Genomic DNA, 230,686 nt, shown 5'->3' on the forward strand with positions numbered 1-230,686 from the left:
GGCCCAAAGACATGGAGTGGAGACACCCTATATCGATGCCATGCTGGATCTGTACCGACTGGTACTGGGAGAAGAATTCAGCAGGGGAGAACCGGATCTTACTGAGGTTGATTTGAAAAAATATATGGGATAGGAAAAAGGACCGTGGAAATGTTATCCATGGTCCTTTTTCAATGATGAGATAAAAATCAGAAAATTCCTATATTTCTGCAGAAACGTAGTAAAATGGAATTGTATAAAATAAATACAGGGAAGGAGTTGGGTACAAAAAATACCATAATGAAAAACGGTAAGCATCGTCTAAAAATTGCTGAACAAAGGGGGGAATTATCAATGAAACGATTTTGGCATCTGTTGGCTATGGGGATTTGTCTTTTCTTGTTTTCTTCAACTTGTCAAGCGGCTGTGCAGGATAAATATCCGCTCCCTGCTCCTTATGCGCAATTGGAAAAACAGTATCTGGAAGAATATCCTGATTTACAGAAGACCATGGATGATATGATCCTGACTACAGAGAAACAAATGGCAAAACCTCAGAATGATATCCTTCACAATCGGATATGTACGGCCCTGGTGTACCAGATGGCAAAACATGATAAGCTTTCTAAAAAGGAAACTCGTCTTGCCATTGCTGGGGACTTACTGCATAATATCGCCAAACAGGATAAGGATTATGTACTGAGCAATCCTAAACTGCTGGAAAATACTATCGAAATGACAGCGGAACTTCGAAAAAGAGGATATCTGAAAAAATCCCATGAATTCATGGAGAAAGCGGAAATGTTCCGAAATCACAAATTGGGAAATAACCGGGGCTTGATCCATCATTTGACGGGAGCAGTCTTGGCCGGGGAACTTTTGCAGAAAGAAGGCTTCAAACCAAAAGACATTGCTCTGCTCCAGGCCTGCATTGTAGAACATTCGACCGGATACTGGTATTTCAGAGATCAAGTAGATAAAATGTTCCCCGAAGTACCGGAAGCCTGGAAATATGTCTATCCGGAACCTGAAAACCGTTTGGCCGACTATATCCATGATGCAGATTTGGTATCTCAGTTTGTCCCTGCATCTGTAGTTCCGGAAGGCAGCAAGTGGCGGAATCTGGCAACCAATCGCTGGGGAGCTGATCAATCTGCCAAATCCCAGGCCCACGTGGTCTATTATGTATTTGACCGGCTGTATGGAGAAGCGCGTACTCCCATCGGAAAAGCCATGGCTAAAGAAAAATGGGACGGCATTTCTTCTCAATTGAAGCAGTTGATGGGAATCAAACAGGAGGAAGATCCTATTCAGCTATTTGGGATTCCGGCGTTTTGGAAGAAATAGATTAAAAGGGGACTTGTGAATTTGGGTGAATTCACAAGTCCCTTTATAAATTTGAAAACAAAGAAAAATGGAAACACTGTCAGTGCAAATCATCTTCTTTTAATGATTGATTACTGTACTCATATAAAAAAGCTACAATAAATTTCATGGAGCGGATATAGTCATCCACTTTGAGATTTTCATTGGGAGAATGATGATTGCTGTTTGTATTGCCTGGGCCGATTCCAATAATCTTTAAATCAGGAATCACTCTGCGTAAAGCTATAGCTGGACCTGCTCCCAGTTGGGTTATTTCTTTAACCAAGGGTTTATTGTAAGCAAGAAGAGCCGCTTTTTCCAGACAGGCAGTTTCTGGAATTTCCATGGATGTTTTTACCGGGAAAGTACCATCCAGATAATCAACTTTTATATCCGAAAGACCTAATTTTTTAAAGTGCTCCTGTAGTAATGTTGCAATCCGATTGGGATCCTGATTGGCAACTAAATAACAGGATAGTCTTGCATGAGCGTCATGCGGTACGATGCCCCGGGGTTTAATATACATTTGCCCTGATTCCAGTCCGCAAATTGACATGGTTGGAGTAAAATACATTTGCTTTTTTAATTCCAATCCAGATACATGATTGACAAAATGGGCTAATCCTAATTTCTCTTTCTCAAATTCTTCATCATAAGGAAAGTCGCGTAATATCTTTAATTCGTATTCAGTTGGGGTTTCGATATTATCATAAAAACCTTTAATTTTAATTTTTCCATCGGGTGATTGAAGAGATGCTAAAGCCCAAATTAAACGCCAAGATGCGCTGGGCACAATGGAACCCATACGGCCATGTACATCATTTGTTGCTGTTTTGACGCTTATATCAAAAGAACAATTACCACGTACACCATAACGGGCCCACGGGCCACCATTTCCCTGGCGGCGCCCATTTTCCCAGAAGCAAATATCAGCTTTGCAAGCTTCTCGAAAGAGTGCAGGATGATTCTCAACATAATCCATCATGGAGGGGCTTCCACTTTCTTCATCACCTTCAAATAGATATTTGATAGTGACGGGAAGCGTACCTGTAACGCTGAGGATGGCTCTTATAGCCTGGATACGAGAGAGCAAAGGACCTTTGTTATCTGAAATACCCCGTCCGTATAGGAAATCCCCTTTTTCTGTTAAGGCAAAAGGCTTGCCTGAATCCCATTTCGACGGATCGCCTGCTTCGACTACATCATAATGGTTGTAAAAAAGAACTGTTTTTTGCTTGAGACCCTGTTTTTCAGAAGTCAGGAGATCGTTTCCCTTATTTACTTTTAATCGATGTGATGGTAGATCTGTTTTCTGCAGCTGCTTTTCTATGAAGACACGAGCTTTTTCTCTTTCATTTTTTTGAGAAGCCGTACTTTCTATCGAAATGAAGTCTATTAATTCTTTGATATATTCCTCTCTATGAGCATCAATAAAAGTAAAGATGTCGTTTATCTGGGAATTGACCGATTGGTTTCCTTCTTTCATCTACAATCACCTCATTCTAAGAAGTTACAGTTTAATAAAAAAAGTCACTGATATTAGAAAAATTAACATATTGCAATCAGAATGTATAGTATATATAATTTAAGATAAAGCTAATTTATTGTTATTTTTTCAAAAAATGTTTACTTCGTTACTATTTTAGCAGGTATAAATCATGGATTTAAAAGAAGAAAAATATATTACGATATTAGCAAAATATGGAAATATTTCAATCGCAGCTGATAAATTATTTATCTCTCAACCAGCACTTAGTATGTATGTGAGAAAGATAGAAAAGATCCTTGGAGTAAAGCTTTTCGATAGGAGTGGCAAAAAGTTTGTATTGACTCCTGCAGGTGAATTATATGTACAAAAAGCAAAAGAAATGCTTCGCTTAGATGAAGAATTCCATGCGGGACTGAATGATTTCAATAACAATATGAGTGGAAAACTTTCCATTGGAATCGAATCTTCACTCAGTCCTCAAGTCTTATCTCAGCTTCTTCCGGCATTTCACAAAAAATATGCCAACGTTAAAATCGACATCCATGAGATGCTGAACAGTTCTTTGGAAGAAATGCAGAAGAAACACAGTTGTACCTTTTATATTATGCACTTGAATAATCTATCTTCTGAATTTCATTGTGATTGTTATTTTCAAGATCAGTTGCTACTTCTTATGTCGAAAGAAAGTAGACTGACAAGATATCTTCAGTCTAACAATAAAGAAGATTTATATCCATATATTGATTTAAAAGTCTGTAGGAACGAACTCTTCATTCTCCCTAAGACCATACAAAATATTCGACGACAGTTGGATATTATTTTTGAAGAAGAAAATATTTATCCTTCTGAAACTGTTGAAATTCGTATGTTTGATTGTGCTGCTGCACTGGTTTCTGAAAATATGGGAATCTGCTTTGTGAGGGAGTCTTATCTAAAGCAGCTTCACCTGAAAAAGCCCATTATCAGCTGTATTTTTTCAACGCCCCAATTACGACAGAATAATATCTATATTTGTTATTTAAAAGACCATATTCTTACGGACTATGAAAAATATGCGTTAACGATACTGAAATCATGTTATCCATTTCAATAAATGATTCAGCAAAAGAGCCATTGGTTGCAAAACCAGTGGCTCTTTTATGTTAAAAATTTATTTAAGCCAATACACTTGAATGAAATAGTGAAATAAAGTAACAAAGTTAACAAAAAAGACACGAATAAGAAAATATTAATTCTATTCTAAGATATATATAATATACATCTTAAGGTAGATATGCTATTTTAATAATAAATCATGAAACATTTAATAGTGATTTAATATAAATGTTAGGGAAAAATGATAATTTAGCAAAGAAATCCAATTAACTTATTAATTTTACTATGCATAAGTATAAAGTAATATAAATGCATAATTATTAGGAGGGCTTATTTATGTGGAAATATATCCTGAAACGCTTTGCTATGCTGATTCCTGTTATGATGGGAACAATCCTTGTTGTATTTTTTATCATGGATCAGTCGAATGTAGATCCTGCAAAAATCATGCTTGGCGATGCTGCAACTGCAGAAAATATTGCTCATCTCCATAAACAATTGGGATTGGATGATCCTTTCTTTGTTCGTTATTTTCGATATTTGGGGAATTTACTCCATGGTGATTTGGGGATTTCCTATACTTACAAAACTTCTGTAGCAGGGCAAATCGCTTCCCGGTTGCCAAATACAGCAATTCTGGCTGGATCCGGTGTGTTTCTGACTGTGATCATTGGCATTCCCTTGGGAGTTATTTCTGCAAAACACCAATTCAGTATATTTGATAATGTTTCAACGGTCTTCACCTTATTTGGAGCAGCGGCTCCTGCTTTTTGGGTCGGACTTGTGCTGGTTATGGTATTTAGCCAGCATCTTCACTTATTCCCTGCATCTGGAATGGGGAGAGGGACTGTCGGTCTTTTAAAATCCCTTATTTTGCCGGCTATCACTCTGAGCTTGAGCGGTACTGCCAATGTTGCACGGACAACACGTTCTTCTATGTTGGAGGTCATCCGAGCTGATTATATCGATACGGCACGAGCAAAAGGAACAGATGAAAGGACAATCACTCTCCGTCATATGTTGAGAAATGCTTTGATTCCGGTAACTACTGTAGTTGGCTTGAATTTTGGTGTATTGCTTGGTGGATCGGTCCTTACTGAAACCGTATTTGCTTGGCCAGGGATTGGGCGATATGTAATCGAATCCATTAAATCACAGGACATACCTAGTGTTTTAGGATGTGTCGTTGTCCTTTCCATTTTATTTACTGTGGTCAATCTTTTTGTAGATATCTTATATGCTTATATTGATCCTAGGATTAAAGCACAATATAAAAGTGCAGGAGGTTCAAAATGACTCAGCAGGGAATGAAGAAGGCTACAGGAATGAATGAATATCAGGGAAGAAGCTTATGGGGAGAAGCATGGCATCGGTATAAAAAAAATAAAGTCGCTGTTGCCGGATTGGTTGTAGTCATCGCACTCCTGATTATCGCACTGGGGACGATTGTAATCGATCTTGTAACTCATGAAAGCGTCTATAATGAATTGGTTTTGAAGCAGGATATTTATCGAAAACTTGCAAAGCCAAGTATGCAGCATATCTTTGGCTGTGATGAATATGGACGAGATATTTTTTTCCGGATGGTCTGGGGAACTAGATATTCTTTGTTTATTGGGGTGTCTTCTATATTATTTGCTTTAGCAATTGGATTGGTACTAGGTTCTATTGCAGGTTATTATGGCGGTAAAATTGATAATTTCATTATGCGAATCATGGATGTTTTTCTTTCTATTCCCTCAATGGTCATGGCAATTGCCGTCGTCACTGCTTTAGGTACAGGAACTTTTAATTTAGTCCTTTCGATTGCTATCCCTCAGATTCCACGATTGGCACGAATAGTCCGAGCTTCTGTCATGACTGTTCGTGATAGAGAATTTATAGAATCAGCTAGGGCGGTTGGAGCCAACGATAGGCTGATTATTACTCAATATGTTTTGCCGAATGCAATGGCTCCTATTATCGTGCAAACTTCACTTTATATTGGACAGGCTATTTTGGCTATAGCCGGGTTGAGTTTCCTTGGTATCGGAATTCAGCCCCCAACGCCAGAATGGGGTTCGATATTAAATGCGGCCAGAACATATATGAGACAGGCTTGGCACATTTCCCTGATTCCAGGATTGGTAATTATGTTTACGGTGCTTTCCCTTAATGCAGCCGGTGATGGCTTGCGAGATGCGCTGGATCCAAAGTTAAAGAATTGAGGGATTTGAATATGGCATTCTTGGAAATTAATAAAATCAATATCGACTATGTTACTGAAGATGGGGTTGTGGAAGCTGTCAATGATATAGATCTTTCTTTAAAAGAAGGAGAATCATTAGGACTCGTTGGTGAGACCGGCGCAGGGAAAACTACCTTAGCAAAATGTATCATGAGAATTCTGCCAGAAAGAACAGCTAGGATTAATTCTGGAGAAATATTTTATAAAGGTACTGATTTGTTAAAGCTAGAACCTGAAAAAATGAGGGAAATCCGTGGATCAGAAATCGCTATGATTTTCCAGGACCCTATGACAGCGCTGAATCCAGTGTTAACAGTAGGCGAACAAATTGCAGAAGCGGTACAGAATCATCAGAAAGTCGATGATGCGGAGGCTATGAAAAAAGCAGAAGAAATGCTTGAACTGGTGGGCATACCTGCTGCACGGAGTTCTGAATATCCTCATCAGTTCTCCGGAGGAATGCGTCAGCGTGTGGTGATTGCTATTGCTCTTGCTTGTAACCCTAAGCTGCTTATTGCGGATGAGCCAACAACAGCTCTGGATGTGACGATTCAGGCCCAAGTGTTGGAAATGATCCAGAAACTCCGTACTCAAATGAAAAGTTCCCTGATTCTCATCACTCATGATTTGGGGTTGGTAGCACAAAATTGTGAGAGTGTTGCCGTGATCTATGCAGGGGAAATCGTAGAATATGGAACAGTCCATGATATCTTTAAGGATATGAAGCACCCTTATACGGTAGGTCTTTTCACTTCTATTCCCAAAATCAATGAAGATGTGAAACGTTTGACACCGATTCCAGGAAATACGCCCGATCCTGTGCATCTTCCCAAAGGGTGTAAGTTTTGTACAAGATGTGCGTATGCGACAGAAAAATGCCAAAATGAACATCCAGAACTGTATCAATCCAGTGAGGGCCATTTTGTTCGCTGCTTTTTGAAAGGTCAGGGGGGAGAGAAATATGGAAAACAGTAGGGAGAAAATACTTAAGGTCAAACACCTAAAAAAATATTTCAATACTCCTGCCGGGATCCTTTCCGCAGTAGATGATATCAATTTTTCTATAAAAAAAGGGGAAACATTAGGTGTCGTAGGTGAATCAGGGTGTGGAAAATCCACATTAGGGAAATCCATCTTGCGATTGGAGGAGCCTACAAGTGGTGATGTCTATTTCAATGGGAAAAATGTAACCAAGATGGATAAAAGGGAATTAAAACAGATACGGAAAGATATGCAGATTATTTTTCAGGATCCGTATGAGTCTTTGAATCCACGGATGACAGTGAGTCAATTGATCCAAGCCCCTATGATCATCCAGGGAATCTATAAAAAATCCCAGCGGGAAGAAATGAATAAGAAAACCCTGGAAATCATGGAACAGGTAGGACTTGCCAGAAGATTGGTGAATACCTATCCTCATGAATTGGATGGAGGGAGAAGGCAGCGGATTGGCATAGCCAGAGCCCTGGCGCTGCAGCCAAAATTCATTGTTTGTGATGAGCCTGTCTCAGCCCTGGATGTTTCCATCCAGGCCCAGATCCTGAATTTGATGCAGGATTTACAGGAAAGCATGGAACTGACTTATCTTTTTATTACCCATGATCTTTCTGTTGTCAAACATCTTTCGACGCGGATCATGGTTATGTATTTGGGACAGATGGTGGAAATGGGTACACCTCAGCAATTGTTTACAAATCCACTGCACCCATATACAAAAGCGCTGCTTTCGGCAATCCCTGTACCTGATCCAGATATCAAGATGCAGCGGATTCAACTGAAAGGCGAAGTGACGTCACCAATCAACATGAAGGCAGGTTGCCGTTTCGCCAAACGCTGCCTTTTTGCCAAAGAAGTTTGCAAAAAGGAAAACTGTCCCTTGGTTGATGTGGGACAGGAACATTACGTAGCCTGTCATTTAGTCCAACAGAAATAATTTGGGAGGGAGACAAATGAGAAAAATAGTAAAAAGGACATTGAGCTTATTTACAGCAGCTATGATCTGTTTATCTTTGGCAGGCTGCGGAGGTGGATCCGGTAAGGAAGGGGCTGCAAAGGATACATTGACAGTTCTGAAAAATGAAGATGTGACCTCCCTTGATCCTGGCAAAGCCATGAACCAGCGTTCGTTTTCCATTTACAGCCAGATGTTCGAGGGTCTGGTGAAATACAATCCAGATACGAAGAAAATAGATCCTTGCCTGGCTACGGATTGGAAACAAATCGATGATACCACTTGGCATTTCAACTTGAGAAAGGGAGTAAAATTCCATGATGGGACTACGATGACTTCGAAAGATGTTGTTTATTCTCTTATGCGGTATGCCAAAAGCCCGGTTGTTTCAACTTATATGGACTGGGTGGCTGATATCCAGCCAGATGGGGATTATGCAGTTACGATTAAAACAAAAAAGCCTTATGCGACACTGATCAGTTGTTTGACCTATCCTGTTGCAGTGATTTTCCCTCAAGGTTATTTTGAAAAAGTAGGGGAAAGCGGATTTGGACAAAAACCAGTAGGTACGGGTCCGTATAAGTTCGTGAAACGGGCAGAATCTGATTCTATTGCTATGGAGCGTTTTGATGACTATTGGGGTGATAAAGCCAAGACAAAGAATCTTGTATTTAAGATTATCCCTGAAGGATCTCAGAGAACGGTTATGTTGCAGAATGGAGAAGCAGATATCGTAACCGATGTAATTACTTCTGATGCAGCTTCTATTGAACAAAATGATAAATTGAGCTTAGTGAAAGCCAATAGTAATAAATATTATTCTTTGATGTTTAAATGCAATTCGAAGACTCCCATTAAGAATCCAAAAGTCCGTCAGGCAATTGCTTATGCAATCGATAAAAAGCCTTTGGTTGATGTCGTAATGAATGGGTATGGTCAGGTTGGTTCCTTGTTGGTGACTCCCACTGTAAAAGGGTACGATAAAGCGAAAGATCAGGGGAATCTGTACAATGAGACAAAAGCCAAAGAACTTTTAAAAGAAGCAGGATATCCCAATGGATTTGAAATTGAAATGTATGTTCGTTCCGGACAGCCTTATGAAGAACTGACTACAGTAGTACAGGATCAATTGAAAAAAGTTGGAATCAATGTAAAGCAAATTGTAATGGACAGCAACAAAATCCAGGAAAAACTTTTTGCTGGGGACGAAGTTCCTATCGAAATCGGCTTCTTTAATAATATTACTGGAGATACTGATTTTATCATGCAGAAACTCCTGCCCACGACCTATGGACAAACATATTTCAATGATGAAATGACTGTACTGATTAATAAAGCTCGGAATGAGAAAACAGAAGAAGGCAGAAAAAAAGTTTATGATGAGTATTTTGATTTAATGGCTAAAGATAATCCACAGATTAGCCTATTCTATGAACAGATGCTGATTGGAATGGGAAAACATGTAAAGGGCTTTAAACCCAATCCCTTAGGTGCTCACCAATTCTCTACTGTTTCTGTAAGTCAATAACGGAATATAATATGGCTTGTATGGCGTCTGATCTGGAGTGGAGAGGACGCCATTTTTCAAAGGAGATTATTATGGATATTTATCGTTCTATTGCTGATGAAGTCAGTGTTGAAAATATGTTGGAAACGAACAAAGAAATTGTGAAGTACGAAAGATTGTCTGGCTCATCGGATGAAAGGCAAGCAGTTGAATATTTGAAAAAAAGGCTGGACGAATATGGGTTTGACACTCATATCTATGATTGCCAGGCGTATATCAGTCTTCCCCAAAAATGCCAATTGGAAATCCAAGGGGAAAAAATATATGCGCAAACCCATTCCATGGTTCCCAGCGGCCATGTTGCCAGTAAAATTGTGTATTGTAGCAATCAGGATGAATTGAAAAGCAAAAATTACAGGGGAAAAATCGTTATGATACCAGGGTGGGCCACGTTCCCGGTTGTACAGATTGCTCAGGATCATGGGGCTGCCGGAATGATTTTCATCCAAAAGGCTGTTATCCGTGAATGTATTCCTTCTGACTGCTGGGGAAGTCCAACCCGGAATGACTATCATCTGTTTCCACGGATTCCTATCGTGACCGTTATTGATACAGATATCCAACCATATGTTGATCGTTTGCAGCAAGGCGGATCTTTGGGAGCTGAATTGAGCACGGAAACGGATACAGGATGGAGAACGATACCCCTTTTGATTGGAGAATTAAAAGCACCAGTCGATACGCACTATTTTGTGCAATTTACAGGGCATCAAGATTCCTGGTATTATGGAGCAATTGATAATGGGACAGCCAATGCACTTCAAATCGAGATAGCAAGACTGGCAAAAAAACATCAGGATGAATTAAAACGAAATTTCAGGATAGTCTTTTTTTCGGGACATTCCCATGGCAGATATGCAGGATCAGCGTGGTATGCTGATCATTTTTGGGAAGATTTGTATGAGAACTGCATGCTGAATATCAATAATGACAGTCCCGGAGCAAAAGGGGCTGAAGATATGGCCCACTCCATTGTTATGCCGGATGCTAAGAGCTTGGGAGTCCAGATCGTGAAGGAATTGACAGGTCAGGATTTTATAGGAATGAGACCTGGAAGACTGGGAGATCAAAGCTTTTGGAATGTTGGGTTGGCCAATGCTTTTGCTTCATTTTCCAGACAGAAAAAGACCCTTCAGCCAGATGGTACAATAGGACTAGCTCGAGGGAATGCAGCATTAGGACCAGGATGGCATACACCCGACGACCTTCCCAAATGGATAGATAAAGAGAATTATTTACGGGATGGGAAAGTGTATGCGGAATATATCATGACCTGCCTTACGGAAGATATCATTCCGTTGGAAGTTGAAAAAGATGCAGCTGATATCATGAATATCTTGGAACAATGGAATCAGGAAGCTAAGGGAAAATTTGATTTAAGTGGATCGATCCGACTGGCTGAAAAAGTAACGGATCTATGCAGTCGTTTTTCCCAAGCTCCTTTATCCAAGGACACTAAAAATGATGGGATTGTCAAGCTCTGCCGCATTTTGATTCCCTTAGATTTTACTAGGGGAAATATCTATGGAACGGAACCGGCTATGCCCATTGATCCAATGCCCTGCTTATCGCCAATCCATGATCTTGTTAAAGCGGATACATCGGACATGGACAAAAATGCTATTCTTGTTGAACTGACTCGTTCAGTGAACTTCATTGATCACAGATTGCATTGTGCTATCAAGGTATTGAATGAAATCCTGGATGGCAGGGAAAACTGAAAGGATAAAAAATGAGTATGGATGACTTGAAAGAAAAGCTTCTTGCAGGAATAAATAAAAAAATCTGCTGGAGACAATCGACGAATTCAACCATCTTTATCGCTATAGTGGTAAAGAAGAAGGGGAACAGGCTGAAAAATATATTGAATCTAAATTACAAGAGTATGGTGTAGATTATGAAACGGTTACCTATGATGGATTCTTTAGTATCCCTGTTTTTGCAGAATTAAAAGTCAAGAACCGGTTTTATGAATTGGTCGGTGATGTGTACAGTAAGGAAGCTTGTCATTTAACCGGGGAACTGGTTTATGATCAATGGAGTGAAGCCTCTTCTCCGCTGACAGAATTGGAAGAAGAACAGAGGATGGCTCGTTTTAAAGATAAAATCGTACTTACTTGGGGTGCGGGGAATCGCAGTTCGCTGGCAACTTTTGCCAGACAGGCCCGTGAGGCAGGAGCACTTGCAGTACTTCATATCTGCAAGACAAAGGGTCATTATTGCCATCACACAAATATAGGGATCATCTGGGGGACACCCGGATTTGATGAAGTCCCCTATATGCAATTCCTTCCGGCTGCCGGACTATATAGAGAAGATGGGGAAGAGTTAATTCAAATTATCTCGAATAATGATTCTGTCCTTGGTGATTTAACCATCCGGATGGATACAAAAATACGAAAAAGTTCCATGGTCGTGGCAAACATCCCTGGAAAATCCCCCAATTATGTATTGGTTTCTAATCACTATGATTCATGGTATGAAGGAATTACGGATAATGCAGTAGCTGATGCTATTTCTCTGGAATATGCAAGGATTTTTCAAGAGAAGCAGGATCAATTAACCAGAGGAATCCGGATTGCCTGGTGGTCTGGCCATTCTGATGCGCGTTTTTCAGGGTTCACTTATTATTGCGACAGCCATTGGAGTGACTTAAGACAGCACTGCGTTGCCCATGTGAATTTAGATTTGGCCGGATGCAAAAATTCTGATCAAATCCGCTGCCGTACGACTTGCACGGAAGGGATGGCCTTTACTGCTAAAAAAATCTTAAAATATACAGGAACAGAACCTCATGAGTATATACCGATGATACGGGGTGCTGATCAATCTTTTTGGGGGGTCAATGTTCCAATAACGATTATGCTTAAATATGAACCGAAGCCAGAAAATCGTTTGTCAGATTGTCCAAGTGGTGGACCGTGGTGGCATACACCTGAGGACCGCATTGATAAACTGGACGAAAAAATAATGATGAGAGATGCTGCTATCAATTTAGAAGTAATTGAGGAATTGGAAGCTGCAGATCCGTTGCCTATAAAAATTCCTGAATTTATGGAAGAATATACAAATCACTTACAAAAAATCCTTAGTCAATTGGGTTCTTCGTTTAATGCAGAACCAATCAAGGAAAGCTGGAATGAGTTAAGAAAAGCAATGGATGTCGTGGCAGAAAAACAATCTGCAGGGAAATTGCAGGATATAGACATTAAAGAAACTGTTGGACGACTTCTGCATGTAATCTATTGCCACGATTCAGAGACAACTCATGATTATGGAGATTCCTTTGGCATCTTCAAAGCATTGGACAAATTTAATGGCTTAGAAGAAAAAAATTGTTCAAGGGCTTACTTTACAATCGCTAAGACTGATTTTCTAAGGACTCGTAATCGGTTGATTCATGGCTTTAGTGAAGTGATTGATTATATTTCTCATTTATAAATGGGATTTGTATGAATGGGTGTTAAATCGATCATCCAGAGCTTTATGATCAGCTGGCTGTTGTAAAGGACAAGATACAAGAAAACCAGGGCTGTGGAACAAAGCCGACAAGGGATATCGGCCGTTTTACAGCCCTGGTTCGTATGTTGTGCTATTTTTTCATCTCTTCAGCCAGCTTCTGCACATATTCCACGGGTACTTTGGCTCCCGCAGCACCTGTTCTACAGACATACCACTGGAAAGAAAATTCAGTAGCAGCTGGCGCTGGCGCTCTTCCATACCTTCTTCTTTGGCTTCATTTTGGCGTCTCCTGATTTCATCACTTAAAATCATATACTCTCGCCTCACTTTATCCATGCTTTTGACCAAATGGACTTCTTAGTCCTGACTTTCTACGAAATTTCCTTGCGGAGGTCGATGGTCTTTTTGAAATCCTGCAAAAATCATGAATTATATCGAAAAAATTATAACAGTGGTATAATAAGAAATATCTTATTCTATCTGGGAGGTTGTTGTTATGGGGAAAAAGAAAGATGGGGTGAATTTCAATCCCTACTTGGTCTTACTGGTGATTGTCCTTTTGTGTACTATCGTTTCTTATTTTGTGGCGCCAGGAGCTTATGAACGTGAGAAAATCAATGGACTGAACGTGGTCATCGCAGACAGCTATCATCCGGTACCGAGGACACCTGTTTCCTTCCTGGAAATGTATCGTTCCATTCCCAAAGGACTGGAAGGTGCGGCCACCATGATGTTTGTGGTCATGATCATTGGGGGCGTCGTCGAGGTTTACAACCGTACGGGAGCCATCGGGGCGGGTATCAAATCGCTGCTGCAGCTGTCCCGTAAGATTTCCAGCCAATGGATCCTGGCTGTGGTCATGGGCGTATTCTGTGTCATCGGCGGTATTTTGGGATGGTCGGAACAGATCATACCTTTTGTGCCGATCATCATCTCTTTGGCGCTGGCATTGGGGTATGATTCTCTAGTGGGAATGGCTATTTCCGGTTTTGCCTGTTTGATTTCCTTTGCGGTGGGACCTTTTAATGTCTATACTGTGGGTACGGCCGATGTGATTGCCAAGCTTCCTATGTTCTCTGGATGGGAACTGCGGCTGGCAGTCCTGGTGATCGTTACGGGTCTCAGTATGTTCTGGGTCCTTCGCTATGCCGCCAAAATTAAGAAAGATCCGTCAAAATCACTGATGAAGGACATTGACCAAACGGAATTGAAAATTTCCATTCCAGAAGATGTCCATATGGATGGAATCAAAACCGCCTCTTTATTGATTATGGCTGCCTGCTTTGCGTTTACGATTTTTGGCCTCTTGACCTACAAGTGGTCGTTCAATGAAATGGGAGCAATCTTCCTGATCGGTGCCACTGCCGTCGGTATCATCAACCGCATGAGCCCGACGGATATGACCAATGCCATGGTCAAGGGGGCCCAGGATGCTTTCCCTGGTGCACTGATCATCGGGCTGGCCCGTTCCATCCAGGTGGTCATGGCTGATGGGGGGCTGGTGGATCCTCTTGTCCATGGTTTGTCCAGTTTGATGGGAACCGCTTCCACTTACAGTTCAGCGGTAGGAATGTTCATCGTCAATCTGTTCATCAATGCACTGATCCCTTCTGGGAGCGGGCAGGCAATGGCTGTCATGCCCATCATGATACCTCTTGCCGATATGCTCCATATCACCCGGCAGACCGCCGTGCTGGCGTTCCAGTTCGGTGATGGGATTTCCAATACTTTTTGGTTTACCAACGGTACCCTTCTGATTTATTGCGGTTTGGCCAAAGTGCCTTTGAAAATCTGGTATAAGTTCATCATTCCTCTGCAAATTGTGTTTTTCCTGATGCAATTGGTTTTCCTCTATATTGCAGTTACCATGAATTATGGTCCGTTTTAAGAAAGGTGGCTGGATCAAATGATGCATGAATTGCTTTCTTGTGATACCTTGGCTGTGGCTGCAGATAGGAGTGCTTGCCACAGCCATATGATGGCAAAGAACAGTGACCGGCCCATAGGAGAGGCCCAGCCTCTGCAATGGTTCCCTCCTTCTAATCATGAAGCAGGCGAAAAGCTGGAAATTACAGGGATGGAGATTCCTCAAGTGAGCCACACCTATGGGGTCCTGGGATCCAAACCGTATTGGATGTATGGATTCGAAATGGGCGTCAATGATCAGGGCGTGGTGGTTGGCAATGAAGCAGAAAATTCTCGGGATAAAGACTGCGAAAAGACGGAAGGAATCTTGGGGATGGACCTGCTCCGGCTGGGACTGGAGAGAGGGGCGACGGCACGGGAAGCCTTGGATGTGATCGTAGCCCTGCTGGAAGAATACGGCCAGCTGAGAAATGCCAGTGCGCTGTATCAATCCCATTATGAAAATTCTTTTATCATCATGGATCCCAGGGAAATCTGGATCCTTGAAACAGCTGGCAGACGCTATGCTGCCAGCAGGGTGAAATCTGGGGTATGCAATATCGGGAATTGCTATACTCTGGAAAAGGATATCGAGTTGGCATCACCTGATCTGGAAGCCCATGCAAGGGAAGAAGAGTGGCTGCTTCCGGATGAAGAATTCAATTTCTCCAAAGCCTATATGAAAGACTTTGCTGCACAGACTCTTGCAATCCCTCGATGGCGGCGGGTCAGACAACTGTCCCAGGAGAAAAAAATCCATGATCTGGACAGCCTGAAAAGGATCTTCCGCGACCATTACGAGGATGATCCTGTCCTGCAGCCCCGTTACGGTGCCTCCATCGGTTATCTGCCCACCGTCTGCCGTCATGCACTCCAATGGGATATGAGCCAGACCGCTTCTTCCATGATTGCCTGGTACCAGGAAGGTCTTGGCGTTGTGGTGCGGGAAGCCTATTCCCAGCCCTGCTGTTCCCTCTATCTCCCGGCTTATCCGGGGGTTCCGATGCCGGCGAAGATGTCTTTTGCGGAAGAGACTTTTTCAGAAGATTCCCTGTGGTGGCAGATGGACCGGCTGGCCAAAATTATCGGGATCGATTATGACCGTTTTGCGCCCGATGTCCAGGAGAAGGCAAAGAAAATCGAAGCGGAAATCGAAGCGATGGCTTCTGCTGCTGAAAAACAGGCGGTTGAGGCAGAGAACGCTGAGAAAAAGCAGATCCTATCCAAGGTGATGGAAGACAGCTCCGCAATAGCAGAACGCTTTGCCTGTGAGGAATATGGACGGATCAAAGAAGAGCTGTATGCCATCGGCGTCAGAGAATTGTGCGGTCCACGGGCTGAGTTCCTGAAGAAGTATGCAGAAGTGACAAAGATGGATATCCTGTAAAGCGGGCAGCAGTGCCCTTATAAAGATATTGCATAACTTGGACTTAACCTATCCATTGATGCTGGGAAATGACTTCGGCCGGGGAGAACCGGATTTAGCCGAAGCAGATTTGAAAAAATATATGGAATAGGAAAAGGGCTGTGGAACAATGCCGACAAGGGATATCGGCCGTTCCCACAGCCCTGATTTTCTGCTATATGGACAAATCAGTCATTTTTCAACAGTCACGTCTTTTCCATAGTATTTCATGGAAATCTTTGTCAGGGTACCATCTTTTCGCAGTTCATCCAAAGCCTGATCAATGGCCTGCATCAGGTCTTCATTTCCTTTTTTGACAGGAATCCCGCAGGTAATGGTATTTTCTGCAGTATCCACAATTTTAAGGGGTGTCTCTGGCTTCTGTTTCAGATAATCAGCCAGGACAATATCCATCGTAACGGTACCTGCTGTACGGCCGGCCAGGACCAGATCAATGGACTGGACGAAATCATCCACGCCGACGAGGACACCTCCGTACTTTTCTGCTGTCCTGCCAAGATTGCTGCCCAAGACCTGGGATACTTTCTGTCCTTTCAGGTTTTTGAAGGAAGTGAGGGTATGATTGTCTTTCCGGGTTACCAATACTTCATGGATATAGATATATGGTTTACTGAAGTCGAATTTCTTTTTTCGTTCTTCTGTGATGGCCATTTGGTTTGTAACGGTATCGAACCGGCCGGCATCAAGTCCTGCAACGATGGAATCCCATTTGGTTTCTATAAATACAGGTTTTACGCCCAGTTTTTTCGCAACTGCTTTTCCAATCTCTATATCAAATCCAGTCAGATTCCCGTCTTTATCATGATAGGAAAAAGGAGTGGAGGTACCTTCTGTGGCAATCTTGATTTGCCCAGCGGCCTTGATGCGTTCCAGGGCACTCTGTTTGGAAGCATTTTTTGTTGTGCTGCCACATCCGCTGAGCAGTCCGGCAGTCAGAATGATAGAAAAAGCGGTTAAAACAGTTTTCCTGAAACTCATAGATGATTCCCCCTTGATTATAAACATACTAAAATAGTATGAATTAAATTTAAGATTATTATACAAGGAATCACTGATATGTCAATAAAGTATGGACAAAATTTTAATAAATAATTACATAACTGTAAAACTGTAATAAAACGTACACTGTGAAAGGAACGCGTCCTACACGTATACGCCTATTTCTTGGAAATTGGGAAGAGGCAAGCCCAGGTTTGGTCATAAAAAGAAGTCAGAAACGGCCCTGACGGGCCTTGAGACGTCAGACGTCAGCTCTGTTCGGCTTAGCAGTAGGTCCGATTTGCTTATGACGGGTCAATCTGACGTCTGACATCTGAAAGGCCCAAAGGGCCGGGTCTGACTTCTTTTCCTTACAGCACCCCACTGCTGTCCGTGGTCGTGATGTATTTGGCCGGGATGGGATGATCCAGATGATAGATGATGGTGATGGGCTGGCTGCCGTTCCAGCTGGAGAGTTGGGCGGTGCCCAGAAAGGTATAATTCTGGGAATTCCCTTGGGCATCTTTTTTCTGTTCTCGGACAAAGAGCAGGACGATATTCCCCTTTTCTTGCTGCTTGATGTACCGCTGTCCGGTGGGGGATTCTGGAGTGGTGGCATTTTGGCTCTGCCAGTGGAACAGCCGGTCATTGATAGAATAATCTTCATACCGGGTGGTTTCGGAAAATTCCTTTTCCGACTTGTTCAAAGTCACCAGGAATACATCTGTGTCTCGGTTCACCAAACTGCTGTTTCCAGGATGGAGGTATTTCACACCTTCCCGTACGCTGTTGGGTTTGTTCAGTCCCAGGGCTGCAAAAATCTGATCCCGGGAATAGTTGCAATAGACTTCCAGGGCACAGGGGTAGGGGAGGCTGGCCTTATGAGGCAGGACGTTGAACCGTTCGAATTGGAGGGTCAGGATAGATTGGATTTCCTGGCAGAGTTCTGGAGTTCGCTGCCAAAGGCGAATGGCCTCCCAGGGATCTTTTTAATCCGGCATCCTGCCAGTCCTTCCCCCAAAGGGTGAACTGCCACATCCGCAGGTACTGCTGTTGGAGGCTGGGCAAGTCAGAAGGTTCCGCCGGATTTTGAAAGGCCCTCTGCAGGAAGGTAAGCCAATGGGGAGAATCCATTCCTAGGAGACGGGGCATGGCCCGTTCCAGGATTTTTTCTTCCGCGGTTTCAGGGAAATCGGGAATGACCTGGGCCTGGGTACACATCCGAGCATATGTCCGCTTACCATTGTAAAAGACTTCCGGCTTCACATTGGCCGCTTTCAGGAATTGAGCCAGGGTAGGAACGGACCTTCCGGCCGCTTCGTACAAGTCACGGATACATTCCTGGTAAAAGGCATCGCCCCGGAGCCTAGAACGGATATTGTCCAACACCCGTTTTTGGGCGATTTCTTCCAATTGGATGGAACAGCCTTTGGGCACATGGGGGAATCCCTCTTTTACTTCTCTGTGGATGGACACATTATCCCGTCCCACCAGAGCTTGGAAGCGACTGGCGAAATCATATTTTCGGTTTGCCTGGGCTACAAAGTCCAGCACTGTCAGACAGTCCTTCCCTTCATCCAGGCGCAGCCCCCGGCCCAGCTGTTGAAGAAATACGGTCATGCTATTGGTGGGACGCAGGAACAGAATGGTATTGATGCAGGGGATATCCACCCCCTCATTGAACAGGTCCACCACGAAAATGAAAGTCAAGTCCCCACTGGCCAATTTCTGGCTGGCACTCCGCCGTTCCTCTTCGGAAGAATGGGCATCCAGTGCCAGAGAACAAATGCCCTTCTGGTTGAAATAATCTGCCATAAAATGGGCATGGTCTTGAGAGACACAGAAGCCCACCCCGTGGATTTCACGCCAGTCCGCCGTATAGCGTTCCACTGCATCTAAAATGGCCTGGGCCCGCTGGTTGGCCGTATGAGCTTCCATTACGTAGAGATTGGTCAGGGCCTCCACATCGTAATGGCCATTGGTCCATTTTACGTGGCTTAAGTCCACTGTGTCCGACACTCCAAAATAATGGAAAGGACACAGCAGCCGCCGTTCAATGGCTGCTGGGAGACGGATTTCCGCAGCAATATGGTCACCGAACCAGTGGAGGATATCTTTTCCATCCATTCGTTCCGGAGTGGCAGTGAGACCAAGAAGAATCTTGGGTTGGAAATGGTTCAGCAGTTTTTGGTAGGAGGGAGCTGCTGAATGGTGGAATTCGTCCACGATGATCATGTCGTAGAAATTCGGTTCCATATGATCCCAGAGGGCCAAACTGTTGCAGGTTTGGATGGACATGAATACATGGTCCATTTGGGCGGGATGGCTGCCAGATACTGCCAGTTCTCCAAAATTGGGGTCTTTCAATACCTGACGGAAACAAGAACGGCTCTGCTCTAGGATTTCCTTCCGATGAGCGATAAAGAGAAGGCGGGCTCCTTCTGGACGGCTTTCTTTGAAACGGCGGTAATCAAAGGCCGAAATGGCAGTTTTTCCTGTCCCCGTGGCCGCAACGATCAGATTGTGCCACCGGTTCCTTTCCTTCCGTTCCACTTCCAAGGCATCCAGGATGACCTGCTGGTAGGGATAGGGACGGATGGTGAAAGAATAGGATAGTTCCTCCATCTTATCGGTGCCGTGATATCGCTGCTGTGCAATAGCCTGCTTCAGCTGAGGCTGGTCCTTTGCTGTATAGGGCTGGAAATCTGCTGAATGCCAGTAGGTTTCAAAGGTGGCGTCCATTTTGGCCATGATTTCCGGCATATCTTGCTGGGTCACCTTCATGTTCCATTCCAGTCCATCGGCAATGGCTGCATGGGATAGGTTGGAAGAACCGACATAAGCTGTGGAATACCCGCTGTTGCGTTGGAACAGATAGGCCTTGGCATGGAGCCGGGTTTCCTTTACGTTGTAGGAAATCCGGACTTCTGTATTGGGAAGCTGGGAGAGGATTTCAATGGCTTTTGGATCCGTGGCTCCCATATAGGTAGTGGTCAGGATCCGCAAATGGCCTCCTGCTGCTGTAAAGGTCCGTAAGTAAGGGAGAATCAGGGTAAGACCGGAAAATTTGATGAAAGAAACCAAAAAATCGATTCGGTCACTGGAAGCAATTTCTCGGCGGAGTTCCGATACCATGGAAATATCCTTTTGACTGTTGGTAAAGAGAAATGAGCGGGAAAGAGATGTTGCTGGCCGAGGGCGGTGGACTTCCTGGATCTGGTTGATCCGGTGTTGGAGTTCCAAGAGCAGGAAATCTTCCCGATTCACCTGATTGTCCGTTCCTAGAGCAGGCAATTTTTCTGATAGACAGCGGATCAACCCATTGGTTAGAGCCAATTCCTGCTGGAGCAGACTTTCCCCGTTCTGATCCGCCAAGTCTTTCAGGCAAAGATGGACCAGCTTCCTGATGTAATCTGAAAGATATCCCACGGCCTCTTGGGGATCTACTTTGTCAGAAATCGTAGCCCAAATCTTTTTCTGGTCCAAAGCTTCCTGCAGCCGCTGTCCCAGTCTCTGGGAAATTACTTTTTCATAAAGTCCATCTTTGAATCCGTCCATTGCCCAGCCTCCTTTGGTGATAGGGATATTATAGCATGGATAGAAGAAAGGCGGGGGAGGGGCTTTGAAAAGAAGTCAGACACGGCCCAGAGGGCCTATAGACGTCAGCTCTGTTCGGCTTAGATGCAGGTCCGTCCTGCTCATCGCCAACAAGCTTATGTCTGACTTCTGAAAGGCCCACAAGGGGCTGGTCTGACTTCTTAAATCTGACTTCTGGAAGGCCCGGAAGGGCCGGTCTGACGTCTCTCTTTCCAACCCGATCTATGCTATAATATTTTCCAAACAGAATTGATCATTTCGTAAGGAGGATTTGCCATGCTGGAAATTGGAACGGCTGCGCCGGATTTTACGCTTCCGGATCAAAATGGGGTCATGCATTCTTTGGCCGACTATCGGGGTCAGAAAGTAGTCCTGTATTTTTATCCCCGGGACAATACGGCCGGCTGCACCAAACAGGCCTGTGCCTTTGGGGAGCTGTATCCCCAGTTCCAGGAGAAAGGGGCTGTAGTGCTGGGAGTCAGCAAGGATTCTGTGGCTTCTCATAAAAAGTTCGAAGAAAAATACGGCCTGCCTTTTACCTTGCTTTCTGATACGGAAAAAACCGTGCTCCAGGCCTATGATGTGTGGAAAGAAAAGAAACTGTACGGCAAGGTATCCATGGGTGTGGTGCGCAGCACGTATCTGATCGATGAACAGGGAATCATCGTCAAGGCCATGGGGAAAGTGAAACCAGCAGAGAATCCTGCCCAGATGCTGGAGGCGCTGGGATGAGGGTGATCATTTCCCCAGCCAAGAAAATGCAGGTGGATCTGGAATCGGGGTGCAGCTGCACCCCGCCTTCTTTCCTTCCGGAAACACGGAAACTGCTGACCTGGCTCAGGGGGCTTTCCTTTGAGCAGCTCCAGGCATTGTGGGCCTGCAGTCCGGCTCTGGCAGAGGAAAATTATGCACGGCTTCAGCAGATGGATCTGGACCAGGGTGTTACGCCGGCTTTGCTGGCCTATGAGGGGATCCAGTACCAGTACATGGCTCCTGCCGTGTTCGAAGATGGACAGATGGACTGGGTGGGAGAACGGGTCCGGATCCTTTCGGGATTTTATGGAGTCCTGCGGCCTTTTGATGGCGTGGTGCCCTACCGGTTGGAAATGCAGGCCAAGGGAGCCCCGGAAGGGTTCCGGGACCTTTATGGATTCTGGGGGACTCGGCTGTACCGGGCCTGCCGGGATGAGGACGGGGTGATCATCGATCTGGCGTCCAAAGAATACAGCCGGGCGGTAGAACCTTATCTGCAGCTGGGGGAACGGATGATCCAGGTGGTTTTTGGAGAACGGGCCGGAGACCGGGTGGTCCAGAAAGGGGTCTATGTGAAAATGGCCCGGGGAGAAATGGTCCGGTATCTGGCTGGCAAAGGAGCCACAAAACCGGAGGACATGAAAGGGTTCTGCTGGAGTGGCTATGCCTGGAGCCCGGAATTTTCCCGGGAAGACCGGTATGTCTTTATCCGGCAGCAAGAAGAGAATTGAAAAGAAGTCAGACCCGGCCCTGATGGGCCTTGAGACGTCAGACGTCAGCTTTTGTTCGGCTTAGATGCAGGTCCGTTCTGCTTATCGCCAACAAGCTTATGTCTGACTTCTGAAAGGCCCGGAAGGGCCGGTCTGACTTCTTCTTATTAAGGGCCGGTCTGACGTCTTATATCGTGAGGCATTTTCTTAATTTGAAAAAGACTGTCATGATATGAAAAAGAATGTTATGAATTGAAAGGATTGGAGATTGGTCTTGTTCGATTTTTCTTTAAAGGTATATTCTTTTTAGAGGAATTAGATAAACCCAGTCTTGAAATGAGGTGTTTCCATGAAAGAACTTTTGGAACGGGTCCGGCCCTGGCAGGAGAAGGTGGATCCGGAGCATATCATCGACTTTTTGAATGCCTGTGAAAAAACGGGATTGGAGATCCATGGCATCATGATTGCCGTCCATGACCGGGTGATCTTTGAAGCGTACAGTGCACCGTACAATGGCCAAACGCCCCACATCATGCATTCTTTTACCAAGACATTGACCAATACGGCGGTAGGACTGGCTTTTGCAGATGGGCTGCTGCAGCTGGATGATCCGCTGCTGAAATACTTCCCGGAACAGGCCCAAGGTGCCAACGGGTACCTTCAAAAATGCACCCTCCGGGACCTTCTGACCATGCGGAACGGCCAGGAACGGTCCATCGGGGGCAATGAATGGCGGCCCCTGAAGACAAGCTGGAAAGAGGCATATTTCCAGGTGCCTTTCGACAAGGAGCCGGGGAAGACCTTCATGTATTCCAGTGGGAATTCCTATATCCTTTCTTATATCGTCCAGCAGGTGGAGGGCAAGACGGCCCAGGAACTGTTCCAGGAACGGGTAGGAAGGAAGATCGGCGTCGGGGACTTCCCCTGGATGAAGAGCCCGGAAGGAGTCTGCTCCGGAGGGAACGGAGCGGAACTGACAGTGGAAGATATGCTGCGGATCGGGCTGCTGTACCTCCACAAGGGTAATTGGCGGGGAGAGCAGCTGCTGCCTGCTGAATGGGTGGACTATGCCTTCGGGTTCCGGGATTCCCTGCCTTCTTTCGAGGGCAAACAGTACAATTTCCATTGGGAACGGAAGGATGGGCTGGATATCTGGGCGGCCAAAGGGATGTTCGACCAGATCTGCGGTGTCATCCCCAAGTATGATATGGTCTTTGCCATGACGGCAGCCGATGAATCCTACCAGGCGGAAGAACTGTTCCAGCGGGAAATCCTAGACCGGATGGGATCCCCTCGGAAAGAACCGGTTTCCCAGGGAGAAACGGCCATGGAAACGATCCTGCGGGAAAAGGGACTGCGGCTTTCCCTGCTGGACCAGGACCATTCAGTGAGGGATCATGTGGAACTGCCGGATACCTTGGTCTTCGAGCCGGAAGAGAACCCGGACGGGATATGGCGCATCCGGCTGGAGTTTGGGGAAAAGACCTTCCGTTTCGGCATGGAGGACGGCCGGGGAACCCATGAGATCCTCCATGGGATGGATCATTGGATCCAGGGGACCACGTCCATGACCGGTGCCTATCTCCATCATCAATATGAAAAAAAGGACCTCCAGGTCTGGGCAGAGGCCCATTGGCAAGATGCCAGGACCCTGCTGCTGAAATGGCGGTATCCGGGGATGCCCTTCTTCGACCAAGTGAAGATCTCCTTCCAAGAAAGACAAGTGCTCATCGACCGCTGGGTGAATATGAACTCCCAGGATACCTGCCGGCCTACGTTGGTGTTGAAGAAGTGGCGGTAAAACTCTGGATTTCAGGAATCTGTGCCAGAAAAGGGATTTTGTCCATGATGGGTATTTTATTGAGTATTCTTTTTGATATAATAGAGTATAGTAAAAGGTGCTTGTGACTGATCATGTTTTTCAAGAAGGCCAATCGATTTCCTTTTGCTTTTTTGGTCAATCCATCCAAGCAATTGCTGTATGATTGCATTTAAATTACGGCTTATCTTTTGACTTTGAGGAGTGATGGGATGAAGCCTCCATATAATAAAAATACATATTATATTAATGTACCATATAATCAGGAGGCTGAAAAGCTGATCCTTACCTATGGGCAGAAGAAAAAAGTCAAGGCTGGAGAGTTTTTGATCCAGGCGGGGCAGGAAGTAACTGTTATTTACTACTTGATTTCGGGTTTATTGGTCCATTTTGCTGTCAATGACCAGGGAACAGAAAAAGTTGGATACATCAACCAGCCCGGCAGCTTTACGAATGAACTGCTGTTTTTGGTCCATAATGGACATTTGCTTCCCAAACGTTTTGTCATGGCTAAAGTACCTTGTGAGATTTGTATCATCGATAAGCTGTGTTTTGAAAAACTGCGTGGATTCCCAGAATTTGAAACTGTTCTTATGCAGAGCCTGAATCAAAAATATAGGATTCTGCGGGAAGAAGTGGACAGTTTTGCTTTCAATTCAGCGCAGCAGCGGTTATTCAAACTGTTTACGGCCAGTATGGATCATCACTGCTTTGATACAAAGACGGAATGGATCCCGTTAAAGATGAGTTACACCCAGCAGGAAATGGCAGCAATCATTGGGGTACATCGGGTCAGCATAGCAAGGATTATCAATAATCTTTGTCATGGGGGTTTTATCCGCGTGATAAATCATAGAATAGAAGTGAATCGAAGCCGTTTTGAAGCAGATGAGGAATAAATCAAGACAATAGAATACGCAACGATTCAAAAAGGGAGGGGCCGCTGCAGATGCAGCATCCCCTTCCTTTTCAATATGGATATATAGCTGACTTGTAGCAAAAGCTACAAACCAACAAATGATGTTGTTGTCCAAAAATGAAAAGACTAGAATAAAACTAACATTTCAGAATCGTACGAATCAAGGAAAATGTTGGAGGTTCATGTTTTTTTGAAAAAATCATTCGGCTGTAATTTGGGAAGATGTGATTTCATGGGAGGGAGTCTAAATGATTGGGAAAAAGAAGGGCTTTCAGATTCCACATGTATTTGTGATTTTGTTTAGCATGATTTTGATTGCAACGGCTATGACTTATTTTGTTCCAGCGGGGACCTTTGTTCGGCTTAAAAATGCAGCCGGCAATACTATGGTAGATCCCAAGAGCTTTGCTTATGTAGCACAGCATCCTATCAGTTTCTTGGAAATTCCCATGTACATTGCCAAATCATTGGTTTCCAGTTCAACGATTATTTGGATGCTAGTAACGGGTACTGGAGCTGCTGAAGTTGCTTTGGCAACAGGGGCCTTCGACGTAGGCATCAAGATCATGATCAACAAATTTAAAAATCAACAGATGCTGCTGCTGATTGGGACCATTATTCTGTTTGGTATTTATGGCATGCGGCAAAATCCGGTAGGGATGGTCGGGTTTGTACCCATCTTGATTCTTTTCTGCCGATTGTGCGGTTTTGATGCCATGGTTGCAGTGTCCATCATTGTGGCGGCGGCTGGCTGTTGTCAAAGCATTGGACCAGTGGCTCCCGCGACCACGATGGTAGCCCAAAGTATTGCAGAACTGCCCATCTTTTCCGGCATTGGATACCGTCTTCTTGTTTGTGCGGCTTTTTTGTTCGTTACCGGTGTCTATATCGTTCGATATGCGAAAAAAGTACAGGCCCATCCGGAATTGAGCTTAGTACGGGATATGGAGGATGACTGGAAGAAAAATCATAAGGAAGAAGCTGATATCGCCGAAGTGCCTCGGATGACGGGTTACCAAAAAATGGTTGTCGTCGCATTCATTTCATTAACGGCATTGCAGGTTTATGGCGGGATATTCTGGCAATGGAAAAATGTGGAAACGTCTGCCCAATTCATCCTGATGGCTGTCATTTGCGGTCTTGTCGGTCATTTATCACCCAGTCAGATTGCCAGATCTTTCAGTAAAGGTGCTGAAAAAATGATGGTTGCAGGCCTGATGATCGGGATTGCTACTTCTATTGCCAAAATCCTTGCCGATGGGAAGATTATAGATACTATTGTCCTTTCCATTGCAAGTGTCCTTTCTTATGCACCCAATTTTTTACAAGGACCCATCATGTTTGTTGCTAATGTACTGATCAATATTTTCATCCCGTCAGGATCAGGGCAGGCAGCTACCGTCATGCCTTTATTTATTCCGGTGGCAGATATTATCGGGATGACTCGTCAGACATGTGTGTTGGCTTTTAATTGCGGAGATGGTCTCGGTAATTATTTCCTTCCCCAGTCCTCTGCATTGATGGCCAATTTGATGGTTGCCGGCATCAGCTACAGTACATGGATGAAATTCTTTGGCAAATTGTTTGGCCTTTGGTTCCTTCTGGCCTGTATTGCATGCTCTCTGGCACAGGTCTTTCATTATGGACCGTTTTAATGATTTTTTCTAAATATACATTCTTTTAAGGGATGAAGGAGATCGATTGCATGAAAACTGCGATAAGGATGGAAGCCGATAAAATTGTTGGCGAACTAAAAGAAAAGAATATGCTGGAAACCATTGAAAAATTCAATCAGCTGTATCGATATACTGGTTCTTCAGCAGGGGAAGAAGCCGCCGCTTATTTGAAAGAAAAGCTGGATGCATATGGTATTGAAAATAAGATGTATGAATATGAGGCATTCCTCGGTATTCCTGTTGAAACAGAAGTAGCCGTCGTTTCACCAGAGCCTATGGAAATCAGGGCGATTGGGGATGTGTTTTCAGGATCCTGCAATCATTTGGAAGGTCCGTTGTATTACGATTATTTTTGTGAATATAAAGAGCTCACTGATTTGGAACAGCAAGAGCGATTGAAAGCCTGTAAGGGTAAAATCGTCCTGACCAGAGATAAGGCGGATTTTATCAATAAGGCTTATCAGGCAGGAGCCCTGGCCATACTGCATATCAGTATGACCAAAGGTGGATATATCCATCACTCGGGAATCGGCACTGTCTGGGGAAATCCGTCGACAGCGGATTTAAATCGGCACACCTTTGCACTCGCTGCGGGGATCAGCTATGAAGATGGCGAAAAACTGATTGAAATGGTCCAAAAGGGACCAGTCATTGTCCAATTAAGCATCCATACAGATAATACCATCCGTACAAGCCACATGCCCATGGCTGTGATACGAGGCCAGTCTGAGAAATACATCTTGATTTCCTGCCATTATGATTCATGGTATGAAGGAATCACAGATAATGCGGTCAGTGATGCGATTGCTTTGGAACTGGCCAGGGTACTGCATAGCCATAGAAATGAACTGAAACGTACTATCCGTATCTGCTGGTGGTCCGGCCATTCTGATGGCCGGTATGCCGGATCAGCCTGGTTCTGCGACAGAGAATGGGCTGATTTGCAGAAAAACTGTATGGGTCATGTGAATCTTGATTTGACAGGATGCAAACTGGCAAAGCAGATCCGTGCTCGTACCACCTGTATGGAGGGAAAAGAATTTACAGGGACGCTGATCGAAGAGTTTACCGGTGTTCAGCCGGAGCAGTATATCCCGATGGTACGGGGTGCCGATCAGAGTTTTTTAGGGGTGGATGTCCCGATTTCCATTATGCTGAAGTATGAACCCAAAGACAATGAACGGGTATCGAATTGCCCCAGCGGAGGACCTTGGTGGCATACAGACCAGGATACCATTGATAAACTGGATCCGAAAATCATGATGCGGGATGCCAAACTCAATGGAATCATAGCAGTCTTATTGGCAAACAGCGCCATTTATCCAGTGAAATTGCTGCCTTTTGTAAGTGAAATGCAAAGGTTCCTAATGGAAATTCAGGAGAAAATCTCGGAAGAATTTGATTTGGACCAGGTCATGGACGAATTGGAAATCACAAAGAGACAGCTGGCTATTTTTGAAAAAGAGCTTCAAGGGAGAAGTACGGAAACAGATGGAATCATCAAGCTGGTTGCAGGTGAACTGGTACGATTAACCTATACTCGGGTGGACCGTTTCAGTCAGGATCCGGCTGTGGCTGAAAAGCCTTTTCCCGGATTGCGCGAGGCTGTAGGATTGACACGGGAGAACTGCCGTGCAGAACTTTACTTGGCTGTCGGCACTACTTTTGTACGGCAGTGCAACCGTATTGTTTATGGTCTGCAGCAAATCCAGCGAATGATTGAGCTGCAGCTGTGTGAATGGAAAAAAGGGAATGAAAAAAATCCTTCTCAGGCTGGATAGCGTAATCAGTAAGAAAAATGTGCAGCTGACGGCATAAGCAATCCGTTCTGCTGCATCGTATGAAAGACATTGCTATAGGGACGAAGATTTTACATTTGTGGGAAGGGGTGTATGGTTATTGTGAAGTATGAAGGACTTTATGAGAATTGCCAAAAGTCCCTGCAGGATTTCATAGATTTCTGGGGGAAAATGGTAAATATAGACTGCGGGTCCCGTTATGGCAGTGGGATCAACCAAGTGGTATATTTGTTGGCGGAAAAATTTCAAAAGCTGGATCCTCAGGAAATGCAGATCATACCAATGGAAAATCCGGCTGAAGGGTCTCACCTATTGGTCACTTTCAAGGGGAAAGGCAAAGGCAGGATTTTGGCAGGTGCACATTTAGATACAGTTTTTCCCAAAGGGACTGCCGCTCAACGGCCATTTCGGATTGAGGGAGATTGGGTGAAAGGGCCTGGCTGTGCCGATTGCAAAAGCGGTGTGACCATGCTGCTGTTCGCCATGAAACAGCTGCGGAAAATAAATTTCACTGATTTTGATACCATTACCTTCTTATTTAACGGGGACGAAGAAATCGGTTCTTATGACAGTCGTAAAATCTTGCAAAAGCTGGCGCCCGGATATGACTGCTTTTTATGCTGTGAATCCGGACAGGAGGGGGATGGAATCGTCCAGGCAAGGAAAGGTTCCAATCGTTTAAAACTGGAAGTACATGGGATGGCTTCTCACGCTGGCAGTGCACCTGATAAGGGGCACAGTGCCCTGATGGAAATCCTTTGCCAGATTCCTCGGATCAAAGAATTGGAAAGACCGGAAATCGGGACTACGATTAATTTCACACTGATCAATGGTGGTACAGCTGATAATATTATTCCTGATTATGTTTGTGCTGTAGCCGATGTACGTATTGCCCGTCTTGAAGAAGTTAACCGGATTAGAAATGGATTGGAAAAAATCTCTGCACAGCCCCAAACTCCAGGTACGGCGGTAAAAGCAAAGCTGCTGGACGGCACTCCGCCATTTTTCCTCAATGAGGGAACGGATAGATTGGTCTTCCTTGCCCAAAATATTTATGCTGAATTGGGAAAAAAATTAAAAGTAGTCCGTGCTGGGGGAGCTTCAGATGCAAATTGGGCAGCTTTTTCAGGGCTGATTGCTATAGATGGATTTGGTGCAGTCAAAGGCGGAAAAAACCATACCCCCCAAGAATGTGTTTCTCTGAGCAGTGTCGTTCCCCGCATGTATTTGTTGAGCAGAATGTTCATGGAGTTGGGATCGGGGATTCCTGAGAAGGGATGATAAAGATATTTAGCACAACCGAAATCGCTCCTTCCGAAGTAGATGGGCTCAGAGGAATCCCAATGAGATGGAAATAAAAAAGAAGCGCTGCCAGTAATTTTTTACGGGGCAGCGCTTCTTTTTTCACGGATTACATACTTTGCAGGGGACATACCCCTCATTGACCGCTTCTTCTTGGGAGTCAATCTCTACGAAATTGCCGATGCTTGATGGTCTGGCAGTCATCCTGGTGGAATTTCATGGTGCGGGGATTGCCCAGATAGGCAAAGACCGGCAGAGCCAGCAGCAGAGTGAAAAGCAGGGTCAGGAATAGGATGGAAAACCTTTTCATAGACCAACTATATAAAGTCAAGCCAATTTTAAAATAAATTTCAGTTGCTATGGATCTTGGCAAAAGGGCGCACCTACCCAAGCCCCCTCTTGTGGGCTTAAAAAATCAAGCTAAATAAGGGCAGCCACTAATACCAAGCCGGTAAATCAATCGGATCAGTTTCTTGGCTACATGGGACAAAGCGACTTTGTAAGGTTTGTGTTCTGACAGTTTCTTTTCAAGGTATTCTTTGAATTTCGGTACGTTCTGTGCAACCAGGCGGGCGGCAAGGTACAGTGTCTTTCGCAGATAGGGGGATCCTCTTTTTTCCATCTTGTTATGCTTCGAATGGTAGTTTCCAGAGTCATGTTTGGAAGGTGACATCCCTGCGTAAGCCAGGAGCTTGTCGACATCCGGAAAACGCTTGAAATCACCAACTTCGCCCAGAATGCTGGCACAAAGGGTATAACCGATCCCTGGTATGTCAATAATCGAAGATTCTTCCTGGTCCACCATTTCCTTAAGCTTCTCATCGATTTCAGCGATATGCTGCTTCAACACTTCAATATCCGTAATGGTATGGACGAGTTCCATAGAAGCCGAAAGTGAGACTTTACCGATAGAACGGCATGCTGCCTGGTGGATTTCCAAAGCCTTGCTTTTGTCAAATCTCCCCTGGGAGGCATCACTTAACAGGTGCGTCAGCCGCTTCATGCTGCAATGAGCAATCTGTTCATGGCCAGGATAGGCTTTTAGAAGCGCATAGATTGAAGCAAGATGGATGGAAGATGTCAGCCCTTCCAGCTCTGGGAATAAAATCGTAACCAGACGGGAAACTGATATCTTTAGCTTGGAACACTTCTGCATGGTTTGAGATCTGTAACGAGAGAGTGATTTCATTTCCTCGTTATGGTACAATGAAGAAGAGTAGGTTTGGGATCCTTTCCCTGACACAATCATCTGTGCAATAGCGCAGGCATCGACTTTATCAGTCTTGGTTTTACGCAGGCTGAATCCTTGCTTGTATCTATTCGTGAGAAGCGGATTGAAAGTGAGCAGTGGAAGGTCATGTTCTGAGATGAAATGGGCGAGATTCGAGGAATAGTGACCGGTTGCTTCCAATCCTACTCTTATTTTATCTTTTGGAATGCCCAGTTCAGAAATCTTGGAAAGGAGCATGTCAAAGCCTTCCCGTGAATTGGGAAATGTAAAAGATTCAACTGTTTTCAATGCATCCGAGTCAATGATACAGCAGTCATGTTTCCGCTTTGCAACGTCAATTCCGATACAAAGCATAAAAATCAACCTCCTTTTTTTGAATTGGCAGCTGTGCATCAAAGCCACAGAGACTTCATCATAATGTATCCTCGCTAGATATGAACCGTCGAGCGGTATCCAACTCATTAACAAATTGAATGAAGTCTGTGGTCGGACTCTACGAAAACCGTCAAGCGGTAGGGGTTCGCAACCGATCCACAGCTCCATTCTAATCGTACCGTAATTCACTATAAAAGAGAATATCTGGTACAACTCTATTATACGAGGAGGTCAGCCTCATTCTCCCACATTGGGCAGCGGTCCGCCGCTGTTCCGTCTCTGCCACTGGTAGCCCAGGAACAGGATGACGATGCCGATCAGGTCGGTCATGCTGCCGGGGATGATCAGGCAGAGCCCGCCGATGAAGAAGGCTATCCGCTGGAGGACGTTCAGGGGATGCTGGCAGAAGCCGATCATGGCCAGGGACAGGCCCCACATGCCGATGATGGCGGTCACCATGGCCATCAGGATGGTGGGGGCGGTGGCGTTGATCATCAGCAGCTGGGGTGCCAATACGAAGATATAGGGCACCACGAAGGCGGCAATGGCCAATTTTGCTGCGGTGACCCCGGTCTTCATGGGGTTGGCGCCGGCAATCCCGGCCCCTGCGTAGGCTGCCAGGGCCACAGGAGGCGTCACGTCAGCCACGATCCCGAAGTAGAAGGCAAACATATGGGCGGCCAGCACGGGTACATGCATCTGGACCAGGGCCGGAGCGGCAATGGTGGAAGTGATGACATAGTTGGCGGTGGTGGGTACGCCCATGCCCAGGATCAGGGAGGTGATCATGGTGAAGAACATGGCCGGGAGCATCTTCCCGCCTGCCAGATCCAGCAGGGCGGTGGCCAGTTTCAGGCCCACGCCGGTCTTGGTCACCACACCGATGATGATGCCGGCAGAGGCGCAGGCAATCAATACGCCTAGGACGGACTGGGCACCCACGATCAGGCCTTCTACAAACTGTTTGAAGGTAATGCGGGTGTTCTTCCGCAGGCAGGCGCAAACGATGGTCAGGCCGATGGCGTACAGGGCGGCCCGCATGGGGGTGTACCCGGTGACCAGCAGATAGACGATGACGATCAGGGGAAGGGCCAGGTGCCCTTTTTCTCTCAGCAGAGGGCCGAACTTGGGCAGTTCTTCCCGGGGAGTCCCTTTTAGACCGTATTTCTTGGCTTCATAATGGACGCTGAGCCAGATGCCGGTATAGTACAGCAGGGCCGGGATCACCGCAGCCTTGACCACTTCGATGTAGGGGACGCCTACGAATTCCGCCATCAGGAAGGCGGCGGCGCCCATGACCGGCGGCATCAGCTGGCCTCCCGTGGAGGCGGCGGCTTCTACGGCACCGGCAAAGGAAGGACGGTAGCCCAGTTTCTTCATCATGGGGATGGTGAAGGAACCGGTGCCGGCCACGTTGGCCACAGAGGAGCCGGATACGGTGCCCATGAGGCCGGAGGAGAGCACGGCCACTTTGGCGGGACCGCCCACGGCCCAACCGGCCAATGCGTTGGCAAAGTCGATGAAGAACTTGCCCAGGCCGGTGGCATCCAGATAAGCTCCGAACAGGATGAACAGGAAGATGAAGGTGGAGGAGACCCCCATGGGGACCCCGAAGATCCCTTCGGTGGTGAAATACAGATGGCTCACCAGTTCGTCAAAGGAGACCCCTCTGTGGGCCAGGATCCCAGGCATATAGGGACCTAGGAAGGCATAGGCCAGGAAGACCAGGGCCACGGTGAGCATGGGCCAGCCCACGGTGCGCCGGGTGGCTTCAAAGACCAAAAGGACCCCGATGACGCCGATGGCGATATCCGTAGGGGTGTTCATCCCGGCCCGGGTGACCAGTTCTTTGTAGTTGACCACCAGATACATGGTGGCTACGACGGAAAGGACGGCCAGGATTGCATCCAGGGGATTCATCTTTTCCCGGGACCAGGATTTCCGAGCCGGATAGAGCAGGAAAATCAGCACCAGGCCGAAGCACAGGTGGATGGTCCGCTGGAGATGGGCGTCCAATACGCCGAAGATGGCGGTGTACAGCTGGAAGCCGGAAAAAAGGATACAGACGGTGCAGATGATGTAATGCCAGATTCCCACAGGATCCCGTTTGTCCGATTCTTTGTCGAATTTCTGCATGACTTCTTCCGCAGACATGCCGGCATCCGGGGCTTTTTTCTTTTCTTCAGTCATACAATCACATCCTTCCATGGGTAGAAATCTGTGACAGCCAGAACTCATAGCGTTTCATGGCTGTTACGCTGACTTTGGTTCCTTGTCCGTAGAGGGTACAGAGATCATAGGTCCTGCCTTTGCAGTACAGGACGGGCATGGCCTGGATGGCGGTCCGGAAAGTGACCGAAGGATAGGGGCGGTCGAGGATCATCTCGAACTTGCCCTTTTCCTTCAAGGGAAGGAACTGGCCTTCGGAAGCATCGTAGGGGAGGCCCACACCGAAGGATTCGTAGATGGTGTGGGTCATGGTCATGGCGTGGGGTCCCTCCACCCGGAAATATTCGTCGCAGGGTGTCTGCTGGACGGAATGTTTATAATGATAACGCCACACGTCTCCGGGGCGTACAGGGACCGCCAGGGCCTGACCTGTTTCCGGCAGGATGGCCAGCACCAGCTGGCTGGCATACCCATAGGATCCGGCCAAGAGCAGGAACAGCAGCAGGAACAGGAGTTTCAGCCGATTTTTAAAAAAAGACCGAACCCCACGGGAGGGTGGCGTTCGGTCTATCCGATTGTTCATGGCAATCACGCAGGCTTTTTATTTTTCATTGAAGAACTTTTCAGCCCCGCCATTGAGAGGGATGGACATCCCGTCTTTCCCGGATTCCTTGGTGATGGCCTTGGCCACGTTGTGGGCTGCTTTCATCCGGTCCAGGTTGCCGTACAGGGCTTTCACTACATCGTAGCCCAGGTCGTTGCTGAATTTGTCGGTGACTACCAGCATGCACTTCACGGCGACAGCTTCCACATCGGAATCGACCTTATTATAGGTCTTTGCGGGGATCTTGATCTTGGTGTAGTACGGATACTTCTTGATCAGTTGATCCGCCATGGCGGCATCCACAGGGAGCAGCACCACATCATGCTGGGTAGCCAGGTCCTGGATGGCAGCGGTGGGGAACCCGGCGGTTACGAACGCCACGTCCACGTTGCCGTCTTTCAAAGCGGAAGCCGCTTCCCCGAAGGACAGGTACTGGACCTTGATGTCATCGTAGGTGATCCCGGCAGCTTCCAGGATCTGGCGGGCGTTAGCTTCGGTACCGGAACCGGCGGCCCCTACGGCCACCCGTTTGCCTTTCACATCGGCCAGGGTCTTGACGCCGGTCTTGGCGGTGGTTACGATCTGGATGGTTTCAGGATACAGGGTTGCCAGGGCTTTCAGGTTCTTGACTTCTTTGCCCTTGAACATTTCCAGGCCCTTGACGGCATAATAGGAAATGTCGTTCTGGACGAAGGCGATATCCACTTTGCCTTCCTTCAGCAGGTTGACGTTGGCCACGGAGGCACCGGTGGACTGGGCAGAGGCGTTGGCCCCTTTCACGTTCTTGTTCAGGATGTCAGCCAGGGCACCGCCCAAGGGATAGTAGGTACCGGAGGTACCGCCGGTGGCGATATTGATGAATTTCTTCTCACCGCCGCCGCTCTTCTTGTCTCCGCCACCGCCGCCGCAGCCGGCGAACAGGGAGACTGCTGTGGCCATTGCCAACACCGCAAGTACGAGTCTTTTTGCTTTCATAGCTCTCTCCTCCATTTTGAACAGATTTTGAACAGGACTACAAAAGGAAATTAGGCCAGATGATCGACAACCCCTGCCTATTTCATTGTACAATTAAAGTATATCCTCAGTGTAACATTTTGTCAAGGCGAGAACGTGAAGGTATAACGTTACAAAGTTTACAATTTACAAAAGTAAATACTGTATACAATATTCAAAACAAACTATCTTTTTACGGATGGCCTCTATCATCGGAATTGCGCCTGGAAAAGCCAGGGGCAAAGTGCCTTTTTTGCATATCGAATCCTGTTCCCATCAACCGTAACCTATGGTACAATAAACTATACGACAACAACCGGGAGGACGGATAAGCGCATGCGTGGATATACAAAAGTGACCATCACCCGCAAAGGGGAGAAAATGGCCCGGGGCGGGCATCCCTGGGTGTTCGGGGACGAAGTGCTGGACATTGCAGGCCCTGTGGAAAACGGGGACCTGGTGGATGTGGTCAGCGAGAAAAAGGGCAAGTACATCGGCACCGGCTTCTACAATGACCATTCCAAGATCCGGGTGCGGCTCCTATCCCGGAACGCCAATGACAAGTTCGACGAAGCCTTCTTCGAACGGCGGCTCCAGTATGCCCTGGACTACCGGAAGACCGTGATGCCGGGAGAAGATTTCAAGGCCTGCCGGCTGATCTTCGGGGAAGCAGATGGGTTCCCGGGGCTCACCGTGGACCGGTTCAATGATGTACTGGTGGCCCAGGTCCTTTCTCTGGGCATGGAACAGCGGAAAGAGCTGCTCTTCACCCTGCTCCTGAAGCTGCTCCGGGATATGGGGGAAGAGGTGAAGGGCATCTACGAACGGAACGATGTGAAGATCCGGGAGCTGGAGGGCCTGACGGAAGGCCAGGGCATCGCGGATATCTCCGGCAGCACCCTGACGGAAGGGGATTTGATGCCCATCATCACGGAAAACGGGCTCAAGTACCGGGTGGACGTGGTGGATGGCCAGAAGACCGGGTTCTTCCTGGACCAGAAATACAACCGGCTGGCGGTGTCCCGGATCTGTGCCGGGAAACACGTGCTGGACTGCTTCACCCACACCGGCCCCTTTGCCCTCAATGCGGCCAAGGGAGGTGCTGCCAGCGTGACGGCGGTGGATATTTCCGGAGAAGCCCTGAAACGGGCCCGGGAGAATTTTGCCCTCAATGGATTTGGAGAGAAGATCCAGACCGTAGAGGCCAATGTGTTCGAATATCTCACGGAGCTGGAGGAAAAGAAGCAGCATCCCTTCGATTTCATCATCCTGGATCCCCCGGCCTTCACCAAGAGCAGCCATACGGTGAAAAGCGCTTTCCGGGGTTATAAGGAGATCAACTTGAAGGCCATGAAGCTGCTGCCCCGGGGAGGCTACCTGGCCACCTGCAGCTGCAGCCATTTCATGAAAAGCGAGCTGTTTGTGGAGATGCTCCACGAGGCGGCCCGGGATGCAGCGGTATCCCTGCGCCAGGTAGAAGCCCGGCAGCAGGCCCCGGATCATCCGATCCTGTATAATGTGCCGGAAACCGATTATCTGAAATTCTATATCTTCCAGGTGGTGTAAGTCCCCCGGCGGCTTCCCCTGAGAAACGAGGTGTCCCATGTTCAAAAAAATCAGCCTGATGCTGGCGTTCTGCTCCTTGGTGGGCGTGGGTGCCCTGCCGGTCTTTTCCGGTACGGCCCATGCTGCCTCTACGGAAGAACGGTTCCAGCAGTCCAAGATCATCATGATGACCACCCGCAACGGTGTGCCTTTTTATGCGGAACCGGGGAAGGACAGCCTGACCCTGGGCTTCTATCCCAAAGGGACGATCTTCGTGCCCATCAACCAGACACGGAATGCAGTGGAAAACAAGGTCTACAATCTATGCATCCGCTTTGACGGCGCCGTGGGATGGCTTTCGTCGGACGACGTGGCTTTGACGCGGAAGTAGGAAGCGGGGGAACGCTGACCGGAAGGGACAGCCTTTCCCACCATAAAGGCCCCGGGGAGGACGGGGACCGATGAGGGGAGCGTTCAGCATGGATGAAGAGAAAGAGAACCATTCTGTAGAAGAAAAACAGGAAGAACTGGAAGAACGGGTGGAGAATGAGCTGATTTCCGCCCTGAACCGGAAGGATAAAGAGGCCGTCCTGAAGCTGGTGGAAGATTCCCACCCCATCGACTTGGCCTATGCCCTGGAAGAAGCCAGCGACAGCGACATCGTGTTCCTGGCTGCCATCCTGCCGGACCAGCAGATGGCCGAAATCATCGAACAGGCCGATGATGAGCTCCAGGTCCGGATCATGAAGCTGTTCGATCTGAACAAGATCATCCGGATCTTCCAGCACATGTCCAAAGACGATATCGTAGATATCCTGGGGGATATGCCTGCCAACCGGCGGAAGGAACTGGTCCGGCTGATGAAGACCAGCGACCAGGAAGTGATCCGGAACCTGTTGGGCTATGGGGAAAGCACGGCCGGCGGGATCATGACCACCGAATACATTTCCATGCGCAGTACGCTCACCGTGAGCCAGGCCCTGGAAAAGGTGAAGGAAATCGCGCCCAAGACAGAAGAGATCAATATCCTTTATGTGCTCAATGAAAAGAAGCAGCTAGTGGGGACCGTGTCCCTCCGAGAACTGCTGGTGGCCAAGAATTATGACACCCTGGACGATATCATGGAAGACAACGTGATCTCCGTGGAACCGGAAGCGGACCAGGAAGACGTTGCCCGTCTGGTATCCAAATACGACCTCCATGCCATCCCTGTGGTGAACAAGCGGAAGGGCATGCTGGGAATCATCACCGTAGACGATATCATCGATGTCATCGAAGAAGAGAACACCGAAGATATGCTGAAAATGGGCGGTGTCAGCAAGGAAGAGGACGTGGACAGCACGGTGCTGGAAAGCGTGAAGCTCCGGCTTCCCTGGCTCTTGATCAACTTGGTGACGGCGTTCCTGGCTTCCTCAGTGGTCTCTATGTTCGAAGATACCATCAGCCAGGTCGTGGCCTTGGCTGCTGCCATGCCCATCGTGGCCGGCATGGGGGGCAATGCGGGGACCCAGACCCTGGCCGTGGTGGTCCGGGGCATCGCTTTGGGAGATATCAAGCTCCACGGCAACGGGATCCGGATCCTCCGAGGCATCGCCGTGGGCTTCATCGACGGCCTGGTGAATGGGGTGATCGCTGGGGCCGTGATCGCGTGGATGAACCACAACTTGGCCCTGGGTCTCATCATCTTGGTGGCCATGATCTGCAACCTGATGATCGCGGCCCTGGTGGGCTTCCTGGTGCCGGTAATCCTGAAAGCCCTGAACTACGACCCAGCTGTGGCCTCCAGCATCTTCATCACCACCTTTACCGATGTGTGCGGGTTCTTCATCTTCCTGGGGCTGGCTAAGGTATTTCTGCCATATTTGTTACAATAATGGACCTATAAAAAAGTTTTTCTTAAAAAAAGAAAATTTCCTTGACAAGATGCCCTTATCCTCGTAAGATAAGGGCATGCTTTTCAAGGAAAGGCAAATGAACTCCATAAACAAATCTGATGATGGGAAAGAGTACTTTCTGGATGCGTGCCTCCAGAGAGCCGGTGGATGGTGTGAACCGGCGGCCTGGCCGAAAGGAAAATCCTCCCGGAAGAGACGGGCTGAAGCAAAATTAAGTCCGGACGGCTGTTCCCCGTTAGTGGAAACGCGTATGTTGGTACGTTGCAGAGTGCTCTCAGGCTGCAAGGCTTGGGGGAAAATGGGTGGTATCGCGGAGCTGGCTCCGTCCCTTTTGGGGACGGGGCTTTTTTGTTTCCGGAAAAAGAAAGGATGAGGAAAATGGATTTGAAGAAAGTATGCGGATTGATCGGCAAGTATTTCGGCGTCATCGCTGTGGTGTTCCTGGGTATCGGGCTCTTCGCGCCCCACGCCTTTGCCTGGGTGCTGGGGAAGGCCTACGGGGTCTCCATCCTCAGCGTGATGCTGGGGATCATCATGTTCGGCATGGGGATGACCACCAGCCTCCACGATTTTGCCCTGGTGCTGAAGCAGCCGAAGAACATCTTCTTTGGGGTCTGTGCCCAGTATTTCGTCATGCCAGGCCTGGCCTTCCTGCTGTCCAAGGCCTTCCATCTGGATCCTGCCCTGACGGTGGGAGTGGTGCTGGTGGGCACCTGCCCGGGAGGAACTTCCTCCAACGTGATCACCTTCATGAGCCATGGGGATGTGCCCTTCTCCGTGACCATGACCAGCTGCTCCACAGTGCTGAGCCCCATCATGACCCCTCTCTTGACTTACCTGCTGGTGGGCAAGCAGATCTCTTTTGATCCGGTGGGGATGTTCGTCTCCATCCTCCAGATCGTGTTCGTGCCCATCGGGGTGGGCCTGGCAGTGAAGAACTTCTTCCCCAAGTTCGCGAAAGAAGCTGTGGATTACCTGCCCGCCGTTTCCAGCCTGGTGATCAGCTTCCTGATCGCCGGGATCATCGGGGCCAGCCGGAACGCCATCTTGAACAGTGCCGGTCTGATCCTCCTGGTGGTGATGCTCCACAATGTGCTTGGCTACCTGCTGGGCTTTGCCATCGGGAAACTCACCGGCATGAGCTGGAAACAGATGGTGGCCCTGTCCATCGAAGTGGGGATGCAGAATTCCGGTCTGGCCACCGGCCTGGCCAAGGCCCATTTCGCCTCCATGCCTATGGCCGGTGTCCCGGGAGCCATCTTCAGCGCCTGGCACAACATCTCCGGCGCCGTCCTGGCCTATCTGTACACCAATTACCTGAATGAACGGTTCGATTCCCAGTACGAAGAAGAAGGGGAACTGAAGCCGGTGCCGGTGAGGGTGAAATAAAGGGGGTGAAAAAATTTCACCCCCGCGGCCAAAGGGGCTGGGAAGAAATGGCTTTTCCATTTCTTTCCAGCCCCTTCTTTTATTCTTCCTCTTCAATCTCCTTCGGTACCATATCTTCTGTCTTCAGGGTCCCCAGCTTGGCCCGTTTGGCATATTCGGCGGTGGCGGTGAAGAGGACGTCGCTGCTGCTGTTGAGAGCCGTTTCACAGGCGTCTTCGATGATGCTGATGATGAACCCCACGCCCACCACCTGCATGGCGATGTCATTGCTGATCCCGAAGGAAGCACAGGCTACGGGGATCAGCAGCAGGGAACCGCCGGCCACTCCGGAAGCCCCGCAGGCCCCCACGGTGGAAACGATGCACAGGAGCAGGGCCGTAGGCAGGTCCACCGATACCCCCAGGGTATGGGCGGCGGCCAGGCTCAGCACAGAAATGGTGATGGAAGCCCCGGCCATGTTGATGGTGGCCCCCAGAGGAATGGAGATGGTGTAGGTATCCGGGTTCAACCCCAGCCGTTTGCACAGATCCAGGTTCACCGGGATGTTGGCGGCGGAACTGCGGGTGAAGAAAGCATAGATGCCGCTTTCTTTCAAGGTGGCCCAGACCAGGGGATAGGGGTTCTTATGGACATTCAGGTACACGATGGCCGGATTCATCACCAAAGCCACCAGGAAGTAGGAACCCAGCAGCACTCCCAGCAGGCTGAAATAGGAAATCAGGGCGGAAAGGCCGCTGGCGCTGATGGACTGGGTCACCAGGCCCATGATCCCCAAGGGAGCGAAGTGGATCACCCAGGTGACCACTTTGGTGATGCCGGCGGACAGGTCTTCCAGTACATGCTTGGTCTCCGGGCTGGCGGCTTTGTGGAGGGCCAGGCCGATGATCACTGCCCAGGCCAGGATGCCGATGTAGTTGGCGGTGAGGATGGCGTTCAGAGGATTGTCCACGATGTTCAGCACCAGGTTGTGGACCACTTCCGCAATGCCACTGGGAGGATTCACCTTGGCGTTGCCCAGTTGGAGCATCAGGGTCTGGGGGAAGAGGAAGGACAGGGTCACTCCCACGATGGACGCGGCGAAAGTGCCGATCACATAGAGGGTGATGATGGGTTTCATCTGGGTATCGCCCCCTTCTTTCCGCTGGACCATGGCATTCATCACCAGGATGAACACCAGGAGCGGGGCCACTCCCTTCAGGGCTTTGACGAACAGATCCCCGAAGATGCTCACTACCGGCACGGCACCGGGCAGGAATACGGCAAGCAGGATGCCGATCACCAGGCCTACGGCAATCTGGTTGATCAAAGGGATTTTACGGATGGTACGGATCAGAGAGTTCATAAAAGACTTCCTTTCTAAAGCAGAAAATAGCAGGAACCAAGATCAAATCAACGGCTTTAAGTATATAGAATTCACGGAAAAAACACAAGTGTTTTTTCGGGATGCACTTTTCCCGGAAGGCTTGAAGAAAAACACCATTCATAGTATATTTATAAGAAGTGCACCAGATTTTTCCAATCTGTAACAATCGTAGAAGGCGAGGTATCACTATGTCAAAAATCATTCTGACCGGGGACCGCCCCACGGGACATCTCCATGTAGGCCATTTTGTGGGTTCTCTCCAGGAACGGGTCCTGCTCCAGGACAGCGGGAAGTTCGATGAACTGTATTTCATGATCGCCGATGCCCAGGCGCTGACGGACAATGCGGAAAATCCGGAAAAAGTCCGGCAGAACGTGCTCCAGGTGGCCCTGGATTATCTGGGAGTGGGCATCGATCCCCAGAAATCCATCATCTTCATCCAGAGCCTGATCCCGGAACTGTTTGAATTGACTACCTATTATATGGACCTGGTCACCGTGGCCCGGGTACAGCGGAATCCCACCGTCAAGGCGGAAATCCAGCAGAAGAACTTTGAAGCCAGCGTGCCTCTGGGCTTTTTCTGCTATCCAGTGAGCCAGGCTGCAGATATCACCGCCTTCCATGCCACCCATGTGCCGGTGGGGGAAGACCAGAAACCCATGCTGGAACAGTGCCGGGAAATCGTCCATAAGTTCAACAGCGTCTATGGGGAAACCCTGACGGAACCGGATATCGTGCTGCCTTCCAACAAAGCTTGCCTGCGTCTGCCCGGGCTGGACGGGAAAGCCAAGATGTCCAAATCCCTGGGCAACTGCATCTACCTGTCCGACGATGCGGATACCATCAAGAAGAAAGTCATGAGCATGTACACCGACCCCACCCACATCCAGGTCAGCGACCCGGGCCATGTGGAAGGGAACCCGGTATTCACCTATCTGGATGCTTTCAGCCGGCCAGAACATTTCGCCGCCTTCCTGCCGGAATATGCCAATCTGGATGAACTGAAGGCCCACTACCAGCGGGGCGGCCTGGGCGATATGAAGATCAAACGCTTCCTGAACGAAGTGCTCCAGTCCGTATTGAAGCCCATCCGGGAACGCCGGGAATATTGGGAAGCCCGGAAGCCGGAAGTGGTGGAGATCTTGAAGGCAGGCACCGCTCGGGCCGAAGCCAAAGCGGCCCAGACCCTTGCAGAAGTCCGCGCCGCCATGAAGATCAACTACTTTGAAAACGACAACCTGCTGAAATAAAGGGAGTGATTCCTTGGGCAAGACTTCCACGAAGGATATGACCCAGGGCGGCATCTTCGGCCATCTGTTCTGGTTTGCCCTGCCCCTCCTTTTCGGGAATCTGTTCCAGCAGCTGTACAATGCAGTGGATTCGGTGGTGGTGGGGAATTTCGTAGGGTCCGCGGCCCTGGGCGGGGTGACTTCCGTCATGCCCTGCATCAATACCCTGGTGGGCTTCTTCATGGGGCTGAGCACCGGGGCCAGCGTGGTGATCGCCCAGTATTTCGGGGCGAAATTGGGACCGGAACTGCGCCGGGCGGTCCACACCTCTCTGGTGGGGACCTTCCTCCTTTCCCTGGTATTCATGGCCTTGGGCTGGGCCATCACCCCTTTCCTGGTGAAGAGCATGCAGACGGCGCCTACGGTGGCACCTCATTCCATCACCTACTTGCGGATCTACTTCGCCGGCATCACCGGCCTGATGATCTACAACATGGGGTCCGCCATCCTGCGGGCGGTGGGGGATTCCAAACGGCCACTGTATTTCTTGGCCCTGACCTCCTGCCTGAACGTGGCCCTGGACCTGTATTTCGTCATCGGGCTCCGCTGGGGAGTGGCGGGAGTGGCCTATGCCACCATCCTGAGCCAGTTCGTTTCGGCAGTGCTGGTGCTGGTGGTCCTTTTCCGCAGCCGGGAAATCTATTCCCTCACCTGGCGGGAAATGCGCCTGGACCGGACCATGCTGAAACGGATCGTAAATGTGGGGCTGCCGGCGGGGATCCAGATGGCCCTGACGGCCTTTTCCAATATTTTCGTCCAGTCCTATGTGAATGCCTTCGGGGCGGATTATACTGCCGGGTGGGGCATTTACATCCGGATGGATATGTTCGTGATCATGCCCATGCAGAGCATCGCCCTGGCCATCACCACCTTCACCGGCCAGAATGTCGGGGCTGGGAAGGCAGAACGGATCCACAAAGGCATCCGGGTGGCCATGACCATGGCATTTGCGGCTACCACCTGCCTGGTGATCCCAGAATTCTTCCTGGCCCCCCATATCGTGCGGCTGTTCAACCAGGAACCGGGGGTGGTGGAAAAAGGCGTGCTCTTCATCCGCTGCGTGTGCCTGTTCGATATCTTTGCCTGCATGAACCAGATCCTGGCCGGGATGCTCCGGGGTATCGGGGATGCCCGGGCCCCCATGGTGATCATGCTCTTTTCCTTTGTGCTGTTCCGGCAGCTGTATCTGTTGGTGGTGAGCCATCTGACCCCCAGCATCATCCCCATCGCCCTGGGCTATCCCATGGGCTGGATGATGTGCAACCTGCTCCAGTGGATCTATTACCACAAGAGCGGATGGGAGAAACGGATCGTGAAGCTGGAAAGCGCCTGAGAGAAAAACAGAGCGCTGGATGGATTTATTCCTGAAGGAGGAATGTTCGATGAACCGCAGATGGACCGGACTGCTGCTGGCTGGGGTGACGGCTTTGGGCCTCTTCACCGGCTGCGGCAGCGAAAAGAAAGGGGCGCCGGCAGCCCAAGAGAAGGCACTGGCTGCGGCCCAAGCCAAAGGGCCCCTGACCCTGGAATATACCTATAATAAAAAAGAAGGCATGGCCTCCAACCAGATGGCCGCTTGGATCGATGATAAGGATGGGAAACTGGTCCGGACCCTGTTCGCCACCCGGTTTACTGCCCAGGGAGGGTACAAGACCCGGGAACAGTCCCTGCCCCAGTGGGTGAAAAAATCCGGCCTGGCCCAACTGGACAAAGCCAAAGTGGATGCCCTGACGAAAGCCACCCCCCAATCTGGCAAAGTGACCGCAGCTTGGGACGGCAAAGATGACAGCGCCAAGACAGCACCCGACGGCACCTACAGACTGGTGGTGGAAGACACCCTGTACTGGGACAGCGATGCCCTGTGGACCGGCACTTTCCAGAAAGGCGGCAAAGAACAGACCCTGGACATGAAAGAAAGCCTCACCAAAGAACCAGAAAAGAAAGAGAACAAAGACCTGATCACCGGGGTAAAGGCGGTGTATCGGCCGGAAAACAAGTGAAGAGTGAAGAGTGAAGAGCGGGGTCGCCCGGCCCCCTTATGAAAAGACGTCAGACACGGCCCTGGGAGGCCTTGAGATGTCAGACGTCAGCTTTGTTTGGCATAGCACAGCAAGTCCAATCTGCTTATCGCAAACAACCCTGATGTCTGATTTCCGAAGGGCCCATCAAGGGTCGTCTGACGTCTTTTTTTTGTCCATAAATTCACCCACCTTTTCTGTTATACTGGGGACAGGAGAAATGAGGTGGAAAAGATGCTGATTTACAGTGACAGGCAAAGGGAATCCCGTAAAATATACCATCGCCAGCAATGTTCCTTTGGCAGACGCATCCAGAAAGATCATGCAGAGTATCTTTACACAGAAGAGGAAGCTTTGGCACAGGGATACCGACCCTGCAAACGGTGTCACCCGTACCAAAGTGTGAACGCTCTTTATGAAAAAGACAAAAATCATGTGGATGGACTGTGTCATTCTTTTGGGTTCCAATGTCACATACAGGGCGATGATCTGCTGATTTCCAATCCTCTGGAAGTATGGCTGATTACCTTTTCATCTCGTTTGCGAAAAATTTTGATTTATCATGAAAGCTGTAAACGCTTCTGTACTGTTGTGCAGGGGGAGGAACTGATCCGTGGGTTCCATCTCCAGCCCTGGGAATTCCATTCCATTGCGGATACCCTGTTTCGCATCCATCGCCATTTGCAGAATTATACAACTGGTTCTGGAGTTCCTGTATACAAAAAGAACGCTGCCCAGCGTCTGCTGAAGGAAGGCCCGCAGAAAAATGACAGGTATCGGAAAAAGAACCGCAAAAATCATCAGAAAAAACTGGCAAAACAGGCTGGTCTGCATCAGGAAACAAAACATGTATTGTATTTGCTCCAGCAATTGAAACGGGGAGAGGAACGCTCTCCACAGGAGTAGATGTCGATCCAAAAGCGAAATGTGTGTCCTCAAGTTAGGTTGAGTGATGTTGGAAGGATAAGTATCTCTTAAAAGGAAATCCATATTCTTTTTGATTGGATACCTGCCCAAAAGATAGAATCATGGAGAAAAAATAGACGTTTCCGTGTATAATGAATTTATATAGTACGAATAAACAAAAAATGAAGGTGAGGAAGAGTTAATGGGGACGGTTTCAAGCGCTTTTTTAACAACCTTGTTATATGCAGATTATGTGGGATTGGTATTGGGACTTCTTTTTTGCTTAAAATGGTTTATTAAGATTAGAAAAGATGGCATTTCTATAGAACAAGTTGAGGCCATACTTCAAAAGTATTCTAAAGATACCATGAAAGAAAATTATGGAAATCTCATGGAAGATATGGAAAAAGCTCCGTACGGTCATATTTGGCAAAAATTCAAGAGGTCTTTATTTGCAAGCCGTTCCGAAGGAGTGTTGATGACGCAAGATCCAGAGATGTTTTATAACAATCAAACAGTTCTTACAGAAATTCCTCTGCAGACTTTTAAAGCCATGCCTGGCATTTTTACAGGTCTAGGATTATTAGGAACTTTTGTGGGAATTACACAGGGTATTAGTGGAATTGAATTTGGAAATATTGACGCCATGAAAAATGGGATTGAAGTTCTGTTAAGTGGAACTAAAAATGCTTTTATGACTTCTGTCTTTGGATTGCTTTTTGCTCTTGTCTATAATATTGCAGATAATCGTATTTACCGTCCTTACACCAAAAAGTTGGATGCCCTGATCGATCAGCTCAATACCCTTTTCCCTTCCAAGAGTCTGGAAGAATTCCTGTCCAATCAGGCGGAAGAACAGACGGATGCCATGCGGGAACTGAATGGGGAACTGGTGGGCCGTCTGGAAGACATGTTTGTAAAGCTCAGCCAGAGTATCGATGTGGCGCTGAAAAATAATCTGACGGAATCCTTTACCAACAGTCTGGAACCGGTATTCCAGGATTTGAACCAATCCATTGACAAACTGGGTTCCAGCGCCGGGGATACCCTGTCCAAATCCATTGAACAGGGGGCCGGGGACCAGATCCAGGGCCTGGCCGTGACCCTTCAGGATTTCCAGGGGAAAATGGGTAATATGATGGAAGTCTCTGAACGGCTGAATGCGGAAAATACCGCCCGGCTCCAGGGGTCTGTAGAGATGATGGTGACCAAGCTGAACGAAGCCATGGACGCCAATATCCAGAAACAGGCCACTACCAGCGATGCCAGCCAGGCGGCTATGAAGCAGTTGGTGGAAGAGATGAACACCAACCTGAAAGCAGCTCTGGATCAGATGGTGGAAGCTGGCCGGACAGCCAACCAGGCCTTGCTCCAGACTACGGAAGCCACCAAGGGAACCATCCAGGAGATTACTGACACCATGAGCCAGAGCACCCGGACCCAGAAAGAAGAAATGATCCAGGTGACGGCCAATATGAAAGATTCTGTATTGGAAGTGCTGAAACAGCTCCAGACCGATATGCAGGAACGGAACCGGACCATGGATGCCTATATGGCCGGACTGAAAGAAATGCTGGGCCACAACCGGGAAATCATGGCGTCGGCTGGAAAAACGGCAGACAAATTTGCCCAGGCCAGTACGCCCATGCAGAAAGTGGCGGATACGCTGGGCAGCCAGTTGAATCTGGTGGTCAGTGCCAGCAACCACTTCAACAGCCATGTGGACCAGAATGTCCAGAAACTGGTCCAGGCCAGCCAGAGCAGTCAGAAAGATCTGGAACTGATCCGGGATTCCATGAGCACCATGCGCAGCGCCTGGGAAAATTATCAGCAAACCTTCCAGGGAGTCAGTCGGGAAATGCGGGAAGCTACGGATATTTTGGCTCGTACTCTGGAACAGTACAATACTTCCACCAGCAAATGGCTGTCTGAAACCCTCAGCTAATATGACAAGAGCCTTAGAGATGCCATGAATTCCGTGTCCACCATCAATCAGAATCTGAGTGTGTCCATTGATGAATTGACGGACGCCATGGATAAAAACAGACGGCACTAAGGAGAAACCTGAATGTGGAAGAAAAAGAAAGAAGAAAAAGCCCAACAGAGCGGTGATGCTTTTACCACTTCGGTCAGTGACCTGATGGCCGGGCTCCTGAGCATTTTTATCCTGGCCCTGTGCTATTTCATGCTGAATTTCCAGACGGTGACCAACAAATATACCGGAAATACGGAACTGCGGAATCAGTTGCTGAAGGATGTGGGAAAGGACCTCCAGGCCCAAGGCCTCCAGGTGCGGATCGATACCAAGCAGGGGGTGCTGCGGATCCCGGAAAGTGTGCTGTTCGAATCCGGGGAAGCCAATATCAAAGACCAGGGGCAGGCAGCGGTCAGCAAGCTGAGCCAGTCCCTGCTGAAAACCATGACCCGGCCGGAATACCGGGAGGCCCTGGAAACCGTCTTTATTGAAGGTCATACGGACAATGTGCCCATCCACAACGAATTTTTCCAATCCAACTGGGAACTTTCCACCCAGCGGGCCATCAATACCTGGAATTTGATGCGGAACGATGTACCGGAATTCAACTGGCTGGTGAATCCTCGGGGAGAACCTATCTTCTCCTGTTCTGGCTATGCGGAAACCCGGCCTGTACGGGAAAATGGTCTGGATCCCAATTCAGAGGCGGGACGGGCCGCTAATCGGCGGATCGATATCCGGTTTGTTATGATGCCACCTCAGGATCCGGGGGAAAAGCCTTCCGGAGGCAGCCATGGATAAGTCGCTGCTGCACAGTCTGGAACGGCTGAAATCTTTTAAAATCCGCCTGCCTGAAGTCTGTTTGCGCCCTGGAAAACCAGTGGAACTGGAAAAATGGCTGAAAAAGATCGTGTCAGATTCTGGAAGACGGCCGGCTTTGGACCCAGTGACTATGGAAGAGCTGTATGCCAAGATAAAAGGACAGGAAAAGAACCAGAAAGTAACGCTTGATATGAGACGGGAAGTCCCATTCCTGCCGATTCTTTTGACTTGGGACAGGAAGGAAAAGGCCCGCTTTTATGAAGTGTTGCTCCAGGATATCCTGAAGGTCATTCAAGAGGGGACGCCCCGTTCTGCCCGGCGGAACACTTTCCGGAATCTGGTGTTTGCTTACTTTACTGTATATGGACAACCGTATAAAGGAGAACGGCTGCAGAAATGCATTTCCCTGTTCCTCCAAAAAGATCCGGAACTACTGAAATCGGTACTGTATCTCCAGAACCGGAAGCAGCTGCTGAAACCCAATGGGCATAAGCTGCTGAACCGGGAAATCCAGAACCAGCGGAGTTTCCATAAAGCGTTGGAAGAATTCTGCTGGCCGGTGAACCTGTGGTATGGGGCATTTGCCCAGTGGGCTGTCAAGGATTTTTTTCAGCTGGAGGAAGAGGACGACTGGGATGACCTGTTCGGCGTATTGAAAGAAATTTGTGAGGACAAGGCCTGTGAGAATATGGTCCCTTTTGCTGCCGAAAAGATGATTTACCTGACGGACCGGTCCGGTGACGGAAATCGGGAAAAAGAAGTACGGATCCTGCTGTTACAGGCGCTGGGAGATCCCCGGGACCCGGGGTCCAGTCTGAATTGGGTGGATGTGGATGAAAAGGCTCAGGAGATTTTCCTGGCCTGGCTGAAAAAGAACGACCTGAACCTGTTCTTTACCATTATTTCCAAGACAGTACGGCAGGTTGCCACATCGGAAAACATGTGGAAATACCGTAAAAGTTTTTGGGAAAAATATCTGGATGCCATGTACTATACCAGGGTATTTCTGGGGCCCGAAGCAGAACAGATTGCCAGGCAGATGGATCTGGCCAAACAGGGTATGGGATTTGGACGGTTGAACGGTTCCGGAGATTCCCTGAGGAGTCTGCTGATGTTCAGTATAGGGGATTACGTTTTTATTGAGGCCAGCCACAATGGTAAACTGAGAGTTTGGAAAAGAGGAAAAGAGCCTCTGCCTTTTTATCAGGCAAAATATACTTATAAAGGATTTTCTTATACGGACGTTACACAGGCTTCCAATATTGAGGAAGAATTCGTCCATTCCAGCTCGGAAACCGGCTCCTGGCAGCGGAAGGTAACCGACTGGGTTCGGAGACACTGCGGGGTACGGCCCAAAGAAAATCGATGGAGGTAGAATATGACCAATCACCGCTTTTGGACAGCACAAGAGAATGGATATTTTTACCCTTGTGTTCAAACAGAATCTACGGGAGACTGGCCGCTGATCCAGGGACAATTGGAAATCCTGGCTTCTGAAGGAAAAGTGGAGGAGAAAACAGATGGATTCCTGCTGCCCCATGGACAGGCCGTGGAACTGGATACGGAAATTTTGGAAATCCTGGAACTCCCTGATTGTTTTCCTTATACCATCACCCTCCGCAGCCATGGCAGTCTGGGCTCTCCATCCTTTCATTATGAACTGGAGTACCTGCGTCTGGATGGGACTCCTTTTTATGGAATCAGGGTGCTGGGCTCTTATGTGGAGCTGAGCCGGGAAACCTGTTACCGGTTCACCAAGGACCAGTATGAGCTGGTGAATCTGGTGGAAAAAAGCAATCGGGAAAGCCAGCAGATTAAAAACAAAGGGGAACTGAGCCAGTACAATACCCTGCAGCTGGCCCGGATCAAGGAAAGGGCGGAAAAAATCCATGCTACCCTGGACCGGTTCATGGAACGGCAGAAAATCGTTACAGCGGATAAACTTTCCGTGCGATTGGAAAAGAATCCGGACGGATCCTTTTCCGTACTGCCGGTGCTGCTTCGGAAGGATGGGGATTCCTATACCCGGATGGAAGCCGATTCTCTAGAGCAGGGATTCCGGAGTAATCCGTACAATACCGGAAAAATCTATGGACCGGACAAGACACAGTATGTCTTTACTCCGGAACAGGAAGAAGGCATTCGGCAGATACGCCGGTGTCAGCGGCTGTCCCTGGAGGCGGCCCGGCAGGTGGCGGAGCATCCCCGGGAAATCTTCGGGTCTGATGCTTTCGATTTTGACCTTGGGGTGTATGGAGATCGGGTAGTCTCTATTGGAGAATTCCTGGCTCCTGATCTGCCATTTTCCCTAAGTTCCGGACGGAACTGGCTGCCACCGGAAGGAGCCGGAATGGAAACGGCTGTTGGCCAGGACAAGGCCGAGGACGATTATGCCAGTCTTGCACCAGATGAAAAAGATTATCCGGAACTGTTCGTGAAAATCAGCGATGCTCTGGATCGGGGAGAAAAGCGGATTGTTGTTAGAGACCAGGAAATTGAACTGACACCGGGTTTTCTGGCCTATGTAGACCAGCTGAAAGCAAAGGTTGGGAAGAAACAAAGTGAACAGGTACAGGAGCCAGAGGAATCCGGAGAAAAGAAAAAAGAAGCATCCCTGCAGATCCAGGAGAATTTTCTTTCTCAGGAATACCATTCCAGAAAGGCAGCACGGGAGAAACAGCTGGGCACCGACCACCGGTTGGAAGACTTCCTGGGACAGGGGCTGCGAGAAGGTATCCGGCCCATGCCTCATCAGCAGGTGGGAATGGAGCAGTTGGCGGCCTGTTGGGAATATGGCTGTCATGGAGTGCTGCTGGCGGATGATATGGGTCTGGGGAAAACGCTCCAGGCTTTTGGATTCCTGGCAGCCCTGAAAAAAGCCTATGGAAACAGGGATATGGCATCGGTACTGATTGTGGCTCCGGTTTCTCTGCTTCAGAATTGGATGGAAGAGTACAGGAAATTTGTGGAAGAAGGGCTGTTTGATGGAATTGTGCCCATGTACGGGAGCGAACTGAAGAAACACTGGGCCAGGAGTCCGGACGGGAGCCGCTGTTATTTTCGGCCCCCGGACCCCAATCTGAAAGAAGTTTCCATGCTGGATTTTCAGGACCGGGAACATCAGATCGATTACAGTCGGAACCATCTGATCCTGACCACCTATGAAACCCTTCGGGAACTGCAGCTTTCTTTTGGACGGGTGGCCTGGAGTGCCATGATCCTGGATGAAGCCCAGAAAATCAAGAACCCGGCCACCCGGACTTCTGTTGCGGCACGGGCCATGAACTGCGATTTTGGGATGGCACTGACAGGGACTCCTGTGGAAAATTCCTGGACGGATCTGTGGACTATCATGGACTTTGTGGAACCAGGCAAATTGGAATCTCTGAAGGATTTCAACAGTCATTATCAGCATCAGCTGCAGAATGTGGAAAACAAGGGGGAACTGTTGAAAGAATTGGGAGACCAGCTGCGGAAGAATCTGGATCCCTGTTTTATCCGGCGGCTGAAAGAAGATGTAAATCTGGGGCTGCCTGCCAAAGAAATCCTCCGGTTCAAGGATCCCATGCCGGAAGAACAGCGGAAACTGTATGGGGAAGTAGTCCGGGAAGCACGGAAAGGGCAGGGAGAAAAATCCATCACCATGCTCCAGGCCATTGCCCGGCTCCGGGATATTTCTCTCTGTCCCAGTCTTGGAGCCGGCGGGAATGTAAAGAAATATACTTTGGGTGATCTGGAGCATTTCTTTGGCTCCTCTGCCAGACTGATGCGGACAAGGAAAATCCTGGATGAAGTGAGAGAGAAAGGGGAAAAAGCCCTGATCTTTGTGGAAAGCCGGAAAATTCAGCTGCTGCTCCGGATTTTTCTGGAACAAATCTACAAAATCCAGGTGCAGCCTCCCATTAACGGGACCACACAGGCTGTGGCCCGGCAGAAAATGGTGGATCAGTTCAATCAGGCACCAGGGTTCCAGGTGCTGCTGCTGTCTCCGGAGGCTGCCGGTGTGGGGCTGAACATCACCGGGGCCAATCATGTGATCCATCTCAGCCGCTGCTGGAACCCGGCCAAAGAAGACCAGGCCACGGACCGGGCTTACCGGATCGGCCAGAAAAAAGCGGTGACCGTCTATCTTCCCATGGCTGTGGATACGGACTTTCCGGAAGACGCATCCTTTGATCTTAACCTGGATGCTCTGCTCCAGTACAAGCGGGATTTGAGCCGAAGCGCACTGTATCCTACAGAGGCCAGTGAAGAAAACGCTGTGACTATGCTGAAACGGATCGAAGAAGCAGCAGGATAAAAAATCAAGCCACTTTTCAGTCTTACGCTCAGCGTCTCACGTCTCACGCCAATGGAAAGCATCTGCCGCAGACAGATGCTTTTGAGGGGAAACGCAGCCCGGAGCTGCTAACCCACCACCAGCCTTGCTGCTGGTCCCCCGCCCTTGAAAAGGGCGGATATAACGGAGTTGAGGTCGGAGGTTGGATTGTGCAGCGGTCCGAAAACGGAATCTTCGACAATTTCGTTTCTGTGATTCCCTCATTGCATCTCTGACTCCAACGTGGTGGGGGCTGCCCGCAGGGGAGCCCATCCCGGTCCATTCTGCTCATCGCCAACAAGCTTTCATCTGATTTCTGAAAGGCCCGCCAGGGTCGTTCTGTCAGCTTCTCTTTCTGTCCCCAATTTTCCCCACCTCTTTTGGTATACTGGAACCAGGAAAACAAAAGGAGGTATGGATTATGAGCTTTGTGCTTGCAGAAGATATGGATTTTGGTACGGTGGAGACGGCGGTCTATGGGTATGTGAATTTCTGTCAGGGGCCGGATTTCTATGAATTCCGGATGAGTCCGGAGGCGGCGCGGCCTTTTATGGACAAAATCGATGGGGCCATTGCCGGGCTCAACAAGGTCTTGAAAAAACTGGATCCCCAGGCGGAGCCTTTGGACCAGGTCATTTACCAGGAAGGGGACGAGGACAACAAGGGGACCATTGTGTTCACGGCCTGTCTCCTGGGGCCGGTGGCCATCGATGGGGAATGGATGAGCGAAGGGGATGCCCTGAAGTTCATCGATGAGATGGATCCGGAAGGGAAGCAGAACGTGACCTGCGACCTGGTAGCCGACCAATGCGATTTCGGCAATATCGTCACCCTGCAGCTGAAGCGGATCGATGGGAGGGAGTAGCCCCTGCGGGGCAGGCACTGGTCTCTAGCCGACGGAGGGAACCCGTCAGGCGGGTTCCTTAATGATGAACGACCAACGATGAACGATGAACCACATTCCAGGAAGTGTTTGATCATGGTGCTGAAAAACCGGCGGCTCAGCCGGGGACTGCTGGCCGGCTGTCTGCTGCTTTCTCTGGCGGCTGGGGGGAAGGCCCTGGCCCGGGAACCGGAGATCATGTCCAATCTGGGGGCCGTCACCATCAGCTGCTCCATTTATAAAAACCAGGCCGGGGTGGCGGGGGTGACTGCCGGGATCTCCCAGAGCCAGGTGGAGGAAGCATTGGGGGCGCCCCGATCGGTGAAATACGGACGGGGGACCATGGAATATTCCTATCCCTCTCGGACCCTGCTGCTGGTCCATTTCAGTCCAGAAATGCCCTATGTGCTCATGGACATCAAGACCACCAACAGGGAGGATGCCACTCCGGACGGGGTCCAGGTGGGTATGGCTGAAACAGTGCTGAACGATGTGTACGGTGAGGCGGATGCGGTCTGGACCAAAAGGTATGAATCCCCCAAGATCCCCGAAGAAGACAACGCAAAGAACCACGCCAAACTGGACGAAACCATCTATGAATACCACGCCAATAAAACCACCACCCTGGCTTTTACCGTGAGGCAGGGCGTGATCCGGGAGATCCACGTGCATCAGGCGGAGTGAGGAAGAGAAGAAGTCAGACATGGCCCTGACGGGCCTTGGGATGTCAGACGTCAGATTTGTTCGGCTTAGCAGCAGGTCCGGACTATTTATCGCAGACAAGCTGACACCTGACGTCTGAAAGGCCTGTAAAGGCCGGTCTGACTTCTTTCGTATCCCATTGACTCCCTCCTCTTCCGGGAGTATACTGTTAATTACTATTTTACAAGTAGGAATTAACACCAGGAAGGGACGAGATACATGGCTGATTTATCTTCGCGAACGGCGTCTTTTACGGATTCGGTGATCCGGCGGATGACCCGGATTTCTTTACAGTATGATGCGGTGAACCTGAGCCAGGGGTTCCCGGATTGGGATCCTCCCAAAGAGATGGAGGAACGGCTGAGCCAGGTGGCCTTTACCGGGCCTCACCAGTACGCCGTCACCTGGGGCGCTCCCAATTTCCGTCAGGCCCTGGCGGCCAAGCAGAAGCATTTCACTGGGCTGGACATCGATCCGGAAACGGAAATCGTCACCACCTGTGGCAGCACGGAAGCCATGATGGTGGCGGTGATGACGGTGACGGACCCAGGGGATAAGGTCATCGTGTTTTCTCCCTTCTATGAAAATTACGGAGCCGATGCCATCCTCTGCGGGGCAGAGCCCATCTACGTACCTCTGGTGCCCCCAGATTACCGGTTCGACCCGGAAGTGCTGGAAGCTGCCTTCCGGCAGCATCCCAAGGCCCTGATCCTGTGCAATCCTTCCAACCCCTGCGGCAAGGTATTCACCCGGCAGGAACTCCAGATCATTGCAGATCTGGCGGAGAAATACGATGTGTGGGTGATCACCGATGAGGTGTACGAGCACATTGTGTACAAGCCCTACCAGCACATCTACTTTGCCACTCTGCCTCGGATGCGGGAGCGGACCCTTTCCTGCAGTTCCCTGTCCAAGACCTATTCCATCACCGGCTGGCGGCTGGGATACATCATCGCCCCGCCGAAGGTGATCGATGAAGCCCGGAAAGTCCATGATTACTTGACCGTGGGGGCGGCGTCCCCTCTCCAGGAAGCAGCGGTCACCGGGCTCCGGTTCGGGGATGAGTATTATACCTGGCTCCGGGACCTGTACACCGACCGGCGGAATCTGATGCTGAAGGGGCTCCGGGATATTGGCCTGAAGCACACGGAACCCCAGGGAGCCTATTACATCATGGTGGATATCTCCGATTTCGGCTATGCCAGCGATACGGAATTCTGTGAGGATCTGGCCAAGTACGTTGGCGTGGGGGCCGTCCCTGGGTCGGCCTTCTTCCACGAAAACATCACCAGCTACATGCGGCTCCATTTCGCCAAGAACCGGGAAACCCTGGAAGAAGCCCTGGAACGGCTCAGGGGGATCTACAAGAAGATGCCGGTGAGGAAATAAGAAGTCAGATCGGCCCTTCGGGCCTTTCAGGACTTCAGACGTCAGCTTGTTTGTGATAAGCAGTCCGGACCTGCTGCGCAGCCGGACAAACCTGACGTCTGACGTCTCAAGGCCCGTCAGGGCCGTGTCTGACTTCTTTCTTTTTCAAAAAGTTTAACTTTCCCCGCCTTCCCTTGCTGTATACTATAGAAGCACTATTACAGCACTGGGGGGCGGTTTTATGTTTGAAGGCAGCATCCGGGAGGTGGTCCGGCCGGACCGGATCCTTTCCTATTTTGAGCAGGAGAAGGCTGTCCTTTTGGTGGTGACGGCAACCGGCATCCTGTACAACCTGGGTATGGGAGCGGGGCCTTATTTCGAAGGCCAGCTGGCTCAGTGCCTGTATGACATTTTCCAGGGGAAGGCTGCGGCCGGGGACATGGTCCGTCTGGCGGCCCTCTATGTGGGGGTGATCTTCTTAGTCCAGCTGTCCCGGGCCGGGAAACGCTACAGCGTCCGGCTGTTCTCCAACCGGGTGAGCCGGACCATGCGCCATACCCTGTACCACAGCCTGGTGCGGCTGGATGTCCGGGAACTCCAGCAGGAGAACCTGGGGAATTTGATGACCAAGGCCATGGGGGACGTGGACGCCTGTGCAGAAGGGATGCGGAAATTCACTACGGAAGTCTTCGACACCGGGGTGGTGATGGTGGTGTATCTGGGGCTGCTGCTGGCTTATGACTGGCGGCTGACCCTTTTGGCCTGCAGCTTCACCCCTCTGGCCTATTGGATCGCCAACCGGCTGAAAAAACAGGTGGCCCAGGCCAACGGGGTCTACAAGGCCACGGAAGCCCGGCTGAACACCCTGACCCTGGACCGGGTGAGCCATGCTTTGACGTACCGGATCTACGGCCAGGAAAGCTGCCGGGATGCCGCCTATGAAACCCAGCTCACTGCTTACGAAAAGGCCAGTGCCCGGGCCAATATCTTCGAAGGGGCCCTGGGGCCTTTATACGATGCCATCGCCATGGCTGGGACCGTGGTGATTTTCTATTTCGGGGCCCGGAATGTCCAGGGCATCGGCTGGGAAGCCTGGAACATCGCCAGTTTCACCACTTTCCTGGCCTGCTTCACCAAACTTGCGGTGAAGACCAGCCATGCAGCCAAACTGTTCAATGCAGTCCAGAAAGCCCAGGTTTCCTGGCAGCGGATCAAGCCGCTCCTCCAGGCAGCCGCTCCGGAAGGAAAAAACCGTCTCCTGGGGCCGGTGGTACCGGTGACCTTGGAAGTCCGGGACCTGGCCTGCCATTATCCGGGCCAGCAGGAAGGCCTTGCCGGGATCTCCTTTACCGCCCGTCCCGGAGACATCATCGGCATCACAGGGCCGGTGGCCTGCGGCAAAAGCCTGTTGGGAAAGGTTTTCCTGGAGGAAGTCCCCTGGACTGGATCGATCCTCTGCAATGGAACGGATTTCCGTACCCTGGACCGGGAACAGCGCCGGAGCCTGGTTTCCTACCTGGGCCATGATCCGGAGCTGCTCAGCACTTCCATTGGGGAAAACATCGCCTTGGGGGACCCGGTGGACGTGGAAAAATTCCTCACGATGACCAACCTGAAGGAGGAAGTGGCAGCCATGCCCCAGGGAGCGGATACTCCGGTGGGCAGTGAAGGCACCCGGCTTTCCGGAGGACAGCAGGCTCGGATCGCCCTGGCCCGGACCCTGGCCCATGCCCGGTCGGTGCTGGTGCTGGATGATCCTTTTGCGGCTGTGGACCGGAAAGGGGAGACGAAGATCCTGGAACAGATGCGGCAGGCCTTTCCGGACCGGGTGATCCTGCTGATCTCCCACCGGCTCACCCATTTCCCGGAATTCACCGGAGTGCTGTTCTTGGATCAGGGATGGGGAAGCTTCGGGACCCATGAGGAACTGATGCAGCAGGAGCCCGGCTATGCCCGGCTGGTGAAGCTCCAGCAGGAAGGGGTGGATCTGGATGAATAGGAAGAATCCTGTGTGGGAAAGCGTCAAAGGGACTCTCCGGACACATCCTCGTTCTGGGGCCCTGGTGGCAGTGCTGGTGGTCCTTTCCGTGGCCACCTCTCTTTTGCCACCGCTGGTCCTGGAACGGGCGGTGGACAGCCTGACGGAAGGCCGGGGGATTCCTTGGCAGCTGGCGGTGCTGTACCTCGGCCTTACGGTGCTGTCGGACTGTTTCGAAACGGCCCAGAACGGGGCCATCACCGTATTTGGACAAAAGGTGACCCACGGACTCCGGTCCACCCTTTGTGCCAAGCTGGACCGGCTGCCGGCCGGATATTTTACCGGTCATCCCAGCGGCCAGACCACCTCTGTGTTCGTCAATGACGGGGATACCATCGATACCCTGTATTCTGACGGCATCGTAGGGATGCTGGCCGATGCCTGCAAGCTGCTGGGGATCTTGGGGATCCTGTGGAGCCGGAGCCGGGGTCTGTTCCTGATCCTCTGCTTCCTGCTGCCCCTGCTTTTTGTGCTTACCCGGCATTTCCAGAAGGGGACCCTGGCCGCCCAGCGGGAAAATCGCCGGGCCATCGGCCGGGTGAACAGCCACGTGCCGGAAACCATCCATAATATCCGGACCATCCATTCCCTGGGGAAGGAACAGTATATGGAAGAACGGTACGATACCCTGATCACTGACAGCTTCCGGGCCATCAACCGGGCCAATGTGTTCGACGGGGTCTATTCTCCCATCATCCTGGTGACCCAGGCGGCGGTGGTGGCAGTGATCATGGTGGGAGCAGCCTTGGGTCCTGCCTGGGCGGATCTGTTCGGCCTTTCTGTAGGGTCCGCTGTGGCAGTCATCGCCTACGTGGGAAAGATCTTCGGGCCCCTGGAAAGCATCGGCATGGAGATCCAGAGCATCCAGAGCGCCATGGCGGGGATCCAGCACATCGGAGAGTTCTTGGGGGAAGAGGAACGGGAACCGGCCTCTGCGGAACCTTTGCCGGAAGACTTAGAAGACAAAGCCGTGGCCTTTTCCCATGTGACCTTTGGATACGACCCGGCCCAGCCCATCCTAAAGGATTTTTCCTGCAGCCTGGAGCCTGGGGAACAGGCCATCCTCATGGGGCCCAGCGGCTGCGGCAAAAGCACCCTGTTCAAGCTGCTCCTGGGGCTTTATGCCCCTCAGCAGGGGACGGCGGCCCTCATGGGGAAACGGGCTGGGAGCCTTCCGGAAGAAGAAAAACGCAGCCTCTACGGCTGTGTGGAGCAGGAATTTTCCCCGGTACCCGGAACGGTGGCAGACCAGGTGACTCTCTTCGATGCTTCTGTTGCCTCAGACCAGGTGGACCGGGCCCTGGAACTGGTGGGCCTGAAGGAAGCTGTGGATCGGCTGCCCCAGGGGAAGGATACCCTCATGGCCGACGGACTGTTCTCCCAGGGGGAACTCCAGCTGCTAAACATCGCCCGGGCCGTGGCCAAAGAGCCTCGGCTGCTGCTCTTGGACGAAATCACCGCCAATTTGGACAGCCAGACGGAAGAAAGGGTGCTGAAGGCCCTGGAACGGGCCGCCCAGGGCCGGACCGTCCTGAGCATCTCCCACCGCTTCTCCCGGATGATGGAGGGGCAGAGGATCATCAGGATGGGGTGAATTTGCCCCCTCTTCATTTCTTTTTCACCTTCCATGGTGTACAATGATCACTTGTTAAATGAATTGTAAAGGAGCGGATGGTTTTGCCCAGATATCTTACTTGGAAAATGCTGATGGAGGAATTCAAGAACGGGGGGCCCCATGTGCATATGATGGCCTTCATCCTGTTCAACATCGTGGGGATCGTCCTCCTCCATTATGTGTTCAAGGGCCTCATCGCCTTTCTCTCCAAACATACCCGGGGCAGCAAAGAAGCATGGGAGAGCACCTTCCGGTTCCTGCCGGTGCTTTTGGGGATGATGCTGGGGAGCAGCCTCACCAAGAACATCCTGGATCTGCCTACCTTTGTCCGCCACGGACTGAATATGCACTTCCACAGCCTGGTGATCTTCACCATCACCTTGTTTACGGCCCATCTCATTGCGGCCTATCTGAAATCCCGGCTGTCCAAAAGCGAGGAACGGTCTTCCTCCATGTCCATCCTGGCCACGGTGGTGGATATCGGGGTATACATGGTGGGGTTCCTGTTCATCCTGAATTCCTACGGTATTTCCATTTCGCCCCTTTTGACCGCTCTGGGCGCTGGCGGGTTGGCTTCCGCCCTGGCCCTCCAGGATACCCTGGCCAACCTGTTTTCCGGCATCACCACCATCTTTTCCAAACAGGTGCGGATGGGGGACTACATCAAACTGTCCAGCGGGGAATCCGGCCGAGTGGTGGACATGAACTGGCGGAACACCACCATCCGGACCGCCACCGGGAACATGATCATCGTCCCCAACAAGAACATCGCTGCCAGCAACCTGACCAACTACGAGCAGCCTCTGGCGGAATGCACCATCACCATCCCCATTACGGTGACCTATGGCAATGACCTCCAGAAGGTGGAAGATGTGACCTTGGGCGTGGCCCAGTACGTGTTGGAAAAGAGCGAATACGGGGTCACCGGCTTCCAGCCCCTGGTCCGGTATGACCAGCTGGGAGACTACGGCATCCGGTTCCAGGTGGTGCTGCGGATCAAGAACATCCTGGATGAAGCCGCCCTGCGCCACCAGTTCATCAAAGTGGTGTACCGGAAATACCAGGAAGAAGGGATCACTCTGCTGGTGAGACATGATTGATCATTGACACAAAAAAGGTGCCCGCAGGCACCTTTTTTTAGTATCCCAGCTTCTTCTTCAACCCTTCCATATCTTTCTCCGATAAGAAAGGCCGGATCACATCCAGGTAATATTCCGCTTCTTTTTCCCGTCCGGCCTGGTGGCAGGTCTGGGCTCCGCCGGCAGCCAGCCGGAGGATTTCCACATTGGGGCCCAGGGGGATCCCCTGTTTTTCTGCGAACGCCGTCAGTTCTTCCTGGGAAGCGGGGGCCAGGTCTTTTCCCAGCTTCTGGACCGCCGTTTCCAGCTGGGCTTTCACAGTCTCTGTTTCTCCGTAGTTCAGGCTCAGGAGGAACGCGTACCGGGCTCCCTGCCAGTCTTCCCGGCGGAGCAGCAGGATTCCTTCATTTTGGTAGCAACGGGCCAGGTCTTTGGGACGGAAGGCCTGCCGGAAGGCTTCCCGGTTCACCCGTCCGAAGCTTTCCCAATCTTCTTCCTCTTTCAGTACGGCCAGATAGCAGGCCCGTACCGGGGCACTGGCCGGGTCCCATTTCAATCCTTTTTCCAAGGCTTTCCGGGCTGCCTTCGTCCGGCCTTGGGCCAGTTCCAGTTCTCCCAGGGTGAGGTACAGGAGATGGAAGGGGAAGGGAGCCTGCTGGATTTTCTTCTTCGGATGGAAGAACTGCCGGTACACCACCATTTCCATCGGCTCTGCAAAGGAGCGGAATTCCACTTCTGAATCAGGCTGGAACAGGGCCGAATGTTCCGCTTCCTGAAGGTGAGGCTCCAGGACTTTCCGGGCGCCGTCGAAATCCTGGACAGCGGCGCGCTTCCGGGCTTCTTCCAGATCTTTCCGGAATTTCTCGAAGGCCTTGCTGAACAGATCCGCAAAATGCTGCCGGCTTTCTTCCGGCATCAGTTTGTACAGCAGCTGGCTGCAGGCCCGGCTGATCTCCCGGTGCAGGGGATGGTCCCGGTACAGTTCGATGCAGCCTTGGAGATATTTGATGTCCTTCTGGGATTCTCCCGTCAGGTTGTCCGTGATCGATTTGATGATGGTATCCAATTCTTCCATGATGCAAAGCCTCCGATTTCTCCATGCAATATCTTCTTTATTATACAGGATAGCGGGGAAAAAGGCGAGGGCAGTCCTCCGTTGTGTTATAATGGTCCTATCTGAGATAGATGGGAGGCAGCGGTATGGTACAGCATGGGAAAGTACCCTTTTTGTTGGGAGGCCCCTGTCTCCTGCTCCTGGCCCGGTGCTTTTTGGCGGGGATCTTCGGAGTTTACGGCAGCCTGGCCATGGGGATCGCCCTGTGGATGATCTTCTGGTGGATCACCCGGCCGGTAGCCCTGACGGTCACCGCTCTCCTGCCGGTGGTGGCCAACGCTTTCTTTGCCTTGGCTCCCATGGACCAGATGCTGGCCCAGTATGCCTCCAGCAGCATCGTGCTGCTGTTTGCTGCCACCCTGTTGACTCTTCCCTGGGAAAGGATCGGGCTGGATCACCGGATCGCCCTGCGCTGCCTGGCTTTCATCGGGCCCACCATGAAGAGCCAGATCACAGTATGGTTCTTGGCGGCGGTCCTGTTTTCGGTGGTGCTGCCCAATGCCGTGGTAGTGGCTGTTTTCACTCCCACCGCCCTGGCCATGCTGAAGGCCGCCGGCTGTGAAGGGAAGGATCCAGCAGCGGGGCCCATCCTCTGCGCCATCGTGTTCGGGGCCGCGGTGGGAGGCGTGGGGACTCCTGTGGGAGGAGCCATGGATGTGATCGCGGCCAACCTGTACCAGCAGGCCACCGGTCAAGAATTCCTCTTTACCCAATGGTTCCTGGATTTCCTGCCCTATCTGCTCCTGTCCGCTGGCTGTACCCTGGGCGTCCAGCTGCTGCTGCCGGAACCGGTCCATCAGCTCCAGGGAACACGGGAATACTTCCTCCAGGAATGCAGGCGGATGGGTCCCTTGAAGCGGGATGAAAAGATTTGCTTGGGACTTTTTGCCCTGGCCCTGGCCGGATCTTTCCTGCGGCCTCTCTATGCGGTGGCTCTGCCCGGCCTGCTGCCGGCCTACCTGTACGGAAGCCTGGGCTTTTTGCTGTTCTTTTTGGAGGGAGAAGACGGAAGGCCCCTTCTTTCCTGGGAGTATGCCCAGCAGCATATGATCTGGGGTGTCCTGATCCTTTTTGCCGGAGGGCTGGCCATGGGGAACCTGCTGGAAGCTTCCGGAGCCAACCGGAGCTTGGCCCAATGGACCGCGTCCCAGGCTCCTTCTCCTGGGCTGCCCCTGATTGCCGGGATCGTATGCTTGGCGGCTTTCCTCTCTGAAGTTTCCAGCATCACCATTTCTGCAGCCCTGACGGTCCCTTTGGTGATTTCTTATACCCAGAATGCAGGGCTGCCCCTGCTGCCCTACTGGATGGCTGCGGTCATGGGCTTCAACGGGGCGTTCCTGCTGCCCACCGGGATCCGGGCCATCCCCTGCGGCGCCGGCCTCTCTTCCCGGGACCTGTTCCGCCGGGGACTGCCGGTATTTGCGGTGCGGCTTTTGTGTGCAGTGGGGATGGGCTGGCTTGCTGGACTAGGTTGACTCCCGATGCAGAGGGCCCTGTTGCCCCTGCCGCAGGCCCATGGTATACTGAATGGAATGAAGCAAAGGAGGCTGGCTGTTTTGCCCATGACGGAGAAGAAAAAGAAAAGATCCTGGCTCCGGTCCAAGATCACGTTCCTGGTACTGACCCTGGTGGTGATCTTGGGGGTGGTGGGGTACAATTACCGGACGGATATCGAGATGCGCATCATCCACCTGAAGCCCCAGCCGGTGCAGAAAGTGGAACTGGGGAAACTGGGGCTCCAGCTCCAGCGGTTCAACACGCCGGAAATCACCAGCTACGATGTGGACAAGATCCTGAGCTTCGTGATCCGGGACGATAAATTCTATCTGGCCCTCCGGAGCCAGGATGGAGACAGCACAGCCGTCCAGGCTTATGAGCGGCAGGAAGGGAGCCTGTTCCCCTTCCGGAATTTCGGGAAAAAAGGCACCTACACCATCTCGGAAAAGATGGTCCTCAGCGTGAACATCGCCGGCAATGGGGATGTGGTCTATGTGAAAAAAGGGCTCCACACCCTCCGGGACGGGAATGACATCATCAGCCTGAAGGGGAACACCACCGCCACCCGAGTGGCTTTCCTTCCAGGCTATGAGCAGGCCTATCTCTACGGCAACGATAATTTCACCCTGGCGGATTATCGGGATGGGGCCTTTGAAAAGAATCATCCTTCCTTTCTCCACAACCGGGCCAAACCTTTTGCCGGAGGCCTGACCCAGGTACGGATCACCGGGAAGGGTGTCATCTTTGGAGGAGGCCGGATCAAACCCAACGGGCTCAATATGGTGGAAGCCTTCACTCCCCAGGGCAAAGCCCTCCAAAGCTATGGCAGCCCCATCCAAACAGACAAGGATTCCATCTACAATCTGATCGATATGGCGGTACTGGACCATTATCTGGTGGTCATCGATGGGTTCACCTTGAAATTCTGGACCCGGGAAGGGCAGTATCTGGGGAACCTGAACAGTTCCAAGATGTTGGGGGACAACCTGAACTGTGCCAAACTGGCCCCCATCGACGGGAATACCCTGGGGATCCTGGCTTTTGTCCGGAATGCCCAGACCCGGCTGGTGGAAATCAAGATCTTCGCACTGACGTTTCCGAGGTAAGCCGGGGGCTGCTGCTCATGCAGCAGCCCCCCTTTTCACACGAAAGGAGCAACCATGTCCAACATCCTTCACTGCCTCCAGCTGGGGGAATCTATGAGGGACCGGTTCCTGGAAGAGGCCCGGTCCTTTCCCTACGGTTCCGCCTTGTTCCTGGTGCCCAACCGGTATTTTCAGCAGAAGATCCGGGAAAAGGGCGTGATCCGGGCTGCCACCATCGATTTCCTGCCCCAGGAGATCCTCCGCTGGAACGGGGGGACTCCCGGGTTCCGGCCGGTGAATCGGCCTGCTCAGAAAAAGATCCTCCAAGAAGCCCTGGACTATCTGGAACCCCATTTGGACTATTTTTCCAGTTTGGTTGGGAAAACCGGCTTCCGGGACAATCTCCTAGCCCTGTTCGACGAATTTTCCAGGGACGGCCTGGAACCGGAGACCTTCAAAGAGGTGCTGCTTTCCTGGAATCGTGAGGAGCCCCTGAAAAACAAGGATATGGACCTGGTCCGGCTCTACACGGCCTACTGCTTTAAACTCCAGGAACTGGGGCTGGAAGACCTGCCCCGGATCTATACCCGGGCGGCAGAAACCTTGGAAGAAGGAGGGACCATCCCCTGGAAAAAATGCTATTTCAGCGAATTTTACCAATTCGATCCGGTCCAGCTCCGTCTGCTCCGGGCCCTGGGACGCTGCTGCGAAGTGGAAGTAGGTCTGTTTTATGACCCTGGCCGGCCGGCACTGAGCCAAGTGACGGAAAAAATCTACGGAGACTTGGTGGGGGCTGGATTCGCTCCCGTCCAGGAAGAACCGGTGAGGTCGAAACCGGAAGACCTGACGGCACTTACCCTGGCTTGGAAGCCAGGAGCCCGGACGGAAACGGGAGCTCCCCATATCCACTTGGGAGAAGGGGTGAGCCAGGAACAGGAAATCCGCCTGGCCCTCACCTCCATCAAGGGACGGCTCCAGCAGGGCGTGAAACCGGAAGAAATCCTGGTCCTGGTCCGGAAACTGGCAGATTATCAGGGTCTGGTCCGGTCTTTTGCCGAATACGGCATTCCCTGCCGGCTGCCCCAGGTGGTGGATCTGCGGAGCCAGCCCCTGCCGGATTTTCTCACCAAGCTCATGGCAGCAGCCGGGGAAAAAGGGAACCTTTCCCTGTGGCAGGCCCTATTCCGGTGTCCCCTTATGGAAGTACTCTATCAGGTAGACCGGGAAAAGCTGGATCTCTCCTATACCCAGCTGTATTTTTCCACAGCAGAAGCCTTCCGGCTTTTCCTCCAGCGGAAGGAACTGGTAAGCACCGGGTTCTGGGACCTGGTGGATTTCCTCCAAGACGGCCATACTCCGGCCGAGTGGCAGGAAGGATTCCTGGACTGTCTGGCCCAGTGGCAGCTTCCCCAGGCCTGGGGAAGGCTCCATCAGGAAGGGAAGGTGGATCTGGATCAGGTGAAACTGCTGACCCAGACCGAACAGTTTGTCCGGGAAACCTTGGAGGACCTGGTCCGCACCTGGGAACTGTGTGGAAAAAAAGAGGCTGTCCTGTCCCTGAAAGAGGTCAGGACATTCTGGAAGGATTCTTTGGACAGGGGCCCTTTGACCCTGACGACCGGCGATTCCCAGGGCATCCCTGTGCGGGAGGCGGGAGAAATCCAGGGGGTCTCTTTTCCCTATGTGTACCTGCTGGGTGTCCGGGAAGGGATGTTCCCTGCGGTGAAACGGGAAAGCTGGCTCTACAACGATCAGGAACGGGCAGGACTGAACAGCCTGGGGCTGGAGCTGAATCTGACGGCCCGGGCCCTGGATACGGACCGGTACTTTTTCGGTTCTGCAGCAGCCCTGGCCTCCAAGGAGCTGTATCTCAGCTGGTACAGCGATGAGGAAGGGGGAGCCAGCCCCTATATCACAGAACTCCAGAATTTTTTCGGAGCAGACAGCCTGCCGGTGACCGTGTACCAGAATGATCCGGACCATTGTGCCAGCCGGGCCCAGCTGGTGGATTTCCTGGCCGAACAGCCCCGGTTGGCTCCCCGGGAACAGGCCTTCCTGGCGGAACAGACAGGCAGTGATTTCCCGGAACGGTCCCGCTCGGAATACCGGCGGTGGGAAGAAACGGATAGCCCTTGGAATGGAACGGTGCCGGGCCTGGTGAAAAAGCCTCTCCATCTGTCCGCCTCCGCCCTGGATGACTGGCTCCAGTGTCCTTTTGCTTATCTGGCTTCCCGACTGTGGAAAATGGCTCCCTGGCAGGAACGGACGGCTTTTCCCACCCCGGATAGCGTGGGGGATCTGATCCATCGGACCCTGGCAGCTTTTCTGGGGAAGCACCGCCAAGAAGGGCTGACGGGCCTTCCCCCAGAGGAGTTGGAAAAGGAACTGGAAAGGACCTATGGAACCATCTTTGCCCAGATGCACCAGGAAGGAAAAATCGTCACCAGCCCCCTTTTGGACCATCTCCGGGAACGGTATGGCAAATGGCTGCAGAACTGGCTCCGCAAGGAAATCGCCTATGAAGAGAGAGACCAGTTGGGGCTGAAACCGGACCAGGTGGAATGGAGCTTCGGACGGGAGCACAGCCCCTGGCCGGAGCTGGCGAAAACCATAGATGGGGAAAAAGTGTACTTTTCCGGTCAGATCGACCGGATCGACACCAACGGACAGAAATGGGCCCTCCTGGATTATAAAACAGGACAGCCCCCTTCCGGCAAGAAAATCCTCCAGGGCAAAGCGGTGCAGCTGCCCCTTTACTTGGAGGCCCTGGAAACCTTGGGGACGATTTCCCAGGAGCAGATCCTGGGGGCCGGCTATGTACAGATGCGCAGCGGGGAACGGATGGGGGGAACCTGGAACGAGGACGTGAAGAAGGCCTTCCCTTGGATGCAGAGAGCAAAGCCTCCGGAAAAGGAAAAGGCACTCCAGGCAGCCGCCCAGGCGGTGGAAGAGGCGGTCCGGGAAATCCGGGCAGGTCATTTCCCCGCCCGACCGGAAGGGAATTGTCCCGACTGGTGTCCGGCCCGGGATCTGTGCCGGATCCGGGAAAATCCCTACGGGACCGCTGACAAAGAGAAAGAAGAGGAGTGAAGCCATGGCCAGTTTTACCAATCAGCAGCAGGAAGCCATCTCGACCCTGGACCGGAATGTATCGGTATCCGCCGGTGCCGGTTCCGGCAAGACCCGGGTCCTGGTGGAACGGTTCCTGAAGATCTTGGGGGACCGGCAGGCCACCGCCCAGGAGATCCTGGCCATTACCTTTACCCGGAAAGCTGCCCGGGAAATGCGGGAACGGGTCCAACAAGGAATCTTGGACCGGCTGGGGGCTGCAGAAGCTACGGATGACAAAACCTACTGGCAGGAACAGCTCCGGCTGGCAGACCAGGCACCCATCACCACCATCGACAGCTTCTGCTCCCAGGTGCTTCGGGAAAATCCGGTGGAGGCAGGACTGGATCCCAATTTCACCGTACAGGAAGAATACCAGATCCGGGCATTCCGGGAAGAAACGGCCAGTGCCTTCCTCCAGCAGGGGATCCAGCAGCAGAATCCGGATCTTACAGCACTTTTGGAGCAGTATCCAGCAGACCAGCTGGCTAGGATCCTGACGGCCCTCATCGACCGGCTGCCGGAAATCCTGGCCCTGCCTGGGGGACTGGCGGCTGCTTATGAAACCAGCCTGGGCCGGGAAGAAGAATACAAAATCGCCGCAGAGGCCGCCCTGGATGCCCTGCTGGCCGCCCGGGACCAGGCATCCCCCAAAAACCGGGAAAAACTGGAAGACCTGTTTGGCCAGCGGGCCGCCTTCCACCAGTGGATCGCTGGGGGAGACGGGGACGCTGCCCTGGCAGCCCTGAAACCGGTTACGGCAGCGGGAAAGGTGAAAGACCAGGTGAAGGAAGTCCGGGCCGCCTTGGAACAGCTGGCTGCCCTTTCTTTGGATGCCCAGGGGGCGGACCAGGCACGGCACTGGGAAAAGGTCCTCACCTGTTTCCGCAAGGCCCTGCTGGATGCGGCGGAAACCCGGGAAATCTACAGTTTCGGCTATCTTTCCGCCAAGGCGGTGGACTTGCTGGAGCAGCGGCCCAATGTGCTCAACCGGTATAAGAAACGGTTCAAGTTCCTCATGGTGGACGAATTCCAGGATACCAATGAAGAACAGAAAAAAATGGTGTATCTCCTCAGCGGAGGCAGCAGCCGGAGTCTCCAGGGCCGGAACCTGTTCGTGGTGGGGGATGCCAAGCAGTCCATCTACCGGTTCCGGGGGGCGGATGTGAGCGTGTTCAAGCAGGTCCGGGACGCCATCGAGGCCACCGGAGGACGGAACATCGTCATGGATGACAACTTCCGTTCCGCTCCGGAAATCATCCGCGCCTGCAATACCCTATTCGACGATCTTTTGGGTACGGACTCCAATGCCGATGTGACGGCCCAGCCCCTCCACGCCCATCAGCCTCCTTCCCGGAAGCCGGTGTTCGCCGTCCTGAAAAAAGGAGAGTGCAGCCCCAAAGAATGTCAGCAGGCAGAAGGCCGGTACGTGGCCCAGGCTATCCGGCAGCTGGGGGAAGAGGAACATCTGCCTTACGGCCAGATGGCCATCCTGCTGCCGGCCATCCATCTTTCCCGGCAGTATGAAGAAGCTCTGACGGCACTGGGCATCAAGAGCCAGGTCAGCGACGGCAAAGGCTTCTATGACCGGCAGGAAATCGTGGACTGGATCAACTTGCTGACTTTCCTCCTGAATCCTCGGAAGGACTGGGCCCTGGCCGGTTTCCTCCGGTCTCCTTTTGCTGGGCTCAGCGACCGGCAGCTGACGGATCTCCTGAAGCCTTGGCCGGAACTGAGCCTGTGGGAAAGCCTCCAACAGAGTTTGGAGGAGCCCTATAGCACCTTGGCCCAGAAATTGGAAAAACTGCGGCAGATTGCCCAGTTCCAGTCCCTGCCGGAACTTTTGGACCGCTTCCAGGAAAGCTTCGCTGTGGAACCCACCCTGCTGGTCCAGCGGGGTGGACGGGAAAAACTGGCCAATTTCCGGAAACTCCGGGCCCTGGGCGTCCAGGCAGCCATGGAGGAGGGCAGCACCGCCCGGGATTTCCTGGACCGGCTGAACCTGATGCGCCAGCTTTCGGCCCGGGAAAGTGCAGCCAATCAGGAAGCAGATCCCGATGCGGTGAAGATCATGACCATCCATAAGTCCAAAGGATTGGAATTCCCGGCGGTGTTCCTGCCGGATCTGTCCAAAAAAGATCCTCCTGACAGATTGGGGATCCAGTTCCTGCCGGAAGAAGGCTTTGGGGTAAAAGTGCTGGATCGGGAAGGGAACGACCGGGAAACATCGGTCTATGCCCGGCTGAAGGAAGAAGGGAGCCGTCTGGAAAAGGCGGAAAAGCACAGACAGCTGTATGTGGCCATGACCCGGGCGGAAAGATTCCTGTATCTGGTGAACGTGGACGAAAGCAAAGAAGGGAAGCAAAAGGACAGCGACCCGGAAAAGGAAAAATGGGGCCAGGCCCTCCAGCGGGTATTCGCTCCGGAAGGGCCCAACGGAGACCAGATGGACTGGGAAGAACTGTCTGTGGCGGAAATTTTGGCAGACACAGAGGAAAGACAGGAAGGGGAGGCGGATACCTTTGCCCTGGATCCGGCAGTCTATGATCGGATCCAGCCGGTGACCGTGCCTCGGAACTTGGAACTGTCCGCCAGTGCCCTTTTGGAATACGATACCTGTCCCCGGAGTTTTTACTACCATTATTTCCGGCATATGCCCGGCCTCGATCCGGAAACGTTCGGTACGGGGAACCATCGGATCTCGGCCATCGAACTGGGGACCTACGTGCACAAAGTGCTGGAACGGCTCCAGGAAGTGCCGGAGGAAACGGCTTTAGAGGAAGCCCTGGAGGTGCTGGACCATCCGGATGCTGAAAAACAGGTGTTCCGCCGGGAAGGAAAGAAACTGGTGGAACGGTATTGTGCCAGCCCCTTGTACCAGGAACTGAAAGACCTGCCTGCCCAGGCAGAGCGGGATTTCGAACTGCCCCTTTTTGTCTTTGGGGACAGTCAGGTGGTGTTCCAGGGGAGCATGGACAAATTGGTGACTTTGGAAGACGGGAGGCTGGGGATCGTGGATTACAAGACCGGCCACCCCCCGGCGGACGGAGAAGAGAAGCAGGGCTATACCCGGCAGCTGGCCATCTATGCCCTGGCAGCGGAAAAACTGTATCCCGGGAAGGAAGTGGCTTGGGCCAGGCTCCATTTTCTCCAGGACTGCAGCAGCTGGGAGCTGAAGGACCGGAAGGCGGAAGAAAAGAAGCTGGGAACACTCCTGGAAAACCTCCTTGCCTGGGACCGGGAAGACCAGTTCCCAGTACGGAAAGAGGGCTGCCAGTGGTGTCCCTACCGGTATTTCTGTACCTTTTAAAATCCTTTAATTTTCTGTCCATTCATGGTAAAATGACCGATGTAGTATGTGCGAAGGAGGCCTTTTGTGGCAATACGCGGTATCTTATTCGACTTTGACGGGACGCTGGCCAACACCACGCCCCTGATCTTGGCCACCTTCCACCAGACCCTGGATCATTTCGTCCCGGGGAATCAGGTGGATGACCAGACCATCATCAACACCTTTGGCCTGCCCCTCCGGGACGGCCTGGCTGGGATTACCGGCTGCACGGATCCGGAAGAGATGGACCGGATGGTGGCCTATTACCGCCAGTACAATACAGCCTGGCATGATTCCTTGATCCGTCCTTTTCCCGGTGTGAAGGAAGGCTTGGAGCAGCTCCGTGCTGCCGGGGTGCCCATGGCCATTGTCACCAGCAAGTTCAAAGCCAGCTGCCAGCGGGGGCTCCGTTGCCTGGGACTGGAGCAGTATCTGGACGGCATCATCGGCTGCCAGGAATGTACCGCCCACAAACCGGATCCGGAACCCATGGAAAAGGGCTTGGAACTTTTGGGCCTCCGGGGAGAAGAATGCCTATGCGTGGGGGACAGTCCCTATGACCTGGTCAGCGGAAGGGATGCCGGATGCAGGACCGTAAAGGTGGGTTGGACGTCCTTCCGGCAGGAATTCTTCGACCGGTTCATCCAGCCGGATCATACCATCCAGGACCTGGGAGACTTGCTTTCGCTGCTTGATGAAACAAATCCAAAGAGGTGATAGCTTTGCGCAAAATCGGGATCATCGGCGGCACCGGTGTAGAGGATGCGTCCTGTTTCGGACAGCTCACTCCCCTTACCGTCGCCACGCCTTTTGGCAGTGCCCACTGCTTGAAAGGGACGGCCGCCGGCCATGAAATCTACTTCCTGGCCCGGCACGGACTGGACCACAGTGTCCCGCCCCATAAGATCAACTATCGGGCCAATATCTTTGCCCTGAAGAAGCTGGGGGTCACAGAGATCCTTTCCTTTACGGCGGTAGGGTCCCTGAACCGGGGACTGCCTCCTGGGACTTTCGTGGTCACCAGCCAGCTGCTGGATTTCACCAAGAGCCGGGTGAACACCTTCTTTAACGGGGAGAACGGCCAGGTGGCCCATGTGGATTTTGCCCAGCCCTATTGTCCGGCTCTCCGGGAACGGCTGATCCGCTGCCTCCTGAAACTGAGGCTCCGGCACAGCAAGCAGGGGACCTATGTGGTGACGGAGGGACCTCGGTACGAAACGGCGGCGGAAGTGAAGATGTACGCCTGTCTGGGCGGGGATGTGGCCGGCATGACCAATATGCCGGAAGCGGTCCTGGCCCGGGAAGCGGAAATCTGCTATGCCAACTGTTCGGTGGTGACCAATATGGGGTCAGGGCTGTCGGTCCGGGCCCTGTCCCACGAAGAAGTGACGGAAGCCATGGAACGGCTGGAAAAACAGATCCTGTCCATCATCGAAGCTTATGTGCAGGAGGATGGTCCTCTGACCCAGACCTGCCATTGCCACGAAGCCCTGAAGGAATACGGGGGCTTCCGGCTGGAGGCTTTCGGCAGGGACGAAAAGGAGGAATGACAGGGCACTATGAGCTATGACATTGTACTGAAAGATGTGGAACTGACGGAGCCCGGGGAGGGGAAGCGGTTCTCCATTGGGATCAGCGGCAGCACCATCGCCTACATAGGCACCGATCCCATTACCGGCCGGGAAGTGTTGGACGGCCGGGATCATCTGGCTGTCCCTGGATGGGTCAATGCCCATACCCATGTGGCCATGACCCTGTTCCGCAGCTATGCCGATGACATGGTGCTGATGGATTGGCTCCAGAACCGGATCTGGCCCCTGGAAGCCAAACTGGACGGCCGGGCGGTGTACTGGGGCAGTCTCTTGGGCATCGCAGAGATGATCCGGACCGGCACCACCTGTTTTGCGGATATGTATTTCTTTATGGAAGAAACTGCCAAGGCTGCAGCGGACAGCGGCATCCGGGCGGTGCTTTCCCGAGGGCTCACCGGCAGCAGCGCAGCGGACGGGGCGGCCCGTCTGGAGGAGAACACAGAACTGTACAAGACCTGGAACGGGGCCCAGAACGGCCGGATCTCGGTGATGTTCGGTCCCCATGCTCCCTACACCTGCAGCCCGGATTATCTGGAATCCGTCATCGCCCGGGCCCGGGAACTGGGGGCAGAGATCCACATGCATCTTTCGGAAACGGCCGGGGAAGTGGCAGACTGCCGGAAAAAGTACGGCAAAAGCCCCATCGCCTTGATGGAAAGCCTGGGAATGTTCGAAGGGGGGACCCTGGCGGCCCACTGCGTCCATGTGGATGAAGAAGATATGGACATCATGGCCCGGCATGGAGTCCGGGTGGCCCACAACCCCCAGAGCAATCTGAAACTGGCCAGCGGCATCGCTCCTGTGGCCCGGATGCTGGAAAAAGGCATCACCGTAGGCCTGGGCACCGATGGGGCCAGCAGCAACAACAACCTGGACATGCTGGAAGAAGTGCGGCTGGCGGCCATGCTGGCCAAGACCCAGTCCGGGGATCCCAAGGCGGTGCCGGCTTCCCAGGCCCTTGCCATGGGCACCTGGATGGGGGCTGAAGCCGTGGGGCTGAAGAATGTCGGAAAGCTGGAAGTGGGCCAGAAGGCGGATATCGTGTTATACAATATGGCCTCCCCGGCCTGGTACCCCCGGCACGATCGGACTTCTCTGTTGGTGTACGCTGGGTCTTCCGCGGATGTGGATACGGTGCTGGTGGACGGAAATCTCCTGCTGCGCAAAGGGGAACTGACCACCATCGACCTGGAAAAAGTCACCGCGGAAGTGGGACAGTGTCTGAAGGAAATGATAGGGAAATAGAACGGGCAGCCGCATAGCGGCTTAAGTCCGGAGTCTGAAGTCTGGAGCCTGATGATAAATTTGCAGGCAAATTTTTGAATATGTAAAACCTCTGGACGAAATGGATTCTACGATAAGATCATTTCAATACTGGTCTTGTATAATCAAAAGAATCCGACTGACCAGGCGGATTCTATCCTGGGGCTTCCGACTACAGACTTCCGACTCCCGACTGGGGGCTGGTGCTCCTGCAGCAGCCCCCAGCAACAATCGACAATAAAGGAGTGTTTGGTGTGGCAAAGATCTTGAAGAAACTGCAGCTGGCTCCTGCAGTCTGGGAATTTGAAGTGGATGCGCCTCTCATTGCGCACAAATGCAAACCGGGACAGTTCGTCATGGTGCTGGTGGATGAGACCAGCGAACGGATCCCTCTGACCATCGGTGATTTCGACCGGGAAAAAGGCTCTATCACCCTGATGGTCCAGGCCGTGGGGAACACCACCCGCCATCTCTGTGAAGATTTTGCTCAGGGAGACGAAATCCAGCACATCCTGGGGCCTCTGGGCCAGCCCTCTGAAATGGGCAGATTCGGCACCGTGGTCATGGTCTGCGGGGGCATCGGTGTGGCGCCGGTCCATCCCATCGCCCGGGCCTACCATGAACTGGGCAACAAGGTGATCACCATCATCGGGGGCCGCCATAAGGATTTGATCCTGTGGCGGGACCGGATGGAAAAGATCAGCGATGAAGTGATCATCACCACCGATGACGGGTCCGAAGGCATCAAGGGCTTTGTCACCGATCCTCTCCGGAAGATGCTGGAAGAGGGGAACCATCCGGATCTTGTGGTCGCCATCGGCCCCATCATCATGATGATGAACGTGGCCAAGGTCACCCAGCCCTTCAACGTGAAGACCACCGCCAGCCTCAGCTGCCTCATGGTGGACGGCACGGGCATGTGCGGCGGCTGCCGGGTACAGGTGGGCGGAGAAAGCAAGTTCACCTGCTGTGACGGGCCGGAATTCGACGCCCACCAGGTGGATTTCAAGAACCTGATGCAGCGGTCCAAGATGTATAAAGACCAGGAAGCAGTAGAATACAGTTGCGGGGGGCATTGCAGATGCGTGGAGGAATGAGAAATCCCATGCCGGAACAGCCGGCAGATGTACGGAACCATAATTTCGAGGAAGTGGCCCTGGGCTATCCGGAAGACACAGCGGTGGATGAAGCCCAGCGCTGCCTGAACTGCAAGAATCCCCAGTGCGTCAAAGGGTGCCCGGTGAACGTGGACATCCCTCAGTTCATCCATGCCCTGACGGAACGGGATTTTGACGGCGCCATCCACATCCTGAAGAACAAGAATTCCCTGCCTGCCGTGTGCGGCCGAGTATGCCCCCAGGAAAACCAGTGTGAAAAACACTGCATCCTGGGCATCAAGGGAGAACCGGTGGCCATCGGCCGTCTGGAACGGTTCGTGGCGGACCGGGCCCGGGAAAACGGGACGGATATGGTGAAAGAAGGCCTGGCACCCAAGAACGGCATCAAAGTTGCCGTGGTGGGGGGCGGCCCTTCCTGCCTCACCGCTGCCGGCGACCTGGCCAAGATGGGCTATGATGTGACCTTGTTCGAAGCCCTCCACAAGGTGGGCGGGGTGCTCATGTACGGGATCCCTGAATTCCGTCTGCCCAAATCCATCGTCCAGCACGAAATCGAACAGCTGAAGGTATTGGGCGTGAAGATCATGACCGACGTGGTGATCGGACGCACCTTCACCCTCCACGAGCTCCTGGGCGAAGAGGGCTTCCAGGCGGTGTACGTAGGTACCGGTGCCGGGCTGCCCCACTTCATGCGGATCCCTGGGGAAGCCCTCAACGGGGTCTATGCCGCCAACGAATTCCTCACCCGGGTGAACCTGATGGGGGCTTGGAAGTTCCCGAAGATGGCCACCCCCGTGTATGTGGGGAAGAACGTGGCCGTAGTGGGGGCCGGCAACGTGGCCATGGATGCTGCCCGGACCGCCAAACGACTGGGGGCGGAAAACGTCTATGTGGTGTACCGCCGCAGTGAAGCAGAAATGCCCGCCCGGAAAGAAGAAATCGAACATGCCAAGGCAGAAGGCATCGAACTCCATATGCTGAACAACCCGGTACAGATCCTGGGGAATGAAGAGGGCTGGGTGACGGGTATCGAATGTGTCCGCACGGAACTGGGCGAACCGGATGCTTCCGGACGCCGGAGCCCGGTGGAGATCCCTGGCTCCAACCATGTGTTCGACGTGGATATGGTGGTGATGGCCATCGGCCAGGGCCCCAACCCGCTGCTGAAACACACCACTCCGGATCTGGTGACCAACCGGAAGGGCCTCATCACCGTGGATGAAAAGGAAGAAACCTCCATTCCCGGAGTCTTTGCCGGCGGGGATATCGTCACCGGGGCGGCTACGGTGATTTCCGCCATGGGGGCCGGCAAGAAGGCGGCTCTGGAAATCGACGCCTACCTGAAAGAAAAACTAGGGAAGTAACACAGGAATGAAGAAACTGAAACGCTGGGGGCTGGCAGCGGCGCTCCTGTGCCTGGGGATATTCCAGGCCCGGGGGACAGCGGCTGCAGCACCCAAAAACACCTATAAACCTGCCAGCGGAGGCTATACCCTGACGGTGCCTCCCGGCAGCAAAGAGATTTACCATACCTCTACCGGAATCCGTTTCACGGTGGGAAAGGACTTCCTGGTCAGTGCGGATCTGTACACCCTGCCCAGCTTCGTTTCCGTCCCCATGAAGCAGTATTCCGCTGAACAGCAGAAGGAATTCAAGAAGTTCCTGGGTAAGATCCAGGATCAGGAAAACGATACCATCCAGGAAGAAGGCGGTTCCCAGGCTCTGGGCAGCCAATCCTCTCTGAATGGGATCCTGGGGGAAAAGCTCCGGAAGTACCGGGCCACGGCAGGAAGGACCGAAACCGTCAAGCCGGAGAAAAGGGAAGCTTCCGACACCTATACCTATGTAGCGGTGCCGGAAGACAAGCTGCGGACCCACCGGCCCTTTTTGATCGGCCGGGCGTACCAGCCGGAACGGAATGTACTCCTGGTGGTGAACGTAAGCGCTCCGGAAAACTTGGAAGCCGCGGCTCGTTCTGCCCTCCAGTCCTTGTGTTCCGATCTGGCCCTTTCCCGGGTGAAGTATACGGACGTGAACCTTTTGACGGTGCCTGGCATGGGTTATGAGATGGAGATCCCCAGCGGCTGGCGGATGTACACTCTCCGGGCAGACAATGTACTGTTCGGCCGGTCTCTCAGCAGCGTCCATACCGATGGGCTCATGATTCGGGAATTTTCCGACGACACCTTTGCGGAACTGGGGAATTCCACTCCGGAAGGACTGAAGGAAGCGGAAAATGCCTTTATCCAGAAGGTGACCCGCTACACCCCCAACATCACCGTGCTGCACCATGAACCCATCTCCGTAGGTACTCTCAACGGGAGCATGGCAGAATGCACCGATACCGGGGATCTGAAGAAGGTGTTCGTAGTAAATACCTATTTGATGAATCCCCAGGGGAACGGCTATCAGATCCGGTACCAGACCGACGATACCATCAACTACGATCTGAAACTGAAAGCCTTCAAACAGTCCGTAGAAAGCTTTAGCCTGCTCCAGGACAACGACGGAAGCGGCCTGAAGCCGGGGAAGGATATATAAAGAGGGCGGCGACCCGCGACCGGGGGTGTGAATTCTTCCACACCCCCATTTTTTCACACTTATATCACAAATCATTCATAATCTATTCATCCAGAAAGGTATACAATAAAAGACATAAAGTGACTGGTCAGTCCAGTGCTTTTTTGTATGTATAAAAATGAACGGGAAGAAGGAATCTGCAATGAAAAAGAAAGTATTTGCAGTCACGCTGGCAGTTTTGGCCACGGCTGCCTCCATCGGGTGCGCTGCACCGCAAACCAGCTGGGATCAAGGTGAATGGCAGCTGGATCTGGGTGCCTGGGATCCCAAAGCCAAATTCGATGGCAATGAATCCGACACCAAATGGAACTTCGACGGCGGCCTGGGCTATGGGCTTTCCGACAAATGGGCACTGGAATACAAATACCGGGGCCTGAAGACCAAAGCCGGGGATTTCAAGACCGACGGAGACCAGAATGAAGTGAACTTGGTGTACAGCCTGGGCAAGAACTGGGCTTTGTTTGGCGGCTGGAACCGGATCAACAATGATTTTGATGGCAGCTACCATGGGATCCATACCGGTTCTGCAGACAGCGTGATCAACAACGTAGCCCAATTCGGGGTACGGGCAAAATACGATCTGGCCAAGAACCTGGCTTTCTATGCAGAAGGCGCTCTGGGCACCAAGAAGACCAGCCAGTGGGATGCAGGCCTGGCTTACACCTTCGCCGACAACTGGGATCTGAACGCCGGCTACCGGTATGTGGATACCAAGCTGGATGACGACAACAACATCAAATACCGTGGCTTCCTGGTAGGCCTGTCCTATCGGTTCGGCGGCCACAAGAAGGCTGCTCCGGCCCCTGTAGTGGAAGAACCCGTGGCTCCGACGGTGGCTGAACCTGTAGCTCCGGCTCATGTGTACAACGACTACTATCTGGACAGCATCCACTTCGATTCCGACGTGGATACCCCGAAAGCTTCCGAAGCCGGCAAACTGGCCAACTTCGTAGCCGTAGCTAAGGCTCATCCGGATTCTACCTTCAAACTGGTAGGGAACACCGACTCCGATGCTTCCAACGCCTACAACGAAGACCTGTCCAAACGCCGGGTACTGAACGTGGCCAAATATGCCAACGACAACGGTGTGGACGCTTCCCGTATGAAACTGAACTACAAGGGTGAAACCAATCCTGCTTCCTCCAACGCCACCGAAGCCGGCAAAGCCGACAACCGCCGTGTGGATATCTGGGAACATAAATAATTGAAAAAGCAAAAGGGCTGTTGCACGGGCTGATGTGACTCCAAAAAGTTAGACCTTAGTAACGAGATGGTTTTTACTGTCTCGTTACTTTTTTATGCTGCCAGCAAAGAAAGCCTGTATTGAACAGGACTTTTCCAGCCCAGTTTTTCCTTGATCCTTTGTTCGTTATAGTATTTGATGTATCGTTCGATAGCGGCTTTTAGTTCTTCGTAGCTGTAGTAGATCACTCCATAATACATTTCCTGTTTCATTAAGCCGAAAAAGTTTTCCATTACAGCGTTATCATGACAGTTACCCTTTCGAGACATGCTCTGAAAAATTCGTTCTTTTTTTAGTTTCCTGGTATAGGCCTTCATTTGGTATGCCCAGCCCTGATCGGAGTGAAACGTTCTTCGATATGGACAATCAGCAGTAATTTCGATTGCTTCAGCTTGAGCTTCCAGTATGCTTTCAGCCGAAGGACGTTTGGCTATTCCATAGCTGATGATTTCATCATCGAACATGTCCAGGAAAGGATCCAGATAAAGCTTGTGCAGGGTCAGATGTCCCTGTGTATCTACTTCATAATATTTGAATTCTGAAGTATCGGTCGTAATCTTCTGATGTGGGATATTCGTCTCAAAACGACGATGTATTCTATTCGGAGCAATGGTCCCTACCTTACCCTTATAGGAACTGTATTTACGGCTTTTCCGGGTAAAGGATGTTACCTGAAGGCTCAGTTTCTGCATGATACGTTGAACTTTCTTCTTGTTCACGCAAATCCCTTGATTCTTCAGCTCACCGGTCATGCGCCGATATCCATAATCTTTATGCTGGCTGCGGATTTCCTGTATTTTGTCCTCTACTTCCTGGTCTGGATTCACGCGGTCAAACCGTTTCTGCCAGTACATATAGGTCGCTTTGGGCATTTGAGTATAGGAGAGAAGGTCTTTCAATTTGAATGATCTTCGGAGACTGGAGATGATTTTCGCAACTCTCTCATTTTTGCTTCGTCCTCTAAACGCAGTCTCCTCAGTTCTTTTAAAAAAGCATTCTCTATACGGAGTTTAAGATTTTCATCCTCTAACTCCTTGACATGTTCCACACTGATGTCGACCATCGGCTGCTGAACCTGGGTATCTGTTTTTTTTGTTTGAGATTTGTTCAAAGTTCTCTTCCTGCCTTTTTTATGTGACCGTAAAGCATCTGGTCCCGCAATTCTAAATTCATTGACCCATCTGGCAATCATTGATGGGTTGTTGATCCCTACTTGAATTGCTAGTTCCTGATATGAGATTTCATTTGTTAAGTAAGACTCTACCACAGAAAGTTTTTCTTTGAAAGAGTATATTTTTTGAGAGCGGGATCTTTTCAGTCCATCATCACCAAATGCCTTGTAAGCAGCAACCCACTTTAGCAGCTGGCTGCTACTTGCCATCCCATATTTACGTGAAATAGAAATACACCCTTCGTCACTGTTCAAATATTCCAGTACTATTTTTTTCTTAAATTCATAGCTGTGTTTTGCCATAAAAAACTGACCCCCAATTGTTAGATTTTTGGTCTAACAATTGGGGGTCAGCTCAGGCAACAGCCCTTTCTTTTTTCCCTTTCTTCCCCTATAATATCCCTATCAGAAAGGTCGTGATTCTACCATGGAAACTTTGGAAAAATTGCCCAGGCAGCCATTGCCTATGATAAGGGAGATCCGAAACGGATCCACCATTTGCTGAAAGTCCATGCTTTTGCCCGGCTCATCGGGCTGGGGGAGGGACTGGATCCCCGGACCTTGTTCCGGCTGGAAGCCGCCGCCTATCTCCATGATATCGGCATCCACGAAGGAGAACGCCGGTTTGGCCGGAATGACGGGAAAATCCAGGAAGAACTGGGGCCGGATGTGGCCCGTCCCATGCTGGAAGAAGCCGGCATCACCGGGGAGGAGGCAGAACGGATCCTCTGGCTCATCGGCCATCACCACACCTACACCAGCATCGACGGTCCCGACGCCCAGATCCTGGCGGAAGCGGATATGCTGGTGAATCCTTACGAAGACGGTACCAGCCGGCAGCAGAATGAAGCCCTGTATCAGCGGCTGTACAAGACGGAGACCGGGAAGCAGCTGTTTGAGGAACTGTATTTGAAGGAATGGAGTCCGGTCAGACAAGGATGCTGAAAGATTCTCTAAGGAGCAGAAAAACATGACAGAACAGCAGACAGACGAGAATCCTTCCTCAGATTTCCAGCAAACAGAACAGTCGCAGGCACAGGCCAGGCACCGGAAGAAGAAACGGATCGCCTTGGGGGCAGTCCTGGCAGTCCTCATCGGGGCCGTTTCCGGCTGGTATTTCCTGTATTATACCCGGACACCCCAATATGCGGTGAAACAGATCCGGGAAGCGGTGAATAAGCACGACATCGTCACTTTCCAGGACCATACGGACCTGACGAAGGTGGTGGAGAAAGGGTATGATTCCCTCCTGGCTGCCCAGGGAGAAAACGATGTGGAAGGCGGCTATACGGAAGGGGAGAAGGACGAGATCACCCGTCACCTGGAGGAAGTGATCCACAATGGGGTGCTTACTGGGGACTGGTCCGATCCCTACCGGAAGACCCACCCGGACAAGGTGCTGCCGGTGGACTGGACAGCCCTGAAGGTGAAGGACATCCAGCCCGGGGCCAGCTATCCCCAGGACGCCCTGGTGAATGTCCAGCTGGAAAACCCCAGCGTGGGGACCGATACTTTGGTGCTCCACATGCAGAAAAACGCAAAAGGGAACTGGCAGCTGGTGGAGATCACCAACTTAAAGGGATATTACGGGAAGATCCTCCAGAAAGGCGCCCAGACCAAACAGAAGAAACAGGCGGCGGGGGTGGCCAATGCCGTGCTCCAGGCGGCCCAGGGACTGGAAGAGACACCTCTGGCTCCGGTGTATGAGGTAATCCGGGATAAGGTCCAGGAAGCTGCCGGCAGCGGGGATGGAGAGGAAAACGGTGGGAACTCGACTGGCACCCGGCAAAAGAAAAAAAGCAGCCCTGGAACGGTGCTGCCTCCCGCCGTCCAGGGGCCCGGTGCTGCCAGTCCGGAAACCCTGGAACAGCAGCGCCAGGCCCTCCAAAAAGTGCTGAACAGCCCCGTTGTGGGCAAATTGGTGGAAAAGCTGGTGGACCACCAAGACGAGATCCTATCCAAACTGGACCAATTGGCCCAGGCTGCACAGAACGGCCAAGGAGATGCCGCCCTCCAGCAGGAAATCAGCAAATACCAGGGCCAGCTGGAGACCATCGGGAAACTGCTGAACCTGGCGGCGAGATATCTGCAATAAAAAGGGGTTGTTGCACAGAACGTGCAACAACCTCTTTCTCACCCTTTCACCTTTTTCAGCAGCTCTGGGAACGGGGCCAGGACACGGGGCAGGATCCCGTTCATGCAGGCGATGGCGATGCCATAGTTGGTCATGGGCACCTGCTGGTTTTCCGCGGCGCTCTGGCGGTACGCCACTTCCTGGGCGTTGAGCATGCAGGCCCCGCAGTGGACGACCAGCTTAAAGGGAGACAGATCATCGGGGAAACCTTTGCCGCTGCTGTAATGGAATTCCGGTTCCGCTCCCGAGTAGTTCCGGATCCAGTTGGGCAGCTTTACGGTACCGATGTCGTTGCACTGCCGGTGGTGGGTACATCCTTCGGAAATCAGCACAGGATCTCCATCCTTCAGTTTTTTCAGCTGGAGGGCTCCATCGATGAAGGAAGAAAGCTGGCCTTTGTACCGGGCGAAGAGGATGGAGAAACTGGTGAGCCGGATCTCTGGAGGGACCATTTGGTCCACAATATGGAAGGCCTGGCTGTCGGTGACCACCAGGCTGATCTTTTTGCCCAAGAGATCGATCACTCCAGGCAGTTCCTGTGGCTGGACCACCACCGCACTGCAGTGGCCGTCCAAAAGTTCCCGGATGGCCTGCTGCTGGGGCAGGATCAGCCGGCCCTTAGGGGCGGATTCATCGCAGGGGACCACCAGTACCACCAGGGCATGGGGTTCCAACAGATCCAAGAGCAGGGGCTTCTTCTTTTCTTCCTTGCCCAAAGCTTGGGAAATCCGTTCCTTCAGTTCCCAGATCCGTGTACCGGCACTGGCACTGACCAGCATGCTGTGGTCCTTCAGCTCTTCCGGAAGGGTAAAGGCAGGGACCAGGTCGCATTTGTTGAACACCACCAGATAGGGGATCTTCCGGGCCTGGATCTCCTGGAGCAGTTTCCTGTCAAAAGCATTCAGTCCGCTGGCGGCATCCACCACCAGGAGAGCGATATCCGTGCTGCGGAGTACCAGGCGGGCTTTTTCGATCCGGGACTGGCCCAGATCGCTGTCGTCATCCATCCCTGGGGTATCTGTCAGCAGGACGGGGCCCAGGGGCAGGATCTCCATGGCTTTGGAGACCGGATCGGTGGTGGTCCCTTTGAAATCTGAGACGATGGCCAGGTCCTGGCCGGTGATGGCGTTGATCAGGGATGATTTCCCTGCGTTCCGGCAGCCGAACAGACCGATGTGGATCCGTTCGCTGGAAGGGGTGGCATTGAGAGAAGCAGGCATGGAAAGTTCCTCCTTTGGAAAGCAAAAAATAAATACCGAACAATCGGCAGAATGTATTTGGAAATTGTTTCAATTTATCATACAATAATCTTTCGTCCGGTGCAAGTCTTTGCCCCCTTGATTTTTCAGACAGTTTCCATGTATACTTATTAGCGTTTGTAGGCGGACTTTTTTCTTCATTAATTTCTTTCCGGTCCGTCTGGAAATCTTTGTCTTTCATGGCATCTTCTTTTTTATCAAATATAATTTTCATCAGCATGGACTGCAGCAAGGGATGTGAAAGAGACATGGAACAGATCTATTGTGCCGCATTGACATCGCTCCTCAATTATGACGCCCCTCTCTGGGTGCCCCGGTTCCGGGAGACTTTCGGTTCCTGCCGGGCTGCTTGGGAAGCCAGGCGGAAGGATCTGGCCGGCGCCGGCCTCCTTTCCCGGGAACTTTCCCAAGTTTGGGATTCCGCCCGGAAGGAAGCCCTGCCGGAGCGAATCTATGACTACTGCCAAAAGCATCAGGTACGCCTCTTGGGCCGCTGGAGCCCGGGCTATCCTCCTCTTCTGGCACAGCTTTCCGCGCCTCCTCCGGTGCTCTACTGCAAAGGGGAGCTGCCGGAAGAGAAAAGTGCCCTGGCCATCGTAGGGTCCCGGAAAGCCACAGACTACGGACTGGGAGCGGCCGGGAAGTTTGCCCGGGCGGCAGCGGCAGAAGGGGTGCCTGTAATCAGCGGCGGCGCCTACGGCATCGATGCGGCGGCCCATCGGGCGGCCCTGGATGCAGGGGGCAAGACGGTGGCCGTCCTGGGAGGCGGCCTGGAAGAACTGTATCCCCGCCGGCACCTGCGGCTTTTCGACCGGATCTGCCAAGAGGGGGCCCTGGTGACGGAATATGATCCCTGGACACCGCCCCTGCCCCAGAATTTCCCTCTGCGGAACCGGATCATCGTGGGCCTTTCCAAGGCCGTCCTGGTGGTGGAGGCCGCCATCCGCAGCGGAGCCATGAGTACGGCCCATGCGGCCGTCGATGAGAACCGGGAGCTCTTTGCCGTCCCCGGTCCCATTTCTTCCGAGACCAGCCAGGGGACCCACCGACTGTTGAAGCAGGGCGCCAGGCTGGCCGATGACCCGGAAGAGATCCTGGAGTTCCTGCTGGGCCCCCGGGCAGAGCGGATCCCTCCCCAGGCGGCAGAGACCGATCTGTTCCGGGACCTGTCCCCGTCCGAACAGAAAAAAGCCAGGGCCCTCTGCACCTGGCTCCAGAAACACCAGGGCGCATCCCTGGAAGAAATTGCCGACCATTTCCCCTGGCCGCTGCCCGTCCTCAGTACCCTCCTCCTGGAGCTGGAACTGATGGGCCGGGTCCAGCGGAACAGCCGGAATCGCTATAATGCAGTATAGGAGGAGAAAATCGTGACAAACAAACTGGTCATTGTGGAATCCCCTACGAAAGCCAAAACCATTGAAAAGTTCCTGGGTAAAACCTTTACAGTCCGCGCCTCCATGGGGCATCTGCGGGACCTGCCCAAGAGCCAGTTCGGTGTCGACGTAGAGCATGATTTCACTCCCAAATACATCAACATCCGGGGCAAGGGCCCTTTGATCAAGGAACTGAAGACCCTGGCCAAGAAAGCCGACAAAATCTATCTGGCAACGGACCCGGACCGGGAAGGGGAGGCCATCGCCTGGCACCTGAGCTATATCCTGGGAGTGGACCCGGCGGCACCTTGCCGGATTTCTTTCCACGAAATCACCCAGACGGCCATCAAGGGGGCTCTGAAAGATCCTCATTCCATCGATATGGATAAAGTGGATGCCCAGCAGGCCCGCCGGATCTTGGACCGGATCGTAGGGTACCAGCTGAGCCCCCTGCTCTGGCGGAAGGTCCGGAAAGGCCTCAGCGCCGGCCGTGTCCAGAGTGTGGCGGTGAAGATCATCTGTGACCGGCAGAAAGCCATCGATGATTTCGAACCGGAGGAATACTGGACGGTTTCCGTAGTCCTGGCTCCTGGGAAGACCCCCAAGATCACGGCGGATGTGACCAAGAAAGACGGGAAGAAACTGGAGATCCATAACCAGGCAGAAGCCCAACAGGTCACAGAAGATCTGAAAAAGGCCCATTACCAGGTCACGGACTGCTCCGTACGGGACCGGCTGCGGAAGCCGGCGCCCCCCTTCACCACCAGCAGCCTCCAGCAGGAAGCCAACAAGCGGCTGAATTTTTCCACCAAGAAAGTCATGATGCTGGCCCAGCAGCTGTATGAAGGGGTCACCCTGGGCCGGAAGGGCTCCATCGGCCTCATCACCTACATGCGTACGGACTCGGTCCATCTGGCCGAGGCTGCCGTGGCAGAGATCCGGGGCTATGTCGGAGAAAATTATGGGGATGCCTACCTGCCCAAGAAGCCCAATGTATACAGCAGCCGGAAAAATGCCCAGGAAGCCCATGAAGCCATCCGTCCCACCAGTGTGGAACGGACCCCGGAAGAGATGAGCAAATATCTGGACCGGGATCAGCTGCGGCTCTATACCTTGATCTGGAAGCGGACCGTGGCCAGCCAGATGGCCAGCAGCGTCAGCACCCTGACCACCCTCACCATCAGCGGGGACAAGTACGAACTGAAAGCCACCGGTTCGGTGGTGAAGTTCGATGGATTCTTGAAACTGGCGGACCGGAAAGATGAAGAAAAGGACAAGAAAGTCCCGGCCCTGGAGAAGGGGACGGCCCTGGATCTGATCCGGCTCAACGAAGCGGTACAGCATTTCACAGAACCCCCAGCCAACTTCACAGAAGCCACTTTGGTCAAAGAACTGGAAGAAAAAGGCATCGGCCGGCCCAGCACCTATTCTCCCATCATCCAGACCATCCTGGCCAGAGGGTATGTGGCCAAGGAAGGGAAGAAACTCCTGCCCACGGAGCTGGGGAAACTGACCATCGACATGCTGACCCAGTATTTCTCTCCCTTCATCGATGTGCCCTTCAGTGCCCATATGGAAAACGAACTGGATGCCATCAGTGAACACAAGACCGATAAAGAGACGGTGCTCCGGGAATTCTACGGGCCTTTCGAGAAAGCCCTGAAAGTGGCGGACGAAAACATCCCCGTGGTGGAACAGCCGGTAATCGTCAGCGATGTGAAATGCGAGAAATGCGGCCGTTTCATGGTGGTGAAGGAAGGGCGCCACGGCAAATTCCTGGCCTGCCCTGGGTTCCCGGAATGCCGGAATACCAAACCCATCTTGGTAAAGGTGGGGGTGAAGTGCCCCCAGTGCGGCGGAGACCTGATTGAACGGCACAGCAAGACGGGACGCCTGTTCTACGGCTGTTCCAATTACCCCACCTGCCGGTTCACGTCCTGGGACAAGCCTACTACAGAAACCTGCCCCCAGTGCGGCAGCATGATGGTGGAACACCGGGAGCGGAACGGGAAGACCGTGCTCCACTGCAGCAACGAGAAATGTCCCAATGCTTCTTTGAAGAAAAAATAGAAAGGAAATTTCCATGGCTATCCATATCATCGGGGCGGGGCTGGCCGGCTGCGAGGCAGCCTGGCAGCTGACCCGGCGGGGGATCCCGGTGATCCTCCACGAGATGCGTCCGGGGAAAAGCGACCCGGCCCATCACACCCCCTATTACAGCGAACTGGTCTGCAGCAACTCTCTGCGGGCCAACAATATCGAAAATGCCGTCGGTCTCCTGAAAGAAGAGATGCGTCGGCTGGATTCCCTCATCATCGCAGCTGCCGATGCCCATCAGGTGCCGGCGGGAGGCGCCCTGGCCGTGGACCGGGAAGGGTTCGCCCAGGCAGTGACCCGGGCCATCCGGGAAAATCCCCTGATCACCGTGGTGGAAGAGGAAGTCACCGACTACAGCCGGTTCACGCCGGAAGACTATGTGATCACCGCCTCCGGTCCCCTGACCAGCGGTGCCTTGGCAGAAGCCATCCAGCAGCTGGTCCAGAAGGATTACTTCCATTTCTTCGATGCGGCCGCTCCCATCGTCACCCTGGAATCCCTGGACCAGGAGAAGGTGTATAAGGCATCCCGGTATGACAAAGGGGAAGCAGCCTATTACAACTGCCCCTTTACCCGGGAGGAATACCTCCGGTTCTGGAACGAGCTCTGCCAGGCGGAAACTGCACCGGTGAAAGATTTCGAACATAATGTGTTTGAAGCTTGCATGCCCATCGAGGAAATGGCCCTGCGGGGAGAGGATACCATGCGGTTCGGTCCTCTGAAACCGGTGGGGCTGCCCGATCCCCGGACCGGGGAGGATCCCTATGCGGTGGTCCAGCTGCGCCAGGACAACGGCGCCGGGACCTTATACAACATTGTGGGGTTCCAGACCCATCTGAAGTGGCCGGAACAGAAGCGGGTGTTCCGTCTGATCCCTGGTTTGGAAAATGCGGAGTTCGTCCGCTATGGGGTGATGCATAAAAATTCCTACCTGAACAGCCCCCTGCTGCTGGCCCCGGACTATTCCCTCCGGGAGCGTCCCCATTTTTATTTCGCCGGCCAGATGACTGGGGTGGAAGGGTATGTGGAAAGTGCCGCCTCTGGGCTGGCCGCAGGCATCTATGCGGCCCGGGCCATGGCAGGGAACCCGCGGGTGCTCTTCCCCCGGGAAACGGCCATAGGGGCTTTGAGCTGCTATATCAGCAATCCGGAGGTGAAGCATTTCCAGCCCATGAACATCAATTTCGGGTTGATCGCACCTTGGGACGGTCCCAGGATTCGGGGCAAAAAAGAAAAAAATGCGGCCATTGCAGCCCGAAGTCTAAACTTTCTTGAAAGTGTAAAAAATGACTTGCATGATTAGTCTGAATATGGTAGTATGAATTGTCGGGAATTCAATACAATTCGTACAATTTGAGGTGTGCCATGGAACGGAAGAGAAACATGGAACCGAAATTGAACAATGGACAGCTGGTGGAGGCTTTTGCTTCTTATCTGGAAGTGGAAAAAGATGATTCACCCTTGACCATTGCCAATTATGAGGCGGATATCCGGCATTTCACGGACTTTATGGCAACCCGGTCCGAAGATGCCAGCTGGCCTGCCATCACGGTCCTGGATATCCGTTCCTACCTGGCACTGATGCATGATGCGAAACTTGCGCGGCGGACCATCGCCCGGCGGATTTCTTCGCTCCGTTCCTTCTACCGATATCTGCGCCGGGAGGGGATCGTCCGGACCAATCCGTTTGCCAAGGTACGGACCCCGAAACTGGAAAAGAAGCTGCCTGTATTTTTGGAAGAGTTCGAAATCAATCTGCTGCTGCGGATGCCGGATGTGCAAACCATCCTGGGCCGCCGGGACAGGGCGATCCTGGAATTCCTCTATTCCACAGGCTGCCGGGTTTCAGAACTGGTGGGACTTACTATGACCCGCGTGGATCTGGGCAATCGGTATGCGGTACTCATGGGGAAAGGCCATAAGGAACGGCTGGTGCCTTTGGGCCATCCCTGCGTCCGGGCCCTGGAAGCCTATCTCACCGGGAGCCGGGGCGTAGTGATGCGGAAGTACCATGTGCCGCCTCATGCCTTTGTGTTCGTGAACAGCCGGGGGACTCCCCTGAGTGCACGGAGTGTACGGAGAATCCTGGATAAATATGTGGAAATGACGGCCATGCAGAAGCATGTGAGCCCCCATACCATCCGGCATACCTTTGCCACCCATCTGCTGGATCATGGGGCGGATCTGCGGGCTGTACAAGAACTATTGGGACATGTGAGTTTATCCACGACACAGATTTACACTCATGTGACGGCGGAACGTCTCACTGCCGTCTATGAGAAACATCATCCAAGGGCCTAGGGAGGGACTTTTATGTTAGCTTTATTGGAAAAAACGCGTATGATCAACAAACTGCTGCAGAACACGGAAACGGTCAGCTACAAAAAAATGGCTGAAGTACTGAAAGACGTGATCAAGGCGAACATCTACATCGTATCCTGCGATGGGGAACTGCTGGGGTATTCCATCCTGGACGGTTTCGAATGTGAGCTGATGATCAAAAAAGTGCTGGATGTGGGCCGTTTCCCTGCTGAATATGTGAAATGGCTGGAAGGGATCCGGGAGACTTCTTCCAACTACCGCCTGGTGAAGAACATGTGCGCTTTCAGCGAAGGCACCAAATGTCTCTTTGAAAGCAAATATACTACGGTTGTGCCCATTTTCGGGAATGGCGTCCGTCTGGGGACCCTGATCCTGGGTAAATTCAAGAAGGAATTCGTGGATTCCGACCTGCTGCTGTCCGAATATGCTGCAACGGTCATCGGGATGCAGCTGCTCCATGACAAAGCCATGCACATCGAGGAAGCCAGCCGGAAGAAAGCCATGGTCCAGATTGCTTTCTCCAATTTGAGCTACAGCGAACTGGAAGCCATTTCTGAGATCCTCAAGGCACTGCCTGGGGATGAAGGACTGCTGGTGGCCAGCAAGATTGCCGACCAGGCTGGGATCACCCGCAGCGTGATCGTCAACGCCCTGCGGAAATTCGAAAGTGCCGGGGTGCTGGAAACCGAATCCCTGGGGATGAAGGGGACCTATGTGCGGATCCTCAACGAATACCTGCGGGATGGGCTGAAGGAACACAAGAAATAAACAAGGATTTTCCTGGAAAGGGCCGAACTGCCAGATGCAGTTTGACCCTTTTTCTGCTTTATGGTAGTATGATAGGAATATGGGGCTGTTGTCTGTGCAACAGCCCCGTCAGCGGTCAGCTGTCAACGGTCAGCAGCCGAATGCGGCCAGCTGCGCTGGCTTTGACTTTAAGGAATCTACACTGAAGGAAAGGATTTTTTCCATGCTCAATCTGGATGCGTCTCTGATCTACCGGATCCCGGCTCTCCTTTTTACCATCACGGTCCATGAATATGCCCATGGGGCCATGTCCTCCAGCCTGGGGGACCCTACCCCGGAAGCGGACGGCCGGCTGACTATGAACCCTCTGGCCCATCTGGATCTGATCGGGTCCCTGATGCTGCTTTTGGTGGGCTTCGGCTGGGCCAAACCGGTCCGGGTGGATCCTCGGTATTATCCCGATATGCGGAAAGGGATGCTGCAGGTGGCCTTTGCCGGACCGGGCAGCAACCTGTTCGTGACTTTTCTGGCCATGCTGCTCCAATTGGTCTTTGCCCGGTATTTCAATGCAGGGCGCGGGGTCCTGCTGTTTTTGAACTGGCTGATGCTCTACAATGTGTGGTTCGCCTTTTTCAATTTGCTCCCCATCCCGCCTATGGACGGCTACAATGTGCTCCGGACCCTGCTTCCCTATGATAAGGCAGCTGCCTACGAACGGCTGGTGGGGCCTTATGTCAACCTGATCCTCATCGTCCTGTGCTTCACCGGCGTCGTGAGCGTGGTGATCACGCCTCTTTCCACCCTGTATCTCCGGCTGTGCCGGGCAATCCTGTCCCTGGTGCTGTTCTAACGAAAGAGGGAAGAAGGCGGCAGCGTGTACCAAGTGAAACTGGCGGATTTCGAAGGGCCCCTGGACCTTCTGATCCATCTCATCGAAAAAGACAAAATCGATATCTATGATATCCCCATCGTATCTGTGACGGAGCAGTACATTGCCTACATCAATGCCATGCAGGAATACAGCCTGGAAGTGGCCAGCGAATTCCTGCTGATGGCAGCCATGCTGCTCCAGATCAAATCCCGGATGCTCCTGCCCAAAGATCCGGAAGAAGAGGGTGAGGAGGAAGCGGATCCCCGGCAGATGCTGGTTTCCATGCTGGTGGAATACCGGAAGACAAAAAAGCAGGCCCAGGCCCTGCGGGAATGCCTCCAGCGGGCCAGCCTCCAGGCGGCCCGGCCGCCCCTTCCCTTGGGGAAGGCTCTCCAGAAGGTGAAACGGTACGGACTGGCGGATCTGCTCCGGGCCTTGGCGGGGCTGCTGCCCCGGCACGAAGAGGAAGATGCGGTGATCCCCCGGCAGGAATTCCCGGTCCAGGAACGGATGGAGGCCATCCGCATGGCTTTGGAGAAAACCGGGAAAGGACTGGATTTCCGGCAGCTGCTGGGGGACCGGAAAAACCATAGTGAAATCATTTCTACTTTCCTGGCGGTGCTGGAACTGCTGCGCCTGAAGGAAATCGATTTGATCCAGGAGGAACCTTTTGGACCCATGGTCCTGGAGCCCCGGAAGGAGGGAACCTATGAAACTGAAGAAAACCGCTGAATTGGAAGCCCTGCTCTTTGCCAGCGGCGACCCTCTGACCCTGGAACGAGCGGCCGGCGCCCTGCTTTGCACCACAGGGGAAGCGGCGGACCTCCTGGAACAGCTCCAGCAGGAGTACCGGAAGGAAAACCGGGGCATCGAACTGCGGAAAGCAGCAGGCGGCTGGCAGCTAGTGACCAAAAAAGAAACAGCTGGACTGATCCGCCGTCTCCAGGAAAAACAAGAGGTCAAGCTCTCCAACGCGGCTATGGAAACCCTGGCCATCGTGGCTTTCCGGCAGCCGGTGACCAAAAGCGAAATGGAAGCCATCCGGGGCGTGAAAGTGGACGGAGTCCTGGGGAATCTGGTAGAACTGGGACTGATCGCTGAAGTAGGACGGAAGGAAGCCCTGGGGCGCCCGATCCTCTACGGGACCACGGAAATCTTCCTCCGGACTTTCGGCCTGGATTCCCTGGAGGATCTGCCCCAGCTTCCGGAAGAAGTCCTGGACGGCAGGGGAGAAGACCCAGAACCCTTATTCGACTGACAGAAAGGAATCATAAAAAACAGTATGGAACAAGTGAAAGAACGGCTGCAGAAAGTCATGGCAGCGGCCGGTGTGGCATCACGCCGGGAATGTGAAAAGATCATCCTGGCCGGAAGGGTCCAGGTGAACGGCGCAGCGGTGACGGAACTGGGGACCCGGGTGGGCCCAAGAGACCGGGTGATGGTGGATGGGAAACCTCTCCATCGGAAAACCCTCCGGAAAACTTATCTATTGTACAAGCCCCGGGGTGTGGTGACCACTATGAAGGATCCCCAGGGACGGAGGACGGTGGCGGATCTCATGGCGGGTCTCCGCCAGCGGCTGTATCCTGTGGGACGGCTGGATTACCAGACAGAAGGGCTGCTGCTCATGACCAACGACGGGGAACTGGCTCAGCACTTGACCCATCCCAGCCACCATGTGGACAAAACCTATGAGGTGGAAGTCAAGGGCCGGGTCCCGGAGGAAAAACTGGATGTGCTGCGGCTGGGGGTGCCCCTGGAAGACGGACTCACCTCTCCGGCGGTGGTCTATGTGAAGAAATGGGATCCGGAACGGAACCTGACCCGGTTTACGGTGACCATCCATGAGGGGCGGAACCGGCAGGTCCGCCGGATGTGCGATTTCATCGGCTTCCCGGTGAAATCCCTGAAGCGGATCCAGGTGGGGTCCCTGACCCTGGAGGGGATGAAAAAAGGAGAATTCCGGGAACTGACCCCGGAAGAGATCGCTTCTCTGGAAGCGCAGGTGGAATGAAATGAAGCGTGTAGTGATTGTGGGAGCCGGAGCCGCCGGCTTCCTGGCGGCCATCGGAGCAGCCGGGAACGGGGCTCAGGTGACCCTCCTGGAAAAAATGGCCATGCCTGGACGAAAACTGATGATCACCGGCAAAGGCCGCTGCAACATCACCAATGCCTGTGCCATGGAAGACATGATCCCCATGCTGCCGGGCAACGGAAAATTTTTATTTGGGGCTTTCCATTCTTTCACCAATCGGGATATAATGGAATTGTTGGAACGGCACGGACTCTCGGTGAAAGTGGAACGGGGCGGCCGTGTGTTCCCCCAGAGCGACCGGGCCTTGGACGTAGTGGAGACTTTGGAAAAGATCCTCCGGGAGCTGGGGGTCCGGCTCCTTCTGGAAAAACGGGTCCGGCGGCTGGAAATGGCCCAGGGCAGGATCACGGCAGTGATCACTGGGGACGGGGGACGCTATCCGGCAGATGCGGTGATCCTCACCACCGGGGGCGCTTCCTATCCCCGCACCGGTTCCACTGGGGACGGCTATGCCCTGGCCCAGGAAGCTGGCCACACCATCATTCCCCCCAAACCAGCCTTGGTGCCCCTGGAAAGCGATGATGAGGAGATCCGCTCCCTCCAGGGCCTGAGCCTCCGGAACGTGCGAGGGACCCTGCTCCAAGGAGAACGGGTCCTGGGACAGGAATTCGGAGAAATGCTCTTTACCCATTTCGGTGTCAGCGGTCCCATTATCCTGACCCTTTCCCGGGCGGCTTCGGCAGCCTGGCAGAAAGATCCCCAGGCGGTGCTGGATCTTTTCATCGACTTGAAGCCGGCCCTGACGCCGGAACAGCTGGATGCCCGGGTGCAGCGGGATTTTGCCAAATACAGCCGGAAGCAGCTGAAAAGCGGCCTCCACGACCTGCTGCCCCAGAGCCTGATCCCGGTGATCATCGACGCTGCCTGCCTGAAGCCGGAGCAGGAAGTGAACCAGATTACCCGGAAGGAACGCCAGCGCCTGGTCCGGACCCTGAAAGCTTTTACGGTCCCTCTCACTGGGACCCGCCCCCTGGCAGAAGCCATTGTGACGGCCGGGGGCGTCAGCACCAAAGAAATCAACCCTTCTACCTTTGCTTCCAAAATAGTGCCCAACCTGTACTTTGCGGGAGAAATCATGGATGTGGATGGATATACCGGCGGCTACAACCTCCAGGCAGCCTTTTCATCGGGCTTCGTGGCAGGGACCCATGCCGCCTTGGACGGAAAAGAGGAATCTGTGTGAAAAAGATCATCATTGCCATCGATGGCCCTGCCGGTGCCGGGAAAAGCACCATTGCCAAGAAAGTGGCCGCCCTCTTGGGCTATGCCTATATCGATACGGGAGCCATGTACCGGGCGGTGACCCTGCGCTTTTTGGAAAGCGGAGCACCCTTCAGTGAAAAAACGGTGACGGATATCGCCAACCAGATCCAGATCACCTTCCAGTACCGGGAGGGGATCAACCGTGTGTTTGCAGATGGGGAAGAAGTCACAGAAGCCATCCGCAGCCTGGAAGTCTCCCAGAATGTGTCCCGGGTATCGGCCGTGGGCGGCGTGCGGACGGCCATGGTGGCGGCCCAGCGGAAGATCGGCGCCCAGGGCGGTGTGGTCATGGACGGCCGGGACATCGGTACAGTGGTGTTCCCCCAGGCGGAACTGAAGGTATTCCTGACGGCTTCCGTGGAAGAACGGGCCCGGCGGCGGTATCTGGAGCTGAAGGAAAAAGGCACGGAAGTATCCCTGGAGGAATTGGAGAAACGGATCGCCCAGCGGGATGCCCTGGACGAGAACCGGGAAATCTCTCCCCTCCGGTGTGCAGAAGACGCCCGGTATCTGGATTCCACGGCCCTTTCCATCGATCAGGTGACGGAACGGATCGCGGCCATGGCCAAAGAGGTGCTGTAAGATGTGGTACCGTTTTGTCCAGCTGCTGTTTTCTATCCTTTTCCGGATCATCTACCGGCTCCGGGTCATCGGGCAGGAGAATATCCCGAAACAGGGACCCGTGGTGATCGCCTGCAACCATGTGAGCCTGTTGGACCCGCCCATGGTGGGGACGGCTTCTTCCCGGCCCGTCCATTTCATGGCCAAAAGCGAACTGTTCGTTCCCATCCTGGGGACGCTGTATAAAAGCCTGGGGGCTTTTCCCGTCCATCGAGGAGCCGCCGATGCCCATGCCATCCGGACAGCCCTCACCATCCTGAAGCAGCAGGAAGTGCTGGGGATCTTCCCGGAAGGCCACCGGAGCCGGGACGGGAAACTGGGGAAAGCCCAGCCCGGCGCCCTGGCCATTGCCCTCAAAGGCAAAGCGGAAGTGGTGCCTGCCTGCATCCTGGGCAGCGATCTGAAGCACCGGAAAAGCTTCTGGCCCCAGATCACTGTAGTGTTCGGAAAGCCCATGAAGCTAGAGAACGAACAGGGAAATAAATTGAAAGTGGAGGAGCTGAGCGAAGAGCTGATGAAGGAAATCCAGTCTCTCATGGACGCTCACAGGGAAAAATAGCAGATGAAAATCTATGTTGCAGACCCTTGCGGCTTTTGTTATGGAGTAAAAAGAGCGATACACGTTGCAGAACTGCAAGCAAAAGGGTATAATGATAGTATTGCCACTCTGGGTGAATTGGTTCATAATCCCCGTGTTGTAGAAAAACTGAAACAGCAAGGTGTAGAATGTAAGGAGAAGCTGGCGCAATTCGCGGCTGGCGATACAGTCATATTCCGATCCCATGGGGTGGGCCCTGCTCTTTATGAGGAGGCTGCCCAGCGGGAACTGAAAGTCATCGATGCCACTTGTCCTCATGTGCGGAAAGCACAGAAAACGGCTGCTGAACTGGCAGAAGAAGGCCGTTTCGTCATCATTATTGGGGAAAAGCGTCATCCTGAGGTGCAAAGTATCAAGGCTTGGGCAGGCAGCGATTCTGTGGTCATCGAAACACCCGATGATCTTGGATCTCTTCCTGAAAAAGATAAGTTTGGGGTAGTCAGTCAGACGACTTTTGAAGCTGAGAAGTTTAACCTTCTGCTTCGAATGGCTCAGGAGAAACGTCCGGGCGACTATAAAGTCGTGCGAACCATTTGCACTGCCACCGCAGAACGACAGGCTGCCGCACGGCAGCTGGCAGGGAAAACAGATGCTTTCTTCGTGTTTGGCGGCAAGAACAGCGCGAACACGAGACACCTGTGGGAACTGGCCAGGGAAATCAACCCCCGTTCCTATCTTTTGCAGGACGCCAGCGAGATCACTGGACCGATGCTGGCCGGAGCACACAAAATTGGCATCACTGCTGGCGCATCGACGCCGCAGGAAATTATTGAGGAGGCTATTGGAACTATGGAAACGATGGAAAGTTTGTTGGGCGAACAGGAATGCATGAAATTGCACATTGGCATGATTGTGGAGGCTACTGTAGTAGAAGTGACCGATGATGAGGTCGTAGTAGACTTCGGGTATCAGAGTGAAGGTTCTGTGGCCTTCGACCAATGGACTTTGGGTGGGACCAAGGACACCGTAGCCCCCACTGTAAACCCTGGAGACAAGGTAACCCTGAAAGTCATCGCCAGCGAAAACCAGGATGGCCTGGTGGTCCTGAGCAAGATCAAAGCGGAAGCAGACCAGGCTTGGCTGAAGCTGCCGGAAGAACTGGCTGATAAGAAAACTGTCCAGGTCAAAGGCCTGCGGGCTGTCAAAGGCGGCCTGACGGTTTCCTATGATGGACTGACTGGCTTCATCCCTGCTTCTCATCTGGACCTGAAGCATGTGGATGATGTGAAGGAATATGAAGGCAAGGAACTGGAAGTTTCTCTCCTGGAAATCAATCCGGAAAAGAAACGCCTGGTATTCTCCCGGAGAAATGTCCTGCGGGAAGAACGGGCTGCCAAGAATGCCGCTTATAAAGAAGAAAGAGCCAAACGGGAAGAAGAACGGAAAGAAGCCCTGGAAAATGCGTTCCATACTTTCCATGAAGGAGAAACTGTGGAAGGGACCATCAAGAGCATCGTGGACTTCGGGATGTTCGTGGAAATTGCTCCTCTGGTCCAAGGCCTGGTGCATATTTCTGAAGTATCCTGGGACCGCAGCGTAAAACCGGCTGACCTGTACAAAGTGGGCGAAAAGATCAACGTCTACATCAAAGGCCTGGATGAAGAAAAGGGCCGCATCAGCCTGTCCGTCAAGGCTCTCCAGGAAGATCCCTGGGTCACTGCTGCCAAGGAATTCCGGGTGGGTGACATTGTGACCGGTACCGTTGTCCGGTTCCTGCCTTTCGGTGCCATTGTGAAACTGAACGACAAGAACGAAGGCATGATCCACATTTCTGAAATCGCTGAACAGCGGATCGAAAAACCGGAAGATGTCCTGGAAATCGGCCAGGAGGTGAAAGTCAAAGTCCTGCGTGTGGATACCGAACACAAGAAGATCGCCCTGAGCATCACCAAAGCCAAGGAAGATGCTGAAAAAGCAGAAATGCGTCAGTACCTGGGCAAAAAAGGTGCTCTGTCCCAGGATCTGGGCGAAAAACTGGCCGAAGCTGAAGCAGAAGCCCATAAATAAGTAAGAGAGGTTTGTCATAGATGAAAAGCCGGGAGAGCCGTAAAATCGATCATATCAAGTATGCCCTGCACCTTGAGGATGGTCCTTGCGCCACCGGCTTTTCTGATATACAGGTGTTCCACCGCGCTTTGCCCCAGGCAGACCGGCGGGACATCGACCTTTCCACCGCTCTGCCTGGAATCGGGACCCTTGCCCAGCCGCTGGTGATCAATGCCATCACCGGAGGGGCGGAAGCGGTGAAAGCCATCAACGGGGAACTGGCCGCAGTGGCCCGGGAGACCGGCTGCGCCATGGCGGTAGGTTCCCAGTACGGGGCTGTCCGGAAGGGCATGTATGAAGATACCTTTGCCATTGCCCGGCAGGTGAACCCCAGGGGGATGCTCTTCGCCAATGTCAGCGCTCTGGCATCCTCCGATGAGGCACGGCGGGCAGTGGACATGATCCAGGCCCAGGCCCTCCAGATCCATCTGAACAGTGCCCAGGAACTGGCCATGGAAGAAGGGGACCGGGATTTTTCCCACTGGCTGGAACAGATCGAAGCCGTCTGTGCCCGCTCAGAAGTCCCTGTGATCGTGAAAGAAACAGGCTGCGGAATGGCCCGGGAAGATGCCAGACGCCTCCTGGACTGCGGGGTATCCATCTTGGATACCGGCGGTGCTGGAGGGACCAATTTCCCGGCCATCGAAGGCTGCCGCTATCCGGAAGGGAACCGGGAGCTCTCCCAATGGGGGATCCCTTCGGCCCTTTCTCTTCTGGAAGTGGTGGAAGCCAGAGGCTGGCAAAAAGGAATCATCGCTTCCGGCGGGATCCGGACGGCCTTGGATGTGTTCAAGGCCCGGATGCTGGGAGCCAATGCAGTGGGGATGGCAGGCAATATCCTGCGGCTGGTCCAGGCCGGCGGGACCCAAGAAGCCATCGACTGGATCCGGAAACTGCTGGAGGCAGTAAAAGATTTCTACACCCTGACGGGGTGTACCCGAGAGGATGAGCTGCGCCAGGTCCGGTATTATTTCACCGGGGACCTGGCGGCAGCGGTCCGCTCCTTTCCCTACGGGGAAAATGAATTTAACTGAAAGAGGTTCATTTCCATGAGCAAACCCATAGTTGCAATTGTCGGCAGACCCAACGTCGGCAAATCAACACTATTTAACATATTTGCCGACAGCCGGATCTCCATTGTGGAAGATACCCCCGGTGTCACCCGGGACCGTCTGTACGCAGATGCGGAATGGCTGGACCGGAAGTTCACCATGGTGGATACCGGCGGGATCGAGATGCAGAACACTGATTCCATCGCCGTTTCCATCCGGCAGCAGGCGGAAGTGGCCATCCGGGAAGCTGATGTGATCCTGTTTGTGTGCGATGCCCGGACCGGGATCACCAACGATGACCTGGAAGTGGCCAAGATGCTCCGCCAGTCCCGGAAACCCGTGGTACTGGCCGTGAACAAGGCAGACACCCCCAAGCAGGAAGCAGAAGCCTATGAGTTCTATAACCTGGGGATCGGGGAGCCCTACCTGATTTCCGCTTCCAACCGGCTGAACCTGGGAGATTTGCTGGATGCGGTGGTGGAAAAATTCCCTCCTGAAGGGGAAGACGAAGATGACAGCGAAGATGTGATCAAGGTGGCCATCATCGGCCGGCCCAATGTGGGCAAATCCTCCATCTTCAATGACATCATCGGCCAGACCCGTTCCATCGTCAGCGATGTGGCTGGCACCACCCGTGACGCCATCGACGTGCCGGTGGAAAAGGACGGCCAGACCTTCCTTTTCATCGATACGGCAGGGATGCGCCGGAAAGGAAGAATCGACGAACCTATCGAAAAATACAGCATCATCCGGACGCTTCGGGCAGTGGACCGGAGTGACGTAGTGCTCCTGGTGCTCAACGCCGTGGAAGGGATCACGGATCAGGATAAGAAAATCGCCGGCTACGCCCATGAAGCGGGCAAAGGGATCGTGATCGTGGTGAACAAGTGGGACCTGTATCCTGACAAGACGGTGATGTCCACGGAAGAATTCACCAAGAATATCCGCCACGAACTGATCTTCATGCCCTATGCCAATGTGGTGTACGTGTCGGCTCTGACCCAGCAGCGGATCAGCCGGCTGCCGGAAATGATCAAAGATGCGGCAGAAGCCAATGCCATGCGGATCGCTACCAGTGTGCTGAACCAGGTGGTGACCGACGCAGTGGCCATGAACCAGCCTCCTATGGAAAAGGGTAAGCGGCTGAAGATCCTCTACACCACCCAAGTAAAGGTGAAGCCTCCGACTTTCGTGATTTTCTGCAACGAACCGGAAATCATGCATTTCTCCTATCAGAGGTATCTGGAAAACCAGCTCCGGGAAGCTTTTGGCTTCAAGGGGACCCCCATCAACATCATCGTCCGGGGCAAGAATGAGGACGAGGCATAAGGACGGTCAAAGATTATGGACTATGTATTGAGTGCAGTGATCGGATATCTCCTGGGCTCCATCTCCTGCGGGCTCCTTTTGGTGAAGCTGGTCTGCGGGATCGATATCCGGGATTATGGCAGTCACAATATCGGAGCCACCAATGTGTTCCGGACCGTGGGAGCACGGATGGCCTCTTTCGTCCTCTTGGGGGATCTGCTGAAGGGGGTACTGGCACTCTACTTGGTCAATCATTTTGTTTCCTCTGATCTGGGCGTGCTGTTGGCCTGTGCCGCCTGCGCCATCCTGGGACACAGTTTTTCCTGGATGTGCGGATTCCGGGGCGGCAAGGGAGTGGCTACGGGGCTGGGGATCCTGCTGTACTTCATGCCGGAAGTGGCGGTGTTTGCCCTGACCATTTGGCTGGCCACGGTGTTCGTCACCCGTTATGTCTCCCTGGGGTCCATCCTGGCAGCTCTGGCAGCACCTTTTTCCGCCTGGTATCTGGGCTATGACTGGCGGCTGGTGGCTTTTGTAGGGCTCTGCGCCGCCGTAGTGGTGGCCCGGCATTACCAGAACATGATCCGCCTGAAGAACGGCACGGAAAGCAAGATCCGGGAAGGACATTGGAAGAAATGATAGGGGTGTGAAGGGATTCACACCCCGGTCGCGGGTCACGGGCCATGGGTCGCCAGCCTGGACGCTGAAGCCGGTTGTCCTTTTTCTATAGTATGATAAGGTAACATCGGTTGGAATCAAAAAACGGGTCTTCGGTTTGAACCAACAAGCCCGCGACTCGCGACCAAAGGGCTGTTGCACCTGCAGCAGCCCTTCTATTTTTCAAAGGAGTTGAAATCATGAAAGCAGCAGTCATAGGGGCCGGCAGCTGGGGGACAGTCCTGGCTCAGATCCTGGCGGAAAACGGCCATGCCACCGTACTCTGGGCCCGGAATCCGGGGAAGGCGGAAAAAATCCGGGAGACCCGGTGCAATGCTGATTATCTGCCCGATTTCCAGCTGTCTCCCGCCCTTACGATCACTTCCAGCCTCCAGGAAGCGGTGGAAGGGGCGGAAGTCCTGGTCTTTGTGGTCCCTTCCAAAGGAATGGGCGCTATCGCCCAGCAGGCTGCCGCATTTACGGACTGCCATGACCAGCTAATCCTTACCTGTACCAAAGGATTCGACCTGGCCAGCCATAAGCTGATGACGGAGATCCTGGAGGAGACCTTCCCCCGGGCCCGGGCCATCGCTGCCCTCAGCGGCCCCAACCTGGCTCGGGAAATCGCCCAGCAGCAGCCGGCAGCTACGGTGATTGCCTGCCGGGAGATGAAAGAGGCCCGGTTCCTCCAGAAATGCTTCCTGAATGGGTATTTCCGTCCCTACACTTCCACCGATGTGATCGGGGTGGAGCTGTGCGGCTGCGTCAAGAACTGCATCGCCTTGGTGGGCGGGATGCTTTCCGGACTGGGCTACGGGGAAAATGCCCAGGCGGGGCTGATCACCCGGGGACTGGCGGAAATCACCCGGCTGGGGGTGAAGATGGGAGCTCGGCGGGCCACCTTTTTCGGCCTGGCCGGGGTGGGGGACCTGATCGCCACCTGCACCAGCCCCTTGAGCCGGAACCGTTCTGCCGGCTATGCCCTGGCCCAAGGGAAATCTCTGGAGGAGATCACCAGCGGGACCCGGATGGTCATCGAAGGGATCAATGCCACGCCGGTGGTCCGGGAACTAGCGGCCCGCCATCAGGTGGAAATGCCCATCATCGAACAGCTGTACCAAGTCCTGTTCCAGGAAAAACAGGTCCAGCAGGCCATTGCAGATTTGATGAAAAGAACTGCAAAGAAAGAGTAGAATTCTAGGGAGCGGTATGATATAATGTCTTTCTAGGAAGGATTAAGATTCTCATGGAAAGGATAGATGACACATGGCCAATGAGAAAAAATCCGAATTTTATTTAGTCAGAGAAGAAATTCTCCCCGAAGCAATCAAAAAGACAATCCTGGTCAAAGAAATCCTGAAACGAGGGAAGATGAAGACGGTCAATGAAGCGGTGAGCAAGGTGGGTCTGAGCCGCAGCGCCTATTACAAATACAAGGATTATGTATTCCCGTTTTATGATGCCAGCAAGGAAAAGGTCATTACCATTTCCCTTTTACTGGAACACAAACCCGGCGTCCTTTCCAGCGTGCTCAATACCATTGCAGGAGATGGAGGCAGCGTGATCACCATCAACCAGGGGGTTCCCCTCCAGGGTGTGGCCAATACCACCATCTCGGTGGAGACCAAATATCTGAACATCGATATGGAAGCCCTGCTGGACAAGCTCCGGCTGATCGACGGGGTGAAGCGCCTGGACGTTTTGGGACAGGTGGATTGATCTTTCCGGCACCGGTAGGGAGGGACCTTCTCCAGGGTTCCTGGACAATTGAAATGGGCAATACTTTGTGGGCTGTCGGATCTCGGCAGCCCCTTTACAACTAGGAGGATGAGGGGAATGGCTAAGGCAAAACAGAAACAGATCAAAATCGGGCTGCTGGGAGCCGGCACGGTAGGGGGCGGCGTGATCTTGGTACTGAACCAGAATCGGCAGCTGATCACGGAACGGGTGGGCGCAGAGATCTGCATCCAGAAAGTGCTGGCCCGCCATCCGGAAAAGGTCCGGGCCCTGGATGCCAGCCTGGCCACCACGGACAAAATCGAAGACATCGTGAATGATCCGGAGATCGACATCGTGGTGGAACTGATGGGACGGGAACATCCGGCCCTGGAATACATGGAGGCGGCCCTCCGGGCTGGGAAGAACGTGGTCACGGCCAACAAGGATGTAGTGGCCACCCATGGGAAGGAACTCTTTGAACTGGCGGCGGCCAACCATGTGGACTTCCTCTTTGAGGCGGCAGTTGCTGGGGGCATCCCCATCATCCGCCCTCTGAAAGAGAGCCTGGCAGCCAATAAAATCAATAAGATCATGGGGATCATCAACGGAACCACCAACTATATGCTCACCAAGATGACCCAGGACCATATGGATTTTGCCGAAGTACTGAAAGAGGCCCAGGAAAAGGGCTATGCGGAAAGCGACCCCACTGCCGACGTAGGGGGCTTCGATGCAGCCCGGAAGATTGCCATCCTGGCCTCCATCGCCTTCAATAGCCGGGTCAGCCTGGAGGATGTGTACGTGGAGGGCATCGATAAGATTTCCTCCCGGGATATCGAATATGCCGATGAACTGGGGTATGTGATCAAACTGCTGGGCATCGCCAAGCAGAAGGACGGCAAAGGCGTCAGTGCCCGGGTCCATCCCACCATGCTCCGGAAAGACCATCCCCTGGCCACCGTCAACGATGTGTTCAACGCAGTGTATGTGGAAGGCCAGCCGGTGGGCGAAGCCATGTTCTTCGGCCGGGGAGCCGGACGGATGCCCACGGCCAGTGCTGTTTGCGGGGATATCATCGAAAGCACCCGGAACATCTTGGCCGGCTGTACCGGCCGGGTGGGCTGCACTTGCTATGAGACGAAACCCATGCTGCCTCCGGAAGAGATCATCTCTCCCTGCTATATCCGGATGCTGGTGGAAGACCGGCCTGGGGTGTGGGCCACTATTGCCTCTGCCTTCGGGGAAAACAAGGTCAGCCTGAAGACCGTCGTCCAGAAACGTTCCCTGGGCAATCTGGCTGAAATCGTGGTCATTACCTATGGAGTCTCTGAATTTGCCCTGCGGAAAGCAGCTGATTCCCTGTCCAAACTGGCTGTGGTGGCACGGATCTGCAATATCATCCGTGTGGAAGACAGCAGCCTGGACTGAGAAAAGAGGCACGGAATATGGCTGAACTACGGAAAAAAGTAACGGTGCAGGTGCCGGCCACTTCTGCCAACTGCGGCCCCGGCTTCGACTGCCTGGGGCTGGCCTGTACCCTGTACAACACTTTTACCTATGAACTGGTCCCTGAAGCAGAAGGGGTCCAGGTCCGGACCGAAGGACAGGGAAATGCGTCCCTGCCCCAGGGCCGGAACAACCTGGCGGCTCAATCTTTTTACACCTTATGGGAGAAACTCCAGCAGCCGGCCACTGGCCTGAAGATCGCCTGCCGGATCCAAGTCCCTGTATCCCGGGGTCTGGGCAGCAGTTCCACCGCCATTGTGGCCGGTTTGACAGCTGCCAATGCCCTGGCTGGGGATCCCCTTTCCAAAGAAGAGCTGGTGACGGAAGCAGCTCGGATCGAAGGCCATCCGGACAATGTGGCTCCGGCCATCTTGGGGGGGCTGACAGTGAACGTGATGGAGAAGGGAAAAGTGGAGAGCCTGAAACTGGCCCTGGCCAAGCCCCTGAAACTGGTGGTTCTGGTACCGGCCCTGCCGCTGCCCACCTCCAAAGCCCGGGCGGCTCTGCCGGAAATGGTCCCTCACAAAGATGCCGTGTACAATGTGAGCCGGGCAGCTCTTTTGGTAGGGTCCCTGATGAGCGGAGATTATCATTTCCTCACAACGGCTCTGGAAGACCGGCTCCACCAGCCCTACCGGCTGCCCTTGATCCCCGGGGCGGAAGAGGCCCTGGCAGCGGCCCGGCAGGCTGGTGCCTACAACGGGATCATTTCCGGCGCCGGTTCCACCCTGCTGGCTTATGTGCCGGCGGACGGGGATGCGGTAAAAATCGGGGAAGCCATGCGGAAACCTTTTGCAAAACGGCATATGGACACGGCCCTGCACTTCCTGGAAATCGATCCGGAAGGCGCCAAGGTGATTGGCTGAAGAAAAGGAGGAAAATCCATGCTGCAGTTCCATTACATCCATCATTCCTGTTTTACTTTGAACGACGGGAAGACCACATTGCTGTTCGACCCTTATCTGGATGGGAACCCGGAAGGACTGGGACCGGAAGATATCAAGGCCGATGTGATTTTCGTCTCTCATTATCACGGGGACCATCTGGGGTCCGCCTACGCCATTGCCAAAGCCAATGATGCTCTGCTCGTTTCCACGGCGGAAATCGCTAACGACGCAGCCTCCCACAGCCTTCGGTCCTATGCCATGCACCTGGGAGGGACCCACCGGTTCCCCTTCGGCCGGGTGCGGATCACCCCGGCTTTCCACGGCAGCGGCATTGCCGGCGGCCATGCCTGCGGATTCATCGTGGAATTTGGCGGGAAGACCGTGTATTTCGCCGGGGATACCAGCGTGTTCGGGGATATGGCCCTCCTGTCCCGGCTGGAAAAGATCGATGTGGCCCTGCTGCCCATCGGGGACAACTTCACCATGGGACCCAAGGATGCCCGGCTGGCAGCGGAACTTTTGGCCGCACCCCTGGTGATCCCCATCCACTACAACACTTGGCCTGTGATCGCCCAGGATCCGGCAGCTTTCAAACGGGATGTGGAAGCCACCACCCACAGCAAAGTGGAAGTTGTGGAGGCGGGGAGCACCCTTGACCTGTGAGGGTAGACGGAGGCCGCTTACAGGTGGGCTTCCACGCGGCTCTGCAGCGCTTCTCTTTAACCCTTTCCCTCTTTTCATGAATTTATGCTATAATGGATAGAACGGAACGCTGGATCTATGCGCTCTGGTACCTGGAATCTTTTTCCGGAGAAAAGATTCCCCAAGCCGGCAGATTTCCTGCCAGAAGAGTGAGGGCTGTCTATGAACAAACAACAGACTGTATTGATCGCGGATGATGAACCGCAAATCCGTGAAATCTTAAGCATTTACTTCAAAAAAGAGGGCTTCAAGGTCATCGAAGCAGCAGACGGGGCGGAAGCCCTGGTCCAGGTCCAGGCCGGGAAACCGGATATCATCCTGCTGGACATCATGATGTCGGTGCTGGATGGACTGGAAGTCTGCAAGCAGGTCCGGAAGATTTCTGACATTCCCATCATCATGCTGACGGCCAAAGATTCTGACGATGACCGGATCCTGGGCCTGGAAATCGGAGCCGATGACTATATTTCCAAACCGTTCAATACCCGGGAAGTGGTGGCAAGGGTCAAAGCGGTGCTCCGCCGGACCAATGCGTCCATGAGCGGGCAGAACAAGCAAGTGCTGGAATATCCCAACCTGATGATCAACTTGAGCGAATACCGGGTGGTGGCCTTTGGACGGGAAATCACCTTTACCGCCAAGGAAATGGAACTGCTCTGGGGCCTGGCTTCCAATCCAGGGATCGTGTTCAGCCGGAACCAGCTCTTGGAAAAGATCTGGGGCTATACCTATTACGGAGATACCCGGACAGTGGATACCCATATCAAGCGGGTCCGGCACAAATTGGACATTCCGCCGGATTCCACCTGGGACATCATGACCGTATGGGGTGTCGGGTATAAATTCGAGGTCAAAAAGTGAAAAAGTCTTTAAGCACCAGGCTCATGTACAGTTACATGGGCCTGATTCTGGCTATTATCGTCGGGATCTCCATGGGGCTCAGCTATTTGATCACCGATTACTTTTTCCGGACCAAGGAACTGGAACTCAATGATAAGGGCGGCCAGGTGGCCATGATGATCCGGTATTTCGACGCCATGAACATGGATAAGACCATCCTCCGGGAATATCTCACCTCCATGGATCAGCTGGTGGGCGCCAGGATCTGGGTGTTCAATGACCAGTTCGACCTGATCGGAGCCTCGGAGACTGGGACCGAATATGAGCAGGCCCACGAAGGGAACACCTCCAAACAGGAACGGGAAGCCCGGCGGCGGGAAAAATGGATGAAGAGCGTGGCCGCCATCGACCAGCAGATCCGGGAAGGGGGCCCCAATAGCGAACGGTTCCAGAAGATCCTTACCAAGGTGTACGCAGGGGAACGGGTCAACGAACGGATCTACCATCCCTATTACAAGGAGCAGGTCCTGATGGTGGGGATCCCATTGAAAGACAACCATGGTTCTGTATCCGGCGCCATGCTCCTGGCTTCACCTCTGGGAGGCCTGAACAAGGTCCTGAAGGATATTTATATCTATACCATCATCGTGGGGATCATCGCCCTGTGCATCAGCGTGATCATCGTCAGCGGGCTCACCCGCCGGATGGTCAAGCCCCTGATCTCCATGAAGAATTCTGCCAAGGCCATCGCCCTGGGAGATTATTCCCTGAAAGTGGCTGTGGACGGGGACGATGAAGTAGCTGACCTGGGCCGGAGCTTGAATTCCCTGGGCCGGGATCTGGAACAGTTTGTCCGGAAGACCCGGAAAATGGAAAAGATGCGCCGGGATTTTGTGGCCAATGTGTCCCATGAACTCCGGACCCCCATCACCATCATCCAGGGCTATAACGAGGCGCTGTCTGACGGGACCATCACGGACCCGGAAGATGTGAAAAAATACCGGAAGCTGATCAACGATGAGACCCAGCGCCTGGAACGGCTGATCAACGAACTGCTGGACATCAGCCGCCTCCAGCGGGGAGAAGGGGAGGAAATGGAACCGGTCCCCCTGGGCAAAGTGGTGGAAAGCGTGGTGAACATGCTGGAAGGCCGGGCCGGGAAACGGGATATCCGGCTGGAGCAGTATGTGGATGACAGCCTCCTGGTCTGCGGCAATGGGGACCGGCTGTATCAGTTGGTGATGATCCTGGGGGACAATGCCATCAAATATTCTCCGGACAGTTCTGTGATCCGCTTCCAGGTCATGAAGAACCGGCAGGGTGGGGCTGTCCTCACCGTGGTGGACCAGGGATACGGGATCCCGGAAGAGGACATCCCCTATATCTGGGAACGGTTCTACAAGGCGGACAAATCCCATTCCCGCCACATCCCCGGTACGGGCCTGGGCCTGGCCATCGGGAAGGAAATCATCCGGATGCACAAGGCTAAGGTCCAGGTGAAGAGCAAGGTGGGCAAAGGGACGGCCTTTGTCATCACATTCCCTCCCTGCTCAGAAAAATCCAATGTGACCCGGGATGGAGCCCATGAGGCGGAAGTGGTGGAAAATATCCAGCCCCTGGGGGAAGATGACACCATCCAGCAGGAAGGAGACGACAGCGATGTATAAGAAAACAGGAATCCTGGCCCTCTGCCTGGCCTGGGGGCTTTCCCTGACGCTGACGGCCTGGGCCGGTGCCTGGGAGCCGGAAGAGCTCAACCGGGAGGAAGCGGCCCTGGTGGGATTTTATCAGGGCAATGGAGAACAGGTGGCGGTCCGGGAAAACAAGGGAAAGCTCCAGCTGCTGTACCGTTTCCTGCCCAATGACAGGGATTATACTGGCAGCAATGTGTATACTCTGGTGAAGAACCATTACGACAATTATGATCTGCGGGAAGTGGGTCCCAATACAGATGCAGGCAGCACCATCCGCTTCGACCGGGACAAGGACGGCCTGGGGATCAGCCTGAATCTGGGGCAGAAAAGCTATACCCGGAAATTCACTGGCGGAGAGAACGGGAAACCCATCCGGGTGACTCCGGCCCAGCCTCTGGAAGAGCTGCGGAAAGAAGCGGCCGCGGCTGCGCCTCCCAGCCTCCCCTATGACAGGACAGCGGACTTGGTGGATCTTTCCCAGACCGTGCCGGGACTCCAGCTGGATCTCCGGTATACCACGGAGAATAACTTGTTCGGCGTGCCTTTGGTGCTGAGCCGGAAAGCCCTTTTGGACAGGAATGCGGCCCAGGCCCTGGCCCGGGTCCAAGCGGGACTGAAGCCCTATGGATACGGCCTGGTGGTGTGGGAGGCTTACCGCTCCTGGCAGGATTTCAAATTGGCCACCCTGGCTTTGGGCAAGGACCATGCTGCTATGCTGCCCAAAGCGGAAGAAGGGTATTCCCACAATTCCGGACGGAGCATCGATGTGAGCCTGTATGATCTGGAAACCGGGGAACCGGCGGCTATGATCTCTGACTTCGACGAGCCTTCTCCGGCCCAGTACGCCCAGTTTGCCGGGGGCACCCAGAAACAGCGGTACCTGCGGGACCTGCTGCGCCAGCAGATGACACTCCAGGGCTTTACAGCCAGCGATATGGAATGGTGGCATTTTGATTATGATGCAGGAAACCGGTACCAGGTGTTGAACCAGTGAAAAGGAAGCCAGCTGATTGATGCTGGCCTTGAAGCAGAGCCGCAGCTGCGTTTCCTTTGGAAAATTTTATCTGCAAATTTTATCCTTTTATGGTAAAATTATGAAGATATGAATCTATTTTTAGGAGGTTCAGACCATGAACGTTTATGATGAAATGAACAATCTTTGCAAAGCCATCAAAGAATCCCATGAATATAAAATGCTGGCAGAAGCCAAAGGCAAACTGTCTGGAGATGCTTCGGCAGAATCCATGGTAAAGGATTTCCTGAAACAAAAACAGGAAATCGAACTCCAGCAGTACCAGGGTCAGAAACCCGATGATGCCAAGGTGAAAAAGATGCAGGACCTGTACAATGTGCTGCAGCTGAACCCGGTGGCCGCAGACTACATCCAGGCCTACATCCGGTTCCAGATGATGATCGGCGACCTGTCCAAGACACTGGGAGATACTCTGAAGGAAGCAATGGAATAATGGGTATATCCGCACTGCTTTCTTTCCTGGAAGAAGAGCTTCCGGGAAAATACCAGATCAATGCTCCCATGGATCGGTACACCACCTTCCGGGTGGGAGGGCCCGCCGATCTTCTGGCGGTCCCCGAGACCCAGGAAGAGGTATGCTGCCTGCTCCGGGAAGTCCACCGGCAGAGTGTCCCTCTTACAGTCATCGGCAACGGTTCCAATCTGCTGGTGCTGGATAAGGGGGTCCGGGGAATTGTCCTGAAACTGGGCAATGCCCTGAAGGGCCTTACTGTGGACGGCTGCACCATCAAGGTGGAAGCCGGGGTCCTGCTTTCTCGCCTGGCTTCGGCTGCCGCAGAAGGAGGACTGGCCGGACTGGAATTTGCTTCCGGCATCCCCGGCAGCCTGGGTGGGGCTGTACTCATGAATGCGGGAGCCTATGGGGGAGAAATCGGCAATCTGGTCCGTCAGGTCAAAGTGGTCAGCCGAGAAGGCAATGTCCGGCTGCTGGACCGGGAAGCTATGGATTTCCGGTACCGCCACTCGGCCGTGATGGACAGCGGCGACATCATCCTTGCGGCGGACCTGGAACTGACCCGGGATGACCCGGATGCCATCCGAGAACGCATCACTGAACTGACCCGGAAACGGGTAGAGAAACAACCGTTGAATTTCCCCAGCGCGGGAAGCACTTTCAAGAGACCTCCAGGATATTTTGCAGCGGCGCTCATCGACCAGGCTGGCCTTCGGGGCTATCGGGTCGGGGATGCTCAGGTATCGGAAAAACACACGGGTTTCGTGGTGAACCGGGGCCATGCCACAGCTGCAGAAATCTTACAGCTGATGGAAGATGTGAAGGAACGGGTCCATGTGGCCAGCGGGGTCTGGCTGGAACCGGAAGTCCGGATCATCGGAGAAGAATAAGAGGATCTTATCCTGGAAGGAGTCTGTTGGATCATATGAATAAGGGATATATATTCGTCCTTGTGACGGCTTTTCTGTTTGGGACTATGGAAACGGCCCTGAAGTTTTTCGGGAATATGTTCCATCCCATCCAGATCACGTTCCTTCGGTTTTTGATCGGGGGTTTGGTGCTGATGCCCATGGCCTTCAGTGCCCTGAAGAAGAAAAATGTGAAGCTGAATGGCCAGGACCTGAAGTTCTTCCTGTTCTCTGGGTTCCTGGGGGTGGTGGTCAGCATGATCCTCTACCAGATGGCCATTGTCTACGGGAAAGCTTCCGTGAACGGGGTCATCTTCAGCTGCAACCCGGTCTTTGTGGTCCTGTTTGCCTATTTCCTCTTGGGTGAACCCATTGACAAACTGACCATCTTTTCCCTGATGGCCAGTTTCGCCGGGATCATCTGCATCGTGGATCCGGCCAATATGACCGGCAGCCAGCTCAGCGTGATCCTGATCCTGCTCTCTGCCATGACTTTTGCCCTCTATGGGATCGCCGGACGGAAACATGCCCAGCGGTACGGGGGGATTGCCATGACCAGCCTGAGTTTTGTGTGCGGGTCCCTGGAAATGCTGGTGCTCATCGGCCTTTCCACCCTGGCCCCTGTGCGCAGCTTGATGCTGGACACCGGCCTCAAGGTGTTCACGGATATCCCCATCCTTGGCGGACTGACAGTGGCTCATATCCCGCCCCTGGCTTACATTGCAGTGGGCGTTACGGGACTGGGCTATGCCAGTTATTTCCTGGCCATGGAATATACGGATCCAGCTACGGCCTCTCTGGCCTTTTATATCAAACCGATCCTGACGGCCTTCATGGCCTGGCTGGTCATCGATGAACCCATTACGGTCAACATGGTGGTGGGGATTGCCCTGATCCTTTTTGGATCCTGCCTTTCCATTATTTCCAAACGGAAGAAGGCATCTTGACAGAGAAAGGAAACCTGTAATGCAATTCAAATTCGTCCACAACAATTTCAATGTGCTGGACCTCCAGAGATCCCTGGCTTTCTATAAAGAAGCCCTGGGCCTGGAAGAAACCCGGCGGATCGAAAACCCGGATTTCACCATCGTGTATCTGGGAGACCATCAGACCAGCCATCTGCTGGAGCTGACCTGGCTGAAAGATCGGAAGGAGCCCTACAATCTGGGAGACAACGAATTCCATCTGGCTTTTGAGACCGATGATTTTGCTGCAGCCCATGAGAAACACCAGAAGATGGGCTGCATCTGCTTCGAAAATCCGGCAATGGGGATTTATTTCATTACGGATCCTGACAACTACTGGCTGGAAATCCTGCCATCGAAAAAGAGATAAGGAGAGACAACATGGGAAGCTTTTTCAAGGAATTCAAGGACTTTGCTCTCCGGGGCAACGTGGTGGATATGGCCGTCGGTGTCATCATCGGGGGTGCTTTTGGAAAGATTGTATCTTCGGCTGTCAATGACCTGATCATGCCGCCTTTGGGGATCCTCATCGGCGGGGTAGATTTCACCGACCTGTTCATCAACCTGTCCAGCAAGAAAGTCAGCAGCCTGGCAGAAGCCAAGGCAGCCAATCTGCCGGTAATCGCTTATGGCAGTTTCATCACCAATGTCATCGATTTCATCATCATGGCTTTTGTGATTTTCTGCCTGATTTCTCTCCTGAACCGTTTCAAGAAAGAAGAACCCAAAGCAGAACCCACTCTGTGCCCGTTCTGCAAAATGCCAGTGGATCCGGCAGCCACCCGATGCCCCCACTGTACTTCGGAAATTCCGAAGAAATGACTTGCGTGGAAAAGACAACTGAATGAAGTCAGGACAGTGGGGCTGTCGTTTTTGCGGCAGCCCCCTGTCCATGGCAGAAATCCAATGAAGTAGGAGGAAGTTCATGAACGTATTGGATGTACTGGAAGAGCGGGGCTACCTGAAACAGATGTCCCACCCAGATGAAATCAGAGAACTGCTGGGAAAGGAAAAGATCACTTTCTATATCGGCTTCGATCCCACCGCAGACAGCCTCCATGTAGGCCACTTCATCGCCCTCATGGTCATGGCTCATATGCAGCGGGCCGGCCACCGTCCCATCATCCTCTTGGGCGGCGGCACCGGCATGGTGGGAGATCCCAGCGGCAAGAACGAAATGCGGAAGATGCTCACCCCGGAATTCATCAGCCATAATATCGAATGTTTCAAGAAACAGATCGGCCGGTTCATCGACCTGTCTGAAGGAAAGGCCATTGTGGCCAACAACGCCGACTGGCTGCTGAAGCTGAACTATGTGGACATGCTCCGGAGCGTAGGGGTCCATTTCTCCGTGAACCGGATGCTGGCTGCGGACTGCTACAAGAGCCGTCTGGCCAGCGACAATGGGCTCACTTTCTTCGAAATGAACTATATGATCATGCAGGCCTATGACTTCTACACCCTCCATAAGAAATACAACTGTGTCATGGAACTGGGTGGAGACGACCAGTGGTCCAACATGATTGCCGGTGTGGAACTGATCCGCCGGAAGGATCGGCAGCCGGCTTACTGCATGACCAATACCCTTTTGACCAACAGCCAGGGCCAGAAAATGGGCAAGACCGTAGGCGGGGCCGTATGGCTGGATCCGGAGAAATTCTCTCCCTACGATTTCTACCAGTACTGGCGGAACATCGATGACGCGGACGTGGAAAAATGCTTGGCCCTCCTGACTTTCCTGCCCATGGAAGAAGTACGGCGTCTGGGAGCCCTCCAGGGTGCGGAAATCAACGAAGCCAAGAAAGTGCTGGCTTACGAAGTGACCAAGATCGTCCACGGAGAAGCAGAAGCGGAAAAGGCCAAGAACGCCACGGAAGCTCTGTTCGGTTCCGGCAGCGATATGGACAATGTGCCCACCATCACCGTCCGGAAGGAGGAATGGGGCTGCCGTCTCCTGGATCTCTTGGCAGAAAACAAGGTCATCGCCACCAAGAGCGAAGGCCGCCGGCTGATGCAGCAGAACGGCCTGACCCTCGAAGATGCCAAAATCACCGACGTGGATACTCTGGTGGACGACACCCTCTTCGACGGCAAAGAAAGTCTGCTGCTCCGGAAAGGGAAGAAAAAGTACTATCGGTTGGTAAGGGAATAATCAAAAGGGGCTGTTGCAGCGCAACAGCCCCTTTTTCATCTCAGTTCCTTTTTTGCGATTTTCCCGGTGGCCAGGTGGGGCATGGTTTCCAGCTGGCGGAACACCCGGGGTACTTTGTAGATGGCCAGGTTCTGCTAGAGGTATTTCTTCAGGGCTTTGGGGTCTACCGTTTCTCCTTCCCGGACTGTGTAGCAGCAGCATCCGGTCTGACCCCGGAGCTTGTCCGGGATGCCGATCACTGCGGCTTCCTCGATGCCCGGATAGGCATAGACCAGTTCTTCGATTTCACGGGGATAGATGTTTTCCCCCATGCTGATGATCATTTCCTTCAGCCGGTCCACGATCTGCAGGTATCCGTCTCGATCTTCCCTGGCTATATCTCCGGTATGGAGCCAGCCGTCCACGATGGTGGCCGCAGTGGCCTCCGGCCGGTGCCAATAGCCCAGCATCACATTGTCCCCCTTCACCAGCAGCTCTCCTTGGCCTCCTTGGGGGACGGCCCGGCCATCCGGATTTGCGATTTTCACTTGGATTCCCGGCAGGGGCAGGCCGATGGAACCTTTTTTCACCCGTTCAGGAGGATTGACCGAAACCACCGGAGAGGCCTCGGAAAGGCCGTATCCTTCGATGATGGGCTGGTGGTACTTGGCTTCAAAAGCTTCCAGGACGGAAAGGGGCATGGCCGTGCCGCCCAGGATGGTATATCGGACGGCAGCCAGGTCTTCCGGGCTTCCCCGGCGGATCAGCAGGGAACAGAGGGAAGGGACCAGATACAGGACCGTAAGCCGCTGCTGCCGGATAAAGTGGACGATGTCTTTCAAATTCACACTGTCGTAGAGAAAAATGGAAGCTCCAGCCAGCAGAGGATTCATCAGGGCGGTGATCAGGCAGAAGCAGTGGTACAGGGGCAGGACTCCCAGGACCCGGTCTTCTGCCGTGATGTGGAGCACATCCTGGACCTGACGGGCATTGCAGGTCACATTGCCATGGGAAAGCAGGGCTCCTTTGGGAGCACCGGTGGTGCCGGAAGTATAGATGATCACAAAGGGTTCCCGGTCTGTAAAGGAGGGGGGCAGGGCCGGAGCCTCGGGCACCTCTTCCTGCAGATATCCATCCATCGGCAGCTGCAGGATTTTTCCGTCCAGGTCCGCTGTGGCCGGCTGGGCCTTCCAGTCAAAAGACCTTCCAGTCAGCAGGACAGGAGACGGGTGCCGGAATCCCGGAGGATGTATCCCACCTCCCGCTGGCTCAGCTGGCTGTTCACCGGCACGGCAATGGCCCCCAGGGAAGCAATGGCCAGATAAGCCACAATGTAATGGACGGTTTTCCGGGAAAACAGGGCCACCGGGGTCTGCTGTCGGACTCCTTGGACATAGAGAGCATTCCGGCAGCGCCGGACCAGGTCCCGGAGTTCCCGGTAGGTATAAGAACGGCCCTGGTCGCAGACGGCCAGGCGGTCTGGATTTCCAAAAGACAAAAGTTCGTGGACAAGCATGGAAAAAGCTCCTTTGTTAGATTTCACCTTCTATTGTACCGTGAAATGGGGGAATAGGGAAGAGTGGAGAGCGAAGAGCAGCCTGTCCATCTCGGCATTCCATTTTGATTTTTTACCAAGGAAGCCTGGTTCGGGGACAACGGCAGCTACACCGATGTAGTGGCCCGGTACAACCGGGACGACGCCCATGTAAGCACCTACGGAGGCTATCCGGACCGGCTGGGCTGGCATCCATCATCTCACGCCGCAGGACGTGGAGCCTTTATTGTAAGAAAACGGAACAATATAAACAAAAGTGATGCATCATTCTTTTTCTTTTTTACATCTCGATCCTTTTCCAACGGTAAACTGTCTTTTCAACATCTGTTTTATATAATGAAAACACAATACAAATAGAATAATAATCATTATATTTCGTTGCAATATAAATAAAATTGCTTTATAATATTTTGTGCAGTAGGACGATATTCTTCCAATGCATCAATCTGTACAAGTAGACTCCCATACTATTTCTTATAGAATCTGCAAAAAGAAGCCGCTTTAGGCTTCTTTTTTGTGCTTGGAGGTTTTGCCGGTAGTGGAGAAAGGAAGTTTTTGCATGAAAAAGAATCTTATGAACCATCATCTGGTGCTGGGGGTGCTTGGGACCCTGCTGGCCGGAGGAACCCTGTGCCCGTCTGTGTATGGGGCGGAACGGACACTGCCTTTGACGGTCACCGGGAAAAATCAGGCCGTAACGGATGATTTCAATGTGACGGTAACCGATGGCCTCCATGATGCAGCTCTGGATATCCCGGCATCTGCCAGTGGCACCGGTGGGGTCATCCAGGTGGGATCGGGCCGGATCGTGGGGGATTTTACCCAACCGGCTGACGAAGAAATCATGGAAGCCAATGGGGTGTACATCCATGGGGATTATACGGGAACGGTGCAGTTTGCCGACGGCCTCCAGGTATCCACTACGGCAGCTGGCAGGAATTTCAACGCAGATGGCATTTATCTTACCGGGGTGGAGGACTCCTATGACAGCCAGGGAAACATTACCCTGGAAAAGACTGCGAAAGTCAATGCCGCCTATGAGAAAAACGGCCGGATAGCAGATGCCTACGGAATCGTGGGAAAGGATACCACCCTGACCCTGGTGAGCAATCCCGTACAGGGAAAATTCCTCGATTTGGCCGGGTTGGAATCCCATTTTGCCCATATGGAAGCAGGCGACGGCCTGAACATTTCCGTAACCTCCGGACCGGCTGCCCAAATGTACGCTATGGCTGTGGATGCCATGTTTTATGGAAAAATAAAGCTGGGGAACCAGAATACCTTTACCGTTTCTGCTGTGGCTGACGATTCTACGACAGATGCCCAGATCGATGCCATTTACAGCAGCCATGACCATCCCTATGATGAACCGGAACAGGGGATCGCCCGGCAGCGGGTGGAAGCAGGGGACGACACCACCCTGAATGCGACCCTGACCAGCAGCCGCAGCAATCAGTCCACCATCCAGGTCCATGGAGCTTTTCTGGATCAGACGGATTTTTCCTTTGGAGACCGGCTGACGATCAACACCCAAATGACCGGAAGCGGGAAAATGGGAGATGGAACGGACAGTGTGGCTTCTGGTATGGTGGTATGGACTTCCCAGGGAACCATCGGCGATGATTTCAGGGATACGGTGACCTTTTCTGATGGGGCTGTGAACCGGGTCCAGGGGGTAAAGGTCAATGGCTTGGACAGCGAATCGGACCTGTCCCAGGGAACCTCCCTGGCTATCGGAAAGAACAGCCGGGTGCAGCTGGATCTGTCCCGGGGCACCCTGGAAAAAGGGATAATGGGCTATCAGGTGGTGGATGGAGCCGCACTTCGGCTGGATAACCAGGCTGAGGTAGACCAACTATATAAAGTCAAGCCAATTTTAAAATAAATTTCAGTTGCTATGGATCTTGGCAAAAGGGCGCACTTACCCAAGCCCCCTCTTGTGGGCTTAAAAAAATCAGGCTAAATAAGGGCAGCCACTAATACCCAGCCGGTAAATCAATCGGATCAGTTTCTTGGCTACATGGGACAAAGCGATTTTGTAAGGCTTGTGTTCTGACAGTTTCTTTTCAAGGTATTCTTTGAATCTCGGTACGTTCTGTGCAACCAGGCGGGCGGCAAGGTACAGTGTCTTTCGCAGATAGGGGGATCCTCTTTTTTCCATCTTGTTATGCTTCGAATGGTAGTCTCCAGAGTCATGTTTGGAAGGTGACATCCCTGCGTAAGCCAGGAGCTTGTCGACATCCGGAAAACGCTTGAAATCACCAACTTCGCCCAGAATGCTGGCACAAAGGGTATAACCGATCCCTGGTATGTCAATAATCGAAGATTCTTCCTGGTCCACCATTTCCTTAAGCTTCTCATCGATTTCAACGATATGCTGCTTCAACACTTCAATATCCGTAATGGTATGGACGAGTTCCATAGAAGCCGAAAGCGAGACTTTACCGATAGAACGGCATGCTGCCTGGTGGATTTCCAAAGCCTTGCTTTTGTCAAATCTCCCCTGTGAGGCATCACTTAACAGGCGCGTCAGCCGCTTCATGCTGCAATGAGCAATCTGTTCATGGCCAGGATAGGCTTTTAGAAGCGCATAGATTGAAGCAAGATGGATGGAAGATGTCAGCCCTTCCAGCTCTGGGAATAAAATCGTAACCAGACGGGAAACTGATATCTTTAGCTTGGAACACTTCTGCATGGTTTGAGATCTGTAACGAGAGAGTGATTTCATTTCCTCGTTATGGTACAATGAAGAAGAGTAGGTTTGGGAACCTTTCCCTGACACAATCATCTGTGCAATAGCGCAGGCATCGACTTTATCAGTCTTGGTCTTACGCAGGCTGAATCCTTGCTTGTATCTATTCGTGAGAAGCGGATTGAAAGTGAGCAGTGGAAGGTCATGTTCTGAGATGAAATGGGCGAGATTCGAGGAATAGTGACCGGTTGCTTCCAATCCTACTCTTATTTTATCTTTTGGAATGCCCAGTTCAGAAATCTTGGAAAGGAGCATGTCAAAGCCTTCCCGTGAATTGGGAAATGTAAAAGATTCAACTGTTTTCAATGCATCCGAGTCAATGATACAGCAGTCATGTTTCCGCTTTGCAACGTCAATTCCGACACAAAGCATAAAAATCAACCTCCTTTTTTTGAATTGGCAGCTGTGCATCAAAGCCACAGAGACTTCATCATAATGTATCCTCGCTAGATATGAACCGTCGAGCGGTATCCAACTCATTAACAAATTGAATGAATTCTGTGGTCGGACTCTACAAAAACCGTCAAGCGGTAGGGGCGCGCAACCGATCCACAGCTCCATTCTAATCGTACCGTAATTCACTATAAAAGGGAATATCTGGTACAACTCTATTATACGAGGGGTGTCCCTGAAGGATTCTCAAATTGCCGGGGAAGCAGAAGGAATGAATGTGTTCGATTCTGCCAGCCTGGAAGCGGGAGACAATGCTGCCATCAGCCTGCAGATGGAAAATTCCCAGGTAAAGGAAGCGGATGGACTCCGGGTCTCCAGTCTCGGAACCCTTGGGTTGGGGAAGTATGCATCTGTTGCTCTCCAGATGGAAAATTCACCGGTGGATACGGTGATGGGAATCAATGTTGACCGTGCCAAAGCCACCCTGGGGGATCATGCTTCCCTCAGCATTGCAGCCGATGAAAACTCTGCTGCAGCTGAGGGGCAGGGAATCTGGGGAATCAATGCCTCCGATGCCGGGACCCTTGAAGTGGGAAATGGATACCGGGGTGATATAAAGATTGCCAAAAATCCTGTGGGCGTGGAACTGGTCAATGCCAGTGAAGGGAGCCGGATCACCATGGGCAGCGATGCCAGGGAAACCCTCCAGGTGGCGGATTCCCAAGGCGGGGTCCTGGGACGGGATGTGATCGGACAGAGCACTCTCACGGTGGGAGACCGGAGCCATTTGACCCTGCAAGTTTATGGGGAAGGAAATATGAGCCGGAGAGCTGTGACCGGGACCGCAATCAATGGTCAAAGTACGGTGGTCCTGGGGAACCAGGGAAGCCAGGACCTGGTGCTGGAAGGTGTTGCTGCACGGGTATTCGCCAACCAGGTAAGGGGGCAGTCCACCCTGACCGTGGGCAATGGACACCGGAACACCATCCGGATCCATGGGACGGCCGGCGGAGCCTATGCCAATTACTTGTATGCCCAGGATGGCACTTCCCAAATGACCCTGGGGGATGGAGGAGTGGAATCCCTTTCTCTGGAGGGGACTGCCGGTTCTCTGGTGGGGAATTCTGCAGTGAATTCCAGCCTGACCGTGGGCAATGGACATACGGCCATCCTTACTGTAACCGGAAAAGATTCTGCTGCTTCCACCATTGCAGGAGATGAACTAGCGGTTGCCCCTGCTGCCGGAATCAACCTGAAAACGGGCAGCGGGTATGCCACCATCATCCGGGCAGAAGGAAACAATGGCAATGTGAACGGGATGTTCGCCGTCAGCGGAGCTAGGGCCCAGGTGGGGGACGGTGCTGTCATCGATATCCAAGACCGGTATACGGGGAAACAACAGAATGCTGTCCTGTTCGGCATCCGGAATCAGAATGCAGAGGTCAGTTATGGAAGCCATTTGAGAGAGACCCTGGCCGGGGAGAATGTTGGAGGTGCCTATGGCATCGTCAGTACCGGAGCCCAGGGAAGGACCCAGGTGGGAAACGATGCCCTGCTGCAGGTGGATGCTTCTGCCAAGAACACCTTTGGTGTCTATGCGCAGGCCGGCGGTCAAGTGGATTTTGCCGGCAGTGCCGCCATCCAGATGGGACAGGATCAGGATGCCATCTACAGCACCGGTGAAGGCAGCTCCGTCAGCGCCCTGGGAGCTGGCCGGAAGGTGATCCTGGGAGATTTGGAAGCGGCGGACAAAGGGTCCATCCGGCTGAACCTGAACACAGGGGATTCCCTGTTCCGGGGAAAATCCACGGTAAAGGGATTTGAGGCCAACAAAGAGAATGTCCATGGCCCTGTGGCTGCAGCCGCTGATGCTTCGGCTCCTGGTGTGACGGAGCTGACCCTGGCCAACGGCGCCCGGTGGGACATGACGGACAGCAGCCAGGTGACGGGGCTGGATCATGCCAACGGCGGCCTGGTGAACATGCAGTACAATCCGGAATACCAGCGGCTGGATGTGGGCACGTACAGCGGCCAGGACGGGATCTTCCGGATGAAGACCGACCTGGATAGTGAAACCAGCGGGGACAAAGTATATATGACCGGTGCGGCGGCCGGTTCCCATGGATTGGTCCAGGTCCACGACGAAAGTTTCCTTTTGGGGAAGGAAGTCACCGGGACCAAGCATCTGCTGCTGATCACCGATGACAGCAAAAAGGCTTCCTTCAGCGGCCTTTCCCTGGACGAAGGGGGCCTGTGGGATGTGACTCCCACCATCCAAAACGGCCAGGTTGTCCATGATGTGATGGGGGTGGCGGACGCCAATGACCAGCAATGGTATCTGACCAAACTGACCAAAACCATCAACCGGGACACCCGGCCCCTCATTGCCGCAGCGGACAGCCAGTACGGCCTGTACCGGGAAAGCCTGGATACCCTCCGGCAGCGGATGGGGGACCTGCGGTTCTTAAAGAAAAAGGACCGGGCCGCCGGCCTGTGGGCCCGGATGCGGGACGGGGAATTCAGCGGGGCGGACAGCCTGGATACCCGGTACCACAGCTTCCAATTGGGCTATGACCAGGCGGCCAACCCCAAGACCGTGTACGGGGTGCTGGCGGAACGGGGCATCGCCTCCCCCAGCTATGCCTACGGGTCCGGGAAGGACCACAGCCTGGCCGGGGCCCTGTACGGCACCTGGTTCGGGGACAACGGCAGCTACACCGATGTGGTGGCCCGGTACAACCGGGACGACGCCCATGTAAGCACTTACGGGGGCTATCCGGACCGGGCGGACTGGCGGAGCCATGACATCAGCGCCAGTGTGGAATACGGCCGGACCATCCCTGTTTCGGACAACGGGTATTTTGTGGAACCCCAGGCCCAGTTCCAGATGGGGCAACTGGGCAGCTATCATGCGGTCACCCTTCGGGGAAAGACCGTCCAGGCAGATGGGTACGACAGCGCCATCGGACGGATCGGATTCGTGGCCGGCCGCCGGGGAAAGGATGCCCGCCATCCTTTTGACTGGTACATCAAAGGGAGCCTGCTCCACGAATTCGGAGGCAGCCGGGCCCTCCGGTTCACGGCTCCTGACGGAGAGAGCCTGGATACCCATCTGGACAGCCAGGGCACCTGGTGCACCCTGGGCCTGGGAGGCACTTACCGGACCAGCCACCGGACTTATCTCTACGGAGACGTGGAACGGAGCTTCGGCGGAGATCTGCAGAAAAAGTGGCAGGTGAATGTGGGGGTACAGTATCAGTTCTGAGTGAAGAGTGCAGAGTGAAGAGTCTAGTGACCAAAGGGGCTGTTGCGCTTGCAGCAGCCCCTTTGGTATAATGAAAAAAAAGTCACAGTTTTCACATATCTTGACAGAGGAGGTGGGGACCATGGAAGGACTGGTGCAGGGATTGACAGGTGTCTTTCAAGCCTTGGAACAGCTCTGGTCCATCGTCCCTCTGCCAACTTTGTATCTGGCCGCCATGGCCGGGGTGATCCTGTGGGGCGGCTCCCTCCGGGGGCGGATCTTCCAGCTGGGGGCCCGGGAAGCTATGGGATGGGGCATCTGGGTATGGCTGGCCTGGCTGGCCATCCGGCTCCTGCGCCTGACCCTGGTCACGGGCTGGGATACCCTCCATCGTCTGCTGTGGTACGGCTTTTATCCCTGTATGGGACTGCTGATCTTCTTGGTGGTCTGGATCAGCTATGCCAGCAACCGGAGACCGGAAGACGGGATGCTTCCCCGTTGGCTCCAAGGTCTTTTGATCCTGGACCTTCTGCTGGCTGGGCTGGTTCTCACCAACGACTGGCACCAGCAGGTTTTCCGGATCTTCCCCAGTCCGGGCCATCACCGGGATGTATATACCTACGGTTCCGGGTATTTCCTGATCCTGGGCAGTTACCTGGTCCAGCTGCTGCTGGCCAACGGATGGCTGGCATGGAGAGCCTGGAAGGAAAAATTCAGCTTGCTGAACCTGTGGGCTCCTTTGACCATCCTCCTGCTTTACGGGGGATATATTGCCGGGTACATCCTGCGGGTTCCCTGCTGTTTTCGAACTGAATTCGTCTTGCGGACAGCGGTTTTCGGGTTCCTTTGGATGGAATCCCTGCTCCGGTGCCGTCTGCTGCCGGGGAACAGCCAGTATCGGGACTGCTTCCTCCATTCCCGGTTGGGACTCCATATCCTGGACCGTCAAGGGCGGACGGTGTACCAGTGCCGGCAGCTGGCTGTCCCTCCGGAAGGGGATTGGCAGCGGCGGACCATGCCCATTTCCGGAGGTCAGGTGGTGTGGTACCAGGATATGGGGGAACTGCGCAGGCAGAAGGAAAAACTGGAACTGACGGTCCAGACCCTACGGCGGGCCTATGCGCTGAGAAAGAATTGGGAAAAGATCCGCCGGGAACGGATCAACCAGCAGACCCGGCAGCGAATCTATGCAGAGGTGGAAGGCATCCTCCAGAGCAAGGGGCCTCTTTTCATCCGGTATGCCCGGACCCTGGAACTGGCAAAGCCGGGGGGAGGAAGGCCGGCAGGTAGTGGCCCGGCTGAACGTGCTGGCCTGCTATCTGAAGAAACAGTGCGTCCTCTTGCTCCGGGGCCGGGAGGACAATTCCCTACCTTCCCGGGAACTGGTGCTGGCCGTGAGGGAACTGTGCCGGTATCTGGAACGGACCGGGCTGAAGACCCTGGTTGATGTCCGTCTGGAAGGGCAGCTGCCGGTGGAAACAGCCCTGGGGTTCTTCCAGTTGCTGGAAGAGGCTTCGGAAGAGGCGGTGCGCCAGAAAGAACAGTCCCAGATCTGCTGTATCAAAGAAAAACAGGGTGGCTGGGAACTGTCCCTGCTCTGGGATCCGCATCCCTGGGTCCGGGAGTTTGCCGTCCGGAATCAGGCAAAATATGGTCTGGGACTTTCCTGGCTGGAACTGGAGTATGGGAACAGTCTGGTGCTCCGGAGCCAAAGGAGGGACGGACCATGACGGACCTGCTGAAACTGACACCCCTGGTCCGGACAATTGCGATACTGCTGGGCCTTGTGGGACTGCTGAGCCAGAGTCTGCTGATGTATTTCCTCCAGCCTTTGCCCCGGTTCCAGAACCCGCACCGGAAACTCCTGGAAGGGATGATTTTGGTCCTTCTGGTGCTGCTGGAAGGTGTCCTGATCGAAAAAATCAGGCTGGATCCGCCGTCAGGGCCAAATCCAGAGAGAAATCTTTTTTTCTTGGTCTTTGGAGGCCTTTTTCTCGTTCTGGCCCTGAGACGGGCTTTGGATCTCCTACCGGAAACCATACGGGAAAAACGGGAGCAGATTACCGAGTATTCCATCCAGGAAGCTCTCGACAGCCTGGAGGAAGGTGTCCTGATCACCCTGCAAAATGGGGAACCGGTGCTGATGAACCGGGCCCTGTTCCGGTATACAGAAAGCATCCTGGGGACGGGGATTCGGAACGGCAATGTGTTGTGGCATTTGCTCCAGGAAGTCCGGCGGCCCGGGCTGTTCCGGGAAAACCAGGGACGGGGGCTGCTGTTCCATCTGCCAGACGGACGTTGGCTCCTGTGTCAGCGGGACACGGTCTTGTTTGCGCAGCAGACCCATTGGCAGCTGACCATCAGCGATGTAACGGAACTCCAGCAGTTGAACCAGTCCCTGGATGCCCAGAACCGACAGCTCCAGCAGAAGAATACGGAACTGAAAAAAATGCTCCAGCATGTCCAGGAGATCCAAAGCCGGGAGACCCTCCGGGAAATCCGAACTCGGATCCATGATTTGATGGGGATGCGGATCAGCCTACTCCAGCAGGTGCTGAACAACCGGGAGTTTGCCGATTACCAGCGGATCATGCCTCTCTTAGCCACGATGCTCAGCGATGTGCGGCAGGAAATCCGGGTGGATCCCCAGGTGCGGCTGGGAGAGCTGGTATCCCTGTACCGGAAGCTGGGAGTGCTGGTCACCGTGAGGGGAACTCTTCCAAAGGCTGACTGGAAAGAGGAACTGTATGTGCAGATCATCCGGGAAGCCTTGACCAACGCCATCTGCCACGGCCGGGCCAGCCAGGTGACCCTGGTACTGGGGGAAAACAGCCTGCTGATCCAGGACAATGGCCTGGGGTGCACTGGACCCGTCCTGGAAGGAGGCGGGCTTGGGGGAATCCGGGAAAAAGTGGAGAGCCGGGGCGGGACACTGGTCATTTCCGGGACCCCTCATTTTATGCTGAAAATCCGCCTGTTGGCGGAAAAGGAGGAAGGGAAGGACCATGATCCGAATTCTGCTGGTGGATGACCAGAAAATCCTGTTGAATGGGCTGGCCAGGCTGCTGGAACCTTATGAAGACCTGGAAGTGGTAGGGGAAGTGCCGTTTTCAGAAATGGTGGAGACGGCCTGTGCCCGACTGGACCCCCAGGTGGTACTCATGGATATCTGCATGGAAGGGAAAACCAGCGGGATCGAGAACACCCGGAAGATCCGGAAGCATTTTCCCCAGATCAAAGTCATTATCATGACCGGGTTCCAGGATGTGCATTTTGTGGAACTGGCCCGGGAGGCCGGAGCGGACAGCTTCATTTACAAAGAAAGCGCCGCGGACCAGTTCGTGGACTGCATCCTCCGGACCATGGCAGGGGAGCATCTGTTCCCGGATGTCCAGGAACGGACCACCTTCGGATTCTACAACGCCACCCTGACCCAGCGGGAAATCCAGATCCTGCACCTGGTCTGTCAGAATTTGAGCTACCAGGAAATCGCCGAACGGCTGCATCTGACCCGCCGGACCGTCAGTTTCCATATCAGCAACATGCTCAGCAAAACCGGCCACAAAAGCATCGTGGGACTGGCCGTGGAAGCGGCGGAAAAGGGATATGCGGGAAGAGAGTAAAACCTGTACTAAAGTACAGTGCAGAAATCTTCTGCTCTGGGTATACTAAAGGCAGGAGGTGAGGAAAATCATGAGAAACGGAAAGAAAATCCTGCAAATGGCGGCTTCTGCGTCCCTGCTTGCCTTTTTGCTGCCGCTCCAGGCCTGGGCCCGTGTGGTGCTGCTCCATACCAACGACATCCACTGCGGGGTGGACAGGAACCTGACCCTGGCCCGGGTGGCGGCTTTCAAGAAGCACCAGAAGGCTCAGGAACCCCAGACCCTGCTCCTGGACGCCGGGGACGCCATCCAAGGGGAACCAGTGGGGAAGCTCACTGACGGCCGGGCCATGGTCCGGATCCTGAATGCTGCCGGGTATGATTTCGCCATCCCTGGCAACCACGAATTCGACTATGGCATGGACAATTTCCTGTCCTTGGCCAAAAAAATGAAATGCGGGTACACCAGCTGTAACTTCGTCCGGCGAGATACGGGGAAAAATGTCCTGGAGCCCTACCGGATCTTCCCATTCAAAGAGCGGAAGGTGGCTCTCATCGGGGTCACCACTCCTGGCACCCTGGTGTCCTCCACGCCCCGGTTCTTCCAGGACGGCAAAGGCCATTTCCTCTATGGGTTCTGTGAGGACAAAGAGGGGACGAAACTCTATGAAAAAGTCCAGGAAACCGTGGATGCAGTTCGGAAGCAGGGGGCGGACACGGTGATTTTGGTGGCCCACCTGGGCAGCGACGGATCCATCCCCGTGTGGAGCAGCAGTGCTCTCTTGGCCCATCTCACTGGGGTGGACGGGATCATCGACGGCCATTCCCACGAACAGTATGAACGGCAGCTGCCGGACCGGAACGGGAAACTGGTACCGGTGGCCCAGACCGGCACCAAGCTCCAGACCCTGGGGAAAATGGTCATCGAGGACGATGGGACCATCCGGGGCGAACTGCTCCAGGATCTGCCGGAACCGGATCCCAAAGTGGAGAAACTGGTCCGGAAAGAACTGGCCAAAGTGGACCAGGCCCTGGCCCAAAAGGTGGGCGAATCTCCCGTGGTCTTGGTGGATTCCCTGGAGGGTCAGCGGGCGGTGCGTCAGAAGGAAACCAATCTGGGGGATTTTGCGGCCGATGCCTTCCGGGCGTATTTCAAGGCGGATGCGGCCCTGATCAACGGGGGATCCTTCCGGTCCGGCCTGCCCCAGGGGGTCTGGACCCGGAAGACCCTGCTGACCCTGTTCCCCTTCGGGAACCAGGCCGTGCTCCGGAGCGTTTCCGGCCAGCAGCTGCTGGATGCTTTGGAACTGAGCGTATCCCATGCGCCGGAAGAAAACGGCGGGTTCCTCCAGGTATCCGGGCTCACCTTTGTGTATGACCCCACCCTCCCGTCTCCCGTGAGGCTGGATGACCAGGGGAATTTCGCCGGGATCCAGGGAAAACGCCGGGTGAGCCAGGTGATGCTGGGGGGCAGACCCCTTGACCCGGCGGAAGACTACCTGGTGGCCGGGACCACCTACATCCTCAGCGACGGCGGCAACGGCTACACCATGTTCCGTGATGCTACCCTGGTGGCCGAACCGGGCCTCTCCGACGTGGATATCCTGGCAGATTACGTCCAGAAACAGGGCGTCAGCGAGGCATACCGGAAGCCGGAAGGGCAGGGGAGGATCCAGGTGAATAGGAAATAAGGGGGCTGTTGCACGTGCAACAGCCTCCTCTTCAGGTCTCGGGTCTCAAGTCATGAGTCTCGGGCCACTGGATAGAACCTGTCCTTCGGCCAGGTTCTTCTTATTGTGTATAACCGTAGGGGGCGCAGGCCCGGCGCCCCGCAAAATGCGCAGATCATCGATGATTTGGCGGGCTGCCCGGCGTGCAGCCCCTACGGTACCGATTTATACGTTCAAAAATTTGCCTGCAAATTTTTCATTCGGCTCGAGACTAGAGACTCGAGACTGAGCCCCTATGCGGTTCATGAGACCTGGGGTGTTGCACATAATCGTGCAACACCCTTTTTTTTTCCCAAAACCTGTACTTTAGTACAGCGTATTTGTTCCGAAAATTCTGTACAATAGAGCTAGAAGAAAGGTATTGGAACTGGAGAAAAGGAGGTACACTATGGGACTGATCAAAGCGGGGATGGGCGCTGCAGGCGGCGTGCTGGCCGATCAATGGAAAGAGTTCTTTTACTGCCAGATGGCACCGGACATCCTGATGATGAAGGGACAGAAACGGACCGGAAGCCGGAGCTCCAACGAAGGAGACGACAACATCATCAGCAACGGATCCCGGATCGCCGTGAACAACGGCCAATGCATGATGATCGTGGAAAGCGGCAAAGTGGTGGATCTGTGTGCGGAACCGGGGGAATACACCTACGATAAAAGCACGGAACCTTCCGTCTTTACCGGAGACCTGAAAGACAATGTGAAGAACATCTTCAAACAGATGGGGAAACGCTTCACATTCGGTGGGGATTCCGGGAAGGACCAGCGGGTGTACTATTTCAATACCAAGGAACTGATTGGGAACAAGTACGGGACCCCCAGCGAAATCCCTTTCAAGGTGAAGGATGACACCACCGGCCAGGTGCTCACCATCCGGCTCCGGTGCTTCGGAGAATACAGCTACCGGATCACCGACCCTATTTTGTTCTACACCCATGTGGCCGGGAACGATTTCGATGAGTACCGTCGGGAAACCCTGGACGGCCAGATGAAAAGCGAACTGCTCATGGCCCTGGCACCGGCTTTTGCCCAGCTCAGCGCCCAGCGGATCGATTATACGGAAATCATGGCCCACACCTTTGAACTGGCGGAAGCCCTCAATGAAGTGCTGAGCAAAAAATGGCGGGATCTCCGGGGCATCGAGATCGTTTCCTTCGGGATCAGCAACATCAAAGCCAACGAAGAGGACGAAGCAAAGATCCAGAAGGCCCAGATGGGCATGACCTTTGGCAGAGATCCCCGGATGGCCCTGGGGGCCATGGTGGATTCCACTACCGATTCCATGAGGATGGCGGCAGGAAACCAGAACGCCGGAGCCGCTTTCGGGTTCATGGGCATGAACATGGCAGGGAACGCCGGGGCGGGCATGTTCCAGACCCTGGCAGGACAGGCGGCTCAGCAGCCCAGCCAGCAGCCGGTACAACCGGAACGTCCCCCCATTGGTTTTGCCCAAAAGGCGGCGGCTCCCAACAGCTGGGACTGCAGCTGCGGACAGCAGGGCAACACTGGGAAGTTCTGTATGGCCTGTGGAGCCAAAAAGCCAGACCTGGCAGGAACCTGGGACTGCGCCTGCGGCCATAAAGGGAACACCGGAAAGTTCTGCGGGGAATGCGGCGCTCCCAAACCGGAAGCCCAGCTTCAGGGATGGACCTGCCCTGGCTGCGGCACGGTGAACCAGGGGAAATTCTGCATGAACTGCGGAGCCCAAAAACCGGAGGATGCTCCTTTGTACCGCTGTGATAAATGCGGCTGGCAGCCCCCGGATCCCCATCATCCTCCCAAATTCTGCCCCCAGTGCGGAGACCCCTTTGATGACAGCGACAAGACCTGAAACAGGAGGTGAACCATCATGACCGATACCTCTGTTGCCTATAAGTGTCCCAACTGCGGCGGGCCACTGGAATTCAAGCCAGGGGCAAGCCAGGTGGTCTGCCCCTACTGCGATACCCAGCTGGACGTGGCACAGGTGGAAGCCCTCTTTGCCCGGCAGCAGGAACGGGCGGCAGCTGCCCAGGAAGCCAAAGAAGAACGCTGGAATACGGAAATGGCCGGCAAGGAATGGAGCACGGAAGAAGCCGCCATCCTGAAAGCCTTCACCTGTTCCGCCTGCGGGGCGGAAATCGTCTGTGACGAAAACACCCTGGCCACGGAATGCTGCTACTGCGGGAATCCCACCATGATGCCCAACCGGTTCGGCGGGATGCTTAAGCCGGATTATGTGATCCCCTTCCAAAAGACCAAAGAAGATGCGGTGGCGGCCCTGAAGGAGTTCTACAAGGGCAAACGGCTCCTGCCTGGGGCCTTTACGGCCAACAACCGGGTGGAGGATATCCAGCCCATGTACGTGCCCTTCTGGCTCTTCGATTCCACAGTCCATGCCAGTGCCGACTTCAAGGGAGAAGACGACAATGTGATGGAAACTAGCGATGAGATCATCACGGAAACCCGGGTGTTCCAGTGCATCCGCAGCGGCCGGATGAGCTTCCACAAGATCCCGGTGGACGGATCCAGCAAAATGGATGATACCTACATGGAAAGCATCGAGCCCTTCGATTACTCTCAGATGGTGCCCTTCAGTCCGGCTTATCTCACCGGCTTCCTGGCGGACAAATATGATGTGGACGCGGAAGCTTCCGTACCCCGGGCGGATGAACGGGTGGAACGGTCCGCCGTGGGGGTGCTGGAAGAAACCGTCAGGGGCTATGACCGGAAGACCCTCCAGGACAGCGTGGTCCGCAAGGACGAGGACCAGGTGGCCTACGCCCTGGCCCCGGTGTGGATCCTGACTACCCGGTATCAGGACAAGCCCTATACCTTTATGATGAACGGGCAGACTGGGAAGATGGTGGGCACCCTGCCCTATGACAACCAGAAATCCCTGATGTACATGGGGGCCCTAGCGGCCATCCTTACACCGGTGCTGTATTTTGTGGCAAAGATGTTCTTGACGTAAGGAGGTCATCATGAAGAAATACCTGCGCATCCTGGCCCTCCTGGTGTTCCTGGTGGGTATGGCGGTTCCCGGGTCGGCAGCCCCGGCGCTGGTTTCGGACCAGGCAGGGCTCCTGCAGCCCCAGGAAGTCAAGGCTCTCCAGCAGTCTCTGGACCAGGTAAGCCAAAAATACCAGGTCCGGCTGGCGGTGGTCACCGTGCAAAGCACCGGCGGCGCAAAAGCCGGACAATTCGCCAATGTGATCCTGGACAAGATCAAAGACAAAAGCAACAAGGGGAATATGGTGCTGCTTCTTTCCATGAAGGAACGGGATTGGTACCTTTCCACCGACAACAATATGCGTAAAATGATTACGGATAAAGCCGGCATCAAGGCCCTCAGCGGAAAATTCCTGCCGGCCCTGAAAAAGAACAACTATCCGGAAGCCTTCGGCCAGTTTGCCAAAGGGACGGATGGACTGCTGGCTTATTATCAGAAGGAAGGGAAGCCCTACGACCCGGCCGATGCCTTCAACCCTCTGGCCTTGGCCATTGCTGCGGCGGTATCCCTGGGCATCGGGTTCCTGGTGCGCCGGATCCTCATCGGCCAGATGAACAATGTGCTGCCGGCTCTGGAAGCCGGGGTCTATCTGGACCGGGACAGCTTCCAGCTGGAAGAAGACACGGACAACTACTTGTATATGACAATACACCGCCAGCCAAAATCCAAAGAGTCCGACCATTCGGCAGACAGTACCGATGAGGATCACGGAGGAGGCGGCGGAAAGTTCTGAAGACAGAGGCTCAGCTGAAGCAGGGCCGGAAAGGAGTCCATCATGAAAAAGAACTGGAAAGCAGCACTTCTGGCAGGGCTGTCCCTGTGCTTGTTCCTGGCCGGCTGCGGAGGCGGTAGGACACCGGCAAAACCCAAATCCGACCTGCCGGAACGGAAAAAAATCAGTACCCCGGTGGCATCCAGCTTCAAAGTGGACGGCCGTACGGTGAACATCTATGAATTTACTGGGCTCACCTTCAAGGACCAGACCCTGTGGACAGAAAAACTGGCGGTGGATGGGGATCGGATCTACTTCTTCGGCTTCGACAACAAGGACAAAACATACCGAACCAAACTCCGGTCCGTCAGTTACAAAGACGAGAAACTCAGTGATCTGAAGGTGTTGGATGGACGGGCCAACTGGCGGTACCGGCTGGTGGTATCCAACGGGACTGTCTATGACTGGCACAAAAAAGGAGATTATAACAGCATAAAGGCAAATTCCCCCGACTACTGGCATTATTACGATGGAAAGGCCATGGTGCCCACGGATCTGAGAGGGATGACCCTGGTTCCCATCGATCAGGGGAAGGATGTGGTCTATACCGAAGGGTCGGATTACTGGATCGGGACCCTGGAGAAAGGGAAGCTCACCAAAGGAAAGAAACTGCTTTCCGGAACGGAGGCGAAGAAGGACGGCCTGAGCCTCAAAGGCCAATGGGCAGATAAAGATGGATTCTACCTGATGGGGTACCTGAAGAATGACAAGGGTGGATATTACAATGTGGTCCGGCAGTTCAGCCTGAAAGACGGGAAGCTGCTCCAGACCTTTGAAGGACCGCCCACCGAAGAAAGCCGCGGGTTTGCCATCACCGAGCACCGGGTGGTGCTGGGACAGAAAGGCGGCATCTACTGGATCTACAGCAAGAAGGACGGCAAGCTGCTGGGGAAAGCCCAGACAGAACCCAAACTGACCATGGAAATCCTGACCCCTATGAAAAACGACTCCATTTTGATCTACCGCCGGATCAACCGGTCCGAAACCAAACTGTACCGGATGGATCTGTAGGGGGTGTGGCAGGGAAACGGGGACACGGCTGCGCCGCCCGGATCCATCCCTATGGGAGAGAAAGGAACTGAATATGAAAAACCTATGGAAACAACCCCTGGTGCGGTCTCTGCTGCTGCATCTGGTCCTTGTTTTAGGGCTGACGGCCGGGGCCTTTGCTGCCCCCCGGAAAACGGTGATGGTCCGCAATGTACAGGAAATGATGGAGGCCCTAGGGGACCATCGGGAGATCATCCTGGCACCGGGCCGCTACAACCTGTCCGCATGGCTGTCCGGTCCCTTTGGGGACCAGGTGATCCACAGATTTCCCTGGAATCCCGTAAGTCCGTCGGGCCTGTACCTGACCTATGACGAACTGGCACTGGCCGGGTTCCAGGATCTGACCATCCGGGGACAGGATACCGGGGAGATCACCGCGGAAATCGTCACCGAAGACCCTTATACCCCGGTGCTGCATTTCCGGAACTGTGAAAATCTGCGGTTGGCCCATCTCCGGATCGGCCATTTCCTGAAAAAAGGCTACTGCAGCGGGGCCGTACTGAACCTGGATAGTGTGAAAAACGTCAGCCTGGAACATCTGGACCTGTACGGTTGCGGGACCTACGGGTACGAAGCCCGGAATAGCGAGAACATCACCCTCAGTGACAGTGTGATCCGGAACTGTACTTACGGCCTGGTGGACGCTGTGGGCTGCCGGGACCTGGAGATTGTGCGGACCGTTTTCAAAGATACCAGCACCAACCTGCCTCTCTTCGCCCTGGCCCATTCCCGGCTGGAACTGAGGGACTGCACCTTCCACAATGTTTACGGGAAGATGGAGGATCTGTCCGTGACAGGGGGCAGTGCAGAATAGGGAAAGGAAGCATAACCATGGATGGACCGGCTAAAAAAACCACTGCTTTCGTCTTGGCACTTCTCCTGTTGGGGACTGCCATTCCCGGCCAGGCCTGCAGGGAACCCTATATGCTGGACGGACCCGGAAGCGTCTATGAACCCCCGGTCCTTTCCAACCACGAAGTCAGGAGCCAGCTCCGGATCGCTCTGGCCTGCCGGTCCCAGTGGGATCTGGTCCAAAACCGGAAGGGACCGGTACAGTTTGCCGTGACGGAGATGGATGGGGACGGACAGGTGGAAATCCTGGCTGTGGCTCTGGAGGAGGGAATCCTCCAGGGTCATGAGGTCCAGGGTGGAAAGGGAAAAATGGAGAAAATCCCTCAGGACTGGCTGGAAGGGCTGCTGATGAGCTGTCCGAAATCTCCGGTCTGGTTCACCATTTCCCCGGAACATCGGGAAAGCTGGCTGGAGGGCCCTCCCTCCCACAATATCCATATGCTCCTGGACAGCTACGAAATCCATGTGGGCAGAAAAGAGGGGTTTGGGTAAAGACTGCCGAAAGGAGACGCTATGGAAGGAAAGCATATCTGGAGACAAATGGCCTGTCTGTGTCTCATGGCCTTTCTCGCGGGAAATCCCGGGATGGTTGGGGCTTCCGGCAGGGTAGGAGATGGCTCCGTACAGGGACGGGACACCCTCCAGTCCCCGGCCCAGTGGGGCAAAGGGAGCGTGGAATTTTTCCTGACCCAGCCCGGCGAATTCGGAGAAACCATGCTGGCAGTGGTTCCCAGAGAGCCCTTGGAGGATGTGCACCTGCTCACCCTCCAGGTATCGGAGGTCAGCGACAGCGGCCAGGTGACCTGGCAGGTGGAAACCGACGAACCCCTGGGAAATCTGGAACCGGGCACCCGGTACAATTACCCCATGGCCCTGGAAGGGACGGCCCGGGCTACTGCCCTGTCCTATTGGGACCGGAAAGGGTATCACCGGAAAATCTTCCAGATCAGCGGAAAAGACGGGAGCCTGGTGGTGCGGGAAGAGTGAAGCGTACAAAGGGAAGAACAAAGATTTCCCCCGCCGACTGGACAAATTTGAAGAGGAACGGGGCCTGCCCCATGAAAAAATGGCCCTGGTCAGCCCTTTAAAAATACGCTGTCACACTGGTCCCCAGGACCCACTCCCGGAAATCCCGAGTGAAGGGTCCTGCTTTTCTGTTCTGGAGCCGGAACCCTTCTATGGCCCAGACCAGGCCGGGGAACACCACATAGTCCATCCGGACGCCCCAGCCTTGGAATCCCTGGCGCTGGAAGAACCCTGTATCCCCGTCCATGGTGTGGTACAGGATGCTGGACTGGGGCTGGTGGTAGTACCGGAGCCAGGTTTCCCAGGTGCCGCCCTTCCGTTCATCCAGTTCTCCATAGGTCACTGCAGCCACAAAGCCGGCTTTCCGTTCCCGGTATCCGTCCTGGCCGTGGGTCCCTCTGGAGCCAAGCAGTTCCAGGTCGAAGAGCCATCGGTCCCGGGGCTGGTATTCCAAACGAGTGGTCCAAATCTGCTGCCGGTCGAAGCCTTTGCCGCTGGATCCCGGTTCCAGACCAAAAGCCTGGAGGGCGGGCAGGCTGGCAGGCTGATCTTGGCGGGTGCGGAAATCCAGGAAGGCGGACCGGAGGTTCAGTTTCCCCAGCTGTTTTTCGGTCTGGACGAACCAGCCGGTTTTCCGATGGAGGTTGTCGTCTCCGGTGGTCTGGCCCGCAAACAAAGTGGTCCGTCCGGCGGGGTCCGTCTTTTTCCCAAAGCTGGTGCGGATCCCGTCCACCCGTTTGTCGATCACGTTCCCATCCATGAGATACAGGTTGAACCGGCCCAGCTCCCATTTGGTGTGGTCATTTTCGTGCTGGAGATAAGCACGAGAGAGGGAGGGATGGTGGTCCTGGGTGTGGTCCTTGTCGTTCCGTTTGTCTTCGATCATGAATTTCAGCTGGGTCTCCTGGCTGGTGTGGACCACCGGGAACAGCCGCAGCCGCCGCTGGAGCAGGAATACATCCTGGTCCGTCCGGGGCCAGCGGCTTTTTTTCAGGTTGGCGGGGATCCGGGCGGCAAACCGGCCTTTGCCGTAGAGATACCGGTAGTCCCCGTGGAGCTCCAGCCAGGGGGCTTTCCGTTTTTCTTCCTGTTCGGGAGGGTCAGCCTGGGAAGGGTCTACGGGGGCACCTTCTCCCAAGGCCCCGGGCAGGGCCAGGCAGAACAGCAAAAAGAACCAGAAGGGGAAAGGCATGGCCATCACCTGCTTTCTGTCGTTTCTTATATCATACTATATATAAAGTGAAGAGTGAAGAGCGCAGAGTGCAGAGCCCTGCCCTACCCACTTTTTCCTGTATATGGTATAATATACTGATTAAATTGTATAAAGTTGCGTTTGAGGAGACAGCCTATGAACGACGAACAAGAAAAACAGCAGGCGCAGTTGGAAAACAGTCCCGATGCGGACGATATGGGTGCCATCAAGGTGGCTGACGAGGTCCTGAGCATTGTGGCCGGGCTGGCAGCTTCCGAGGTGAACGGAGTCTATGGCATGAGCGGGGGGATCCGGGAAGGTCTTACGGACATGCTGGGGAAACAGAACTTCTCTAAGGGCATCAAGGTCTATACGGAAGGCCATACGGTGCGGGTGGAAGTCCATGTGATCATCACCTATGGCTTCAATATCCCCGATGTGGCCATCAAACTCCAGGAAAAAGTCAAGGAAGCCGTGGAGAACATGACCGGCTACGAAGTCACCGGGGTGGATGTCCATGTGGAAGGGGTCAAGAAGAAAAAAGAAAAAGCGTTCAGCGAGAAGGACGATACAGAAGAATTGGTGAAAAAATGGGAAGAAGGAGCAGCCGGAGAACCTGGAGAAACGGCCAGCCCGGCAGCACCGCCTGAGGAACCCTCAGGATCGCCGGAAGATGCCTCGACTGGAGCTCCTCTGGAAAGCAGGGAAGCAGAAGGACCCGCCGGAACCGGAGATGCACCTGGGGAAGGATCGGAGGAACCAGTGCCTGGAGCAGCCCTCCAGGAAGCAGCAGGGGGAGAAAAATGAGCATATTCGATCGGATCATCTTGACCATGTACACCTGCATCATGGCAGCCGTGGCCGTGCTGATCGTCATTGTCAGCGTCAACGGCATCCCTGTCCATGATCTGACGGAATTCGCCGCCCGGGTCCCCGGCCGTTGGGAATACACCATCGGCGGGGTGATCATCTTCCTGGTGAGCCTGCGACTGCTGTTTGCCAGCTGGAGCCGGGGCGGCAGCAACGACCTGACCTTCGAGAACGAACGGGAAGGGAAGATCCATGTGAGCCAGCGGGCCATGGAAGATTATATTTCCGGATTCACCAATGATGTGTATGGGGTCTTCGGTTCCAAGTGCCGGGTGAAGCTGCTGAAAGACAATCAGCTCAGTGTCCGGATCAATGCTTCCATCGAACCGGGGATCAACATTCCGGATACCACCGATGAGGTGAAACGGACGGTGAAGAAAAACATCATGAACGTCATCGGCGTGGATGTGGCCGATGTGGCAGTCTATTTTAAGCATATCAAGGCGAAGGAATAGATGGAGGATGGACCATGTGGCAGGAAATTTTGCGTAAATTGTTTGAAACCAGCCGTTGGCGGATCATCGGCGCTTCGGTGGGCCTGGTGGTGGGCATCCTGTTCCTCCTCCTGGGCTTTTTCCAGGCGGTGTTCCTGCTGTTCTGCATCGGTCTGGGATTCTATATCGGCTATAAAATGGATGCAGGGGAAGATCTGGTGGATCTGCTGGACAACCTGCTGCCTCCGTACCATAAATAAAGGAGTTTAACAACCATATGAGCAGAAGAGAAGCACGTACCATTGCATTGAGAAGCCTGTTTGCCCTGGAATTCTCTCCGGAACAGTCTCCGGAAGAAACAGTCCGGACCATGGCGGAAGAAGAGGATATCCAGGATACCCGGAAAAAAGATCTGGCCTATGCCCTGGCATTGGTGAACGGAGTCCGGGAGCATCAGGAAGCCCTGGATGGGGAACTGGACGGTCTGGACGCTAAATGGACCCTGAAGCGGATGAACGGCATCGACCGGAACCTGCTGCGGATCGCCGCCTGGGAAATGTTCTACAGCCCGGAACCGGTGCCTCCGGCGGTGGCCATCAATGAAGGGGTGGAACTGGCCAAGATCTATGGGGGAGATGAATCCCCTGCTTTCATCAACGGCCTGCTGGGGAGCCTGGTGAAGCAGCATGACCGCTGAGGAAGCGGTGCTGGGGCTGGATACCAGCTGCTATACCACTTCCGCAGCCCTGCTGGACCGGGAAGGGAACCTGCTGGCCGATCAGCGGCGGCTCTTGAAAGTGAAACCAGGGCACCGGGGTCTGGCCCAGTCGGAAATGGTCTACCAGCATACCCGGAACCTGCCGGATCTCTTGGAAGCCCTGGATCTTTCCGGACGGAAGGTGGCGGCCATCGGCGTCAGCGCCCAGCCCCGTCCCCGGGAGGATTCCTATATGCCCGCCTTTCTGGTGGGGCTGGGTATGGCCCGGAGCCTGGGAAAGTTGCTGGGGGTTCCCGTGCACCGGCTCACCCATCAGCACAACCATATGTATGCCGGTCTCTGGTCCGTGGGGAAAACGGCCCCGGACCGGTTCCTTTTGACCCATATTTCCGGGGGGACCACGGACCTGCTCCTGTGTGAACGGCAGGCAGACGGAGAATTTTCCCTGGAACCCCGGGGCAGCAGCATCGATCTCCATGCAGGACAGTTCATCGACCGGGTGGGGGTGGCCCTGGGGCTGCCCTTCCCGGCGGGGCCTCATCTGGAAAGATTGGCTGGAGAAGCGGAAACTCCCTATCCATTGAAAGTCTGGACCGAAGGCGGGAACCTCTCTCTTTCCGGCCCTTGTACCAAAGCCCTGCGGGCCGCGGAAGCCGGAGCAGATCCGGCCAGCCTGGCTCTGGGAGTGGAACAGGCCATCGGCCAGGGATTGGGGCGGGTGCTCCAGGCCATCTGCCGGGAGGAAGGTCTCCAGCAGGTCCTTCTGGTGGGCGGCGTCAGTGCCAATCAGGAAATCCGCCGGTGTGTGGAAACGGCCCTGGCCCGAGAGGGAATCTCCTTGTGGGTCCCGGATCCCCGGTACAGTGTGGATGGAGCCGTGGGCAATGCCTGGGCGGCGGTGCTCCGGGAAAAGCAGGAGGGACGATGATCACAGGAAAAATCTATACGGTTTCGGAAGTGACAAAGATCGTGAAGGGGCTGTTCCGGCAGGAACCGGAATTTGCCAATCTCCAGATCCAGGGGGAAGTCTCCAATTTCCGCCAGTATCCTTCCGGCCATTGTTATTTCAATTTAAAAGACGGCAAGACCCTGCTGAAGGCGGTGATGTTCGCCGGGGCGGCCCGCCGCCTGAAGCAGCTTCCCAAAAATGGGGACCAGGTGCTGGGAGTGGGCCGGATCGACCTATATGAACGGGACGGGGTCTACCAGTTCTATGTGGATATGATGATGCCCCTGGGCGCTGGAAACCTGATGATCGCCTATGAGCAACTGAAGGAAAAACTGGCGGCGGAGGGCCTGTTCGACGAAAACCGGAAGAAACCCCTGCCCGCCTATCCTCGGACGGTGGGCATCGTCACTTCTTCAGCGGGGGCGGCAGTCCGGGATATCATCAATGTAGCCGGACGCCGGGACCCAGGGGTGAAGCTCCTGCTGTTCCCGGTGAAAGTACAGGGGACCGAGGCCCCGCCGGAAATCGTCCATGGCATCCAGTTCTTCAACCGGCACAAATTGGCGGATGTACTGATCGTAGGCCGGGGCGGGGGCTCTATGGAAGACCTGTGGGCCTTCAATGATGAACGGGTGGTTCGGGCCGTTGCAGCTTCAGAGATCCCGGTGATCTCCGCCGTGGGCCATGAAATCGATTTCACCCTCAGTGATTTTGCTGCGGACCTCCGGGCCCCGACCCCTTCTGCAGCGGCGGAACTGGCCGTGCCGGAACGGAGCGGGGACCGGGAACTGTTGGGAAAACTGGTGCGGCGGCTGGAACGGGCTGCCGACGGCCGGATCCAGGAACGGGTCCAGACCTTGCAGCAGCTCCAGGCAGAATGGGTGTTCACCCATCCGGAGCGGCTGTGGGAAAACGCCGGCCAGACCCTGGACAGCCTGAGCCAGAAACTGGAACAGGCAGGCACCCGGGCCCTGGAAGGGCGGCAGCAGAAGGTGGACCTATTGACGGCCAAACTGCAGGCCCTGGACCCTTACGCGGTACTCCGGCGGGGATATACCATAACGGAAAACAGCCAGGGAAAGGCGGTCCGGCAAGTGTCGGAGCTGGCTCCTGGTGATGCCCTGGTGACCCGTTTTGCCCAGGGGGCAGTGGCTTCCCGGGTGGAAACAGTCAAGGAAGGAATAGAATGATGCCTAGGAAAAAAGCAGAAACGGTTTCTTTTGAAGAGGGCCTGAAAAGGCTGGAAACCATTGTAGAGCAGCTGGAAGGCGGGGAACTGTCCCTGGACGAGACGGTGGCTCTGTATAAAGAAGGCATGGAGCTGAGCAAGAACTGTGCAGCCCAGCTGAAGAAAGTCCAGCAGGACGTGAAAAAAATCGTGGAAACCAGCCAGGATACATTCAGTCTGGCTCTGTTTCCGGAGGAGAAGGAATAATGGAGCTTAGAAGTTATTTGCGGAGCCGGGGGGCTCTGGTCAATGGATATCTGCAGGTCCGTCTGGGAGTGGGGAGCATCTCCACCGTGGACCAGGCGATGATGTATTCTGTGGCAGCCGGTGGCAAGCGTCTCCGGCCCATCCTGCTCATGGCAGCAGCCGATGCAGTGGGAGCCAACGGGACGGATTTCGTGGCAGTGGCAGCGGGTCTGGAGATGATCCACACCTATTCCCTGATCCATGATGATCTGCCTTCCATGGACAACGATGATTACCGCAGGGGACGGCTGACCAACCATAAAGTATTCGGGGACGCCATGGCTCTCTTGGCGGGAGACGGCCTCCTGACCCAGGCTTTTGAAGTGATGCTGGAACAGCGGGGGGTGGATCCCCAGGTCCTTCTGGATGTGGTCCGGCTGGTGGCCAAATGTGCCGGCCCCACTGGAATGGTAGGCGGCCAGGCCCTGGATATCACTTCAGAAAACCAGCAGCTGACCCTGGAACAGATGAAGAAGCTCCATGAAGCCAAGACGGGAGCCATGTTCGTGGCTGCCGTCCGGGGCGGGGCTATGCTGGGCGGAGCTGATCCGGATACCCTCCGGACCATGACCCATTTCGCCTCCCTGTTCGGGCTGGCCTTCCAGATTACCGATGACATCCTGGACGTGGAAGGGGATGCCAAAGTCATGGGCAAACCGGCCCACAGTGATGAAAAACTCCATAAATCCACCTATGTGTCTCTCTTTGGCCTGGAAAAAGCCAAGGAAATGGCGGCCCAGACCCTGAAAGAGGCGGAAGAGACCTTGGCCCCTCTGGGAGAAAAGGCAGAACCGCTGGTGGAAATCACCCGCTATCTCTATAATCGGAAAAAATAACGCAGCCAGGGAGGACGGACCTTTATGAAAATCTTACCAACCATACATGCCCCGTCAGACCTGAAAAAAATACCCAATGAACAGCTGCCGGAACTCTGCCGGGAAATCCGAGAGGAGATCCTGGCAGTGACCAGCAAAAACGGCGGCCATCTGGCTCCCAATCTGGGGGTGGTGGAACTGACCGTGGCCCTGCACAAGGTATTTTCCATGCCCAGGGACAAAATCGTCTGGGATGTAGGACACCAGTCCTATGTCCACAAGCTCCTCACCGGACGGCAGGCAGAGTTCCCAACCCTGCGGCAGTACGGAGGCCTGTGCGGGTTTCCCAAACGGTCGGAAAGCGAGTATGACTGTTTCGGCACCGGCCATTCCAGCACTTCCATCTCGGCGGCCCTGGGTATCGCCTGTGCCCGGGATCTGGCCGGGGATGACTACAATGTGATCGCCGTCATCGGAGACGGAGCCCTTACGGGCGGGGAAGCCATGGAAGGGCTGAACAACGCAGGGGATCTCCACAAGAAGCTGATCGTGGTCCTTAACGATAATGAAATGTCCATTTCCAAGAATGTGGGGGCCCTTTCTTCCTATCTGACGGAACTCCGGACGGATCCCACTTATTCCCGGGTGAAGACGGAGGTGGAAGGCTTCCTGAAAAGCCTGCCTTCCATCGGCAGCAGCGTGGCCCGGGCGGTGGGACGGTTGAAGGACAGCTTCAAGTATTTCTTTGTGCCCGGGATGCTCTTCGAGGATTTCGGCTTCAAGTATCTGGGCCCGGTGGACGGCCACGACTTGGATGCCCTGATGGAGACCTTTGAAAAAGCCAAACAGCTCAATGAACCGGTCTTCATCCATGTGCTCACCACCAAGGGGAAGGGATACAAACCGGCGGAGGAACGGCCCAATGCTTTCCACGGGACGGGTCCTTTCGACATTCCCACAGGGAAAAAGTTCAGCAACCCCAAAGCTCCGGCCACTTATACCAAGGTGTTCAGCGATGCCCTGGTGGAACTGGGAGAGAAGAACCGAAAAGTGGTGGCCATCACCGCCGCCATGCCGGAAGGGACCGGGTTGGATGTGTTCGGCAAATATTATCCGGACCGGTTCTTTGATGTAGGGATCGCGGAACAGCATGCGGTGACCATGGGGGCCGGATTGGCGGCCAACGGCTACCATCCCCTGGTGGCACTCTATTCTACTTTCGCCCAGCGGGCCTTCGACCAGCTGCTCCATGACGTGGCCATGCAGAACCTGCCCTTTACCCTCTGCCTGGACCGGGCTGGCCTGGTGGGGGACGACGGCAGCACCCATCACGGGGCCTACGACCTTTCTTTCCTGCGGCTGATGCCCAATATGGTGGTCATGGCACCGGGAGACGAGAACGAACTGCGGCATATGCTGAAGACCTCCCTGGAATATGAGGGGCCTTCCATGCTCCGCTATCCCCGGGGTTCCGGCCTGGGTGTCCCGCTGGATCCGATGCTCCATACCCTGCCCTTGGGGAAGAGCCGGCGCCTCCGGGAAGGGAACCAGATCGATCTGTGGGCGGTAGGGACCATGGTGGATACGGCCTGTAAAGTGGCGGACCTGCTGGCCAAAGAGGGGATTTCCGCAGGAGTGGTCAATGCCCGGTTCATCAAGCCTTTGGATCAAGAAGCCTTGGAAGCAGCCAGCCATCAGGTGAAACTGCTGGTGACCCTGGAGGAAAATTCTTTGGCCGGAGGATTCGGGGAAGGGGTGCTGGATCTCCTGAACCGGCTCCATCGGCTCCGGGAATGCCGGGTGCTGAACCTGGGCATCCCGGATCTGTACGTGCCCCATGGGAAACGGGAACGGCTGCTCCAGGATCTGAAACTGGATCCGGAAGGGGCGGCAGGGACCATCCTGGCAGCTTGGAAAGAGGAACTATGAAAAAAGAACGTTTGGATGTGTTTTTGACAGAACAGGGATTTTTTGAATCCCGGAGCAAGGCCCAGGCGGTGATCATGGCCGGGGAGGTGCTGGTGAACGACCAAAAGATCGACAAGCCCGGCACCATGGTGAAGCCCGATGCTAAGATTACCCTCTTGGGGAAAAAGATGCCCTTTGTGAGCCGGGGAGGCTATAAACTGGACAAATCCCTGAAAGTGTTCCCCATTTCTCTGGAAGGGAAGGTGGTGGCAGACCTAGGGGCTTCTACCGGCGGTTTTACGGACTGTGCCCTCCAGCACGGGGCCAGCAAGGTCTATGCCATCGATGTGGGCTACGGGCAGCTGGCCTGGAAACTCCGGCAGGATCCCCGGGTGGTGAACCTGGAACGGACCAATGTCCGTTTCCTGGAAGCCGATTCCCTGGGGGAATTGGTGGATTGCTTCACCATCGATGTGGCTTTCATTTTCCTGGACAAAGTGCTGCCCAGTGCCTACAAGATCTTGAAGCCCGACGGCTTCGGCATCGCTCTGATCAAGCCCCAATTCGAGGCGGGGCGGGAAAAAGTGGGGAAAAAAGGCGTGGTCCGGGATCCGGCGGTCCATCTGGAAGTGATAGAGAAAGTCATCGGTCAGGCCCGGGAATTGGGGTTCGTCCCCCTGGGGCTTGATTTTTCACCCATCCGGGGTCCGGAAGGGAATATCGAATATCTCTTTTATATGGGAAAACAGGGAGAGGATGCAGTGAGCCCGGAACGGATCCGGGAAGTGGTCGCCGCATCCCATGAAACCCTGGAAAAATAAGGGCATGGGGGGAATCAGCATGGAAAAGGAACTGCAGATCGGGGTGTTTCCCAATCTGCCCAAGGAAAAGGTACGGGCCTGGCTGCCCAGACTGGTGGAATTTTGCCGGGAAGAAGAAATCCCTTTGGTTTTTCCCCAGGAGATCGCCGGCTCTTTCGGTGTCCCTGGATACGACCAGGAAGACCCTGCCAGCCTCAGCCAGTTGTCCCTGGCCCTGACTTTAGGCGGGGACGGGACCATCCTGCGGGCGGCCCGGTACGTGACGCCTCTCAATATCCCTCTCCTGGGGGTCAACATGGGGAAACTGGGCTTTTTGACGGAAGTGGAAGCCAAGGATCTGTTTCCTACTTTGCTGAAAGTGAAAAAGGGAGCCTATACCCTGGAAAAACGGAATATGCTCCAGCTGACGGTCTGGCAGGGGGAAAAAATGACCTGCAAGGCCCATGCCCTGAATGATATGGTGCTGGAGAGCAGCGACCGGTCCCGGCTCACCCGGCTGAGCCTAAAAGTGGCGGGAGAACCGACGGCCAACGCACCTTCCGATGGGCTGATCATTGCCACGGCCACTGGTTCCACCGCCTATTCCCTTTCTGCAGGAGGGCCGGTGGTGCACCCCAGCCTGCAGGTGAGCATCATCACCCCCATCTGTCCCCATGCCCTCCATGCCAGACCCCTGGTGATCCCCATGGAACATCCCATTGAGATCACCCCCCGTCCTCCTTATGAAACGATCTTGATTTCAGCAGATGGGATGACGGTGAGCAATCTGGCCTGGAACCAGCGGGCGCTGATTGAAAAATCTCCCAATGATGCCCGGTTCGTGCGCATCAATCCTTTGTCCTACTATACGACCTGGCAGGACAGGATGCTGAAGAACGAAGGTCAGACCATTCTATAGGAGGCTGAGAAAAGCATGAAACTATCCAGGCAGGAAGCCATCAAGAATATCATCAAAGAACAGCAGATCGAGACCCAGAGCGACCTGGCCGAGGCCCTGAAGAAAGCCGGCTTCAATGTGACCCAGGCTACGGTTTCCCGGGACATCAAGGAAATGATGCTGATCAAGATCCCCGATGAGGACGGCCGGTACAAGTATTCCTTCCCTTCGGAGAACAGCAAGATCCTCACGGTGGAACGGCTGGAAGACACCCTCCGGGGCTATACCCTGACCATCAGTTCCGCCGAGAACCTGATCGTCCTCCATACCTTGCCCGGGACGGCCCAGGCGGTGGCCTATGCCCTGGACCACCTGAACTGGAAGGAGCTGCTGGGGACCGTAGGAGGGGATGATACGGTGCTGCTGATCGTAGACAGCAAGGAACATGTGGAAACCGTGAAAGGCCGCTTGATGGCCAAGAAAGGACGCTGACATGCTGAATTCCTTGGAAGTGGACAATTTTGCCCTGATCGATCACCTGCGGGTAGATTTTGCACCGGGCTTCAATGTGTTCACCGGGGAGACCGGCGCCGGCAAATCCATCCTCATCGATGCCTTCAGCATTGTGCTGGGGAGCCGGGCCAGCGTGGATTACCTGCGGAAAGGAGCGGACGCCTACTGGATCCAGGCGGTGTTCGACATCGAAGGCATGGAGAATGTCCATGACATCCTCCGGGAACTGGACCTGGATCTGGGGGAAGATACCCTGTTCCTCCGGCGCAAGGTAACTGCGGCCGGAAAGAGCCAGGCTTTCGTGAACGAACGGCAGGTGCCGGTGTACGTGCTCAGCCGTCTGGCCAGCCATCTGGTGGATATCCACGGCCAGCATGAGAACCAGACCCTGCTGGCTCCTGGAGCGGCTCTGACCATCCTGGACCATATGGATCCGGGGCTGCCGCCTCTGTTGGAAAAGTACCAGGAAAAATTCGTGGCTTACGACAAAGCCCGAGAGACCGTGAAGAAGTGGCTGCTGAAGGATGCTCACCAGACAGAAGACCTGGAACGGCTGGAGGGAGAAATCCAAGAAATCGATGAAGCTCGGATCCAGCCGGGAGAAGATGAAAAGCTCCGGGAGACGGTCCGGAAGCTGAGCAACCAGGAGAAGATCCTCCAAGCGGTGGGAGAAGCCCACCATTATCTGGAAGGCGGCGAAGACAGCCTGCCCAGTGCCCTGGATGCCATCAATACGGCCCGGTCCGCTTTGGAAGGGGTGCTGGACTACGCTCCTGAGTTAAAAACCTATGCAGATAGTATGGATTCGGCCTGGGAGACTCTGGAAGATGTGCGCCAGTCCCTGGGGGATATCCTGGCGGTGGACCACGAAGACCGGGAGACCCTGGAAGCGGCCCAGGAACGGCTGGATCAGCTGTACCGGCTGAAACAGAAATATGGGGGCAGCCTGGAAGAAGTGCTGGCCTATCGGGACCGGGCCCAGACGGAATACGAAGGGCTCCTTTCCTTGGAATCCACCCTCAGCCGGCTGCGGAAACAGGAAGCCATCCTGAAAGCGGAGATGCAGACGGAAGCGGATAAACTGACGGCCGCCCGGAAAAAGGCGGCTGCCCGCCTGGTGGAAGCCCTGCTGCCCCATATCCGGGATCTGGCCATGCCTGAGGGACGGGTGGATCTTCAGTTCACCCGTCTGCCGGAGTGCCACGGCCGGGGCCAGGACAATGTCCAGTTCCTGTTTTCTGCCAATGCTGGGATGGACCTGAAACCCTTGGGGCGGATCGCTTCCGGCGGGGAACTGTCCCGGTTCGCCCTGGCCCTGAAGACCGTCATGATGAAGAAGTTCGGGGTGCCCACCATGATCTTCGATGAGATCGATACAGGGGTGGGCGGCGTCACCGCTGAAAAAATGGCCGAGAAGATGGCCCTGATCGCCCGGGAACGGCAGGTACTCTGCATCACCCATCTGGCCCAGATCGCCTGTTTCGCGGATCAGCATCTGTATATCCGGAAAAAGACGGTAGGGGGCAGCACTCTCAGCCAGGTGGCGGCCCTGGATGAGGAAGGAAGGATCCAGGAAATCATGCGTATGACCGGCGGCACCAATACCTCCCGTTCCGCCCGGGAAAACGCCAGGGAACTCCTGGCCATGGCCGCCAAATTCAAGAAAACGAAGGAGTCTTGTGTCCATGAAAACCCTGCATGACAAACAGCTGGATGAACAGCAGCTTTCCAGCAGGACGGCTTTTGAAGGCCGTCTGCTCCACTTGTTTGTAGACAAAGTCGCACTGCCCAACGGGAATGAATCCACCCGGGAGTACATCCTCCACCAGGGAGCGGTGGGGATCCTGCCGGTGAAAGAGGACGGCAGCATGGTCTTTGTGAAACAGTACCGGTATCCGGTCCATTCCGTGATCTATGAGATCCCAGCGGGAAAACTGGAAAAAGGAGAAGAGATCCTGCCCAGTGCCAAACGGGAACTTTCCGAGGAAACCGGCCTGACCGCAGAACGCTGGACCAAACTGACTTCCACGGTGACTACCCCTGGTTTCACCAACGAAACCATCCATCTGTTCCTGGCGGAAGGACTCAGCCAGGGGAAGATGCATCCGGATCCCGATGAATTCCTGGAAGTGGTGTCCATTCCGGAGGACAAAGTGAAACAAATGGTCTTGTCAGAAGATATCTTTGATGCAAAAACCCTTGCAGCACTTCTCCTATACTTCCTCAAAAAGGAAGCCTGTTAAAGAACTCTGTAAAAACTTTGTAAAAATAAAAAAATATGTAACAAAACTTTAAAAGTATGTTATAATATCCATAAATTGATTTTTGGGAAACGTTCTACTGTTAACAGATGTAATCGAAAGACAACGGAATGAACATTTTCCAAATTTCATAAAATAAGATGAGGGGGAACGAACATGGATGTACTAAAGGTTTCGACAAAATCCAATCCGAATTCTGTAGCAGGTGCGTTAGCAGGGGTATTGAGAGAAAATGGCAAAGCAGAGATCCAGGCCATCGGCGCCGGTGCGCTGAACCAAGCTGTAAAGGCAATCGCCATTGCACGCGGCTTTGTGGCACCTCATGGGATGGATCTGGTTTGTGTCCCCGCATTCATTGACATTAACATTGATGGCGAAGAACGGATTGCCATCAAGTTGCTGGTAGAACCTCGCTGAGGAAAAGCAAAGAGAAGGGCTGCTGCACGTGTGGAATCACATACGTGCAGCAGCCTTTTTTTAGTCCTCTTCTTTTTCCTTTGCTGCTTTGATCTTCTCCATGATTCCCGCCCATTGGTCCGTGATGGCCCGGGCCATCAGCCGTTTTCCCCGGAAATTCAGGTGGAGTCCATCAAGGGCGTACTGAGTGGGGAGATCTTGGGTCTCATCGAATTGGGTCCCTAGATCGATGTACCAGGGCAGGCTGCGGATCCAGCTGTTGACCTTGTCCATTTCTTCCCGCCAGCCTTCTGCGGTGGGCTCATCGAAAGCCCGCTTGATGTTGGCTGGGTTCACCGGAGGCAGGGTCATGAAAATGGGAGTGATCTCATTTTCTTCACACTTTTCTTTGATCCCCTTCAGATCTTGGATGACGCTTTCTCCGCTGATCCAGCCCCGGAGGCTGTTGCTGCCTGTCATGATGATCAGATACCGGGGATGGAAAGGGAGCACATCCCGGTCGAACCGTTCCAGGGTGGCCTCGCTGGTATCCCCGCTTTGGGAAAGGTTGATGCTGTCAAAGGGCAGGTAATACTGGTAGCTGTAGGCAAAATCGCTGGGTGAATAGGAAAGGTCCCCGCCTCCGTGGGAGATGCTGTCTCCCAGGGTCCCCACTTCATAGTCTGCATCCGGATCGACGGTCATGGGCTGGGGCGGACAGAACTGGCTGAGCGGAGTGCCCTTTTCATCCACGGCCCGGACCCGCCAGTACATGGTATAGGGGGCGTAGTGGGCTTCGTCATCATACCAGTCAAAGCCAGTGGAACGGCCCCGTTCCAGCAGCTGTCCGTCGGAGGCTTCTTGGGCAGGGGAAACGGCATTGGTGTTCAGGACTTCCACTTCATAATTCCGGATCCCCTGGAGAGGGATCCAGTTGTAGACTGGATACAGGAGGGTGGTGCCGTTGCCGCTGTTGAACCGGCTGAGGGGCATCGGGAACAGAGCTTCTTTCTTCTGGGGGTCCACATAGACGTTTTCCAGGGCGGAGGGTTCCGAAAGGGGTGTATCGTCCAGGTCGAAAGACTGGATCCGGACCTTCACATTGCCCCGTGTCTCTTGGGGGAAGGACAGGCTGCAGCCGGCTACATAACTCCGCTCTTCCGGCAGGGGAGATCCATTGGGCAGCCATACCTGCACCCGGTAATAGACGGTACCCAAGATGGGCTTCCAGCGCAGGGTGGGGTGGAGAGAAGCCGGATGGGCTTGGGTGAAATGGGTGGTGAATTGGGGAATGGGTCTCCGGCGCTGTACCGAGGCCGCTTGGACGGCCTGGACTGCTGTCTTTGGTGCCGGGCTGTGGGCGGGGGGCAGGACGGATGCCGCGCTGGCGGTGCCGGTAAACAACCCGGAAGCCAGCAGCAGGACAGCCAAAATACGATGGATGGGATGGATCATAGGATACATGGAGAGTTACCTTCTCTTTCACATTGTAGGGATTCTTACCGTATTGTACCATAAATCCCTTTGCTTTTCCGGGAAAACCTGTTATGCTGATGGCGGGGAGGTGTGTACATGTATATAACCAGTATGCGTATCCAGAACTATCGGAACTTCAAGGACATCACCATGGCCTTCCATCCCCTGGCCAATTACCTGGTGGGGGAAAATGACATCGGCAAAAGCGGCTTCCTGCGGCTCCTTTCTTTTATGGCCAGTGCCTGGACCCTGCCGGAGATCGATTACTATGATCCCAAGCAGCCCATCCGGATCACCCTGGCTCTCCACTTGCTGGAAGGGGAAGAAGAGTATTTCGCCGATGCGCCGGACGACCATCTCCAGGAAATCCGGGTGCGTCTGGAAATGAAAGTGACGGATATCTGTCCCCGTCTCTACAATGCAGATACCAATGAGGAACTTCCTCTGGAATACATCCGGCGGCTGCGGTATGTCAGCTATTCCGCCATCAGCCGGGATGACCAGGCTGTGCGTCCCCAGGTATACCGGGCCCTGGAAAAATCCCTGTCCCAATGGGAGGCCAGCCACTGCACCGCAGTGCCCCCGGAGGAACAGCGGTACATCCAGCATGAAGTCAATGTGGGTTATTACGATTCTTCCTATTATGAGTGCATCTTCTACCTGTCCCGGATCCTGTGCCGGAGCAACCGGCATCGGGCAGACAATCTGAAATTCGTTTCCCTGGCGGCGCTGCGGGTGATCACCCAGGTGTACCTAATGGCCAACAGCCTGGTGGTGCCCCTGGAGCACAACATCATCGTGGACGGCCAGGGCCGGCGCTTCCTGCCTTTGATCATCTCCATCGACGAACCGGAGATCCATCTCCATCCGTACATGCAGCGGTCCATCCTTCAGTATTACCAGCAGCTGCTGCACAATGAAGATCCCCAGTTCTGCGCCCTGCTGAAAGATCTGTTCGGACTGGACGGCCTCCGGGGCCAGCTGTTCGTGGTCACTCATTCCACCGATTCCCTGATCGATGATTACCGGAACATCCTGCGGCTGTACCGGGACTCCAAAGGACTGGTCAAAGCGGCCTGCGGCTCCAGTTTCCATGTAGGCCGGGAAATCGAGAAGCACCTGATCATGCATTTCCCAGAAGTGAAGGAAGCTCTCTATGCCCGGAGCGTGATCCTGGTGGAGGGGGAGACGGAGTACGGCTGTTTCCAGCTCTTTGGGAAAACCGTGGGCGTTCCTTTTGATTATTATGGCATCTGCCTCATCAATGCCCGGGGAGAGAGTTCCATTGCCAAAATCAAGAAACTGCTGGAATATTTCAAGATCCCGGTGGTGGCTCTGTATGATGCAGATGTGAAAGAGGCCCATAAGAAAGAGCATGGAGTCTATTTCACCGATGGGATCTGTTTTGAAATGGACCTTTCCAAGACCATGCTCCAGCAGGGAAAGCGGGCGGCTCTGGACCGGATCATCCATGTGGCCTGCGGGGCTGCCGGGAGGACCAGCTATGAGATGCTGAAAAAAGCCTGCCACAAGCTCCAGCTGGATCCTCAGGATTTCCCGCCGGGACCTCTTTATAAAGCAAAGCCCCACAAGGGGCCGGTATGGGTCTATTATTTTGCTTGGCTCTACAGCAACAAGGGTGTGATCCTGGGCCGGCTGATTGGGCAGTCCCTCCGCCAGGGAGAAGTGCCCCCGGCCTTTGTTCGGGTCATCCAAGCAGCCGGGAAGCTGGCGACCATCAGGAAGGAATGAAAAAAAGGGGTTGTTGCACGCTCTGTGCAACAGCCCCTGTCTTTTATTCCCTCTCCTTCTTGGCCAGTTCCGGCAGGATGAGACCGATGCCGATCAGGACCAGGGGGGTCAGGATATTCATGGCGAACTGGAAGTACCAGGTGTCGGTGCCGCTCTGTACCCCACGGGGGAACATCCCCATGATACAGGCGAAAGCAGTGAAGGCAAAGCACCAGAACCCAGCCAACATGCCCAGGCCCCTGCTTTTCACGAAATGATATTCAGAAACGTATCTGTCCGCATGTTTCTTCAGCATCATGTAGGCGAAGAATACCCACAGATAGCGGAGCGGCATGCATACAGCGTTCAGGCGGATCAGCCAGTTGTACAGGCTGGTCATGTCGCCGATCCCCAGGGCCGGGACGATCAGCAGGATGGAAACCAGGACGGCCGTCAGTTTGTAGCCAGTGACAGGTACCCCTTTGGCGTTCATCTTGGTGAAGACCTTGGGGACGAACTGGGGATCCACGTCGGACAGCAGGATCTTGATGGGGGCATCGATGGAAATGGCCAAGGTGGCTGCCTGTCCCAGGGTATTGCAGATGGCATAGATGATTACGAAGGTCTGGCCGATGCCGTAATATTCACCCAGCTTGGAGAAGCTGTAATAGGCCCCGTTCATCATCAGGTCTTTGGGGATATTGGTGGGGTCGAACATCAGCCCCATGGCAAAGGTCCCCAGGAGTGCTGTCACAGCTACCATGGTGGCCATGAAAATCATGGATCTGGGATATTCGGAAGAAGGTTTCTTCAAGTTGTTGACGTAGGGGCTCAGCCGTTCGCAGCCGCCTACGGCGAAGACCAGGATGCCCAGGGTGGTCATGTAGTCGAAATCGAAGGTGGGCATCAGGGTATCCCAGTTCAGGCTGTAGGTGAAGGTCTTGGCGGTGGTCAGGTGAGGAGCCGCCAGGGCCAGCAGGATGTACAGGATGGACATGACGAACATGAAGCTCCCAGCCAGGGCGCCGATCCGCTTCAGGGCGTTGACCCCTTTGGAGGCGTACCACAGGAAGAAAAAGAAAATCACAAGAGCAATAGACTGGAGGACCAGGGGCGAAATCATTTTCGTCAAAGATCCGTTCTGGAACACGGCCCAGCCGAAAGCGATGAGCATGTTCTGGGGCTTTTGGGCCAGGTAGGGCATGTGGACGATCCAGTAGGTCCACCCGGCGAAGTAGGCCAGCTTGGCACCGGAAGTGGAGCGGATCCAGGAGGAGACCCCGCCTTTGCTGTCTTTGAAGGTGGAGCCCATTTCACCGACCATGAGTACATAGGGGATGAAATAGAGTGCGAACATCAGGATCCAGGAAACCACGGCCTTGAGACCCTGATTGGCGTAGCCGTTGACGATGTTCCCGAAACCCCAGACGGAGGTGAAGGTCATCAGCCCCAACGCTTGCCAGGATAGAACTTTGTTGCTTCCATTGAGTGTTTTTTCTTTGTTGTCCATTGGAAAGCCTCCTTTTGTAATGATAGTGACATTATATCATGTATATGTGTTAGTTGGCTAGTTAAATAAAAAGTTTTTGAACAATTTTGTACCTTATGATACAATGTCAAAAGGAGGTGTAGACATGAATCAAACCACGAAAGAATTACTGAACCTGATCCGAAAAAGCACGTCCCCGTACCATACGGTGGCGGCCAGCAAAGAGCTGCTGCTGGCAAATGGCTTTACCCAATTGTCCCTGGGCGAGGACTGGACCTTGGCCCCGGAAAGCAAGTACTTTGTCACTGTATTCGATTCCTCTCTGTTCGCCTTCCGTACTGGCACTGCAGGCTCCCGGGGGCTGAAGATCGCGGCGGCCCACACCGATTTCCCCTGTTTCCGGCTGAAACCGGCGGCGGAAGTCAGCACCCAGGGATACGGCACCCTGAACGTAGAAGGGTACGGCGGCATGATTGTCTCCACCTGGATGGACAGGCCTCTTTCCCTGGCAGGGAAGATCGTGACACGGACGTCCGATCCCTTCAAACCCCAGACCCACCTGGTGGATTTCAAACGGCCGCTTTTGAGCATGTCCAGCCTGGCCATCCATATGAACCGGGAAGTGAACGACGGATATAAATGGAACAAGCAGAAAGATGTGCTGCCCCTGGCCACCATGCTGGGAGAAGACCCGGAAGACAAGCATTTCTTCCAGAATTTCCTGGCCAAAGAGCTCCAGGCAGCACCGGAAGACATCCTTTCTTTTGAACTGTCCACCTATCCGGTGGAAGAAGGCTGCACTTTCGGTCTGAAGGAAGAGTTCATCTCCTCCGGACGGCTGGACAACCTGACTTCCTGCATGGGCTGTCTCAAGGGCATCATCAACGGCAAAGGCACCGAAGGCCTGAAAGTGGCCTGCCTGTTCGACAATGAAGAAGTGGGGAGCAACACCAAACAAGGGGCGGATTCCCTGGTGCTGAATAACCTGCTCCGCCGGATCTATAGCAAACTGGGGCTGACGGAAGAAGCCCTGTACGAAGACATGGCGGGCGGCTTCATGCTCAGCGTGGACGTGGCCCATGCCCTCCATCCCAACTATACGGATAAATGCGACATCACCAACAAGCCCCTCCTGGGCAAAGGGGTGGTGCTGAAACAGGCCTGCAGCCAGGCCTATGCCGGAGATGCAGAAGCAGTGGCCATCGTCAAAGGCCTGTGTGCCGCCCACGGGATCCCCTGCCAGCTGTTCGTGAACCGCAGCGACATCAAGGGCGGATCTACCTTGGGGTCCATGGCATCGGCCCTGACTCCCATCCGGACCATGGATATCGGGGTGGCCCTCCTGGCCATGCACAGCGCCCGGGAAACCATGGGTGCCGCCGACCAGAAGGCATTGGAAGATCTGATCACCGTGTTCTTTGGATAAAAAAAGAGAAGGGGGGCTGTTGCGCATGCAACAGCCCCTTCATTTATTGCTCTTTTTCTTTCAAAATCACATCATATGCCTTGGCCACGTTTTCTCGGATGGCTTTGGCACATTTCTCGAATTCTTCTTTTTCTTGCTCCGTCAGGGGGAAGTCCAGCACCCGTTCCACGCCGCTGCGTCCGATGATGGCCGGGACTCCGATGAACAGGTCCTGCTGTCCGTATTCCCCATCCAGTTCCACGGAACAGGGGAGGATCCGCTTTTCATCCCGGAGGATGGTCCGTACCAGGGTGGCCGCTGCAGCTGCGATCCCGTATTCCGTGCACCATTTGCCGGAAACGGTGACCCAGCCGCCTTTGATGGCCTGTTCCTGGAGCTTGGGACGGTCGAAATGGAGCCCGGTGGCTTTTTCATACTGTTCCACGGTCATCCCGGAAAAATGGAGCAGGGACCAGGGAATGAACTGGGCATTGCCGTGCTGGCCGATCATATAGGCGTTGAAACTGCGGCTGTCCAGGCCGGTGAAATCAGAAAGAGCGTGGCGTAGTCGGGCGGAATCCAGAAGGGTCCCGGTGCCCATGACTTGGGAACGGGGGAGCCCGGACAGGTTGGCAATCTCACAGGTGATCAGGTCGCAGGGATTGGTGATGTTGACAAAGATCCCGTTGAAGCCGGCATCCATGATCTTGGGGATGAAACGGGCCACTTGGAGCACACTGTTCTTCAGTTCGTCATCCCGATTGAAATTCCGGCAGAGAGAAATGTCTCCCACCGCGTTGACAATGATATCGCAGTCTTTCAGACCGGCGTAATCCGTGGTGCGGTAGACCACCCGGTTGGGCATAAAAGGGACGGCATCATTCAAATCGTTGCATTCACTAGTCAGTTTCTTTTCATCGATATCGCAGAGCAGGATTTCGTCTGTGACGCCCATCATGCCCAAGGAATACGCCACATGGGCCCCTACATGGCCGACACCGACGATGCCTACGGTCCGTCTTTCAATCATTCCAGAACCTCCTTAGTCAAGCTGAAACAAGATTTCCCTTTTTCTTCCTATTGTAACATGCTTTTGTTTACCCTGGTAGTTCAATTGAAAATGTATACTGGATACAGAAAATCCTGTATAACCTCTATTTCCTCAAGATTTCTTCCAGCGCCAGGCTGGCTTTTTTGTAGATCAGATAGGTGAGGAAGGAAACCACGGCGTATTTCAGCAGGTTGAAGGGGAGGACGGTGAGCAGCAGGAAATCTGTCAGGGAATGGACCAGGGGATTGGCGGCGCTGGCCATTTTTAGGATCACCTCCAACGGAATGTGATACAGCTTCACGTACAGGGGAATCGCCAGATACCGGTTGGCTGCGGTGGCGAAGGAACTGGCGATCAGGCTGCCTAGCACCAGTGAAGTAAGAGCGCCTTTCCGGGTCCGGTGGAGATGGTAGAACACTGTGCAGGGGAGCACGTAAGAAAGGGCACACAGGAGATTCATCCCTTCTCCTACGAAGGCAGAAGAACTGCCCGCCAGGACCAGTTTGATCAAGATCTTCAGCAGTTCCGTCAGGGCTCCGGCCAAAGGTCCGATGAAGAATCCGCCGAACAGAGCCGGCAGGTCGGAAATCTCGAATTTCATATAAGCCGGAGCGAAAGGCAGGGGGAATTCAAAGGCCATGAGCAGAGAAGAAAGGGCTCCCAGGACGGCGACGAACACCATCGTCCGGGGCGATAGAGCACGGTTCATTGGAAAAACTCCTTTCCTAATAAAACACTGTCAGTGTAGCAAAAGCAGAAAGGGATGTCAATTGGAAGGAAAAGGGAGAAAATGTTAAATTTACTACAACTGAGGCCGGTTATCTGATATAATAAATGTTCATCTAAGACATTTGTCTCCAGCATCCTGCTGGAGCCCAGGATAGAAAGGATGGCTGCTATGTCCAAACAGCTGATTGTCAATGCCGATGATTTCGGACGGCATCCTTTGATCGACCGGGCAGTGGCCCAGGGAGTGGAACGTGGCCTGATCCGGTCTGCCACCGTCATGGTCACCGGTGCCGCTTTTGCTGACGCCGTTGCTTTGGCACGCCGGACTCCGGAACTGGGGATGGGGATCCACTTCACCCTGGTCAACGCCAAACCGGTACTGCCTCCGGCCCAGATCCCCTCCCTGGTTGATCCCCGGACCGGGGAACTGTATCCGGATCACGGGGTCTTCGTCAAACGTTTCCTCCAGGGGAAGATCCGGCTCCAGGATGTCCAGCGGGAATGTACCGCCCAGCTGGACCGGTTCTTGGATACGGGACTGGTCCCTACCCACGGAGACAGCCATCAGCATATGCACGTGCTGCCGGGGATCATCGATGTGATCATCGGTCTGTGCCTGGACCATGGCATCCCGGCTCTGCGGATCCCCGCCATCCCGGTGAGCCTGGCAGCCACCCGGCCTTCCAATCTGGGAGAACAGGTGGGACGGCTGGGGCTCCACGTACTGGCGGAACGGGCCCGGAAGAAAGCCCGGAGGGCAGGACTCCTGGTTCCGGACCATTTTGGCGGGATTGTGGCCGGGGAAGCCGTGGACAAACGGGCCCTGCGGACCATCCTGCTCCAATTGGGCGAAGGCACCACGGAAATCATGATCCATCCAGGGACCGACAACAAGATCCTGATCCCGGCCACCCAGTGGGACCATGATTTCGAAGGGGAACTGGCGGCAGCCACCGACCCGGAGATCCTGGATCTTGTCCGGGGACAGGGCATCCAGGTGGGCAATTTCAGGGATCTGTGATCCCCTGCAAAAGAGAAAGGAACCTTCTATGATCTATACCATAACCTTCAATCCATCTTTGGATTATGTGGTGACTCTGCCCCATCTGCAGGTGGGGGCTATCAATCGGAACCAGGCGGAAGAGATCTTCCCGGGGGGCAAGGGGATCAATGTCTCCTGGGTGCTCCAGAACCTGGGGGTCCCGACCCGGATCCTTGGGTTCAAAGCCGGTTTCACCGGGGACGAGATCCAGCGCCTGGTGGAAGAACGGGGGATTCCCTGCAGCCTCTTGGCGGTGGAAAAAGGCTTTTCCCGGATCAATGTGAAGATCCGGGCTGGGGAAGAAACAGCCCTCAACGGCAAAGGGCCGGAAGTGACCGCGGCCGACCTGGACCGGCTGAGGGATCAGCTCCGGAACCTGACGGCTGACGATATCCTGGTCCTTTCCGGCAGCGGTCCCAGCGGCTGCGATCCTTCTCTCTATGGAGATATTGCTGGAGAAATGGCCCGGCGGAAGATCCCCTGTGTGGTGGATGCCACCGGGAAACTGCTGGCAGGTGCCCTGGGGGCCCGGCCTTTCCTGGTGAAGCCCAATGGGGAAGAACTGGAAGAGCTGCTGGGACGGAGCCTCCCAACGGAAGAAGCGCTGACTGAGGGAGCCCGGGAACTCCAGCGGCGGGGAGCCCGGAATGTGCTGATCAGCCTGGGGGCCCAGGGGGCCCTGCTGGTGGCGGAAACCGGGAAAGTATACCGGTATGGGGCTCCCCAAGGCACCATGGTGAACACCGTGGGCGCCGGGGACAGCATGGTAGCCGGCTTCCTGGCCGGTTACCTCCGGAACGGAGACTGTGCGGAAGCCCTCCATTGGGGAATCTGTGCGGGCAGTGCCACCGCCTTCTCCATGCATCTGGCGGACAGGGCGTCCATAGAAGAATTGATAAAGGGGAAATGAAATGCAGATTACGGATCTTTTGAAACGGGAAAGCGTGGAACTTTTCGGCTCTGCGGCCAGCAAACAGGAAGCACTGGACAAACTGATCCAGCTGATGGTGAAACAGGGGAACATCGCGGATCCGGAGGAATACCGGAAAAAGGTCTTTGCCCGGGAAACAGAGGGGAGTACCGGTGTGGGAGAAGGGGTTGCCATCCCCCATGCCAAGACTTCTGCCGTGACCCGGCCGGGACTGGCATTTATGCGGTGTGCTGACGGAGTGGAATTCGATTCCCTAGACGGCCAGCCGGCCAAACTGTTTTTCATGATTGCCGCTCCGGATACCAAGGACAATGTGCATCTGGACGTGCTCAGTCGGCTGTCCACCCTGCTCATGGATCCGGACTTCATCGACGGGATCATGGCCGTGGACAGTGTGGACGGCCTGTATGACCTGATCGGGAAAGCGGAAAAGGAGAAATTCCCGGAAGAAGCGGGGGCAGGACAGCCTGCAGAAGAGACGGCTGGGGACTCGGAAGAAGCTCCCAAAGGGTACCAAGTGCTGGCCGTCACCGCCTGCCCCACCGGGATCGCCCATACCTACATGGCCGCTGAGAGCCTGGAACAGCATGCGGCCAAGAGGGGGATTTCCATTAAAGTAGAGACCAACGGCCAGAGCGGGGTCAAGAATGCCCTGACTGCTGAAGACATCGCCGGGGCCGCGGGCATCATCGTGGCAGCGGACAAATACGTGCCCATGGACCGGTTCAAGGGCAAACCGGTGGTGATCGTGAAAGTGGCGGACGGCATCAACAAGGCAGATGCCCTGCTGGACGAAGCCTTGAGCGGCAAGGCTCCCCTCTATCCGGGAGAAGCGGATGCCGCACCGGCAGGAGGCGAAGTGGCGGAAGAGAGCCAGGCCCGGAAAGCCTACAAGCACTTGATGAACGGGGTTTCCCATATGCTGCCTTTCGTCATCGGCGGGGGACTCCTGATCGCCCTGGCCTTCCTGTTCGATATGGGGGCTGCGGGCACATCCCAGTTCGGTTCCAGTACGCCCTTGGCCGCTTTCTTCAAGAATGTGGGCGGGCTGGCCTTCAGCTTCATGATGCCCATGCTGGCCGGCTTCATCGCTGCCAGCATCGCGGACCGGCCGGGCCTTTTGGTGGGCTTTGTGGCCGGAGCCATGGCCGCCAACGGAGGCAGCGGATTCTTTGGAGCCTTGGCAGGGGGTTTTGTGGGAGGCTATCTGATCCTGGCCCTGAAACGGTGTCTGTCCTTCCTGCCGGATTCCCTGGAAAACCTGAAGCCCATCCTCCTCTACCCGGTCCTGGGCCTGATGGCCATGGGGGCTTTGATGGTCCTCCTCATCAACCCGGTGATGGGGGCCGTGAACCACTGGGTCAACGGCAGCCTGACCGCCATGAGCGGCGGGAGCAAGGTCCTGCTGGGCCTGGTGCTGGGGGGCATGATGAGCATCGATTTCGGCGGACCGCTGAACAAGGCGGCTTATGTGTTCGGGACGGCTTCTTTGGCCGGTGCTGACGGCCAGGCTGTTTCTTCCCCCTTCATGGCTTCCGTGATGATTGGAGGCATGGTGCCGCCCCTGGCCATTGCTGTGGCCTGCCGGCTGTTCCCCAAAAAGTTCACGGCCCAGGAACGGAGCTCTTCCCTGACCAACTTCGTCATGGGGCTCAGCTTCATTACGGAAGGGGCCATTCCCTTTGCCGCGGAAGATCCCTCCCGGGTGATCCCTGCCTGTGCCATTGGAGCCGCTGTGGCCGGCGCTCTTTCCATGGTGTTCGGCTGCACCATCCCTGCACCCCATGGGGGCATCTTCGTCCTGGGTGTGGTGCACAACTGGCCCATGTACCTCCTTTCCCTGGCTGCAGGGACGGCTGTGGGAGCCGTGCTGCTGGGCTTCTTGAAGAAAGACCGGTAGGGATTGGCGTTTTCCGGCCCTGTCTTTTTATGATATAATGAAAACTGAGTTACAAATATAAGGAGGAATTTCCATGATTCAATTTACGTATACCATCCAGGATCCCCAGGGGATCCATGCCCGTCCCGCCGGCATGCTGGTGAAGGAAGCGGCCAAATTCCAGTCCAAATGCAGTGTGGCAGGCAACGGCAAGACCGGTGACCTGAAACGGATCTTCTCCCTCATGGGCATGGGCATCAAAGCCGGTATGGAACTGACGGTCTCTGTAGAAGGACCGGATGAAAAAGAAGCGGCTGCGGCCCTGGAAGCGTTCCTGAAAGCCAATCTGTAAAAGGGGGATGCCCATGAAGTTCGTGCAAGGAAAAGGGGCGTCCGCCGGTGTGGCAGCAGGCCCCATCCTGGTGAAACCGGCAGGACGGAAACCGGAACTCCGGCTGGACACCTGTCTGGATCCCCAGCAGGAACTAAAACGGTTCCAGGCTGCCCAGCAGCAGGTCCTACAGACCTTGGAAACCCTGAAGGAAAAAGCCAGGGAACAGGTGGGGGAAGAAGAAGCCGGGATCTTTGAGGTCCATCAGCTGATGGTCCAGGATTCGGATCTGTGCGAAGCCATCGAAGGCCTGATCCAGGGCGAGCATTTCACTGCGGAAACCGCTGTCCGGGAAGCCGGGAAGCAGTTCGCTGCTATGCTGGAAGCCATGGATGATGAATATATGCAGGCCCGGGGGGCTGATGTACGGGCCGTCTGCGGCCAGCTGGAAGAAGCTCTGACCGCCGGAGAACGGAACTGGACGGAACTGCTCACCCGCCCTTCCATCATCTGTGCCGATGACCTGACTCCCAGCGAGACCCTACAGCTGGATAAATCCCTGATCCTGGGCTTTGTGACCAGCGGGGGCAGCGCCAATTCCCATACGGCCATCCTGGCCCGGACCATGAAAATCCCGGCGGTGGTCCATACGGAAATCGACCTGGCAGAGGATTGGAATGGCATTTTGGGCGCCCTGGACGGGAGCACCGGTGCTTTTTATCTGGATCCGGAACCCCAGGTGTTGGAAGCCCTGAAAGAAAAACAGGTACAGCACCGGGCTGCAGAAGACGCCCTGGAACAGTACCGGGGGAAACCCACCTGCACCGCCGACGGCCGGACCATTGCCCTTTACGGGAATATCGGCCAGCCGGAAGACGTGGATCTGGTCCTGGAGAATGATGGAGAAGGGATCGGTCTTTTCCGGAGTGAATTCTTGTATCTGGGCCGGGAAGACTATCCCACGGAAGAAGAACTGTTCGCAGCCTACTGCACCGCAGCCCAGGAACTGGAAGGCCGGAAACTGATCATCCGGACCCTGGATATCGGGGCAGATAAAAAGGTGGAGTATTTCCATCTGCCGGAAGAAGAGAATCCGGCGCTGGGCTTCCGGGCCATCCGGATCTGCCTGAAGCGGCCGGAAATCTTCTACACCCAGCTGCGGGCCATCCTCCGGGCCTCTGCCTACGGAGACGTGGCAGTGATGTTCCCCATGATCATCTCGGTGGAAGAAGTCCGGGCGGCCAAAAAGCTCCTGGAGGCAGCCAAGGCCAAACTCCGGGAAGAAGGGATCCCCTTCGATGAAGATCTGGAAGTGGGGATCATGGTGGAAACGCCGGCGGCGGCCCTGATCAGTGATGCATTGGCCCGGGAAGTGGATTTCTTCAGCATCGGGACCAATGATCTGGTCCAGTATACCCTGGCGGTGGACCGGCAGAATGCCAGCCTGGAAGAATTGGGGAAGGCCAGCCATGAAGCGGTGCTGCGCCTGATCCAGATGACCATCGCCAACGGCCATGCGGCCGGATGCTGGGTGGGAATCTGCGGGGAAGCGGCAGCAGATCCGGATTTGATCCCCAGCTTCATTGCCATGGGTGTGGATGAACTGAGCATGGCGCCGGGAAAGATCCTGGCTGCCCGGAAGCTGATCAGCACCCTGAGGGCCCGTTGAGAGAGGAGGTGCGGGGCATTTGATCGATCTGGATTTGCAGCAGGCGGTGGATAAGGCCATTGCCCTCCAGCCGGAGAAACGGGTCCTGCCCTTCCTGTATAGGGATCAGGCCCTGTTCATCAAACGGAAAATGTCCAACCACCGGAATGCTTTTGCCAAACAGAGCGTGGAAGCGGCCTTCTGGTGTGAAGTCTATAAAATCATGACGGTGAACCAGTATTTCCCCCTGGCACCGGAAATCGTCCTGCTCCAGGACAGCTATTTTGTCATGAAAGCCGTGGGTAAGACCCTCCAAGGGGTGGCCAAGGAAGCTCCTTGGGCGGACTGCCGGATCCGGGCTTTCCAAAAAGCCGGGGAAGGATTGGCCCGGCTCCATCAGGCAGGGCTCCATCACGGCCGTCCGGCCCTCCGGGATATTGCCTATGATAAAGAGTCGGACCGGATCACCTTCCTGGACTGGGAAAACGAGAAGCGGTTCATTGCCGCCGATCCCCGGGTCCTGGATCTCTTCCTGTTCATCCACAGCTGTTTCCGGGAAAAGAACTGGAAGGACCGTTCCCTCCTGGAGGCAGCCATGAAAAGCTACTGCAACAGCCCGGTGGGCCGGGAAATCTTCCGGCAGGCCCGGGCCCTGATCCAGAAATACCGGACGGCGTTCAGCCTCTGTGCCAAACTCCGCTGTTTTGGCTGGCGGGATGTGACCAGTCTGGACGATGCCCGGAAGTTCATCCTGGAGCGGGAAGGGGAAGGAGCGGCAGGATGAATTTCGGAGCGCGTCTGGAAGCAGTGGCAGCCCTGGTCCCGCCCTGCCATACCTTGGTGGATGTGGGGACGGACCATGCCTATCTGCCGGTGCTGCTGCTCCAGCAGGGAAAGATTGAACAGGCCATTGCCGGCGATGTGGTCCCGGGACCCTGTGAAGCGGCCCGGCATACGGTCCGGACTTTCCATCTGGAAGACCGGATCACGGTCCGCCAAGGCAGCGGCCTGACGGTAGCGGCACCGGGAGAAGCTGAAGCCGCGGTGATAGCCGGCATGGGAGCGGAAACCATGCTCCAGATTTTGGGGGAATCCCCGGAAGTATGGCAGCATCCCCGTTTCCGGCATCTGATCCTGCAGCCCATGAGCGATGCCGCACGGCTGCGCCATTGGGCGGAAAAAAACGGCTGGGCCGTCGTCCGGGAAGAACTGGCCCGGGAGGGAAAACGGCTGTACGAACTGCTGCACCTGGAGCCATCTCCCGGCTGGCGCTATCCCAGTGCCTGCTATGAAATCGGTTTTGATTTGGTGGAGCGGCACCATCCTCTTTTGCAGGAGTTCCTTGCCGAACGGAAAAAGAAAGTCCAACTGCTGCTGGAACAGATGGGCCGCAGCGAACGGGCCCGAGCCAGTCGGCAGTATGGGGAATACCAAACCCTTTGGAAACAACTGGAGGCGATTGAACGTGGAAACGGAAGCAATGGAAACCAAAGAAACGACGGTAACGGATATCTGTCTGTTCATGAATGAACTGGCTCCGGTGGCCTATGCGGAGAGCTGGGACAACCCCGGCCTGCTGTTGGGCCACCTGGCCCAGCATGTCCATAAGATCCTGGTGGCCCTGGATCTGAGCCCGGAAGTAGCGGAACAGGCCATCGAACAGGAATGCGACATCATCATCACCCATCATCCCTATTATTTCAGCCTGCCCAAGACCCTGGCGGTGACGGATACCAAGATGGAAGTGCTGTATGAATTGATCAAACATGACATCGCCCTTTACGCAGCCCATACCAATCTGGACGCGGCCAAAGGCGGGGTCAATGATGTACTGGCTGCCCGGTTGGGTTTGGAAGACGTGACGGAGATCCCTCGGAAGGACTGTCCGGAACAGGGCCTGGCCCGGATCGGGGTGCTGGAAGAACCCATGGCCCTGAAGGATTTTGCCGCCAAGGTGCGGGATGACCTGGGAGCGGAGCATCTGACCTATGCGGGGGGAGAAGAACCTGTATACAAAGTGGCCGTAGTAGGCGGCAGCGGTGCGGACTTCATGGAAGACGCCCTGGCAGCCGGAGCCGATACCCTGGTGACCGGCGACCTGAAATACCATGTAGCCCAGAAGGCTCTGAACCTAGGGCTCAATGTGGTGGACGGGACCCATCAGCTGACGGAATCTCCGGTCATCGACAAACTGGAACAGGTCCTCAAGGCCTGGTGTGAAGAATCCGGCCGTCATTTCGAAGTGATCCGGGCTGAGGAAGAACGGATCCTCCAGACGGTGTAAGGGAGCGATACAAGATGATCAAGGATTTGCAGTTGGGGAATGCCATGGAACAGCCCTGTCTGGTCCGACTCCAAAAAGTGGGCACTTCTTCCAATGGCAAGGCCTATGCCAAGGGGCTGCTGGAAGACAACAGCGGCTGTATCCCCTTCATTTGTTTTGAAGCAGGTCCCATCGGGCGGCTCCGTTCCATGGAGGCCCCGGCTCCCTATATCATCGGGGGAAAGGTGGACCTGAACAAATATTCCACCACGATGGCCTATCAGGTCATCGTCCAGAAGGTCCAGTCCGTGACAGAGGCGGATGATCTGTCCTGCCTTCTGCCCAGCGGCCACATCGACCTGAAAAAATACGAAGAAGAATTCCATACCTTCATCGGCCGGATCGGGGATGAAGGGCTGCGGAATCTGGTGGAGACGGTGTTTTCCGGGGAAACCTACCGACAGTTCCTGAAGAATCCCGCTGGGATGCGGCTCCACCATGCCTATGCAGGGGGACTACTGCACCATACGGTTTGTGTCACCCGTCTGGCAGTGGCCATGAGCGGCGCCATCGGACAGGTGGACCAGGACCTGGTGATCGCCGGGGCTCTGCTCCACGATTTGGGAAAGATCCGGGAAATCTCTTCAGATCTGGGCTTCCCTTATACCACAGAAGGCCGGCTCATGGGGCACATTTCCATCGGAGCCATGGCCGTGGACCGGGCCGGGAGGAAGATCCCGGAACTGACGGCAGCCAAACGGGAACAGCTGCTCCACATCATCCTGTCCCATCACGGGGACCAGGACAAGGGATCCCCGGTGGTCTGCGTCACCAAAGAGGCTTTCATCGTCCATTATGCCGATGAAGTGGATTCCATCATGAATCAGTTCCACCAGAAAGAGCGCAGCGGCAGCTGGGAATTTGATAAGATGCTGCAGCGTTATCTGTGGAAAGTTTGACGGATTGACGTTCCTGTGATATTATTGCAGAGCGTGAGTGCGAAAGATAATCGCGGCAGCCAATGGCTGATGAGGAAAGTCCGAGCTCCGCAGGGCAGGATGCTGGATAACGTCCAGTGGGGGCGACCCTAAGGAAAGTGCCACAGAAAACAAACCGCCGGCTTGCCGGTAAGGATGAAACGGTGCGGTAAGAGCGCACCAGCGGTCAAGTGATTGGCCGGCTTGGTAAACCCCATCCGGAGCAAGACCAAATAGGGAAGGGATGAAGCGGCCCGCTGATCCTTCCGGGTAGTGTCGCTTGAACCTGCAGGCAACTGCAGGGCTAGATAAATGATTATCCTTGACAGAACTCGGCTTATTGAGCACTCACAACCTGAAAAAGTACCTTGTGCCCAAGGCACAGAGGAGGAGATACCATGGAAATGATGCACATTGGCAGTGCAGCGGCTTTTGACAAACTGGTGCAGAGCAGCGAGAAACCGGTGCTGGTGGACTTCTGGGCCACTTGGTGCGGTCCCTGCCGGATGCTGGCCCCGGTGATCGAAGACCTGGCGGCGGAACATCCGGAAATCCAGTTCGCCAAACTGGACGTGGACCAAGTGCCGGATGTGGCTATGCGCTTTGGCGTTTCGGCCATCCCTACGGTGGTCCTGTTCAAGGCTGGCAAAGAAGTCCAGCGCTTTGTAGGCGTGGAACCCAAGAGTGCCTACGAAGAGGCCATTGCTGTTTTATAATCGAAAGGAAGACGCTGCATGAAAAAGATTTCTTTTGTCGTGCCCGTCTTCAATGAAGAGGAAAATATCCACGAATTCCACAGGCGCCTTACGCAAGTAATGGCGCCTTTGCCATACGATTACGAAATCCTGTTCATTGACGATGGTTCCAAAGACCGGACGTCCCAATTGATCCGGGAATTGGCGGAAAAGGATCCCCATGTCCAGGGGTATGTGTTTGCCCGGAATTTCGGCCATCAGCTGGCCCTGACCTGCGGTTTGGATCAGTCCACGGGGGATGCAGTGATTTCCATGGATGGGGATCTCCAGCATCCGCCGGAAATGGTCCCAGAGCTGCTGAAGAAATGGGAAGAAGGCTATGAGATCGTCCAGACGGTGCGGAAAGCCACAGAAGATGCCACCTGGTTCAAAAACATAACTTCCCGCTTATATTACAAACTGATCAATTCCATGAGCGAAGTTCGGGTGACCCCCGGCGGCAGCGATTTCCGGCTCATGGACCGGAAGGCAGTGGATGCCCTGAATCGGTTCCGGGAACGGGCTCGGTTCATCCGAGGCATGGTGAACAACCTGGGGTTCCGGTACACCACCCTGGAATTCGTGGCGCCGCCCCGGTTCGCCGGCCATTCCAAGTTCAGCCTCCGGAAAATGCTCCGGTTCGCCCTGGACGGGATCACCGCCTTTTCCCGGGTGCCTCTGCGGCTGGCCCTCTATGGGGGTTGCATCGCCGGGCTGGGGAGCATCCTCCTGATCGGTCATGTCATTTATGTGAAATATATCATCCAGGATGCGGTGCCTGGCTGGACCACCCTGGCCGCGGCAGAATTCTTCCTGGGAGGCGTAGAGCTGATCGGCATAGGCATCGTGGGGGAATATGTGGGCCGGATCTTCGATGAAGTGAAGCAAAGACCATTGTATATCATTCGTGAACATATCGTGAAAAGTGGTAACAGGGAATAGACAGAGAATAAGAGAATTGTTATAATAAAAAACGGCAAAACTAAATAAAAAAAGCCGAATCACAGCAATGTGAACGGGGGAACCAAAGTGGGGTTAATTTCTTCGGAATAGGGCATCTCGACCCGCACCCGGCAGCTAACTTCGTAGGCGTAATCGAGAGGATGTGTTTATTATATTTAGGAGGATGATGCTTGGCGTAGTGCTGGCAGCGGCTACCACCGCAGCAGTGGCATTACCTGCGCAGAACGTATTTGCCAGTTTCAAACAAGGTCAGTCGGGACCGGAAGTAGCGGCCATCCAGGAGCAGCTCCTGATGGAAGGCTACGATATCGGGATCCCTGACGGGGTGTATGGCGCCCGGACCGTGGCTGCTGTGAAAAAGTATCAGGCCAGCATGGGCCTGGCAGCGGACGGCGTAATCGGGAACTTCACCTACAAAAAGCTCATGGGCAAGGAAATGCCCACCCACCGCACCCTGCATTCCAATCGGAATTACGGCAGCAGCTATGGGTATGGCAGCAGCACCGCCAGAGCATTGATCAGCACCGCATATGACTATGTGGGGGTGCCTTATGTATTCGGGGGGACCACTCCCTGGGGCTTTGACTGTTCCGGATATACCCAGTATGTATTCCGGCAGATGGGGATCGAAATCCCCCGGACGGCAGATGCCCAGTACTATGCGTACCCGAAAGTATCTTCCAGTGAACTGGAACCAGGTGATCTGGTCTTTTTTGAAACCTATGAACCGGGACCTTCCCACTGCGGCATCTACATCGGCAACGGCCAGATGCTCCAGGCAGGAAGCAGCACCGGTGTCACCGTATCCAATGTGTTCAGCGGGTACTGGGGCGCAAGATATATCGGAGCGGCAAGAGTCCTCTAATGCCGTCGACCCACCAGGGCAGGAAGCCTGGTGGGTATTTTTTTATATTCATGGTATAATGGGGTCATAAGGACAGAAAATTCACGCAGCAGAGGAGGAATCGGGATGAAAAAGACAACAGGGAAGATGGCGGTGCTCCTTGCCTGTATCTGCAGCCTGCTGTGGGCTACGGCGGCCCTGGCTTCCTCGGCGGTAGGGGAAGACGGCACCTTCAACGGGATCCGGCTGGCGGGCAAAGTGCGGGTGGTGGAATACAACCCAGATATCAAGGTGCAGGTGGTGACCAGTTTCCCGGATCTGAAAGTGAAAGTGGTGGACCATTTCCCGTCGGAAATCGGGGAATGGCAGTTCGTGGAGTATGGCGAAGATTTCACCATCCAGTTCGTGACCAGCTTCCCGGATATCCGGATCAAGTATGTCACCAGTTTCCCGGGGCTGCCGTAAAAAGCGGGAAGCGTGCAGAGTAAAGTGTAAAGAAGGAAGAGAGAAATGCCATTCCATCTGATCCATGCAGATATCACGAAATTGGATACGGACGCCATTGTCAATGCGGCCAACTCCCAGCTCCTGGCGGGAAGCGGGGTGTGCGGGGCCATCTTCCGGGCAGCGGGTACCCGGGCAGAGGAGCTCCAGAGAGAATGCCTGGCAAAGGCTCCCTGTCCCACAGGACATTCAGTTCTGACCGGCAGTTACGGGCTCCCAGCCCGGTACATCATCCATACGGTGGGCCCCATCTGGCAGGGCGGGAACCAGGGAGAAGAAGCCCTCCTGGCCAGCTGCTACCGTTCTGCTTTGACCCTGGCCTGGGAAGCCCACTGCCGTTCCATTGCTTTTCCCTTGATTTCTTCCGGCATCTTCGGCTATCCCAAAAGGGCAGCCCTCCTGACCGCCCGGGAAGCCATCACCCAGTTCCTGGAGGACCATGAAGAAATGGAGGTCTATCTGGCTCTCCTGGACCGGAGTGCCGTGGAGCTGGGGGAGAAGCTGGAAAAGGGACTGGAGCATTTTGTCGACACCTACTGCCGGCCGGATAGCAGGAAGAGAGGGCAGACGGAAATCGTTGTCGAGGCCTTCCAGGTGCTGTCTCTGGAGCATGCCCTGCCATCCGCGCCTTCCCGTTCTCTGGAAGACGATGTGAAGCATCTGACGGAAAGTTTCAGCCGGCAGCTTTTACGGCTCATCGATCAAAAGCATTATGATGATGTGGAAGTGTACAAACGGGCCAATATGGACCGGAAATTGTTCTCCAAGATCCGCAGCAACCCAGGGTATCAGCCCAAGAAGAAAACGGTCCTGGCACTGGCTGTAGCCCTTCGTCTGACGGTGGAAGAGACCCAGGAATTCCTGGAAAGTGCCGGTTATGCCCTTTCTTCCAGCCGGGAAATGGATGTGATCGTCCGGTATTTCCTGGAGAAGGGCCAATATGATATCTATACCATCAATGCAGCCTTGTTCCGGTACGGCCAGCCCGAGCTGTAAATGTCGCCTGCCAGGCGACCCAAAGGCCTCCTGTTCCTGCTACACTGGAACCAGCAGAAAACAAGGAGGTCTTCGTCATGAAAGATTTTGCAGAATTGGTTTGTATCTTGGATAAGAGCGGCTCCATGAGCGGGTTGGAAAAGGAGACACTGGGCGGCTTCAATGGGTTCCTGGAAAAGCAGCAGGCCATGGAAGGGGAAGCCGTCCTGACCACGGTGCTGTTTTCCGATGACATCCAGGTGCTCCATGACCGCTGTCCTGTCAAAGGAGTACGTCCCCTGACAGGCCGGGATTATGAGCCGGAAGGATGCACGGCACTTTTGGATGCCCTGGGCAAAACGCTGACCCAGGTGCGGGAGAATCAGCGGTCGGCTGGTCCCAGCCTTCCGGCCGGAGCGGACCATCGTGGTGGTGATCACCGATGGGATGGAAAATGCCAGCAGGGAGTATACCCTGGACCGGGTACGGAAACTGATCGCCCAGCGCAAAGAAGCCGGGTGGGAATTCCTGTTCCTGGGGGCCAATATGGATGCGGTGGCAGAAGCTGCCAAAGTGGGCCTGGATGCCAATGATGCTGCCAACTATGTGAGTGACGCCAAGGGCAGCGGGCTGGCTTACAACACGGTGGGAGAAACGGTCCAGTTCCTGCGCCAGGGAGGCCGGCGGACCGATGCTTCCTGGAAAAGAGATCTGGAAAGCTATCACGGGAAAGGACACTGAAAGAGGCAGTCTTGGATCTTTGCCATCTGACGGTTTTTGGAGAAAATTTCCTTGACAAAGTTTTTGCCGGTGGTATAATGTAAACAATTTCAAAAACCCATGGTGATGATAAGGACAACCTGTCAGGGTCACAGTACAGAGAAGCCCGGTAGCTGAGAAGGGCCTGGAAACAAATGACAGTCAACCACCTTTGAGCCATCTGCTGAACCAAGTAGGCAAGATCGTATGTCCTGCGTTAAAGGATGCCGAGAGGATCCGGTCTTCCGGATCAATGAGGGTGGAACCGCGAGCTTATGGCCCGTCCCTTTGTGGGGCGGGTCTTTTTCTATGTCCGTCCTGATCTTGCTGGGAATACAAGGAGGAAATCAGATATGTCTAGCATCAAAGTCAGCCTGCCCGACGGCAGCGTGAAAGAATTCGAATCCGGCAGCTCCTTGCTGTCCATTGCCAAGAGCCTGAACCAGAAACTGGGGAAGACCGCACTCCTGGCCAAAGTAGATGGGGAAAACAAAGACCTGAGCGATACCCTGGATCATGATGCCAAAGTGGAATTCATTACCCCGGACAGCGAAGAAGGGCTCCATGCCATCCGCCATACGGCCTCCCATGTGATGGCCCAGGCCATCCAGCATCTGTTCCCGGGCACCAAGTTCGCCATCGGGCCGGCCATTGAAAAGGGCTTCTACTACGACCTGGACAGCGACCATGTGTTCACGCCGGAAGATCTGCGGGCCATTGAAAAAGAAATGAGCAAGATCATCAAGGCCAACTATCCCCTGGTCCGGAAAGAACTGCCCAGAGCGGAAGCCCTGGCCAAATTCAAGGCTGAAGATGAACCTTACAAAGTGGAACTGATCGAAGACCTGCCGGAAGATGCCGTAATCAGCACCTACACCCAGGGAGACTTCACGGACCTGTGCGCCGGCCCTCACTGCCCGTCTACCGGCCGGGTGAAAGCCTTCAAGCTCATGAGCATCGCCGGTGCCTACTGGCGGGGAGATGAGCACAACAAGATGCTCCAGCGGATCTACGGTACGGCCTTTGCCAGCAAGGAAGACCTGGAAGCTTACCTGCACATGCTGGAAGAAGCGGAAAAACGCGACCACCGGAAATTGGGCAAACAACTGGGCCTGTTCATGCTCAGCGATTACGGTCCTGGGTTCCCCTTCTTCCTGCCCAACGGCATGATCATCCGGAACACCCTGATCGACTACTGGAGAGAAGTGCATCGCAAATACGGCTACCAGGAAGTCATGACCCCCATGATCATGAACCGGCAGCTGTGGGAAACGTCCGGCCACTGGGATCATTACAAAGAAAACATGTACTTCACCAAAATCGATGGGGAAGATTACGCCATCAAACCCATGAACTGCCCCGGCGGCATGCTGGTCTATGCCAACGAACCCCATTCCTATAAGGAACTGCCTCTGCGGGTAGGTGAACTGGGCCTGGTGCACCGGCATGAACTGTCCGGCGCCCTCCACGGGCTGTTCCGGGTCCGCTGCTTTACCCAGGACGATGCCCACATCTTCATGATGCCCAACCAGATCGAAGACGTGATCCAAGAAACCATCCGTCTGTTCGACGAAGTATACGCCACCTTCGGCCTGACCTACCATGCAGAACTGTCCACCCGTCCGGACAACTCCATGGGAGACGATGCTACTTGGGAAATGACCACCAGCGCCCTGCGGAAAGCCATGGATGATTTCGGCCTGAAGTATTCCATCAACGAAGGGGACGGCGCCTTCTACGGCCCGAAGATCGATTTCCATCTGAAGGATTCCATCGGCCGGACCTGGCAGTGCGGCACCATCCAGCTGGATATGCTGCTGCCGGAAAAATTCAACCTGACTTATACCGGGGAAGACGGCCAGAAACACCGTCCTGTGATGATCCACCGGGTGGTATACGGATCCATCGAACGGTTCATCGGCATCCTGATCGAGAACTACGCCGGCGCATTCCCGGCCTGGCTGGCTCCGGAACAGGTCCGGGTGATGCCCATTACGGACAAATACAACGAATACGCCAAACAGATCGTGGATAAACTGGAAAGCCAGAAGATCCGCGCCCATCTGGACGACCGGAACGAAAAGATCGGCTACAAGATCCGGGAAGCCCAGGTGAAGAAAGTTCCCTACATGCTGATCGTAGGCGAAAAAGAAGTGGAAAGCGGAACAGTTTCCGTCCGCAGCCGGGACAACGGCGAACAGGGAGCCATGGCGGTGGACGAATTCATCGCTAAACTCCAAGACGAAATCAAGAATCGGAAGTAAGGAAATGGGGTGCTGTACGTTTTGTGCAGCACCCTCTTTTTGTCGGCAGCTAACGGACGGAGGGAAAAATCTGCCTTTTGATAAAAATATGATTGACTTACTAGGAATTTAATGGTAAAGTAAGAGCCATACAAGAAAACATATTAATTCACTATGAAAAGAGAGAGTAATCCTGTGAAGCCGTTACAGAGAGCCCTGTTGCTGAAAGAGGGTACGGTGGATGGGATGAAAGTGCCTCTTGGAGTGCGCAATCCGAACAGGTCCGCTTCAGTAGGAAAGCCGGGGGATGCCCGTTACAGTGTCTACGGTATCCGGCTTCGGCCGCGTACCTGATGAGGTCCGGCTGGCGACAGCCGGATGAATATGGGTGGTATCACGGAACTTCCGTCCCAAACGGGGATGGAAGTTCCTTTTTTTATCCAAGGAGGCGAGTCATATGTTGGGAAATTGTGCAAACTGCAGCTGCTGCCATATCTGTGCTGCCAAGGGAATCAGTTGTACTCCGGTGGACAAGGAGAAAGTCCTGGCCCAGTATACGGAAGAAGAACGGAAAATCATGGAAGCGGCCGCTTATGTAGAAGCCACTTTCTATATGCAGTATACCCGTATTCAGGAAACGGCAGAGTTCGCCCGCCAGATGGGGTACACCAAGATCGGCCTGGCTTTCTGTATCGGGATCAGTGACGAGGCGAAACTGCTGGAAGCCTATTTCACCCAAGAAGGCTTCCAAGTCACCTCCGTCTGCTGCAAGAATTGTGGGATTTCCAAAGACATCCTTGGACTGAAAAAAGTCCATCCGGAACGCAGGGTGGAAAGCATGTGCAATCCCAAGAACCAAGCGGCCTTGATGAATGAAGCCGGCTGCCAATTGTTTGTTTCCGCCGGGCTCTGTGTAGGTCACGATGCCATATTCGCCCGAAACTGCCAAGGACCGGTCACCACACTGGTGGTCAAGGATCGGGTCCTGAACCACAGCCCGTTGGGAGCCATTTATTCCAAATATTGGAGGAACAAACTGGGAATCAACGGAGACAATACAAAAAGCGGAATCTAAGGAAGCCTTTCCTGAAAGGAGGAAGAAACCATGAGTCAAGAAATTTCTGCGGCGGCACCCTATACCCTGGAAGAAGATAGGAACCAGCTCCATCGTTTTTTCCGCTGGCTGCTGCCGGCAGTGAGCGCCGGGGCTGCTGCGGCGGCAGATTTGGCACTGCCCCGGGACCTGGAGCAGGCGCCGGTGGAGCATCCCTATTTTGCCTGGCTCCTGCTGCTGAGCCTGGCCCTCTATTTGGCCGCGTCCGCCCTGGGGCAGAAAGTTCCCCGCGTGAAAGCCAGGGTGGACCATCTGGCCCCTTTGTATGCAGGCATTACCCTGCTGTTGAACTTGCTGAATCTTTTGACTGCCAAGCTGGGTCTGCTGCCAGTATTGTATTTCCCAGCCATGGACCGGGTCCTAGCTGTGTTGGCAGGAGATCCTGTCTATCTGCTGAAATGCATGGCCTATTCTTACCGGCTGCTGTTTTTGGGCTGGTTCTTCGGGGCACTGGTGGGGATTTCCACTGGGATCCTGCTGGGGTTCTCTAAAGCCGCCAATTATTGGATCTGGCCTTTTATCCGCAGCATCGGTCCCATCCCTTCAACCGCCTGGATTCCCCTGGTACTGGTAGCATTCCCTTCTGTGGTATCAGGAAGCGCTTTCCTGATTGCCCTGTCCGTGTGGTTTCCCACTACCGTCCTGACCGCCAGCGGCATCGCCAATACCAGGAATTCTTATTTTGAAGTGGCAGTCACCTTGGGGGCTGGCCGCTGGTACCAGATCCGGAAAGTGGGGATTCCAGCTGCTATGCCCAGTGTTTTTCTTGGTTTGTTCAACGGGACCACCGCTTCTTTCATTACCCTGGTCACGGCGGAGATGCTGGGGGCCAAATACGGTCTTGGCTGGTATGTGAACTGGCAGAAGGAAATGATGGCCTATGCAAATGTGTATGCGGGACTGATCCTTATCGCCGTCAGTTTCTTCCTGATCATCACTGGTTTATTCAAGATCCGTGATCGGATCCTTGTGTGGCAGAAAGGAGTGATCAAATGGTAGGCAGTCTGCAGATCCAGGCCCTCAGCCGTTACTTTCCCCAGGAAGGGAAGGAGGGGGTCCAAGCATTGGCAAAGGTATCCCTGGATATCCAGCCTGGGTCCTTCGTATCCCTTATCGGCCCCTCTGGATGCGGAAAATCTACTTTGCTGCGGATGATTTCCGGATTGGATCACCCGGATGAAGGCCAGGTCTTTCTGGACGGAAAGAAAGTGACCGGGCCGGGCGCTGACAGGGGATTCATGTTCCAGGAGCATAATCTGTTCCCCTGGATGGATATCTACGACAATGTGGCTTTCGGGCTTCGAGCCCGGAACCTGTACAAAGGCCATGAACAGGAAGTGGACCGGATCCTGGAGCTGGTGGGGTTGGCCGATTTCCGCCATTCCTACCCGCATCAGCTTTCCGGGGGCATGTGCCAGCGGGCTTCTCTGGCAAGAGCTCTGGTGGGCAGGCCCAAGGTCCTGCTGCTGGATGAACCGCTGGGGGCCCTGGATGCCTTCACCCGGATGAACATCCAGGACGAGATCCAGCGAATCTGGAAACAGGAACATATGACCATGATCATGGTGACACACGATGTGGAAGAAGCCGTGTATCTGTCGGATGTGATTGTGGTCATGTCCCCCCGGCCGGGAAGGATCCTGAAAACCCTCCAAGTGGATCTGGGACGGCCCCGAGACCGGAGTTCCCAGGATTTTTTCCAATACAGTTCGGAAGTCCTCCGGATCCTCCATTACGGAGGCAACCGGCCAGAACCGGAGTTCATCATCTGATCGACCGCAAAAAATCAGCAGTATGAAAGGAAGTGTTCCCCCATGCAGTTCAACAAAAAAATCACGGCGGCTCTTTTGGCTGCCCTTACCGCCGTCGGTATTCTCGCAGGCTGCGGCAAAGCTCCTGCCTCTGGAAAAGAGGATGGAAAGCCCATTTCCCTGAAAGTGGGTTACAGCAACGGCGTCTGCCAGGCAGCTCTCTTTGCCGCCAAGGAACAGGGCTTTTTCAAGGAAGAAGGGCTGGATGTGGAAATGATCCAGATCGACGCGGCCCATGCCGGTGATGCCATTGCTGCCGGACAAGTGGATGTGCTCCAGGGCCTTGCTTCCAAAATGATCCAGCCCATCAGCAATGGGCTGCCGGTGAAAGTGGTGGCCGGTCTCCATACCGGCTGCACCTATCTGTTGGTCAAAAAGGACGCACCTTACCAGACTGTGGCAGACTTGAAAGGCAGGAAAATCGGGGTAGCGGGGCTGGCAGATTCCGGCACCATCATCGCCAAACGGGCCTTGGCCAAGGCCGGGGTCCAAGTCAGTGACAAAAATCTGGAAGTCCAGTTCACCGTCTTTGGCCGGAACGACCTGCCTCTGGTCCTGGATCAGGGACAGGTGGATGCCATTGCAGTAGGGGACCCGGTGGCATCCATCGCCATGGAGAAATACGGATATCGGGCGTTGATCGATACAGCTAAAACGGCTCCATTTGACCAAGAATACTGCTGCGTAGCCATGGTCACATCCAAATTGGCCAAGACCAATCCCCAGGCTGCTGAAAAAGCAGTCCGGGCCATCCTGAAAGGGGCCTCCTGGGTACAGGCCCATCCGGAAGAGACTGCCAAGCTGGAGCTAGACAAGAAATATGTAGCCGGCAATCTGGCACTGAATACTTCACTGCTGAAAAAATACCGCTTCCTGCCTTCTGTGAAAGGCGGATATGAAGCCGTGAAGGCCAATGCAGAGGAACTGGCGGCCATCGGACTGTTAAAAGAAGGGACGGAAGGCAAAAAATTCGCTGATGATGCGTTCCTGTTCTTTAAAGACATGCCGGACAGTCTGTGAGGAAAGGCTGAAAAGAGGCCGTTGTCCGCTGATCTATGACAAAGGGGCTGCTGCACGTGTGGAATTTTCACACGTGCAGCAGCCCCTTCCTTTTATCCTTTCATCACTTCTTATTCTTCACCACCCACTCCAGATGGTCCAGGCTGGTGTTGGCAATCAGTTTTTCAGGGAACTGGGCCGTTTCCAGGAAGTTCCGGGCTAGGGACAGGTTCCCTACATCGTACCAGATATGGGCGTCGCTGCCGGCAATGACCCGGACTTGATACTGCCGGCACAGCTCCAGGAGCCGGGGAATGTTCCGTTCCGCATGGAGCCGTCCGGTCTTTCCGGAAGCAGAGGCACTGTTCACCTCCAGTACCACATCTTTTTCTTTGGCAGCCCGGACCAGCCGGGGCAGATCCAGGGGATACCGGTCGTCGTCGGGGTGTCCGATGATCTTGACCCAGGGATTGTCCATGGCGCCGATCAAGGCATCGGTATTTTCTTCCCGGGTGCCGGGACGGATGCAGGCAGAATGGAGGCTGGCGATGACGTAATCCATCTGCTGCAGGAGTTTTTCCTCCATGTCCAGCCTGCCGGTGAAATCCATCACATTGGCTTCCACCCCTCGGAAGATCCGGATCCCTAGGATCTCCCGGCCGATGGCTCGGTAGTTGCTGAAGAACTTGGGGGTGGGGGCTCCTTCCATGGCACTGGCATGGTCCGATGTCCCTAGGGCCAGCAGGCCCTTTTTCCGGGCTTCTTCGATATTTTCCTTCAGAGTGCTGAAGGCGTGGCCGCTGCTTACCGTATGGGTATGCAGGTCGAACAAAAGTTCCATCTTGCTTTTTCCTCCCTCTTTCTGCCTGGGTCAGGCTGTGTAGATCAGCTGGACCTTTTCCCCAGGCTCGTAGATCTCTCCCGGATCCGCCACCACCTGGACCTGCTTCTGGCCCTGGAGAAGGCTGTAGCTGATCCAGCGGCCGTTGTACTGGCGGTTGGTGACCACCGCAGGGATCCCTTTTTCCCGTCGGGAGATCCTAAACTGTTCCGGCCGGACAGGATAGAATCCTTTGGAGCGGAATACCCCAGGGATGTCTCCCGCCGGATAGGTGATATCCGTATTGGCCACCTGGAACCCGTCGGGCAGCCATACCCCCGGGATCAGGTTGCATTTGCTCACAAAGGTGGCCACGAATTCCGTCTTGGGGTGGAGATAGATGTCTCGGGGCGTGCCCACCTGTTCGATCTGGCCTTTCTGCATGACGATGATCCGGTCCGCCATGGCCAGGGCCTCACTTTGGTCATGGGTCACATAGAGGACCGTAGAACCGGTGGAACGGTGGACGTCCTGGATCACCCGGCGCATGCTGAGTTTCAGTTCCGCATCCAAGGCACTGAGAGGTTCATCCATGAGCATCAGGGAGGGGAGGCCTACCATCATCCGGGCCAGGGAGACCCGCTGCCGCTGGCCACCGGACAGCTCCCCAGGGTAACGGTCGGCCAGTTCCGTCAGGCCCATGCTTTCCAGGGCCTGTTCCACGGCTTTTTCCTTCTCCTCTTCGCTGAGTCCTTTCTGCCGACGGCTCTTCATGGGGAATTCCACATGCTGCCGGACCGTCATATGGGGCCACAGGGCAAAAGACTGGAAAACCATGCCCAGATCCCGTTTCTCCACGGGCACCATGGTCCCCTCTCCGGAATAGACCTGCTGATCCAGGCGGACAACGCCGCTGGTGGGCTCCAGGAAGCCGCCGATGATCCGCAGCAGGGTGGATTTTCCGCAGCCGGAAGGCCCCAGGATGGCGATGAATTCTCCTGTCTTGATTTCCAGGCTGATGTCTTTAAGCGCCTGTGTCTTCCCGAACCGCTGATTGATGTGTTCCAGATACAAACTCATATTTTCGGTTTCCTTTCTTATGCAGATTCTCCAGCCAGGTGAGCCCATAGCCGCCCAGGATCAGTGCCGTGATCAGGGTGGAAAGGGCGGCGGCCAGGTTGTAGTCCCCGGCCTGCTGGAAATTGAAGATGGCAAGGCCGATGGTCCGGGTCCCGGCACTGGCCAGCATGGAGGAGAGGGTCAGTTCCGTAAGGGCGGAAATGAAGATCAGGGCAGTGCTGGCCACACAAGGCCGCAGCAGAAGGGGCAGCAGCACCTGGCGCCAAAGGGTCCGCCAGTCTCTCCCAGAGGCCAACACCGCGTCTTCCAGTTCCGGATTGATGGCCAGGAGGGCGTTGGTGCTCCCTTTGATCTGGAGGATCATGTACCGGGTCACGTAGGCGATGAGAAGGAGCCCCATGGTGCCGTAGATCCCCGGTTTGATGCCGGGCAGGGGTTCCGTCCAGTGGAAGATTTCCGCCAGGGCCAGGACGATGCCGGGCAGGGCATAGGCCAGGGCTGCCCCCCGTTCTGCCAGCAGGGCGGCCAGGCTGTGCCGGCGCAGTTTCCAATAGGCAATCAGCGTCCCTGCCACTAGGCAAATGGCCCCTGCCGCCGAAGCCAGCAGCAGGCTGGTTTCCAGGGCATCCATCACCCCGGTGCTGGAAAAGACGAACTGGAAATTCTCCCAGGAGAAATTGTCAGCCGTGGCTGGGAGTCCATAATTCTTCAGGAAGGCATTGATCATCATGTCCAATAGCGGGACCAGGTCCAGGAGGCCTAGCACCAGGAAAAGACCTCCTTCCACACCGGTCCGTACTGCCGGACGGAAATAAATCCGAGGTTCCCGGCTTTCTTGGATGCTTTCCAAGGCGCTCTGGCTGGAGACCAGCCCGCTTTCCAGCAGGGTCCCGCCCAGAGCCAGACAGGAAAGGACCACGGAAAGACCGGCGGCTGCCGGGAACGCTCCAGGGCCCATGCCGATGGCTTTTTCATAGATCATGGTACTGAGTACGGTGATGTTGGAAGAAATCCCCAAAAAGGCGGGGACTGCAAAATTGTCCATGGCCGCCAGGAACGCCAGGAGCCCCCCAGCGGCAATGGCTGGGAGGGCTTCCTTCAGGTCGATGCGGCACCAGGTCTCCCAGCTGGAAAAGCCGCAGGAACGGGCGGCCAGGTCCAGATCCACCGGGATCTTCCGCAGGAAATGGATGACGCTCAGGTAGACCACGGGCATATTCACAATCCCCAGGACAAACAGGATCCCGCCCCGGGTGTACAGGTTGACCCCTGCAAAGCCCAATCCCCGCAGGAAAAGATTGATCCTGCCGTCCTGAAGGAACAGGCCGCTCCAGCTTAGGGTGATGATGTAGGAGGGGATGATGAAGGGCAGGAGGATCAGGAGTTCCAAGAGCTTCTTATGCCGGAGATCCGTATAGGCCATCAAAAAGCCCAGGGCCGTGCCCAAAAGAGTGGAAAGCCCAGCGGAACAAAGAGCGATGAACAGGGTGTTGCGGACCGCTTCCAGGGTCCGGGGGTCTTGGAAAAGGACTTGGAAATTGGCCAATCCCCAGCCTCCAGGGATCCGGAGGCTCATGGAGATCAGCCGCAGCACAGGCGCTGCGAAAAAAAGGAACAGCAGCAGATAGAACAGAAGAGCGCCGCCCCTTTTCAGGAACGATGGTCGTTGCATGGATCCCACGCCTCCTTATTTCTGGAACAGCGTGGTGAAACGTTCTTTGTCAGCGGCCCGATTCTGGAACAGGTCGGCGACACTGACGGTCAGGGCCTTGAAATCGGTGATGGCTTTCAGCCCTTCCGGCGGCTGGACCCCTTCTTTCACCGGGGTATAGCCCATCTTGGCAGCGGTTTCCTGGCCTTTCTTGGACAGGACGAAATCGATGAAGGCTTTGGCGGCCTCTTTATTCTTAGAAGTCTTCAGGAGACCGATGGGTTCGGTCACGGCAGGAGACCCTTCTGCCGGGTAGATGAACTTCACCGGAGCGCCTTTTTTCCGGGAGTTGTTGGCCATGTAATCAGCAATCAGCCCATAGGCTTTTTCACCGGCCACCACTGCCTTCTGGACGGCCCCGTTGCCTTTGGTGACGGTCATGCCGTTCTTCTTCAGGGCTTCGTAATAGGGCCAGCCCATGCCCTGGGTGCGGGTGATGACGCCCAAGTTGTAGGCGGCGGCCCCGGAATACAGGGGAGAAGGCATGATGGCACTGGCGGCAAATTCAGGTTTGGCCAGGTCGGCAAAGGTTTTGGGATCTCCTTTGGCTTTGGAAGTATTCACGATGATCCCAGTGGTGATGACTTTCGTCCCAGTATAGGTGTGGTCCTTGTCGATGTATGCTTCTGGGATCCCTTTCAGTTCTGGAGAAGCATATTTTTCCAGCATGTCCTTCTGTTTCAGCTGTTCGAAGGTGACGTTGTCCGCCACCAGCAGCACATCTGCCTGGACGGTGCCGGCGGTCTGTTCTGCCAGGACTTTGCTGACCACTTCTTCCGTACCGGAACGGAAGACTTTCACCTTGATATCCGGGTGATCCTGGTTGAAGGCTGCAATGAGCTTCTGGGCATCCGCTTCCGGCTGGGAGGTATAAAGGACGATCTCTCCGCCTTTCCCGGCTCCTTTTTTGTCCGCAGAACCGCCGCAGCCTGCTGCAGAGAACAGGGCCAAACCAGCCAGAGCCAAAACCAGCGCTTTCTTTTTCCAATTACACATGTTCAATGATGCCTCCTTGTTCTTGTAAAAAATGGATATTTTTGGTAAAGACTTCATGGGCTGTCGTACTGTCGTAGCCTTCCACCACCATGGGAAGATCCCAGGCTTTCAGCAGGGGCAGCAGGGCCCGGAAGTCGTAATCCCCGTCCGGGAGAGGGGTATGGTATTGCGGGCCCACCCGGTTGCTGATGTGGAGCTTGGAAATCCGGGGAAGGGCGCGGTGGAATGTTTCCATTTCTTCCGTGCTGTCACAGTGGGCTAGATCCAGGGTATAGAAGAAGAATGAGAAAAGGGGACCGGTGACTTCCTCCATGGAAGCCGGATCCGTCACGAATTCTTTTTTGATCTTCTCCATGATTTCCAGGGAAACCGGCATCTGGAGGGAACGGGCAGTAGCGGCGATCCGGCGGAGGGAGTGCTGCAGGAGCTGGACGCTTTCTTCCCGCCAGCAGACCATGGTCATATGCCCTGGGTGGACCGTGACCTCCCGGGCCCCGATGCGGGAAGCCAGTTCCAGGGAACGGATCACCTGCTGGACGGAAGCTTCCCGGATGCCCGCATTGGCGGAAGCCAGGTTCAGATCCCAGCTGCAGGCGTGGACGGTGCTTTCCAAACCATATTTCTCCACATAACGGAGATATTCAGCTTCCTGGAAGTTTTCCAGGAAGAACTGCTGGGCCCAGAGTTCCAGTCCGGCCAATCCGTTCTGGCGGACCAGCCGGAGAGTTTCCGGAAGGGGCGTCCCCCAGAAAAGCGTCGATGATACAAAAACTTTACTCATGAAAAGCCTCCTTGCTGATGGAACTTCTGTCCTCCATTGTAAAAGAGAAATGTAAAAGGTTTGACAGAACAAAGTAAAGAATGGGAAAAAGCAGGCAAACCGCTTGTCTTAGGAACAGCAGCTATTGAACAGCTGTGCAGATAACAATAGCGGCATATTCTGCAATGTCTTGTCACAAACAATCAATTGTGCTATGATATTCAATATCATCAAAAGTTATATATATACTGTGAAATACAACAAACAGAGAGGAGTTCCGGGGGCTTCTTCTGGTTGCGGTAGGCGGCTCCGGCTGCTTTTGAAAAAAACACTGACTATACAGTCAGTTACAGTCATTTGATCCGGATACTTATGAAAAGCCTCCTTCTGGTCCCCTAGGACCGGAAAGGGGCTTTTCTGCATTTTACACGGGGAAGGGGATTTCCAAGCATGAACAAAATCTACAAAGTCATTTGGAGCAAGGTCCGGTGCGCCTGGGTGGTGGTCTCGGAAATTGCCAGGAACCATGGGGCCAAAGGCAGATCCGTCCATGAGGGAAGAAAAGGAGCCTCGCTGTTGGCCGGGGCCCTGTTGTTGGGGATGCTGACGGGGAACACAGGCATAATACCTGCCTATGCTGCTACGTCAAGTAAAAATCTGGGTTATGGCAATAATTATTTCTGGCTGTCTTGGGATAACGAGGGCCATTCTTTTAATTTTGGTTCGACTTCCGGATTGAATAATCTTCCGCAATATTCGATTACCCTTGGAAATATTGATACAGGACATATAGGCGATTACAGTATCATTGCTGGTGACAGGGCTCAGGGCAGTGCCAATAGCATTGTCTTTGGGTATAACGCCCAGGCCGTCAACGGGAACAGCATCGTATTCGGGAATAATACTTCAGCAGCGGCCAATGGCATCATTATCGGTTCAGGAGCGAAGACATGGAATGCGAATGGCATTGCCATCGGTGCCGCTTCAGCCGATACAGCAGCCGCCTTGGCCGGGGATACGTACAGCATAGCCATTGGGACGGGCAGTGAAACCAATCAAGGGGGTTCCGGCAATATTGCCATCGGGTACAGAGCCCATAGTTCAGGGGGCGGAGATGGGGTTGCGTTAGGGGCTTTTTCAGCTGAAGATTGGCACTTAAATTCTGGGAAAATCGGTTATGTTCCATTTTTAACCGATCAATATGGTAATACGGATAAAACCCAAGCCGGGAACAGCAATCTCCAAAGCGCCCTGGATACGCCGATCTGGAATTCCACTTATGGGGGAGTTTCCATCGGCGATGTAACAAGTCAAGATAAATCTCAATGGGTGACCCGCCGTCTGGGAGGCCTTGCTGCAGGTACTGATGACACGGATGCCGTGAACCTGGCCCAGCTGAAGGCTTCCATGACCAAAATTGAAGCCGGGGACAATATCAGTGTGAACACCACCGTGAACGACGACGGTTCCCGGACCTATAAGCTCAGCTCCACCGGAGACTCTTCCGGCGGGGGAGTCCATTATGTGGGGTTCAAAAAGAATTCTCAGTGGGATGATGATTCCACCCAGTATGGAAACTATAATGGAGAAGGGGCTTCTGCTTATAAGTCTTCTGCCATGGGCATCAATGCGACCGCCACGCAGGAAGGTGCCACAGCGGTGGGCAACAACGCCACGGCCAATGGGGTCAGCAGTGTGGCCCTGGGGCAAGGTGCCAACACCCAGCAGGATGGGACGGTGGCTGTGGGCCACGGGGCACAAGCAACGGCTGCCAAGGCCATTTCCATCGGCTCTTATGCCAAAGCAGATGGAGAAAATTCTGTCCATATTGGAGCTTTTACGGATCCGTATGGACAATATTATCTACCTTCACAAGTCACTGGTAAAAATGCCGTGAGCATCGGGAATAATTCTACCGCCACCGGCGAAGGCGCCGCGGCATATGGAGCTGGGACTACCGCTTCCGGCAAGGACGCCATAGCCTTGGGCCAGGAAAGCCAGAGCACCAGCGACGGGACGGTGGCCATCGGCTACCAGGCCAAAGCTGGGGCCAACAATGCCCTCCACAGCACCGCCATCGGTACGTCTGCCGAAACCAATGCCCTGGAAGGGACGGCCTTGGGGTATCTGTCAAAAGTCACGGCCAACAAAGGGCTGGCCCTGGGCAGCGGGGCTTCTGCTGGTGCCGAAAACAGCGTGGCCCTGGGGGCAGGTTCTCAGGTGGAAAGCGGAGATACGGTAGGTACGGCATCCATGTCTATCAAGGATACCTATGGGGAAACATCCGATTCCACTACCTATCAGTTTGCCGGGTCCAACCCGGAGGGGACCGTCAGCGTAGGCCATACCCAGGATGGGGTGGATCATACCCGGACCATCACCCATGTGGCAGCCGGCCGGGTGAGCAGCACTTCCACTGATGCAATCAACGGCAGCCAACTCTATGGGGTGACCCAATCCATCGAAAAAGTGGAACAGAACGTAGCCAAGACGGCCACCCGCTATTACAGCGTCAATGCAACGGATACGGGCACTGGCAGCAATTATCTGAACGACGGGGCCCACGGGCTCAATTCTCTGGCAGCCGGGAATAAGGCCCAGGCTTATGGAGTGGGCTCCCTGGCTATCGGCTATTCTTCTTTGGCAGGAAGTGCAGCGAATGATGATACGCTCTTTAGTTCAATGGCCATAGGTCCCTATGCCAAAGCGCAAGGGACGGGAGCCATTGCCTTTGGCAACAGTTCCAGTTCCACTGGTTTCGGCGGTGTGGCTTTGGGCGGCGGTGCCAATGTCTCCAGCTATGGCGGCGTGGCGTTGGGCGGTACTTCCAGTGTTACGGTTACCGGCGGCGTGGCCTTGGGAACTGGCTCCCAGGCCAGTACAGCTGCTGGCCTAGCTGGATATCTCAGTGGCAGTAAAAAAGCGGACCAGGCTGATTCCGTATGGACTTCTACCATAGGAGCTGTTTCTCTGGGAGGGGGAACGTTTAAGACAGATTCTGGGGAGAAAATATATACCCGGCAGATCACCAACCTGGCTGCCGGCACCAAGGATACGGACGCAGTGAACGTGGCCCAATTGAAAGCCCTGGAACAGGAAGGGCTTTCCCTGACAGGCAACGATAACCAGAAAGTCACCCAATCTTTGGGCGGCAATTTCAACCTCACAGGCGGCCTCACTGGGGATGCCCTGAAAGACGGAGCAGCCAGCACTGCCAACTTGGGCGTGCGGAAAAATGCCAACGGCGACGGCCTGGAAGTGGTCATGACCACGACACCTTCCTTTGATTCTGTGACAGCCAAAAACAGCATTACCGTAAAGAATGCTTCCACGGCAGACGGGACTTCAGATATTTCCCTCAACGGCAATGGGCTTTTCATGGGGAGCAAGAAGATCACCGGGCTGGCTGCTGGGACGGAGAATACAGATGCGGTGAATTTCGGTCAGTTGAGCAAGGTTTCCAACGAGCTGACTGCTTTCGAAAATAAGACCATCCAGGTGGGAGGCAATGGCGGCGGCACCATTGCCCGGAAACTGGGAGAAAATCCCATCCTGATCCAAGGTACCGGGACCAAAGACAATGCGAATTACTCCGGCACCAATCTGAAGACCTACGTGGATGAAAACGGCGTGCTCCAGATCTTGTTGGATAAGGAACTGGTGGAAGACCGGATCGATGTGGGTTCAGCCCTGGCCGAACCTAAGGACAGCCGGGTGAATTATCCCGTGGTCCTGGGAACGGACAAAAACGATGCCACCATCGGGTACGTGGGCATCAACGGCAAGAATGGGACATCAGCAGTCATCACTTCTTATGCTGGGTCCCCTATCCCGGGCAGTGATTTTAACTATACGGACAGCGAAGGCAAATCCCGGATGACCCGTCTGGAATATACGGATCAGGAAGGCCATGCCCACCATCTGGCTACCTTGACGGACGGTCTGTCTTTTGGCGGGGATAATTCCCAGGTACAGATCGACAGCGATTCGGATACAGTTTCCGGGACCAATGTCATTTCCCGGAAGCTCCGGGCTACGGAACCGGGAAAAAATGCTACCGCCAATTATCTCCAGATCAAAGGCGGGGCTGATGCCACCAAACTCAGCGACAGCAATATCGGGGTCCAGGCCAGCAGTGAGGACGGCTCTTTGACCATCAAGCTGAGCCAGGAACTGAAAGGCCTGACCAGCGCCCAGTTCGGGACCACTACCATCGATGGCAGCGGCCTGACCCTGGGGACCACAGGGATTTCTCTTACCGCCAGCGGCTTGAACAATGGAGGAAAGAAAATCACCAATGTGAAAGCGGGGGATATTTCCAGCACCTCCACTGATGCCATCATCGGCAGCCAGCTGACGAATATCCTGAACGCAGATGGTTCGGCCAAGGGGATTTCCTTCGGGGCTGAAAGCGCGGCGGGCTCCCATACGAACCCCACCAGTGTGGCCATCGGCGGCACCGTGACCCTGAAAGGGGCCGGCGGGGACAGCAGTCACAAGAACCTGAGCACCCAGGTCACCGAAAAGGGCGAACTGACCGTAACCATGGCGCCGGAAATCCAGGAAAACAAGATTTACGTGGGAACGCAAATTCCTAAGGAAAACAGTCCTACAGGAAAGGTGAATTATCCCATTATCCTGGGTGAAAATACGGTGGGGACAGATACTTATGGCTATGTGGGCATCAAGGGGAAGAATAATTCCCAGCTCTACCTGACGGCCGATCAGGATGCCAGCGGCAGCACCCGTCTGGATTATCTGGATACCCAGAACAACGCCCATTTGGTGGCTCTGACCAGTGACGGCTATACCTTTGCCGGGGATACAGGTACGGCCAACACCTTGGCTTTGAACAGTACCCTGAGCATCACTGGGGGCATCGACCAAACGGAAAATCTGACTCCAGGCAACATCGGCGTGGTCTCCAGCGGCAACGGCGGCCTGACGGTCCAGCTGGCCAAGAGCTTGAAGGGCCTGACAGATGCCACCTTCAACAGCGGGAGTGCCCAGACGAAGATCGATGCCAGCGGGGTGACGGCCCCTGCCTATAAAGTGGGAACGAAGATCTACATCGACAGCCAAGGCCTCCATGCCAACGGCCAGAAAGTAACGGCTGTCCAGGCTGGGGATCTCAGCGCAGACAGCACCGATGCCGTGAATGGCAGCCAGCTCTTTGCCACCAACCAGAATGTGACGAAGAATGCGGGTGACATTACGGATCTGACCACTCGGCTGGATGGTGCGGGCATGACCTTTGCCGGGGACAGCGGCACACCGGTGACCAAAAAGCTCAACGAAACATTGACCCTCACGGGGGGAGAAACCAGCGTCGACAGCCTGACCCAGCTCAGTGACAAGAACATCGGGCTGGTGGCAGACGGTAATGGAAAGCTGGAAGTCCGGCTGGCCAAGGATCTTACCGGCCTTACCGGCGCTGCTTTCAGCAATGGGAACTTTACCACCCAGCTCACCGGGAATGGGCTGACCATCACCCCCACTTCCAGCGGGAATGCCGTGAACCTGACGGCCCAGAATCTGGACCTGGGCGGCCGGCAGCTCCACGGGGTACAGGCGGGAGAGGTCACTGCCACTTCTACGGATGCGGTGAACGGCAGCCAGCTCCATACGGTGAAAGAAACTGCCGAAAATGCCCAGAAGGAAGCCCAGAAACATTCTACCGTCAGCGGATCCGGGAATGTGGACGTGGCGCATTCGGACAATACGGACGGCTCCAAGAACTACACCGTGAGCCTGAAAGATACGGTGACACTGGGCAGCAACGGAACGGCCATCACCCTGGATGGAACGAAGGGGAACGCTTCCTTTGGCTCTGGGACCACTGCGGTGACCGTGGACGGGACAACTGGTGCCATCACCGGTTCTTCCCTCCTGGTCAGCGGCAATGTACAGGCTGGGAGCGTAGCTGTAGGGAATATCCATCTGAACAGTACGGCGGATGCAGCCCATAATATTGCAGCTGACACCATCACCGGCCTTTCCAACACCAGCTATACCAGCACTACCCAGCTGGTGGACAGCCGGGCAGCTACGGAAGGGGAACTGGGGGATGTGATCGCCAGCATCCAGAACGGAAGCATCGTCAAGGGCCTTTTGACCACCGTGAAGGAAGGCTCCAACATCAGCGTGGTGGCCGATGACAAGTCGGATCCTTCCAAGACCCAATATACCATTGGCCTGAGCCCTGTGCTCACTGGGCTCACCCGCGCAGAATTCACCAACGGCAAGACTGGGACCGAGGCCCAGACGGCTGTGCTGTCTTCTGACGGGATCAGCCTGGGCAGCGAGGATACCTCCGCCCAGTTCACCCGGACGAAAGTCAGCGCCGGGAACCAGCAGATCCAGCATGTGGCCAGCGGACTCAACGGGAAGATGTATACGGACAGCGTGGACAACAATGCGGCCACCGTGGGAGACTTGAAGGCCCAGAGCCAGACCCTGACGGATACGGGGATCGTTTTCGCCGGAAATACAGGGAAAGAGACCCTGGCCCTGGGGAAGACGGCCAAGATCCAAGGGGCCGATTTGGCTGATGGGACGACCCTGGCAGAGGACTATACTACGGCCAACCTGACCACCGTGACGGCAAAAGCCGCTGACGGGACGGTCACCACGACGATTTACGGGAAAAAAGATATGGCGGGCCGGTCCCTCTCTTTGGGGACCCAGGATGCAAATGGGGCCATCGCCAATCCCGTGGCTGTGCTGAAAGCCCAGGCGGCCAGCAGCACCGATACCACCCAGACCGGCCATTTGGTCCTGAAAGGGACCAAGCCGACAGATACGGTGACAGCGGCTGACCAGACCAGTGCGGATATCTACGTCCAGGATGGCAGCGATGAACTGCAGCCGGCGGACAGCAAGAAGATGACCCGGGTGATGTATGCCGATGAAAGCACCGGCACCCATGAACTGGCAACCTTAGAAGACGGTCTGAAGTTCAAAGGGGATGACGGGAACACTTCGGCTGTGCTGCTGAACGGTACGTTGGATGTGACCGGAGGAGCGGATACCGGCAAGCTCACTGCCGGGAATATCGGGGTGACCAGCGACGGGAAACAGGGCCTGACCATTGCCCTGGCCAAGGAACTGAAAGATCTGACCAGCGTTGCCGTCACAGGAGAGAAATTCACCACCACCCTTACCGGTGAGGGGCTGACTATTGCCCCTGCAGCAGGAAATTCCGGGGGCGATTCCCTGGTGATCAATGCCAGCACAGGCATCAATCTGGGGAACCGGAAGGTCACCGGCCTCGCCGCCGGCATCATTGGGGCTGATTCCACCGACGCGGTGAACGGCAGCCAGCTCCATACAGTCCAGGAAGCGGCTAACCAGGCCCAGATAGAAGCCAAGAAACATTCCACCGTCAGTGTGGGAGACAACAACTTGGTGCTGACGACCACGGCCGAAAACGAGACCAAGGGGGCCGACTATGCCCTGAAACTGAACAACAAGATCACCCTGGGCACCGGGGACAACCAGGTGGTCCTGGACGGCAGTGATACGGGGATTTCTTCTTTCGGAAAGCAGATTACCTTGCATGGCGCCACCGGGGCTGTGGGCGTCACTTCATTGACGGCCAGCGGTGCGGTCAGTGCTTCCAGTGTGACTGTTGGAGATATCATCCTCCACAGCGCAGCTGACAGCACGGCCGATCCCAACGTCATGAAAGACACCATTACTGGTTTGGGGAATACCACCTATGATGACAAGAATATCGTCAGCAACCGGGCAGCTACAGAAGGTCAGCTCCAGAGCCTGGTTTCCCAGATCAATGCAGGACAGATTTCAGCTGGGTCCACAGTGGTTGCCGGCAGCAGCAACATCTCCATCAGCAGCAGCAAGGATGATACGGGGAAAATCACTACGTATACGGCTTCCTTGACACCGGAACTGACCGGATTGACCAGTGCTGTATTCACCAATGGCAAAACGGGACAGGAGGAAGAGACGAATACCCTGACAGCGAATGGCCTAACCCTGGGAACCGATGATGGGGCAGCCCGGTTCACCCGCAGCGGCATCAGCGCCGGTTCCCAGCAGATCAAGCAGCTGGGCAGCGGCATCACCGGTACGGATGGGACGGTCAGCACCTATGACACCACAGTCACCGGCCAGGCAGACTACAACAATGCGGCCAGCATCGGGGATGTGCACAAACTGGTCCAAGAAAAGGCGGACATCGGCACCTATGTGGCCGGCAACAACAGCACCAAATCCAATCTGGCCTTGGGCGGGACCATTTCCATCCAGGGATCGGAAGTGGGCCTGTCCGCTACGGATACCCTGGCAGACAAGCTGGCCAATGACTATTCTTCTGCCAATGTGACCACCCAGGTCAGCGGCAGTGACGGCAATGTGACCACTACGGTGTACCTGAAGAAAGACCTGGTGGGCCGTTCCCTGACCTTGGGGACCATCGGCACCGACGGGAACGTAGCGGCAAGCGACCGGATCGCTTCCCTGTATCAGGCCCAGTCCAAGGCGGACAGTGATACGGCCATGACCGGCCACCTGTTCCTGGCCGGGGAAAAACGCACGGCCTATGCGGACAATTCCACGGTGACCCATACTTCTGCGGACATCTTCGTGAAAGACGGTTCGGAAGGGGACAACAGCAAAGGCTACCTGACCAATCCGGATCTGCCGGTCACCCGGATCTACTATACCGATGAAGGGAACTACACCTATGCCTTGGCCACCATGGAAGATGGCTTCCATGCGGCTGGAGACAGCGGCAAAGCGGATATCCTGCTGAACCATACCCTGAACCTGAAGGGTGGCGTCACCCTTGATGCTGACCATCCGGCGGATTCCCTGCTCACCAGCGGGAATATCGGGGTGGTGGCCGACAGCAGCACCAATACTCTGAACCTGCGTCTGGCCAAAGAGCTTACGGGCCTGACTTCTGCCGCCTTTACCGGAGATACCACTTCCCTGACGGTGGATGGGACGGGGCTGAAGCTGACACCAAATGCGGGCTCTTCCGCCAAAGCCTTGACCCTGACTTCGGATCAGATCGACTTGGGCGGCCGGAAAATCCAGAACGTAGGCTCCGGCACCGTGGCGGAAGGTTCCACGGACGGAGTCAACGGGGGCGATGTGTACAAAGTCCAGCAGAAAGCGGAAGCTGCTCAGACGGAAGCGGCCAAACATACCACTGTTACCGTCAGCGGCGGCAATCTGGGCTTGGAGTCTACTGCGAACGCCAATGGTTCCACCAATTACGCGCTGAAACTGAATGACAAGGTGACTCTGGGCACGGAAACGGCCAAACAGATCACCCTGGATGGGGCAAATGGGACCGCTGCCATTGGCCAGCAGATCACTCTGGATAGCACAACCGGCAAAGTGACCGCTGGGTCCTTCAGCACCACGGGGAACGTGGCTGCCGGGTCTGTCTCCGTGGGCGGCATGACCCTGAACAGTGCGGAAAGCCATCCGGCGGACAAGGACAAGACCCAGTGGGTGGATAAGGATACCATCACCGGTCTTTCCAATGTGACCTATAAAGCAGATGAGATCCACGAATCCCGGGCAGCCACCGAAGGACAGCTCCAGGACGTGGTCAGCAAGATCAAGAGCGGAGATATTTCCGGCGGGGCTTTGAGTTCCGTCAGTGCAGGCTCCAATATCACTGTATCCAGTACGCCCAGTGCGGATGGGAAGAAAACCGAGTACCAGGTGGGTCTGGCCAAGGATCTTAGCGGCCTTACCAGTGCGTCCTTCACCAACGGGAAAACCGGAAGCGACGAGCAAACAGCCCTGGTGAGTGCCGGGGGCCTGAGCCTGGGAGAAGGTGATGCTGCGGCCCGGTTCACCCGCAGCGGCATCAGTGCCGGCGGCCAGCAGGTGACGAAAGTGGGCAGCGGCCTGCAGAAGGTGACAGACACTTCCTATCTCTACGATGATACCGTGGCGGGACAGGAAAATTACAACCATGCCGCCAACATCGGGGATGTGCGCACCATGCTCAGCGATGCCAGGGATGTGTTTGCCGGGAACAACGGCACCACTGCTACCCTGACCCTGGGGAAAACGGCTGCCTTCCAAGGTGCGGATGTAGCACTGACGGGCAGCCAGACCCTGGAGGAAGCTTTGGCCTCTGACTATTCCAAAGCCAATCTGACAGCCCGGACCGTGGGGAACAGTGACGGTTCCGTGACCACCAGTCTGTACATGAAGCAGGATATGGTGGGCCGTTCTCTGAACTTGGGGAACATCGGTACTGACGGCACGGTAGCAGATCCGGCCGCTCGGCTGTACACCCAGGCTGCCAGCGATACGGACAGTACCCTGACCGGCCATCTGAAGCTGACCGGAATCAAGGAGGCCCAGGACGGGCAGACCAGCTCTGCTTCTGCGGACATCTATGTGAAGAATGCCCTGGGATCCGACCTGACTGATAAAAATCGGGCCGTGACCCGGCTGATGTACCGGGATGGGGTGGACCAGCGGGATCACACTGTGGCCACCCTGGATGACGGGTTCTACGTCCAAGGGGATGCCAACCAGGGGAACACCCTGAACCTGCCTCTCACCAGCACCCTGAAGATCCAGGGGAACACCGCGGCCGGATCCGGCCTCACAGCCGGGAACATCGGGGTGGTTTCCGATGGGAAAGATACCTTGAAGGTACAGCTGGCGGACACTCTGACGGGGCTGAAGCAGATCAGCTTCGCAGATTCTGCCGTCAGCCTCGGCCAGGAAGGGATCGATGCCGGCGGCAAGGCCATCAGCGGTGTAGCGGCTGGCACGGCGGAAACCGATGCGGTGAACGTGAAACAGCTGGACGAGGCCAAGGCAGCCGCTTCTGCGGAAGTGAAAGCCGGAAAGAACGTGACCGTGAGCAAAGACACTGCCAGTGCCAAAGACGGCCATACCATCTATACGGTGGCAGCCGACTTCCAGGGAGCCGATGTGAGCGGATCCAACGCGGTGGTCTATGACAGTGAGGCCAAAGACCAGGTGACCCTGGGGGGCAGCACTTCTGCCACCCCGGTCAAACTGACCAATCTGGCAGACGGGACCATCAGTTCCACCTCCACCGATGCGGTCACGGGCAGACAGCTGAACGAAGTGATCACCTATCGGAACCAGGCCATCAATGTGGCCGGGGACAGAGGGTCTGCGGTGAAGCTGAACCACGGAAATACCCTGACCATCTCTGGGGATTCCAACATCAGCACCAGTTCTTCTGGCAGCGATACGGCCAAAGATGGCAGTCTGCAGGTTTCCCTGGCGGATAACGTGTACGTGAAAGGCATCCACATCGGCAGCACCTATCCCACCCACAGCGATACCAGTGTGGACAGCGTGGCCTTGACGGCAGATGCGGAAAACCAGACGGGGATCCTGACCCTGCGGGGCGATGCTACCCATGTCAGCGACACCTATCCCCGGGCCCAGGCGGATATTTCCGTCCTCAGCGCCGCTCCGGATCAGACGTATATGGCGGCTCCTTTCCTGCAGGAAGTGTACCAGACCAACGGTTCCGGAACCATCACGAAGAACCAGCCTGTACGCCTTGCCTATCGGGATAACTACAACACGGCCCACCAGATCGCTACCCTGGATGACGGATATGTCTTCTCCGGCGACAACGGGGACAAGAACCTGACAGAGAAATTGAACGGCACCGTGGCATTGCGCGGTATGGATAACACACATGCGTCCCAAATCACATCGGATACGGCCAATACGTATCTGACGAAAAACAATATCGGTGTGGTGACGAAGCCCAAGGTGCTGAACGAAGACGGTTCTACCCAGGGCGGGGAAGTGGAAATCCGGCTGGCCAAGGACCTGACGGGCCTGTCCAGTGCTACCTTCACCAACGATAACGGGGATACGGCGGTCCTTAGCAGCACAGCCCTGACCCTGACTCCAGAAAATGCGGCCCAGAAGCCGGTATCTCTGACCAATCAGGGCTTGGACAACGGGAACAATCGGATCACCAACGTGGCTGCTGGGACCAGCGATACTGATGCAGTGAACTACGGCCAGATCAAGTCCATCATCAATGCTGGTGATGGGAAAATCAAGGGACTGACCTTCGCGGCCGGAGACAATACATCGGCTACGGTCCATCTGGGGGATACCTTGAAGATCGCCGGTGCCACGGATCAGGATGGAGCCCAGAATATCCATACTACGGTGAAGGATGGGACCATGACCCTCCAGCTGGACCGGAAGGTGCAGGTGGATGAACTCCACGTGGGTCAGAAGGGCAGCGATGCCGCTTCCCTGACTGCTGTGAAGCTGGAGGGGGAAGCTGGTTCCATCGGCCAGCTGCATCTGCAAGGGATGGAAAATGCCCAGGCCAACATCATGACCAAGATGGGGACCGCTTCCCTGGCCAGCACCGATGCGGCCACCACCCGGCTGACCTACAACAACGGCAATGTGGGTAATACCCATGAAATCGCCATCCTGGAAGATGGTCTGCGGTTCACTGGGGACAACTATGCAGCGGCCAGCGGAGACAAGGCCGAACAGAATGTCCTGAAAAAACAGTTGAACCAGACCCTCTCCATCACCGGCGGCCAGACCGATACCCAGCAGCTCACTGCTCTGACCGACAAGAACATCGGTGTAGTGGCGGAAAATGGCGGCCTCAGCGTCCGCCTGTCCAAAGTCCTGGATGGGATGACGGACATCTATATGGGGGACAGCCGGGAAAATGCGTCCCATTTGACCAAGACCGGCCTCTATCTGAGCCCCAAGAGCAGCACGGAATACCTGGCCAAATTCACCGCCGATGACGGGATCTCTGCGGGGAGCCAGACCATCAGCGATGTAGCTGATGGGGTGAAGGACAGCGATGCGGCCACCTACGGCCAGCTGAAAAATGTGGAAGCCAAGGCCAACAATGCCACCAAGCTGACGGTGAACCATAACCAGGCAGAGGGCAATCTGACCTTGACGGATACCCTGGAAGCGGACGGCATCCACCACACCTATGATGTGGCGCTCAGCGACAAAATCAAGCTGGGCAGCGGAGGCGCAGGCAGTTCCATTACCTTGGACGGCAACGCCAATACCATCAACGGCGGCAGCTATGTACAGTTTGGCGGCGACGGGGACAGCAAGACAAGTCCTCTTGCCATCGGCTGGCAGTCGGCGTCCTTGCAGAATGTGATCACGGAGGAGGCCAAGGGTTCCCAGACCGGGAACTACCTGACGGGCCTCAGCAATACCAGCTGGGATCCCGTCAATGTGGGCTACAGCCCCAACCGGGCCGCTACAGAAGGCCAGCTGCGGGATTTGGAAAAACAGGTCTGGGAGAATCCCATCACCTTCCTGGGGAACCATGATGCGGATAAGACGGCGGAAGAAAGCAAGGGCATCACGGCCCAGCTGGGTTCCAAAGTGCGGATCGTGGGGACGGGCATCGGAGATGGGGATACCTTCGACGGATCCAATCTCAGCGTGGTGGCCGGCAAGACCAGTGACGGACAGGAAGACGCCCTGATCATCCAGATGAAGAAGGCTCCTTCTTTCGAAGCAGTCCATGTGGGGGCTCCCAACAACCAGGGGGTATACCCGGTGAACGTGGATGGGACGGGCCTGCGGATCACCAACGGACCCAGCATCACGTCCAGCGGCATCATGGCCGGAGATCAGCGGATCACGTCCCTGGCCAGCGGTGGCGGTAAAGATGCGGAAGGCAAACCCATTTATGACTTGGACAAATACGGTCAGAATGCAGCCAATATCCAGGATGTGCGGAATATTGCCAATGACGCAGTGAACACAGCAGTCGGTTCCTTTACCATCGGCGGCGGGAAGAACATCGATGTGGTCCATCCTCAGGGTACCAATCAGTACACAGTGGCTTTGAAGGACCATGTGGCCTTAGGGACGGATGAGCGGGGTGTAGATTTGGACGGAACCAAAGGGACCATCCAGGCCGGAAGCAGCACCAGTGGCGTCCGGATCGACGGGAATGTTGGGACCATCCGAGCTGGGGAAAGCCTGACCCTGGACGGCAACAACGGTACCCTCAGCGGCCTTACCAACACCACCATCACGGCCCCGGACTTTGCAACCAAGGGACGGGCCGCCACGGAAGAACAACTGAAGCAGGTGGCTGACAATGTCAGCGAAATCAAGAAGAACAATTCCGACTTCCAGCTGGTGGGAGAAAAGGACCAGGAGGGGAACTACACCGGGGACTACAAGGTTTCCGATGACAATCAGGTGAAGCTCCATGTCCAGGATAAGATGCATCCGGATCAAGTGAAGGACATTACCATCGACAACGTTGCCAAGGCTTCGGATCTGGGAGATGTTTCCAAGATCAGCGAAGACATCCAAAACAAGGAGAACAACAATGTGGTGGATGCCCTGAACAACCTGAACCAGAAGGTGAAGGATGCAGCCAACGGCAGCTGGGAAAGCCAGATCAATGGGGAAACCGTGAAGAAGGTCAAGGCGGGCGATGTCCAGAACTTCACCAGCGGGGACAACATCGAACTGTCCAACGACAACGGCGCCATCAAGATTGCCACCAAGAAGGATGTCTCCTTCGACAAGGTGACCATCGGCAGCGGGGACAGCAAGATGACCCTGGACAAAGACGGTCTCCAGGCTGGAAAGGTGAAAGTCTCCAGTGAAGAGATCAACGCCGGGGGCAATCGGATCCAAGGCGTGGCTGATGGGAAGGAAAAGGATGACGCGGCTACGATGGGCCAGCTGCAGAAGATCGCCGGCTCTGCCGGGCAGGCCATCAACGAGCTGGGGAACCATCTGAACCGGATGGATACCCGGATCAACCGGGTAGGGGCCGGAGCCGCTGCCCTGGCAGCTCTCCATCCAGTGGAGACTGACGGCCGGTGGAGCCTTTCCGCCGGGTTCGGCAGCTACCGGAATGCCAACTCCCTGGCCTTCGGGACCTTCTACCGGGCTTCGGACAACGTCCTGTTCAACATGGGCGCCACCGTGGGCAACGGAGAGAACATGATCAATGCAGGGTTCAGCATTGCCCTGGATCGGAATCCGGCGGTGACGGGGATGACCAAAGCGGCCATGGCTCGGGAAATCCGGACCTTGAAACAGGACAACCAGGCCAAAGACGCCCAGGTCAAGGACCTCCAGAATCAGGTCGATGCCCTGAAGAAGGAAAATGACGATACCAAGGCCAAATTGGCCCTGATCATGGCGAAGTTGGGGATGTAAAAAAACAAGGGGCTGTTGCACGTTCTATGCAACAGCCCCTTTCTTCATTTCTCCCCCTTGCTTTTCCTGGAAAACCTGCTATAATTGACAATGTAAGAAGTTTTTAATAAAAATTATTAAAAAGTAGCCTTTTCAGAACAATATTCTGGAAAGGCCAGCAACAAGGGGAGGCTTTTTTATGAAAAAGTTCATTTGCAGAGTGTGCGGTTATGTGTATGAAGGAGAAGAAGCTCCGGAAAAATGCCCTCAATGCGGTGCTCCGAAAGATAAATTCGATGAACTGAAAGAAGGCGTCAAGGAATACGCCGATGAACATGTGGTCGGGGTTGCCAAAGGTGTAGATGCCCGGGTCCTGGAAGGCCTGCATCAGAACTTCACCGGCGAATGCTCCGAAGTGGGGATGTACCTGGCCATGAGCCGTGTAGCAGACCGGGAAGGGTATCCGGAAGTGGCAGAAGCCTACAAACGGATCGCGTTCGAAGAAGCCGAACACGCTGCCAAGTTTGCGGAACTGCTGGGTGAAGTGGTCACCGACAGCACCAAGAAGAACCTGGAAATGCGGGCAGCCGCAGAACAGGGCGCCTGCGCTGGCAAGAAAGAAATCGCTACTCTGGCCAAACAGCTGGGCTACGATGCCATCCATGACACCGTCCATGAAATGGCCAAGGACGAAGCCCGTCACGGCCGTGTATTCGACGGACTGCTGGCTCGGTATTTTGCAAAATGATTCCTTCAAAAAGGGGCTGTTGCATGGGCAACAGCCCCTTTTTCATACTGCCAGTTTGCTGATTTTTGTAAATTATGGTACTCTATTGCGGAACGATATACTCGATTCTTTTACGGAAACCAGGAATTTTGTGAAGAATGAAGTAAATTATGGCGAAAAGATGATATAATATATGACAAGACAGTACGAATTTGGAGGAACAGGCAGGTATGATGAAAATCAATTCTTCTCTTTCCAAGGAAAAAAGGATCCTGAAAGCCGCGGAAAAAGTATTCTCTCATAAAGGCTATTCCCAAGCGACCCTGGATGAAATCATCCAGATCGCAGATACGGGCAAGGGGACGGTCTACAAATATTACCAGAACAAGGAAAATCTCTTCTACACCTTGGTGGAAGCCAAGAATCGGAAACTGGTGAAAGACTTGCAGCAGGCGGTCAAAGGCAGCCAGCATTTTGCAGAACAGTTCCAAGCCTATGTCTTTACCTTTTTGCGTTTCCTCCACAAGAACGAGACCCTGTGGGCCGTCATCCTTTTTGAACTGCTGAACGAACAGGCCGGCTGGCGGCTGATCTGGGATGAGGAAAAGCAGGACTGGAAGCTGGAAGTCCGGTGGGGGAAGAAACCGGCGGAAAAGGATATTGCGGTGAAACGCCGGTATGCGGAACTGATCCGTTCGGAAATCGTCATCCTCCGGGAAATCTTCCAGGAAGCCATGGACGATTCCTTCATCCAGCCCATTTACGATCTGCCCCTGATGACCCAGAATTTCTACTTCAGCATCTTCATGCTGAGCAACCAGGGAGCATTGAATGTAGATAATATGGAAGAATCGGTCAAAGGGATGATCGACCGCTTCCTATACGGCCATATAAAAAGAACTGCCGCCCAATAAGGGAGGCAGTTCTTTTTTTCTGTTTTACAGCCGATGGGAGGAATTCAGTACATCCCGCATCTTGTGGGCCACCATCTGTTTGATGGCTTCCCGGCCTTTGCCCAGATAGGAACGGGGATCGAAATCTTCCGGATGTTCGTACAGGTACTTCCGGATGGAAGCGGTCATGGCCAGCCGCAGATCCGTATCGATGTTGATCTTGCAGACCCCGAAGGTGCCGGCTTTCTTCAGCATGTCTTCCGGGCAGCCCTGGGCGCCGGCCAGTTTGCCGCCGTATTTGTTGCATTCCTCCACGAATTCCGGGATGACCGTGGAAGCCCCATGGAGTACCAGCGGGAAGCCGGGGAGCATATTGGTGATCTTTTCCAGACGGGGGAAATCCAGTTCCGGTTTGCCTTTGAATTTGTAGGCCCCATGGCTGGTCCCGATGGCGATGGCCAGGGAATCCACCCCGGTCCGTTCCACGAATTCCACGGCCTGGTCCGGATCCGTATAGGTGGCGTCTTTGGTGTTCACTTTCACGGCATCTTCCACGCCGGCCAGTTTGCCCAGTTCGGCTTCGACCACCACGCCTTTGTTGTGGGCATAGTCCACCACCCGTTTGGTCAGTTCGATGTTTTCTTCAAAAGGATATTTGGAACCGTCGATCATCACAGAGGTGAAGCCACCGTCCACGCAGGCCTTGCAGATGTCGAAATCGGCACCGTGGTCCAGATGCAGGGCGATGGGCAGGCCCGTATCTTCCATGGCCGCTTCTACCAGGTGGAGCAGGTAGTTGTGCTTGGCATACTTCCGGGCCCCGGCAGAAACCTGCAGGATCAGGGGAGACTGTTCTTCTTTGGCAGCTTCCACGATCCCCTGGACGATCTCCATATTGTTGACGTTGAAGGCACCAACGGCATAATGGCCTTCGTAGGCTTTCTTGAACATTTCTTTAGTGGTTACAAATGGCATGTTGAAACCTCCTTGAATTTCTCTTACGCTTCATTATATCATATCTCATCCCAACATGGGGGGATCCTGGGCGAGAATGTTGAAGAGGCCGCCCCAGGCTGCTTGGAAATCCCGGGGGACAGGTGCAATGATCTCTGCGGTCCGTTCCGTAAACGGTTCCCGGAAGCGGATCTTCCCGGCATGGAGATAGTGACGTCCCGGGGCACCGGGAGGGCCGTAGAGGGTGTCCCCCAGCAAGGGATGGCCGGCGGCTGCTGCGTGGACCCGGATCTGATGGGTCCGCCCGGTCTCCAGCTGGAACCGGACCAGGGAAAGGCCTTCCCGTTCAGCCAGGATCTGGTACCGGGTCCTGGCCGGGAGACCTTCCAGGGAAACCTGCCGTTCCACGATGGAACCGGGCCGGCGGCCGATGGGTCCATCCAGGAGTCCGGCTTTTTTTGGCCAGGTGCCCAGGGTGATCCCCAGATAAGTCTTTTCCAGCTTCCCCTGGGCCAGCATATGGTGGAGGCAGGCGTTCTTGGCGAAAAGGACCACTCCGGAAGTTTCCCGGTCCAGCCGGGAGACAGGATGGATGGCGCTGGGGATCCCCTGCTGCTGGAAATACCAGGCCACCTGCCGGCTCAGGGCCGGGGTCCGTTCTTTTCCTGCATTATGGGTCACAAGACCCGCCGGTTTATCTACGGCCAGGTAGAGTTCCGTTTCGGCCAGGATGGCGGGCATTACTTTTTCCGGTTCCAGGGTACAGGCTTCCGGCAGGAAATCCCAGCAAATCCGGTCCCCCGGTTGGAGCAGCAGGTCCCGCTGGATGGCTGCTCCATTCACTTGGAGGGCGCCGGCAGCTTTCAATTTCTTCCAGTAGGTTCCGGAAAGACCCCGGCTCTGGAGAAAGGTCTTCAGCCGCTGGGGCCCTTCTGTAAAGGGAAGCTGGAGTTCCATCAGACGGCCTTCTGGCCCAGGACGGCTGCCAGGACTCCGAAGAAGAGGCTCAGGACCATGTACAGGGCGGCGGTCACTGGGGCTCCTTTGTCCACCAGCTGCTGGCTTTCCAAGGCGAAGGAGGAAAAGGTGGTGAACCCGCCGCAGATGCCCACCTTCAAGAACAGGGCCAGCCGGGGATGGAGGCTGTTCCGGGCAGCCAGGGCTGCTACCAGGCCGATCAGGAAGGCACCGATGATATTGATGAAAAAGGTCTTGAGAGGGAACCCGCTGCTGTGTTCATAGGGAACCAGTCCGATCAGGTACCGGCAGACGGAACCGATGAACCCTCCTACTCCTACAATCAAACATTCTGTCATAGAAAATCTCCTTTCTGTCCAACTAGGGAGTATTATACCATATCTCTGCCTGTCCTTTTGGGAAAACACCTGTACGGTCCTGCTTTTGCTGTGCTACAATATATAAGGAAAGAAAAAAACATGGATACAGAAGGAGCAGAACGTATGGCAGCCAAAAAGATCTACGCAGTACGCAAGGGACGGAAAACGGGACTGTTCAGCACCTGGGCAGAATGCCAGGAACAGGTGAGCGGGTACCCTGGAGCCCGTTTCAAGGGATTCACCAGCCGGGAGGAAGCAGAAGCCTGGCTCCAGGGAGAGGAGGGGGCAGGGAATCCTTCTCCGGCACCTTCGCCCAAGCACCCGGCAGGAAAGGATACTGCCGGGGAGCCGCCTGCCCTGGAAGGGGAAGAGTATGTGATCTATACCGACGGGTCCTGCCTGCGGAATCCCAATGGACCGGGGGGCTGGGCCTTCGTAGCGGAAGAAGCAGCCACCGGGGAAGTGACGGAACGCTCCGGCGGAGACCCTTCCACCACCAACAACCGGATGGAGATGACCGCTGCCATCGAGGCTCTGGCCTTTGCCCCGGAAGGCAGCCGGGTGGCCCTCTTCACAGACAGCCAGTACCTGCAGAACGGGATCACCCGGTGGGTGGCCGGCTGGAAGCGGAGAGGCTGGAAAAAGGCGGATGGGACGCCGGTGCTCAACCAGGAACTGTGGGTGGAACTGGACCGGCTCTACGGCAGCCGGAAAGTCACCTTCCACTGGGTACGGGGCCATGTGGGGATCGCCTTGAACGAACGGTGCGATGAACTGGCCCGGCAGGAAGCGGCCAAAGCCAAATAAGACAGAGAAGAAGCGGGGGCGCAGGGGACAGCGTCAACCGCCTCTTTCTTTTTTGTTATTTCTAGCGTATAATGAAGTATTGAGACTTTTCACTGTCGTTTGCTTAAATATTAGGATAGAAGGGAAACAGAGAACCAATGACCAAGAGTTACACCATTCTGAATTACGGCTGTCAGATGAATGAAAGTGATTCAGAACATTATGCCGGGCAGCTTTCCGACCTGGGCTACCATTATACCGAAGATTATCACCATGCAGACGTGATCCTGATCAATACCTGCTGCGTCCGGGAAAGCGCGGAAAAGAAGATCCTGGGCAAAATCGGGGAGATGAAGCAGATCAAGCGGGAAGATCCTTCCAAAGTCCTCTGTGTCACCGGCTGCATGGCCCAGAAAGACGGGGAAGACTTCCTGAAGAAGTATTCTCAGGTGGACCTGCTCATTGGTACGGCTCATGTGAACAATTTCAGCGCCATCCTCCAGGATTATCTGCACCAGGACCAGCGGAAGGCCGGCATGTACAATGACCTGACCGTCATGCCCCGGGAATTCGAGGGCCATTTCGTGCGGAAGAGCAGCTATGCGGCCTGGGTGCCCATCATGTATGGCTGCAATAACTTCTGCACCTACTGTATCGTGCCCTATGTCCGGGGACGGGAACGGAGCCGCAGCGCCGAAGCCATCTGTGAAGAGATCCGGAAGGCGGTGGAACTGGGCTACCGGGAATTCACCCTCTTGGGACAGAATGTGAATTCTTATGGAAAGGACCGGGGAGAAAAGGATGCCTTTGCCGCCCTCTTGCGCCAGGTGGATGCCATCCCTGGGGTGGAACGGGTCCGGTATATGACCAGCCATCCCCGGGACATGAGCGAGGAACTGATCCGCACCGTGGCAGAAAGCAAACATGTGTGCAAACATTTCCACATCCCCGTCCAAAGCGGCAGCACCCGGATCATGCAGGCCATGAACCGGGGCTATACCCGGGAGACCTATCTCCAGCTGGTGGATACCATCCGGCGGTATGTTCCGGAGGCGGTCCTGACCACGGACATCATCGTGGGTTTCCCGGGGGAGACGGAAGAAGACTTCCAGGAGACCCTGAGTCTTTTCGAAGAAGTCAGCTACGATGCGGCCTATACCTTCATCTATTCCAAACGGTCCGGGACTCCGGCTGCGGCCATGGAAGAGCAAATCCCGGAAGCAGTGAAGAAAGACCGGCTGAACCGGCTCATGGAGCTCCAGAACCGGCACAGCCTGAAACACAACCAGAAACTGGTGGGGCGTACGCTGCCTGTGATGGTGGAGGGCCTCAGCCACAACAACAAAAAAATGTGGAGCGGCCGGACCGACGGCAACAAGCTGGTGCTCTGGCCTGTGGGCGAGAGGATCTTCAATCCGGGGGACATCGTCCCGGTAGCCATTGAAACCGCTCAGACCTGGCTGCTCAAAGGACGTGCTGCTTTATGACTACATTGACTCCGATGCTGCAGCAGTATCTGGAAATCAAGGAACAACATAAGAATGAACTGCTCTTCTTCCGCCTGGGAGATTTCTATGAGCTGTTCAATGAAGATGCCATCACGGCTTCCCGGGAACTGAACCTGACCTTGACCAAACGGGCAGGGGGGAAGGCGGGGGCTTCCAGCACCATGCCCATGTGCGGAGTGCCCTTCCATTCGGTGGACGGCTATCTGGCCAAACTGATCAAAAAAGGCTATAAGATCGCCATCTGCGACCAGATGGAAGACCCGAAAAAGGCCGTGGGCATCGTGAAGCGGGAAGTGACCAAGATCCTGACCCCGGGGACGGTGCTCAGCGATGCGGTGCTGGAAGAGAGCCACAACCAGTACCTGGCCTGCCTGGAACAGGATGGCAAGGGGCTCTGCCTGGCCTTTGCCGATGTGTCCACTGGGGAATGCGCCTGGTACCTGGCCCGGGGCAAGGACCGGGAAGAAGCGGTGCTGGATCAGCTGTACCGGCTGCAGCCCGCAGAACTGATACTGACAGAATCCAATGAAAATTTCGGAGAACTGCTGGACAAGGTGAACCAGAAACTGCCGGACTGTATGCTGAACCATTATGATCCGGTGCCAGGTCTGGATTATTTCAGCCAGCATTTCGGCCAGGATCATCCGGCGGGCCAAGAACCCTTGGTCCATGGGACTGTGGAGCATATGCTCCAGTACATCCATGAAAATGTCAAGAGCGACCTGGCCCAGATCAACCGTCTCCGGGAGATCACCACTGATGCGGTGATGAACCTGGACGCCACCGCCATCCGGAACCTGGAACTGGTGAAGAACATGAAGGACGGCACCCGGCACGGGACCCTTCTGGAAGTGCTGGATTACACCCGGACGGCCATGGGGGCCCGGCAACTCCGCCAGTGGGTGGAAGGGCCGCTCTTGGATACCGCCCGGATCCGCCTCCGCCAGCAGGCCATCGGCTGCATGGTGGACCAGGCCCGGTTCCGTACGGACCTGGGGGATGCCCTGGGAGAGATCACCGACTTGGAGCGGATCCTTTCCCGGATCGAAGTGGGTTCTGCCAATGCCCGTGACTTGGCCGCTCTGCGGACCGCCCTTCGGGCCCTGCCCCAGGTGAAGCGGCTGCTTTCCGGGATTCCGGAAGGACTGCTCCATACCCTGGACGGCCGGATCAGCCTCCATGAGGATATCCTGGACGAACTGGAACGGGGAATCGTGGATGATCCCCCCTTCACCGTCCGGGAAGGGGGCATGATCCGCAGGGGCTTCAATCCGGAGCTGGACGAAGTCCACGACATTGCGGAAAATAACAACCAGTGGATGCTGCACTTCGAACAGAAAATCAAAGACCAGACCGGCATCAAGAACCTGAAGGTGGGCTACAACAAAGTCTTCGGCTACTACATCGAAGTGTCCAAAGGACAGATCTCCCAGGTGCCGGATACCTTCATCCGGAAGCAGACACTGGTCAACGGGGAACGGTACATCGTGCCGGAACTGAAGGATTTCGAGAACAAGATCCTCAGCGCCAAAGAAAAGATCCAGCAGCTGGAATACTACCTGTTCGACGGCATCCGCCAGGATATCCGCCGGCATCTGGTGGAAGTCCAGGAAACAGCCCGGGCCCTGGGGGTGCTGGATGTGCTCTATTCCCTGGCCATGGCAGCCTTCAAGGGGAACTATGTATGCCCCCAGCTCAATGACCGGCAGGAGATCATCATCAAGGACGGCCGGCATCCGGTGGTGGAAAAGCTGCTGGAACGGGAACTCTTCGTGCCCAACGATGTGCATTTGAACAACACCGATGAACGGCTGATCATCCTGACAGGGCCCAATATGGCCGGGAAATCCACCTATATGCGCCAGGTGGCCCTTTTGACCCTGATGACCCAGATGGGCAGCTTCATCCCGGCCCGGGAAGCGGATGTTTGTCCGGTGGACCGGATTTTCACCCGGGTAGGGGCCAGCGATGATTTGGCCACCGGCCAGAGCACCTTCATGGTGGAAATGAATGAAGTGGCCAACATCCTGAAATACGCCACCAGCCGCAGCCTGATCATCCTGGATGAAGTAGGCAGGGGCACCAGCACCTATGACGGCATGAGCATCGCCCGGGCGGTGGTGGAATACATCAACGACAAGATCCGGGCCAAGACCCTGTTCGCCACCCATTACCACGAGCTGATCGAACTGGAACAGCTGGATCCGGGGATCAAGAATTATTCGGTGGCGGTCAAAGAAAAAGGCCGGGAAGTGGTCTTCCTCCGGCGGATCGTACCGGGAGGCACCGACAAGAGTTACGGGATCCATGTGGCAAGACTGGCCGGCCTGCCGGAAAAAGTGGTGAAGCGGGCCGATGAGCTGCTGGAAGAATACACCGACCAGGGCAGCCATGGAAAAACGGCAGTACCGGCGCCTCAAAAGCCGGCCAGCTCCAAAGAGGAAGCCCTGCAGCCCAGTCTCTTTGCGGATGTGATCGGGGATACCCTGCGGAAATTGGATGTGATGACCATGACACCCCTGGAAGCCCTGAATACCCTGTACAAACTCCAGGAAGAAGCCAAACGGGAGGGAGGTCAGAACTTATGAGCGCTAAAGTACAGCTGCTGGACCAGAACACTTCCAACCAGATCGCAGCCGGGGAAGTGGTGGAAAAACCCGCTTCCGTGGTGAAGGAACTGGTGGAGAATTCCCTGGATGCCGGCGCCAGCCAGATCGAAGTGGATATTTTTGCCGGGGGGACGGAATTCATCCGGGTCCGGGACAACGGATCTGGGATGGACGAAGCCAATGCCCGGATGGCCATCCTGCGCCATGCCACCAGCAAGATCGTAAAGGCGGATGACCTTTTGACCCTCCGTACCTTGGGCTTCCGGGGAGAAGCCCTGCCCAGCATCGCCTCTGTTTCCCATTTCACCCTGCTGACCCGGGAAGCGGGCTCGGAATTTGCCACCCGGATCGCCATCGACGGGGGTGAAGAGATGGACGTGGAATCCATGGGGGGCGATGTAGGCACCACCATCACCGTGAAAGACCTGTTCTATAATGTCCCTGCCCGGCGGAAATTCCTCCGGACAACGAATACAGAAGGCCGGTACATCAGCGAGATCCTATCCAAAATCGCTCTGTCCCGGCCGGACGTCCATCTGACCCTCACCCGGGATGACAAAGAAGTGATCAATACCCCGGGCAGCGGGGATATCCTGGACACCATCGGCTCCCTCTATGGGAAAGAAGTGACCCGGGAACTCTTGACGGTGGATTATACCCAGGAGGGGATCTCCGTCAAAGGATACATCAGCCGGCCCACCCTGCTGAAAGGGACCCGGCAGTGGCAGACCCTTTTTGTGAACGGCCGCTGCATCAACAACCGGATGGTGAGCAAGGCCATCGACCATGCCTACCAGTCCCAGATACCCAAGGCCGGGTTCCCCTTTGCGGTGCTGAACATCGGCATCGATACCCATCTCATCGACATCAATGTCCATCCCCAGAAAAGCGAGATCAAATTCGGGGATGAAAGTGCGGTCTACCGGGCGGTGTATCATGGGCTTTGCCAGGCCTTGACCCAGCCCATGGCGGGCCGAGAGACCCGGGATGGTTCCGTTGCCTTGGCCCAGCCCGGCACTGGATCCGGCGGGGCAGGCACGGGGAACTTGCAAAAGGTTTCCCCGGCCCCGGAAACCCGTCCTCTTTTCCAGGGGGGGGACCGGGGGTGGCAGCCCCGCAGCACTGCCTTCGGACGGAGCTATGCCTCCAGCCCCAGCGGCAGCTACGGACAGCCTGTCTGGAAAGTCCCGGATGCGGTTTCGGAAGAGACCACGGAAAAATTCTTTGCGGCTCAGCGGGCAGATGGAGCTCCAGGAGAGATCCAGGAGGCCGGAAAGGAACCGGAGCAGCCGGCGGCAACCCAGGAAACGGGCACCAGCGATGAGGCCCTGACAGAAGACGCCCGGGACGCGGCCCTGAACAGCGGCGTGGATATGATCTGGCCCTTGGGCCAGGTGGACCGGGTGTTCATCGTGGCCCAATCGGAAACGGCCCTTTATTTGATCGACCAGCATGCAGCCCACGAACGGGTCATGTATGACAAATTCGTCCGGCAGCAGCAGAAGATCCCTTCCCAGCAGCTGCTCCTGCCCCTGTTCCTCAATGTGACCAAGCCCGAAGTGGAGCTCATCGAAGCCTACCGGCAGGAATTCCTGGAGCTGGGGGTGGATGTGGAACCGGCGGGGGAAACCGCCCTGCGGGTCTCGGCCCTGCCGGCAGATGTGGAAAACGGCCAGGCAGAAGGCTTCATCGACGACATCCTGAAGCTGTTGTCGGAAAACAAAAAAATCAAGACCAGCGATCTGCGGGAGGGCGTGCTCCATTATGCCGCCTGCCACAGTGCCATCCGGGCCGGGGAAGTGCTGAACATCCGCCAGATGCGCCAGCTGATCCTGGAACTGCTGAACACGGAACATCCCTTCACCTGTCCCCATGGCCGGCCCTGCATGATCCAGCTTTCCAGCGAAGAATTGTACCATATGTTCAAACGGACATAAGCACGAAAGGAGAATCCAACCCATGTCCATTTACGGGGTCACCGTCATCCGCAAAAGCGGGACGGAACTGTACCAAGAGGCCCGGTCCTGGGCGGCTGCCCTGGATCTGCCCTTCCTTCCCCGGCCCCTCCACGGCACCTTGGACCAACTGCTCCGGGAAAAGGGGATGAAGGCGGTGCTGGTGGCCACCCACCAGGGCCCCCAGGTCTATACAGAGGAAGGGATCCTGAAATACCATCCTTCCATGGGAGTCCCCCGGATCCGGAACCTAAAACGGGGCGGCACGGACCATCTGGTCCAGGCCTGTCGGCTCCGGCCGGGGATGCGGGTCTTGGACTGCACCCTGGGGCTGGCTGCCGATGCAGCGGTGGCTTCTTTTATCACCGGGCCGGAAGGGAAAGTGGTGGGGCTGGAGGCCTCCCCAGTCCTGTATCTGGCGGTTTCCCAGGGCCTCCAGCAGTATGCCATCGACGATCCGGATATCACTGCCAGCCTCCGCCGGATCGAAGCCCGGCTGGGCAAGGCAGAAGAACTGCTGCCCACCTTGCCGGCAGATTCCTTCGATGTGGTCTATTTCGATCCCATGTTCAAGAAACCGGTGGGGAATTCTGCCAGCATGCAGCCCCTGCGCCCGGCTTCCTACCACAAATCCCTGGATGGTTCCATGGTCCGGGCGGCCCTGCGCCTGGCCCCCCGGGTGGTGGTGAAAGAACGGGAGGAAGCCTTCCTGAAGAGCCTGGGAGCCCAGGAAATCCAAGGCGGGAAATACAGCCGGATCAAGTACGGGATCATCGGAAGGGAGGGAGCCCAGTGACCAGCGGCAGAACTGACAAACCGAAAGTCCTGGCCATCATCGGTCCTACGGCCACCGGCAAGAGCCACTGCGGCATCGCCCTGGCCCGGATCCTGGACGGAGAGATCATTTCCGGGGATTCCATGCTGGTGTTCCGCCACATGGACATTGCTACGGCCAAACCCACGGCGGAAGAACTGGCCTTGGTGCCCCATCATCTGGTGGATATCCTGGAACCCGGTGAGAAGTTTTCTGTAGTGGATTTCCAGCAGCAGGCCGGGCAATGGATCCGGGACTGCAACTGCCGGGGAAAACTGCCCATCCTGGTGGGTGGGACCGGCCTTTACGTCAAGGCCCTCTTGGAGGGTTACGATTTTTCCCAGGTGGACGAATCGGCTTCCCTGCGCCGGGAACTTGCTGCTTATGCAGACCGGGAAGGGAATGCGGCCCTCCACCGGAAATTGGAGGCCTTGGATCCGGCCAAGGCCATGGAATTGAAGATTAATGACAGAAGGCGTATAATAAGAGCCATCGAAACGACCCTGGGTGGGGAACGAGTATCTGCGGCCAAGGCAGCAGAAAGTCCCTACGACGCGGTTGTTTTTGGATTGAGTATGCCTCGGGCTTCTTTATACGAGAGGATCAACCTGCGGGTGGATCAAATGGTGGAACAGGGGCTTTTCGAAGAGACCAGGAAGCTGATGGCCATGGGCGTGCCGGAAACGGCCCAGTCCATGAAGAGCATCGGGTACCGGCAGGTGCTGCAGTATTTCCATGGAGAGTGGACACGGGAAGAATGCATCGCCAAGCTGAAACAGGCTACCAGGAATTTTGCCAAGCGCCAGGTTACCTGGTACAAGAAAATGCCCTATATCCAGTGGTTCCAGCTGGAGAATCCTCCAGATTATCAGCGATGTGTTGCAGAAATGCTGGCCGCGTTGCAAAAACAGAATTTCATCCCAAAGCAAGAACCCTGAGGCGCTAAGTATCCCATTCCGGGCACTGAAGCTCAAGGCGGGAACTCCTTTCCGGAATTCCCCGCAGCACTTACATGACAAGGAGAGAAAGATCATGACAACAGGCACAAACAAACCACTGAATCTGCAGGACAGTTTCCTGAACCGGGTGCGCAGTGAAAAAAAGACCATTGTAGTCTATCTGCTCAATGGCTTCCAGGTCCGCGGCAAGGTCTGGGGCTTTGACAATTTCACTGTGATCATGGAAAGTGAAGGCAAACAGCAGCTGATCTACAAACATGCCATTTCTACCATTGCTCCCTTGGAAGCAGAGACAATCCTAGTCTTAAAAAAAGGGAATGATCAGGGTGTCAATAAGGAATAAACTGGAAAAGGAAATCAATCTGTTTTTGGAATACTTGACGGTGGAAATGGGATTGGCCTATAATACCCGGGAATCTTACGGCAGGGACCTCCGGCTTTTTGCCGGATGGATCAAGAAACCCCTGACAGAAGTGGACCGGGAGGATATCCTGGCTTACATGAAGATGCTCCGGCAGCACCAGTATGCGCCTACTTCCGCTTCCCGGAAGCTGGCCGCCCTGAAAGCCTTTTTCCGTTTCATGACGGCGGAGGGCTTCCTGGAGGAAGACCCTTCGGAAGTGGTGGAAGCCGGGAACCGAGGCGTGGTCCTGCCGAAAGTGATGAGCTTGGAAGAGGTGAAACAGCTTTTTGCCGCTCCGGATCTCCATCAGCCGGAAGGCTTCCGGGACCGGACCATGCTGGAAGTGATGTATGCCACCGGGATGCGGGTATCAGAACTGCTGACCTTGAAACGGGCCAGCGTGAACCTGGAGACCCGGTATGTGATCGCCTATGGGAAAGGGGCCAAGGAACGGCTGATCCCCCTGGGCCAGATCGCAGTCCAGTTCTTGAGGAAATATCTTACCGATGTGAGGCCGCTGTTCGTGAAGAACGGCCGGGAGGACGACAGCCTGTTCCTGACCATCCGGGGCACCGGGATGACCCGCCAGCGGTTCTGGCAGATCATCAAAGCCTACGGGGTGAAGGCCGGGATCCAGAAGCCGCTGACTCCTCATATCCTGCGCCATTCCTTTGCCACCCACATGCTGGACAACGGGGCGGACCTCCGGACTGTCCAGGAACTTTTGGGCCATGCGGACATCTCCACCACCCAGATCTATACCCATCTGACCAACAACCGCCTGAAGACGGTCTTCGACAAGAGCCATCCTCGGGCGTAAAGAGAATGCGAGGTGAATGACCATGTTCAAAACGACTTTGCTCATGGGCCTGATGACGGGGCTGATGCTCCTGATCGGCGATTATATCGGGGGGCAGCAGCGGCATGACCGTGATGCTGGCTTTTTCTCTGATTTCCAACGCTGTGATTTATTGGTACAGCGACAAGCTGGTGATTTCCCAGTACAACGCACAGCCAGTGGATGCCAAGAGCGCCCCCATGCTGTACGGGATCGTCCAGGGCCTGGCCCAGAGAGCCCAGCTGCCCATGCCCCGGATCTATGTGATCGATACGGTACTGCCCAATGCCTTTGCCACCGGACGGAACCCGGAACATGCGGCAGTGTGCGTCACTACCGGCTTGATGGAACTGCTGGAACCCAGGGAAATCGCCGGGGTGCTTGGCCATGAGATGAGCCATGTGAAGCATGACGACATCCTGATCAGCACCATTGCTGCCGGGATGGCCGGGATCATTTCTGTGATGGCCCGGTTCGCTTTTTGGTTCGGTGGGGACCGGGACGACCGGCGGAACAATCCCATCGCTGGGGTGCTGATGTTGGTGCTGACTCCTTTGGCAGCGGCCATCATCCAATTGGCCATTTCCCGGACCCGGGAATACATGGCGGACTATACCGGCGGCCAGCTCAGCGGGGACCCCGATGCCCTGGCGGACGCTTTGGCCAAGATCGAAAGCTATGCCCGGACCCGGACCATGCCCCGGGCCACAGAAGCCACGGCCCATATGTTCATCATTTCTCCTTTTTCCGCCAAGGATGCCCAGGCTCTCTTCAGCACCCATCCTGCCACGGAAAAACGGATTGAACGGCTCCGGGCAGAAGCCCAGCAGATGCGCCAGGCTGGAACCATACAGCCATTGGTTTAAAATTTGCAGTTTACAGATGACCACGCTCCACTGACATTTTAGACGGAAATATTGACAAAAAGAGAGGATTGCACGGGAAAGGGTTACAAGCGTGTAATCCTCTCTTTTTCATTACGATGTCCATGCATTGTCATAACTTTATAGAAATTTATCCTGGATTTTGTTAATTTGTATACAAAATCCAACACAAAATTTTGTGTAAAAAATAAGATAACAATTACTGGTGATAATTTTCAGACAGTTATCTTGTTATTCAAATTTGCCTATGATAAAATGTTTTCGTAACGAAGGCTGTCGGGGCTGGAGCCTGGCAGCACGCTTTACGCACTATATTCTATTTTTTCTTTCATTGGAGGAGGATCTTAAATGGAGAGGATGATTATCAAATTATCCATGTTCCACACCCTGGCTTTGGGGGTACTTTCCATCTGGTTCGGTGACTGGCTGCGGGCCAAATTCCCGTTCCTGAAGAAGTACTGCCTGCCTGGCGCAGTTGTCGGCGGTACGATTTTTGCTATCATCAGCTTACTGCTTTACAATGCCGGTATCTGTGAACTGCAATTCGATTACAAAGTGGCCAACAGCCTGTTCTACTGCATCTTCTTTGCAGCCAGCGGTGCTGCTGCCAGCTTGAGCCTGCTGAAGACTGGCGGGAAATACGTGGTGCTGTTCTGTATTTCTGCTGCTGTCCTGGCGGCCATCCAGAACGTAATCGCTCTGGGCCTGGGCAAGGTCCTGGCCGTGCCGCCTCTCTTGGCCATGATGACCGGTTCCATCCCTATGACCGGCGGACACGGCAACGCGGCAGCTTTTGCTCCTATCGCCGTCCAGTTCGGACAGGGGAACGCCATGGAAGCAGCCATCGCAGCAGCTACCTTTGGTCTGATTTCCGGTGCCATCATCGGCGGTCCTTTCGGTCGTTTCATCGTCCGGAAACATCACCTGGAAGATCCTGCCCTGGATGGGAAGGGTGAAATGGAAGAAGAATCCGGGAAATCCACCCTGGGCACCCAGATGCACAAAGGTGATATCGTCCAAGCCATGTACCTGATGTGCTTCGCCCTGGGGCTGGGCGGTGCCTTCTTCACTGTACTGAAAGCCCTGAACATTTCCTTCCCGATCCACGTATGCTGCATGTTCGCCGGCATCCTGATCCGTCTGTTCTTCGACGCCAAGAAGGGCGCTGACCATACCACCCTGTACGAAGGCATCGATACCGTCGGGGACTTCTCTCTGGGCCTGTTCGTTTCCATGTCCATCATTTCCATGAAACTGTGGACTCTGGCCGGCATGGGCCTCCAGCTGTTCATCCTGTGCATGGCGCAGGCCGTGTTCATCATCTTCTACGCTTACTTCGTGGACTTCTTCGGCATGGGCAAGAACTACGATGCTGCCGTGATTGCCGTTGGCCATACCGGGTTCGGCCTGGGTGCTGTGCCTGTATCCATGGTAACCATGACTGCCGTCTGCAAGAAGTACCGTTATTCCAAACTGGCCTTCTTCGTCGTGCCGGTGATCGGCGGGTTCCTGAGCAACATCACCAACGCCATCATCATCAGTAAGTTCCTGGATATCGCACATGCCATGCAGATGGCCATGGGCCTGTAAGCTGGGGCGACCCGAGGGGAAGACCGAAGCTGTCCAGCTAATCCGGAAGAGGATCCTGCTCCAGGGGATCCTCTTTTTGCATGCCTGAAAAAATAAAAGGCGGCGAAGGGCTCCCTGTCTCAGGTTTCTTGAACATACGTTTTGTCAAGTCTTTATTATTTTTTGGGCCATGATATAATAGGTACGATTTTGCAGGAAGGGAGGGATGGATATGCACATTGCCGGCTGGCAGAAAGTATCCCTGGTGGATTATCCAGGAAAAGTGGCCTGCACCCTTTTTACCGGCGGCTGCAATCTCCGCTGTCCGTACTGCCACAACAGTGAACTCCTGGAGGGCCCGCTCCCTTCCCAGGATATCCAGGAAGTGTTTGCCTATTTGGAGGCCCGCAGGGGCATCCTGGACGCTGTGGTGGTCAGCGGCGGCGAACCCTGCCTCCAGCCGGATCTGCCTGCTTTCCTGGAACGGCTGAAAAGAGAGGGTCTCTTGGTGAAATTGGATACCAACGGCTGTTTCCCCCTTCTCCTGGAACGGATCCTCCAGGAAGAGCTGGTAGATTATGTGGCCATGGATTGGAAAAATGCCCCGGACCAGTATGGGGTCACCACCGGCCGGGAGGATGTCCCGGTGGCCGCTGTGGCCCGGAGCCTGGAACTGCTGCTGGAGGGGAAGGTTCCGTTTGAACTTCGTACAACGGTTGTGGAACAGCTGCATAATGAACGTTCGTTCGAAAAAATCAGGGACTTCCTGGAACCTCTGGCTGCCAAAACTGGGAAAAAAATCCCGGCCTTTTACCTCCAGGCCTTCAAAGATCGGGAGACGGTCCCTTTTGCCGGCTTCACTGCACCGGACCGGAAGACCTTGGAACGGTATGGGGCCTTATTGGAACCCATTGCGGACCGTGTCATGATACGTGGCGTTTAGACACAACATTTAGTATACAACGTTGTATATAACCACTACATGTTGACAATCTGTAGATTCCGTTCTACAATGAAGGAGCAATTACGGAAAAGCAATTTTGAGAGAAAGAGGGAATGAAGCCATGTATTCCGTGGTAAAACGCGATGGCCAGATCGTTGATTTTGACGTGACCAAGATCAGCAGCGCCATTACGAAGGCATTCGAAGCACTGCACAAAAACTATCATCCCAGCATCATCAATATGCTGGCACTGCAGGTGACGGCTGACTTCGATTCCAAGATCAAAGATGATCTGATCAGTGTGGAAAGCATCCAGGACAGTGTGGAAAAAGTCCTGTCCGATTCCGGCTATGCCGATGTGGCAAAAGCCTATATCCTGTACCGGAAGCAGCGGGAACAGATTCGGAACGTCAATTCTTCCCTTTTGAACTACAAGGATCTGGTGGACAACTACCTGCGGGTGAATGACTGGCGGGTGAAGGAAAATTCCACCGTCACCTATTCTGTAGGCGGGCTGATCCTTTCCAACAGCGGGGCCATCACCGCCAACTACTGGCTCAATGAGATCTACGACAAAGAAGTGGCCGACGCCCACAAAAGCGCAGCCATGCACATCCACGATCTGAGCATGCTCACTGGCTACTGTGCCGGCTGGAGCCTGAAACAGCTGATCCAGGAAGGGCTGGGGGGGATTCCTGGGAAAATCACTTCTTCTCCTGCCAGCCACCTTTCTACCCTGTGCAACCAGATGGTGAACTTCCTGGGGATCATGCAGAACGAATGGGCCGGAGCCCAGGCTTTCTCTTCCTTCGATACTTACCTGGCGCCTTTTGTGAAGAAGGACAACCTGAGCTACAAAGAAGTGAAACAGTGCGTCCAATCCTTCATCTACGGCGTGAACACTCCCAGCCGGTGGGGCACCCAGGCGCCTTTTTCCAACATCACCTTGGACTGGACCTGCCCGGAGGATCTGAAGGATGTGCCCGCCATCGTAGGGGGCAAAGAGCAGGATTTCACCTATGGGGACTGCAAGAAGGAAATGGATATGGTGAACAAGGCCTTCATCGAGAACATGATCGAAGGGGACGCCAACGGGAGAGGGTTCCAGTATCCCATCCCCACCTATTCCATCACCAAGGATTTCGACTGGAGCGAAACGGAAAACAACCGGCTGCTCTTTGAAATGACCGCCAAATACGGCACGCCTTATTTCTCCAACTATATCAATTCCGATATGAAGCCCAGCGATGTGCGGAGCATGTGCTGCCGGCTGCGGCTGGATCTCCGGGAACTGCGGAAAAAATCCGGGGGCTTCTTCGGGTCCGGGGAATCCACCGGTTCTGTAGGGGTGGTCACCATCAACATGCCCCGGATCGCCTATCTGGCCAAGGACAAGCCGGATTTCTATGACCGGCTGGACCACATGATGGACATTGCTGCCCGGAGCCTGAAGACCAAACGGACGGTGATCACCAAGCTGCTGGATGCAGGGCTGTATCCTTATACCAAACGGTATCTGGGGACCTTCAAGAACCATTTCAGCACCATCGGCCTCATCGGCATGAACGAAGTGGGGCTCAACGCCAATTGGCTGCGGAAGAACCTGACCCATCCGGAAACCCTGGCCTTCACCAAAGAAGTGCTGATCCATATGCGGGAACGGCTGAAGGATTACCAGGAAAAATACGGCGACCTGTACAACCTGGAAGCCACTCCGGCGGAATCCACCACCTACCGGCTGGCCAAGCATGACAAGGAACAGTATCCGGACATCATCACGGCCAATGAACATGGGACCCCGTACTACACCAATTCTTCCCATCTGCCGGTGGGCTATACCCAGGATCTGTTCACGGCCCTGGATATGGAAGACGATCTCCAGACCCTGTACACCTCCGGTACCGTGTTCCATGCCTTCCTGGGCGAAAAATTGCCGGATTGGCAGTCCGCCGCCGGACTGGTGCGGAAGATTGCCAACAATTACAAGCTGCCGTACTTTACCCTGTCTCCCACTTACAGCATCTGCCGGGAACACGGGTACCTGACGGGTGAGCAGTATACCTGCCCCTACTGCGGTGAGAAGACGGAAGTCTACAGCCGGATCACCGGGTATTACCGGCCGGTGCAGAACTGGAACGATGGGAAAGTCCAGGAATTCAAGGACCGGAAAGTCTATGATCTGGGCCAGTCCCACCTGCACAAGGGGGAAGCTCCGCAAGAACGGCCGGTGTTCCAGAAGCCGGCGGTGAAACCGGTTCCGGCAGATGCGAAACATCTGGCCAAGACCGGGACGGAACAGGAGAACACCTGGATCCTTTTCGGGACCCATACCTGCCCCAACTGCAAGATGGCCGTCCGGGAACTGGAAAAACACGGTGCGGCTTTTAGGGAAATCTTTGCGGAGGAACATCCGGAACTGGCCGAGAAATACCAGGTCCAGAGTGCACCGACCCTGTTGGTGAACCAGGGAGATACCCTGAACAAAATCGAAGGGTTCGGACCCATCCGGGCCTTCATCAAGAAGCAGGGGATGTAAAGAGGTAAAAAGGAAAGGACCCGCCCTTTTGGAGGACGGGTTCTTTTTTATGGAAAAAACGGTGCGCCAGTTCCTGATCTGCCTTCATTTACAACAGGTATAGGTAAAAGCCGGCGGCAGGTTCAGCGGTGTGAATCCCAACTTTACCTTCCGGAAGATCCGGTGGAAGGTGCAGTACATCTGGAACGAATATTGGAAAGCCACGAATTTCCCGTGGCTGGAAAGGGACCGGTCTATACCGGCCAAGATCTTCAGACGGTCCTTTTTTTCGATGACGGCAAAAGGCAGTCCGGAAATGATGCAGTCTGCTTTCGGGAGATTGTGCAGCCGCATCAGGGCGGGGAGGTCTTCTGCCTGGGAACCGAAAAGGACCTGGGGGAACCTTGCTTTCAGTGCTTTCTGCATCTGGGGATCCTGTTCAATGACCAAGAATACGCTGTCAGGCCGTTTGTGGGCTGCAGCATACTCCGTGAATACGCCAGTCCCTGCTCCCAATTCCACAATCACATTGAATCTTTCCCAGGGAAGGGAAGCCAGCAGCTTCTCTGTCAGATAAGAAGAGCTGGGAGTGATGCTGCCGATCTTCGCTGGGTTCAGGAGGAAATCTTTCAAGAATAAAATTTTTTCTGCTGCCAATTCCTGGGTCATGGTGCTCCCCCTTTCTTTTTCAGTACAGTTTGGCAGAATGCCATTGAGAAGCCGATATCCGGCGGGCTTCCCATTTTTTCACGGCCCACACGGCCATCTTGGCCACTCCATACCCGATCAGCACCCCGGTCAGCACATCCGTAGGGTAATGGACCCCCAGATACAGCCGGGACAGGCTGATCAGAGCGGCGGTCACCAGCGCCCCTACGCCCCAGCGTCTGGGCAGCAGCGCAAAGAGCACGAAGGCAACGGCAAAGGAACTGGACGTATGGCCGGACGGGAAGGAAAAATCCACAGGGGGCGTTATCAGCGGAATGATTTCCGTAAACGTAGAGAAGGGCCGGGGCCGGGCGACCCAGAGTTTCAAGATCCCATTGGAAATCACCGTGTTCAACACGATGGCCAGGGCAGCGGTGAGACCGATGGAACGGGTTTTGCTGCGGATCAAGAGACCAACGGTGATGAGGATCCACAGGAAGCCCATATTGCCCAAGTCTGTCATAAATTCCCAGAATACGGTGGCCGCGTCGCTGCGAAGATTCTGCTGGATCCACAGGAGGAGCTGGGCATCCAGGAAGGTCATTGTCTGCATCATAGAAATCATCTCTTTTCCTTTTGTTGTCCGTATCATAAGCCTCAAATGTAAACGAAATTTAACCGGGATTTAAAGCAATCTCCAAAAAACTGTGAAAAAACAGAGCGGCTGGGGGAGCGGGAAAAGAAGGCGTGTGCTTTTTTCCGGCAGCGTGTATAATAGATTTATTCAAACCATTGGAAAGAGAGGGATCATTCCTTGGCTGCATCTCAAATCAATATGCTGGAAGGCTCTCTGACGAAGCCTTTGTTTCAATTTGCCATTCCGGTGGCCCTGATCGGGATCCTGCAGCAGATGTTCAATACGGCGGACATCATGGTCCTGGGGCGGTACGTGGGGACGGAAGCCCTGGCGGCAGTCGGGAACAACGCCCCGGTGATCGGGGTCATGGTCAATCTCTTTTTGGGGATTTCTCTGGGAGCCAATGTGCTCATCGCCCGCCGGCTGGGAGGCCGGCAGCTGAAAGAGGCGTCAGGAGCCGTCCACACTACGGTGCTCATGGCCCTTTTGACCGGCCTTTTCATCTTGGTGGCGGGGGAAATCTTGGCGGGGCCTCTCATGGTGTGGATGGGGGTCCCTGAAGAAGTGCGGGCTGCCTCCGAATTCTATCTGCGGATCTACCTGTTGGGCATGCCGGGGATGACGCTGTACGATTTCCTTTCCGCCATTTACCGCAGCCATGGCAATGTGCGTACTCCGCTGCTTTCCCTAATCACTGCCAGCCTGGTCAATATTACAGGGAATTTCCTGGCGGTCTTTCTGGGGTTCGGCTTGGCCGGCGTAGTAGTGGCTACGGCGGTGGCCAATTATGTGAGTTCCGGGCTCCTGCTCCGGATGCTCCGCTATGAACATGGGGTGCTCCATTTTTACCCGGGAGCCGTCCGGATCCGCTGGGAAGACATCCGGGAAATCCTTCGGGTGGGGGTGCCTGCCGGGATCCAGGGCATGGTGTTCAACCTGTCCAATATGGTGATCCAGTCCGCCATCAACAGCGAAGGGGCCTTGGCCATGGCGGCTTCGGCAGCAGCCTATGTGCTGGAAATCAACAGCTATCCTTTCATCATCGCATTCGGCCAGGCCATCACCACCTTCACCAGCCAGAATTTCGGGGCTGGGAACCTGAAGCGCTGCCGGGAAGTGGTGCGCCGGGGGCTGTGCCTGAACTTCCTGTTCACCTGCGGACTGATCGGGCTGGTGTTCCTGGCGGCCCGACCTTTCCTGGAAATCTTTGGACTCCAGGAAGAAGCCGTGGATCTGGGGGTCATGCGGATCCATCTGATCATCGGGTTCTATTTCCTGTCCACTATCTACGAAAGCCTGTCCGCCTCCCTGCGGGGGTTCGGGAATTCCCTGGCACCGGCCCTGGCCATGCTGGTGAGCATCGTGGGCACTCGGCTCCTGTGGCTGGCCACCGCCTACGCCGCCAACCCCACCTATCGGAACATCATGTACTGCTACCCTCTGAGCTGGCTGGCCGCCGATGTGCTGATCGGGGCCCTGTTCTGGCGGGAGATGCGGAAACAGCGGCTGACCCCCGGTTCCCCTTGAATAATCTCTCCCAATCTGCTATACTAAATGCGATCGAGGGGGAGCGCCCTGGATCGGTATTCATTTTGCAGCGAGGGAGCCCGTGTGCCGGGTTGAGAGGGTACCACAGTACCGACCGTTACGACTGGCTTTTGCCGTCTTTCCGGCGCTGGGGAATGGGTACGGAAAATGGAATCGACTCCACGCCTGAAGGATCGGCCCGCCGGTCCATAAAGGAGTGGAGTTTTTTTATGGAAAGCAAACAGCAAAAAGTCCTGCGTCTGGTGTTTTTGTCCATGATGATTGGCCTGGGGGTCGTGATCTCGCCCATCCTGCGGGTGGAAGGCATGTGCCCCATGGCCCATCTGATCAACATCACCTGTTCGGTGATGCTGGGACCCTGGTATTCTCTTTTGTGCGCCACCTTGATCGGCATCATCCGGATGACGGTGATGGGGATCCCGCCGCTGGCCCTTACTGGGGCCGTGTTCGGGGCGGTGCTCTCCGGGATCTTCTACCGGGCCAGCGGGGGCCAGATCATCGCCGCCTGCCTGGGTGAAGTGATTGGTACCGGGATCATCGGGGCCATGGTTTCTTACCCTGTGATGGAAATCCTCATGGGCCGCACCGGGCTTTCCTGGATGTTCTACGTGCCCAGCTTCATTGCCGGCACCCTGATCGGCGGTTCCATTGCCTTTGGGCTCCTCACCATCCTGTCCCGGAACGGGACTTTGTTGGAATTCCAGAGAAAATTGGGAGTGAATATCTATGACCGGGGAAGTCATCAGCAAGCTGCCCAGGACCTTTATGGACATCATGTCCAAGGTGCGGGAAAATGAACCGCTGATCCACTGCATGACCCATGCCATCACCATGAATGACAGCGCCAACGCCATTTTGGCAGTAGGGGGGAGTCCCACCATGGCCTCCCATCCCCAGGAAGTGGAAGAAATCGTGGAGGCGGCGGATTCTTTGGTAGTGAATTTAGGGAACATCAATGCAGAAAGGCTGGAAGCCATGAAAATCGCTGGGGAGAAGGCCCATGAAAAGGGCATCCCCATCCTGCTGGATGCGGTGGGGGTGGCCTGCAGCACTTTGCGTCTGGTGTACGCCCAGCAGTTCATCGAGCACAACCGGCCTCAAATTATCAAAGGGAACAGCTCGGAAATCCGGACTCTGTGCGGCCTTTCCGCCCATGCTCACGGGGTAGATGCGGGAGCGGCAGATGCAGTGACCCAGGAGAATTTGGCTGCCGATGCCCGGCTGTTCGGCTCCTACGCCCGGCAGCATGGGGCGGTGCTCTTGGTCACCGGGCCGGTGGACTTGGTGACGGACGGGGAGACCGCCCTGGGCATTGCCAACGGGACCCCGCTTTTGGGCCGTCTCACCGGCACCGGCTGCATGGTAGGGGCTTTGGCCGGCACCTGGCACGCCTGTGGACCTTCCCTGGCGGCGGCAGCCCTGGGGACGGCTGTCCTGGGGATCGCCGGGGAAGAAGCTGCCCAAGACTGCCCGGGCCTGGGGACCTTCCACATCCGCCTGCTGGATGTCCTGTCCAATCTGACGGGAGAGCAGGTGGCCGGACGGGTGAAGCTGCTGGCAGCCGGATAAAGAAGAAAAACAGGAAGAGGAGGACACCGCTTGCAGGGTCCTCCTTTTTGTGTTATGATAACAACAAACACGTGTTCATAATACAAACAAAACAGGAGGCAAACAAATGGAACAACAGCGGATCTATGCTGCCATTGATTTGAAGTCGTTCTATGCCTCGGTGGAATGTGTGGAACGGGGGCTGGATCCTTTGGATACCTGCCTGGTGGTGGCTGACAAAAGCCGGACGGACAAGACCATCTGCCTGGCGGTCTCGCCGGCGCTGAAGGCCTTCGGCATCCCCGGCCGGCCCCGTCTCTTCGAAGTGATCCGCCAGGTGGAGGATCTCAACGCTCTGCGCCGGGCCCTGCGCCCGGGAAGGCACTTCACCGGCCGTTCCCATCTGTATTCCCAGCTGGAGGCGGACCCAGGGCTGGAACTGGATTATATCACCGCCGTCCCCCACATGAAGCGGTATATGGAAAAAAGTGCCCTGGTGGTAGGAATCTATCTCCAGTATATGGCACCGGAAGATATCCATGTGTATTCAGTGGATGAGGTCCTGCTGGATCTGACGCCTTATTTGAAAAGTTATGGGTGGAGCGCCCGTACCATGGTCCAGAAGATGATCCGCAGCGTGCTCCGGGAAACCGGGATCACTGCCACCGCCGGCATCGGGACCAACCTGTATCTGTGCAAGGTAGCCATGGATATCGTGGCCAAGCATATGGCACCGGATGCGGACGGGGTGCGGATCGCTTCCCTGACGGAACAGTCTTATCGGGAGAAGCTGTGGAACCACTGCCCTTTGACGGATTTTTGGCGCATCGGGCCGGGGATCACCCGGAAGCTCCAGCGGTATGGGATGTATACCATGGGGGCTGTAGCCCGGATGTCCCTCCAGGACCCGGATCTTCTGTACCATCTGTTCGGGGTGAATGCAGAGCTCTTGATCGACCATGCCTGGGGCTGGGAACCCTGCACCCTCCAGGATATCCGGGCCTACCGCCCCCAAAGCAGCAGCCTGGGGTCCGGCCAGGTGCTCCAGCAGCCCTGCAGCGCAGAAAAGACCCGGCTCATCGTCTGGGAGATGGCGGATCTTTTGGCCCTGGACTTGGTGAAGAAGCAGCGGGTGACGGACCAGCTGGTCTTGACTCTGGGCTATGACCGGTGCAGCTTGGAAGATCCGGATCGGCGCCGGTCCTACCGGGGAAAGGTGGTCACCGATCATTACGGACGGCTGCTCCCGGCCCATGCCCACGGCTCCTGCCGGCTGCCGGAAGGGTATACGGATTCGGGAGAGATCATCCGGAAAGAAGTCTTGGCACTTTTCGACCGGATCTGCGACCCTCATCTCCTGGTGCGGAAAGTGACCTTGACGGCGGAACATGTCCAGCTGGCCCGTTCCCAAGCCCTTCCTTTCCGGGAAGCCAGCCTCTTTGAGGAAGCTGCCGGCCTGCCCTGCCGAGGACGGGAAGCAGGACTCCAGCAGACCATCCTGCGCATCCAAGAACTGTATGGGAAAAACGCTCTGCTCCGGGGCAGCAACCTGCTCCAGGGGGCCATGACCCGGGAACGGAACCGGCAGGTAGGGGGGCATCGGGCATGAAGAGCTATGGGGATATCCTCCATCTGCCCCGCCCGGAGATCCCAGCCCATCTCCGGATGCTGCGGAAGCTGCGGGCTGCCCAGTTCGCGCCTTTTGCCGCCCTTGCCGGGTATGGAGAACTGGTGGAAGAAGCACTCCGCCAGGCCGAAGCCAGGGCCCAGGAAGCAGAAGCCGGTGTGGCGGAACCGGAAAGACCGGATGAAATGACGGAAAATTTGCATTTAATGACGGAAGGGGGTTCCCAAAACAGGAAACTCCGTTATAATGGAAGCAAACAGCAAAAAACAATCGAACAAGGAGGATGCAAAATGGCAGGCAGGAACAATTCGGATTTTAGCTACGAACTGGTGGAAGAACTGGGAGTACTTTCCACCAGCAAAAGCGGCTGGCAGAAAGAAATCAACCGGGTTTCCTACAATGGGACCAAACCCAAATTCGATCTGCGGGAATGGGCCCCAGGACGGGAAAAGATGGGAAAGGGGATCACCCTCAACGAAGAGGAAGCCAAGGAACTGTGCAGGATCCTGTTCCAGTATTTCAAGAAACAAGCAGAAAGGTGAAAAAAGGGGGTGCTGCGTGGGCGGCATCCCCATTTCCATTGCAATGGAAACGCAGCCAGGGACTGCTTTTTCGCAATCTCTCCATTTGCCGAAACGGCTTCCCTGTGGTATCCTCAAAGGAGAAAGAAAGGGAGGGATCTTTATGCACGAAAACAAGTTTTCCATTTCCCTGAAAAAAGCGGCGGCAGCCAGTCTTTGCCTGGGGCTGCTGTGGGGGCTGCCTTTGGAGACGGTCCAGGCCCGGGTGAAGGAACAGCGGGCCGAAGCGGTCAGTTACACCATGGAATACCCGGAAGTCAAGGTGCCAAACAGCCGAGCTGAAAAGGCCATCAATGAGGATATCCTCCGCTATGTCTCCGATTTCCAGAAAGCATACCAGGCCGGGAAATTCTACCAGGGAGATTTTTCCTACAAAGTGCGGTACGAAGATGACAACGTGGTGTCCCTGACCCTGGCAGACTACCGGTATCACATGGGGGCCGCCCATGGCTTCACCCGTACCCGGGGGCTTACCTACCGCAAGACGGATGGGAAGAAACTGCCCCTGTCCCATTTTGTGAAGCTGGCCCCGGATGACAAGTTTATCGTCCTGAGCCAGCCCATCCTGGACAGCCGGAAGCAGCGGGTGCCCTGGCAGAAGACCTTCCTCACAGATTCCATCGGCTGGACACATGCGGAAGTGACGGACAATTACTGCCTGGAAAAAGGGGGACGGGTGGAATTGATCTACCAGCCCTATGACTTGGGCTGCTATGCCTTGGGGACCCTGTACGTGGATCTCTCCCCCCAGGTGGTGGATTATCTGAATCGGAAGAATCAACAGGAGCAGGGCTAAAAGGAAAATGGCAGGAACCGAAGGACAGCAAAAACCAGAGGAGGAACCTCGTATGTTTCGCAGGATCAACCGTTGGTGCCGGGAAATCTGGGAACGGAACCAGCGTTTCAAGACAGCTTTTCTCGGCAGCTGGGGAATCTTTTTGGTAACCCTGGGGCTCACCGTCCTGGGAAAGGGAGAACAATGGATGAGATGGACGGCGGCCAGCCAGGGGATCCTGGCTGGGCAGCTGGTGATGCTTTTTTCCGTGCCCTGGCGGCTGTACAACGAACGGTACGGCCGGACCGGACCCCGGCGGGAAGCGGTCAATTTCCTGCTTTTCCTCCTGCTCTGGCGGAGCCTGGAACAGCTTCCCTCCTTCAACGACTATCTATTCATGGGTCTTTGCGGAACCGCGGCTCTGTCGGCTGCCCTGACTCTCTTTTTCTGCGATGACCCGGATGGCAGGAAGGGGCTTTTTCCCGCTTTTCTCCTGGCCCTTGGCAAAAGCCTGCTCCTGGGAGGGCTGGTCCTTATCCTTTTGGGCCTCACCCTGTCCGGGATCAAGATGCTCCTGTACCCGCTGCTGTCCCTGGAATGGCTGTGGCTGTCCTGTATCCTGTCCTTGGCAGCGGCTTGGCAGGTGCTTTTGGCCCAGATCCCCCGGCAAGACGAACCTTTGGCGCTGCCGGGCTGGTACCCTTCTCTCTGCCGGAACCTGCTGCTGCCGGCGGCGGTGTTCCTTTTGGCCATCCTTTATGTCTATCTGGGCAAAAGCCTGCTGGCAGGAGCCCTGCCGGTGGGCGTCATGAACCCCTATGGATCCTGTGCCCTGGCCTTTTATGCCCTGTTCTACTTTTCCTATCCGGAACAGGAACTGCCCTGGGTGCGGAAAGTACTGAAATGGGGAGCGCTCCTGCTGGTCCCTGTGGCGGCGGCCCAGCTTTGGGGCGTCTGGATCCGTCTGGAAGCCTACGGGCTCACCAGCCTCCGGTATCTGTCCCTTTGCTGCACCTGCGTGGGGCTTAGTGTCCTGATCTGGGGCATCACCAAGCAAAAGCCCCGGAAGCTGTACCTGCTGTGCGGGATCCTCAGCGGGATCCTGGCCTTTACTCCCCTGAACCTGGTGGATCTGCCCGCCTGGTTCCAGTTCCGGCGCCTGGAAGAAGCCATCACCCGGAACCACCTGCTCCAAGAGGGGAGTTTGGTCAGTGCCAAAGGGATCCCACCAGAAGACGGGGAAAGGATCCTCAGCAGCTATGTGTACCTGGGCCGTTCTGCCGGCCGGTGGCGGTATCCTTTGGTGGCGCAGATCAAGGGCTCTCCGTTCCTGGCCACCCTGCCGCTGCCGCCCAAAGAAAAAAGCCGTGCCGGTTCCCGGTATTTCAACTACCGCCAGGAACTGACGACACTGCCGGTCAGCGGCTATTCCCGGGTGGTGATCCTGAAAGGAGCGGTCATCCAACAGAACCGCCTGCATGTTTCCGGAAAAGGGAATACTGGGTACGATCTGCCCATAGACCCTGGGTACCTGCAGATGCTGCGGGAAAAATATCCCTCCGGGGGACAGATCGAGGAAAAAGACCTCCAGTACCAGCCGGAAGAAGGGAAGCTGCTGCTCTTTACCCAGCTGCTGGGGACCGGTGACGGTTATGACCAGAAGGGGAAGAGCACCGTCAGCGTCCATGGCTACCTGCTGGAGCGCTGAAATCTCAAATCGAAGGAAGGGAATGCCGCCTATGACCAAACGCCAAGAAGCCATCCTCTGCATGCTGGTGGCTGCCTTGTTCTTTTGCCTGACGGAAATCTGTATGAAGAAGATCAATGGGGATCTGAACGGGATCCAGGCCAATGCCACCCGCTATCTCCTGGCCGGCCTCTGCCTCCTGCCCTGGAGCCGGAAGCAGCTGGCCGCCCGCCATACCCGGATCACTTGGGCCCAGCAGAAATTCTGTTTCCTCCTGGGATTCGTAGGCATCACCATCGTAGGGCCGCTGTACCAGATGGCCTCGGTGGTCCTGGGGGCCAGCCATACGGCGGTGATCTTTTCCAGCACGCCGCTTTTCATCACGGTGCTGGCCGCGCTCCTTTTGGGGACGCCCATCACCCGGCGGGAGATCCTTGCCCTGGCCCTCCAGGTGCTGGCCATCGGGGTGCTGGTGGATCCCTTCCACATGACCATGGATCCCCTGGGGCTCCTGGCCCTTTTGATCTGCGTCCTGGGGTACAGCCTCTATGCCGTGGGAGGCAAGAAACTGATGCCGGCCCTGGGCAGTGTGACGGTGACCGCTTGGACCTTCTTCTGGAGCGGGCTCCAGCTGACGGCCCTCGCTCTTTTCTCCCATGTGCCGGCTGCAGCCCAGTTCCTGACGGCTCATGGGCTGGCACGGTATGCCCGGATCTCCCTTTTGACCGGGTATACCTGGGCCAATCTGCCCTGGGTACTGGTGCTGTACCTGGGGGTCACCCTCACCGCCGTCCTCTGCTGGTTCCACGCCATGGAATACGGCTCCATCACCCTGGGGAGCCTGACCTATTTCATCAAACCGGCCCTGAGCCCGGTGTTTGCCTGGCTGCTGCTGGGAGAGGCCATCACCCTTTCCATGGCAGCGGGTATGGCACTGATGTTGCTGGGCGCTGGGATTGCCCTGAAAAAATAGGATTCGCTTGAAAATATCATGCTTTGAGAAAGGAAATGGACTGTTATGAAAGAAATCGACGATGCGCTTTTGCAGGAATTCCGTTCTGCCTATGAAAAAGACCGGGAAGCCCAGACCCTGAACAGCGCCCTGGCCAAGACCGATCTGGCCGACTTGGCCTTCGTGCCCATGAAAGCGGCCCTCCACCAGGGACCTTTTGCGGTGGAAGTGAAGACCCGGGGCATCACCGCCCAGCAGAAATCCGGCCGGTGCTGGCTTTTTGCGGCTCTCAACATCCTCCGGGAAATCGTGGCGGAAAAATGCGGACTGGAACAGTTCCAGTTGTCCCAGAACCACCTCAGCTTCTATGACAAGCTGGAAAAAGCCAACAACTTTTTGGAAATGGTGATCCAGCAGGCCGGGGAACCGGTGAAGGGCCAGAGCATGCAGTACGTGCTCCGGGGCATGGTGGACGGGGGCTACTGGAGCGAAGCCGCCCATCTGGTGGAAAAATACGGGGTGATGCCCCAAACGGCCTGGCCGGAATCTTACCAATCGGAACATACGGACCGTTTCCTGGCTGCCATGAACCGGCTGCTGCGGAAGGATGCCCTGGAACTGCGGGAACTGGTCCAGGCCGGGGAAGATCCCTATCCCCGGAAAAAGGAAATGCTGGCCGAAGTCTATAAAGCGGAGTGCATCGCCTTCGGGGCCCCTGTGGAGACCTTCGATTTCGCCTGGCGGGACAAGGAGAAGCAGTACCACTGCGACAGGAACCTGACGCCCAAGGAGTTCTATGAGAAATATGTGGGGCTGGCCCTGGAGGAGTATCTGCCGGTGATCAACGAACCGACGCCGGACAAGGAACTGGATACCCCCATCGTGTTCCATGCTGTGGAAAATATGGTGGGCCGGGATATGGCCGCTCTGAACCTGTCCCAGGAAGCTCTGGAAGACCTGTGCATCCGCCAGCTCCAGGCCGGAGAGCCGGTGTGGTTCGCCTGCGATGCCGGGGCCTACGGGGCCCGGAAGGAAGGCATCTGGGATCCGGACAGCGTCCAAGTGGAAAGACTCCTGGGCGGGTTCTCCCTGGAGATGCCCAAAGGGAAACGGCTGGAATACGGAGCCAGTTCCGCCACCCATGCCATGCTCCTTACCGGAGTGGATTTCGATGGCAATGGCCGGCCCACCCGGTGGAAAATCGAGAACTCCTGGGGCAAGGAGGTAGGGAAGGACGGGTATTTCGTCTGCTCGGAAAAATACTTCCGGGAATTCGTCTATGAAGCGGTGATCCGCCGGAGCCACTTCACGCCGGAACAGCGGACCATGCTCCAGAAAGAACCCATCCGGATCAATCCCTGGGACGAAGATGTGTAAGGCTTTCCCCGCGTTCTGCATCACCAACCGCCGGCTGTGCCGGATCCCCTTCCTGGACCAGCTGGACCGGATCCTGGCCAAACGCCCGGCAGGGGTGATCCTGCGGGAAAAAGACCTGTCCCTGGAAGCCTATCTGGCCATGGGCCGGGAAGTCCTGGCCCGCTGCCGGGCGGCCGGGGTCCCCTGCTGGTTCCACAGTTTCCCGGAAGCGGCCTGCCGGCTCCAGCCGGACGGGCTCCAGCTGCCCATGGCTGCACTGCGGGACCTGACGCCGGAAGAGCGCCGGAAGTTCCAAGGGAAACTGGGAGCATCCTGCCACAGCCTGGCAGAAGTCCAGGAAGCGGCCCGGCTGGGGGCATCCTGCTGCACCTTCAGCCATATCTATCCCACCCAGTGCAAGCCGGGCCTGCCGCCCCGGGGCTTGGAGCGGCTCCGGGAAGTCTGTGCCCACAGCCCCCTCCCGGTCTATGCCCTGGGGGGAGTGACCCCGGAACGTTTCCCAGAACTCCAAGCAGCCGGGGCAGCCGGAGCCGTGATGATGGGGTGGTGGATCCGGGAAACTGCATGAAGGCCGGCCCAGGGGTGTTCTGAGGAAGGAGATCGATGATGGGCTTTTTTTCCAAGAAAATCACCGTTTACAAAGAAAAAGGCTGCAAAGAAGACTGGCAAAAAGCCAAGGCAAGGCTGAAGGAAGCAGGGATCCCCTTTGCCTCCACGTCTCTGCCCAGTGAGGCACCTGCCTGCGGCTGCGGAGCCAAGCTGGATATCCGGGATTTCGGGCCCCGGGGAAAGATCGACCGGGACCTGTATTACATCGACGTGGAAGAAAAATATGCAGCACGGGCCCGTGCCATCCTGGAAGATAAAGAACGGTGACAGGCCCTTGACTTGTCCCGGGGGATTTTATAATATGAAGAGATGAAAAAATGTGAAGGAGTGGGCCTATGAAAAAACAACTGCTGGCCTTGGCTTTTTCCTGCCTGACACTGTGGGGCACCGGAGAAGCGCTGGCTGCCAAACCCACCGAATGGAGCCTTCTGGGAGAAAACACTTCCGGCTCCTATTATACGGACCTGGCCTCGTTCCGGCGGGATTCCCGGGATCAGTCCCTGACCCAGGCTTCTGCCCGGGCGGTACTGAAGAACCCTTCTTTCATCCGCCTGCTGGACCATCTGTATGAAAAAGAACTGAAAGAGGCCGATTCGGCCAAAGAATGCCTCATGACGGTAGAAATCAATGAAAAAGACCATACCTACCGGATCAACCAGATCCAGGTGCTGACCCGGAAAGGGAAGAGCCTGGAAAAGAAAAAGATCAAAGAAGAATTCGGCCCCATCCCTCCCAAGACCTTCGTGGCCGTCCTGGAAAAAGAGATCCAGGCCTGGGGTATGGAGCAAACAAAGGAGCCTGTCCAGAAATGAAAATCCGCGGTTTTGAAAAAATCTCTTCCTATAAAAATATGGACTTCCCCCTGCCCAGCCGGCAGACGGCCCGGAGCGCCGGGTACGATATCTACCTGCCGGAAACGGTGACCCTTCCGGCCCATACCCAGAAAATGGTCCCCACCGGGGTGAAAGCCTATATGCAGGACAATGAATACCTGGGCATCCACATCCGCTCCAGCATGGCTGTGAAGCGCCATCTGCGCCTGGTGAACAACGAGGGCATCGTGGATGCAGATTACTACAACAATCCCGACAATGAAGGCCATCTGCTGCTGGCCCTGGCCAACGACGGGGATGTACCTGTGACCCTGGAAAAGGGAGAACGGGTGGCCCAAGGGATCTTTTATACCTACCTATTGGCTGACGATGACGCCAAAGCTCCCAAACAGGAACGGAGCGGCGGCTTCGGCAGCACCACGAAATGAGGCAGACCATGGAAAATAAATGGAAGAAAATGATCAGCGCCGTGGACACAATGGGAGACTGGGGCGGCTATCAGCTCTATGAATGGTTCAAATTGTTCCCGGAACAACGGGAAACGGCCCTGCGGGAATACATCTATCTGAAGGCCCATCTAGTCCGGGGCTGTATGGCGGCACTCCAGAAGCAGCTGACCCCGGAAGAATGGAACGCTTTCTACCTGGCCTTGGGCCGCCAGATGGAAAGCACTCCGGATTACAGCTACGGCGCCACCTACGAAGGATTGGTGGAGGCCCTCCACAGCTATGAAGGCCAATCTCTGGCCCAGCAGAAAGCCATCTTTGCCAAGCGGAGCACCATCGACAGCACGGTGTATTCCCAGCAGTTTGTAAAAGATTTAACAAATTTCTTCAGCCGGACACAGGCAGAACTCCGGAAAAACCTCCGGGACTGAAAGAAATTGCCAAAGTGGCGGAATAAAGGTTGACAAGATAGGCAGAAACTCCTATACTGTAACCATAATTGAACAAAAAGATAGAGGCGCGGAAAACATCAGTAATTCCCAGAGGGACACCGAAGAAGGGAACGAAAGGGGAACCGCCGAAGCAGAGCTGCGGGTGCGCGCTTATGCTGGGATGCAGGTGAAGAACCTGCAGACTGTCGCCTTTGGGTGGAGAGCTATCAATGGGAACGGAACCAAGTCCCCTGCGGGAGCAGGAGCGGCTTCTTTTCTTGCAGGTCATTGGGCTCACCTCGATGACCTGCTTTTTTGTCTCCCAAAGGAATTCAAAGGAGAGATGCAGAAAATGATCAGAGTAATGGTAAACGGTGCCTTGGGCAGAATGGGGCATACGGTGGTGCAGACGGTCCTGCAGCAGAAAGATATGGAACTGGTGGGCGCCGTGGATGTGTTCGGCAAAGACAAGACCGTGGAGGGCTGCCCGGTGGATACGGACCTGGCCCAGGCCCTGGAAACCCGGAAACCCGATGTGGTGGTGGATTTCACCCGGCCGGACGTGGTCATGGGGAACCTGCGGACCGTCCTGAATGCCGGTGTCAATGCGGTAGTAGGGACCACCGGGTTCACCAAAGAGAACCTGGAAGAACTGAAGGGCCTGGCAGAAAAGAACGGCGTGGGCATCCTGGTGTGCCCCAACTTCTCCATGGGGGCCGTCCTGATGATGAAGATTGCTGCAGAAGTGGCCAAATACTTCCCCCAGGTGGAAATCATCGAAATGCATCATGACAAGAAGTTGGATGCTCCCAGCGGCACAGCCATCCTCACCGCCCAGAAACTGGCGGAAGTCCGGGGCGGCTTCGTCCAGCAGGGGAACCCGGATGAAGAAGAGAAACTGCCCCATGCCAGAGGCAGCGAATATGAAGGGATGCGGATCCATAGCGTGCGGCTGCCCGGGTTCGTGGCTAGCCAGGAAATCATCTTCGGCAGCATGGGCGAGACCCTTACCGTGCGCAACGACCCGGTGAGCCGAGAATGCTACATGCCCGGGGTGATGCTGGGCTGCCGGACCATGGTGAACCGCAAAGGCCTGGTGTACGGGCTGGATCAGATTTTGGACTAAGGACAAAGGAGACGAATACCATGAAAGAATACAATTTGGCCATCCTGGGTGCTACGGGCGCCGTTGGACAGGAATTCATCAATCTGCTGAACGAACGGGATTTCCCCTTCAAGAACCTGAAACTGCTGGCATCTGCCCGCAGCGCCGGCAAGGAACTCACCGTCCGGGGCAAGACTTATAAAGTGGAAGAAGCCAAGGCCGATTCCTTCAATGGAGTGGATGTGGCCCTGTTCGCCGGCGGCAGCATCTCCAAGACCTTTGCTCCCATCGCTGTCAAGGCCGGGGCCGTGGTCATCGACAACTCCAGCACCTACCGGATGGACCCGGATGTGCCCCTGATCGTCCCGGAAGTGAATCCCCAGGACATCACCAAACATCATGGGATCATCGCCAACCCCAACTGCTCCACCATCATCATGGTGATGGCCCTGAAACCCATCTATGACCTGGCCCGGATCAAACGGATCATCGTCTCCACCTACCAGGCTGCTTCCGGTGCCGGCAAGGACGGCCTGGACGAACTGGAAAACCAGATCAAACAGGCAGCCCGGGGCGAAGAAATGACCGCCAAGATCTTCCCCAGCGCCAGCGCCCAAAAACATTTCCCTCTGGCCCTGAACCTGGTGCCCCAGATCGATATTTTCCTGGACAACCTGTACACCAAGGAAGAAATGAAGATGGTCAACGAGACCAAGAAAATCTTCTCCGATCCGGAACTGCGGGTCACCGCGACCACCGTCCGGGTCCCTGTCTACCGGAGCCACAGTGAATCCGTCAACGTGGAACTGGAACATGATGTGGAATTGGAAGACATCCGCAAGGCCCTGGCCAACTTCCCGGGCGTTGTGCTCCAAGATGATCCCTCCCAGCAGATCTATCCCATGCCCCTCTACACCTCCGGAAAGAACGATGTGTATGTGGGCCGTCTGAGAAGGGATGAATCCGCCGCCAACAGCTTCAACTTCTGGTGCGTAGGAGACCAGATCCGCAAAGGGGCCGCTCTCAACACCCTGCAGATCGCAGAAACCATGGTGAAGAACGGCTGGCTGTAAGAGAAAAGAAGAGAATTTGAGGGGAGCCTGAGTGTAAAATGAAAATCATTGTACAAAAATTCGGAGGAACGTCCGTAGCTACGCCTGTATCCCGTGAAAAAGTGGTGGGCAAAGTCCAGGAAGCCATTGCCCAAGGGTATGCCCCCATTGTGGTGGTCTCTGCCATGGGGCGGAGAGGGGACCCCTTTGCCACGGATACCATGATCGATATGCTGAAAAGTGTGAACCCGAATCCGGCTCCCCATGAACTGGATCTCTTGATGGCCTGCGGGGAAATCATTTCTTCCACCGTCATGGCTGCCACCCTCCAGGAAAGAGGCCTGAAGGCCAAAGCCCTCACCGGCGGCCAGGCCGGCATGATCACCGACGAAGAATACGGCAATGCCAAGATCCGCACCGTAGAACCGGACAACCTGCTGGAACTGGTGGAACAGGGGATCATCCCTGTGGTCTGCGGCTTCCAGGGGGTGACCCCGGACCACAAGAATGTGACCACCCTAG

The 230,686-nt window shown here is 54.8% G+C and carries 195 protein-coding genes, 1 other RNA gene, 1 pseudogene, 2 riboswitches and 2 other annotated features (2 of these 201 cut by a window edge); of the genes and pseudogenes, 164 read left to right on the top strand and 33 right to left on the bottom strand.

Annotation, left to right across the window (positions count from 1 at the left end; all coding sequences use genetic code 11):
* On the top strand, positions 1-133 hold the 3' end of the coding sequence (locus BQ2657_RS07875) for an NAD/NADP-dependent octopine/nopaline dehydrogenase family protein (protein ID WP_075580128.1). Its footprint begins 905 nt before the window's first position; 133 of the gene's 1,038 nt are visible here — the last part of the coding sequence; its start codon lies off the left edge, out of view; its stop codon occupies positions 131-133.
* A gap of 92 nt (positions 134-225) precedes the next feature.
* Complete coding sequence (locus tag BQ2657_RS07880; RefSeq protein ID WP_143224855.1) at positions 226-1,326, top strand: hypothetical protein; 1,101 nt, start codon at positions 226-228, stop codon at positions 1,324-1,326.
* A 79-nt stretch (positions 1,327-1,405) separates the two neighbouring features.
* Here the strand turns inward: BQ2657_RS07880 and BQ2657_RS07885 are convergent, their stop codons facing one another.
* Positions 1,406-2,830, bottom strand: coding sequence for a M20/M25/M40 family metallo-hydrolase (locus BQ2657_RS07885; RefSeq protein WP_075580130.1), 1,425 nt, complete (start codon positions 2,828-2,830; stop codon positions 1,406-1,408).
* A gap of 172 nt (positions 2,831-3,002) precedes the next feature.
* Here BQ2657_RS07885 and BQ2657_RS07890 point away from each other — a divergent pair, with 172 nt between their 5' ends.
* The 8 genes from BQ2657_RS07890 (at position 3,003) to BQ2657_RS07925 (ending at position 13,114) form a co-directional block, all read left to right on the top strand.
* Complete coding sequence (locus BQ2657_RS07890; protein ID WP_075580131.1) at positions 3,003-3,926, top strand: LysR family transcriptional regulator; 924 nt, start codon at positions 3,003-3,005, stop codon at positions 3,924-3,926.
* A 338-nt stretch (positions 3,927-4,264) separates the two neighbouring features.
* On the top strand, positions 4,265-5,224 hold the full coding sequence (locus BQ2657_RS07895) for an ABC transporter permease (RefSeq protein WP_075580132.1): 960 nt from the start codon (positions 4,265-4,267) through the stop codon (positions 5,222-5,224).
* The gene (locus tag BQ2657_RS07900; protein WP_232709038.1) at positions 5,221-6,135 is read left to right on the top strand and encodes an ABC transporter permease; all 915 of its coding nucleotides are present in this window, start codon (positions 5,221-5,223) and stop codon (positions 6,133-6,135) included. Before BQ2657_RS07895 ends, BQ2657_RS07900 begins: the two co-directional genes overlap by 4 nt.
* An 11-nt stretch (positions 6,136-6,146) precedes the next feature.
* Entirely contained in the window at positions 6,147-7,130 is a 984-nt protein-coding gene (locus BQ2657_RS07905; protein ID WP_083236213.1) for an ABC transporter ATP-binding protein, read from the top strand.
* A complete protein-coding gene (locus tag BQ2657_RS07910) occupies positions 7,117-8,088 on the top strand; it encodes an ABC transporter ATP-binding protein (RefSeq protein WP_075580134.1) in 972 nt (323 codons plus the stop codon). Before BQ2657_RS07905 ends, BQ2657_RS07910 begins: the two co-directional genes overlap by 14 nt.
* Positions 8,089-8,104: 16 nt before the next feature.
* Positions 8,105-9,634 carry an ABC transporter substrate-binding protein gene (locus BQ2657_RS07915; protein WP_075580135.1) on the top strand — a complete coding sequence of 510 codons (1,530 nt, stop codon included), beginning with the start codon at positions 8,105-8,107 and terminating at the stop codon, positions 9,632-9,634.
* Between the two features lie 71 nt (positions 9,635-9,705).
* On the top strand, positions 9,706-11,394 hold the full coding sequence (locus BQ2657_RS07920) for a M28 family peptidase (RefSeq protein WP_075580136.1): 1,689 nt from the start codon (positions 9,706-9,708) through the stop codon (positions 11,392-11,394).
* A gap of 253 nt (positions 11,395-11,647) precedes the next feature.
* On the top strand, positions 11,648-13,114 hold the full coding sequence (locus BQ2657_RS07925) for a M28 family metallopeptidase (RefSeq protein ID WP_143224856.1): 1,467 nt from the start codon (positions 11,648-11,650) through the stop codon (positions 13,112-13,114).
* A 159-nt stretch (positions 13,115-13,273) separates the two neighbouring features.
* Here the strand turns inward: BQ2657_RS07925 and BQ2657_RS07930 are convergent, their stop codons facing one another.
* On the bottom strand, positions 13,274-13,471 hold the full coding sequence (locus tag BQ2657_RS07930; protein ID WP_075580138.1) for a hypothetical protein: 198 nt from the start codon (positions 13,469-13,471) through the stop codon (positions 13,274-13,276).
* 160 nt (positions 13,472-13,631) lie between these two features.
* Here BQ2657_RS07930 and BQ2657_RS07935 point away from each other — a divergent pair, with 160 nt between their 5' ends.
* Both BQ2657_RS07935 and BQ2657_RS07940 read left to right on the top strand, forming a co-directional pair.
* Complete coding sequence (locus tag BQ2657_RS07935; RefSeq protein WP_075580139.1) at positions 13,632-15,023, top strand: YfcC family protein; 1,392 nt, start codon at positions 13,632-13,634, stop codon at positions 15,021-15,023.
* Positions 15,024-15,041: 18 nt separating this feature from the next.
* Positions 15,042-16,427, top strand: coding sequence for a C69 family dipeptidase (locus tag BQ2657_RS07940; protein WP_075580140.1), 1,386 nt, complete (start codon positions 15,042-15,044; stop codon positions 16,425-16,427).
* Between the two features lie 210 nt (positions 16,428-16,637).
* Here BQ2657_RS07940 and BQ2657_RS07945 read toward each other — a convergent pair whose 3' ends face one another.
* From BQ2657_RS07945 to BQ2657_RS07950, 3 genes are all read right to left on the bottom strand, one after another.
* The gene (locus BQ2657_RS07945) at positions 16,638-17,510 is read right to left on the bottom strand and encodes an amino acid ABC transporter substrate-binding protein (RefSeq protein WP_143224857.1); all 873 of its coding nucleotides are present in this window, start codon (positions 17,508-17,510) and stop codon (positions 16,638-16,640) included.
* A gap of 305 nt (positions 17,511-17,815) precedes the next feature.
* On the bottom strand, positions 17,816-18,415 hold the full coding sequence (locus BQ2657_RS13280) for a DUF3427 domain-containing protein (protein ID WP_315968741.1): 600 nt from the start codon (positions 18,413-18,415) through the stop codon (positions 17,816-17,818).
* Complete coding sequence (locus tag BQ2657_RS07950) at positions 18,324-21,002, bottom strand: DEAD/DEAH box helicase (RefSeq protein ID WP_232709039.1); 2,679 nt, start codon at positions 21,000-21,002, stop codon at positions 18,324-18,326. Before BQ2657_RS07950 ends, BQ2657_RS13280 begins: the two co-directional genes overlap by 92 nt.
* A 315-nt stretch (positions 21,003-21,317) precedes the next feature.
* Between BQ2657_RS07950 and BQ2657_RS07955 the strand changes: the two genes are divergently transcribed.
* From BQ2657_RS07955 to BQ2657_RS07985, 7 genes are all read left to right on the top strand, one after another.
* Positions 21,318-21,773 (top strand): peroxiredoxin, encoded by a 456-nt coding sequence (locus BQ2657_RS07955; protein ID WP_075580142.1) that lies wholly within the window; start codon positions 21,318-21,320, stop codon positions 21,771-21,773.
* Positions 21,770-22,525 carry a peroxide stress protein YaaA gene (gene yaaA / locus BQ2657_RS07960; RefSeq protein WP_075580143.1) on the top strand — a complete coding sequence of 252 codons (756 nt, stop codon included), beginning with the start codon at positions 21,770-21,772 and terminating at the stop codon, positions 22,523-22,525. The genes BQ2657_RS07955 and yaaA overlap by 4 nt, the downstream gene beginning before the upstream one ends.
* A 328-nt stretch (positions 22,526-22,853) precedes the next feature.
* On the top strand, positions 22,854-24,305 hold the full coding sequence (locus BQ2657_RS07965) for a serine hydrolase domain-containing protein (protein WP_075580144.1): 1,452 nt from the start codon (positions 22,854-22,856) through the stop codon (positions 24,303-24,305).
* A gap of 230 nt (positions 24,306-24,535) precedes the next feature.
* Positions 24,536-25,222, top strand: coding sequence for a Crp/Fnr family transcriptional regulator (locus tag BQ2657_RS07970; RefSeq protein WP_075580145.1), 687 nt, complete (start codon positions 24,536-24,538; stop codon positions 25,220-25,222).
* Between the two features lie 268 nt (positions 25,223-25,490).
* Positions 25,491-26,897, top strand: coding sequence for a YfcC family protein (locus BQ2657_RS07975; protein WP_075580146.1), 1,407 nt, complete (start codon positions 25,491-25,493; stop codon positions 26,895-26,897).
* A gap of 50 nt (positions 26,898-26,947) precedes the next feature.
* Positions 26,948-28,699: a M28 family metallopeptidase gene (locus BQ2657_RS07980; RefSeq protein WP_075580147.1), complete on the top strand. Its 1,752-nt coding sequence runs from the start codon at positions 26,948-26,950 to the stop codon at positions 28,697-28,699.
* 111 nt (positions 28,700-28,810) lie between these two features.
* On the top strand, positions 28,811-29,998 hold the full coding sequence (locus BQ2657_RS07985; protein ID WP_232709040.1) for a M20 family metallopeptidase: 1,188 nt from the start codon (positions 28,811-28,813) through the stop codon (positions 29,996-29,998).
* Between the two features lie 181 nt (positions 29,999-30,179).
* Here the strand turns inward: BQ2657_RS07985 and BQ2657_RS07990 are convergent, their stop codons facing one another.
* From BQ2657_RS07990 to BQ2657_RS08010, 5 genes are all read right to left on the bottom strand, one after another.
* On the bottom strand, positions 30,180-30,329 hold the full coding sequence (locus BQ2657_RS07990) for a hypothetical protein (RefSeq protein ID WP_198524582.1): 150 nt from the start codon (positions 30,327-30,329) through the stop codon (positions 30,180-30,182).
* A gap of 105 nt (positions 30,330-30,434) precedes the next feature.
* Entirely contained in the window at positions 30,435-31,604 is a 1,170-nt protein-coding gene (locus BQ2657_RS07995) for an IS110 family RNA-guided transposase (protein WP_075580148.1), read from the bottom strand.
* A gap of 258 nt (positions 31,605-31,862) precedes the next feature.
* A complete protein-coding gene (locus BQ2657_RS08000) occupies positions 31,863-33,815 on the bottom strand; it encodes a TRAP transporter permease (RefSeq protein WP_075580149.1) in 1,953 nt (650 codons plus the stop codon).
* A 4-nt stretch (positions 33,816-33,819) separates the two neighbouring features.
* Positions 33,820-34,377: a DUF1850 domain-containing protein gene (locus tag BQ2657_RS08005; protein WP_075581030.1), complete on the bottom strand. Its 558-nt coding sequence runs from the start codon at positions 34,375-34,377 to the stop codon at positions 33,820-33,822.
* 18 nt (positions 34,378-34,395) lie between these two features.
* Complete coding sequence (locus BQ2657_RS08010) at positions 34,396-35,373, bottom strand: TAXI family TRAP transporter solute-binding subunit (RefSeq protein WP_075580150.1); 978 nt, start codon at positions 35,371-35,373, stop codon at positions 34,396-34,398.
* A gap of 354 nt (positions 35,374-35,727) precedes the next feature.
* Here BQ2657_RS08010 and BQ2657_RS08015 point away from each other — a divergent pair, with 354 nt between their 5' ends.
* The 4 genes from BQ2657_RS08015 to BQ2657_RS08035 all read left to right on the top strand — a co-directional run bounded on the left by BQ2657_RS08015 (position 35,728) and on the right by BQ2657_RS08035 (position 40,220).
* Positions 35,728-36,957 carry a class I SAM-dependent rRNA methyltransferase gene (locus BQ2657_RS08015; protein ID WP_075580151.1) on the top strand — a complete coding sequence of 410 codons (1,230 nt, stop codon included), beginning with the start codon at positions 35,728-35,730 and terminating at the stop codon, positions 36,955-36,957.
* Between the two features lie 37 nt (positions 36,958-36,994).
* Complete coding sequence (locus BQ2657_RS08020; RefSeq protein ID WP_075580152.1) at positions 36,995-37,327, top strand: hypothetical protein; 333 nt, start codon at positions 36,995-36,997, stop codon at positions 37,325-37,327.
* An 88-nt stretch (positions 37,328-37,415) separates the two neighbouring features.
* Positions 37,416-38,810 carry a magnesium transporter gene (gene mgtE, locus BQ2657_RS08025; protein WP_075581031.1) on the top strand — a complete coding sequence of 465 codons (1,395 nt, stop codon included), beginning with the start codon at positions 37,416-37,418 and terminating at the stop codon, positions 38,808-38,810.
* Between the two features lie 110 nt (positions 38,811-38,920).
* Positions 38,921-39,164, top strand: a binding site (T-box leader).
* 45 nt (positions 39,165-39,209) lie between these two features.
* Positions 39,210-40,220, top strand: a complete 1,011-nt coding sequence (locus BQ2657_RS08035) for a bile acid:sodium symporter family protein (protein ID WP_198524539.1) — start codon at positions 39,210-39,212, stop codon at positions 40,218-40,220.
* A gap of 79 nt (positions 40,221-40,299) precedes the next feature.
* Here BQ2657_RS08035 and sstT read toward each other — a convergent pair whose 3' ends face one another.
* Positions 40,300-41,562 (bottom strand): serine/threonine transporter SstT, encoded by a 1,263-nt coding sequence (gene sstT, locus BQ2657_RS08040; RefSeq protein WP_075580154.1) that lies wholly within the window; start codon positions 41,560-41,562, stop codon positions 40,300-40,302.
* A 209-nt stretch (positions 41,563-41,771) separates the two neighbouring features.
* Here sstT and trpS point away from each other — a divergent pair, with 209 nt between their 5' ends.
* From trpS to BQ2657_RS08110, 14 genes are all read left to right on the top strand, one after another.
* Positions 41,772-42,833 carry a tryptophan--tRNA ligase gene (gene trpS, locus BQ2657_RS08045; protein ID WP_075580155.1) on the top strand — a complete coding sequence of 354 codons (1,062 nt, stop codon included), beginning with the start codon at positions 41,772-41,774 and terminating at the stop codon, positions 42,831-42,833.
* Positions 42,834-42,846: 13 nt separating this feature from the next.
* Positions 42,847-44,205 carry an MATE family efflux transporter gene (locus tag BQ2657_RS08050; RefSeq protein WP_075580156.1) on the top strand — a complete coding sequence of 453 codons (1,359 nt, stop codon included), beginning with the start codon at positions 42,847-42,849 and terminating at the stop codon, positions 44,203-44,205.
* 49 nt (positions 44,206-44,254) lie between these two features.
* Complete coding sequence (locus tag BQ2657_RS08055) at positions 44,255-44,872, top strand: DUF2271 domain-containing protein (protein WP_187119186.1); 618 nt, start codon at positions 44,255-44,257, stop codon at positions 44,870-44,872.
* Positions 44,873-45,124: 252 nt separating this feature from the next.
* Positions 45,125-45,796, top strand: coding sequence for an Ada metal-binding domain-containing protein (locus tag BQ2657_RS08060; RefSeq protein ID WP_232709099.1), 672 nt, complete (start codon positions 45,125-45,127; stop codon positions 45,794-45,796).
* A 202-nt stretch (positions 45,797-45,998) separates the two neighbouring features.
* A complete protein-coding gene (gene zorA, locus BQ2657_RS08065) occupies positions 45,999-47,741 on the top strand; it encodes an anti-phage ZorAB system protein ZorA (RefSeq protein WP_083236217.1) in 1,743 nt (580 codons plus the stop codon).
* A gap of 123 nt (positions 47,742-47,864) precedes the next feature.
* Positions 47,865-48,572 (top strand): OmpA/MotB family protein, encoded by a 708-nt coding sequence (locus BQ2657_RS08070; RefSeq protein WP_075580159.1) that lies wholly within the window; start codon positions 47,865-47,867, stop codon positions 48,570-48,572.
* A complete protein-coding gene (locus tag BQ2657_RS08075; RefSeq protein WP_075580160.1) occupies positions 48,565-49,968 on the top strand; it encodes an EH signature domain-containing protein in 1,404 nt (467 codons plus the stop codon). The genes BQ2657_RS08070 and BQ2657_RS08075 overlap by 8 nt, the downstream gene beginning before the upstream one ends.
* 3 nt (positions 49,969-49,971) lie before the next feature.
* Positions 49,972-52,893 (top strand): DEAD/DEAH box helicase, encoded by a 2,922-nt coding sequence (locus BQ2657_RS08080; RefSeq protein ID WP_083236218.1) that lies wholly within the window; start codon positions 49,972-49,974, stop codon positions 52,891-52,893.
* A 439-nt stretch (positions 52,894-53,332) separates the two neighbouring features.
* Positions 53,333-53,776 (top strand): hypothetical protein, encoded by a 444-nt coding sequence (locus BQ2657_RS08085; protein ID WP_075580162.1) that lies wholly within the window; start codon positions 53,333-53,335, stop codon positions 53,774-53,776.
* Between the two features lie 114 nt (positions 53,777-53,890).
* Complete coding sequence (locus tag BQ2657_RS08090) at positions 53,891-54,478, top strand: hypothetical protein (RefSeq protein ID WP_075580163.1); 588 nt, start codon at positions 53,891-53,893, stop codon at positions 54,476-54,478.
* Between the two features lie 237 nt (positions 54,479-54,715).
* Complete coding sequence (locus BQ2657_RS08095) at positions 54,716-55,885, top strand: pyridoxal phosphate-dependent aminotransferase (RefSeq protein ID WP_075580164.1); 1,170 nt, start codon at positions 54,716-54,718, stop codon at positions 55,883-55,885.
* 220 nt (positions 55,886-56,105) lie between these two features.
* Positions 56,106-57,863, top strand: coding sequence for an ABC transporter ATP-binding protein (locus BQ2657_RS08100; RefSeq protein WP_075580165.1), 1,758 nt, complete (start codon positions 56,106-56,108; stop codon positions 57,861-57,863).
* Positions 57,856-59,496, top strand: a complete 1,641-nt coding sequence (locus BQ2657_RS08105) for an ABC transporter ATP-binding protein (RefSeq protein ID WP_075580166.1) — start codon at positions 57,856-57,858, stop codon at positions 59,494-59,496. Before BQ2657_RS08100 ends, BQ2657_RS08105 begins: the two co-directional genes overlap by 8 nt.
* Before the next feature lie 83 nt (positions 59,497-59,579).
* Positions 59,580-60,617: a mechanosensitive ion channel family protein gene (locus tag BQ2657_RS08110; protein ID WP_232709042.1), complete on the top strand. Its 1,038-nt coding sequence runs from the start codon at positions 59,580-59,582 to the stop codon at positions 60,615-60,617.
* Positions 60,618-60,654: 37 nt separating this feature from the next.
* Here BQ2657_RS08110 and BQ2657_RS08115 read toward each other — a convergent pair whose 3' ends face one another.
* Positions 60,655-61,671, bottom strand: coding sequence for a tetratricopeptide repeat protein (locus tag BQ2657_RS08115; protein WP_075580167.1), 1,017 nt, complete (start codon positions 61,669-61,671; stop codon positions 60,655-60,657).
* Positions 61,672-61,796: 125 nt separating this feature from the next.
* Here BQ2657_RS08115 and BQ2657_RS08120 point away from each other — a divergent pair, with 125 nt between their 5' ends.
* The 11 genes from BQ2657_RS08120 to BQ2657_RS08170 all read left to right on the top strand — a co-directional run bounded on the left by BQ2657_RS08120 (position 61,797) and on the right by BQ2657_RS08170 (position 78,488).
* Complete coding sequence (locus BQ2657_RS08120; protein WP_075580168.1) at positions 61,797-63,185, top strand: SLC13 family permease; 1,389 nt, start codon at positions 61,797-61,799, stop codon at positions 63,183-63,185.
* An 87-nt stretch (positions 63,186-63,272) separates the two neighbouring features.
* On the top strand, positions 63,273-64,313 hold the full coding sequence (locus tag BQ2657_RS08125; protein WP_075581035.1) for a hypothetical protein: 1,041 nt from the start codon (positions 63,273-63,275) through the stop codon (positions 64,311-64,313).
* Between the two features lie 54 nt (positions 64,314-64,367).
* Complete coding sequence (locus tag BQ2657_RS08130) at positions 64,368-67,382, top strand: PD-(D/E)XK nuclease family protein (RefSeq protein WP_075580169.1); 3,015 nt, start codon at positions 64,368-64,370, stop codon at positions 67,380-67,382.
* Positions 67,383-67,386: 4 nt separating this feature from the next.
* The gene (locus BQ2657_RS08135; RefSeq protein ID WP_075580170.1) at positions 67,387-70,710 is read left to right on the top strand and encodes a UvrD-helicase domain-containing protein; all 3,324 of its coding nucleotides are present in this window, start codon (positions 67,387-67,389) and stop codon (positions 70,708-70,710) included.
* Positions 70,711-70,776: 66 nt separating this feature from the next.
* Positions 70,777-71,448: an HAD-IA family hydrolase gene (locus BQ2657_RS08140; protein ID WP_075580171.1), complete on the top strand. Its 672-nt coding sequence runs from the start codon at positions 70,777-70,779 to the stop codon at positions 71,446-71,448.
* 5 nt (positions 71,449-71,453) lie between these two features.
* On the top strand, positions 71,454-72,281 hold the full coding sequence (gene mtnP / locus BQ2657_RS08145; RefSeq protein ID WP_075580172.1) for an S-methyl-5'-thioadenosine phosphorylase: 828 nt from the start codon (positions 71,454-71,456) through the stop codon (positions 72,279-72,281).
* A gap of 9 nt (positions 72,282-72,290) precedes the next feature.
* The gene (locus tag BQ2657_RS08150; protein WP_075580173.1) at positions 72,291-73,568 is read left to right on the top strand and encodes an amidohydrolase; all 1,278 of its coding nucleotides are present in this window, start codon (positions 72,291-72,293) and stop codon (positions 73,566-73,568) included.
* A 272-nt stretch (positions 73,569-73,840) separates the two neighbouring features.
* A complete protein-coding gene (locus BQ2657_RS08155) occupies positions 73,841-74,683 on the top strand; it encodes a sulfide/dihydroorotate dehydrogenase-like FAD/NAD-binding protein (RefSeq protein WP_075580174.1) in 843 nt (280 codons plus the stop codon).
* Positions 74,680-76,068 (top strand): NADPH-dependent glutamate synthase, encoded by a 1,389-nt coding sequence (gene gltA / locus BQ2657_RS08160; RefSeq protein ID WP_075580175.1) that lies wholly within the window; start codon positions 74,680-74,682, stop codon positions 76,066-76,068. Before BQ2657_RS08155 ends, gltA begins: the two co-directional genes overlap by 4 nt.
* 7 nt (positions 76,069-76,075) lie before the next feature.
* On the top strand, positions 76,076-77,245 hold the full coding sequence (locus BQ2657_RS08165; RefSeq protein WP_075580176.1) for a hypothetical protein: 1,170 nt from the start codon (positions 76,076-76,078) through the stop codon (positions 77,243-77,245).
* Positions 77,246-77,426: 181 nt separating this feature from the next.
* Positions 77,427-78,488, top strand: a complete 1,062-nt coding sequence (locus tag BQ2657_RS08170; RefSeq protein ID WP_075580177.1) for an OmpA family protein — start codon at positions 77,427-77,429, stop codon at positions 78,486-78,488.
* Positions 78,489-78,580: 92 nt separating this feature from the next.
* Here the strand turns inward: BQ2657_RS08170 and BQ2657_RS13665 are convergent, their stop codons facing one another.
* Positions 78,581-79,456 carry an IS3 family transposase gene (locus BQ2657_RS13665; RefSeq protein WP_408607743.1) on the bottom strand — a complete coding sequence of 292 codons (876 nt, stop codon included), beginning with the start codon at positions 79,454-79,456 and terminating at the stop codon, positions 78,581-78,583.
* Positions 79,423-80,001, bottom strand: coding sequence for a helix-turn-helix domain-containing protein (locus tag BQ2657_RS13670; RefSeq protein WP_075578809.1), 579 nt, complete (start codon positions 79,999-80,001; stop codon positions 79,423-79,425). The genes BQ2657_RS13665 and BQ2657_RS13670 overlap by 34 nt, the downstream gene beginning before the upstream one ends.
* 195 nt (positions 80,002-80,196) lie before the next feature.
* Between BQ2657_RS13670 and BQ2657_RS08185 the strand changes: the two genes are divergently transcribed.
* Complete coding sequence (locus tag BQ2657_RS08185) at positions 80,197-80,643, top strand: HD domain-containing protein (RefSeq protein ID WP_232709044.1); 447 nt, start codon at positions 80,197-80,199, stop codon at positions 80,641-80,643.
* A gap of 25 nt (positions 80,644-80,668) precedes the next feature.
* A complete protein-coding gene (locus tag BQ2657_RS08190) occupies positions 80,669-81,793 on the top strand; it encodes a hypothetical protein (RefSeq protein WP_075580179.1) in 1,125 nt (374 codons plus the stop codon).
* Positions 81,794-81,831: 38 nt separating this feature from the next.
* Here BQ2657_RS08190 and hydF read toward each other — a convergent pair whose 3' ends face one another.
* Positions 81,832-83,052 (bottom strand): [FeFe] hydrogenase H-cluster maturation GTPase HydF, encoded by a 1,221-nt coding sequence (gene hydF / locus BQ2657_RS08195; protein WP_075580180.1) that lies wholly within the window; start codon positions 83,050-83,052, stop codon positions 81,832-81,834.
* Positions 83,053-83,339: 287 nt separating this feature from the next.
* Between hydF and dprA the strand changes: the two genes are divergently transcribed.
* From dprA to tyrS, 30 genes are all read left to right on the top strand, one after another.
* Entirely contained in the window at positions 83,340-84,446 is a 1,107-nt protein-coding gene (gene dprA, locus BQ2657_RS08200; RefSeq protein ID WP_075580181.1) for a DNA-processing protein DprA, read from the top strand.
* A gap of 12 nt (positions 84,447-84,458) precedes the next feature.
* A complete protein-coding gene (gene topA, locus BQ2657_RS08205) occupies positions 84,459-86,534 on the top strand; it encodes a type I DNA topoisomerase (protein WP_075580182.1) in 2,076 nt (691 codons plus the stop codon).
* 13 nt (positions 86,535-86,547) lie between these two features.
* Positions 86,548-87,864: a methylenetetrahydrofolate--tRNA-(uracil(54)-C(5))-methyltransferase (FADH(2)-oxidizing) TrmFO gene (gene trmFO, locus BQ2657_RS08210; protein ID WP_075580183.1), complete on the top strand. Its 1,317-nt coding sequence runs from the start codon at positions 86,548-86,550 to the stop codon at positions 87,862-87,864.
* A 62-nt stretch (positions 87,865-87,926) separates the two neighbouring features.
* Positions 87,927-88,862: a tyrosine recombinase XerC gene (gene xerC, locus BQ2657_RS08215; RefSeq protein ID WP_143224858.1), complete on the top strand. Its 936-nt coding sequence runs from the start codon at positions 87,927-87,929 to the stop codon at positions 88,860-88,862.
* 12 nt (positions 88,863-88,874) lie between these two features.
* Entirely contained in the window at positions 88,875-89,651 is a 777-nt protein-coding gene (codY, locus tag BQ2657_RS08220; RefSeq protein WP_075580184.1) for a GTP-sensing pleiotropic transcriptional regulator CodY, read from the top strand.
* Between the two features lie 202 nt (positions 89,652-89,853).
* A complete protein-coding gene (locus tag BQ2657_RS08225) occupies positions 89,854-90,480 on the top strand; it encodes a site-2 protease family protein (RefSeq protein WP_075580185.1) in 627 nt (208 codons plus the stop codon).
* A 24-nt stretch (positions 90,481-90,504) separates the two neighbouring features.
* Complete coding sequence (locus tag BQ2657_RS08230; protein WP_075580186.1) at positions 90,505-91,233, top strand: segregation and condensation protein A; 729 nt, start codon at positions 90,505-90,507, stop codon at positions 91,231-91,233.
* Positions 91,211-91,759 carry an SMC-Scp complex subunit ScpB gene (scpB, locus tag BQ2657_RS08235; RefSeq protein WP_075580187.1) on the top strand — a complete coding sequence of 183 codons (549 nt, stop codon included), beginning with the start codon at positions 91,211-91,213 and terminating at the stop codon, positions 91,757-91,759. Before BQ2657_RS08230 ends, scpB begins: the two co-directional genes overlap by 23 nt.
* Positions 91,760-91,783: 24 nt before the next feature.
* The gene (locus tag BQ2657_RS08240) at positions 91,784-92,515 is read left to right on the top strand and encodes a pseudouridine synthase (protein WP_083236222.1); all 732 of its coding nucleotides are present in this window, start codon (positions 91,784-91,786) and stop codon (positions 92,513-92,515) included.
* A 1-nt stretch (position 92,516) separates the two neighbouring features.
* Positions 92,517-93,779, top strand: coding sequence for a BaiN/RdsA family NAD(P)/FAD-dependent oxidoreductase (locus BQ2657_RS08245; RefSeq protein ID WP_075580188.1), 1,263 nt, complete (start codon positions 92,517-92,519; stop codon positions 93,777-93,779).
* The gene (gene cmk, locus BQ2657_RS08250; protein WP_187119187.1) at positions 93,776-94,441 is read left to right on the top strand and encodes a (d)CMP kinase; all 666 of its coding nucleotides are present in this window, start codon (positions 93,776-93,778) and stop codon (positions 94,439-94,441) included. The genes BQ2657_RS08245 and cmk overlap by 4 nt, the downstream gene beginning before the upstream one ends.
* A 1-nt stretch (position 94,442) precedes the next feature.
* Positions 94,443-95,039 (top strand): lysophospholipid acyltransferase family protein, encoded by a 597-nt coding sequence (locus BQ2657_RS08255; protein WP_075580190.1) that lies wholly within the window; start codon positions 94,443-94,445, stop codon positions 95,037-95,039.
* Positions 95,040-95,042: 3 nt separating this feature from the next.
* Positions 95,043-97,085 (top strand): bifunctional 4-hydroxy-3-methylbut-2-enyl diphosphate reductase/30S ribosomal protein S1, encoded by a 2,043-nt coding sequence (locus BQ2657_RS08260; protein ID WP_075580191.1) that lies wholly within the window; start codon positions 95,043-95,045, stop codon positions 97,083-97,085.
* A gap of 20 nt (positions 97,086-97,105) precedes the next feature.
* Positions 97,106-98,158 carry a type 2 isopentenyl-diphosphate Delta-isomerase gene (gene fni / locus BQ2657_RS08265; RefSeq protein WP_075580192.1) on the top strand — a complete coding sequence of 351 codons (1,053 nt, stop codon included), beginning with the start codon at positions 97,106-97,108 and terminating at the stop codon, positions 98,156-98,158.
* A gap of 15 nt (positions 98,159-98,173) precedes the next feature.
* Positions 98,174-99,505, top strand: a complete 1,332-nt coding sequence (gene der / locus BQ2657_RS08270; protein ID WP_075580193.1) for a ribosome biogenesis GTPase Der — start codon at positions 98,174-98,176, stop codon at positions 99,503-99,505.
* A gap of 15 nt (positions 99,506-99,520) precedes the next feature.
* Positions 99,521-100,123, top strand: coding sequence for a glycerol-3-phosphate 1-O-acyltransferase PlsY (gene plsY, locus BQ2657_RS08275; RefSeq protein WP_075580194.1), 603 nt, complete (start codon positions 99,521-99,523; stop codon positions 100,121-100,123).
* 218 nt (positions 100,124-100,341) lie between these two features.
* Complete coding sequence (locus BQ2657_RS08280; protein WP_075580195.1) at positions 100,342-101,334, top strand: NAD(P)H-dependent glycerol-3-phosphate dehydrogenase; 993 nt, start codon at positions 100,342-100,344, stop codon at positions 101,332-101,334.
* Positions 101,335-101,407: 73 nt separating this feature from the next.
* The gene (locus BQ2657_RS08285) at positions 101,408-101,860 is read left to right on the top strand and encodes an ACT domain-containing protein (protein ID WP_075580196.1); all 453 of its coding nucleotides are present in this window, start codon (positions 101,408-101,410) and stop codon (positions 101,858-101,860) included.
* A gap of 117 nt (positions 101,861-101,977) precedes the next feature.
* Positions 101,978-103,288, top strand: a complete 1,311-nt coding sequence (locus tag BQ2657_RS08290; protein ID WP_075580197.1) for a homoserine dehydrogenase — start codon at positions 101,978-101,980, stop codon at positions 103,286-103,288.
* Positions 103,289-103,305: 17 nt separating this feature from the next.
* Entirely contained in the window at positions 103,306-104,232 is a 927-nt protein-coding gene (thrB, locus tag BQ2657_RS08295) for a homoserine kinase (protein WP_075580198.1), read from the top strand.
* Between the two features lie 18 nt (positions 104,233-104,250).
* Positions 104,251-104,916, top strand: coding sequence for a metal-dependent hydrolase (locus BQ2657_RS08300; RefSeq protein WP_075580199.1), 666 nt, complete (start codon positions 104,251-104,253; stop codon positions 104,914-104,916).
* A 201-nt stretch (positions 104,917-105,117) separates the two neighbouring features.
* Positions 105,118-105,816 carry a response regulator transcription factor gene (locus BQ2657_RS08305; RefSeq protein WP_075580200.1) on the top strand — a complete coding sequence of 233 codons (699 nt, stop codon included), beginning with the start codon at positions 105,118-105,120 and terminating at the stop codon, positions 105,814-105,816.
* Entirely contained in the window at positions 105,813-107,462 is a 1,650-nt protein-coding gene (locus BQ2657_RS08310; protein WP_075580201.1) for a HAMP domain-containing sensor histidine kinase, read from the top strand. The genes BQ2657_RS08305 and BQ2657_RS08310 overlap by 4 nt, the downstream gene beginning before the upstream one ends.
* On the top strand, positions 107,455-108,483 hold the full coding sequence (locus tag BQ2657_RS08315; protein WP_083236223.1) for a M15 family metallopeptidase: 1,029 nt from the start codon (positions 107,455-107,457) through the stop codon (positions 108,481-108,483). Before BQ2657_RS08310 ends, BQ2657_RS08315 begins: the two co-directional genes overlap by 8 nt.
* A 136-nt stretch (positions 108,484-108,619) precedes the next feature.
* Positions 108,620-108,955: a YlbF/YmcA family competence regulator gene (locus BQ2657_RS08320; protein ID WP_075580202.1), complete on the top strand. Its 336-nt coding sequence runs from the start codon at positions 108,620-108,622 to the stop codon at positions 108,953-108,955.
* Positions 108,955-109,866 (top strand): UDP-N-acetylmuramate dehydrogenase, encoded by a 912-nt coding sequence (murB, locus tag BQ2657_RS08325; protein WP_075580203.1) that lies wholly within the window; start codon positions 108,955-108,957, stop codon positions 109,864-109,866. The genes BQ2657_RS08320 and murB overlap by 1 nt, the downstream gene beginning before the upstream one ends.
* Before the next feature lie 35 nt (positions 109,867-109,901).
* Positions 109,902-110,831, top strand: a complete 930-nt coding sequence (locus BQ2657_RS08330) for a DMT family transporter (protein ID WP_075580204.1) — start codon at positions 109,902-109,904, stop codon at positions 110,829-110,831.
* Between the two features lie 19 nt (positions 110,832-110,850).
* Positions 110,851-111,219, top strand: coding sequence for a VOC family protein (locus tag BQ2657_RS08335; RefSeq protein ID WP_075580205.1), 369 nt, complete (start codon positions 110,851-110,853; stop codon positions 111,217-111,219).
* An 11-nt stretch (positions 111,220-111,230) separates the two neighbouring features.
* Positions 111,231-111,671 carry a large conductance mechanosensitive channel protein MscL gene (gene mscL, locus BQ2657_RS08340; RefSeq protein ID WP_075580206.1) on the top strand — a complete coding sequence of 147 codons (441 nt, stop codon included), beginning with the start codon at positions 111,231-111,233 and terminating at the stop codon, positions 111,669-111,671.
* A gap of 103 nt (positions 111,672-111,774) precedes the next feature.
* Positions 111,775-113,001 carry a tyrosine--tRNA ligase gene (gene tyrS, locus BQ2657_RS08345; RefSeq protein ID WP_075580207.1) on the top strand — a complete coding sequence of 409 codons (1,227 nt, stop codon included), beginning with the start codon at positions 111,775-111,777 and terminating at the stop codon, positions 112,999-113,001.
* Positions 113,002-113,135: 134 nt separating this feature from the next.
* Here the strand turns inward: tyrS and BQ2657_RS08350 are convergent, their stop codons facing one another.
* Both BQ2657_RS08350 and BQ2657_RS13130 read right to left on the bottom strand, forming a co-directional pair.
* Positions 113,136-114,119: a class I adenylate-forming enzyme family protein gene (locus BQ2657_RS08350; protein ID WP_198524540.1), complete on the bottom strand. Its 984-nt coding sequence runs from the start codon at positions 114,117-114,119 to the stop codon at positions 113,136-113,138.
* A gap of 71 nt (positions 114,120-114,190) precedes the next feature.
* Complete coding sequence (locus tag BQ2657_RS13130) at positions 114,191-114,496, bottom strand: AMP-binding protein (protein WP_198524541.1); 306 nt, start codon at positions 114,494-114,496, stop codon at positions 114,191-114,193.
* Positions 114,497-115,094: 598 nt separating this feature from the next.
* Between BQ2657_RS13130 and BQ2657_RS08355 the strand changes: the two genes are divergently transcribed.
* A complete protein-coding gene (locus BQ2657_RS08355) occupies positions 115,095-116,420 on the top strand; it encodes a hypothetical protein (protein ID WP_075580208.1) in 1,326 nt (441 codons plus the stop codon).
* A gap of 69 nt (positions 116,421-116,489) precedes the next feature.
* Here BQ2657_RS08355 and BQ2657_RS08360 read toward each other — a convergent pair whose 3' ends face one another.
* Positions 116,490-117,659, bottom strand: a complete 1,170-nt coding sequence (locus BQ2657_RS08360; RefSeq protein ID WP_075580209.1) for an IS110 family RNA-guided transposase — start codon at positions 117,657-117,659, stop codon at positions 116,490-116,492.
* A 298-nt stretch (positions 117,660-117,957) separates the two neighbouring features.
* Between BQ2657_RS08360 and BQ2657_RS08365 the strand changes: the two genes are divergently transcribed.
* From BQ2657_RS08365 to BQ2657_RS08425, 13 genes are all read left to right on the top strand, one after another.
* Positions 117,958-120,945, top strand: coding sequence for an autotransporter outer membrane beta-barrel domain-containing protein (locus BQ2657_RS08365; protein ID WP_187119188.1), 2,988 nt, complete (start codon positions 117,958-117,960; stop codon positions 120,943-120,945).
* A gap of 121 nt (positions 120,946-121,066) precedes the next feature.
* Entirely contained in the window at positions 121,067-122,371 is a 1,305-nt protein-coding gene (locus tag BQ2657_RS08370; RefSeq protein ID WP_075580211.1) for a hypothetical protein, read from the top strand.
* On the top strand, positions 122,319-122,654 hold the full coding sequence (locus BQ2657_RS08375; protein WP_143224860.1) for a hypothetical protein: 336 nt from the start codon (positions 122,319-122,321) through the stop codon (positions 122,652-122,654). The genes BQ2657_RS08370 and BQ2657_RS08375 overlap by 53 nt, the downstream gene beginning before the upstream one ends.
* Positions 122,651-123,955 carry a sensor histidine kinase gene (locus BQ2657_RS08380; RefSeq protein ID WP_075580213.1) on the top strand — a complete coding sequence of 435 codons (1,305 nt, stop codon included), beginning with the start codon at positions 122,651-122,653 and terminating at the stop codon, positions 123,953-123,955. Before BQ2657_RS08375 ends, BQ2657_RS08380 begins: the two co-directional genes overlap by 4 nt.
* Positions 123,930-124,547, top strand: coding sequence for a response regulator transcription factor (locus BQ2657_RS08385; protein ID WP_075580214.1), 618 nt, complete (start codon positions 123,930-123,932; stop codon positions 124,545-124,547). Before BQ2657_RS08380 ends, BQ2657_RS08385 begins: the two co-directional genes overlap by 26 nt.
* Positions 124,548-124,617: 70 nt before the next feature.
* Positions 124,618-126,216, top strand: coding sequence for a bifunctional metallophosphatase/5'-nucleotidase (locus BQ2657_RS08390; protein ID WP_075580215.1), 1,599 nt, complete (start codon positions 124,618-124,620; stop codon positions 126,214-126,216).
* 427 nt (positions 126,217-126,643) lie between these two features.
* On the top strand, positions 126,644-128,083 hold the full coding sequence (locus tag BQ2657_RS08395; protein WP_075580216.1) for an SPFH domain-containing protein: 1,440 nt from the start codon (positions 126,644-126,646) through the stop codon (positions 128,081-128,083).
* Positions 128,084-128,101: 18 nt separating this feature from the next.
* On the top strand, positions 128,102-129,205 hold the full coding sequence (locus BQ2657_RS08400; RefSeq protein WP_075580217.1) for a TFIIB-type zinc ribbon-containing protein: 1,104 nt from the start codon (positions 128,102-128,104) through the stop codon (positions 129,203-129,205).
* Positions 129,206-129,215: 10 nt separating this feature from the next.
* Positions 129,216-129,977 (top strand): TPM domain-containing protein, encoded by a 762-nt coding sequence (locus BQ2657_RS08405; RefSeq protein ID WP_075580218.1) that lies wholly within the window; start codon positions 129,216-129,218, stop codon positions 129,975-129,977.
* Between the two features lie 42 nt (positions 129,978-130,019).
* Positions 130,020-131,027 carry a hypothetical protein gene (locus tag BQ2657_RS08410; protein WP_075580219.1) on the top strand — a complete coding sequence of 336 codons (1,008 nt, stop codon included), beginning with the start codon at positions 130,020-130,022 and terminating at the stop codon, positions 131,025-131,027.
* A gap of 73 nt (positions 131,028-131,100) precedes the next feature.
* Positions 131,101-131,880: a right-handed parallel beta-helix repeat-containing protein gene (locus tag BQ2657_RS08415; protein ID WP_075580220.1), complete on the top strand. Its 780-nt coding sequence runs from the start codon at positions 131,101-131,103 to the stop codon at positions 131,878-131,880.
* A 17-nt stretch (positions 131,881-131,897) separates the two neighbouring features.
* A complete protein-coding gene (locus BQ2657_RS08420; protein WP_075580221.1) occupies positions 131,898-132,410 on the top strand; it encodes a hypothetical protein in 513 nt (170 codons plus the stop codon).
* 21 nt (positions 132,411-132,431) lie between these two features.
* Complete coding sequence (locus tag BQ2657_RS08425) at positions 132,432-132,905, top strand: hypothetical protein (RefSeq protein ID WP_075580222.1); 474 nt, start codon at positions 132,432-132,434, stop codon at positions 132,903-132,905.
* Between the two features lie 97 nt (positions 132,906-133,002).
* On the opposite strand, the gene BQ2657_RS08430 is transcribed toward BQ2657_RS08425, so the two are convergent.
* On the bottom strand, positions 133,003-134,142 hold the full coding sequence (locus BQ2657_RS08430; RefSeq protein ID WP_232709046.1) for a hypothetical protein: 1,140 nt from the start codon (positions 134,140-134,142) through the stop codon (positions 133,003-133,005).
* A 150-nt stretch (positions 134,143-134,292) separates the two neighbouring features.
* Between BQ2657_RS08430 and BQ2657_RS08435 the strand changes: the two genes are divergently transcribed.
* The 15 genes from BQ2657_RS08435 to BQ2657_RS08505 all read left to right on the top strand — a co-directional run bounded on the left by BQ2657_RS08435 (position 134,293) and on the right by BQ2657_RS08505 (position 146,193).
* The gene (locus tag BQ2657_RS08435) at positions 134,293-134,943 is read left to right on the top strand and encodes an Asp23/Gls24 family envelope stress response protein (RefSeq protein ID WP_232709047.1); all 651 of its coding nucleotides are present in this window, start codon (positions 134,293-134,295) and stop codon (positions 134,941-134,943) included.
* On the top strand, positions 134,940-135,461 hold the full coding sequence (gene amaP, locus BQ2657_RS08440) for an alkaline shock response membrane anchor protein AmaP (RefSeq protein ID WP_075580223.1): 522 nt from the start codon (positions 134,940-134,942) through the stop codon (positions 135,459-135,461). The genes BQ2657_RS08435 and amaP overlap by 4 nt, the downstream gene beginning before the upstream one ends.
* Before the next feature lie 14 nt (positions 135,462-135,475).
* The gene (locus BQ2657_RS08445) at positions 135,476-135,700 is read left to right on the top strand and encodes a DUF2273 domain-containing protein (protein WP_075580224.1); all 225 of its coding nucleotides are present in this window, start codon (positions 135,476-135,478) and stop codon (positions 135,698-135,700) included.
* 17 nt (positions 135,701-135,717) lie between these two features.
* Complete coding sequence (gene nusB / locus BQ2657_RS08450; protein ID WP_075580225.1) at positions 135,718-136,137, top strand: transcription antitermination factor NusB; 420 nt, start codon at positions 135,718-135,720, stop codon at positions 136,135-136,137.
* On the top strand, positions 136,127-137,086 hold the full coding sequence (locus BQ2657_RS08455; RefSeq protein ID WP_075580226.1) for a Kae1-like domain-containing protein: 960 nt from the start codon (positions 136,127-136,129) through the stop codon (positions 137,084-137,086). The genes nusB and BQ2657_RS08455 overlap by 11 nt, the downstream gene beginning before the upstream one ends.
* Positions 137,083-138,297, top strand: coding sequence for an exodeoxyribonuclease VII large subunit (gene xseA, locus BQ2657_RS08460; protein ID WP_075580227.1), 1,215 nt, complete (start codon positions 137,083-137,085; stop codon positions 138,295-138,297). Before BQ2657_RS08455 ends, xseA begins: the two co-directional genes overlap by 4 nt.
* A complete protein-coding gene (gene xseB, locus BQ2657_RS08465; RefSeq protein WP_232709048.1) occupies positions 138,294-138,542 on the top strand; it encodes an exodeoxyribonuclease VII small subunit in 249 nt (82 codons plus the stop codon). Before xseA ends, xseB begins: the two co-directional genes overlap by 4 nt.
* A complete protein-coding gene (locus BQ2657_RS08470) occupies positions 138,542-139,417 on the top strand; it encodes a polyprenyl synthetase family protein (protein WP_075580228.1) in 876 nt (291 codons plus the stop codon). Before xseB ends, BQ2657_RS08470 begins: the two co-directional genes overlap by 1 nt.
* Positions 139,418-139,441: 24 nt before the next feature.
* Positions 139,442-141,325, top strand: a complete 1,884-nt coding sequence (dxs, locus tag BQ2657_RS08475) for a 1-deoxy-D-xylulose-5-phosphate synthase (protein ID WP_075580229.1) — start codon at positions 139,442-139,444, stop codon at positions 141,323-141,325.
* Positions 141,322-142,125, top strand: coding sequence for a TlyA family RNA methyltransferase (locus tag BQ2657_RS08480; RefSeq protein WP_075580230.1), 804 nt, complete (start codon positions 141,322-141,324; stop codon positions 142,123-142,125). Before dxs ends, BQ2657_RS08480 begins: the two co-directional genes overlap by 4 nt.
* 19 nt (positions 142,126-142,144) lie before the next feature.
* Entirely contained in the window at positions 142,145-143,023 is an 879-nt protein-coding gene (locus tag BQ2657_RS08485; RefSeq protein WP_075581041.1) for an NAD(+)/NADH kinase, read from the top strand.
* A gap of 15 nt (positions 143,024-143,038) precedes the next feature.
* Positions 143,039-143,494 carry an arginine repressor gene (gene argR / locus BQ2657_RS08490; RefSeq protein ID WP_075580231.1) on the top strand — a complete coding sequence of 152 codons (456 nt, stop codon included), beginning with the start codon at positions 143,039-143,041 and terminating at the stop codon, positions 143,492-143,494.
* A 1-nt stretch (position 143,495) separates the two neighbouring features.
* The gene (gene recN / locus BQ2657_RS08495; protein ID WP_075580232.1) at positions 143,496-145,217 is read left to right on the top strand and encodes a DNA repair protein RecN; all 1,722 of its coding nucleotides are present in this window, start codon (positions 143,496-143,498) and stop codon (positions 145,215-145,217) included.
* Complete coding sequence (locus BQ2657_RS08500; RefSeq protein WP_075580233.1) at positions 145,201-145,758, top strand: NUDIX domain-containing protein; 558 nt, start codon at positions 145,201-145,203, stop codon at positions 145,756-145,758. The genes recN and BQ2657_RS08500 overlap by 17 nt, the downstream gene beginning before the upstream one ends.
* Before the next feature lie 174 nt (positions 145,759-145,932).
* Positions 145,933-146,193 carry a stage V sporulation protein S gene (locus BQ2657_RS08505; RefSeq protein WP_075580234.1) on the top strand — a complete coding sequence of 87 codons (261 nt, stop codon included), beginning with the start codon at positions 145,933-145,935 and terminating at the stop codon, positions 146,191-146,193.
* A gap of 60 nt (positions 146,194-146,253) precedes the next feature.
* Here the strand turns inward: BQ2657_RS08505 and BQ2657_RS08510 are convergent, their stop codons facing one another.
* Entirely contained in the window at positions 146,254-147,636 is a 1,383-nt protein-coding gene (locus BQ2657_RS08510) for an SGNH/GDSL hydrolase family protein (RefSeq protein ID WP_075580235.1), read from the bottom strand.
* 108 nt (positions 147,637-147,744) lie between these two features.
* Between BQ2657_RS08510 and BQ2657_RS08515 the strand changes: the two genes are divergently transcribed.
* Positions 147,745-149,400, top strand: a complete 1,656-nt coding sequence (locus BQ2657_RS08515) for an ATP-dependent nuclease (RefSeq protein ID WP_075580236.1) — start codon at positions 147,745-147,747, stop codon at positions 149,398-149,400.
* 43 nt (positions 149,401-149,443) lie between these two features.
* Here BQ2657_RS08515 and BQ2657_RS08520 read toward each other — a convergent pair whose 3' ends face one another.
* On the bottom strand, positions 149,444-150,889 hold the full coding sequence (locus BQ2657_RS08520) for an amino acid permease (protein WP_075580237.1): 1,446 nt from the start codon (positions 150,887-150,889) through the stop codon (positions 149,444-149,446).
* 124 nt (positions 150,890-151,013) lie between these two features.
* Here BQ2657_RS08520 and BQ2657_RS08525 point away from each other — a divergent pair, with 124 nt between their 5' ends.
* The gene (locus BQ2657_RS08525) at positions 151,014-152,294 is read left to right on the top strand and encodes a M18 family aminopeptidase (RefSeq protein WP_075580238.1); all 1,281 of its coding nucleotides are present in this window, start codon (positions 151,014-151,016) and stop codon (positions 152,292-152,294) included.
* Positions 152,295-152,337: 43 nt separating this feature from the next.
* Here BQ2657_RS08525 and BQ2657_RS08530 read toward each other — a convergent pair whose 3' ends face one another.
* Both BQ2657_RS08530 and BQ2657_RS08535 read right to left on the bottom strand, forming a co-directional pair.
* Positions 152,338-153,303 (bottom strand): lactate/malate family dehydrogenase, encoded by a 966-nt coding sequence (locus tag BQ2657_RS08530; protein ID WP_075580239.1) that lies wholly within the window; start codon positions 153,301-153,303, stop codon positions 152,338-152,340.
* 124 nt (positions 153,304-153,427) lie between these two features.
* A complete protein-coding gene (locus BQ2657_RS08535) occupies positions 153,428-154,033 on the bottom strand; it encodes an ECF transporter S component (RefSeq protein ID WP_075580240.1) in 606 nt (201 codons plus the stop codon).
* Positions 154,034-154,222: 189 nt separating this feature from the next.
* On the opposite strand from BQ2657_RS08535, the gene BQ2657_RS08545 reads away from it, so the two are divergent.
* The 21 genes from BQ2657_RS08545 to BQ2657_RS08645 all read left to right on the top strand — a co-directional run bounded on the left by BQ2657_RS08545 (position 154,223) and on the right by BQ2657_RS08645 (position 174,091).
* A complete protein-coding gene (locus tag BQ2657_RS08545; protein WP_075580242.1) occupies positions 154,223-155,074 on the top strand; it encodes a ChbG/HpnK family deacetylase in 852 nt (283 codons plus the stop codon).
* 28 nt (positions 155,075-155,102) lie between these two features.
* Positions 155,103-156,005, top strand: a complete 903-nt coding sequence (gene pfkB / locus BQ2657_RS08550) for a 1-phosphofructokinase (protein ID WP_075580243.1) — start codon at positions 155,103-155,105, stop codon at positions 156,003-156,005.
* A 1-nt stretch (position 156,006) separates the two neighbouring features.
* Positions 156,007-157,926, top strand: a complete 1,920-nt coding sequence (locus BQ2657_RS08555; RefSeq protein ID WP_075580244.1) for a PTS fructose transporter subunit IIABC — start codon at positions 156,007-156,009, stop codon at positions 157,924-157,926.
* 73 nt (positions 157,927-157,999) lie between these two features.
* On the top strand, positions 158,000-158,257 hold the full coding sequence (locus tag BQ2657_RS08560) for an HPr family phosphocarrier protein (protein ID WP_012938187.1): 258 nt from the start codon (positions 158,000-158,002) through the stop codon (positions 158,255-158,257).
* Between the two features lie 13 nt (positions 158,258-158,270).
* Complete coding sequence (gene ptsP, locus BQ2657_RS08565; protein ID WP_075580245.1) at positions 158,271-159,905, top strand: phosphoenolpyruvate--protein phosphotransferase; 1,635 nt, start codon at positions 158,271-158,273, stop codon at positions 159,903-159,905.
* Positions 159,906-159,924: 19 nt separating this feature from the next.
* Positions 159,925-160,668: a BUD32 family EKC/KEOPS complex subunit gene (locus BQ2657_RS08570; protein ID WP_075580246.1), complete on the top strand. Its 744-nt coding sequence runs from the start codon at positions 159,925-159,927 to the stop codon at positions 160,666-160,668.
* Positions 160,665-161,414: a tRNA (adenine(22)-N(1))-methyltransferase gene (locus BQ2657_RS08575; RefSeq protein WP_075580247.1), complete on the top strand. Its 750-nt coding sequence runs from the start codon at positions 160,665-160,667 to the stop codon at positions 161,412-161,414. Before BQ2657_RS08570 ends, BQ2657_RS08575 begins: the two co-directional genes overlap by 4 nt.
* Complete coding sequence (locus BQ2657_RS08580; RefSeq protein ID WP_232709049.1) at positions 161,350-162,168, top strand: Nif3-like dinuclear metal center hexameric protein; 819 nt, start codon at positions 161,350-161,352, stop codon at positions 162,166-162,168. Before BQ2657_RS08575 ends, BQ2657_RS08580 begins: the two co-directional genes overlap by 65 nt.
* Positions 162,169-162,182: 14 nt before the next feature.
* Entirely contained in the window at positions 162,183-163,106 is a 924-nt protein-coding gene (locus tag BQ2657_RS08585; RefSeq protein ID WP_075580249.1) for a 3'-5' exoribonuclease YhaM family protein, read from the top strand.
* 34 nt (positions 163,107-163,140) lie between these two features.
* Positions 163,141-163,479: RNase P RNA component class A (gene rnpB / locus BQ2657_RS08590), an RNA gene on the top strand.
* A gap of 43 nt (positions 163,480-163,522) precedes the next feature.
* On the top strand, positions 163,523-163,840 hold the full coding sequence (gene trxA, locus BQ2657_RS08595; RefSeq protein WP_075580250.1) for a thioredoxin: 318 nt from the start codon (positions 163,523-163,525) through the stop codon (positions 163,838-163,840).
* A gap of 18 nt (positions 163,841-163,858) precedes the next feature.
* Complete coding sequence (locus BQ2657_RS08600; RefSeq protein ID WP_075580251.1) at positions 163,859-164,800, top strand: glycosyltransferase family 2 protein; 942 nt, start codon at positions 163,859-163,861, stop codon at positions 164,798-164,800.
* Between the two features lie 42 nt (positions 164,801-164,842).
* A riboswitch (cyclic di-AMP (ydaO/yuaA leader) is annotated at positions 164,843-164,965 on the top strand.
* 22 nt (positions 164,966-164,987) lie between these two features.
* Positions 164,988-165,686 carry an NlpC/P60 family protein gene (locus BQ2657_RS08605; RefSeq protein ID WP_075580252.1) on the top strand — a complete coding sequence of 233 codons (699 nt, stop codon included), beginning with the start codon at positions 164,988-164,990 and terminating at the stop codon, positions 165,684-165,686.
* A gap of 105 nt (positions 165,687-165,791) precedes the next feature.
* Positions 165,792-166,130, top strand: a complete 339-nt coding sequence (locus BQ2657_RS08610; protein ID WP_075580253.1) for a 7(1) septoil knot domain-containing protein — start codon at positions 165,792-165,794, stop codon at positions 166,128-166,130.
* A 45-nt stretch (positions 166,131-166,175) separates the two neighbouring features.
* Positions 166,176-167,165 (top strand): macro domain-containing protein, encoded by a 990-nt coding sequence (locus tag BQ2657_RS08615; RefSeq protein ID WP_075580254.1) that lies wholly within the window; start codon positions 166,176-166,178, stop codon positions 167,163-167,165.
* Between the two features lie 405 nt (positions 167,166-167,570).
* Positions 167,571-167,885, top strand: a complete 315-nt coding sequence (locus BQ2657_RS12690; RefSeq protein WP_083236227.1) for a hypothetical protein — start codon at positions 167,571-167,573, stop codon at positions 167,883-167,885.
* Between the two features lie 371 nt (positions 167,886-168,256).
* Entirely contained in the window at positions 168,257-170,167 is a 1,911-nt protein-coding gene (gene thrS / locus BQ2657_RS08625) for a threonine--tRNA ligase (RefSeq protein WP_075580255.1), read from the top strand.
* Positions 170,168-170,311: 144 nt separating this feature from the next.
* Positions 170,312-170,562, top strand: a binding site (T-box leader).
* Between the two features lie 41 nt (positions 170,563-170,603).
* On the top strand, positions 170,604-171,221 hold the full coding sequence (locus BQ2657_RS08630) for a DUF1847 domain-containing protein (RefSeq protein ID WP_075580256.1): 618 nt from the start codon (positions 170,604-170,606) through the stop codon (positions 171,219-171,221).
* A 30-nt stretch (positions 171,222-171,251) separates the two neighbouring features.
* On the top strand, positions 171,252-172,259 hold the full coding sequence (locus BQ2657_RS08635) for an ABC transporter permease (protein WP_083236228.1): 1,008 nt from the start codon (positions 171,252-171,254) through the stop codon (positions 172,257-172,259).
* Positions 172,253-173,032 carry an ABC transporter ATP-binding protein gene (locus BQ2657_RS08640; protein ID WP_075580257.1) on the top strand — a complete coding sequence of 260 codons (780 nt, stop codon included), beginning with the start codon at positions 172,253-172,255 and terminating at the stop codon, positions 173,030-173,032. The genes BQ2657_RS08635 and BQ2657_RS08640 overlap by 7 nt, the downstream gene beginning before the upstream one ends.
* 42 nt (positions 173,033-173,074) lie before the next feature.
* Positions 173,075-174,091 (top strand): ABC transporter substrate-binding protein, encoded by a 1,017-nt coding sequence (locus BQ2657_RS08645; RefSeq protein WP_075580258.1) that lies wholly within the window; start codon positions 173,075-173,077, stop codon positions 174,089-174,091.
* Positions 174,092-174,194: 103 nt separating this feature from the next.
* Here BQ2657_RS08645 and BQ2657_RS08650 read toward each other — a convergent pair whose 3' ends face one another.
* The 5 genes from BQ2657_RS08650 to BQ2657_RS08670 are packed head-to-tail and all read right to left on the bottom strand — an operon-like array spanning position 174,195 to position 179,458.
* Positions 174,195-174,911: a phosphatase gene (locus tag BQ2657_RS08650; RefSeq protein WP_075580259.1), complete on the bottom strand. Its 717-nt coding sequence runs from the start codon at positions 174,909-174,911 to the stop codon at positions 174,195-174,197.
* A gap of 30 nt (positions 174,912-174,941) precedes the next feature.
* On the bottom strand, positions 174,942-175,970 hold the full coding sequence (locus BQ2657_RS08655; protein ID WP_075580260.1) for an ABC transporter ATP-binding protein: 1,029 nt from the start codon (positions 175,968-175,970) through the stop codon (positions 174,942-174,944).
* A complete protein-coding gene (locus BQ2657_RS08660) occupies positions 175,915-177,642 on the bottom strand; it encodes an ABC transporter permease (protein ID WP_075580261.1) in 1,728 nt (575 codons plus the stop codon). Before BQ2657_RS08660 ends, BQ2657_RS08655 begins: the two co-directional genes overlap by 56 nt.
* Positions 177,643-177,657: 15 nt before the next feature.
* Positions 177,658-178,677, bottom strand: a complete 1,020-nt coding sequence (locus BQ2657_RS08665; protein WP_075580262.1) for an ABC transporter substrate-binding protein — start codon at positions 178,675-178,677, stop codon at positions 177,658-177,660.
* Positions 178,670-179,458, bottom strand: coding sequence for a sugar phosphate isomerase/epimerase family protein (locus tag BQ2657_RS08670; RefSeq protein WP_075580263.1), 789 nt, complete (start codon positions 179,456-179,458; stop codon positions 178,670-178,672). The genes BQ2657_RS08665 and BQ2657_RS08670 overlap by 8 nt, the downstream gene beginning before the upstream one ends.
* A gap of 429 nt (positions 179,459-179,887) precedes the next feature.
* On the opposite strand from BQ2657_RS08670, the gene BQ2657_RS08675 reads away from it, so the two are divergent.
* The 3 genes from BQ2657_RS08675 to BQ2657_RS08685 all read left to right on the top strand — a co-directional run bounded on the left by BQ2657_RS08675 (position 179,888) and on the right by BQ2657_RS08685 (position 196,255).
* Positions 179,888-194,635, top strand: a complete 14,748-nt coding sequence (locus tag BQ2657_RS08675; protein WP_075580264.1) for an ESPR-type extended signal peptide-containing protein — start codon at positions 179,888-179,890, stop codon at positions 194,633-194,635.
* Positions 194,636-194,813: 178 nt separating this feature from the next.
* Positions 194,814-195,362: a ferritin family protein gene (locus BQ2657_RS08680; protein WP_075580265.1), complete on the top strand. Its 549-nt coding sequence runs from the start codon at positions 194,814-194,816 to the stop codon at positions 195,360-195,362.
* A 209-nt stretch (positions 195,363-195,571) separates the two neighbouring features.
* Positions 195,572-196,255 (top strand): TetR/AcrR family transcriptional regulator, encoded by a 684-nt coding sequence (locus BQ2657_RS08685; RefSeq protein ID WP_075580266.1) that lies wholly within the window; start codon positions 195,572-195,574, stop codon positions 196,253-196,255.
* 24 nt (positions 196,256-196,279) lie between these two features.
* Here the strand turns inward: BQ2657_RS08685 and fba are convergent, their stop codons facing one another.
* From fba to crcB, 3 genes are read right to left on the bottom strand one after another with little or no spacing between them, the layout of a single operon-like run.
* Complete coding sequence (gene fba, locus BQ2657_RS08690; protein WP_075580267.1) at positions 196,280-197,209, bottom strand: class II fructose-1,6-bisphosphate aldolase; 930 nt, start codon at positions 197,207-197,209, stop codon at positions 196,280-196,282.
* 45 nt (positions 197,210-197,254) lie between these two features.
* Positions 197,255-198,145, bottom strand: coding sequence for an RluA family pseudouridine synthase (locus BQ2657_RS08695; protein ID WP_075580268.1), 891 nt, complete (start codon positions 198,143-198,145; stop codon positions 197,255-197,257).
* Complete coding sequence (gene crcB, locus BQ2657_RS08700; protein WP_075580269.1) at positions 198,145-198,504, bottom strand: fluoride efflux transporter CrcB; 360 nt, start codon at positions 198,502-198,504, stop codon at positions 198,145-198,147. Before crcB ends, BQ2657_RS08695 begins: the two co-directional genes overlap by 1 nt.
* A 120-nt stretch (positions 198,505-198,624) precedes the next feature.
* Between crcB and rnhA the strand changes: the two genes are divergently transcribed.
* The 12 genes and pseudogenes from rnhA (at position 198,625) to BQ2657_RS08760 (ending at position 214,329) form a co-directional block, all read left to right on the top strand.
* Entirely contained in the window at positions 198,625-199,332 is a 708-nt protein-coding gene (gene rnhA / locus BQ2657_RS08705; protein WP_222704325.1) for a ribonuclease HI, read from the top strand.
* A gap of 137 nt (positions 199,333-199,469) precedes the next feature.
* Positions 199,470-200,798 carry a tRNA (N6-isopentenyl adenosine(37)-C2)-methylthiotransferase MiaB gene (miaB, locus tag BQ2657_RS08710; RefSeq protein WP_075580270.1) on the top strand — a complete coding sequence of 443 codons (1,329 nt, stop codon included), beginning with the start codon at positions 199,470-199,472 and terminating at the stop codon, positions 200,796-200,798.
* Positions 200,795-203,407, top strand: a complete 2,613-nt coding sequence (gene mutS / locus BQ2657_RS08715) for a DNA mismatch repair protein MutS (RefSeq protein ID WP_075580271.1) — start codon at positions 200,795-200,797, stop codon at positions 203,405-203,407. Before miaB ends, mutS begins: the two co-directional genes overlap by 4 nt.
* Entirely contained in the window at positions 203,404-205,365 is a 1,962-nt protein-coding gene (mutL, locus tag BQ2657_RS08720; protein ID WP_075580272.1) for a DNA mismatch repair endonuclease MutL, read from the top strand. Before mutS ends, mutL begins: the two co-directional genes overlap by 4 nt.
* Positions 205,366-205,387: 22 nt before the next feature.
* Entirely contained in the window at positions 205,388-206,179 is a 792-nt protein-coding gene (locus BQ2657_RS08725) for a class I SAM-dependent methyltransferase (protein ID WP_075580273.1), read from the top strand.
* Positions 206,176-207,135, top strand: a complete 960-nt coding sequence (gene miaA, locus BQ2657_RS08730) for a tRNA (adenosine(37)-N6)-dimethylallyltransferase MiaA (RefSeq protein WP_075580274.1) — start codon at positions 206,176-206,178, stop codon at positions 207,133-207,135. Before BQ2657_RS08725 ends, miaA begins: the two co-directional genes overlap by 4 nt.
* 94 nt (positions 207,136-207,229) lie before the next feature.
* Positions 207,230-207,499 (top strand): RNA chaperone Hfq, encoded by a 270-nt coding sequence (hfq, locus tag BQ2657_RS08735; protein ID WP_075580275.1) that lies wholly within the window; start codon positions 207,230-207,232, stop codon positions 207,497-207,499.
* A complete protein-coding gene (xerD, locus tag BQ2657_RS08740) occupies positions 207,474-208,379 on the top strand; it encodes a site-specific tyrosine recombinase XerD (protein WP_187119189.1) in 906 nt (301 codons plus the stop codon). The genes hfq and xerD overlap by 26 nt, the downstream gene beginning before the upstream one ends.
* Positions 208,380-208,401: 22 nt before the next feature.
* Positions 208,402-209,263, top strand: a pseudogene (htpX, locus tag BQ2657_RS08745) (zinc metalloprotease HtpX).
* A 366-nt stretch (positions 209,264-209,629) separates the two neighbouring features.
* Complete coding sequence (locus BQ2657_RS08750; protein WP_075580276.1) at positions 209,630-210,871, top strand: sodium/glutamate symporter; 1,242 nt, start codon at positions 209,630-209,632, stop codon at positions 210,869-210,871.
* Positions 210,872-211,076: 205 nt separating this feature from the next.
* Positions 211,077-211,793 (top strand): anaerobic ribonucleoside-triphosphate reductase activating protein, encoded by a 717-nt coding sequence (locus BQ2657_RS08755; protein WP_083236230.1) that lies wholly within the window; start codon positions 211,077-211,079, stop codon positions 211,791-211,793.
* 121 nt (positions 211,794-211,914) lie between these two features.
* Positions 211,915-214,329, top strand: a complete 2,415-nt coding sequence (locus tag BQ2657_RS08760) for a ribonucleoside triphosphate reductase (protein WP_075580277.1) — start codon at positions 211,915-211,917, stop codon at positions 214,327-214,329.
* Between the two features lie 84 nt (positions 214,330-214,413).
* On the opposite strand, the gene BQ2657_RS08765 is transcribed toward BQ2657_RS08760, so the two are convergent.
* On the bottom strand, positions 214,414-214,977 hold the full coding sequence (locus BQ2657_RS08765) for a class I SAM-dependent methyltransferase (RefSeq protein WP_075580278.1): 564 nt from the start codon (positions 214,975-214,977) through the stop codon (positions 214,414-214,416).
* A 19-nt stretch (positions 214,978-214,996) separates the two neighbouring features.
* Positions 214,997-215,572: a phosphatase PAP2 family protein gene (locus BQ2657_RS08770; RefSeq protein ID WP_187119190.1), complete on the bottom strand. Its 576-nt coding sequence runs from the start codon at positions 215,570-215,572 to the stop codon at positions 214,997-214,999.
* A gap of 198 nt (positions 215,573-215,770) precedes the next feature.
* On the opposite strand from BQ2657_RS08770, the gene BQ2657_RS08775 reads away from it, so the two are divergent.
* The 17 genes from BQ2657_RS08775 to dapG all read left to right on the top strand — a co-directional run.
* Positions 215,771-217,120: an MATE family efflux transporter gene (locus BQ2657_RS08775; RefSeq protein WP_083236231.1), complete on the top strand. Its 1,350-nt coding sequence runs from the start codon at positions 215,771-215,773 to the stop codon at positions 217,118-217,120.
* A 230-nt stretch (positions 217,121-217,350) separates the two neighbouring features.
* On the top strand, positions 217,351-217,938 hold the full coding sequence (thiW, locus tag BQ2657_RS08780) for an energy coupling factor transporter S component ThiW (protein ID WP_075580280.1): 588 nt from the start codon (positions 217,351-217,353) through the stop codon (positions 217,936-217,938).
* Positions 217,868-218,710, top strand: a complete 843-nt coding sequence (gene thiM, locus BQ2657_RS08785) for a hydroxyethylthiazole kinase (RefSeq protein ID WP_083236232.1) — start codon at positions 217,868-217,870, stop codon at positions 218,708-218,710. Before thiW ends, thiM begins: the two co-directional genes overlap by 71 nt.
* A gap of 106 nt (positions 218,711-218,816) precedes the next feature.
* On the top strand, positions 218,817-220,298 hold the full coding sequence (locus tag BQ2657_RS08790; RefSeq protein WP_075580281.1) for a Y-family DNA polymerase: 1,482 nt from the start codon (positions 218,817-218,819) through the stop codon (positions 220,296-220,298).
* Positions 220,295-220,858, top strand: a complete 564-nt coding sequence (locus BQ2657_RS13675; protein ID WP_390621271.1) for a YdbC family protein — start codon at positions 220,295-220,297, stop codon at positions 220,856-220,858. Before BQ2657_RS08790 ends, BQ2657_RS13675 begins: the two co-directional genes overlap by 4 nt.
* Positions 220,859-221,000: 142 nt before the next feature.
* Positions 221,001-221,693 (top strand): PdaC/SigV domain-containing protein, encoded by a 693-nt coding sequence (locus tag BQ2657_RS08800; RefSeq protein WP_075580282.1) that lies wholly within the window; start codon positions 221,001-221,003, stop codon positions 221,691-221,693.
* Between the two features lie 52 nt (positions 221,694-221,745).
* Positions 221,746-223,380 carry a DUF4153 domain-containing protein gene (locus BQ2657_RS08805; protein ID WP_075580283.1) on the top strand — a complete coding sequence of 545 codons (1,635 nt, stop codon included), beginning with the start codon at positions 221,746-221,748 and terminating at the stop codon, positions 223,378-223,380.
* 31 nt (positions 223,381-223,411) lie between these two features.
* Complete coding sequence (locus BQ2657_RS08810) at positions 223,412-224,332, top strand: DMT family transporter (RefSeq protein WP_075580284.1); 921 nt, start codon at positions 223,412-223,414, stop codon at positions 224,330-224,332.
* A gap of 45 nt (positions 224,333-224,377) precedes the next feature.
* On the top strand, positions 224,378-225,688 hold the full coding sequence (locus BQ2657_RS08815; protein WP_075580285.1) for a C1 family peptidase: 1,311 nt from the start codon (positions 224,378-224,380) through the stop codon (positions 225,686-225,688).
* The gene (locus BQ2657_RS08820) at positions 225,681-226,256 is read left to right on the top strand and encodes a thiamine phosphate synthase (RefSeq protein ID WP_075580286.1); all 576 of its coding nucleotides are present in this window, start codon (positions 225,681-225,683) and stop codon (positions 226,254-226,256) included. The genes BQ2657_RS08815 and BQ2657_RS08820 overlap by 8 nt, the downstream gene beginning before the upstream one ends.
* Positions 226,257-226,291: 35 nt before the next feature.
* On the top strand, positions 226,292-226,564 hold the full coding sequence (locus tag BQ2657_RS08825) for a hypothetical protein (protein WP_232709053.1): 273 nt from the start codon (positions 226,292-226,294) through the stop codon (positions 226,562-226,564).
* 68 nt (positions 226,565-226,632) lie between these two features.
* A complete protein-coding gene (locus BQ2657_RS08830) occupies positions 226,633-227,109 on the top strand; it encodes a hypothetical protein (RefSeq protein WP_075580287.1) in 477 nt (158 codons plus the stop codon).
* The gene (locus BQ2657_RS08835) at positions 227,106-227,558 is read left to right on the top strand and encodes a dCTP deaminase/dUTPase family protein (protein WP_075580288.1); all 453 of its coding nucleotides are present in this window, start codon (positions 227,106-227,108) and stop codon (positions 227,556-227,558) included. Before BQ2657_RS08830 ends, BQ2657_RS08835 begins: the two co-directional genes overlap by 4 nt.
* A gap of 8 nt (positions 227,559-227,566) precedes the next feature.
* Positions 227,567-228,007, top strand: coding sequence for a hypothetical protein (locus tag BQ2657_RS08840; protein WP_083236236.1), 441 nt, complete (start codon positions 227,567-227,569; stop codon positions 228,005-228,007).
* A gap of 73 nt (positions 228,008-228,080) precedes the next feature.
* Positions 228,081-228,242: riboswitch (Lysine riboswitch) on the top strand.
* Between the two features lie 117 nt (positions 228,243-228,359).
* Positions 228,360-229,133 carry a 4-hydroxy-tetrahydrodipicolinate reductase gene (dapB, locus tag BQ2657_RS08845; protein ID WP_075581051.1) on the top strand — a complete coding sequence of 258 codons (774 nt, stop codon included), beginning with the start codon at positions 228,360-228,362 and terminating at the stop codon, positions 229,131-229,133.
* Between the two features lie 20 nt (positions 229,134-229,153).
* Entirely contained in the window at positions 229,154-230,185 is a 1,032-nt protein-coding gene (locus BQ2657_RS08850) for an aspartate-semialdehyde dehydrogenase (protein ID WP_075580289.1), read from the top strand.
* Between the two features lie 38 nt (positions 230,186-230,223).
* On the top strand, positions 230,224-230,686 hold the beginning of the coding sequence (gene dapG / locus BQ2657_RS08855; RefSeq protein ID WP_075580290.1) for an aspartate kinase. 749 nt of this gene lie beyond the right edge of the window; the window shows 463 of its 1,212 coding nt (coding positions 1-463); the start codon lies at positions 230,224-230,226; its stop codon lies off the right edge, out of view.

The sequence above is a fragment of the Acidaminococcus massiliensis genome (assembly GCF_900095825.1).
Classification (GTDB): domain Bacteria; phylum Bacillota; class Negativicutes; order Acidaminococcales; family Acidaminococcaceae; genus Acidaminococcus; species Acidaminococcus massiliensis.

Coding starts and splice junctions, on each gene's coding strand:
- BQ2657_RS07880 (WP_143224855.1), top strand. CDS start 226: ATGGAATTGTATAAAATAAATACAGGGAAGGAGTTGGGTACAAAAAAT.
- BQ2657_RS07885 (WP_075580130.1), bottom strand. CDS start 2,830: ATGAAAGAAGGAAACCAATCGGTCAATTCCCAGATAAACGACATCTTT.
- BQ2657_RS07890 (WP_075580131.1), top strand. CDS start 3,003: ATGGATTTAAAAGAAGAAAAATATATTACGATATTAGCAAAATATGGA.
- BQ2657_RS07895 (WP_075580132.1), top strand. CDS start 4,265: ATGTGGAAATATATCCTGAAACGCTTTGCTATGCTGATTCCTGTTATG.
- BQ2657_RS07900 (WP_232709038.1), top strand. CDS start 5,221: ATGACTCAGCAGGGAATGAAGAAGGCTACAGGAATGAATGAATATCAG.
- BQ2657_RS07905 (WP_083236213.1), top strand. CDS start 6,147: ATGGCATTCTTGGAAATTAATAAAATCAATATCGACTATGTTACTGAA.
- BQ2657_RS07910 (WP_075580134.1), top strand. CDS start 7,117: ATGGAAAACAGTAGGGAGAAAATACTTAAGGTCAAACACCTAAAAAAA.
- BQ2657_RS07915 (WP_075580135.1), top strand. CDS start 8,105: ATGAGAAAAATAGTAAAAAGGACATTGAGCTTATTTACAGCAGCTATG.
- BQ2657_RS07920 (WP_075580136.1), top strand. CDS start 9,706: ATGGATATTTATCGTTCTATTGCTGATGAAGTCAGTGTTGAAAATATG.
- BQ2657_RS07930 (WP_075580138.1), bottom strand. CDS start 13,471: ATGGATAAAGTGAGGCGAGAGTATATGATTTTAAGTGATGAAATCAGG.
- BQ2657_RS07935 (WP_075580139.1), top strand. CDS start 13,632: ATGGGGAAAAAGAAAGATGGGGTGAATTTCAATCCCTACTTGGTCTTA.
- BQ2657_RS07940 (WP_075580140.1), top strand. CDS start 15,042: ATGATGCATGAATTGCTTTCTTGTGATACCTTGGCTGTGGCTGCAGAT.
- BQ2657_RS07950 (WP_232709039.1), bottom strand. CDS start 21,002: ATGGACGGATTCAAAGATGGACTTTATGAAAAAGTAATTTCCCAGAGA.
- BQ2657_RS07955 (WP_075580142.1), top strand. CDS start 21,318: ATGCTGGAAATTGGAACGGCTGCGCCGGATTTTACGCTTCCGGATCAA.
- yaaA (WP_075580143.1), top strand. CDS start 21,770: ATGAGGGTGATCATTTCCCCAGCCAAGAAAATGCAGGTGGATCTGGAA.
- BQ2657_RS07965 (WP_075580144.1), top strand. CDS start 22,854: ATGAAAGAACTTTTGGAACGGGTCCGGCCCTGGCAGGAGAAGGTGGAT.
- BQ2657_RS07970 (WP_075580145.1), top strand. CDS start 24,536: ATGAAGCCTCCATATAATAAAAATACATATTATATTAATGTACCATAT.
- BQ2657_RS07975 (WP_075580146.1), top strand. CDS start 25,491: ATGATTGGGAAAAAGAAGGGCTTTCAGATTCCACATGTATTTGTGATT.
- BQ2657_RS07980 (WP_075580147.1), top strand. CDS start 26,948: ATGAAAACTGCGATAAGGATGGAAGCCGATAAAATTGTTGGCGAACTA.
- BQ2657_RS07985 (WP_232709040.1), top strand. CDS start 28,811: ATGGTTATTGTGAAGTATGAAGGACTTTATGAGAATTGCCAAAAGTCC.
- BQ2657_RS07990 (WP_198524582.1), bottom strand. CDS start 30,329: ATGAAAAGGTTTTCCATCCTATTCCTGACCCTGCTTTTCACTCTGCTG.
- BQ2657_RS07995 (WP_075580148.1), bottom strand. CDS start 31,604: ATGCTTTGTATCGGAATTGACGTTGCAAAGCGGAAACATGACTGCTGT.
- BQ2657_RS08000 (WP_075580149.1), bottom strand. CDS start 33,815: ATGACTGAAGAAAAGAAAAAAGCCCCGGATGCCGGCATGTCTGCGGAA.
- BQ2657_RS08005 (WP_075581030.1), bottom strand. CDS start 34,377: ATGAACAATCGGATAGACCGAACGCCACCCTCCCGTGGGGTTCGGTCT.
- BQ2657_RS08010 (WP_075580150.1), bottom strand. CDS start 35,373: ATGAAAGCAAAAAGACTCGTACTTGCGGTGTTGGCAATGGCCACAGCA.
- BQ2657_RS08015 (WP_075580151.1), top strand. CDS start 35,728: ATGCGTGGATATACAAAAGTGACCATCACCCGCAAAGGGGAGAAAATG.
- BQ2657_RS08020 (WP_075580152.1), top strand. CDS start 36,995: ATGTTCAAAAAAATCAGCCTGATGCTGGCGTTCTGCTCCTTGGTGGGC.
- mgtE (WP_075581031.1), top strand. CDS start 37,416: ATGGATGAAGAGAAAGAGAACCATTCTGTAGAAGAAAAACAGGAAGAA.
- BQ2657_RS08035 (WP_198524539.1), top strand. CDS start 39,210: ATGGATTTGAAGAAAGTATGCGGATTGATCGGCAAGTATTTCGGCGTC.
- sstT (WP_075580154.1), bottom strand. CDS start 41,562: ATGAACTCTCTGATCCGTACCATCCGTAAAATCCCTTTGATCAACCAG.
- trpS (WP_075580155.1), top strand. CDS start 41,772: ATGTCAAAAATCATTCTGACCGGGGACCGCCCCACGGGACATCTCCAT.
- BQ2657_RS08055 (WP_187119186.1), top strand. CDS start 44,255: ATGAACCGCAGATGGACCGGACTGCTGCTGGCTGGGGTGACGGCTTTG.
- BQ2657_RS08060 (WP_232709099.1), top strand. CDS start 45,125: ATGCTGATTTACAGTGACAGGCAAAGGGAATCCCGTAAAATATACCAT.
- zorA (WP_083236217.1), top strand. CDS start 45,999: ATGGGGACGGTTTCAAGCGCTTTTTTAACAACCTTGTTATATGCAGAT.
- BQ2657_RS08070 (WP_075580159.1), top strand. CDS start 47,865: ATGTGGAAGAAAAAGAAAGAAGAAAAAGCCCAACAGAGCGGTGATGCT.
- BQ2657_RS08075 (WP_075580160.1), top strand. CDS start 48,565: ATGGATAAGTCGCTGCTGCACAGTCTGGAACGGCTGAAATCTTTTAAA.
- BQ2657_RS08080 (WP_083236218.1), top strand. CDS start 49,972: ATGACCAATCACCGCTTTTGGACAGCACAAGAGAATGGATATTTTTAC.
- BQ2657_RS08085 (WP_075580162.1), top strand. CDS start 53,333: ATGAGCTTTGTGCTTGCAGAAGATATGGATTTTGGTACGGTGGAGACG.
- BQ2657_RS08090 (WP_075580163.1), top strand. CDS start 53,891: ATGGTGCTGAAAAACCGGCGGCTCAGCCGGGGACTGCTGGCCGGCTGT.
- BQ2657_RS08095 (WP_075580164.1), top strand. CDS start 54,716: ATGGCTGATTTATCTTCGCGAACGGCGTCTTTTACGGATTCGGTGATC.
- BQ2657_RS08100 (WP_075580165.1), top strand. CDS start 56,106: ATGTTTGAAGGCAGCATCCGGGAGGTGGTCCGGCCGGACCGGATCCTT.
- BQ2657_RS08105 (WP_075580166.1), top strand. CDS start 57,856: ATGAATAGGAAGAATCCTGTGTGGGAAAGCGTCAAAGGGACTCTCCGG.
- BQ2657_RS08115 (WP_075580167.1), bottom strand. CDS start 61,671: ATGGAAGAATTGGATACCATCATCAAATCGATCACGGACAACCTGACG.
- BQ2657_RS08120 (WP_075580168.1), top strand. CDS start 61,797: ATGGTACAGCATGGGAAAGTACCCTTTTTGTTGGGAGGCCCCTGTCTC.
- BQ2657_RS08125 (WP_075581035.1), top strand. CDS start 63,273: ATGACGGAGAAGAAAAAGAAAAGATCCTGGCTCCGGTCCAAGATCACG.
- BQ2657_RS08130 (WP_075580169.1), top strand. CDS start 64,368: ATGTCCAACATCCTTCACTGCCTCCAGCTGGGGGAATCTATGAGGGAC.
- BQ2657_RS08135 (WP_075580170.1), top strand. CDS start 67,387: ATGGCCAGTTTTACCAATCAGCAGCAGGAAGCCATCTCGACCCTGGAC.
- BQ2657_RS08150 (WP_075580173.1), top strand. CDS start 72,291: ATGAGCTATGACATTGTACTGAAAGATGTGGAACTGACGGAGCCCGGG.
- gltA (WP_075580175.1), top strand. CDS start 74,680: ATGAGAAATCCCATGCCGGAACAGCCGGCAGATGTACGGAACCATAAT.
- BQ2657_RS08165 (WP_075580176.1), top strand. CDS start 76,076: ATGAAGAAACTGAAACGCTGGGGGCTGGCAGCGGCGCTCCTGTGCCTG.
- BQ2657_RS08170 (WP_075580177.1), top strand. CDS start 77,427: ATGAAAAAGAAAGTATTTGCAGTCACGCTGGCAGTTTTGGCCACGGCT.
- BQ2657_RS13670 (WP_075578809.1), bottom strand. CDS start 80,001: ATGGCAAAACACAGCTATGAATTTAAGAAAAAAATAGTACTGGAATAT.
- BQ2657_RS08190 (WP_075580179.1), top strand. CDS start 80,669: ATGACAGAACAGCAGACAGACGAGAATCCTTCCTCAGATTTCCAGCAA.
- hydF (WP_075580180.1), bottom strand. CDS start 83,052: ATGCCTGCTTCTCTCAATGCCACCCCTTCCAGCGAACGGATCCACATC.
- dprA (WP_075580181.1), top strand. CDS start 83,340: ATGGAACAGATCTATTGTGCCGCATTGACATCGCTCCTCAATTATGAC.
- trmFO (WP_075580183.1), top strand. CDS start 86,548: ATGGCTATCCATATCATCGGGGCGGGGCTGGCCGGCTGCGAGGCAGCC.
- xerC (WP_143224858.1), top strand. CDS start 87,927: ATGGAACGGAAGAGAAACATGGAACCGAAATTGAACAATGGACAGCTG.
- codY (WP_075580184.1), top strand. CDS start 88,875: ATGTTAGCTTTATTGGAAAAAACGCGTATGATCAACAAACTGCTGCAG.
- BQ2657_RS08225 (WP_075580185.1), top strand. CDS start 89,854: ATGCTCAATCTGGATGCGTCTCTGATCTACCGGATCCCGGCTCTCCTT.
- scpB (WP_075580187.1), top strand. CDS start 91,211: ATGAAACTGAAGAAAACCGCTGAATTGGAAGCCCTGCTCTTTGCCAGC.
- BQ2657_RS08240 (WP_083236222.1), top strand. CDS start 91,784: ATGGAACAAGTGAAAGAACGGCTGCAGAAAGTCATGGCAGCGGCCGGT.
- BQ2657_RS08245 (WP_075580188.1), top strand. CDS start 92,517: ATGAAGCGTGTAGTGATTGTGGGAGCCGGAGCCGCCGGCTTCCTGGCG.
- BQ2657_RS08255 (WP_075580190.1), top strand. CDS start 94,443: ATGTGGTACCGTTTTGTCCAGCTGCTGTTTTCTATCCTTTTCCGGATC.
- BQ2657_RS08260 (WP_075580191.1), top strand. CDS start 95,043: ATGAAAATCTATGTTGCAGACCCTTGCGGCTTTTGTTATGGAGTAAAA.
- fni (WP_075580192.1), top strand. CDS start 97,106: ATGAAAAGCCGGGAGAGCCGTAAAATCGATCATATCAAGTATGCCCTG.
- der (WP_075580193.1), top strand. CDS start 98,174: ATGAGCAAACCCATAGTTGCAATTGTCGGCAGACCCAACGTCGGCAAA.
- plsY (WP_075580194.1), top strand. CDS start 99,521: ATGGACTATGTATTGAGTGCAGTGATCGGATATCTCCTGGGCTCCATC.
- BQ2657_RS08280 (WP_075580195.1), top strand. CDS start 100,342: ATGAAAGCAGCAGTCATAGGGGCCGGCAGCTGGGGGACAGTCCTGGCT.
- BQ2657_RS08285 (WP_075580196.1), top strand. CDS start 101,408: ATGGCCAATGAGAAAAAATCCGAATTTTATTTAGTCAGAGAAGAAATT.
- BQ2657_RS08290 (WP_075580197.1), top strand. CDS start 101,978: ATGGCTAAGGCAAAACAGAAACAGATCAAAATCGGGCTGCTGGGAGCC.
- thrB (WP_075580198.1), top strand. CDS start 103,306: ATGGCTGAACTACGGAAAAAAGTAACGGTGCAGGTGCCGGCCACTTCT.
- BQ2657_RS08300 (WP_075580199.1), top strand. CDS start 104,251: ATGCTGCAGTTCCATTACATCCATCATTCCTGTTTTACTTTGAACGAC.
- BQ2657_RS08305 (WP_075580200.1), top strand. CDS start 105,118: ATGAACAAACAACAGACTGTATTGATCGCGGATGATGAACCGCAAATC.
- BQ2657_RS08315 (WP_083236223.1), top strand. CDS start 107,455: ATGTATAAGAAAACAGGAATCCTGGCCCTCTGCCTGGCCTGGGGGCTT.
- BQ2657_RS08320 (WP_075580202.1), top strand. CDS start 108,620: ATGAACGTTTATGATGAAATGAACAATCTTTGCAAAGCCATCAAAGAA.
- murB (WP_075580203.1), top strand. CDS start 108,955: ATGGGTATATCCGCACTGCTTTCTTTCCTGGAAGAAGAGCTTCCGGGA.
- BQ2657_RS08330 (WP_075580204.1), top strand. CDS start 109,902: ATGAATAAGGGATATATATTCGTCCTTGTGACGGCTTTTCTGTTTGGG.
- BQ2657_RS08335 (WP_075580205.1), top strand. CDS start 110,851: ATGCAATTCAAATTCGTCCACAACAATTTCAATGTGCTGGACCTCCAG.
- mscL (WP_075580206.1), top strand. CDS start 111,231: ATGGGAAGCTTTTTCAAGGAATTCAAGGACTTTGCTCTCCGGGGCAAC.
- tyrS (WP_075580207.1), top strand. CDS start 111,775: ATGAACGTATTGGATGTACTGGAAGAGCGGGGCTACCTGAAACAGATG.
- BQ2657_RS08350 (WP_198524540.1), bottom strand. CDS start 114,119: ATGGATGGATATCTGCAGGAAGAGGTGCCCGAGGCTCCGGCCCTGCCC.
- BQ2657_RS13130 (WP_198524541.1), bottom strand. CDS start 114,496: ATGCTTGTCCACGAACTTTTGTCTTTTGGAAATCCAGACCGCCTGGCC.
- BQ2657_RS08355 (WP_075580208.1), top strand. CDS start 115,095: ATGAAAAAGAATCTTATGAACCATCATCTGGTGCTGGGGGTGCTTGGG.
- BQ2657_RS08360 (WP_075580209.1), bottom strand. CDS start 117,659: ATGCTTTGTGTCGGAATTGACGTTGCAAAGCGGAAACATGACTGCTGT.
- BQ2657_RS08370 (WP_075580211.1), top strand. CDS start 121,067: ATGGAAGGACTGGTGCAGGGATTGACAGGTGTCTTTCAAGCCTTGGAA.
- BQ2657_RS08380 (WP_075580213.1), top strand. CDS start 122,651: ATGACGGACCTGCTGAAACTGACACCCCTGGTCCGGACAATTGCGATA.
- BQ2657_RS08385 (WP_075580214.1), top strand. CDS start 123,930: ATGATCCGAATTCTGCTGGTGGATGACCAGAAAATCCTGTTGAATGGG.
- BQ2657_RS08390 (WP_075580215.1), top strand. CDS start 124,618: ATGAGAAACGGAAAGAAAATCCTGCAAATGGCGGCTTCTGCGTCCCTG.
- BQ2657_RS08395 (WP_075580216.1), top strand. CDS start 126,644: ATGGGACTGATCAAAGCGGGGATGGGCGCTGCAGGCGGCGTGCTGGCC.
- BQ2657_RS08400 (WP_075580217.1), top strand. CDS start 128,102: ATGACCGATACCTCTGTTGCCTATAAGTGTCCCAACTGCGGCGGGCCA.
- BQ2657_RS08405 (WP_075580218.1), top strand. CDS start 129,216: ATGAAGAAATACCTGCGCATCCTGGCCCTCCTGGTGTTCCTGGTGGGT.
- BQ2657_RS08410 (WP_075580219.1), top strand. CDS start 130,020: ATGAAAAAGAACTGGAAAGCAGCACTTCTGGCAGGGCTGTCCCTGTGC.
- BQ2657_RS08415 (WP_075580220.1), top strand. CDS start 131,101: ATGAAAAACCTATGGAAACAACCCCTGGTGCGGTCTCTGCTGCTGCAT.
- BQ2657_RS08420 (WP_075580221.1), top strand. CDS start 131,898: ATGGATGGACCGGCTAAAAAAACCACTGCTTTCGTCTTGGCACTTCTC.
- BQ2657_RS08425 (WP_075580222.1), top strand. CDS start 132,432: ATGGAAGGAAAGCATATCTGGAGACAAATGGCCTGTCTGTGTCTCATG.
- BQ2657_RS08430 (WP_232709046.1), bottom strand. CDS start 134,142: ATGGCCATGCCTTTCCCCTTCTGGTTCTTTTTGCTGTTCTGCCTGGCC.
- BQ2657_RS08435 (WP_232709047.1), top strand. CDS start 134,293: ATGAACGACGAACAAGAAAAACAGCAGGCGCAGTTGGAAAACAGTCCC.
- amaP (WP_075580223.1), top strand. CDS start 134,940: ATGAGCATATTCGATCGGATCATCTTGACCATGTACACCTGCATCATG.
- BQ2657_RS08445 (WP_075580224.1), top strand. CDS start 135,476: ATGTGGCAGGAAATTTTGCGTAAATTGTTTGAAACCAGCCGTTGGCGG.
- nusB (WP_075580225.1), top strand. CDS start 135,718: ATGAGCAGAAGAGAAGCACGTACCATTGCATTGAGAAGCCTGTTTGCC.
- BQ2657_RS08455 (WP_075580226.1), top strand. CDS start 136,127: ATGACCGCTGAGGAAGCGGTGCTGGGGCTGGATACCAGCTGCTATACC.
- xseA (WP_075580227.1), top strand. CDS start 137,083: ATGATCACAGGAAAAATCTATACGGTTTCGGAAGTGACAAAGATCGTG.
- xseB (WP_232709048.1), top strand. CDS start 138,294: ATGATGCCTAGGAAAAAAGCAGAAACGGTTTCTTTTGAAGAGGGCCTG.
- BQ2657_RS08470 (WP_075580228.1), top strand. CDS start 138,542: ATGGAGCTTAGAAGTTATTTGCGGAGCCGGGGGGCTCTGGTCAATGGA.
- dxs (WP_075580229.1), top strand. CDS start 139,442: ATGAAAATCTTACCAACCATACATGCCCCGTCAGACCTGAAAAAAATA.
- BQ2657_RS08480 (WP_075580230.1), top strand. CDS start 141,322: ATGAAAAAAGAACGTTTGGATGTGTTTTTGACAGAACAGGGATTTTTT.
- BQ2657_RS08485 (WP_075581041.1), top strand. CDS start 142,145: ATGGAAAAGGAACTGCAGATCGGGGTGTTTCCCAATCTGCCCAAGGAA.
- argR (WP_075580231.1), top strand. CDS start 143,039: ATGAAACTATCCAGGCAGGAAGCCATCAAGAATATCATCAAAGAACAG.
- recN (WP_075580232.1), top strand. CDS start 143,496: ATGCTGAATTCCTTGGAAGTGGACAATTTTGCCCTGATCGATCACCTG.
- BQ2657_RS08500 (WP_075580233.1), top strand. CDS start 145,201: ATGAAAACCCTGCATGACAAACAGCTGGATGAACAGCAGCTTTCCAGC.
- BQ2657_RS08505 (WP_075580234.1), top strand. CDS start 145,933: ATGGATGTACTAAAGGTTTCGACAAAATCCAATCCGAATTCTGTAGCA.
- BQ2657_RS08510 (WP_075580235.1), bottom strand. CDS start 147,636: ATGTATCCTATGATCCATCCCATCCATCGTATTTTGGCTGTCCTGCTG.
- BQ2657_RS08515 (WP_075580236.1), top strand. CDS start 147,745: ATGTATATAACCAGTATGCGTATCCAGAACTATCGGAACTTCAAGGAC.
- BQ2657_RS08520 (WP_075580237.1), bottom strand. CDS start 150,889: ATGGACAACAAAGAAAAAACACTCAATGGAAGCAACAAAGTTCTATCC.
- BQ2657_RS08525 (WP_075580238.1), top strand. CDS start 151,014: ATGAATCAAACCACGAAAGAATTACTGAACCTGATCCGAAAAAGCACG.
- BQ2657_RS08530 (WP_075580239.1), bottom strand. CDS start 153,303: ATGATTGAAAGACGGACCGTAGGCATCGTCGGTGTCGGCCATGTAGGG.
- BQ2657_RS08535 (WP_075580240.1), bottom strand. CDS start 154,033: ATGAACCGTGCTCTATCGCCCCGGACGATGGTGTTCGTCGCCGTCCTG.
- BQ2657_RS08545 (WP_075580242.1), top strand. CDS start 154,223: ATGTCCAAACAGCTGATTGTCAATGCCGATGATTTCGGACGGCATCCT.
- pfkB (WP_075580243.1), top strand. CDS start 155,103: ATGATCTATACCATAACCTTCAATCCATCTTTGGATTATGTGGTGACT.
- BQ2657_RS08555 (WP_075580244.1), top strand. CDS start 156,007: ATGCAGATTACGGATCTTTTGAAACGGGAAAGCGTGGAACTTTTCGGC.
- BQ2657_RS08560 (WP_012938187.1), top strand. CDS start 158,000: ATGATTCAATTTACGTATACCATCCAGGATCCCCAGGGGATCCATGCC.
- ptsP (WP_075580245.1), top strand. CDS start 158,271: ATGAAGTTCGTGCAAGGAAAAGGGGCGTCCGCCGGTGTGGCAGCAGGC.
- BQ2657_RS08575 (WP_075580247.1), top strand. CDS start 160,665: ATGAATTTCGGAGCGCGTCTGGAAGCAGTGGCAGCCCTGGTCCCGCCC.
- BQ2657_RS08585 (WP_075580249.1), top strand. CDS start 162,183: ATGATCAAGGATTTGCAGTTGGGGAATGCCATGGAACAGCCCTGTCTG.
- trxA (WP_075580250.1), top strand. CDS start 163,523: ATGGAAATGATGCACATTGGCAGTGCAGCGGCTTTTGACAAACTGGTG.
- BQ2657_RS08600 (WP_075580251.1), top strand. CDS start 163,859: ATGAAAAAGATTTCTTTTGTCGTGCCCGTCTTCAATGAAGAGGAAAAT.
- BQ2657_RS08605 (WP_075580252.1), top strand. CDS start 164,988: ATGCTTGGCGTAGTGCTGGCAGCGGCTACCACCGCAGCAGTGGCATTA.
- BQ2657_RS08610 (WP_075580253.1), top strand. CDS start 165,792: ATGAAAAAGACAACAGGGAAGATGGCGGTGCTCCTTGCCTGTATCTGC.
- BQ2657_RS08615 (WP_075580254.1), top strand. CDS start 166,176: ATGCCATTCCATCTGATCCATGCAGATATCACGAAATTGGATACGGAC.
- thrS (WP_075580255.1), top strand. CDS start 168,257: ATGTCTAGCATCAAAGTCAGCCTGCCCGACGGCAGCGTGAAAGAATTC.
- BQ2657_RS08630 (WP_075580256.1), top strand. CDS start 170,604: ATGTTGGGAAATTGTGCAAACTGCAGCTGCTGCCATATCTGTGCTGCC.
- BQ2657_RS08635 (WP_083236228.1), top strand. CDS start 171,252: ATGAGTCAAGAAATTTCTGCGGCGGCACCCTATACCCTGGAAGAAGAT.
- BQ2657_RS08640 (WP_075580257.1), top strand. CDS start 172,253: ATGGTAGGCAGTCTGCAGATCCAGGCCCTCAGCCGTTACTTTCCCCAG.
- BQ2657_RS08645 (WP_075580258.1), top strand. CDS start 173,075: ATGCAGTTCAACAAAAAAATCACGGCGGCTCTTTTGGCTGCCCTTACC.
- BQ2657_RS08650 (WP_075580259.1), bottom strand. CDS start 174,911: ATGGAACTTTTGTTCGACCTGCATACCCATACGGTAAGCAGCGGCCAC.
- BQ2657_RS08655 (WP_075580260.1), bottom strand. CDS start 175,970: ATGAGTTTGTATCTGGAACACATCAATCAGCGGTTCGGGAAGACACAG.
- BQ2657_RS08660 (WP_075580261.1), bottom strand. CDS start 177,642: ATGCAACGACCATCGTTCCTGAAAAGGGGCGGCGCTCTTCTGTTCTAT.
- BQ2657_RS08665 (WP_075580262.1), bottom strand. CDS start 178,677: ATGTGTAATTGGAAAAAGAAAGCGCTGGTTTTGGCTCTGGCTGGTTTG.
- BQ2657_RS08670 (WP_075580263.1), bottom strand. CDS start 179,458: ATGAGTAAAGTTTTTGTATCATCGACGCTTTTCTGGGGGACGCCCCTT.
- BQ2657_RS08675 (WP_075580264.1), top strand. CDS start 179,888: ATGAACAAAATCTACAAAGTCATTTGGAGCAAGGTCCGGTGCGCCTGG.
- BQ2657_RS08680 (WP_075580265.1), top strand. CDS start 194,814: ATGAAAAAGTTCATTTGCAGAGTGTGCGGTTATGTGTATGAAGGAGAA.
- BQ2657_RS08685 (WP_075580266.1), top strand. CDS start 195,572: ATGATGAAAATCAATTCTTCTCTTTCCAAGGAAAAAAGGATCCTGAAA.
- fba (WP_075580267.1), bottom strand. CDS start 197,209: ATGCCATTTGTAACCACTAAAGAAATGTTCAAGAAAGCCTACGAAGGC.
- BQ2657_RS08695 (WP_075580268.1), bottom strand. CDS start 198,145: ATGGAACTCCAGCTTCCCTTTACAGAAGGGCCCCAGCGGCTGAAGACC.
- crcB (WP_075580269.1), bottom strand. CDS start 198,504: ATGACAGAATGTTTGATTGTAGGAGTAGGAGGGTTCATCGGTTCCGTC.
- rnhA (WP_222704325.1), top strand. CDS start 198,625: ATGGATACAGAAGGAGCAGAACGTATGGCAGCCAAAAAGATCTACGCA.
- miaB (WP_075580270.1), top strand. CDS start 199,470: ATGACCAAGAGTTACACCATTCTGAATTACGGCTGTCAGATGAATGAA.
- mutS (WP_075580271.1), top strand. CDS start 200,795: ATGACTACATTGACTCCGATGCTGCAGCAGTATCTGGAAATCAAGGAA.
- mutL (WP_075580272.1), top strand. CDS start 203,404: ATGAGCGCTAAAGTACAGCTGCTGGACCAGAACACTTCCAACCAGATC.
- BQ2657_RS08725 (WP_075580273.1), top strand. CDS start 205,388: ATGTCCATTTACGGGGTCACCGTCATCCGCAAAAGCGGGACGGAACTG.
- hfq (WP_075580275.1), top strand. CDS start 207,230: ATGACAACAGGCACAAACAAACCACTGAATCTGCAGGACAGTTTCCTG.
- xerD (WP_187119189.1), top strand. CDS start 207,474: ATGATCAGGGTGTCAATAAGGAATAAACTGGAAAAGGAAATCAATCTG.
- BQ2657_RS08750 (WP_075580276.1), top strand. CDS start 209,630: ATGGAGAGGATGATTATCAAATTATCCATGTTCCACACCCTGGCTTTG.
- BQ2657_RS08755 (WP_083236230.1), top strand. CDS start 211,077: ATGGATATGCACATTGCCGGCTGGCAGAAAGTATCCCTGGTGGATTAT.
- BQ2657_RS08760 (WP_075580277.1), top strand. CDS start 211,915: ATGTATTCCGTGGTAAAACGCGATGGCCAGATCGTTGATTTTGACGTG.
- BQ2657_RS08765 (WP_075580278.1), bottom strand. CDS start 214,977: ATGACCCAGGAATTGGCAGCAGAAAAAATTTTATTCTTGAAAGATTTC.
- BQ2657_RS08770 (WP_187119190.1), bottom strand. CDS start 215,572: ATGATGCAGACAATGACCTTCCTGGATGCCCAGCTCCTCCTGTGGATC.
- thiW (WP_075580280.1), top strand. CDS start 217,351: ATGGAAAGCAAACAGCAAAAAGTCCTGCGTCTGGTGTTTTTGTCCATG.
- thiM (WP_083236232.1), top strand. CDS start 217,868: ATGACCGGGGAAGTCATCAGCAAGCTGCCCAGGACCTTTATGGACATC.
- BQ2657_RS08790 (WP_075580281.1), top strand. CDS start 218,817: ATGGAACAACAGCGGATCTATGCTGCCATTGATTTGAAGTCGTTCTAT.
- BQ2657_RS13675 (WP_390621271.1), top strand. CDS start 220,295: ATGAAGAGCTATGGGGATATCCTCCATCTGCCCCGCCCGGAGATCCCA.
- BQ2657_RS08800 (WP_075580282.1), top strand. CDS start 221,001: ATGCACGAAAACAAGTTTTCCATTTCCCTGAAAAAAGCGGCGGCAGCC.
- BQ2657_RS08805 (WP_075580283.1), top strand. CDS start 221,746: ATGTTTCGCAGGATCAACCGTTGGTGCCGGGAAATCTGGGAACGGAAC.
- BQ2657_RS08810 (WP_075580284.1), top strand. CDS start 223,412: ATGACCAAACGCCAAGAAGCCATCCTCTGCATGCTGGTGGCTGCCTTG.
- BQ2657_RS08815 (WP_075580285.1), top strand. CDS start 224,378: ATGAAAGAAATCGACGATGCGCTTTTGCAGGAATTCCGTTCTGCCTAT.
- BQ2657_RS08820 (WP_075580286.1), top strand. CDS start 225,681: ATGTGTAAGGCTTTCCCCGCGTTCTGCATCACCAACCGCCGGCTGTGC.
- BQ2657_RS08825 (WP_232709053.1), top strand. CDS start 226,292: ATGATGGGCTTTTTTTCCAAGAAAATCACCGTTTACAAAGAAAAAGGC.
- BQ2657_RS08830 (WP_075580287.1), top strand. CDS start 226,633: ATGAAAAAACAACTGCTGGCCTTGGCTTTTTCCTGCCTGACACTGTGG.
- BQ2657_RS08835 (WP_075580288.1), top strand. CDS start 227,106: ATGAAAATCCGCGGTTTTGAAAAAATCTCTTCCTATAAAAATATGGAC.
- BQ2657_RS08840 (WP_083236236.1), top strand. CDS start 227,567: ATGGAAAATAAATGGAAGAAAATGATCAGCGCCGTGGACACAATGGGA.
- dapB (WP_075581051.1), top strand. CDS start 228,360: ATGATCAGAGTAATGGTAAACGGTGCCTTGGGCAGAATGGGGCATACG.
- BQ2657_RS08850 (WP_075580289.1), top strand. CDS start 229,154: ATGAAAGAATACAATTTGGCCATCCTGGGTGCTACGGGCGCCGTTGGA.